The following is a 230,132-nucleotide window of genomic DNA, read 5'->3' as shown; positions in this document are numbered from 1 at the left end:
TGGATGTCGGCGTCGCTGGACATGTCGCCGACGACGGAGAACACGTCGGGGTCGGGGGATTCCTTGAGGTCGAACGACACCACGGTGTAGCCGGCGGCGGAGAGCACACGCGCCGTCCGCTGTCCGATGCCCTGTGCCGCGCCCGTCACAACTGCCAACCGATCATTCACGCGACCAGACTGCACAATGCGAACGTGAGTGGGCAACGGGACTTCGCGCGGCACTTGGTGTCCGAACTTCCTCACGCGGCACGCCTGGACTCGGCCACGCGGGCCGCGTACAGCTCCGACGCGTCGATCTACCGCACCGTACCTGCGGCGATCGTCGAGCCGAGGAACCGCGACGAGGTCATCCGAGCGGTCAGGGTCGCGGTCGAGCACGGCGTGCCCGTCACCTGCCGCGGCGGCGGGACCTCCATTGCCGGGAACTCCGTCGGCGAGGGGTTGGTGATTGACTTCTCCCGCCACATGAACCGGTTACGGACGATCGACCCGGACGCTCGGACCGCCGTGGTGGAGCCCGGTCTGGTGCTGAGCAAGCTGCTCGGAGCGGCCGCGCAGCACGGCCTCACCTTCGGCCCCGACCCGTCGACGCTGTCCCGCTGCACGCTCGGCGGGATGATCGGCAACAACGCGTGCGGGCCGCACTCGGTCGCCTGGGGCACCACCGCCGACAACGTGGTCGACCTCGACGTGCTGCTCGCCGACGGCAGGACGATCACGGCCCGAGCGGGCACCAGCGGTGATCCCGTGCTGGACGAGCGGTTGCGCGCGCTCACCGCGGACAACCTCGCCGACTTCCGGACCGAGCTGGGCCGGTTCTCCCGCCAGGTCTCCGGCTACGGGCTCGCGTCCCTGTTGCCGGAGAACGGCTTCCACGTCGCCCGCGCGCTCGTCGGCTCCGAGGGGACCTGCGGGCTGGTGCTGGGCGCGACCGTGCGGCTCGCCCGGCTCCCGAAGGCGAAAGTCCTTCTGGTGCGCGGGTTTGACGACGTCTACCAGGCCGCCGAGGCGGCACCGGAGTTCGCCGGCACGGGCGTGCTGACCGCCGAGGGAATGGACGCCCAGCTCATCGACGCCCTCCGCGCTCGCCCCGGCTCGTCCGCGGCGGCCGACCTGCTCCCGCCGGGGCAGGCGTGGGTGTACTGCGAGGTTCCCGGCGACACCACCGAAGAGGCCCTCGCGCGGGCGCGCGAGCTCGGCGGCCTGGTCGTGACCGACGCCGCCGAGACCGCCGCGCTGTGGAAGATCCGCCGCGACGGCGCAGGCCTGGCGACGCGGATGGCCGACGGCGGCGAGGCGTGGCCCGGCTGGGAGGACTCCGCGGTGCCGCCGGAGCGCCTGTCCGGTTACCTGCGCGAGCTGCACGGGCTGATGGCCTCGATGGGCCGTCGCGGCATCGCCTACGGCCACTTCGGTGAGGGCTGTCTGCACCTGCGGGTGGACTGGGACCTGACCAGCTCCCGAGGCATCGGCGAGTACCGCGAGTTCATCGAGAGCGCGGCCGATCTCGTTGCGGCACACGGTGGTTCGTTCTCCGGTGAGCACGGCGACGGGCGGGCGCGCTCCGAGCTGCTGCCGAGGATGTACTCGAAGCGGGTGCTCGACGCCTTCGCCGGGTTCAAGGGCGTCTTCGACCCGGCGGGCGCGCTCAACCCCGGGCTGCTGGTCGACCCGAAACCGTTGGACGCCGACATCCGCCCCGGTCCCGGCCACAACCGGCTGGAGCTGACGCCGGTGCACGCGCTCAGCCACGACGGCGGCTCGTTCGCGGGCGCGGTCCGCCGCTGCCTCGGCGTGGGCAGCTGCCGCCAGCCCAGCGGCACGATGTGCCCGTCGTTCCAGGTCACCGGCGACGAGGTGCACTCGACGCGCGGACGTTCCCGAGTGCTCTCGGAGATGCTGCGCGGCGAGTTCATCACCGAGGGCTGGCGCTCGGAAGCCGTCCGCGACGCGCTTGACCTGTGCTTGTCCTGCAAGGCGTGCAAGACCTCGTGTCCGGTGAACGTCGACATGGCCACGTACAAGGCGGAGTTCCTGCACAACCACTACAAGGGCCGGGTCCGCCCGCGTGCGCACTACGCCGTTGGGTGGCTGCCGTTGTGGGCTCGGCTGGCCACTGTCGCGCCGTGGCTGCTCAACGCGGTGGGCGCGCGCATGGGCCCGACGATGTTGCGACTGGCTGGTCTTGAACCCCGGCGTAAGATGATTCGCTTCCCCCACAAGACATTGCGGGCCTGGATGCGTGGTCGCACGCCCGTCCCCGGCAGCGTGGGAACCGTGGTGTTGTGGCCGGACACGTTCACCAACCTGCTCGACCCGTCGGCGGGACGCGCGGCGGTGGAGGTCCTTGAGGCGCTTGGCTACCGCGTCGAGCTACCCGACGGCCCAGTCTGCTGCGGACTGACGTGGCACTCTACCGGCCAGCTCGGCACCGCGCGGCGTGTGCTGCGGAAGTCCTTGCGCAGCTTGGGGTCCCAGTTGCGGGCGGGTCACATCGTGGTCGGGCTTGAACCGTCCTGCACTCAGGTCCTGCGCGAGGACGTGACCGAGCTTCTGCCCGGCGATCCGGCCGCGAAGGCGCTCCGCTCGCAGGTCCGTACTTTCGGCGAGCTGGTCGCGGCGCATGAAGGGCCGTGGCCGTTCGAGCGGTTGGACGCGGCCGCGGTCGTGCAGGTGCACTGCCACCAGGAGTCGGGTGCGGGCTACGGGCCGGAGCTGTCGCTGTTGCGGCGGCTCGGCGTCGACGTGGACCGGGTGAGCGCCGGATGTTGCGGCCTGGCGGGCAACTTCGGCTTCGAGCCGGGCCACTGGGAGGTCGCGCAGCAGTGCGCTGAGCGCGAGCTCTACCCGAAGACCCGCGCCGCAGCCGCCGGCACGGCGATCATCGCGGACGGGTTCTCGTGCCGGACCCAGGTGGCGCAGGGGACCTCGCGGCGAGCGGAGCACCTCGCACTGGTGCTCCGCCGCGCGCTCAAGGACCGGCTCAGCCCTGGGGCATCTTCGAGGAGTGGTGGTTGATGATCACCCACTGGCCGTGGCGCTTCTCGTAGACGAAGGTGTAGCGCGCGTCGGTGTGGGTTCCGTCGCCGAAGGTGAAGCGGTAGGTGCCCGCGTCGACGGCGGAGTGGTCGCTCTGGACGTTGACGTAGGAGTGCAGGATCGCTCCGGTCGGCTTCTTCGCCATGAACTCGGTGAAGTAGTCCTTGATGCCGTCACGGGTGGTGCGCACCTCGTTGGACAGCGTGGGCAGCAGTACCGCGTCGTGGGCGTAGTGGTGCACGACCTTGTTCACGTCACCGGAGACCAGGTCGTGGTTCCAGCTGTCGAACTGCGCACGGATCTCCCGAGCGGTGGGCAGTAACCGCGCCTCGGCGGTGGCGGAACCGGCTTCGGAGGTGGCGGAAGGGCTTGAGAACGCACTCGCGCCGGAACCGGCGACAACGGCGGTAGTGGCCAAAGCAAGCGCACCAGCGGCGAGACGGAAGCGTCCGAATTGTCCAATACGCACAGTAAGTGCCTTTCACTCTAAAGGAGCAGCTAGCGCTTACTGTCCGCCTCTTCCCGGCAGGCGAAGAAGCCCTCGCCAAAACCTTGATGACACGGCTCTATAACCCTCAGTAATGATCATGGAATCGTGACCTAGAAGCCCCACAAAGGGTTCCAAACGGACGAGTCAGACGTGACTCAAGTTACTTAGGGTGCCTAATATATTTTTGTTAGGATCCCTAAGTGACTGGACTGGCAGACCTGGCCCGCGCACTGCGCCCGCTGGTGTTCCGGCTCTACTACGTCGTGCGCAGGCACACCCCGCAGCACCAGCTGACGCTGACGCAGGGGTCGGTGCTCACGATGCTGTCCCACCGCCCGCACCGGATGAGCACGCTCGCCGAGCGCGAAGGCGTGCGGATGCCGTCGATGACCGAGCTGGTCGCCCGGCTGGAGCGGATGGGGCTGGTGGAGCGCGAGCGCGACCCCGATGACGGCCGCGCCGTGCTGGTGCACATCACCCCGAACGGCCAGCGGCTGATGGACGAGCTGGTCAGCGCACGCGAGGCGTTCCTGGCCTCCCGGCTGGCCGCGCTCAGCGATGCGGACCGCGCCGCGATCTCGGCCGCGCTGCCCGCGCTGCACCGGCTGCTGGTCGAACCGCGAGCGACACAACCGAAGGAGTAGCGATGAGCGGGACAGCGAGCCTGTCCGAAACCCTGCGCGAGCAGCCGAAGGCGGTGTGGGTCACGGCCTTCGCGGCGGTGATCGCCTTCATGGGGATCGGCCTCGTCGACCCGATCCTGCTGTCCATCGCCAAGGAGCTGGACGCGACACCGTCCCAGGTGACGCTGCTGTTCTCCTCCTACCTCGGCGTCCAGGTGCTGGCGATGCTGCTCACCGGCGCTGCCGCCGCGCGCTTCGGCGCCAAGCGGACCCTCGTCGGCGGACTGTCCCTCATCGTGCTCGCCACCCTCGCCTGCGCCCTGGCGAGCACGATCACCGAGCTCGTGGCGTTGCGCGCGGTCTGGGGGCTCGGCAACGCGTTCTTCATCGCCACCGCGCTGTCGGTGATCGTCGGCGCGGCGTCCGGTGGCCAGCAGGGCGCCATCCTGCTCTACGAGGCGGCGCTCGGCCTGGGCCTGTCCACCGGCCCGTTGCTCGGCGCGGCGCTCGGCGGGCTGTCCTGGCGCGGGCCGTTCGCGGGAACGGCGGTGCTGATGGGCATCGCGCTGGTCCTCTCCGCGACCCAGCTCCCCTCGGACGCCTCGGCGCCACGCGCCAAGGTCCGGCTGTTCGACCCGCTGCGCGCGCTGAAGCACCGTGGACTGCTGATCACCTCGATCGGTTCGGCGCTCTACACCGCGGGGTTCTTCACCGTGCTGGCGTGGTCGCCGTTCGTCCTGGAGTTCAGCGCGCTCGGCATCGGTCTCGTCTTCTTCGCCTGGGGCCTCAGCGTCGCCGTGTCCGGTGTCTTCCTCGCGCCGAAGCTCGCCGAGCTGCTCGGCGAGCGGCGGGCCACCGTGGTCGCGGTCCTGGCCTACGCGGTGCTGCTGGCCGCGATGCTCGTCGACGACAAGACCCTGCTGGTGATCGCCGTCGTGCTCAGCGGCGTCGCGTCCGGCCTGCTCAACACGCTGTTCACCGGCACCGCGATGAGCATCAGCCCGGCGCCGCGCCCGGTGGCCAGTGCCGGGTACAACTTCCTCCGCTGGCTGGGCGGAGCCGCCGCGGCGACCCTGGTCGGACACATCGCGGAGTGGTCCGGTTGGGTGCACGCGCCCTTCCTGGTCGGGGCGGTGCTGTGCGTGCTCGCGGCGGTGGCGCTCGGGCTCGGCACCCGCGGCCTGGACGACCCGCACCACGTCCCAGCTGCGGCGATCCTGGTCGGTGAGGAGTTGTAACAATCCGACCACTTACGGCCAGTTGGCGAAAAGTTCACTCACAAGCCTTTTGCCGAACGCTCATCCGGCTTAACGTCACCGCGTTCCCCAGCTGACGAGATGGAGGTCCGCGTGTCGGTAGAACGCGATGGCCGGCGAATGCTCCCGCTGCTCACCCACCAGGGCAGCCGGGCAGCGGTGACCTGCGAGTACCGCTGCAACAACCAGTGCGCACACGAGGCGTCCAACGTCTCCGAGAACGAGTACTTCGCCGATGTCGCGCGCAAGGCCCTCACCCGCCGCGGCGCGATGAAGGCCGGTGCGGCGCTCGCGCTGACCACGGCCGGCACCGCCGCGCTGGCGGGCACCGCGGCCGCGACCCCCGGCGTGCCGCTGGACATCGACGTGCACGCGGACGCGGACCTGGAGATCGAGCTGGGCCGCCGCGTCGCGGGCCTGGACTTCACGCCGGTCCAGCCGAACGAGCTGGACGCCGTCGTCGTTCCCGAGGGCTACGAGCAGCAGGTGGTCATTCGCTGGGGCGACCCGGTGATCCCCGGCGCGCCCAAGTGGGACATCGACAAGCAGACCCCCGAGGCCCAGGCCAAGCAGTGGGGCTTCAACAACGACTACTGCGCCCTGGTGCCGATCCCCGGCGAGACCGACCGCTGGTTCATGGTCAGCAGCCACGAGTACACCAGCGAGCAGTACATGTTCCGGGGCTGGGACCCCAACAACCCCACCGAGCTGCAGACCAGAACCGCCTGGGAGGCGCACGGGCACTCCGTGGTGCTGGTGGAGCGCGACCGCCGCACCAACCGGCTGGAGACCAAGCTCGACCCGAAGTACAACCGCCGGATCACCATGACCACGGCGTTCGAGGTGCGCGGCCCGGCCGCGGGCTCGAAGTACCTCAAGACGCCGAGCGACCCGACCGGGCGCAAGGTCTTCGGCACCATGAACAACTGCTCCGGCGGCCTCACCCCGTGGGGGACCATCCTCTCCGGTGAGGAGAACATCCACGGCTACTTCGGCAACGCCGACAAGGTCACCGACCCGAAGACGCAGGAGCAGCTCAAGCGCTACGGCGTGACCAGCAAGGTCACCACCCGCAAGTGGGAGCGCTTCGACCCGCGGTTCGACCTCGCCAAGGAGGTCAACGAGCCCAACCGGTTCGGCTGGATCGTGGAGATCGACCCGTTCGAGCCGGACCAGCCGCCGATCAAGCGCACCGCGCTCGGCCGCTTCAAGCACGAGGGCGCCAACGTCATCGTCAACCGCGACGGCCGGGTCGTCGCGTACATGGGCGACGACGAGCGCTTCGAGTACATGTACAAGTTCGTCTCGGACGGGAAGTTCAAGAAGGGCAACAGCAAGCGGGCCCGCGCGCACAACAAGACGCTGCTGGACACCGGGACGCTCTACGCCGCGAAGTTCACCGGCAACAGCCCGGCCTCGGAGATCGACGGCTCCGGCACGCTGCCGAAGGACGGCAAGTTCGACGGACGCGGCGAGTGGATCCCGTTGGCGCACAACGACAAGTCCTTCGTTCCGGGGATGACCGCCGAAGAGGTCTACGTCTTCGCGCGGCTCGCCGCCGACAAGGTCGGCGCCACCAAGATGGACCGCCCCGAGGACGTCGAGCCCAGCCTGAAGACCGGCCGCATCTACGCCGCGCTGACCAACAACAGCGAGCGCGGCCCGGCTGGCAAGGAAGGCGCCACCGAGGTCAACCCGAGGCACAGCAACAAGAACGGCCAGGTGCTGGAGATCGAGGAGGACCGCAAGGACAACACCTCCACGCGCTTCTCCTGGAACCTGCTGCTGGTCTGCGGTGATCCCAAGGCCGCCGACACCTACTACGGCGGCTTCGACAAGTCCAAGGTCAGCCCCATCTCCTGCCCGGACAACGTCGCCTTCGACCCGTACGGCAACCTCTGGGTGTCCACGGACGGCAACGCCGCGAAGAAGAACGACGGCCTGTTCGCGCTGCCGCTGGAAGGCCGGGAGCGCGGCCACGTCAAGCAGTTCCTCACCGTTCCACGCGGTGCCGAGTGCTGCGGCCCGATCATCAAGGAGCGGTTCGTGATGGTCTCGGTCCAGCACCCTGGCGAGCTCGACGGCGCCAACGTCGAGAAGCCCGCGTCGCACTGGCCGGACGGCGGCACCAGCCAGCCGCGCCCGTCGGTGGTCGCGGTGTTCAAGAAGGACGGTGGCCGCATCGGCCGCTGACCAGGAGAACCAGCAGGGGCACCCTCCACTGTGGAGGGTGCCCCTTCTTCTGTCCACATGGGGCGAAAAGGCGATGTTCTCCGGCATCGTCGGCGCCGACCGCGCGCGAAACGAGGAGGCCGCCGCGACGGCGAGCGTCGATCCGATGGAGGCGGCGCGGCTGTTGGAGGAGCTGGTCGACAGCCACCGCCTCCGACAGCCCGCACGTCTTCCATGACCTGGCCCGCGCCCGTGCGGCGCAGCCGGTCCAGAGCGCCCGTCCCGCAAGTCGCCCCGGTACCCCGAGGCGGCACCACTCCCGCACCCCCGTGTACTCGTGGACTGGCCGGCGTGGTCGGACTTTTCGCGTTTTGTCACCTTAATGCGCAAAGGAGCGCTCCCATTTCGCGTTAAGGGTCCACAACGCGAAAAGAGCGGCACGCGGGTGAGGGCGTCCGGGGGTGGTGAGGTGGTGTCACCACTGGAAGGACACGGTCTAGGTCTGCCGCCGTCTCAGCACGAGCACGACCACCGCCGAGAGCACCATCGCGCCGCCGACCACCCACATGCCCGCGCGCTGGCTGCCGGTCAGATCGGTCAGCGCTCCGGTGATGTACGGCGCGGCGAACCCGGAGAGGTTGCCCAGCGAGTTGATCAGGCCGATCGCGCCGGCCGCCGCGACGCCGGAGAGGAACGTCGTCGGCAGCGCCCAGAAGGTGGGCATCGCCGAGCACACCCCGACCGCGCAGATCGTCACCGCGACCATCGCGGTGACCGGGTCGCCGAGGTAGAGCGCGACCGGGATCGCCAGTCCGCCGACCAGCGCGGGCAGTGCGACGTGCCACGTCCGCTCGCCGGTACGGTCGCCGTGCTTGGCCCAGAGCACCATCACCACGGCGGCGACCGCGTACGGCACGCTGTTGATCAGGCCGCGCTCGACGACGCCGTAGGTCGTGCCGAACTGCTGCTCGAAGCCCGCGATGATGGTCGGCAGGAAGAAGCTCAGCGCGTACAGGCCGTAGACGATGCCGCCGTAGACCACCGCGAGCGCCAGGATGCGGGGACTGGTCAGGGCTTTGCGCAGGGTCCAGTGGCTGTGCTTCGCCTGGGTCTCCCGCTCCTCGGCCGCGAGCGTCCCGGACAGCCAGTCCCGCTCCTCCTCGGTCAGCCAGCGCGCCTGCGCGGGCCGGTCGGTGAGGTAGAACCAGGTCACCACCGCCAGCAGCAACGCGGGCAGGCCCTCGGCGAGGAACATGAACCGCCAGCCGGTGAGGCCGAAGATCCCGTCGCCGTAGCTGATCAGCAGGCTGGAGACGGTGGCGCCGATCGCGCTGGAGACCGGCACGGCCGCCATGAACAGCGCGACCACCCTGGCCCGCTCGGAGGCGGGGAACCAGTAGGTGAGGTAGAGGATGATGCCGGGGAAGAAGCCCGCCTCGGCCACGCCGAGCAGGAACCGCAGCACCAGCAGCGTGGTCTCGTTCGGGACGAAGGCCATGGCGGTGGCGATCACGCCCCAGCTGGCCATGATCCTGGCGATCCACCTGCGCGCGCCGAAGCGGTGCAGCGCGAGGTTGCTCGGCACCTCCAGCAGCAGGTACCCGATGAAGAAAACACCGGAGGCCAGCCCGAACGCGGTCGCGGTGAGACCGAGCTCCTTGGTCATCCCGTTCGGACCGGCGAACCCGATGTTCACCCGGTCCAGGTAGTTGATGAAGTAGAGCAGCCCGAGAAAGGGCACCAGCCGCAGCGCGACCTTGCGCGTCACCCGGGACCGGAGAACATCGGTGTCCATCGCGACATCCCAGGTCAGCGGCCGCGATCAGTCAAGGTCTTCCCGGCGCGCGAGAAGCGAATAGGGTCGTCGGCATGGACTCTCGACCTGTCGCGTTGGTGACCGGAGCCACCAGGGGGATCGGCCGGTGCGTCGCCGAGCTGCTCGCGCCCAGCCACCACCTGCTGCTCGGCGGCCGTGACCTGGAGGCGCTGCACCAGTTCGCCCGCTCGCTGCCGGACGCGCGCCCGTGGCCGGTCGAGCTGACCGACTCCGCGGCACTGGCGGCGGCCACATCGGGCATCCCCCGCCTGGACGTGCTGGTGCACAGCGCGGGCGTGTCCACGCTGGGCACCGTCGCGGACACCAAGGTGGACACCTGGCGCAGGACCTTCGAGGTCAACGTGGTCGCGGTCGCGGAGCTGACCCGGCTCCTGCTGCCCGCGCTGCGCGCCGCCCACGGCCACGTGATCCTGATCAACTCCGGTGCCGGGCTGCGGGTCAACCCGGGCTGGACCGCCTACGCGGCGAGCAAGTTCGCCCTCCGCGCCTTCGCCGACGGCCTGCGCGCCGAGGAGGAGACCCTGCGCGTGACCTCGGTCCACCCGGGCCGCACGGCAACGGACATGCAGCGCGGTGTGCGCGAGGCGGAGGGCGGCGCCTACGAGCCGGACAAGTACCTCCAGCCGCAGTCGGTCGCGGGTGCGGTGTTCATGGCGATCACCGCACCCCGCGACGCCCACCTCACGGAGCTGGTGGTCCGCCCCGACACCCGCTGACGCCGTGCCGGGTGCCGACCGCGCCTAGGTCGCGTTTCACAGGTCTCGTTCGATGAGAGGCGGGATCGAGGTCGTTCCTGGCAAGACGGCGGGAAGACCGCCTACCGGTGTTGTACGGGGGCTTCCCGGCGGCGCCGCCAGGGGCGGGCTCGGCCCGGCTGTCGCGAACACGGACTTGTGGAACACGGTCTAGCTCGCGATGCGTTCGGCGATGCGCCGGACCTCGGCCTGGGCCTTGGCGCGGTCGACCCGGGTCGGCTCGTGGTCGCCGATCACGTGCTGGCCCGCCACCCACACGTCGGTGACCTGGCTCGCCGCCGACGACCACACGAGGTTGGACAGCAGCTGCACGTCGGGCGCGTCGGTGCCGCGCGGGAACGCCGGGCTGTCCACGTCGACGTGCACGACGTCCGCCCAGCGACCGGCCTCCAGGGCTCCGACGTCCTCGCGGCCGATCGCCTTGGCACCGCCACGGGTGGCCAGCAGCAACGACCTCGGCGCGGTCAGCGCGGCGGCGTCGCCGGTGCCGAGGCGGGCCAGCAGCGCGGCGAGGCGGACCTCGTCCCACACGTCGAGGTCGTCGCTGCTCGCAGGGCCGTCGGTGCCGAGGCCGACGCGAACGCCCGTGCCCAGCAGGTCCAGCAGCCGCGCGGTGCCGGAAGCCAGCTTCGCGTTGGAGTTCGGGCAGTGCGCGACCGCGACGTCGTGGCGCTTGAAGATCTCGATGTCGGTGTCGGACAGGTGCACCGCGTGCGCCGCGAGCACCCGGCCGCCGAGCGCGCCGATCTTCTCCAGCAGCCGCGGCACCGAGCCGTGCTCCTCGCGCTGCTTGACGTCCTCCTGCAACGCCTCCGCGACGTGGATGTGCATCAGCGCGCCCCGGTCGCGGGCGAGCTGGGAGATCTCCGCGATCGCCTCCGGCGGCAGGGTGTAGGCGGAGTGCGGGCCGTAGCCGAGCTCGATCCGCTCACCGGGGCCGAAGCGCAGGCCGTCGGCGTCGATCCACCGCGTGGTCTGCTCCGCCAGCTGCTGCCAGGTGCCGAGCCGCTCCAGGCCGGGCGCGGAGAGGATGCCCGGCGTGAGCACCATCCGCCCGCCGGTGTCCAGGACGGCCTGCGCCATCTGCTCGCCGTGGAAGAACATCTCCACGCTCGTGGTCACGCCCGCGCGCAGCATCTCCACCGAGCCGAGCAGCATGCCGTCGTAGGAGTCGCGGTCGATCATCTTGGCCTCGGCGGGCCAGATCGCCTCGGTCAGCCAGCGCATCAGCGGCAGGTCACCGCCGAGCCCGCGCAGCGGGAGCATCGGCGTGTGTGCGTGCGTGTTGACCAGGCCGGGCAACAGGATGCCGGTCAGCTCGCGCAGCTGCGCACCCTCCGGCAGCGGCGGCGCGTCCCCGGCAGGTCCACAGTGGACGATCCGGCCGTCGGCGTCGATGTCGACGACGGCGTCCCGCAGCACCGAGCAGTCGGGGTCGCAGGGCAGGACGACGGGGGCCTTCAGGCGAAGCGATACCGGCATGTACGGATCCTGCCAGGCGGGGGCGGCCTCCTACTCCCGTGCCCCTGTGACCTTCTCCGCCTTCGGTTCCTCGGTCGGCGTGCCCACGGTGAGCGTCTCGATCGCCTCCCGCACGTCGGCCTCGGTCGTCGGCTCCGAGCGCGGGTTGTCCAGCACGCAGCGCACGCCCGCGATCTGGTCGTGCCAGGCCCGCTGGTCCTTGCGGAACACCGGTGCGAGCAGGAGCAACGTGAACCCGGCGAGCCCGGTCAGCACCACAGTCAGCAGGAGCTCGTTGCGGGTCAGCCCGTAGGTCTCGGCGACGTCGAAGTGGTCCAGGAAACGGATGACCGTCGTGCCGAACACGGCGATGACCCCGATCAGCAGCACCATCATGCCGAACGGACCGAAGACCTCGCGGACGATCAACGGCCCGACCTTGGCGGGGGAGCCGTCGACCATGCGCACCTTGAACTTCAGCAGCTTGCCCGCCGGGGTGTAGCCGTCGCTGATCAACGGCGCGACCACCCTGATCAGCGCGAACAGCAGCAGCATCATCCACAGCGATGTGGCGTCGGAGTCGGTGAACGCACTCGCGAAGATCAGCGCGAAGCCGAAGAGGAACATGTCCAGCCCGTAGGCGACGACCTGCCTCGGCAGCCCGACCGCGTCGAGCTGGGCACGGACCTCCTTGGCTGGCAACACCTTCGGCACGATCAGCGCGGCCGGGGCGATCAGCCCGCCGATCGCCGCACCCGCCGTGTTCGCCATCAGGTCGTCGACGTCGAAGAGCCGGTACGGGCAGGGGTAGATGCCGAAGTTGCCGGTCACCTGGGTGATCTCGATGGCGAGCGACAGTGCGAACCCGGCGAGCACCACCCACCGCAGCTTCAGCCCGTAGGCCTTGCGCAGCAACACGCCCAGCGGCACGAACAGCGCGATGTTGAAGACGAAGGACAGCATCGACTTGCTGGTGATCGCCGCGCCGAAGCCGGAGAGCTTGCGCTTGGTCAGCTCGGTCTGGATGTCGGCGATGAACTGGAACGGAATCCACTGCGTGGTCTGCTGCCCCTTGCACACGCTGGCGAGCGGCGGGAAGGGCATGAACACCAGGGCCAGCACGACAAGGCCGTAGAGCAGCGCCGCGTAGAGCACGAAGGAGCGACGCGGCTCGACCCGGCCGAACCGGAAGTAGTGGAAGGCCACCACCGGGATCAGCAGGGCGAGGCCGGCGATGAGGAAGTACAGCAGGCCGGTCTGGATGTTCTGCAGGTACAGAGGAGACACGGGTGCATATTCTGCGGGGCCGTCCGGACGACCTTCATCATCCGGATGGCTGGTACAACCCCGCTTTTCGGCCAGGAATCACCCTGTCAGGGTCATCCGGAGACCTCAGGAGCCGCCGAGCCGCTGGCGCAGCAACGCGGCCAGCCTGCTGCCGTGCTGCGGCTCCGTGGCCTCCACCGAACCGGCCGGGAACCGCTCCGGCGTGCCGGCGCGGGCCCGCTGCGCGGTGTCCGGGTCGACCCGGAACGCGGGCCGGTTGCCGCGCGCCCGCTGCCGGGTGCGCAGCCACGCGAGCCGGTGCTGGGCCTCGGCGTGGTGATCGGTGATGGTCATGCCCGCGCTGTCGAAGGAGTGCAGCACCGCGCGGTTGAGCTCGACCACCGCACGGTCCCGCCACAGCGTGCGCTCACTGGAGGTGTCCAGCCCGAGCCGCTCGGCCACCGCGCGGGCCATGCCGTAGCCGCCCTCGTCGGCCAGGCTGCGGGTGCCGATCTCCGCTCCGACGAACCAGCTGTTGAACGGAGCGGCCGGGTAGTCGACACCGCCGATGTGCAGCCGCATGTTGCCGATCACCGGAACGGCGTGCCAGCGCAGGCCGAGCTCGCCGAACCACGGCAGCTCCGGATGCGTCAGCGGCACCTCGTGCACCACGCCGTCGGGCACCGAGAAGCACCTCGGCCCCTCGTCGTAGGTCTCCACCACCAGCGGCAGGTGGTCGAAGCGCCCGCGCCGCTCCGGCGGGTGCCAACCCATCCGCATGACGGCCTCGGTGAACTCGGCGTAGCGCGGGTCGCCGACGACGCGCCCGGCCTCGTCGCGGTACCCGGCGTAGCGGACCAGCTGCTCGTTCCAGATGCACGGCCCAGGACGGTCCGGGGTGTCCGGCGCGAAGACGGTGATTAACGGGTGCACCTTGCCGCTGGCGCTGGCCAGCCGCAGGTGCTCGAAGCACTCGGTGGCGACGGCGGCGGTCCTGCGCACTCCGCGCAGGTCCCTGACCTTGAGCCTGCGCCACGGCAGCCCGCTGGTGCACCAGCCGCTGTCGCGCAGCGCCACCCGCGCGCCGTAGGCCAGCTCGGCGGGTGTGTGCCGGTATGTCCCGGTCTTGGTGATCTCCGTGCGCACCTGTGTCAGCCGCTTGCCCAGTGGCCCCGCGTCGGAGTGCGAGTCGTGGAACATGCGGAGAAACTCTTCGGCGGCGTCGAGGTCTGTGATCCGCCCGGACGGGTTCCCCGAACCCGTCGTCAGGGTGATCAGCTCGTCACGGAGTGCGGTCACGGGCGGGAACCGTACTCGGAAACACCGGTGACTCGTCACTGCCGGATGGGGCAAACCCGCAGGTCAAGGCTTCCCACTCGATCGTGGCCCAGAACAACGCAGCGTGCCCATTCGGCATGATCAACTACAGACTTGACTACCCTTCAGGGTGATATGTGATGGCAATTCACGCCTCGGCCGGGGCCGCGACCTTCTCGAACATGAGGTCCCGCGCGACGCGCCCCTCGACCCGCGCGCGCTGCTCGAACTTGGTCACCGGCCGGAAGTCCGGGCGCGGCGCCCAGCCGTCGTGCAGGTTGCGCAGCGCCGGCTCCGCCGAGCAGACCTCCAGCATCTGGTCGGCGTAGTGCTGCCAGTCGGTGGCCATGTGGAACACCCCGCCCGGCGCGATCCGCGAGGCCGCGAGCGCGACGAACTCCGGCTGCACGATCCGGCGCTTGTGGTGCTTCTTCTTCGGCCACGGGTCGGGGAAGAACAACCGGATGCCGTGCAGCGACCCGGGCGCGATGTGGTCGTGCAGCAGCTCGACGGCGTTGCCGCGCAGCAGCCGCAGGTTCTTCAGGTCGTACTCCTCCACCCGCAGGAGCAGCTGCGCCAGGCCCGGCTTGTAGACCTCGACGGCGATGTAGTTGAGCTCCGGCGCGTCCCGCGCGAGCAGCGAGGTGGCCTCACCCATGCCGGAGCCGATCTCCAGCAGCACCGGCGCGGTGCGACCGAACCAGGAGTCGACGTCCAGCGGCCCCTCTGGCAGGTCGGCGACCTGCTTGCCGAGCTCGTCCCAGTACTGGTTCCACGCCCGGTCCTGCCCGGCCGTCTGCCGCTCGCCCCGCTGGACGTAACTCACGATCGTCCGCCAGTGCGACGGTCGCTGCTCGCTGGATGTCACGCCCACGATGCTGTCATTCGCCACGCGGAACTCAGACGCCGGGTTTGACCTGCGCCTCCCAGAACCGGTGCACCTCGCTGACGGGGACGCCCGCGCCCTCCTTCGACTCGACGACGCCGCACAGCTTGCCGCCGGAGTCCTGGTAGAAGGTCATCGACGCCCTGACGGCCGCCACGGTGTAGTCCCGCCAGCTCCCGCTCAGCCCGGCTCCGCTCCACTGGCCCTGGTCCCCTGGCTGGGCGGCGATGGCGAAGCTGCTGGCGAACGCCGAGCACGAGCCCGCGGTCTCGGTGGCGATGAAGCTCGCGAACATCGGCTGGTCCTGCCCGGCGACCTGGTACTCGCACTGCACGTGGGTGCGGGGCTTGAGCACCAGGTCGACCGTGGGGGACGTGGACTTCTTGCAGCTCTGCGCGCGGTCAACGGCCTTGCCCGCGAACGCGCGCAGCTCCGCGTCCGAGCCGAACGGCGCGTTCTTGTCCCCGGCGGGCACGTTCGACGGGGGTGTCGTGGGACCGGGAGCGGCGGAGCTGGACGGTCCCACGACGTCCGTCTGCCGGTTGCCCTGCGAGCCGTTGACGATCATCAGGGTCGCGACCACGGCCAGCGCGCCGAGGCCGAGCACGCCCATGCCGATCCCGATCAGCTTGCCCCGGTTGCGGCGCGGCACGGTGGACTGGCCGGGCGGCGGCATGGTCATGGTCATCGCCGGGGCCGGGCTCGGCGGGGTGGGCACCGGCGTCGGCGGCAGCGGCCTGCCGTGGTGCCCGGGGAAGCCTGGATGTCCCGGCTGGTGCGGGTGCCGCTCGCGCGGATCGGTCGCGTCCTGCATCGGCGGGATGGACAGCGCGCCGACGGCGACGGTGCTCTCCGGCGACTCCACCGCGACCGGCAGCACGCCGAGCCGCTCGGAGATCACCTGGGCCACCAACGGCATCCGGGTCCCGCCACCGACGAGGTAGATCCCGGCCAGCCGCGAACGCTCCAGGCCGGACGCCGCGATGGTGCTGCTGAGCAGCGACACCGTGCGCTCGATGCCCGGCCGGACCAGCGCCTCCAGCTCGGCGCGGGTGACGTGGGCGTCCGGCAGCGGGTCGGGCAGCGGGATGTCGGTCTGCGGGTAGCGGGACAGCGCTTCCTTGCCCGCGCGGAGGTCGTCGGCGAGGGTGCGCGCCGCCCGCCGCGCCGCCGCGGTTCCTGGACGCCGAATCTCCGTCCACAGTGGATGGTCGCGGTCCACGGTCGCCCGCACGTGCTCGGTGAGCGCCTGGTCGAAGTCGGCCCCGCCGACGTCGGAGAGCCCGGCCTCGGCCAGCACCTGCCAGCCGTCCTGCCCGATCCGCTGCACGACCGTGGTGTCCGTGGTGCCGCCGCCGAGGTCGTAGACCACCAGGGCCTGCCCCGGCTCGACGACCGCGCCGTTCTGCGAGAAGTGCGCCGCGGCGGCCACCGGCTCGGCCAGCAGCTGCACCGGTCCCGACCAGCCAGCCGCCCTGGCCGCGGCGCGCAGCGTGTTGCAGCGGATGAGCCGCCAGTCGGCGGGATGGGTCAGCACCACGCGGTCGGGCTCACCGCCGAGCTGCCTGCGCGCCTCGTCGGCCACCCGGCGCAGCACGGCGGCGATCAGCTCGACGACGGGGATCACCCGGTCACCGAGAAGCACCTCGACGTCGTCGATGCGGCGCTTCGGGTTCGGCTCGTAGCGGCTGGGGTCCAGCCGGGCCTGCCGTTCGGCGTCCCTGCCGACCACCAGGTTGCCGTCGGGGGCGAGCCAGACCGCGGACGGCAGCACGGGCCAGCCGTCAACGGAGAGCAGCCTCGGCGGGAGGCCGGGCGCCGTCCGCACCGCCGCGACAGTGTTCGACGTGCCGAAATCGACCGAGAGCTCGCGCACCCGCAAGACCGTACCCAACGGGACGGGCGCGTCAGCTCACCAGCTCTCGAACTCCGAGATCCGCGCGCGCAGGTCGAACGGCCCGGCGAGCGCGACCGGCTCGACGCTGTCGTTGGCGGAGCGCTGCGCAGGGAGCACGTCCACCCAGCCGCGGTGCCGGTCGGTGAGCCGAACGGTGATCGGCTGGTACACGCCGTTGTCGGAGGGTTCGTACTCCCAGTAGCCGTCCTCGCCCTCGTTCACCCAGGGCACGTAGGCCCAGCCGGGACGGCCGGAGAGCAGCTCGTGCACCCCGTCCTCCAAGGTGAAACCGGCTTCGCGGTGCAGCAGGTCGCCGCGGTGCACCGCGCGCAGCCACCACGGGGCGGGCGCCTGCGGGATGACCGCGATCACCTCGCGGTAGAGGGTGAGCACCTGGCGCTCGGGTGCCCGGTGGATCCAGGTTCTGCGGCTGTCGGCCGGGCTGCGGGAGAGCTCGGCGGCGCCACTGCGGGACAGCGACATCGACCATTCCAGGCTCATCACCGAGGTGACCCGCATGCCGGAGAGGCCGGACGGCGGCTGCCTGCCGATCACCATGCGCCGCTGCTCCGGCAGACGGCCGTTGTTCTGGTGCGAGGTGCGGACTGCGTCGTGCGCGTTCAGAAGCGGTTCGGTCATGGGTGCACCGGTTCTTCTGCGTGACCTCGACGCGGCGCCGTTGCCGGCCGTCGTGGTGTCGCTCGTCGGGGTTCCCGGTGCGGGTTCACGCATCGGGTCGGCGCAATCGGCGACCGCGTGACAACCCGTCGCTGACGATCGCGCTCTTTCGTCGAAAGTACCGTGAAACGATCGCTTTCGCCTTCGCTCATCCGGCGTATCTCGACGTCCGAACGCTGCTTCGCCGTAGCGCCGAGAACATCGTCTGTGCAGCTCAGCTCCATAAGAATCCGGTTGCGAACGGATGTCACGTGCTTGTGCCCGCGTTCACGAGCTCTTGACGCGATCTACACGTTCAGAGCAACCCGCGTGTGGTCTCGACAACACTTCGAGCGTGGTCTTTTGTGGGGTGATGGGAGCCCGCACGGTGGAACTACCGGAGATCAACGGTGGCGTCGTGGTCGGAGTCGACGGGGTGAAGTCCGCCCGTGCGCTGCGCACGGCCATCGAGGAAGCCAACAGACGGGGCTGCGTGCTGCACGTGGTCCGCGAGTGGTCGCTGCGAACGGCGCCGCGCCCACCCGGCTGCCCACCGGGGGCGGTGCCGTGTCTCAAGGACTACGAGACGTGGTTGAGCGAGGTCACCGAGAAGCTCTCCAGGGAGCAGCTCGGCGAGAACCAGAACCTGGAGTTCACCGTGCACGTGGTGCACTCGCGGTCGCCAGAGGCGTTGCTCGCGGCGTCGGAGCGTGCCGAGCTGCTGGTGGTCAGCCACAGCGGCGGCCGTTCGCCCGGCCCGATCGTCGAGCAGTGCGTCCGCGGCGCGACCTGTCCGGTGCTGGTGGTGCGGCCCGATCCCTGAGTGCCCGCGCACGGACACCGGCCGAGGGCCGGGCCGGCCCCCGAAGGCAGCCCGGACCTCGGCATCGGTGTGCCCGCCGAACGGCCCACCGGGTGCTGAGGCTCCACGATCGCGGCTGATCCCGCTCGCCGCGTCCGTCCAGGGTCTGGCATTTGCCTCAGCTCGAAGGCGTACGGCGTCCGGGCCTTAGGCTCCCGGCATGGGATACACGAGGCCGCCAGAGGGCTGGTGGAAGGAGTTCGTCGGCGCGCTCCCCGCGCGGACCGGCAAGCTCGCCGTGGTGCGCAAGGACGGCTCGCCGCACGTCGTGCCGGTGTGGGTGGACGTCGACGGTGACGACCTGGTCTTCATGACCGGCAAGGACACCGTGAAGGGCAAGGCGATCGGCCGGGACGGCCGCGTGGCGGTCTGCTTCGACAACGAGCTGCCGCCCTTCGACTTCGTCACGGTGTTCGGCAGGGCGAGCGTCGAGGACGACCCCGAGACGCTGCTGCGCTGGGGAACCCGCATCGGCAGGCGGTACATGGGCGAGGAGCTGGCCGAGGAGTACGGCAGGCGAAACGCCGTTCCCGGCGAGTGGCTGGTCCGGGTGCGGGTGGAGAAGGTCATCGGCGCCCGCGAGGTCGCGAACTAGCCATCTCCGCCCAGTAGCGACACAACCCCGCTCACCACCTCCTCCCTCCCTCCCTCCCTCCCTCCCTCCCTCCCTCCCTCCCTCCCTCCCTAGGGCCCACCACACCCCCACCCTCCGGGCCCACCACACCCCCACCCTCCGTTTTCGCGTTTTGTCACCTTGATGCGAAATGAGAGCGCTCTCTCTCGCAAAAAGGTGACAAAACGCGGAACTTCCAACCACGCCAGCCCGTGGTCGCACGGGCGGCGCAGCACAGGTCGGCCCGCCACTCCGGGCATCGGCGACTCCCGGGTCAAGCCCTGACCACGGTGCCGTCGCGGCGCCCTGAGCTGACATCCCCCCAAGGACGCCTCCGGCCTGGCGTTTCTCCAGCCCGGAGGTCACCCTGAAATCGGGGGACCCCCGGGCGGGCGAAAGCCACCCTCGCCCACGTGGCGCACGCCGCGTCCGGGCGCTGACCAGCGGTAGTGACTGGTCGTTCACCACCTCCGTGCCCCGACCACGGACGATCACCGACGAACAGCTGCTCGACACCGCCGGACGCATCCTCTGCGCGCTGGGCAACGGCACCGCGATCCAGCGGTCCGTCCGACCGACCGGGAAGCTGACCACGTTGCTGTAGAAGGACCTCGGCGCGGTGATCGACGCTTGGCGGGGCTAGGTCGTGTCCTGCAAGTGGTAACACCACCTCATCACCCTCACCCGCGTGCCCCTGATTTCGCGTTATGGAGCCTCAACGCGAAATGGGAGCGCTCTTTTGCGCATTAAGGTGACAAAACGCGAAAAGCCCGACCACGCCAACCAGCCCACGCGTGCACGGGGGTGCGGGAGTGGTGCCGCCTCGGGGCATCGGGACGACTTGCAGGACAGGCGCTAGGCGTCGCCGGGGCGGACCAGGCCGGTCTCGTAGGCGAGCACCACGGCCTGCACGCGGTCACGCAGGTCCAGCTTCGACAGGATCCGGCCGACGTGGGTCTTCACCGTTGCCTCGGACAGGAACAGCGTCTTCGCGATCTCCGCGTTCGACATGCCCTTGGCCACCAGCACGAGCACCTCGCGCTCGCGCTCGGTCAGCACCTCCAGCACGGCGGCGTCGCGCAGCTGGCCGGACTCCGGTGACCCCAGGAAGCGTTCGAGCAGGCGGCGGGTGACGCTGGGGGAGACCACGGCGTCGCCGCTGGCCACCGCGCGCAGGGCCGAGACCAGGTCCGCGGGCGGGGTGTCCTTGAGCAGGAAGCCGCTCGCGCCGTTGCGCAGCGCGGCGAGCACGTACTCGTCGAGGTCGAAGGTGGTCATCACCAGCACCTTGGAACTGCCGTCCCCGGTGATCCGCTTGGTCGCCTCGACCCCGTCGAGCACGGGCATCCGGACGTCCATCAGCACCACGTCGGGCTGGAGCTTGGCCGCCAGCCGCACGGCGGCGTCACCGTCTCCGGCTTCGCCGATGACCTCCAGATCCTCCTGCGCGTCAAGCACCATGCGGAACCCCATGCGCATGAGCTCCTGGTCGTCCACCAGCATCACGCGAATCACGAACGGCAGCTTAGAGCGCTCCGCGGCCGTGTGGCAGGCCAGGGAGTATGAGTTTGCGGACGACTCCGGGCATCTCCCTCAATCAGCGCACGGCGTTCGGACCGGTCGGCCGAACACCGAGCGGCAGCAGCGCGTTGACCTGCCAACCGCCGCCCGCGCGCGGGCCCGCGTCGAGCGTGCCGCCGTAGACCGCGGCCCGCTCACGCATCCCGATCAGCCCGTTTCCGCCGGTGACCAGGTCGCCGGGAGTGCCGAAGCCGTCGTCGAGCACCTGCACGGTCACCTGGTCCTCGCGCCGGTCCACCCGCACCGTGGCCATGGCCCCTGGCCCGGCGTGCTTGAGGATGTTGGTCAGCGCCTCCTGCACGATCCGGTAGATGCCGAGGCCGACCCCGGTGGGCAGCTTGTCCAGGTCGCCGGTGAGCTCCAGCTCGATGGGCAGGCCGACCGAGCGCACCTTGTCCACCAGCTCGGCGAGCTGCCCCGCGTTGGGCTGCGGCACCATCTCCGGGTTCTCGTCCTCGGCCCGCAGCACCCCCAGCAGCCTGCGCAGCTCGTTCAGCGCCTGCCGCCCGGTGCTGGCGATGGTCTTCAGCGAGCGCTCCGCGACCGCGGGCTGGTCCTTGATCACGAAGCTGGCGCCGTCGGCCTGCACGATGATCACGCTCACCGCGTGCGCGACCACGTCGTGCAGCTCGCGCGCGATGCGGGTGCGTTCCTGGGCGACGGCGATCGTGGTCTGCTGGTCGCGCTCCAGCTCCAGCATGCGCAGCCGCTGCTCCACCTCGGCGTGGTAGGCCCGTCTCGCCGCGACGAACTCCGCGAGCAGCCAGCAGAACGCGGGCAGCGCGACCGACCAGAAGATGTTGATCAGCAACCATTCCGCGGCGTTGTCATCGGAGATGTGCTGGTTGTAGGCGCGGGTGATCAGCAGCGCGCTCTGCGCGAAGGAGAACATCAGGTACGCGGCGGCGACCATCCGGTTGCCGAGCAGCACCAGGGTGTAGAGCGCGATGAACATCCCGGCCTCCGCGATGCGCGGCAGGCCGATGTCGTCGGGGTGCGTGAAGATCCTCAGGATGGCGCCGAAGGCGATGATCGAGGCGGCGAAGACCGGCTGGCGGCGGCGGATGATCAGCGGGCAGAGCAGCAGCGCGCCGACGGAGTAGTAGTTCTCCGGCGAGACGTTGAACATGTCCCAGAACAGGACGTCGAGCATGACGAGAAATGCGACCATGATCGTGTCGCCCACCAGGGGGTGGGTACGCAACCACAGACTGAGCCGCCGCACGCTGTGAGGCTAGGCAGTCACCCTTCCGCCTGCGTCCGTCCGAGGTCTGACATTTGCCCCGACCTCGGTCCCATCGGGGACCTTCTGGTCGTTCACCCCGAGTTCCGCCGGATCCCACCGGGTTCGCCGGGTCATCGCCGCGCGCGGGCTCATGGCACGATGCAACTCGCTCGGAGCAGGGGGTGAACTGGTGACAGGGAGCGAGCCGCACTGGCCGGGACCGCTGTCGGCGGCGGTGGCCAACCTCTGCCAGCGGTTGCAGCCGCAGGTGGGCCCGCGCACGGCCGCGGGGTTCCGCGAGGTGCTGCGCAGGCTGAGCGCGCCCCTGCAGGTCGCGGTGGCCGGGCGCATCAAGTCGGGCAAGTCCACGCTGGTCAACGCCCTGATCGGGCGCCGTGTCGCGCCGACGGACGTCGGCGAGTGCACCCGGCTGGTCACCCGCTTCCAGTACGGCACGGTCGACCGCGTCGAGGTGGTCTTCACCGACGGCCGCAAGCAGGTGCTGCCCTTCGACAACGGCGGGACCATCCCGTCGGAGCTGGGCGTGGACATCAGCACGGTCTCGCACCTGGAGGCCTACCTGACCAACGCGGTGCTGCGCGACCTCACGGTGATCGACACCCCCGGACTCGGCTCGCTGGACGCCGCGTCGGTCGCCCGCACCGAACAGCTGCTGGGCGCGGCCGCCGAGGCCGAGGGCGGGGACGAGGAGGCCGCCGACGACTCCGACGACGACCTCGACCCGGTCTCGCGCAACGCGGTCGCCGGGGCCGAGGCGGTGCTCTACGTCGTCACCCAGGCCGTGCGCGCCGACGACCAGCAGGCGCTCGCCGCCTTCACCGCGGCCACCGCCAGCCGTGAGGCGGGCCCGGTCAACGCCATCGCCGTGCTGAACAAGGCGGACACGATCGTCGCCGACTCCGTCGACGGCTCCGGCGGTGACGTCTGGAAGGCCGCGACGCTGCTCGCGGACAAGCAGGCGCAGAGCCTCAAGCCCAGGGTCGCCGACGTGCTCCCGGTGATCGGCCTGCTCGCCGAGACCGCCGAGACCGGCAGGTTCACCTCGGCCGACGCCGACGCGCTGCGCCAGCTCGCCGCGCTGGACGAGGCCAGCAGGATGACCATGCTGATGTCGGCCGACCTGTTCACCGCGTGGGACTGCGCTGTCTCCCCGGCCGTGCGCACCAGGCTGCTGGAACACCTCGACCTGCACGGCATCTCCGTCGCGCTCCATGCCATCGACGCCGAACCCGCGATCACCGCGGGCGCGCTGCGCCGCACGCTGCTGGACTCCTCCGGGCTCGCGGGCGTGCGCGGTCGGCTCGACGCGGTGTTCCGCGCCCGCGCCGACGGGATCAAGGCCGCCGCCGCGCTGGCGTCGGTGACCGCGCTCGCGCAGGCCAGCGGCGATCCCGGTGAGCGGCAGCGGGTGCACGACGCGATCGAGGTGCTGCTCGCCAAGCCGGAAGCGCACCAGCTGAGGCTGCTCGAAGCGCTCACGCTGGTCGCCTCCGGTGCCGTGGACATGCCCACCGACCTCACCGACGAGGTGATCAGGGTGGGCAGCGGCGGCGGGGTGGACGCCCAGCTCGGGCTGCGCGGCAGGCCGAGGCAGGAGCTGGAGGCGTACGCGCTGGAGCGGGCGGGCTGGTGGCGCTCGTTCGCCTCCTTCGGCGCGACGCCCGCGCAGAGCCGGGTGGCGCACGTGGTGCACCGGGCGTACTTCCTGTTGTGGCAGCAGGTCCGCGAGGGGGGCTGAGGATGCTCGGTCATGAAGGAACCGATTCCGGCGTCGAGCCGTCAGAGACCGTCATGGGGTCTCTGGTGAACCCGGACGACGTCGTTCTCGACACCGCTGAGGACGACACGCGCCGCAAGCTGGTCCAGCTCTGCCTGTACGCCCTCGACCGGGCGCGCAGCGCCGGAGTGGCCGATCGGATCGAGGAGGGGCTGGCGGGAGTCGGCGTGGTCGCGGTGCGCCCCGACGGCCAGCGCTTCGACCCGGCGCACCACGAGGCCGGGGGCACCCTGCCGACCGACGACCCGAACCTCGACGGCGTCGTCGCCGAGACCGAGGTCGTCGGCTTCACCGACAACGGCCGGTGGCTGCGGCCGCCGATCGTCACCGTCTACACCAGGCGAAGCGGAGCCAGCGAAGCGTGAGCACCACCGGTGTGCCCCTGCCCAAGCTCGTCGGGCAGACCCTGGAACGAATTGTCGACCTGCTCCGCGAGTCCGACCCCACCGCGGCCGACTGGGTGCGCGGCACCCGTGAGGCGGCGCGGGCGGTGCCCTCGGTCGTCGTCGTCGGCGAGACCAACCGCGGCAAGAGCTCCCTGGTCAACGCGCTGCTGGCGATGCGGAGCGTGTCCCCGGTGGACGCCGACGTCGCGACCGCGACCTACCTGGTGATCAAGCACGGGCCGGACTGGGCCGCCCGCGCCTGCTACTCCGGCCAGGTCCCGCCGGTGCCGTTCCCGATCGACGAGCTGCACCACTGGGTCTCGGCGACCGCCGAGCTGCCCGAGGGCCAGCTGCCCCCGCGCTACGTGGAGATCGAGGCGCCGATCCCGGTGCTGAACAACATGTCCCTTGTGGACACTCCCGGTGTCGGCGGCCTGGACTCGATGCACGGCGAGCTCGCGGCGGAAGCCGCGGCCAACGCGACCGCGCTGCTGTTCGTCGTCGACTCCTCCGCGCCGCTGACCGCGGGCGAGCTCCGTTTCCTGCACCAGGTCGGTGAACGCGTCGAGACGGTGCTGTTCGCGCTGACCAAGACCGACCAGCACCGCGGTTGGCGCCAGGTCCTCGAAGCCAACCGGGCGCTTCTGCTCGAACACGCACCGCGTTTCGCCGACGTCGACTTCTACCCCGTGTCCTCGCGGCTGTTCGAGTTCGCGGGCAACGCGCCCAGCGAACAGGCCGCGACGATGCTGCGCGAGCAGTCCGGCATCGCGAAGCTGCAGAGCGCTCTGCAGCGCGTGGTCGTCGGCAGCGCCGCCATGCTCGCCGAGGCCAACGCCCTGCGCACCTCGGTCACCGCGCTCGCGGAGTCGCAGGCCAAGCTCCAGTCCGAGCAGCGCGCGCTGAGCACCGGTGAGGCCGAGGCGGACGCGCTGCGGGCCCGCAGGGACGAGCTGATGACCGAGCGCCGGTCGTCCACCAGGGGCTGGCAGCTGAAGCTGCGCGGCGACATCCAGCGCACCAGGGTCGAGTGCGGCCACGAGGTCAGCAGGCAGATGCGCGACGTGCAGTCGTGGTTCCGCAGGCAGACCGACGTCGCCGACCGCGAGGCGCTGGCCAACCTGCCAGCGCAGGTCGACGCGGCCCTGCAGATGGTCTCCGGCCGGATCAGCGGCATGCTCAGCCAGCGGCTGGACCGGGTGGCGGGCTCCGTGCTCAGCGAGCTGTTCTCCCCTGAGGAGCTCGCCGTGATCCGCGCCCAGTTCGCCAGGGCCGGCCAGCCGCCGGTCGTGCTGCGCCCGCCGGAGCGCCGTCCCCCGACCTCCGAGGACAAGCTGCTGGTGTTCATGGGCGTCTCCGGCGGCCTCGGCCTCGGCAGGGCCGTCGCGGCGCTGCCGCTCGCGGGCGTCGGTGTCGCGCTCAGCAGCGCCGTCGTGCTGCCCGCGACCATCGTGCTCGGCCTCGGCGCCGGCTGGTGGATGGCGCGCACCCGCAAGCACGCCGCGGACAAGCAGTACTTCAAGCAGTGGATCACCGAGGCCATCGCGGACGGACGGTCCACAATGGACCAACTCGTCTCGGAGCAGCTCATCGAGGCGGAGCAACAGCTCTCCCTCGCCCTCGACGACGCGCTGCTCAAGCGGATCACCTCGATCGAGGAGGAGCTGCGCGAGGTGGACAAGGCGCTGCGGATGGACGCGGCGGAACGCGGACGCGAGCTCCAGACGGTCAACCGCCGCCTCGCCGACACCGCGAGCGCGCTCCAGCGCTGCGAGCAGCTGCTCGGCCTGATCCGCCAGCACCACCGCCGGATGCCGTAGCCGGGGCGCCCTCCCGTCAGGGTGAGCGCGCGGTCCCGAACTTCTCGCGGGAACCGAAGGGGCCTACCTTGAGTCTGAGTTGGGAGTCAACAGACGAGCTCGGATGGGGGGATTCCCGGTGTACATCGAGGAGACCGGTGGGACCGACGGCGACATCAAGGTCAGCGTCGACGGCGACGAGTACACCGCCGAAGCCACCAGCGACATGAACCACGACGGCATCGACGACACCGCGATGGTGGAGACCGACGACGGCTACCTCAGCTTCACCGACACCGACGGCGACGGCCAGGCGGACGTGATGCGGACCCTGAGCTCCAAGGGCGACGTCGTCGGCAGTGCGAAGTTCGACGCGGCCACCGGCGAGTGGGTCTCCGACCAGAAGGGCGGCGGACGCTCGCCCGAGGAGCGGCAGGGCCTCTACGGCGCGGGCTCGGGCATGGTCGTGCACGCCGCCGACGGCGACCACCGGGTCGAGGGCCAGCTCGTCGACACCAACAACGACGGCAAGGGCGACACGATCACGGTCACCGACGACCAGGGCAACACCGTGATCTACGCCGACACCGACGGCGACGGCGACGCGGAGCTGTCCACCACGATCACCAAGGACGGCCAGGTGATCGTCCGGGAGAACACCAAGGGCAGCGACTGGGTCGTCGTCGACCAGGACAAGCTCGGCGCCGTCGGTGACGAGGGCGCGCAGGCGGCGAGCAGCTCCGAGGAAGGGGCGTTCGGCTGGGGCCTGAACGAGGAGGCCGAGCCGGTCGAGCGGCCCACCGAGAACAAGACGATCCGGGTGGACCCCAAGAGCGGGCAGTGGGTCGGGGACACCGGCCTCCCGCCGAACGCGCCATCGCCGCAGGAACCGCGCTGGAAGTAGTGTCGTCACTCACGGCCCCGCCGCCCCTCTTCGGGACGGCGGGGCTTTTTGTTGATGAGCGCAACAAGAACCGAGTTTCGGCGCGTATCGCGCACGTGACGAACATCGCCCCCAATGTGACGGAACACATTTGGTCGTCACCCGTTTACCAGCCGCCCAATCGGGGCTGAATCGATTCCCTGATCGGTTATGTGAGGGAAGCGACAACAGGCATGGTGCTTGGCGTTCCCGGGTACCGCTAGCCTCAACGGCATCCCTTTTCCTGACACGCCCCGCCACGGGGCGTGGCGCAGCTTTTTCTCAATTCGCCCGGCTACCCCGGCTCAGGCGTCGAAGTGACGGGCACCCGCTGCCCAGCTAGGAGACGAGCGCGATGACCGCACTGGCTGTTCCCGGTCTCGACCAGGCCCCGACCAACCACCCGCGCCTGCTGTCCTGGGTGCGGGAAGTCGCCGAGCTGACCACGCCCGAGCGGGTCGTGTGGTGCGACGGGTCGGACGAGGAATGGCAGCGGATGACCGAGCACCTGGTCAGCGCGGGCACCTTCGTTCCGCTGAAGAAGAAGCAGAACTCGTTCTGGTGCGCATCGGACCCGTCCGACGTCGCGCGCGTCGAGGAGCGCACCTTCATCTGCTCGGTCGACCCGGCCGACTCGGGGCCGACGAACAACTGGATGCCGCCCGCCGAGATGAAGTCGATCATGACTGATCTCTACCGGGGCTGCATGCGCGGCCGCACCATGTACGTGATCCCGTTCTGCATGGGCCCGCTCGACGCCGAGAAGCCGATGCTGGGTGTGGAGATCACCGACTCCGAGTACGTCGTGGTGTCGATGAAGATCATGACCCGGATGGGCGCCAAGGCCCTCGCGCGCTTCGGCGAGGACGCCGACTTCGTGCCCTGCCTGCACTCCCTCGGCGCGCCGCTGGAGCCGGGCCAGCAGGACGTCCCGTGGCCGTGCAACGACACCAAGTACATCACCCACTTCCCCGAGGAGCGGATGATCTGGAGCTACGGCTCCGGGTACGGCGGCAACGCGCTGCTCGGCAAGAAGTGCTACTCGCTGCGCATCGCCTCGGCGATCGGCCGTGACGAGGGCTGGCTGGCCGAGCACATGCTGGTGCTCAAGCTGACCTCGCCGGAGGGCAAGGTCCACTACATCGCCGCCGCGTTCCCCTCTGCCTGCGGCAAGACCAACCTGGCGATGCTGGAGCCGACCATCCCCGGCTGGAAGGTCGAGACCCTCGGCGACGACATCGCGTGGATGCGCTTCGGCGAGGACGGCCGGCTGTACGCGGTGAACCCGGAGAACGGCTTCTTCGGCGTCGCGCCCGGCACCGACTGGAAGACCAACCCCAACGCGATGCGCACCATCGAGCGGGGCAACAGCCTGTTCACCAACGTCGCGCTGACCGACGACGGCGACATCTGGTGGGAGGGCATGGGCGAGCCGCCCGCGCACCTGACCACCTGGAAGAAGAAGGACTGGGCGCCGGGCGACGAGGAGCTGACCTCGCACCCGAACTCCCGCTACTGCACGCCGATCGACCAGTGCCCGATCACCGCGCCGGAGTGGCAGGACCCGAAGGGCGTCCCGATCTCGGCGATCCTGTTCGGCGGGCGCCGCAAGACCACGGTCCCGCTGGTCAGCGAGGCCCGCGACTGGCAGCACGGCGTGTTCCTCGGCGCCACCCTGTCCAGCGAGACGACCGCGGCCGCGACCGGCCAGGTCGGCGTGGTGCGCCGCGACCCGATGGCCATGCTGCCGTTCATCGGCTACCACGCCGGTGACTACTTCCAGCACTGGATCGACATGGGCAAGCGCGCCGACGCCACGAAGATGCCCCGCGTGTTCTACGTGAACTGGTTCCGCCGCGACGCCGACGGTGGCTTCCTGTGGCCCGGGTTCGGCGAGAACTCGCGCGTGCTGAAGTGGGTCATCGAGCGCATCGAGGGCAAGGCCGCCGCGAACGAGACCGCGATCGGCCACGTGCCCACCGCCGAGGCGCTCGACCTGTCCGGCCTCGACGTGGACCCGGCCACCGTGGACAAGGCCCTCGCCGTGGACGCGGACGAGTGGCGCGCCGAGGTGCCGCTGATCGAGGAGTGGTTCGACAAGATCGGCGACAAGGTGCCGAGCCTGCTGCGCGACGAGCTCGCCGCACTGAAGCAGCGATTGGGCTAGACCATTCGAGAAGAAGGCCCCGAATCCCTTTCACAGGGGTTCGGGGCCTTTTCCTGTTGCTTTTCCGTCAGCGCTTCACGTTGGCGCGGAGGAATTCGATGTCGACCGCCTGACCATCACCCGGCGTCTCCAGCACGACCGGTGCTCCCGCGGTGTCGCAGACCGCGACGAGCAGTTCCGGTTCGATCGTTCCGGTTCCGATGTTGGCGTGCCGGTCCCGCGCGGAGTTGAAAGCGTCCCGCGAGTTGTTCAGGTGCACCAGGTCGATTCGCCCGGTAATGCCCTTCACCCGCTCCACGATGCCGAGCAGCTCCTCGCCCGCGGCGAAGGCGTGGCAGGTGTCGAGGCAGAAGCCCGCCCCGAACTCACCGACCGCGTCCCACAGCCGCGCCAGCATGTCGAAACGGCGGGCCATGGCGTTGTCGCCGCCCGCGGTGTTCTCGATCAGGATCGGCACGGCGAAGCCGCCTGCCTCGGCCTGGCGCTCGAAGAGCTTGCGCCAGTTGGCCAGCCCGGCCCCCGGATCCTCCCCCTTGGTCACGTGACCCCCGTGCACCACGAGCCCGGACGCGCCGATCGCGGCGGCGGCCTTGGCCTGCTGCGCCACGGACTTGCGCGACGGGATGCGGATCCGGTTGTTCAGCGACGCGACGTTGATGACGTACGGCGAGTGGACGAAGACCTCGACGTCGGCGTCCCGAAGCTGCTCGCCCTGCGGGTGCGGGACCGGAGCGGCCCAGCTCTGCGGGTCGGACAGGAAGAACTGGACGACCTCGGCACCGAGCTGCTGTGCCACGGACAACGGATCTTCGGCGCCGACATGGGCCCCAATGCGCATGGGAACGAGGGTAGTAGGCCGAACGGGTAGTTCGGGCCGTGCCCGGGTAACAACCGGAACGCCGGGAAGATCTCTGGGGTGACGGCGTCACCTTTGCCGTCCTCCGTCGTTGCACTTGGTGACGTTACCGATGGGTACGCACCGGAGGGGTGGCCATGCGCGTGCAGCAGGCTCTGCGGGTCTCCGTGGTGACCGTCGTCCTCGGCGGCGCCGCGCTCACCGGCATGGCCGGCTCCGCGGCGGCGGCCGAACCGATCGTGGTCGGCGACTGCCACGCCACGGTCATGGGCACCCCCGGTCAGCCCGTCTCGCTGAGCGCCGGCGCGGTCGCAGCCCCGGTGGTGAACCTGGTGCGCGCCGTGCCCCTGCTCGGGCCGCCGCTGGCCGGCGAGGCCGACAAGGCGATCCGCGGGCTGCCGCCTATCCCGATCGGGGCGGTGCCCGACGGCAAGGGCGGCTTCATCACCGGCGGGCAGATCGCGAGCAGCGTCATCGACAAGATCGACGACATCCCGCTGCTCGGTCCCGTGCTCGGCCAGGTGCTCAACGGGGTCCGGCAGACGCTGACGGCCACCTGCGGCGTGACCACGCAGGTGGCCAACGCGGTGAGCAAGCCGGTCCAGGACGGCACCGGCGCGATCGCCGACGCCTCGCAGCGGGTCACCGGTGGCGGCGGGACGACACCGGCTCCCAACCAGCCACCCGCCCCCAAGCCGGTCCCCGGGCAGAAGCCCGGCCAGCAGCCCGGCACCGGACAGCAGGCGCCGCCTCCGCAGCTCCAGCCCGGCGTCACCCCCGGCCCCGGCACGGGCGGGCTGCCGGACTTCCAGCTGCCGAGGTTCCCCTGGGAGAACAACGGCTACTACGACTTCGGCCGGGTGCCGCTCTACGACTACTCGAACCTGCCGGTCGCCATGCCCGGCGGGCTCGGCGCGCTCGCGCCCGGCCTGCGCTACGGCCAGAACGTGCCCGGCTACAACCCCGCCTACGGTCCGATCGGCGGCGCCGCGGACGAGGACGGCGTGCGCTCGGCGGGCCAGGCCTCCGCGCTGCCCTCCGGCCAGTCCGGCCGCGTCGCGGGCCCGGTGCTGCTCGCGGCGCTCGCGCTGGCCTGCGTGACCGCCGCACTGGTGCGGACGTGGGCGCTGCGCCGCCTGCCCGCCTGACGAGGGCGATTACAACTCCGTCGGGGCCGCTTGTTAGGCTCTTCGGGTTGCTGACGCGACGACCCTCCTGCCACGGAACCGCCGTGGCCACTAAGCCCACAGGAGGTGAGTGGTCTTCATGCGTCACTACGAGATGATGGTCATTCTCGACCCGAACCTCGACGAGCGCACCGTCGCTCCGACCCTCGACACCTTCCTCAACGTGATCCGCAACTCCGGCGGCAACGTGGAGAAGGTCGACGTCTGGGGCCGTCGTCGTCTCTCCTTCGAGATCAAGAAGCAGGCCGAGGGCATCTACGCCGTCCTCGACATCAACTGCGAGACCGCTGCGGTCAAGGAGCTCGACCGCCAGCTGTCGCTCCAGGACTCGGTGCTGCGGACCAAGGTCCTGCGCCGCGAGTCCGCCAAGTCCTAACCCAGGGACGGAGATCTCGACACCATGGCTGGTGACACGACGATCACGGTGGTCGGAAACCTGACCGCCGACCCAGAACTGCGTTTCACCCAGTCCGGCGCCGCCGTTGCGGGCTTCACCGTCGCATCGACGCCCCGGATGTTCGACCGCCAGTCCGGCGAGTGGAAAGACGGGGAAACGCTGTTCCTGCGGTGCAGCATCTGGCGACAGGCCGCCGAGAACGTGGCCGAGTCGCTCACCCGTGGCACGCGGGTGATCGTGCAGGGACGCCTCAAGCAGCGGTCTTACGACACGCGCGAGGGCGAGAAGCGCACGGTCTACGAGCTTGAGGTCGACGAGATCGGCCCCTCGCTGCGCAGTGCCACGGCGAAGGTCAACAGGGCGAGCCGCGGCCAGGGTGGCGGCGGTGGCGGCCAGGGAGGCGGCGGCTTCGGCGGCGGCGCTCCGGCCGACGACCCCTGGGGCTCCGCGCCCTCTGCTCCCGCCAGTGGCGGGTACAGCGACGAGCCCCCGTTCTGACCTCGGGCCGAGCACCGCTTTCCCAGACTCAAACCTGAACCACATCTTGTGAGGACGACACATGGCCAAGCCGCCTGTGCGCAAGCCGAAGAAGAAGGTCTGCGCCTTCTGCAAGGACAAGAAGAAGGGCAACATCGCCCTGATCGACTACAAGGACACGACCCTGCTGCGGAAGTTCATCTCCGACCGCGGCAAGATCCGTGCCCGTCGCGTCACCGGTAACTGCAGCCAGCACCAGCGCGACGTCGCCACCGCGGTGAAGAACGCCCGCGAGATGGCGCTGCTGCCGTACACCTCGACCGCCCGCTGATCCGGCCAAGGAGAGTTAGATGAAGCTCATCCTCACCGCAGACGTGAGTGGCCTCGGCGGTCCGGGCGACATTGTCGAGGTCAAGGACGGCTACGGCCGCAACTACCTGCTGCCGCGCGGGCTGGCCATCCTGGCCACCAAGGGCGCGGAGCGCCAGGTCAAGACCATCCAGCGTGCCCAGGAGGGTCGCCGCATCCGCGACCTGGACCACGCCAAGGAGGTCAAGGCCAAGCTCGAGGGCCTCGGCTCCGTGGAGTACAAGAGCCGCGCCGCCGCCGGTTCCTCGAAGCTGTTCGGCTCGGTCACCTCGGCCGACGTGGTCGCCGCGGTCAAGGCCGCCGGTGGCCCGCTGCTGGACAAGCGCGCCGTCGAGCTTTCCGGTCACATCAAGACCACCGGCAAGCACGCGGTGTCCGTCCGGCTGCACCCCAGCGTCACCGCCTCGGTCAACCTGCTGGTGACCGCGAGCGAGTAACACCCGCGAGTGCCGCCCGTCGCGCGACGTTTCCTGTCCGGCGGGCGGCGCTTTCGCTCTCTTCTTCGCGGCGCACGGTTGTGACGCCCACTGCGCGACACGCCGATCCGCCCGCTGTACACAGCACGCCGCACAACGACGGCGTCACGTTTTCCACATCCACTCCACAGGGTCTGACCTGGGCTTTCAGCGACCCGGAGTAGAGTTGTCCCCAGGTTGTCCCCAGGTATCAACCGAACCTGCGGCTGGGTGTCGCCAGGCTGTCCCCACCTTGTCCACAGGTCTGTCCACAGGAGGAGGAGGCATCCGGTGGCACTCGCCGACGACCGCGGAGGGCCGCCGTCCGGCAGCCCCTTCGAACGCCAACCTCCGCAGGACCTCGCCGCCGAACAGTCCGTGCTCGGCGGCATGTTGCTGTCCAAGGACGCCGTCGCCGACGTGGTCGAGGTGGTGCGCCCCGACGACTTCTACCGGCCGGCGCACCAGTCGATCTACGACTGCATCCTGGACCTGTACGGCAGGGGCGAGCCCGCCGACGCGATCACCGTCTCCGCCGAGCTGGAGAAGCGCGGTGAGCTGATGCGGGTGGGCGGCGCGCCGTACCTGCACACCCTGATCGCCACGGTGCCGACGGCGGCCAACGCCAGCTACTACGCGGAGATCGTCTCCGAGAAGGCCGTGCTGCGCCGCCTGATCGAGGCGGGCACCCGCATCGTGCACCTGGGCTACCACGGCGCTGAGGGCGGTGAGCTCGACGAGGTCGTCGACCGCGCGCAGCAGGCGATCTACGAGGTCACCGACCGCAACACCACCGAGGACTACGTCGCGCTGGAGGAGCTGCTCCAGCCGACCATGGACGAGATCGACGCGATCGCCTCGCGCGGCGGTGTCGCGCTGGGCATCCCGACCGGCTTCGTCGACCTGGACGCGGTCACCAACGGCCTGCACGCGGGCCAGATGGTCATCGTCGCGGCGCGACCGGGTGTCGGCAAGGCGCTCGCGCTGGACACCCCGCTGCCCACGCCGACCGGCTGGACCACGATGGGCGAGGTCGCGGTCGGCGACGAGCTGCTGGGCTCGGACGGCAGGCCGACCAGGGTCGTCGCGGCGACCGAGGTGATGACGGACCGCCCGTGCTTCGAGGTGGAGTTCGTCGACGGCACCGTGATCGTGGCCGACGCCGAGCACCAGTGGCTGACCGGTGACGAGGTGCGGACGACCGAGCAGATCGCCGCCTCGATGCGCCGGGGCGTGGTCAGCTCGGTGGTCAACGCGGCCCCGTTGGAGCTGCCGGACTCCGCCGCCGTTCTCGCCCCGTATTCGCTGGGTGTCGCGCTCGCCGGTGGCAGCACGGACCCCGAGATCACCATGTACGCCGAGGCCGAGGGCGCCGAACCCGATGTCTCGGTGGGCTACCTGCGCGGCTCCGTGGCGCAGCGCCGCGCGGTGCTGGCCGGTCTGCTCGACGTCGCGGGAACCGTGGACGACAACGGTGCGGTCCGCCTGCCGATGGGCGAGGACGCCCGCGAGCTCGTGCTGAGCCTGGGCTACGACACCGCTCCCGGTGGTGACGTGGTCTTCACCACCGACGACGACGTGTTCCGCGTTGAGCGGAAGCGCTTGGCGCACAAGGAGAACAGGTCGGCCGCGCGCGGTGTGCGGGCGATCGTGGACGTGCGCCCGGTCGCGAGCGTGCCGGTGCGCTGCGTCGAGGTCAGCGCCGCCGACCACCTGTACCTGGCGAGCCGCGCCATGATCCCGACGCACAACTCCACCCTCGGGCTGGACTTCGCGCGCTCGTGCTCCATCAAGCACGGCATGACCAGCGTCATCTTCTCGCTGGAGATGAGCCGTACCGAGATCGTCATGCGCATGCTCTCCGCCGAGGCGCGCATCCGCCTCGGTGACATGCGCGGTGGCCGGATGACCGACGACGACTGGACGCGGCTCGCGCGCAGGATGAGCGAGATCAGTGAGGCGCCGCTGTTCATCGACGACTCGCCCAACATGACGATGATGGAGATCCGGGCGAAGGCGCGGCGGCTCAAGCAGCGCAACGACCTCAAGCTCGTGGTGCTGGACTACATGCAGCTGATGTCCTCGGGCAAGCGGGTCGAGTCGCGGCAGCAGGAGGTCAGTGAGTTCTCCCGGCAGCTCAAGCTGCTGGCCAAGGAGCTCGAAGTGCCGGTGATCGCGATCAGTCAGCTCAACCGCGGTCCGGAACAGCGCACTGACAAGCGGCCGATGCTCTCCGACCTCCGTGAGTCCGGATCGCTGGAGCAGGACGCCGACATGGTCATCCTGATCAACCGGCCGGACGCCTGGGAGCGCGACGACCCGCGCGCCGGTGAGGCCGACCTGATCCTGGCCAAGCACCGTGCCGGGCCAACGAGCACGATCACGGTGGCGCACCAGCTGCACTACAGCCGCTTCACCGACCTCGCGCAGAGCTGAGCTTGCCGGGGGATCGAGTGGCGGATCGAGCCCCGGGAGTACGCAGGGCACGAGGCGCGCCGTGGCAGGCGGTTCGCGTTCACGCGACTCGTCCCGGCTCTGTTGGCGAGTCGTCGGGCCCGTGATGCACACCGTCTACCGAACGTTCGGGGATGTGCGTCCCACTTCCGAAGTGCTCGACCTGATCCTGGGTTGAGGACCGGAATACCTTGGTGCGCACGGAGGTTGGTGCGTCCATGGGCATCGCCGAGCACTCGATCACGGCAACGGACGGAACACCGCTCAGCTACCGCGAGATCGGCGACGGCCCCGTCGTGGTGATCGCACATGGCGTCCTGGCCACGGCCGAGCACTGGGACCCGGTCGCGAAAGCGTTGGCGGACCAGGGTTTTCGGGTCGTGGTTGCCAACCGCAGGGGCCGTGCGCCCAGTGGACCGCTCGGCGCGGACTACGACCTGGCGACCGAGGTGAGCGACCTGCACCTGGTTCTTGACGCGGCCGGGCCGGGGGCGACGCTGTTCGGGCACAGCTATGGCGCGCTGCTCGCGTTGCACGCGGCGGTGGAGCGCGACGGGCTGCGGTCGTTGGTGCTCTACGAACCGCCGCCCGGTGAGGGCAAGTTCGCTGGTCCCGCGCTGCCGAAGGTCCGTGACGCCGTCGAGCGCGGCGACCTCGACGAGGCGATCACGGTCATCGTCACCGAGATCTCGCCGTACGAGGGCCCCGGTGGGGTCGCCGGGTACCGGACGACGGAGATGTGGCGGAGCCAGCTCGCGCTCGTGCCACCCGCCGTCGAGGAGACGGCGGTGATCGACGCGCACGTCCCGGCCTACCCGCTCTACCGCTCGCTCTCCTTGCCCACCAAGGTGTTCGTCGGCGAACGCTCGCGCGGGCGCAGACCGTTCGGACCGGCGACCGCGGCGGTGGCGGCCGCGATTCCGAACGCCCAGCTCGTCGAGCTCGCCGGGCAGGGTCACCTCGCCCACGTCGAGGCACCGGTCCTGCTGGCCAAGCACATCGCCGACGCCACTGGCTGATTCGCGACCTCACAGCGAGCTGTCGCAAACCGGCCAGACGGGGCGGGGAATGACTGGTGGGGTGGTTTCATGTCCACCGCCACCATCTCCCGGAACTGGCTCGCCGTCGTCTCGGTCATGATGGGAATCTTTTCCATTGTCACCACCGAGATTCTTCCGATCGGCCTGCTGACGTCGATCGGAGCGGACTTCGAGATCTCCGAGGGCACCGCGGGCCTGATGATGACAATGCCCGGAATCGTCGCCGCGGTCGCGGCTCCCGTTGTCACAGTCGCGACCGGGCGTGTCGACAGACGGTCGATGCTGTGCGCGTTGATGCTTTTGCTGGCCGCCGCGGACTTCCTGGCCGCCGTCGCGCCTTCTTATTGGCTGATGCTGGTGTCCCGGTTTCTGGTGGGACTGGTCATCGGCGGTTTCTGGTCGATCGGGGCCGGACTCGCCGCGCGGCTGGTCCGGGAGGAGTCGGTCGGCAGGGCGACGTCGGTGATCTTCTCCGCTGTCCCGCTCGGCTCGGTTCTGGGCGTTCCCGCAGGCACGTTGGTCGGACAGCTCGCGGGCTGGCGGAGCGCGTTCGTCGTGATGGGGCTGCTGACCGTCGGGGTGTTCGTCGCGCTGATCGTGTGGATGCCGCCGCTGCCCACGGTTCAGGTGACCCGTCTCGGCGTGCTGCGCGCACTGTTGCACCGCAGGAACATCCGAGTCGGCCTCGTCCTGACCTCGCTGATCGTGATCGCTCATTTCGCGACCTACACCTACGTCACGCCTTTCCTGCGGGAAGTCACGGAGGCGAGTCCGGCCACGATCACGAGTTTCCTGCTCGCATACGGAATCGCCGGTGTTGTCGGCAACTTCCTCTCTGGCATGGGTGTTTCGCGGAAAGTGTTCGCAGCGAGTGGCGGCATGATCGCATTGGCGACCTCGCTTCTCCCTTGTGCGGGCGGGGGAGAGGTCGGCGCTTTCGCGTTGCTCGTTGTGTGGGGGCTCGCTTACGGAGCGGTTCCGGCCTGTTCGCAGACCTGGTTCTCCACAGCCGCTCCGGACGCGCCGGAGGCGGCAACGGTGCTGTTCACCTCGTCGTTCCAGGCGATGCTCGCCGTGGGAGCGCTGCTCGGGGGCGTCGTGGTCGACGCGGCCTCCACCACGACGGTCATGGCGCTGGGCGCGGCGACCGCGACGCTGATGGTGGCCACGCTGCTAGCCGCAGGACGGCGCGCATGAGTCCACTGTGGACTCGCCCTTCTCCCTGGTGCGCAACGTTTCTGGAAGAAGCTTGCGTGGTCCGGGCCCCTGCTCGCCGAGCACGTCGCGGGGGTTGGAGAGGTGGCAGGACTTGAGCGAGAGGCAGCCGCAGCCAATGCACTCGCTGAGGTTGTCGCGCAGCTGCATCAGCTGTTCGATGCGCGTGTCCAGCTCCGAACGCCACTCCGAGGACAGGTGCGCCCAGTCCGCCGGGGTGGGCGTGCGCTCGTCGGGCAGCGACGCGAGCGCCTCGCGGATGACCTCCAACGGCATCCCGACCCGCTGGGACACCCGGATGAAGGCGACTCGGCGCAGGGTGTCGCGGGAGTAGCGCCGCTGGTTGCCCGAGGTGCGCCTGCTGGTGATCAACCCCTTGCGCTCGTAGAAGTGCAGTGCGGACACGGCGACCCCACTGCGCTCGGCGAGCTGGCCGACGGTGAGCTCGTGCATTCGGACCGGCAGTTGGTTCACGGCGCACACTGTAGCTTGACCTCAACTCTTGTTCAGGTTGTTTCGTGAGGTCATGACGTTCACCGAGCACGAGCTCAGCTACCTGGCCGACCAGGTCCTCGGCAGGCTGGCCACCGTCGACGCGAGCGGGGCGGTGCAGAACAACCCGGTCGGATTCCACTACAACACCGGGACCGCCACGATCGACATCGCCGGCTACTCCATGGGATCGAGCCGCAAGTTCCGCAACGTGCTCGCGACCGGCAGGGCCGCGCTCGTCGTCGACGACATCGCGTCGACCCGGCCGTGGCGGGTGCGCGGGGTGGAGATCCGCGGCCGCGCCGAGGCCGTCACCGACGTGCCGCACCCTCCGCCGGGCATGAGCTCCGAGCTGATCAGGATCCACCCGGAGAAGATCATCAGCTGGGGTGTCGAGCCCGGCGTCGACGGCATCAGGAGCAGGAAGGTCGGCTGAGACTAGTAGCATGCGGTTGGCGTGCCCAGCCAGTCGAACAGGGAGCGTTCGTGCGGGACATCGCGGTCTTCAGCGGCAGTGCGCACCAGGAGTTGGCGGCGGAGATCTGCGCCCACCTCGAAGTCCCGCTGCTCCCGGTGCGGGTCCAGCGCTTCGCCAACGACTGCCTGGAAGTCCAGCTCCAGGCCAACTGCCGCGAACGCGACGTGTTCCTGATCCAGCCGCTGGTCCGTCCCGTGCAGGAGAACCTGGTCGAGCTGCTGCTGATGCTCGACGCGGCCCGCGGCGCGTCGGCCGGGCGGATCACCGCGGTCATGCCGCACTACTCCTACGCCCGCTCGGACAAGAAGGACGCGCCCCGGATCTCCATCGGCGGCCGCCTGGTCGCCGACCTGATGGTCACGGCGGGGGCCGACCGGGTGCTGGCGATGACCCTGCACTCCCCTCAGGTTCACGGGTTCTTCAGCGTTCCGGTCGACCACCTGCACGCGTTGCGCGAGCTCGCCGCGCACTTCCGCCAGTACGACCTGTCCAACACCACCGTGGTGTCACCGGACCTGGGCAACGCCAAGGAGGCGGCGCACTTCGCCCGCCTGCTCGGCGTCTCGGTCGCCGCGGGCGCCAAGCAGCGCTTCGCCGATGACAAGGTCCAGATCAGCTCGGTGATCGGCGAGGTCGCCGGGCGCGACATCATCGTGCTCGACGACGAGATCGCCAAGGGCAGCACCGTGCTCGAACTGCTCGACCGGCTGCGCGAGCTCGGTGCCCGGTCCATCAGGGTGGCCTGCACCCACGGGCTGTTCTCCAGCGGAGCCCTCAAGCGGATCGGCGACCAGCCCGACGTGCTGGAGATCGTCTGCACCAACACGGTGCCGATCGCGGCCGAGGAGCGCGGGCCGAAGCTCAAGATCCTCTCGATCGCCCCTGCCCTGGCCGAGGCCATGCGCCGCATCCACAACGGCGAGTCCGTGAGCGCGCTCTTCGACGCTCCCTGATCACAGCCTGCGGAGGGTGAACCGCTCCGCATTGCCTTGCCCGGTCAGCAGAACGCCCATGCGACCGTCCAGGACGTAGCTGCCGTACGGGCTGCGGGCGATGGTCGACGGCTGCGAGTCCGCCCACGGCTCAACCCGTCGCACCGCACGGGCTTCAGTCCAGTCGCGGTTGCCGCGCAGCACGCTCACGGCGACTTTTCCGTTGCCGCCGAAGGCATTCGTGACGACGGCGAGCGTGCCGTCCGGCCGCAGGTCGAGCCCGTCTCCGCCGACGAGCGGACGGTCGAGGCGAACCTCGGTGATGCGGCTGGGGTCGTCGAGCGGGATGCGCAGCAGCGTGCCGGTGTCATAGCGCGTGGCAAGCAGGAAACCGTTGGGGTGCCAGACAATCCCGTTCATCCCGATGGCACCGCTGCTCAACCGGGAGTCCCGGACGAGCACCGACGGCCGCCCGTGCGTGTCGATCCGGTAGAGCGCGTCCGATGCGGGGTCGGTGACGTAGGCATTGCCGGCGCGGTCGATGGCCAGATCGTTCGCGGAGTGCTTCCCCGGCCCGATCGCGAGATCGACGATGTGCAGCGGCTTGCCGCTGGCGAGGTCGAAAATCCCTACGCCAGAAGACTTGTAGGTCGTCTCGGGCGTGGAGCGGTGGCCGGTGCCCATGTCGCCGTACGCAACGAGCACCCGTCCGCGCGCGGCGTCCACGTGCACCCCGAAGGTCTGCACCATCGTCGGATGCCCGGCGAAGGCGCGAACCCGACCGTCCGGCCGGACCACCGAGATCGTGCCCTCGCTCAGCGAGGTCACCAGGAACGACCGCCGCAGCGGGTCCCAGGCGATGCCTTCGGGGAACAGGTTCGACGCCTTGGCGGAGATGACGCCGGGTAAGCGGTGCGGGCTCGCGCTCACGCCCGGGGCGCTCGCGATGGCGGCGGACGCGGCCATCGCGAGCGCGAGCAGGGACCGCCGAGCAATGGTCAGTTGACGCATCACAATCCGCCCTCGTAGTTGAGTAAGGATCCTTAAGGTAATCAGAGTACTGATACTCGTCAATACTCTTTGTCGCGAGCGGCCTCGTACGATCAGGACATGGGCATGCCGGTTGGGGAGCGTCTCGGCGCGGACATCAAGCGCGTCGAGCACGAGCTGATGGGCGTGAAGCAGGTCGCGGTGCGCCCGGCGGGCCTGACCGTCGCCCAGTACTCCGCGCTGCTCGTGCTCGCCGAACAGCCGGGCATCTCGGCGGCCGAGCTGGCCAGGCGCTGCCGGGTCACGCCGCAGACGATGACCACGATCCTGCGGAACCTGGAAGCGGCGGAGCTGATCGCGCGGGAGCCGCACGAGCTGCACCGCAACGTGCTGGAGACCCGGCTGACCGAGGCGGGCCGCACGGCGTTCGCGCTCGCGGACGAGCGCGCGTCCGCGGTGGAGCGACAGCTCTCGGAGGAGTTCAGCGACGAGGAGCGCCAGACTCTGCGCGCGCTGCTCGCCCGGTGTTCAGAGGTGCTGGCGCGTCAGCCGAGGGACTGAGTCCACTCCGCGAGGACCTGGGCGATCTGCGGCAGGTCCCGGTTCCCGGTCGCGGCGTCGACGACGAGGCGCTCTCCCTCGTCGACCGAGGGCGCGCGCAGATCGTGCTGGTTGAGCACGTAGAACAGCCTCGTCGAGACCCAGGCGAGCCGCTTGTTGCCGTCGACGAGTGCGTGGTTGCGGGCGAGGGAGTGCAGCAGCGACGCGGCCTTCTCGTGCAGCGACGGGTAGGCGTCCGCGCCGAAGACGACGGCTTTCGGCCTGGCCAGTGCGGCTTCGAGCAACCCCCAGTCCCGCACGTCGGGAGCGTGGCCGAGCGCGGCCTGCGCCGCGGCGAGCAGGTCGTCGAGGTCCAGGTAGTCGATCGGCGCCGCGGGGGCGTCCTCGATCACTGCGCCAACCGCTTGAGCAGCTCGGCGTCCTCGCTGACGATCCGGGCGAGCGCCGCGTCCCTGGTCGCGTTGCGGCGGTTGACGTACTCGCGGATCGCTCTGCGCGCGATGTCCTGCATCGATCTGCGTTCGCGCTCGGCGGCCAGGCGCAGGGCTTCGGTCTCTTCGTCGGTCAGCCGCAGAGTCATCGCCATGCCCGAATGATACCGGGTGATACCAAGCTGTATCAGTCCCTGACCGGGATCTCCCACCTCCACTCCGACACCGGCTCCCTGCCTGGTAGATCACCTCGTCCGGTGGCCCACAGCAGCACCCGCCACGGGTCGCCGCCCTCGGTCACGTGCGGCATCAGCCGGGCCAGCATCCGGCTGCAGACCTCGGCGGGTGGGCGCAGCCGGACGTCGAACGCGGCGCAGATGTCGTGGCTGTGCAGCAGCGCCTCGCCGACGCCGATCGCGAGGTACCCGGCGGCGTCGGTCATCCCGGCGGGGTGGAAGGCGCGCGCGGAAGCCGGTGCCGCGTCAGCGACCACCGCGAACAGTTCGCCCGTCGCCCTGATCACCTCGATGACCTGCGCGTTCGTCGCGCCCTCTTCGAGCTTGCCCCAGACCCTCAACTGCTCGGTCGCACGGGCGGCGAGCGAGGTCGCGTAGTAGAGCAGGTCGTCGGCCAGGTGCTCGGCGGTGTGCAGGCAGGTCCAGTCCAGCCCTGCCGCCGGGCGGGTCCAGTCCTGGTCGGCGACGGAGGTCAGCGCCGTCACGCAGGCCGCGACAGCTGCGCGCAGATCATCCGGAGACATGAATCCCTGTCTACCCGAGCACCCTGACAAACACCGGTGGCGGATTGAGCGTTTGTGATTGATCTGGAAAGACTGTGTGCGTCTGTGTTCATCAGCGTGGAGGTTCACATGCGCGCTTGGGCTCGCCCCGCTCTCCTGACAACGTTGTCAGTCGCCCTGGTGGCGGCGGGACAGACACCGGCGGCGACCGCAGCGCCCGAGCTCGACGTGTACTCCTACCTGGAGAATCCCGGGATCACCGGCGAGGGCCAGGAACCGCACCACGCCGAGCTGCGGCCCTACGCCGACCGGGCGGCTGCGGTGCGCGGCGACGAGCGGACACCGCTGACCCGCAGCCTCGACGGGGAGTGGAAGATCCAGATGGCGGATCTTCCCGAGAAGGTGCCCGCCGGGTTCCACGCGAGCGACTACGACGTCCGGGCCTGGCGCACCGTGCGGGTGCCGCACACCTGGCAGACCGACGGGCTGGACCACCCGATCTTCCGCAACATCGCCGAGGAGATCGTGCCGGACACCCCGCCGAAGGTGCCGCGCGACGTGAACCCGACCGCCGCGTACGCCAAGGACTTCGACCTGCCCGCGGACTGGTCCGGCAAGCGCACGTTCCTGCGCTTCGAGGGCACGACATCCAGCTACTTCGTCTGGGTCAACGGCCGCCGCGTCGGATACGACCAGGGCGGATACACCCCGGCGGAGTTCGACGTCACCGACGCGCTCAAGCCGGGCCGCAACCGCCTCGCCGTGCAGGTCCACCGCTGGGCGGCCGGGGCGTACCTGGAGGACGTCGACCAGTGGCGCTACTCCGGGATCTTCCGGTCGGTGTGGCTCTACGCGACACCGGGCAGCTTCGTCCGCGATGTCACGGTGCACACCGACCTCGACGCCGACCACCGCGACGCCCGGCTGGACGCGAAGGTCGAACTCGCCCGCAAACCCGGTGGAACGAGCGGCGCGCACCGGGTGAACGCGAGCCTGCACGACGCCGCCGGACGCGAGGTCGCGAAGACCACCGGAACCGTTGATCTGGCCGCTGACCAGGCAGAACTCGCGCTGAGCATGCCTGTCACCAACCCGGCGAAGTGGACCGACGAGACTCCGAACCTGTACACGCTGGTACTCGAACTGCTCGCTCCGGACGGCCGGGTCAGCCACACCACCAGCGAGGCAGTCGGCTTCCGCGAGATCACCATCGCCGACAGGCAGCTGCTGGTGAACGGCAAGCGCGTGCTGTTCAAAGGCGTCAACCGCGCGGAGACCGACCCCGACCACGGCCGTCACCAGCCGCGCGACAAGCAGCTCCGCGACGTGAAGCTGATGAAGGACCTGCACGTCAACGCGGTGCGCACCTCGCACTACCCGTCCGACCCGCACTTCTACGACCTCGCCGACCGGCACGGGTTGTGGATCGACGACGAGGTCGACATCGAGACGCACTCGCGGGAGTCCTGCCCGAGCAAGTGCCTCGCCGACAAGCCCGAGTGGCAGGACGCGTTCCTGGAGCGCTTCGTCGCGATGGTGGAACGGGACAAGAACCACCCGAGCGTCTTCATGTGGGACACCGGCAACGAGGCCGGGCTCGGCGCCGCGCACTACAGGATGGCGGAGTGGGCCAAGCGCAACGCGCCTGGCCGGCCGCTGTACCACCAGCCCAACTCACCCGACGGGGACGCGCCGTACGCCGACGTGTGGGGGCCGCGCTACCCGACCCCGGCCAAGCTCGCCGACCAGGGGCGCAGGACCACCAAGCCGGTGATCATGGGGGAGTACGCGCACGCCCAGGGCAACAGCCTCGGCAACTTCCGCGAGTTCTGGGAGGCGATCCGGGCGAACCCGGTGCTGCAGGGCGGCTTCATCTGGGACTGGGCGGAACAGAACCTGATGCTGCCGCTGCGCGTCACCCCGGACTCCTCGCCGAACAAGATCTCCGCGCACCTCAGCGGCATGCCCGCCCTCGTCGACGGACACCGCGGCAAGGCGCTGAGCCTGTCCGGTCTGGACGACTTCGTCGAGGTCTACCGTGACCGCAGGCTCGACATCACCGAGGCGCTGACCCTGGACGCGTGGGTCAAACCCGCCGCGTGGCGCGGTGACCTGACCATGATCGCCAAGGGCGACCACCAGTACGCGCTGAAGCTCAAGAACGAGAAAACGTTGGAGTTCCACGTTCACGGCGGCGGCTCCTGGCACACCGTCTACGCGCCCGTACCAGCGGATTTCTACGGCAACTGGCACCGGGTGAGCGGCACGTTCGACGGCTCGGTGCTGCGGCTGTACCTCAACGGCGAACAGGTCGGCGAGACCGCGTGGAGCGGCCGGATCGACAACACCGCGTTCCCGGTGAACATCGGCCGCAACCCCGAGCTGCACCAGGACTTCAACGGCCGGATGGCGCACGGCGTGCTCGACGACGTCCGGATCTACGACCGCGCGCTGACCCCCGAGCAGCTGGCGGCCGATCCGACGGGACAGGCCGTGCTCGCGCTGGACTTCGACCGGCTGGAGGACCGGGGCCGCTACTCCTCCTACGGCGCGCACCAGTCCGGAGCGGACGGGCTGGTCAACACCAACCGCACGCTCCAGCCGGAGACCGCGCAGCTCGCGTGGGTGCACCAGCCGCTGCGCTTCGCCTTCGGCGACAGCCAGTTGTCGATCACCAACGAGCAGCTGTTCGCCGCCGTGCGGGGCAAGGAGCTGCGCTGGCGGATCACCGAAGGCGCTCGCGTGCTGCGCGAAGGTCGCCAACCGCTGGGCGTCGAGCCCGGCGAGACCCTCCGCGTCGGCATCCCCTCGATCGCCAACCCGGGCGACGTCGAGCGCAGGCTGACCGCCGAGGTGGTCGAACCCGGTGGCCGGGTCTTCGCGCACGACCAGTTCGCCGCGGGTGGCACCGTGGTGCCCGGCGCGGCGCCGCCTCCCGCGACCGGGCAGGCGGAGGTGGAGCGGCACCAGGACCGCGTGGTGCTCAGCGGTGATCGTTTCCGCTACACCATCGACACCCGCTCCGGGACGCTGACCTCGATGAACGCGGGCGGCACCGAGCTGGTGAAGCAAGGACCGCGGCTGGACGCGTGGCGCGCGCCGATCGACAACGAGCTGGTCTGGCACTACGCCGAGGCGAAGGACTGGCGCGCGGTCGGGCTCGACCGGCTGGCGACCAAGGTGGAGTCGGTGCAGGTCGAAGGTTCCTCGGTCACGGTCCGGAGCACCGTCGCGGCGCCAGGCGTCACCGACGCCTCCTTCGCCCAGACCGTGCGCTACGAGGTGGACAACGCGGGAACCATCCGCCTCGCCACCGACGTGCGACCGCAGGGGCGGATGCGGACGCTGCCGTACTTGCCCAGGATCGGCACGGCCATCGGAGTGCCCGACCACTTCCAGCGTTTCTCCTGGTACGGACGCCAGAAGGAGAGCTACAACGACCGCAGGGACGGCACTCCGATCGGTGTGTGGACGAGCACGGTGGAGGCCGAGCAGGTCGGCTACGACAAGCCGCAGGACAACGGCAACCACACCGACACCCGCTGGGCGCTGCTGACCGACGGGCGCACCGGCGGGCTGTTGGTGGCGGGCACCAACGACGTGAGCGTGAGCAGCTACGACGACACCGACCGCGCGGAGTACCCGTTCCAGCGGCAGCGCAACGCGGGCTGGACCACGCTGCACGCGGGCCACGCCGCGAGCGGGGTCGGCGACACCCCCAACGCGTTGCTGCCGCAGTACAAGGTCCTCGCCGACCGCGACTACGGCTACCAGCTGACGCTGCGACCGCTGGCCCAGGACGAGGTGCGGACCGGTCTGCCCCGACAAATCCGCTGATCGCACCACAGATACCCCCCATTCGGGTGGTGTCTGGAGCGCTTGCCCTAGCCGATTTAGAGCAGAGGGGCCCGGCAACGGCCTCTGATCGGCGGAAGGTGCAAGGCCATGACCGTTGAGGCGGACACGGCGGCACCCACCTCCCTCGCAGTGTGGGACGAGCTCGTCTCGGAGCTGCCGGTGGGACTGGTGCTGCAGGACGAACGGGGCGAGGTGCTTGCCGCGAACCGACTCGCGGGGTGCCTGCTCGGGTTGAGCCGGTCGGAGCTGCTCTCCGGCAAGCGACCGGACGGCTGGCGGACCTTCGACGACTCGGGGGCTCCGCTGCCCAAGCCCAGTGAGCTGAGCGCGCAGGTGCTGCGCACCGGGGCGCAGCTGTCGCTGGCCGTGCTGGTCGAGCACGCCGGCCTGCCGCACACCCGGCTCTGGGTGGAGTTCACCCCGGTCCGGCACCGCGGCCGTGGCTGCGTGCTGATCCAGCTCAACCCGGTGCACGACGACATGCCGCACAGCAGGGGACTGCTGGACTCGCTGACCGGGCTGCCGGGGCGGGCGCTGCTGCTCGACCGGCTCCAGCAGGCTCTGACCAGGGCTCGGACGCTCGGCACGCTGACAACGCTGGTGCTGGTGGACGTGCACCACCTCGCCAAGGTCAATGCCGAGTACGGCTTCGACAACGGCGACGAGCTGCTCGCGGTGCTCGGCGGCCGGCTCCGGGCGGGGCTGCGCGCGGACCACACGGTCGCCCGCTACGGCGGCGACGAGTTCGCGGTGGTCGCCGAGCACCCCAACGGTGACGGAACCGCCATCGCCGACCGCGTCCGCGAGCTCGCGGACCGCCCGGTGCGGATGGGCAAGGGGCGCGCGCTGCGCCCGGAACTCCGCGTTTCCTGGGTCACCAGTGACGGCAAGGCGTCACTTCTCTCGGTGCTCGACTGCGTCGAAAAGCGCCTCCACCACTGACCCTTTTCTCCACTCCTGGGTTACGCCCTGGGAAAACACTCCGAATAAAGAACACGACGAAGCCGGGAAGCTTTTCAGCTTCCCGGCTTCGCCTGGAATCGGAAGTGCTCAGGAGTTCCTCAATGCACCCACATGTTCAAGGAACCCCTGTCGTGGATCAGCCCTTCAGTCCACCCAGGCCACCGACCAGGCCGGTCACGGCCGAGGTGTCGATGGTGTTCAGCGCCGGAGCGTCGAACGCGCGGGACTGCGCGGCACCCGGGGTGGGCAGCTGCGCGGCGGGCAGCTTGGGCAGCTGGCCCAGCTTGCCGGTCGGGGCGACCTTGCCGAGCCCACCGAGCAGGCCACCCATGTTGGGCAGCTGCGGGGTGGCGGAGCGAGCGGCGCCCGCCTTGGTGGGCAGCTTGGGCAGCGAGGACAGGCTCGGCAGCTCGGCCGGCTTCAGCAGCCCGCCACCCAGCGCCTTGTCGGTCACCGGCAGCTCGAACGTGGACGCCTGGTCACCGGCGGAAACCGCGGTGTTGCGCTCACCCTCGGCCATGGCCTCGCCAACGACCTCGACGGGCAGGTCGAAGATCGCGGCCTCGCCCGCGACGGGCAGCAGGGCGTTGACGCCGGACAGGCTGCCGCCGTCCTCACCGCTGGTCTCGGCGGCGCCGCCGGCCACGGTGGTGACCGCGTTGCTGCCGGTGCCGTCGGTCACGGCCAGGCCGGACACCGCGTCGCCCACGACCTCACCGGCGACGGCGACCGGGACCTGCCCGATCACGCCGGAGACGGAGCCGTTGTCACCAGCGGTGACGTAGTCGCCACCGGCGACCGCAGCGGCGTCGCCCACGGACAGCGCGTCCGAGGTGCCACCGACCGAGCCCGCGACGCCGTCACCCTGCACGACCGGCGCGATGGGCGCGGTCAGGATGTCGCCGCCGAGGAAGCTGCTCACACCGTTGGTGGCGGTGGAGCCGCCGGCCGCGGTGGAGGTCACGTTGTCCGCGGCACCCGCGGTGTTGGCGATGAAGCCCACACCGTCGCCGAACAGCTGGCCGGCGCCCGCGACCGGGACGGAGGCAACGGTGCCGTTGGCGGTGCCGTGCACGCCGCTGGTCTCGTTGTCGCCACCGGCCAGCGAGGAGGTGGTGTTGGTGGCGGTGCCGTCGTAGTTGCCACCGGCACCGATGCCGTCGCCGAAGGCCTGGACGGGCAGCGCGACCGGCACGTCGACGATGTCGCCCGCGATGCCGCCGTTGTCGCCAACGGTGGTGTTGTCACCGGCGGTGGTCACCTCGGTGACGTTGTCCGCGGTGCCCTCGACGTTGTTGGTCAGGCCGAGGCCGGTGCCGAACAGCTGCACCGGGCCGGAAACGCGCGGCACAACACCGTTGCCGGTGATGACGCCGTCGGTGCCGTCGGTGGTGACGTCGCCACCGGCGGTGGAGGAGGTGTTGTTCGTGGCGTCGGCCTCGCCGACCACGATCCAGCCGAGCGAGTCGCCGAACGCCTGGACCGGCAGCGCGACCGGGGTGTGAACGGCGTTGCCCGAGACGCCACCGTCAACACCGTTGGCCTTGACGTTGTCGCCAGCGATGACCACGTCGGTGTTGTCCGCGACGGACTCGGCGTGCGCACCGAGGCCACCGGAGTTGCCGAACAGGCCGACCGGGCCGGCGATCGGCGCGGAGACGGCGTTGCCGCTGCCCAGCGCGTCGTCGTCGTCCGCGGACACCTCGCCACCCGAGTGGGTGGTGGTGTTGTCGCTGGACACCGCGTCGGAGTTGGCCACCAGGCCACCGGCGGTGCCGTCCACGTCGATGGGCAGGGCGACCGAGCCCTGCGCGGCGTCACCGGAGAGCAGCGAGTCGTTGCCGCGGGTGCCGACGAAGCCGCTGGCACCGTGGGTGCCCTCGTCCACGGCCTGCGCGTCCGTGTTGGCGACGAGGCCACCGGAGAGCGCCGCCACCGAAGCGGGCAGCGCGACCGGGGCGCTGGGCACGAGGCCCGAGGCCAGCGAGTCGTCGCCCAGGGTGTAGCTGTTGCCACCGGCACCGGTGAAGGTGCTCTGCTCGTGGTAGGCGTCAGCGTTGGTGATGAAGCCACCGGCGGCGGCGATGACCTGCGCGGACGGCGCCAGCGGCGCGTCGATGACGTTACCGGCGCCCAGGCTCTCGGAGCCCGTGGTGTGCGTGGTGCCCGCCGCCTCGGAGTAGGTCTCCGTCGCGCTGTCGGCGTCGGTGTTGCCGATCCAGTTGAGCGAGTTGCCCGACACGAGCGCGTCCGCGCCCAGGCCCGGCTGGATCACGTTGCCGCCGCCGAGCGAGTCGAGGCCGTTGGTGTCGCGGTCGCCGTTGGCCACGGCGGTCGCGGAGGTGGTGCCGTTGGTGTCGGAGGTGCCGACCAGCGCCGCGAGGGCGTTGTTGTTCAGCTCCACCGGCAGCGCGACCGGGGCGTGCCCGATGTTGCCGGACAGCGTGCCGTCCTCACCCGTGGTGCAGACGTCGCCGCTGGCGTCGGCCGAGATGTCCGACTGGTTGTTGGCCTCGGCCACACCGGCGAGACCGCTGATGGCGTTGCCCGAGCCCTGGATCGGCAGCGCGATGGCCGGCTTGACGACGTTGCCGGAGAGGGAGCCCTCTTCGCCGCTGGTGACGGCCGAGCCGCCGGACTGCACGTCGGTGCTGGAGGTGTTCCAGGTGGTGGCGCTGCCGACCGCGGCGACCGCGTTACCGGTCAGCTGGATCGGGGCGAGGGCGTCCACGTCGACGACGTTGCCGGCGAGCCCCTGGTGGGTGCCGTCGGCAACCATCACCTCGGGGTTGCTGGAGCTGTAGCTCGACTCGTTCTCGACCTCGACGTTGCCGCCCGCGGCGACCGCGTTGCCGGAGATGTCGACCGGGACGATGAGGTCAGCGTCGACCTTGTTGTCGCGGAACGGGTCCTGAACGCTGCCCGCGTCCTTCGAGGCCTTCTTGTTCGGGCCGTAGGCCTTCTTGTCGGCCTTCTTGGCCGTGGCCTTCTCGCCCTCGCCGCCGGGAAGGCCGCCGACCAGCGACGACACGTCGACGGTCACGTCCCGCTTGAAGCTGGGCAGGTCCATCTGGCCAACGATCGGCAGACCCGCCGCGTTGTTGTCGATGTTGACCGGGATCGAGATCTTGCCGCCGAGCGGGGTGGTGGGGGCGTCAGGGTTGACCTGAGCCTCGCCTGCCTGCGCGATACCGGCGCCGATGATGAACATCCCACCGGTGAGGAGCGCTGCCTTCATGCCGCGCTTCGCCCAGGAATGCATGTGGATCTCCTTCTGGTTGTCCCCGGGAATCGGGGGTTTTAGGCGGGTGGCTGGACGCTGTCGCGTCGGGGCAAACAGCCACCCATGTCTTGGGGGTGATGGGCGGATGCCCACCGGGCTGTTGGCGCGGCCACTAGCGAAGGAGGAGATGTGCGCACGAGGGCGTCAGAAAGACTCACCCGGCGGCGCAGGCATCAACCTGCCGCTGGCCGCGCGGGGAGATTCAGTCAGGAGTGGTGCCGGGCTGCTTGGCAGTCGCGGCGGCCATGCGGTGGAGGGCAGCGGCGCTCAGCGCCTGCCCACGCACGACGAGGTTGTGGCCCGCGGACAGGAAGCCGCCCACGTTGAAGCCACCGGTGCCGGTCCCGTCGTGCAGGCACGAGCAGGAACCGGGAACCTGGACCGGAGCGGAGGGCAGCGGGAACCGAGGGGTCTCCGGGCCGTCCTTCTTCGGTGCGGTGCGCTCGGCGTCGGCCGCCGTCGCGGGACCGTGGGGAACCACGGCCGCGGGCAGGACCGCCGAGGTGTGCTCGACGTCGTTCTTCGCCGGTCCGCCGATCTTGGGCGGGTTCGCCGGGTCGGCCTCGGCCGGACCCGCGTCCTGGACGGTGGCGGTGGCCGCGCGGGCCGAGCCGGTCAGCGTCTCCAGGACGGCGGAGGGAACGTCGATGAGGTTCTCCTGCTTGGGCTTGAGCAAGCCCGCCAGTCCCTCGACGGCGCCGTGCAGCGCGGTGTCGTCCTGCTCAGCGAGGCTGCGAGCCTTGCTGGGCGCGGTGACGACCTGCTCGACCACGGCGGCGACGGTGGACCGGGTGGTGTCGGTGACGGTTCCCATGGTGTCCGCGACCGGCTTGGCGGTGGCGTCGACGGTGTCGACGACGCCCTCCAGCGGAGCCGGCAGCAGCGGAGCGTCGGCAGCGGCGGCGGTGCCAGAGGCGACCAGCCAGCCGGTGGCCGCGGTGCCGGCAACCAGGAGCGCACGGGTCAGCAGCCGACGCACGCGGCCACCCCCCGTCTTCGCGCTCTGGTTGCTGGTCACGTGCTTCCTCCGCCGGTTGTGCAGTGTCTGGGAGCCGTTACACGTTGTGTGCCGGATTGCGCACTCAACGTCGACGGGCTGAACTCTGGCAGGCGGGCAACGCCGGACGCGAGTTCCCAGGCGCTTTATCCCACCATCGAGTTAATAGGCGATTGTGGTCCAGGTCACGCGGTTTTCCAAAGATCGGACGCAACCCGATTTGGAATTCGCAGGTGATCAACAGAATGCGCGGCAGGGCATTTCGGCACGCCGAACAAGGTTGTCTAGGTTAATTACTCCAGACAGATTTCCTAGGTCCGCTTCAGCACCCGCGTCGCACCGGCAGCGACCGTGGACGCCAGCACCCAGCCCAGGGCCACCAGACCACCGGAAACCCACTGCGACGGGCCGGTGAAGGCCCACATGTTGTCCTGGCCGAGGTTGATGATCGGCAGCAGCAGGTCGGCCGAGACCAGCCACGGGTTCCACTCCGGGTTCTGCCCGTCGTCCAGCCGCTGCATCCGGTGGTCGGCGAACCACAGGCCGCCGACCAGCCAGAACACCGCGATCCAGATCATGGCCAGCCACGGCCGGTACCCGTAGCCCACCGTGCACTCCTGGAGCAGCCCCCAGAACTTGCCCGCAAGGCCCAGCTCCCAGTGCCGCCTGCGCTGCTTCTCCAGCAGCACGCGCACGGCGCGCTCCTCGTGGCCGGAGCGGCGGTAGAAGGTGGCGAACAGGTCGTAGGGACCCGGCGCGAAGTCCGGGATGACCCGCCGGAGCCACCTCAGCCTGGTGCGCACGCCGACCTCGGGCTGCGCCGTGATCGCCTCGAACCGGAAGTCCTCCAGGTTGACACCGCCGGACGCCGCCCACAGGAACTCCCCGTCGGTCACCGAGACCGCCGTCGCCCTGGTCAGGATCACCCGCCCCGACGGCGGTTCGGCGAAGCGCACCACGAGCTGCTGCGCGGACAGCCCGTAGGCGTTGAGCGCGATCCGGCTCTCCGCGCTGCCCAGCACCGAGCCGGTGAAGCTGGCCATCTTGTGCACCTCGACCAGGCGCACCCGGACGCCGCCGCTGGCCAGGAAGCCGTGGGTGCACAACAGGTCCTTGCCGACCATGGCCACCCGCGCGTCCAGCGACGGCTTGAGCGAGCCGTCGGGGCGCAGGCGCGGCTTGGTCAGGTGCGCGCCCGTGCAGTCCAGGGTCGAGCCGATGCTGGCGTTCTGCAGCCGGATCGACCCGGTGGCGCGGATGTGCCGGAGGAACAGGGTTCCGCCGATGTCGAGGCGGTCGGCGAACAGGGAGTCGATGCCGGGGCCGTGCAGGTGGACCCCGGAGAGGCTGGCGCTGCCGCGCACCTTGGCGTCCACCAGCCGGACCTGTCCGTAGGCGCACATCGGGCCGTTGCGCTCACCGGCGGCCGCGTGGGCGTCGCCACCGACCCCGCGCGCCTCGAGGTCCCCGCCGACCTCGATGCCGTCGGCGATGAAGGCGAGCGGGACCCGCTGCACCGGTTTGATGCCCTGGTCGTCGAGCCCGTCCACCGACTCCGCGCGACCGAGGCAGGAGCCGGAGAGCCGGAGGTAGCCGCCGATCGTGGCGTTGGGGACGCGGACGGAGCCGGAGGCCGCGAAGCCGCTGTCCATCTCCACGTTGCCGTCGACCTGGATGCGGTCGGCCACCAACGAGGCGGTCGTGTCGGCCATGCCCCTCGGCATGACCAGCACCTGGTGGTCCAGCGCCTGCGGGGTCCGCAGGCGGGCGCCGGAGAACACGGCGTCGCCACCGATCCGCGCCCCCGCGAGCACCACCCGGCCCTCGGCGGTGAACCGGCCGCCGTCGCCGTCGCAGAACAGGTTGCCGGTGACCACGACCCCGGAGGCTTCGAGCGCGTCGCCCTCCGGGTTGGACAGGTACGCGCCGCCGAGGTGGACGCTGCCGCCGACGTTCGTCCCGCGCAGCCGCACCTCTCCGGTCGCGCGCATCGCGGTCGCCTGCAACGAGCCGGAGATGTGCAGCCGCGCACCGAGCAGCGCGTGCCCCTGGGGACTGCGCAGCACCGCGCCCGCCAGCCGCAGGGTTCCCTGCACCGAGCCGTCGGTGAGATCGAGGCAGCCGTGACAGATGAACCCGGCCTCCAGCACGAGGTCGCTCTCCACCCGCAGGTTCTTGCCCTTGACCCCGGGCACGCGCGATCCGGGCAGTCGGAGCCCGGCGAGCTGTGCCATCCGGACGTCGACCTGGTTGGTGAAGACGCAGCCGGCGAGCTCGATCAGGTAGGCGACCTTCACCGACTCCAGGTTGAGCTCGCCGGTGATCCGGGCACCGGCGAGCCGCAGTGCGGGGATCCCGGTCACCTTCACCCGGTACAGGTCGGTCAGCAGCGCGACGAGCACACCCGCGCGGACCTGGCGGTCGGTCTTGCCCGGTAACGGAAGGACGAGCCGCTCTCCCGCCCCGAACGCGCGGCACACCTCACGTTCGGCCTCGGTGAGATCCGACGGTTTGACGTACTCGCTCACACGATCCCTCCGCCCCCGGCTGGTGAGCATTGATCACACCGGTTCGCGGCCATGGTGTGAAGGCCTCGAACCAAGCCGTGATGAGCGGACGCGCCGGCGTGATTGGCACTACCGTCAGCACCGTGAGCGCTCCCAGACAAATTGAACCGACTCCGATCCGTCGGGACGCCGACGAACCGATCCCCTACGGGATCCGGGTGAGCGCAGCGCTGTCGTGGCGGCTGCTGGTCATCGCGGGCGCGCTCGTCGTGCTCGGCTACCTCGCCGCGTACTTCGCCACCGTGGTCATCCCGATCGCCATCGCCTTACTGCTCTCGGCGCTGATGGGACCGGCCGTGACCGCGCTCGTCCGGTGGAGGGTGCCGCGCTGGGCGGCGACGACCGTGGTGCTCGTCGGCGGACTCGCGCTGGTGATCGGGGTGCTCACCTCGGTGGTGACCGCCTTCATCGAAGGTCTGCCGGACCTGCAGAACCAGGTGACGGAGAGCCTGGAGACCATCCGCAAGTGGCTGATCAACGGCCCGCTGCACCTCACGAGCGACGACATCAACGGCTACATCAACCAGGCGATCGACGCGGTGAAGGCGAACACCTCGGTGATCACCTCGGGTGCGCTGTCCACCGCGGCGACGGTCGGCGAGATCCTCACCGGCTTCCTGCTGGTGCTGTTCACCCTGATCTTCTTCCTGCACGACGGCGCGGGAATCTGGCGGGGGCTGCTCAGGGCCGTGCCGAGCCGCATCCGGCACCGGGTCGACCTTGCGGGCTCCAAGGGCTTCGACTCGCTGGCCAGCTACGTCAAGGCCACCGTGCTCGTCGCGGTCGTCGACGCGGTCGGCATCGGCATCGGCCTGCTGGTCGTGGGGGTTCCGCTCGCGGTGCCGCTGGCCGCGCTGGTCTTCCTCGGCGCGTTCATCCCGATCGTCGGCGGTCTGCTCGCGGGCACGGTCGCGGTGCTGGTCGCGCTGGTGGCCAAGGACCTGGTGTCCGCGTTGATCGTGCTGATCATCGTCGTCGCGGTGATGCAGCTGGAGAGCCACGTGCTGCAGCCGCTGCTGCTGGGCAAGGCGGTGCAGCTGCACCCGCTCGCCGTGGTGGTGGCGATCGTCGGCGGCTTGGCACTGGCGGGACTGGTCGGCGCCCTGTTGTCGGTCCCGGTGCTCGCGGTGATCAGCGCGGCGATCCGCTCGCTGTACGCCACCGAGAGGGAGGCGCTCGAACCCGTCCCCGACGGCGGCGAAGCGAAGAAGGACTAGGCGAAGGTCACCAGGTTGCGGCCGGCGTTCTTCGCCGACAGCAGGGCCGAGTCGGCCGCGACCATCAGATCGCTGAGCTCGTAGCCGAAGCGCGCCGAGGTCGCGACGCCGATGCTGAGGGTCAGCCCGGTCAGCAGGTGCGGGTGGCCGTCGGCGGCAGTGGTCGGCACCGCGAGCCCGCAGACCGCGAGCCTGATCCGCTCGGCCTGCCGTTCCGCGGCGACCGGGTCGGTGTTGGGCAGCAGGATCACGAACTCCTCACCACCGAAGCGACCGACCAGGTCCCGGCGCGGTGCGACGCGCTGCAGCAGCTCGGCGACCGCGGCGAGGGCGGAGTCGCCCGCGAGGTGACCGAGCTCGTCGTTGACCCGCTTGAAGTGGTCGAGGTCCAGCAGCAGCACCGCGGCCGTGTCCTGCCTGGCCCGCATGCGGACGAGCACTTCGCGCGCCAGCCTGTTCCAGTGCACGGCGTTGGTCAGACCGGTCTTCGCGTCGCGCTGCGCGGAGCGCCGCCACTGCGCGAGCTGCGTCGCCCTGCCGAGCAGGACGAGCGGCGGCGCCAGCAGGATGACCGCGAGCGGGTCGGCGAGCAGCACCATCGCGGTCAGCGTGCCCATGCACACCGCGACGACGCCGACACCCATGTCGAGCGGCTCGCCGAAGACCTCGTGCGGCCGTGCGCGCGGTTTGCGGAGCCAGAACCCGCAGCCGACCAGCAGCGCCCGTGCGCCCAGCAACGACCCTCCGACCATCACGGAGCCGAGGATGTTGTTCTCGTAGTGGTTCGGACAGGTGCCCGCGACGAGACAGGCCACGAAGGTGGCGACCGTCGTGGCCGCCGTGGTGAACAGCCAGCGGTGCGGCTCCGGGCGCTGTTCGAGCACCCCCTGCAACACCGGCCCGATCATCAGCAGCACGACCAGGTTCGACGGCAGCGTCAGCACTCCGGCCAGCAGGTAGGAGACGTGCACCGCCCACAGGTTCTGCGGCGTCTCCGCGCGGAACGGGTCACAGGCCGAGGTGACGACGATGACCAGCGCGGAAACCCCTGCCAGCGCACCGAAGTCACGGATCTCTTCCTCGGTCGGCGGTGGCCCCCCGAAGGCACTGGTCAGGAAGACACCGACGGCCACCGCGTAGACCAGGCACCAGTAGAACAACGCCGGCCTGCGCAGGCTCAGCAACGGCAGATCGCGCACGCGGCCCTCCCCCAAGGCACATGCAGCAGAACGCGTCCAGCGTGGCACAGACGGTGGCGGTGCGAGGAGGACTTCACCCGGAGATGAGGCTCGGCCCACACAACGGGCAGGATGACCCGTGGTGACACTGGAAGGGGGGACGCCTTGCAGCTACCGGTAGCGGGTGCGGACACGCTGGCCCCGATGTGGCGTGGTGCGGTGTTGCTGCGTGTCGGGACCTTCGTTTTCGCCACCGTGGGCTTGCTCCTTCACCAAAGCGAGTACCAGCGGCCCTGGCTGGGCTGGCTGGTGCTCGGGGTGATGGCGGGCTGGACCGTCCTCACCGCTTGCGCCTACAGCAGGGAGTCCGGACGTCAGGCCCGGATCGTCCTCGTCGACGTCCTGCTTACTTCAGTTCTCATCGGCTTGTCGGCGCTCGTTCTGGATAGGGCATATCTGGAGACCACGAGCCCGCTGGTCACCACGGTGTGGGCGGCGAGCTGCATCGTGGCGGCGGCCGTGCACGGCGGCCAGACGGGCGGCGTGCTCGCGGGCGGGCTGGTGGCGCTGGTGAGCTTCCTGGTCAGGGGCTACTTCAACACCGACATCGCCAGGGACACGGTGATGCTGGTGGCGGTCGGCTTCGTGATCGGCTGGGCATCGGTGACGGCGAAGCGCTCCGCGGCGCAGCTGCACCGAGCGCTGCGGGCGCAGGCGGCGACAGCGGAACGCGAGCGGCTCGCCCGGTCCATCCACGACGGCGTGCTCCAGGTGCTCGCGCGAGTCCGCAGGCGCGGGGCCGAGCTCGGTGGTGAGGCGGCGGAGCTCGCGAGGCTGGCGGGGGAGCAGGAGGTCGCGCTGCGGTCGCTGGTCTCGGCGGCGCCCCCGGAGTCCACGGAGGACGGCGAGGTCGACCTCGGCCCGCAGCTCCAGGTGCTCGCCACACCTCGCGTCCAGGTCTCGGTGCCCGCCACCGCGGTGCGGCTGCCCGCGAGCACCGCGGTGGAGCTGGTCGCCATCGCACGCGAGGCGCTGTCCAACGCGGACAAGCACGCCGGACCGGAGGCGAGGGCGTGGGTGCTGTTGGAGGATCTCGGCGACGACGTGGTGCTCAGCGTCCGTGACGACGGCCCCGGCATCCCGGAGGGGCGGCTGGCCGAGGCCGAGGCCGAGGGACGAATGGGCGTCGCCCAGTCGATCCGGGGGCGGGTGACCGACCTGGGTGGCAGCCTTGCCCTGCTGACCGCGCCAGGGGACGGCGTCGAGTGGGAGGTGCGGGTGCGGCGGGAGCGGCAGACAGCGCGACGAGGGGGAGAGTAGATGAACGAGGCAACGGCTGCGGTGTCGGTGATGGTCGTCGACGACCATCCGATCTGGCGCAACGGCGTGGCCCGTGACCTGGCCGAACGCGGGTTCGAGGTGCTGGCGACGGCCAGCGACGGGGAGTCGGCGGTGCGGATCGCCCGCACGGTCCGGCCCGCCGTGGTGCTGATGGACCTGAACATGGGCAGCAGCACCGGTGTGGACGCGACCGGCCGGATCACCGCCGAGCTGCCGGAGACCAGGGTGCTGGTGCTCTCGGCCAGCGGCGAGCACAGCGACGTGCTGGAGGCGGTGAAGGCGGGGGCCTCCGGCTACCTGCTCAAGTCCGCCTCGGTGGAGGAGCTGGTCGACGCGGTGCGGCGGACGGCGTCCGGGGACGCGGTGTTCACCGCGGGGCTGGCCGGGCTGGTGCTCGGCGAGTACCGGCGGATGGCGGCCACCGGACCGGAGTCCGACCCGGGCACCCCTCGGCTCAGCGACCGGGAGACCGAGGTGCTGCGGCTGGTCGCCAAGGGGCTGACCGCGCGGCAGATCGCCGACCGGCTGGTGATCTCGCACCGCACCGTGGAGAACCACGTGCAGTCCACGCTGCGCAAGCTCCAGCTGCACAACCGCGTCGAGCTCGCCAGGTACGCGATCGAGCACGGACTGGACGGGGATCCTGATGAGTGACCGGGATCTGCGGGTTTCCGACGCCGAGCGCGAGCACGTTCTCGACCTGCTGCAACGCGCGGTCGGACAGGGACGGTTGTCCCTGTCGGAGTTCAGCGAGCGCTCCACCCGGGCGTCGGCGTCGGTGGTCCGCGCGGAGCTGAACGCGGTGCTGATGGACATCCCGGGCATGGTGCTGGACACGGCCGCCGCCAAGGGCTCCCTCGAACTGCGGCACACCGGGTCGACGGTGCAGCGCTCCGGGCGGTGGGTCGTGCCGAGGACGTTGGTGCTGCGGGGAAACCTCGGGACGAGCAAGCTGGACTTCACCGAGGCGGTGATCACGGAGCCGGTGGTGACCGTGCGGCTGGACAGCACGGCGGGTTCGACCACGCTGGTGCTGCCCGCGGGCGCGACGGTCAACCTCGACGAGCTCGTGCCGGTGATGTCCACGGTGACCGACAAGATCGGCCCCGGCGAGCACCGCGGCACCCCGCACTTCGTGCTGACCGGGACCGTCCGGATGGGGTCGGTGACCGTGCTGCCGCCGCCGAAGCGGCGCCGCGGCCTGCGTTCCTGGTTCCGGGGCTAGGCCCCAGGCCGAGCGCCGCTCGCACCACCTGCCTGGCCCGGCCCCCGGTGTGCGCGTGGTCGAGGTTTTCGCGTTGTGTCGCCTTAACGTGCGTGAGAGCGCTCCCAAAGCGCGTTAAAGCTCCACAACGCGGCATGAGGGGCACGCCGGTGAGGGCGCCAGGGGGTGGTGCGGTGGTGTTACCACGTGCAGGACACGACCTAGGCCCCCAGGCCGAGCGCCGCTCGCGCCACCTGCCTGGCCCGAGCCGGATCACCGGCGGCGAGCGCGGCCCTGGCGGCCTGCCTGCAGGAGTCCGTGGTCACGCCGCCCAGCGTGGAGCCGACCCTGGCCAGCGCCGCGGCGTTCATCGACAGGCTCGACACGCCGAGCCCGACCAGGACACAGCCCAGCGCGGGATCGGCGGCGGCCTCGCCGCAGACGCCGACCGGCTTGCCCAGCTCCGCGCCCGCCTCGCCGACCAGGGCGATGAGCCGCAGCAGCGCGGGCTGCCACGGGTCGTTCAGGCCGGCGAGCGCGCCGAGCATCCGGTCGGCGGCGAAGACGTACTGGGCGAGGTCGTTGGTGCCGAGGCTGACGAAGTCCACCTCGGCCAGGATCTCCTTGGCGGACAGCGCGGCGGCCGGGATCTCGATCATCACACCCGCCCTCGGCAGCCCGGCGGCGCGGACGCGCTCGGCGAACCAGGCGGCCTCCTCGGCCGTCGCCACCATCGGCGCCATCACCGAGACCTCGGCCCCGGAGTCCTCCGCGGCACCCGCGATGGCTTCGAGCTGGCGGTCCAGCACGCCCGGCTGCTCGCGGCCGATGCGCAGGCCGCGGACGCCGAGGGCCGGGTTCGGCTCGTCCTCGGGGGTGAGGAACGGCAGCGGCTTGTCCGCGCCCGCGTCCAGGGTTCGCACGACGACTGGTTTCCCGTGAAACGGCGTCAGGACCTTGGCGTACGCGGCGCGCTGTGCCTCGACGGACGGCTCGGTGGTCGCCGCGAGGTAGCAGAACTCGGTGCGGAACAGGCCGACGCCCTCGGCCCCGGCGGCGACGGAGGTGGTGGAGTCCTCCGAGGAGCCCACGTTGGCGATGATCTTGACGCGCTGCCCGTCGGCGGTGCGGCCGGTGCCGTCCCACTCCGGCTCGGCCTCGACCGCGGCGGCGAGCACAGCGACCGGCCCGTCCGGGGCCAGGACGACCCCGGTCGCGCCGTCGACGACCAGCCCGGCGACGCCCTCCAGGGCGAGCACGCCCCGGACCGCGACCACGGCGGGGATGCCGAGGGAGCGCGCGAGGATCGCGGTGTGGCTGGTCGGGCCACCCTCCTCGGTCACGAGCGCGAGCACCATGGCCGGGTCCAGCCCCGCGGTGTCCGCGGGCGCGAGGTCCCGCGCGACCAGCACGCTCGGGCCCGCCAGCTCGGGAACGCCGGGCGGGTCGATGTCCAGCAGTTCGGCGATGATCCGGTCGCGCACGTCGCGGACGTCCTGGGCGCGCTCGGCGAGGTAGCCGCCCGCGGCCTCCAGTGACGCGGCGAAGACGTTGGCCGCCTCGAACACCGCGCGCGGGGCGGGCAGCGAGCGGTCGCGCACCAGCTTGGCGGCCTGTGCGGCGAGTGCCGGGTCCGCGGCCATGGCGGCGGTGGTCTCCAGCACCGCGCGGGCGTCGCCCTCGACGGTCGCGGCCTTGGCGTTGAGCCGGTCGGCGACCGCGGCGGCGGCCGGTGCGATGCGGCCCGCCTCGGCCTCGGGGTCGGCGGGCGCGGGCGTGGCCAGGGGCTCACCGAGCGGTTCGGCGACCCGAACCACCGGACCCGAGGCCCGACCAGGGCTGACACCGACACCTGTGAGCTGCATCCCTGCCATGGTCTAGACCATACCCAACCTCGGACCAGCGTCAACGCCGATCGTGGACCGCCGAATCACATTTTCTGCATCGCGACGGGGCGCAACCGGGGCCACCCGAAAGAGTTACAGGCAGCGACCACCCCGCAGCCCAGCGTCATCGGCAGCCTAGGCTCCGGCGACATGAGAACCGAACCCCGCCGCATCCGCCTGATCGCCGGCATCGTCCTGCTGGCCATGGTGCTCTCGCCCCTGGCGTTCCTGCTCACCTGAGCTAGAACGGGACTCCGCAGCGGAGGACCACGTTCGCGTAAGGGCTGGCCTCACCGGTCCGCACCACCAGCTTGGCGTCGGCCAGCAGCGCCTTGAGCTCCTCGTGGGAGACCCGGCTCGCCAGGGGCAGCCGGTCGGCCAGCACGGCGGCGCAGTCCGGGTTGCTCGCATCGACCTCGGCGGCGACCACGGCGGACTCCACCACGATCTCCGCGAGCAACCCGTCGAGGACCTGCGCGAAGGTCGGCACGCCGAAGGAGAACGCCAGGTCGACCACCTGCGGTCCGGCCGGGATCGGCAGGCCGCAGTCGGCGACCACGACCCGGTCGGTGTGCCCGAGCCGGGCCAACGCGGCGCTGAGCTCCGCGTGCAGGATTCCTCCGCGCCTCACCCGATCACCTCGCCCGGGCCGGGGTAGGACGGCTGCGCGCCGTGCCTGGTCACGGAGGTCGCCGCGACGCGGACCGCGAACCGCGCGGCCTCGGTCAGACCTTCGCCGTCGGCCAGCCTGCCGGCGAGCGCGCCGGTGAAGGCGTCGCCCGCTCCGGTGGTGTCGACAGCGGTGACCTGGGGCGAGGGCACGGTGCTCACGCCGTCGCGGTCGGCGACCACAACGCCCTTGGCGCCGATGGTCACCACGACCGAGCGCGGGCCGATGTCCAGCAGCCGGACGGCCAGCCGCTCGAAGTCCTCCGGCTCACCTTCGTCACCGAGCAGCCACGCCGCCTCGTGCTCGTTGACCACCAACGGGTCCAGGACGGCGAGCACCTCGGCGGGCAGCTCGGCGACCGGGGAGAGGTTGAGCACCGGGCGGACGCCCAGCTCCACGGCGACCGCCACCGCACGGGCCACCGCGGACAGTGGGATCTCCAGCGACAGGACCAGGGTCTTCGCCTCGGCGAGCACCGGCCGGGCCGCGTCGACGTCGGCCTCGGTGACCGCCGAGTTCGCCCCGGGGGAGACGATGATCGAGTTCTCGCCGTCCGGGGTGACCATGATGTAGGCGTTCCCGGTCGGCCGGGCGGGCCTGGCCACGTGCGTGACGTCGACTCCCGCGTCGCGCAACGAGCCGAGCAGCAGCTCACCGTGCTCGTCGTCGCCAACGGCGCCGAGGAAGGCGACCGCCGCGCCGAGCCTGCCCGCCGCCACCGCCTGGTTGGCGCCCTTGCCGCCGGGGGAGACGACCACGTCGGCGCCCAGGACCGTCTCACCCGGTCCAGGACGCCGGTTCAGCGCGACCACCAGGTCGGCGTTCGCCGACCCGATGACCACGACCCGCGCTGGAGAGCTCACTTCTTGAACTCGGCCAGGTTCTCCTTGGTGACGACCTTGACCGGGACGTCGACCTTGGCGGTGACCTGCTCGCCCTTGGCGGCCTTCACGGCCTGCTCCACGGCGAGGCGGCCCAGCTCACGGGGCTGCTGCGCGATGCTGGCCGCCATGGTGCCCGCCTCGATCGCGGCGAGGCCGTCCTCGGTGGCGTCGAAGCCGACGACCTTGACGTCCTTGCCCGCCAGCGCCTTGATCGCACCGAGCGCCATCTCGTCGTTCTGCGCGAACAGGCCCTTCAGGCCCGCCTGGGTGGGCAGCAGGCTGGTGGTGACCTCAAGACCCTTGCTGCGGTCGAAGTCGGCGGCCTGCTGCGCCGCGACCTTGATCCCCGGGCTAGCCTTGATGCCGTCGGTGAAGCCCTGGCCGCGGTCGCGCGCGGCGGAGGTGCCCGGGGTGCCCTGGAGCACCACGACGTCACCGGAGCCGCCGATCGCCTTGGCCAGCGCCTCGGCGGCGAGCTTGCCGCCCGCGGTGTTGTCGGAGGCGATCTGCGAGGCGATCTTGGCGTTGTTCACCGCGCGGTCCACGGCGACCACCGGGATCTTGGCGTTCTCCGCGGCCTTGGCGGCCGGGGTGGCCTGGTCGGACTCGACCGCGTTGATGATGATCGCCTTCACGCCCTGGGTCGTGAAGGTCTGCACCTGGTTGACCTGGGTGGCCGGGTCGTTCTGCGCGTCCTGCACGACCAGCTTCACGCCGAGCGCCTTGGCGGCGTCCTGGGCGCCGTCGCGCAGCTGCACGAAGAACGGGTTGTTCAGCGTGGAGACCGACAGCGCGACGGTGATCTCGCCACCGGAGTTGCCGGAGCCACCGGCTCCCCCTCCGCACGCGGCGGTCAGCGCGATGGTCGCCACGGCAACGGCCGCGAACGCGGACCGGCGGGTGAGCTTCATCTGGGTAGTCCCTTTCACCTGATCAACTGGCAGTGCCGCAACCACGGGGTCAGTTGCGGAAATCGGCGACGTTGTCCTTGGTCACGACCTTCACCGGGACCTCGATCAACTGCCGAACCTTCTCCTTGCGCACGGTCTTGACGGCCTGCTCGACGGCGAGGCGGCCCAGCTCGCGCGGCTGCTGGGCGATGGTCGCCGCCAGGGTTCCGCTCTGCACGGCGGCGAGGGCGTCCGGCGTTCCGTCGAAGCCGACGATCATCACTTCCTTGCCGGCGCGGGAGCCGAGCGCCTTGGCGGCGCCGAGCGCCATCTCGTCGTTCTCGGCGAAGACGCCCTTGAGCTTGGGCTGGGACTGCATCAGCGAGGCCATCACGTCCATGCCCTTGGCCCTGTCGAACTCCGCGCCCTTCTTGGTGACCACGCGGACGCTGCTGCGCAGGGCCATGCCCTGGGTGAAGCCCTCGTCGCGGTCCCGGCTGGCCGAGGTGCCCGAGATGCCCTGCAGCGTCACCACGTCGCCGGGGCCGACGGCCTTGGCCAGCGCCTCCGCGGCGAGCTGACCGCCCTGGACGTTGTCGGAGGTGACCTCGGAGACCACGGTGCCGTTGATCGAGCGGTCGACCGCGACCACCGGGATCTTGGCGTCGGCCGCGGCCTTGGCCATCGGGGCGGACTGGTCGGTCTCCACCGCGTTGATCAGGATGACCTGGACCCGCTTGGTGACGAAGGACTGCACGTCGTTGATCTGCTTGGTGGCGTCGTTCTGGGCGTCCTGGATGGTCAGGTTGACGCCCATCTCCTTGGCCGCCTGCTCCGCGCCGTCCTTGAGCTGGACGAAGAACGGGTTGTTCAGTGTCGACACCGAGAACGCGACGGAGATGGCGGGACCGCCGTTGTTCGCTGTCGAGCCCGAGTCGCACGCCGTGGTGAGCGTGAGCGCGGTGGCGGCGAGAACAGCGGCCACGACGCTCCGATGGCGACCGAAGTGCTTCATCCCGACTTACCTTTCGTCCCTGGGACCGAGATCAGTTGTTTAGGCGGCGAAGCGTGTCGAACAGAACGGCGAGGGCGATGACGACACCGATGACGACCTGTTGCCAGAACGGCGTCACCTGGAGCTGGTTGAGCCCGTTGCGCAGCACCGCGAGCACCAGGGCGCCGACGAAGGTCCCCGTCGCCCTGCCGACACCGCCGGACAACGAGGCCCCGCCGATGACCACGGCGGCGATCGCGTCGAGCTCGTAGCCGACAGCGGCCTGCGGACCCGCGGAGGCGAGGCGGCCCGCGAGCAGCAGCCCGGCCACCGCGGCGAACACCCCGGCAAGGCCGTAGACCACCAGCGTCGAGCGGCGCACGTTGATGCCGGACAGGCGTGCCGCGTCCTCGTTGCCGCCGATCGCGTACATGGTGCGCCCCGCGTAGGTGCGCGTCAGGATGATTCCGGTCAGCCCAAACACGAGCAGCATCACCAGCAGCGGGACCGGCAGGTAGTCGCCGATGGTGCTGCCGAGCGCGGTGATCTCGTCCGGGGTGGACTTCGGGGTGCCGTCGGAGACGACCAGGGTCAGCCCGCGCGCCACGCTGAGCATCGCCAGGGTCGCGATGAACGCGGGCAGCCTGCCGTAGCTGACCAGGGCGCCGTTGACCAGTCCGGCCACCAGCCCGGTCGCCAGGCCCGCGACCAGCGCCAGCCAGCCGGGCAGCCCGGCCTCGGTGAAGGACCAGGCCGCGACCATGCCGGAGAGCGCTGCGACGCTGCCGACCGAGAGGTCGATCCCACCGGAGACGATCACGAACGTCTGGCCGAAGGCGAGCACCGCGACCACAGCGGCCTGCACGCCGACGTTCAGCAGGTTCTGCGGGGTGAGGAAGTTCGGCGCCATCACCGACAGCGCCACCACGAGCACGATCAGGCCGCCGAGCGCGCCGTTGTCGGACAGCAGCCGTCCCAGGTTCGGGCCCTTGCCCCGGGCCACCATGGTCGTCATCTCGCCTGCTCCTGCGTTGTGTGGGGTGCGGCTTCCTCGGGCAGCGCCGGGCGCGGGGTGGAGCTCTCCGCCTCCCGCCACTTGTCGGAGAAGCCCTCGGCGTGCGACCAGCGCGTGGGCTTGGCCGCGACGGAGGACGGGGTCGCCGAGACCGCGAGCGCCATCACCGCGTCCTGGGTGGCCTCCTCCGCTGGCAGCTCGCCCGCGACCCGGCCCGCCGACATGACCAGGACGCGGTCGCTCATCCCGATCACCTCGGGCAGGTCGCTGGAGATCAGCACCACCGCGTGCCCCGCCGCGGTCAGCTGGTTGACCAGCTCGTAGATCTCGACCTTCGCGCCGACGTCCACGCCGCGGGTGGGCTCGTCGAGCACCAGCACCTTCACGTCGGCCATCAGCCACTTGCCGATCACGATCTTCTGCTGGTTGCCGCCGGAGAGCTCGCGCACCGGCTGGTCCAGCCCCGCGGTCTTCACCCGGAGCTTGCCCGCCATCTCGGCGGCGCGCGTGCGCTGCGCGCCGCGGTCGACGAAGCCGCACCTGGTCGCGGCCCGCATCGTGACCAGGCCGAGGTTCTCGCCGACGCTGGAGGTGAGCACGAGGCCCTGCCCCTTGCGGTCCTCCGGCACCAGGCCGAGCCCGGCCCGCATCACCGCGCGCACGTCACCGGCGGGCGGCCTGCTGCCCGCGACAACGACCTCGCCGGAGTCGTACCGGTCGACGCCGAAGACCGCCCTGGCCACCTCGGTCCTCCCCGAGCCGACCAGTCCGGCGATCCCCAGCACCTCACCGGCCCTGACCTGGAAGGACACGTCGGAGAACGCACCGGCGCGGGTGAGCCCGGAGACGCTGAGCAGCACCTCGCCCGGTCGCTGCGCGCGCCTCGGGTACTGCTCGGAGATGGTGCGGCCGACCATCGTCCGGACCATCTCGTCCACGCTGGTGCCCGCGGGCAGCACGCCGACGCTGCGGCCGTCGCGCAGCACGGTGATCCGGTCGGCGACGCGCCGGATCTCCTCCAGGTGGTGGGTGATGAAGACCAGGCCGACGCCCTGCTCGCGCAGCTCGGCCATGATCTCCAGCAGCCGGTCGGTCTCGGTCTCGGTGAGCACCGCGGTGGGCTCGTCGAGCACCAGCACCTTGGCGTCGGTGTCCAGCGCCCGCGCGATCTCCACCATCTGCTGCTGGGCGATGCCGAGCTCGCGCACCGGGGTGGCCGGGTCCACGCGCAGGCCGACGCGGTCGAGCATCTCGGCGGCACGGCGGCGGACGAGGGCGCGGTCGACGAAGCCGAAGCGGCGGGGCGTCCTGCCGAGGAACAGGTTCTCCGCGACCGAGAGGTCGGGCACCAGGGTCAGCTCCTGGTAGATCACGGCGATGCCGAGCTTCGCCGCCTGCTGCGGTGAGCCGAGCCGGACCTCCTCGCCGCCGACGACGATCCGTCCCGCATCCGGGCTGTGCGCGCCCGCGAGCACCTTGACCAGCGTGGACTTGCCGGCGCCGTTCTCGCCGAGCAGCACGTGCACCTCGCCGGAGCGCAGGTCGAAGTCCACGTCGGCGAGGGCCAGCGCACCGGTGAAGCGCTTGGTGATGCCTTCGACGCGAAGGAGTTCGGTGCTCAACGCCTGGGGGCTCATCACTGCCTCTCTCCACAGGACGCCCGGACAACGAGGCGGGCATCGAGGTGCACCTCGCCGGGCTGATCGCCGTTGATCAGTGCGAGCAGGCTGCGCACGGCGGCACCGCCCATCTCCTCGGTGGGCTGGGCCACCACGGTGATCGCGGGCTCGAACAGCGGGAACCACGGCTGGTCGTCGTAGATGGCGAGGCCGACCTCGTCCGGGATGCGCCTGCGCTGCCTGCGCAGCTCCTCCAGCGCGCCGAGCCCCATCAGGTTGTCCATCGCGACCAGCACGGTCGGCGGGTCCGGCTGGCCGAGCAGCGACGACGCCGCGTTCGCCCCGCTGCGCCTGCGGAAGTCCCCGTGCGTGACCATGTCGGGGGAGAGCGGGTGACCGAGAGCGCGGAGCGCGTCGTTGAACGCGTGCAGCCGCTCGCGGCCGGTGCTGGTGTCCTCGGGACCGGAGATCACGCCGATCCGGCGGTGTCCGAGCCCGACCAGGTGCGCCGCCAGCTCGCGCAGCGCGGCGGCACCGTCCGCGTAGACGACTGGGGCACCACCTACGTCTATCCGGCGGTCGAGCAGCACCAGCGGCACGTTGCGGCCGGTGACCTCGGCGACCCAGCTGTCGTCGTCGGTGGCCGGGCAGACCAGCAGGCCGTCCACCCTGCGGTCGAGCAGGGTGCGCACGTAGCGCTCCTGCTGCTCGACGTTCTCGTCGGCGTTGCCGAAGATCACAACGTAGCCGTGCTTGCGCGCCTCGTCCTCGACGGCGCGGGCGATCTCGGCGAAGAACGGGTTGAGCAGGTCGCTGATGACCAGGCCCAGGGTCTGGGTCGAGTGCACCCGCAGCGAGCGGGCCAGCACGTTCGGCCGGTACTCCAGCGCGTCGACCGCGGCGAGCACCCTGGCGCGGGTCTCAGGGGTCGGGGCGGAGTGGCCGTTGAGCACCCTGGAGACGGTGGCGGTGGAGACGCCCGCGCGACGCGCGACGTCCTTCATCGTGGCCACCGTTGGCGCTCCTCCCACTGTGATCACGGGCCGTGCCTTGGTGAGTTCTCACCGTGACACAGCCCGCGCGTGTATTCGATTACACGACCCGGTTAATCGAATACACAAGAAGGATTCTCCGCTGAATCGAAACAGGTGACGAATGTGTCCGATCAGCCTCCTTCGTTCGGCTCACCGGATGACACCCAGGTGACTGAACGAGATGACGCGGACCGGCTCTGTAGCCGTCCGCGTCATCCATTCAGCGTGCTCACCCGACCAGCTGCACCGTCCGCTGCATGACGAGCCTGCCGGTCGCCGGCGGCACCCGCCGCAGCCACGAGTCCACGTGCGTCTTGGTGGCGATCCGCATCAGCCACGGCAGCGGCCGGTCGATCCCGGGCTGCGCGGACTCGGTGCAGGCCACGAACGCGCGCGCCATGGTCTCCTGCACCAGCCGCTCGGCGTGGTTGATGTCGCCTGCCAGCCGCAGGCAGTACTGGAACAGCTCGGGCCGCAACGGCTCCAGGCGGTGCAGGAAGTCCCGCTTGGCGCTGCGCACGGTCTGGATCAGCTCCGGCTCCAGCACCACCGAGGCCGCGGCGATCGCGCGCTCGGCCAGCCGGGGCAGCCGGGTGGTCACGGTGGTGTCCAGCCCCTTGGCCGCCGCGGGCACCAGCTCGTCGAGCTCGTCGCGTTCCTGGAGGCCGATCCGCTGCTGGAGCCGCCGCAGCGACGCCGGTGCCCACCAGGTGAACTCGCCCTGGAGCTTGACCAGTGCCGGGACCAGCAACATCCGCACGATCGTCGCGTCCAGCGCGAGCGCGAGGATCATGCCGATGCCGATGAAGCGCATCAGTGCCATGTCGGAGAACGAGAACGCGCCGGTCACCACGATCAGCAGCACCGCGGCCGCGCTGATCACCTTGCCGGTCTTGCCGAGCCCGATGCTCACGGCCTCCTCGGTGGTCGCGCCGCGCTCGCGGGCCTCGACCATCCGGGACATCAGGAAGACCTCGTAGTCGGTGGACAGGCCGAACACCACGGCCGCCATCAGCACAACGACCCCGGCCTCCAGCGGTCCGGGCTCCACGCCGAGCAGGTCGGCGCCGTGGCCGTCCTGGAACACCCAGACCAGGGCCCCGAAGGTCGCCGTAAGGCTGACCGCGCTCATCACGACCGCCTTGATCGGCATCATCACCGACCCGAAGGCCAGGAACATCAGCACCATGGTCGCGCCGACGACCAGCGCGACCATCCAGGGCAGCTGGGCCGCGGTCGCGGCGAGGCTGTCCACCACCTCGGCGGTGCGGCCGCCGACCATGACCTCGGTGCCCGCCGGTTCGGAGAGGTTGCGCAGGTCGGCGACGGCGGTCTTGGCCTCGGAGCTGAGCGAGCCGCCGGGCAGCTTGGCGCTGATCGTCGCGACATCGCCCGCCGCCTGGCCGGGCACGACGTCGTGGACGCCGGGCACATTGCCGACCTCGGCCATGAACTTCCGGACCGTCTCCTGGCTCGGTGCCTTGCCCTCGTAGCCCCGCAGGACGATCTGCGCGCCGTCCGCGCCCAGCTGCGGGAACTCCTTCATCAGCTGCTCAGCGGACTGCCTGGCGGTGTTCTCCCGCGGCAGCACCTTCTCGGTGACCGCGCCGAAGTTCACGCCGAGGAACGGAGCGCCGAGCACGAGCAGCAGCGCGAGGATCGGCATCGCCACGAACACCGGGCGCTTCATCACCCAGTCGGCGAGCCTGCGCCAGCCCGGCCACTCGCGGTGCTGGACGGTGCCCTTTCCGCGCCGCCACGGCATCGACAGCGCGTCGACCCTGCGCCCGAGCAGCGCGAACACCGCGGGCAACAGGGTCAGGGACAGCACGGCGGCGATGCCGACCGCGGCCATGCCGCCGTAGCCGACGGACTTGAGGAACGCCTGCGGGAACAGCAGCAGCCCGCCGAGCGCGATCACCAGCAGGGTGGAGGAGAAGGCGACGGTGCGACCGGCCGTTGCGACCGTGCGCTGCACGGCGTCGGCGGTGGAACGCCCGCCCGCCAGCTCCTCGCGGAAGCGGCCCACCATGAACAGCCCGTAGTCGATGGCCAGGCCGAGCCCGAGCAGCGAGGCCACGTTCACCGCGAAGGTGTTCACGTCGCCGAAGGTGGTGAGCAGCCGCAGCACGCCGAGCGAGCCGAGGATGGTCAGACCGCCGATCGCGACCGGCAGCGACGCCGCGACCAGGCCGCCGAAGAACAGCACCAGCAGCACGAGGGTGACCGGCAGCGAGATCAGCTCGGCTCGCACCAGGTCGTTGTGCGAGGTCTCGTTGATCTCCTTGCCGAGCGCGTAGTAGCCGGTCACCGTGGTGTCGGCGCCCTCGACGGAGATCATGCCGCGCACCTCGTCGAACGCGGCGAGCTTCTCGTCGTCGTTGGCGCCCGCGAGCGTGAACACCGCGACGGCCCTGCGCTTGTCGGGCGTGGCGAACTGCGGGTTCGGCGCCTGCCAGTAGGAGACGACCTTGCTGACCTTGTCCGAGGGCAGGGTGCTGAGCCTGCTGGTGATCCGCTGCCCCAGCTTGGGATCGTCCACGGTTCCCCCCGACGGAACCGTGTAGATCGCGACGAAGTCGCCGCCGGGCTTGCCGAGCGAGCTCTCGACCGCCTTGGTCGCCTGCACCGCCTCGCTCGTCGGATCGTCGTAGCCGCCCTGGGAGAGCCGGTCGAAGACCCCGCTGCCCCATGCCCCGCCCAGCAGGGCGACCAGCAGCACGGTCGCGACGACCAGCCAGCGTTGGCGATGAACTATCGAACCCCAGGCAGCGAACACGAGCCCCTCCGGATGGCGGCAGTCCGGCAACACGACCGTCGGCCGACCCGTCCATGAGCAGCGAATCAATCACTCTCAGTAGGAGATGTCCTGGGCACTTAGGCCAAACGGTGGAACCAGGGAGAGGCTACTCAGGCGTATCGGTTAACGATAGCGTCACAGAAAGAAGTTTGATATTGAAAAGGGCCTTTCACCCAGGGTGGCAGACACGCCTGGGTGAAAGGCCACTTGATCTTGATTCTCAGCCTACCGGCTGCGGCGAACGCTCCCGCTCCGACGTCCCCTCGGGCAGGTCCTCGGACTCCTGGAGGCCGACCCGCTGCTGGAACCGCTTGAGCGGCCCCGGCGCCCACCATGCCGCGTTGCCGAGCAGCTTCATCACGGCGGGGACGAGCAGCATCCGCACGATCGTCGCGTCCAGCGCCAGCGCGAGGATCATGCCGACCCCGACGAAGCGCATCATCGCCACGTTGGAGAAGGCGAAAGCCCCGGTCACGACGATGAGCAGGATCGCAGCGGCGCTGATCACCCGGCCGGTCTTGGCGATGCCGGTGCTCACGGCCTCCTCGGTGCTGGCGCCCTTGGCCCGCGCCTCGACCATCCGGGACATCAGGAAGACCTCGTAGTCGGTGGACAGGCCGAACACCACGGCCGCCATCAGCACCACGATCCCGGCTTCCAGCGGACCCGGCGTCACGCCGATCCAGTCCGCGAGGTGGCCGTCCTGGAAGACCCACACAAGCACACCGAAAGTCGCCGACAAGCTCAGCGCACTCATCACCACGGCCTTGATCGGCAGCAACAACGAGCCGAACGCGAGGAACATCAGCAGCAGCGTCGCGCCGACCACCACGACGGCCATCAGCGGCAACTGCTCGATGATCGCGTCGAGGGAGTCGGTGACCTGTGCGGTCATCCCGCCGACAAGCAGGTCGGTGCCCGCGGGCGGCTGCACCGCGCGGATCGCCTTGACCGCCTCCTTGGCCGCATCGCTCATGGAGTCACCGGGCAGCTTGGCGGTCAGCGTGACGACGTCCTTGGCCGCGCCGGTGGGCTGGACGGCGCTCACGCCGGGCACGTTGTCGACCGCGGCGATGAACTGGCCGAGGGCCTGCTGGTCCGGCGCCTTGCCGTCGCGGCCCTTGAGCACCAGCTGCGCGCCGTCGTTGGCCAGCCCGGGGAACTGCGAGTTCAGCGTCTCGGTTGCCTGGCGCGTGGCGTCGGAGGCGGGCAGCACCTTCTCGGTGACCGCGCCGAAGCTCGCGCCGAGGAACGGAGCGCCGAGCAACAGGAGCCCGGCGACGATCGGCACGGCGACGGTCACCGGGCGCTTCATCACGCCACCGGCGAGCCTGCGCCAGCCGCGCCCCTCGTCCTCGGCGGACTTGGCCTTCTTGCGCCACGGCAGGCCGAGCGAGTCCACGCGCTTGCCGAGCATGCCCAGCAGCGCGGGCAACAGGGTCAGCGAGACCAGCGCGGCGATACCGACGGCCGACATGCCGCCGTACGCGACGGACTTGAGGAAGCCCTGCGGGAACAGCATCAGTCCGGCGAGCGCGATGATCAGCAGCGTCGCCGAGAACGCGACGGTCCGGCCTGCGGTGCCGACCGTGCGGCGCACCGCGTCGGGGGTGCTGCGGCCCGCCGCGATCTCCTCGCGGAAGCGGCCCACCATGAACAGCCCGTAGTCGATGGCCAGGCCGAGCCCGAGCAGCGAGGCCACGTTCACCGCGAAGGTGCTCACCTCGGTGAACGAGGCGATGATCCGCAGCACGCCGAGCGAGCCGAGGATCGCCAGTCCGCCGACCGCCACCGGCAGCGACGCCGCGACCAGGCCACCGAAGATCACCACGAGCAGGACCAGGGTGAGCGGGACGGAGACGATCTCGGCCTTGATCAGGTCGGACTGGGTGGTCTCGTTGATCGCGGCGGCCATCGGCACGAACCCGGCGATCTGCGTGCGCACACCGTCGACCTGGAGCTGGTCCCGGAGCTCGGGGTACTGGCTGATCCGCTCGTTCTCGTCGCCGCTGCGCATCGTGATCACCGCGAGCCCGCGCTGCTTGTCGGCGTCGGCGAACTGCGGCGCGCGAGTGTCCCAGTAGGACAGCGCGGAGTCGACCTTGTCCTTGGGCAACGCGCGCAGCTTGGCGGTGATCTTCTCGCCGAGCGCGGGGTCGTCGATGGTGCCGCCGTCCGGCGCGGTGTAGATGACGACGAGGTCGCCGCCCTGTCTGCCCAGCGCCTCCTTGGCGGTCGCGGTCGCCCTGGCCGCTTCACTGCTGGGGTCCTCGTAGCCGCCCTGCGAGAGCGCGCCGAAGACACCTGCTCCCCAGGCTCCGCCAACGACGGTGAACAGCACGATCGCGACCGCCACCAACCAGCGACGACGATGGACGACGGATCCCCACGACACGAACACGGTCGGGCCTCCTGGCTAACTGGTGGTCCGGAGGGCGCTGCGGCTAACGTGCGAGAGCCGGAGCAGTCAGTAAACGGTGTTCACTTACCTGGACATGACCGTAGCGACGGTGAACACCGTTTACAACCCGATGGGGTGAGGTATGACCGAGAGCACTCGGCGGGAGCGGTTACGGGCCGACACCGAACGGGACATCCTGGCCTGCGCCCGTCGCCTGCTCGTGGAAGACGGCAGCCACGCGGTCACCCTGCGCGCCATCGCCCGGGAGCTCGGCATCACCGCTCCCGCGCTCTACCGCTACTACGACTCCCGCGCGCACCTGCTCCGCCACGTCTGCGACGACATCTCCGCCGACCTCGCCGCGACGCTCAAGCCACAGATCGCCGCGGTCCCGGTGGAGCGGGCCGCGGACCGGGTCTTCGCGGTCTGCCGGGGCTTCCGCCGCTGGGCGCTCGCGCACCCCCGGGAGTTCACGCTGGTCTTCGCGACCAGCCCAGAGGAGACCAACACCCCGACCAACCGCCCCGCCCAGGACCACTTCGGCCGGGTGTTCCTTGAGGTGGCTGGCCAGCTCCTGAGCGAGCACCGGATCTTCCCGTCGGAGTCGCTCGAAGTGCCGGAGCGGCTGCGCGCGGACCTGGCCGCCTACCGCGCCGACCTCGCGGCGGACCTGGCCGCGGCGGACATCGCCGTGCCGGAGGAGAAGCTCCAGCTCGGCACGATCTACCTGATGCTGCAGTGGTGGGCGCGGCTCTACGGGCACGTGGCCCTGGAGGTCTTCGGCCGCTTCCCGTTCGCGGTCCACGACGCCGAGCCGCTCTTCGAGTCCATGCTCACCGAGCTGGCCTCGGCGGTCGGCTTCGAGTGACCGCCACGCGATCTAGCTGAACGGGATCACGTCGGGCTCGCAGGTCGCACCGGGCTTGGGCAGCGCGCCGGTCACGAGGTAGTCGGACGTCGCGGTGATCGCGCACGTCGACTGCTGCGTCGTGATGTGGCCCCAGCCTTCGGTGATCAGCAGTCGGCTGTTCAGGGTCCTGCTGAGGTCGAGCGCGCCGGAGAGCGGGGTCGCGGGGTCGAAGCGGTTGTTGAGGATCAGCACGGGCTTCTCCGTCTTCGCCTTCCACGGACCGGTGTAGCGCTCCTTCGGCCTCCCGGCCCAGGACGCGCACTGGCTCGTCTCGTACGCGCGCAGCGTCGCGAAGTGCGCAGCGATCCGCTCCCGCCGTTCCGCCGCCGCCCACCACGCCAGCGCGAACTTGGAGGTGTCGTCGTCGTTGCAGGTGAAGGCGCTGTAGGCCGGTGTCAGCTCGTTGTACGGGTTGTCCGGCTCGTACTCGTCCATGAAGGCCACGACCTGAGCGAGGTCGGAGGCGGCTTGACCGGTGGGCTCCGCGAGCGCGCGGTGCGTCAGGTCGAGCATGTAGTCGATCCCGGACCACGCTTTCGTCTGGTAGAGCCGACCGCCGATGTAGACGACGAGCTTCGAGTAGGTCAGCGACACCTCCTTCCCGTCCGGCGTGGTCAGGGCGAGCGGCTTGTCACGGAGCTTGGTGAGCAGCTCGTCGTGGGCGTGCGGGCCGTACTTGGCGAACTGGCAGCTCTTGCCCTGCGCGCACAACCGCAGGAACTCCCGCATCACATCGCGGGTCGAGGTGTCCGAGCCGATCCGTTCCGAGGGCACCGAGCCGACCGGTCCCGTGGTGGTGTTCGCCGGGTTGAGCACGCTGTCCAGCACGAACGAGCCGACGCGCTGCGGGAACAGGTTCGCGTAGACGGTGCCGAGCGCGACGCCGTAGGACTGGCCGAGGAAGTTCAGCCGCTGCTCCCCGAGCGCCTCGCGCACCAGGTCGAGATCCCTTGCCACAGCGGCGGTGGAGAGGTGGTCGAGCAGCTTTCCGCTGTGCTTGCGGCACCCCGTGGCGAACTCGGCGTCCTTGGCGGCGCGCTTCATCACCTCGGACGGGCTGACCGGAACCGTGGGAACACCGGCGCCGAACGCGGCGGCGGCCTCCGGGGTGGCGAAGCACGTCACGGCGGGCGTTGCCTTACCGACTCCGCGCTGGTCGAGCCCGATCACGTCGTAGCGATCCCACACCCGGTCGTCCCACGGCGCTGGCAACTGCTTCGCCTTGATCAGTTCGAGGTACTCGGTCGTGGAGAAACCCGGGCCGCCGCGGTTGACCACCAACGACCCCAACCGCTCCGAGGGTGTGCGGGCAGGGGCCTTGACCAGCGCGAGCGTGGCGTGGTCGCCCTCGGGGTCGGCGTGCTCCAACGGCACGTCGAGCGAGGCGCACTTGAGCTCCGCGTTGCCCGCGCAGTCCTCCCAGGACAACGCCTTGACCGCTGGCGGCTGCTCGGCGACCGCGTAGCGCTCCGCGTGCGCCGGGGCCGCGCCGAGCACCAACGCCGGAACCACGACACCCACGACGGCCAGTGCTCGGCGCCGTCCCCCCAGGTCAGCGATCATGCGCTCGAATGTACCCAGCCGATGCGCCGCTCGTTGCGGTCAGCGCGACGAGCGGCGCATCGGTTCCAGCAACGTCGACGTGCCTACAGCACGACGTTCACCAGTCGGCCGGGCACCACGATGACCTTGCGGGGCTCACCACCGGCCAGCGCCGCGACGATCTTCTCCTCGGCCAGCGCCGCCGCCTTGACCTGGTCCACGCCCGCGTCGGCCGCGACGACCACCCGCGAGCGGACCTTGCCGTTGACCTGGATCGGGTACTCCACGGTGTCCTCGACCAGGTACCGCTCGTCGGCGACCGGGAACGGCCCGTGCGCCAGCGACTCGGCCGATCCCAGCTTCGCCCACAGCTCCTCGGCGACGTGGGGGCACAGCGGCGCCAGCATCAGCACCATCGCTTCGGCCACCTGGCGCGGCGTGCCGGCCTCGGCGGAGAACCGCTTGGTGACGTGGTTGTTCAGCTCGATCAGCTTGGCCGCGGCGGTGTTGTACCGCATGTTCTCGAAGTCCTCGCGGACCCCGGCGATCGCCTTGTTCAGTGCGCGCAGCGTCTCCTCGTCCGGCTCCGCGTCGGTGACCCGCAGCGCGCCGGACTCCTCGTCGACCAGGTTGCGCCACAGCCGCTGCAGGAACCGCTGCGCGCCGACGACATCCTTCGTCGCCCACGGGCGGGACAGGTCCAGCGGGCCCATCGACATCTCGTACAGCCGGAACGTGTCGGCGCCGTAGTTCTCGCACATCTCGTCCGGCGTGACGACGTTCTTCAGGCTCTTGCCCATCTTGCCGTACTCGCGGTTGACCTCCTGGTCCTGCCAGAAGTACTTGCCGTCGCGCTCGACGACCTCCTCGGCGGGAACGTAGGTGCCACGCGAGTCCGTGTACGCGTAAGCCTGGATGTAGCCCTGGTTGTACAGCTTGCGGTAGGGCTCCTCGGCGGTGACGTGGCCCAGGTCGAACAGCACCTTCTGCCAGAACCGCGAGTACAGCAGGTGCAGCACCGCGTGCTCGACACCGCCGATGTACAGGTCGACGCCACCCGGGTCGTTCGCGCCGTGCTTGGCCGGGTCCTTGCCGACCCAGTACCGCTCAGCGCCCGGGTCGCACAGCGTCTCCTCGTTGTACGGGTCGATGTAGCGCAGCTGGTACCAGCACGAGCCCGCCCAGTTGGGCATGGTGTTGATGTCGCGGCGGTAGCGCTGCACGCCCTCGCCCAGGTCCAGCTCGACCTCGACCCACTCGGTGGCGCGGCCCAGCGGCGCGAACGGCTCGCTCTCGGCGTCCTCCGGGTCGAAGGTCTTCGGCGAGTAGTCGTCGACCTCGGGCAGCTCGATCGGCAGCATGCTCTCCGGCAGCGCGCGCGGCACACCGTCGGAGCCGTAGACGATCGGGAACGGCTCACCCCAGTAGCGCTGCCGCGAGAACAGCCAGTCGCGCAGCTTGTACTGCACGGTGCCCTCGCCGACCCCGCGCTCCTCCAGCCACGCGATGATCCGCTGCTTCGCCTCGACGACCTCCATGCCGTCCAGGAAGCTCGAGTTGATCGCGGGGCCGTCACCGGTGAAGGCCTTGCCGTCGAAGCCCTCCGACGGCTGCACCGTGCGGATGATGGGCAGCCCGAACGCCTCGGCGAAGTCCCAGTCGCGGACGTCCTGGCCGGGCACCGCCATGATCGCGCCGGTGCCGTAGCCGCTCAGCACGTAGTCGGCGATGAAGACCGGGATCTTGGCCCCGTTGACCGGGTTCTCCGCGTAGGCGCCGACGAAGACGCCGGTCTTGTCCTTGTTCTCCTGGCGCTCCAGCTCGGACTTCATCGACGCGGCGCGGCGGTAGGCGGCAACCGCATCGGCCGGGGTCGCGGCGCCCCCGGTCCACCGACTGTCCACATCGGACGGCCACGCGTCCGGCAGCAGGGAGTCGACCAGCGGGTGCTCAGGGGCCAGCACCATGTAGGTGGCGCCGAACAGGGTGTCGGGGCGCGTGGTGAAGACCTCGATGGCGTGCTCACCGGCGGCGAAGCGGACCCGCGCGCCCTGCGAGCGGCCGATCCAGTTGCGCTGCATGGCCTTGACCTTGTCCGGCCAGTCCAGCCGGTCCAGGTCGTCCACCAGGCGGTCGGAGTACGCGGTGATCCGCATCATCCACTGGCGCAGGTTGCGGCGGAACACCGGGAAGTTGCCGCGCTCGCTGCGGCCGTCCGCGGTGACCTCCTCGTTGGCCAGCACGGTGCCCAGGCCGGGGCACCAGTTGACCGGGGCCTCGGACAGGTAGGCCAGCCGGAACGAGTTCAGCTCGCGCTGCCGGTCGGAGACGCTCAGCTCGGCCCACGCGCGGCCGTCGGAGGTGGCGCGCTCACCCGCGGCGAACTCGGCCTCCAGCTCGGCGATCGGCCGCGCCTTGTTCACCCGCTCGTCGAACCAGGAGTTGTAGATCTGCAGGAAGATCCACTGTGTCCACTTGTAGTAGCCGGGGTCGATGGTGGAGATCCGCCGCCGGTCGTCGTGGCCCAGTCCCAGCCTGCGGATCTGCCGCAGGTAGGTCTCGATGTTGGCCTCGGTGGTCTTGCGCGGGTGCTGCCCGGTCTGCACCGCGTACTGCTCGGCGGGCAGTCCGAAGGCGTCGAAGCCCATCGTGTGCAGCACGTTGCGCCCGGTCATCCGGTTGAACCGGGCGAAGACGTCGGTGCCGATGAAGCCCAGCGGGTGGCCTACGTGCAGCCCGGCCCCGGAGGGGTAGGGGAACATGTCCTGGACGAACAGCTTCTCGCGTCCGGCCGCCGCGTCCGGGTCGGCCAGGGAGCCGGAGGGGTTCGGCGCGTGGAAGGTCCCGTTGTCCTCCCAGTGGTCCTGCCAGCGCCGCTCGATCTGACCGGCCAGCGCCGCGGTGTACCGGTGGGCCGGTACCGCGTCCGGCGTGACGCTCTCGGGAGCCGCCTCGGTGCTCATCGTTGTTCCCTTTCCTTCCCGGATGCGGGTGTCCCCGCGCGAACACTTCTGGCCCTAGCAACAACAAACCCCCCAGCCCGAGAGGGCATGAGGGGTTGCCGCGCGGACCGATCGGACGGTCAGCGCGGCTGGCTAAGGAGCAGAAAACCAGTGCTCACGCATTCAGAGTACCGCGTGTGCACAAACCGGTGGTTCATCGGGTGACCCGGCCGGGGCCTAGGTCGCGGCAGGCACGAACCCGACCGTGGTCAGCTTCGACTCGTCAACGGGCCTCCCGTCGACCCGGATCGCGTCGACGTACACGCCCCGGCCCCACAGCTCCGCGTTGCTCGTTTGCCGCCAGCGCACCAGCGTGGCGGCTGCGGGCGCCGAAGCCGAGGCCCGCACCCACGAGCGCCCCAGAAAACCCGAGACAGAGCCCGGCGACGACCACGCCCCGTCCTCGTCACGCAGCGAGAACGGCAGCGGCTGCCAGGAGACGCCGTCAGCTGAGGTCTCCAGCGTGAGCGGGTCCGCATCAGGCTCCGTGTCCACCCACAAACCGAACTCGACGCGGGAGCCCCCGGTCACAGGCAGGGTGAGCGTGGAGGTCGGCGCGCTCGCCAACCACGCGGTGGGACCGGACATCGGCCGCACGGGCACAGAGCGGGCGACGGCGTCCGCGACGGCCTGGCGCTTCGGGTTCACCGACGGGCCGGACGACGTGGGGTGCACGCGGTTGGTCATCAGGACCACGATCGAGCGCGACACCGGATCGACTACCAGCGAGGTCCCGGTGAAGCCGGTGTGGCCGACGGTGAACGGCGTCGCCATCGCGCCCATGAACGAGTGCTTGTAGATGTCGAGCCCGAGTCCTCGGTCGGCACCGGGGAAACGCGCGTTCCAGTTCGTGGTCATCTCGCGCACGCTCTCCGGTGCGAGCACCCGCGCGGAGCCGTAGCGCCCGCCGTTGAGCAGCATCTGCGCGAAGACCGCCAGGTCGGCCGCCGTGCTGAAAACGCCCGCGTGACCGGCTGTTCCGCCGAGGTACCACGACGTCGAGTCGTGCACGACGCCCCAGATCACGCCGCGCGCCACCGTCACCTGGGTCGGTGCGATGCGCTCGCGGAGGGACTGCGGCGGGGTGTACATGGTGTCGCGCAGGCGGAGTGGTTCGGTGATCCCGGCGGACACCAGCTCCGGCAGCGCGCGACCGGACACCCGCTCCAGGACCTTGCCGACGATGATCAGGCTCAGGTCGGAGTACTCGTAGCGGGTCCCCGGCGCGGCGCGCAGGCCGACGCGGTAGATCGCCGCGAGCCGTTCGGGGACCGTCGGATAGGAGCCGATCGCCAGCCCTGCCGGCAGCCCCGAGGTGTGCGTCAGAACCTGGCGCAGCGTCACGGACTCCTTGCCGTTGGCGGCGAACTCCGGCAGGTACCTCGCGACGGGCGCATCGAGGTCGAGCCGCCCGCGCTCGACGAACTGCATGGCGACGACACTGGTGAACAGCTTGGAGATCGACGCGATGTCGAAGATCGTGTCTCGCCGCATCGGCAACCGGGATGCCGGTGGCAGCTCGCCGTTCTCGTTGTAGCGCAACGCATCGCCGAACGCCGAGTGCTCGAAGACCACGCCGTCCCGCACGCCGAGCACCACGCCGCCCGGATACGGCCCTCCCTCCGCGATCGGAGCGAGCGGCGGCGCTGCGACGGTGCCCTTGCGCAGAACCTGGTTCGCCGAGCCCCATGGAGAACGTGGACGCGGCAGCACCAGCTCACCCAGGACCGGCAGATGGTCGGAGACCGGGCTGACCAGGACCTCCATCGACCGGAACCGAACCTCCCTCGACGCCGTGATGTAGTCGATGCGGCGGTCCGGCGGGTCGACGGGATACGTGAGCCCGCCGGAGCGACCGCGTGCCGCGAGCCACCCGTCGCCCAGCTCTGTCCACAGTGGACCTAGCTCCGGCGCGTCCGGGCCGGCGTTGAAGTCGCCCACCAGGATCCTCGGCGCACCGCGGTCCTGGCCGAGCACCTTCAGCGTGTCCGCGACCTGCATCTGCCGCACGGCGGGATCGCCGCGGTAGTCCAGGTGCGTCGTGTAGACGTGGGTCCGCACGCCGTGAACGTCGATCGCGATCTCCGGGAATCCCGGCATCAGCTCCGGAACCGGATTGCTGCTCTGCGTGGACAGCCGCGTGATCTTGTGGTTCTCCGCCGACAGGATCGGAAACCGGCTCAGCAGGGCGACGCCGAACTTGCGGCGCGGTTTGCCTGCCTCCGCGGGGTCCAGGTCGTAGATCGGCGCGAAGAACACGTGCATTCCCAACGCCGTCGCCAACTCAGTCGCCTGGTCGGCCCAGTCGCTGCGCGCGGACCAGTGCACATCGACCTCTTGCAGGCCGACGACATCGGCCTTGGTCGCGCGGATCGTCTGCGCGACGCGGGTCAGGTCGAGCCGGTTGTCCACGCCGATGCCGGTGTGGATGTTGAACGACAGCACCCGCAGAGGGGCGGCCGGTGAAGCGACTGCGGTCGTTCCCGCGAGCAGAAGTACCGCGACCACAAGGAGAACAAGGCGGCGCATCACACCCTCCACGCCAGCCCGTGACCGAACGGGAAGTGGCCGGGCACGGTCACGGGCAGCTTGCCGCGTGGGCCGACCTCGCCGTAGATCACGCGGACCGCCGACTCCAACGCCGGACGCGCGTACGAGTACGTCGCCAGGTAGGTCACGCCGGGCAGCGACGCGACCTCGTAGGGCTCGCGGACACCGACCACGACCACGCGCTTCCCGGTGTCCTGCAAGGCTTTGACCAGGCGCTGTTGTTCGGCGGAGGCGTTGTTGGTGACGACCACGTTGAGATCGGTCGCGGCCGCGACGGCGGCGTCGATCTGCACCTGTGTCGGCTTGGCCCCCGTCGGCAGCACGGTCGTGGCCGCGCCTCGGCCGACCAAAGCCTGCCCGAGCTTGGCCGGAGCCGGTTCCGCCGTCGTTCCCCAGCCCGTGACCAGGACCTTGGCGGGCTTCTCGCGCAGGGGAAGCACGGAGTTGCGCAGCACTGTCGTGCCGTGGTCGGCGACGTCCTGTGCGGCGCGGAGGCTCGACGGCACGCCGACGACCGGCTTCGGGTCGACGTAGCGGTTCTTGAACAGTCCTCTGTCCCGCTTCAGCTTCAGGATGCGGCGCACGGACTCGTCGATGCGGGCTTCGGTCAGTTCGCCGTCGCGGACCGCCTTCAGCACCGCGTTGTAGGCGAGGTCGATGTTCGGCGGCTTGAGGAGCTGGTCGACCCCCGCCTTGAGCGCGAGCACCGGAACGCGCGCGTCGCCGTACTTCTGCCGCACGCCTGCCATTCCGAGCGAGTCCGTCACCACGACACCGCGATAGCCGAGCCGCTCGCGCAGCAGGCCGGTGATGATCGGCTTGGACAGCGTCGCGGGGTCACCGGAGGGATCGAGCGCGGGCACCACGAGGTGGCCGGTCATGATCGAGTCGATGCCGCTCCCGATGGCCGTGCGGAACGGCGGCGCGTCCAGCTCCTCCCACTGCTCACGGGTGTGGGTGATCACCGGGATGCCGGTGTGGCTGTCCACCGCCGTGTCGCCGTGCCCGGGGAAGTGCTTGGCCGTCGCGGCGACGCCACCGCCCTGGTAGCCGTCCACCTGGGCCGCGGTCAGCCGCGCGGCCAGCTGGGGGTCCTCGGCGAAGGACCGCGCGCCGATGACCGGGTTGAGCGGGTTGACGTTGACGTCGGCGTCCGGCGCGTAGTTCTGGTTGATGCCCATCGCGCGCAGCTCACGGCCCGCGATCCCGGCCGCCGTCCGAGCGAGCCCGGGGTCACGGGCGGCGCCGAGGGTCATGTTGCCGGGGAACTGCGTCGCGGGCTCACCGACGCGGTAGACGACACCGTGCTCCTGGTCGGTGCTGATCAGCAGTGGGAGCCGGGACGCGGACTGGAGTCCGTTGGACAGTCCGGCGGTCTGCGCCGGGTTGGCGGTGTTGCCCGCCCACGCGAAGTAGATGACGCCGCCGAGGTGGTACTTCTCGATCAGCTGCTTGGCGTTGTCGACGCCGAGCTCCTTGCGGTTGGCGGCCACGTGCGCCGGATCGGTCGTGTCCGCGGTCGCGCCGTAGGCGTAGGTGACGAAGAGCTGGCCGACCTTCTCCTCCAAGGTCATCCGCGGCTCCCCGGCCGCCGACGCCGGGGTGGCGACGGCGGCCAAGAGCGCGGCGACGAGGCCGATCAGGTGAAGTCTTTTCGCCATAGAGACTCTCCCGGTGAGTTGTTGACAACCCCGGGAGCGACGCTACGGCTAACGCACCGCGAGCGCGATCACCTGAGTGGCCTCCTCCTGCGTGAAGTTGTCGTCGCCCACCAGCACCAACGACCGCTCGCCCGTCGGCAGCAGGGATCCCCAGGTCATGCCCTCGATGTTGAACACGGCCTTCATAGGCAGCGTGGACAGGTCCACCAGCAGCCGCTTGCTCACCGGCCTGACCTGGGCGTTCACCAACGAGTCGATGTTCTTCACGTCGGTCGCGCCCACCGTGGAGACCTCGTAGACGCGCGCCTTGTAGCCCGGCCCCGGCACGTAGGTCCGCTCCAGCACGAGGTAGCGGGTCGGGTCCACCGGGTGCGCCAGGATCGAGGCGATGCCGGTGTCGCTGTGCCAGGGGCTGCTGGGATCGGCCTCCGCGTACAGCGGCTCCTGCTTGTAGGCGAACTGCGAGAACACCCCGCCCCCGCGCGAGTGCACGGTGATCCGGGACAGCGCGCCCGCTGTCGTGGTCGGCACCGGGCCGTCCTCCAGCAGTGGCCCCTCCATCGCGCTGGTCAGCCTGCCGCCGGCCGGGCCGAAGGTGATCGCTTCGAGCACCAGGTTCTGCCGAGGCCCTCGGTCGGCGGTGACCCGGTAGTTCGCCGGGAGCGGCAGCTCGCCCGCGTACGCCCCGGTGCGGTCGGCGCGCTGGATGGTCGGCTGGATCAGCGGGTTGGCTCGGTTGCCCTCCTGGCTGATCCAGTACTGGCCGGTCCACGGGTCGACGCGGATCTCCTCGGGGTCGATCGCGTTGACCGGGTAGGTCGTGCCGTCCGGCCGCCGGAGCGGATGGGTGCCGGTGAAGGTCACCCCGCGCAACGCCGTGCGGTCCAGGTCGATCCTGGCCCGGTAGATCCGCGCCGGTTGCAGGTACGAGCGGTCGTCGCTGATCAGCACGTACTCGCCGGTGCGCGGGTCGCGGTCGATGCCCGAGAGCCCGCCGACGGAAGTGCCCTGGAAGTCGAGCTTGAACGGGATGACCCGCTCACCGAGGAAGCGGACACCCGGGGTCGCGGCGGCGGACGGCGCGGTGAGCAGCGCGGCGACCACCGCGAACACGGCGGCCAGTGATCGAGTTCTCATGGGCTCGACCCAACTGACCGCCGTGCTCGCCCACAGCTACCCGGCCTAGCGAACCGCCAGGGCAATCACCTGGGTCACCTGGTTCTTGGCGAAGTTGTCGTCGCTGACCAGCACGAGGGTCCGCTCACCCGTCGGCAGCGTCGGCCCCCAGCTCATCCCCTCCACGTTGTCCACGGTGGACAGCTTGAGCGAGGCGAGGTCGACGAGCAGGCGCTTGCGCACCGGCTTGACCTTCTTGTCGCCCTTCAGCGAGTCGATCCGCTTCACGTCGGTCGCGCCGGTGGTGTCGACCTCGTAGATCCGGATGCTGTTGGCGGGCGTCGCGCCGGTGGAGAACGAGCGCTCCATCACCAGGTACTTCGTCGGGTCGTACTGGTTCGCCGCCAGGATCGCGTCCACGCCGTTGACGAAGAAGCCGCCAGCCGGGTTCGGCGCGGCGTGCACCTTGTCGAGCGGGTAGGCGAACTGGGAGAGCACCCGCCCGGCGAACCGGTCCTGCACGGTGATCCTGGTCAGCGCGCCCTCGGTGAGGGTGGCCTCCGGACCGTCCTGGAACAGCGGGCCCTCCATCGAGCTGACCACCAGCGAGCCCGCCGCGGCGAAGGTCAGCCCCTCCAGCACGGCGTTGCGGCGCGGGCCGACGTCCTGCGCGGACATCTTCAGGTTGGGGGCCAGCGGCAGCTCGCGGACGAAGCGCCCGTCCTTCTTCGCCGCGCGCAGCGACGGGTCGATGAGCACCGGGGTCGCACCGGGAATGCGATCGCCCTCGCTGGACCACCAGTAGTCACCGGTCCACGGGTCGATCCGGATGTCCTCGGGGTCGGGCGTCTGGCCGCCGCCCGCGGACAGCGGGGGATAGGTGCTGCCGTCGGCCCGCAGGAACGGCTTGGTACCGGTGATCTCGAAGCCGCGCAGGGCGTCCTTCGTGATGTCGATCTTCGCGGTGTAGAACCTCGCGGGCTGCCGGTCCGAGCGGTCGTCGCTGATCAGGACGTACGTACCGGTCTTCGGGTCGTAGTCGATGCCGGAGAGGCCGCCGACCGTGGTGCCGCGGTAGTCCTGGGCGAACGGGACGATGTGCTCACCGATCAGCCGCACACCCGAGGGGCGGGCGGTGGCCGGAGCCGCCGAGGCGAGCAGAAGCGCTGTGGCGGTGGTGAGGGCCACCGGGAGAAGACGTCGCAGCATGACGCGTAGCACACCCCATTCGGATGACGGCAAGGTTGCTGAGCGGTGGAGGCAGGGTGCCACTTACTCTCGTAGCGTGACGAACGCTGCTGGCATCGACGCACCCGCCCCCTTCATCGTGCAGACCGCGCTGGGCGCGGTGCTCATCGTGGCCGGGCTGGCCGTCGCGGTGGTCGGCACGCTCGGACTGCTCGGCAGGCTGCCGCGCAACCGCTTCGCCGGGGTCCGCACCGAGGCGAGCATGCGGGACGACGACACGTTCAAGGCCGCCAACCGGGTCGCGGGGCTGCCCTTCGCCGCCGCCGGGCTCGTCGCCGCCGCCTCCGGCGGCCTGGCCATCGCGATGCAGGACGCGCTGGCCACCGTGATCATCATGGTGATCGGCGTCGTCGGGCTGCTCGGCATGATGGCCGCCGGGGGCGCGCTCGGCAGCAAGGCCGCGGCCGCGATGCCGGAGAAGCCCGCGGGCGGCTGCGGCGGGTGCTGCGGCGGTGGCTGCGCTAAGGCGCTGCTCGGCGGCTGAGCAGCTGGTGGGACTCGTCGGCGAGCTCACGCATCAGCTCACCCAGTTCCACTCCCGCCAGCCAGCGCTCCGGGACCGCCTCGACGCCGTCCCGCGCGCCGAGCAGGTTCCCGCAGATCGCCCCGGTCGAGTCCGAGTCGCCGGAGTGGTTGACCGACAACAGCACCGCGTCCTCGAAGTCCTTGCCGACCAGGGCGCAGCACACCGAGATCGCCAGCGCCTCCTCGCCGACCCACCCACCACCGAGGGTCTCCAGGTCCTCGGGCGTCGGCCGCCCGCGCGCCGCCAACTGCCGCGCCCGCGTCAGCGCGTTCAGCGTCTCCTCGTGCTTGGGGTGCTTGCGCAGCTCCTCCGTCGCCACGTCGAGCGCGTTCTCCAGATCCGCTCCACGCAGCAACAGGCTTGTCATGGCGGAGAGAACGCCCGCGGACAGATAGCCCGACGGATGCCCGTGGGTCAGCGCGGCCACCGCGGTGCCGAGCCAGAACGAGTCACTGACGTAGGCGCTGAAGAAACCGGCGGGCGCGGCGCGCATGACACCGCCGCAGCCCTTGGAGTCATTGATCGGGTCCTGCGTCGTCCCGACCTTGCCGTAGGCACTGGCCTGCAGCGCGGACAGGCACGTGCCACCAGGCGCACGCTGGCTGTGCAGTTCCCTCACGTGCACCAAGCGTCCCTGCGGGGACGGCTCGACGTCCTTGATGCACCTTCCGGCCTCCTCCCACGGAACGCCCTGCGTGTGCAGCCAGCGCAGATAGGCGCGCAGCACCGAGGGAACCGGGTTGGCCGCGCGATCGGACAACAACAGCCCTTCCAGCGTGAAGAGCGTCATCTGCGTGTCGTCGGTGATCGCACCACCGCTGATCCCGTAGCAGGCGTCGTAGTCACGCGATCCCTGCTCGCCGTAGCGGTCACGGATGGCGCGCAGCGAAAGGAACTCCACTGGCGCTCCGAGCGCGTCACCCACGGCTCCGCCCAGCAGGCAGCCCAGCAGCCGCTGCTTCCTCACAGGGGTCACGTCGTTGCCTCCCAGTACGCGCTCAGTTGCGCTTGACGTCCTCCGGATAAGTGGCCAGCAGCGAGAGCGGCATGCCCTGCCGCCGCAGCACTCTGCCCCACAGGTCGGCGCCCGGCGGGGTGAGCACGTCGTCGGGCAGCGCGTGCACCACGAACCAGTCGTCGCGCTCGATCTCCTCGTCCAGCTGCCCGGAGCTCCAGCCCGAGTACCCGGCGAAGACCCGCAGCCCGCGCACCCTCGGCACCAGGTCCTCCGGCTCGGTGTCCAGGTCCACCAGCGCGACCGGCCCGCTCACCTTGATCAGCCCGTCGAGGGCGGCGACGTCCTCGCCCGCCCGTAACGCCGCGAGGCACAGCGCGGTCTTCTGCTCGACCGGGCCGCCGACGAAGATCGCCTGCGGTTTGCTGGTGTGCTCGCCCCACGCCGGGAGCACGTCGTGCACGGCGATCTCGCTCGGCCGGTTCAGCACGACACCGAGGGTGCCCTCGTCGCGGTGGTCTATGACGTAGACGACCGTCCGGCGGAAATTGGGATCGACCAGGCTGGGTGTGGCGACGAGAAGCGTGCCCGGCTCGACCTCTACCTCGGCTTGCACGCCGAACATGATCCCACTCACCTTCCGCCTGCCCGACAACCGCGCCGGGAAACGCCGCGGGCAACCGTGTTCCCCTGAACGAGCCAGCGACTCGTGTTCGGGCTCATCCGCCCCGTACTCTCGTTCTCGTGACGACCGCCACGGGGGATCCGGCCGCCGCAGACACCTCGACCAGACCACCCCGGCTCGGACTGCGCCGCATGCTGGGCACGCCGGGGTACGTCAGGCTGCTCGTCACCCGCTTCCTCGCCCAGTGGGGCGACGGCGTCTTCCAGGCCGGGATCGGCGGCGCCGTGCTGTTCAACCCGGAGCGCCAGGCCGATCCGCTGGCCATCGCCGCGGGCTTCGCCGTGATCCTGCTGCCGTACTCGCTGGTCGGCCCGTTCGCCGGGGCGCTGCTGGACCGGTGGGACCGGCGGCAGGTGCTGGTGGTCGCCAACCTGGTGCGCGGCGCGCTGATCGTGCTGGTCGCGTTCGCGGTCGGCTCCGGGGTCGCCGGGTTGCCGCTCTACGCGAGCGCGTTGCTGGTGATGGGCGTGAGCCGGTTCGTGGGCGCGGGCCTGTCCGCGGCGCTGCCGCACACGATGGACGAGAAGCACCTGGTCGAGGCGAACGCGATCATGGCGACCGGTGGCGCCACCATGGCGGCGGTCGGCGGTGGCAGCGCGTTCGCGTTGCGCGCGGTCTTCGGCGGCGACAACTACGGCTCGGGGTGGGTGACCGCGTGCGCCCTGGTCGGCTCGGTGTTCGCCGCCCTGGCGGCGGCGGGCTTCGCCAAGGGCTCGCTCGGCCCTGACGAGCGCGACGAGCCCGCCAAGGCGGTGACCGCGATCGCGCACGGCCTGCTCGACAGCGGCCGCGTCGCGGCACGGACCCGCAGCGTGGCGACGGGGTTCAGCGCCCTGGTCGCCCACCGGATCGGTTTCGGCGTCTCGATGCTGCTCGGCCTGTTGCTGATGCGCTTCGCCTTCACCGATGTCGGGTGGCTGAAGGCCGGGATCGCCGGGGTCGGCGAGGCGCTGGCCGCGGGCGCGATCGGCCTGGTCGCGGCCGCGTTCATCACCGCGCCCGCCGTGCACCGCTTCGGCCGCAAGGCCACCGTGTGCGGTGCGCTGGTGATCTCCTCGGTGGCGCAGCTCGGCCTCGGCCTGCCCATGACGCTGCCGAGCATCCTGGCCGCGGTGCTGGTGGTCGCCTGCTGCAGCCAGGTGATCAAGCTCTGCGTCGACTCCGCCGTGCAGCACGACGTTCCCGACGAGGCGCGCGGCCGGGTGTTCGCGCTCTACGACGCGCTGTTCAACCTGACCTTCGTCAGCGCGATCACCGTGGCGGCGATGCTGGTGGCACCGGACGGCAGGTCACCGGAGCTGATGGTGGCCGGAGCGTGCGCCTACCTCGTCGGCCTGGCCGTCTACCTGGTGGTCGACCGCAGGATGACCAGGAGCCGCGCCGCCTAGGTCGTGTCCTGCAAGCGGTAGCACGACCTCACCCACGTGCCCCCCATTTCGCGTTGTGGAGCCTCAACGCGAAATGAGGGCGCTCGTTTGCGCATTAAGGTGACAAAACGCGAAAAGCCCGACCACGCCAACCAGCCCACGCGTGCACGGGGGTGCGGGGGTGGTGCCGCCTCGGGGCATCGGGACGACTTGCAGGACAGGTCCTAGTCGTCCTTCTTCTTGGACCTCAGCAGGATCTTCGTCGACTTCGGCACGGTCGCCCCGGCCGCGGGCTCCTGGGACACCACGACCCAGTTGCGATCGTTGACCAACAGCCGCTTCCTGCCGGTGGCGTCCTCTTCCGCGAGGTTGCGCAGGCCCACGGCCTGCATCGTGTCCTGAGCCGCCTGGTGTTCCATGCCGACCACGTTCGGCACCGTGACCGATCCGGCCGCGACCGGTGTGGTCGGCGCCTTGCTCGGCGTGGTGCTCGACATCGGTGGCTGCGTGCTCTGCGGACCACATCCGCAGAGCACGGCGACGGCCATCCCGGCGACGACGGTCTTCCTGATCATGTGAAGCCCCCTCGGCCACACCTCAGGAAGCCCCGTCACCCAGCCCCTTCGCGCGAGCCCACGCCCTGAGCTCGGCCTCGGCCTCGTCCCGGCTGAGCGGCCCCCGGTCGAGGCGCAGCTCCTTGAGGTGCTTCCAAGCCTGGCCCACCAGCGGGCCGGGGGACAGCCCCAACAGGCGCATGATCTCGTTGCCGTCGAGGTCCGGACGGACCCGGTTGAGGTCCTCCTCGGCCGCCAGCCTGGCGATCCGCGCTTCGAGGTCGTCGTAGGTGCGCTGGAGGGCACCGGCCTTGCGGCGGTTGCGCGTGGTGCAGTCCGCGCGCACGAGCTTGTGCAGCCGGGAGAGCAGGTGCTCAGCGTCGGTCACGTACCGGCGAACCGCCGAGTCGGTCCACTCGCCCCTGCCGTAGCCGTGGAAGCGCAAATGCAGGTACACCAGCTGCGCGACGTCCTCGACGATTTCTTTGGAGTACTTCAGCGCGCGCAGCCGTTTCCGCGCCATTTTCGCGCCGACCACCTCGTGGTGGTGGAAGCTCACCCCGCCGCCGGACTCGAAACGCCTGGTCGCGGGCTTGCCGATGTCGTGGAGCAGCGCGGCGAGGCGCAGCACCAGATCCGGCCCGTCCTCTTCGAGATCAATCGCTTGATCAAGAACAACCAAGGAGTGGTGGTAGACGTCCTTGTGCTGATGGTGTTCATCGATTTCCAGCCGCATCGCGGGAACCTCGGGCAGAACGTGGTCGGCCAGACCCGTGTCGACCAGCAGTTCCACGCCCTTGCGCGCGCGCACGCCACAGAGCAGCTTCGACAGCTCGGCCTGCACGCGCTCCGCTGTGATGCGCCGGATCTCGCCAGCCATCTCCCGCATCGCCTCGACCACCCTCGGCGCGACGGTGAAGTCGAGCTGGGCGACGAACCGGGCGGCGCGCAGCATGCGCAGCGGGTCGTCGGCGAAGGACTCCCTCGGCGGCGCCGGGGTGTCCAGCACCTTCGCGGCCAGCGCGGACATGCCACCGTGCAGGTCGACGAACTCGCGCGAGGGCAGCTCAACGGCCATCGCGTTGACGGTGAAGTCCCGCCGCAGCAGGTCGCCCTCGATGGTGTCGCCGAAGACCACCTCGGGGTTGCGGGTCACCCGATCGTAGGTATCGGCGCGGAACGTGGTGATCTCCAGCGTGCGGCCCTTGCGGACCACGCCGAGCGTGCCGAAGGCGATGCCGGTGTCCCAGACCGCCTCGGCCCAGCCGGTGACGATCCGCTGCACCTGCTCCGGACGGGCATCGGTGGTGAAGTCCAGGTCGTTGCCCAGCCGCCCGAGCACGGCGTCGCGCACGCTGCCCCCGACGAGGAACAGTCGGTGGCCTGCGGCGACGAAGCGCTCGGCGAGCTCGTCGACCACCGGGTCTATCCGAAGCGGTTCCACGGCGGCATCCTGCTTGGCGAGGTCGGAGGGGGCAGCTGGTCCGGACACGAGAAGCGAGCATATGGCAGTGGCCGAGCTCGCCTCGCGGCTCGTCATGACCAGCTCGACCCGCCACTACCATCGCCGGTATGCCATCTTCTTCCGGCCGTTCCGGCGGTACCAAGCCGGGACGGCGGAACCGAAGATCCCGGAGACGGTCCCTGCGCACCGTTGACGAGGTCTCGGCGGGCGGGCTCGTGCTCGACGGGCAACGCGCGAACGCCGCGCTCATCGGCAGACTCGACCGCAGGGGCAGACTGCTGTGGTCGTTGCCGAAGGGCCACATCGAGGTGGGGGAGACGGCCGAGCAGGCCGCCGTGCGCGAGGTCTCCGAGGAGACCGGCATCCGGGGCAGGATCCTGATGCCGATCGGCACGATCGACTACTGGTTCGTCGCCGACGACCGGCGAGTGCACAAGACCGTGCACCACTTCCTGATGGAGGCGGTGGGCGGAGAGCTTTCTGACGAGGACGTGGAGGTCACCGAGGTGGCGTGGGTGCCGCTGGGTGAGCTGGACGCACAGCTCGCGTACGTCGACGAGCGCCGACTGGTGCGCCGGGCGGCCGAGCTGCTGAGCGATGGCCAGGAGTCGGCGTGAAACGCCTGTTCGCAGCCCTGGGAGTGGCTGCCTTCCTACTCACGTCGGCGCCGTTCGCGCACGCGCAGCGGACGACCGACGCCGGCGCGGACGCGCCCAAGCACGGACGGCTCGACCTCGACGCGCTGACGCCGCGCGTGGTCACCGCGAACACCCCGACGATCAAGGTCACCGGCAGGCTGACCAACATCAGCGACCGCAGGGTCAGCCGGATCGAGGGCAGGCTCCAGGTCGGCCAGCTGCTGGCCTCCGACGAGAAGGCCCAGGCGGCGCTGACCGGAACGATCGCCACCGACCAGGCGTCGCGCTGGACCAGGGTCTCCGACGGGCTCGACCCCGGGCAGAGCGCGCGGGTGGAGTTCGAGGTGGCGCTGGAGGCGCTGCGGATCACCGCGCCGGGCGTGTACCCGATGCTGGTCAACCTCAACGGCGTCCCGGAGTACGGCGGCCAGACCCGGATCGCCGAGAGCCGGATGCTGCTGCCCGTGCTCGGCACGCCGGGAGGAGCGGTCGCGCAGCCGCCGTCGCCCGCGACGATCACCATGATCTGGCCGATCCTGGACCGGCCGCACATGCTGCCGGTCACCCGCGCCGACAAGCGCAGGGTGCTGCGGGACGACGAGCTGGCCAAGGCGCTCCCGCCGGGCGGCAGACTGTCCAACCTGGTCGAGGCCGTCGAGGAGGCGGCGCCCAGGTACTCCCCGATCGGCAGCACGCTGTGCTTCGCCATCGACCCCGACCTGATCGACACCGTGCAGGCGATGACGGAGCCGTACGCCGTCCGCAGCGGTGAGCACCAGGTCGAACGCCCGCCGCTGCCCGCGGCGCGGCAGTGGCTGGACCGGCTCAAGGACGTGGTGCAGGGCCGCTGCGTGCTCACGCTGCCCTTCGCCGACGTCGACCTGGTCGCGCTGTCCAGGGCCGGGCTCACGGACCTGGAGAAGCTGGCCAGGGAGAAGGACGCGATCGTCACCCAGGCGCTGAGCGCCGTGCCGCTGCAGCACGTGGCGTGGCCTGCCGACGGTGTACTGGACACCAGGGCGCTCGCCGACCTCGACGAGACCGTCGTGGTGATGGACCAGCGCGGGCTGCAGCAGAACCCCCCCGCCCAGCAGCCGGTCCGGGTCACCGCCGCCAAGGAGGGCGTGCAGACCGGGCCGAGCGTGCTGATCGCCGACCCCGTGGTGAACACCGCGTTCGACCGGGCGGGCCAGAGCGGCTCCCTGCGCATGCAGAACGCGCTGGCCGCGATCGCCTACCGGGCCGGGGTCGTCGGCAAGACCGGTGGCAGTGTGCTGGTCACCCCGCCGAGGCGGTGGACGGAGTCGACCGAGGAGCTCTCCGAGCTGCTGCGCGCGACCGCCCAGCTGATCGACGGCGAGCGCCTGGCGAAGCCGAAGCGGCTGACCGACCTCGCCGCCGTGTTCAACCCCGGCCGCACGGTGCCGCTGAACTACCCGCAGCAGGCCAGCGCGGACGAGATCTCGCCCGAACTCACCGGCAAGGTGCTCGACGCCCGCAACACCGTGCGGGACATGTTGAACTACATGGACGAGGACGCGGCGCGGAAGATCCGGCCCAGCGAGCTGACCGACCCGCTCCAGCTCGGCCTGCTCCGCGCGATGTCCTCGGCGTGGCGCAACGACCCCATCGGCGGGCAGGTGGCGAACACCGAGGTCATGGACCAGGTCGCCGCGCTGACCGGCGGGGTCGACCTGGTCGAGCCGCCGAGCGCGTACGCGCTGGCCTCCTCGTCGAGCCCGCTGCCGCTGACGCTGCTCAACCGGTTGCCGGTCACGGTGAAGGTGCGGCTGAACTTCTCCGACACCCCGGGCCTGCGCACCGAGTCGGTCGAGGAGACCCTGGCCCCGGGCGGGGGCCGCCAGGTCAAGGTCAAGGCCGAGGTCAGCCGGTCCGGGCAGTTCACCGTCGACGCGTGGCTGACGACGCCGACCCAGCCGAAGGGCCTGCCGCTCGGCCACGCGAAGCGGCTGACGCTGCGCTCGACCGCGTACGGGAACATCACCCTGGGCATCACGCTCACGGCCGGTGCCCTGATGGTCGGGATGATGGGCATGCGCGTGTACAAGCGGCTGCGCTATGGCCCGACCGCGAAGAAGCCGGTCGAGGACATGAACGAGCGAGTCTCGCAAGCGGAAGGCACCTGATGACCGCCAGTACGGCAGGCGCGAACGGCGCGGCCCCGATCCCGGCCGTCGCCAAGCCCGAGCCCTCGCTGGCCAAGGCCAGCGGTTCGATGGCGATCGCCACCCTGGTCAGCCGGATCACCGGGTTCGGTTCGCGCGCCCTGCTCCTGTGGATCATCGGCTCCGGCGTCATCACCGACTCCTACAACGCGGCGCTGACCGTCCCGCTGCAGATCTACGAGCTGCTGCTCGGCGGCGTGCTCACCAGCGTCCTGGTCCCGCTGCTGGTGCGGGCGCAGAAGGACGACGCGGACGGCGGCCTGGCGTACACGCAGCGACTGCTGACCATGGGCCCGGTGCTGGCGGCCGGGGCGACCGTCGTTGCCGTCGCCTGCGCCCCGCTGCTCACCAAGATCTACGTCGACGGTTCGACCAACAAGGCGAACCCGGAGCTGGCGACCGCGTTCGCCTACCTGCTGCTGCCGGAGATCGTGTTCTTCGCGATCGGCGCGCTGTTCATGGCCGTGCTCAACGCGCGGGGGGTCTTCGGCCCGACCGCGTGGGCGCCGGTGATGAACAACGTGGTCGTCGTGGTCACCCTCGGTGTCTACGCGCTGCTGCCGGGGGAGCTGACCCTCAACCCGGTGCGGATGACCGACGCGCACCTGCTCGTGCTGGGCGCGGGCACCACACTCGGGATCGCGGTGCAGGCGTTCGTGATGCTCCCGGCGATGCGCCGGGTAGGTGTGCGGTTCCGCTGGCGCTGGGGCTGGGACAAGCGGCTGACCGAGTTCGCCGGGTTGGCGGGCTGGACCTCGCTGTACGCGATCTTCGGCATCGTCGGCATCGTCGTGAACACCCGGGTGGCCACCGCCGCCGCGAACGGCTCGCTGACCCAGTACAGCCTCGCGTGGCAGCTGTTCCAGCTGCCGTACGGCATCCTCGGCGTCTCGCTGCTGACGGCGATCATGCCGAGGATGAGCCGCAACGCCGCGGACGGCAACATCAAGGCGGTCGTCGGCGACCTCGGCCTCGGCACCCGGCTGATGGCGCTGATGCTGGTCCCGGTCAGCGGCGCACTCACCGTCATCGGCAGCGACATCGGCGTCTCGATCTTCAACCTCGGCAAGACCTCCTACGACCAGGCGTACAACCTGGGCACCACGCTCGCGGTGTCCGCGTTCGGCCTGCTGCCGTACGCCGTGAACCTGCTGCAGATGCGGGTGTTCCAGGCGATGAAGGACGCACGCACCCCCGCGCTGATCATGCTGATGATGATGGCGTTCAAGATCCCGGCGATCCTGCTGTGCCCGAAGCTGCTCGCCCCGGAGGACGTCGTACTCGGCCTCGCCACGATCAACTCGTTCACCTTCGTCGTCGGCTGGGTGATCGGCGACATCTGGCTGCGGATCCGGCTCGGCAGGCTGGAGACGGGCAAGACGTTGCGGAGCGTGGCGCTCGCGGTGTTCGCGACGGTGATCGGTGGCTCGATCATGTTCAGCGCCTCGGTGCTCGTCGACTGGATCGTTCCGGTCGGGATCTCCAACTACTGGTACTCCGTGGTGTCGCTTGTCACAGCCGGTCCGCTCGGCCTCCTCGCCACCTTCGCAGTCCTTGCGGCGCTGGACATCGAGGAGCTCCGCCCTGCGCTCAACCGGATCGGCCGAATCGTTCGCCGCAAGTGAGCGGCGCTTTTCCCGTACCCTGAGTAACGAACGAGCGGGCCGCGCACGCTGGGGCGACGGCCGTCCTTGACGGCGCGCGGCAAGAGGGAGAGTGCGGGGTGACTGGCACGCCGTCCGAGCACAAGGCACCGCGTCGGGAGGCGGCCGGGGCGCTGATACCCGGTGCCGCGATCGCTGGCGGCAGGTACCGGTTGCTCACGCGTATCGGCGCCGACAACCGGGTTCCCGCGCAGTTCTGGCGGGGCAGGGACAACTCCCTCGGCCGGGACGTCGCGCTGACCCTGCTCGTCGGCGACCCCCGCAACCCCGAGAGCGCCTCGCGGGCCCGCCGCACCCTGGAACGCTCGATGCACCAGGCGGGCTTCACGCACTCCGGCGTCGCCCGGGTGATCGACGTGCTGTGGCAGGGCAACGGCCTCGACCCGGCCGAGGGCATCTACGGCATCGTGGTCGCGGAGTGGACCCAGGGCACCGACCTGATCGACCTGGTGGCCGAGGGACCGCTGCCGGCGGGCACGGCGTCGAAGCTGCTCGAACCGCTGGCCGCCGCGGTCGAGGCCGCGCACCACGTCGGTCTCGTGCTCGGCACCGACCACCCGCTGCGGCTCCGCGTCACCGCCGAGGGCAAGCTCCGGCTGGCCTTCCCGGGTCCGCACCCGGAAGCCGACGCCCGCCAGGACGTCCGCGGCCTAGGCGCCGCGCTGTACCTGCTGCTCACCGGCAGATGGGCGCTGCACGACGGCACCAACAACCTGCCGTCGGCCCCGACCGGTCCGGACGGCACGGTGGTCTCGCCGCGGACGCTGCGGCCCACGCTGCCGCACGAGATCTCCACGGTCGCCGTGCGCAGCCTCGTGGACACGAGCATCGGCGGTCTGCGCACCGGCGCGGCGATCCTCCGTGTGCTGGAGCAGACCGCGGCCGACGAGGCCGAGGCCGCCGCCATCAAGGCGGAGGAGGAGCGTCTGGCCGCCGAGCAGCTGGACTCCGCCGACGACATCGCCAAGAACAAGCGCGGTCGCAGGCGCAAGCTGGCGCTGAGCTTCACCGCGCTGGCCGTGGCCACGGTCGGCGTGTTCACCTGGCTGACCTTCCAGGTGATCGGCCTGTTCCAGCAGCAGCCCAGCCACTCCGGGCCGACGGTGGCGTTCACCCCGTCCGCGACCCCGACCCCGGGCCAGCAGTCCGGGGCCAACCCGCCTGCGCCCGCGAACAACCCGCCCAAGGCGGGCGAGCCGGTGCCAGTGGCCTCGGTGAGCGTCTACAACGTCTCCGGCGAGCCGGACAACGTCAACAGGATCAAGCGGGTGATCGACGGCGACCCGCGGTCGAGCTGGAAGACCATGACCTACCGGCAGCCGTTCCCCACGCCCAAGCCGGGCGTCGGCGTGATGGTGACCTTCGACGAGGCCGTGAAGCTGGCCAAGGTCGTTGTGGACTCGCCGAGCGACGGCACCACGGTCGAGGTGCGCAGCGCGACCTCGGACGACGCCGCCCTGGAGAACACCAAGGTCATCGGTTCCGGGACGCTCGCATCCGGCGACACCGAGATCCAGCTGAACCCGGACGGCGCCACCAAGTACGTGCTGCTCTGGATCACCGGCCTGGCCGGCAGCGAGGGACGCAACGTCTCCGAGCTCTCCGAGCTGACCTTCCTCCGCGCCCAGTAGCTCACCGGCGGGGTGAACGGCGTTTCACGTGGAACGTTATCCTTCGCCGCGTGACAGCCGCTGCCAGTTCGGACGGTGCTCTCATAGCGGCACACGCCGCGGGCGATCCCCATGCGTTCACCGAGTTGGTGCGCAGGCATCGGGATCGGTTGTGGGCGGTAGCCCTGCGCACCCTCCGCGATCCCGAGGAGGCGGCCGACGCGCTCCAGGAGGCATTCATCTCAGCCTTCCGGGCCGCCGGGTCCTTCCGAGCCGAATCCCAGGTGACCACCTGGCTGCACCGGATCGTGGTGAACGCCTGCCTCGACCGGATCCGCCGCCGCCAGGCAAGACCGACCGTGCCGTTGCCGGAGACCGGACCGGGGGAACCCGCGGTCACCAGGGATGCCATGGCCGACCGCGAGACAGCCCTCGCCGTGCAGTCGGCGTTGTCGGAACTGCCGGCCGAACAGCGCGCGGCGATCGTGCTCGTCGACGTCGAGGGCTACTCCGTCGCCGAGACCGCGAAGATCCTGGGCATCGCGGAGGGCACGGTCAAGAGCAGATGCGCCCGAGGCCGGGGGAAACTGGCCAAAGTACTAGGACACCTGCGGAACCCCGATGCGGGTGTCAACGTCCCACATGATGCTGGGGCCAGGCAGGCACGGCGCCCAAAGGAGGGACGATGACCGGCAACGAGTGGCGTTCACGGACGCCAGAGGGACCGCCGTGGTCCCTTGATCTCTTGGCCGATCTCCACGCGGGCGCGCTCGACACCTCGGTCGAGGCCGAGCTACGACCCCGCGTCGAGGCCGACCCCGATGCCAAGGCCGTGCTCGCGGCGCTCGACGCGACCATGACGGACCTCGGGTCGCTGCCGCCGGTGACCATGCCGCCGGAGGTCGCCGCCCGCATCGAGGCGGCCATCCAGCAGGAAGTCCGCGTCGCGATGGCGAACGTCGGCCTCCAGGTGCCCGCTGGCGACGCCCCGCCCGCGCAGCCGAGCGGCCAGGTGGTCTCGCTGGACGCGGCCCGCCGCAAGCGCAGGCAACGGATCGGCTGGGGCGCCGGCGTGCTGGTCGCCGCCGCGGCCGTCTTCGGCGTCGCCATGGTCGCGCTGCCGAACAACGTGACCGTCGGCACCCCGCAGGCCGGGCAGAGTCCCGGCAACGGCGCGAGTCCCACAACGCCGGGGTCTGGGGACGGGCCCCTGGCGTTGAAGGACTCGGACCTCGGGGCGCTCCCGCCCGGTGTCGGCGGGTCGACGGACTACGGCCCGCTGGCCGACAGGACGAAGCTCACGGCCTGTCTGCAGGCCAACGGCTACCCGCCAACCACAACGCCGCTCGCGGGACGTCAGGTCACGCTGGAGGGCAAGCCGGGCGTGCTGCTGGTCCTGGGGGATCCGGCCCAGGTGGGTCGGCTTCGGCTGCTCGTCGTGGGGCCGAGCTGCTCCGCGAGCAACCCGGACAAGATCGCTGAGAAGACCGTCGGCAGGTGAGTTCGCCGCCGTTCACTGTGACGTGAACGGTGGCGGGAACAGCCACACCTAGGATCGCGTTGAGCCCGAGTACCGGGAGATCAGCCAGACGCGGAGGCCCTAGGTGAGTGCAGACGTCCGAAACCTGATCATCGTGGGTTCCGGCCCGGCCGGATACACCGCGGCCGTCTACGCGGCACGCGCCCAGCTGGACCCGCTGGTGTTCGAAGGCAGCCAGTTCGGCGGTGCGCTGATGACCACCACCGAGGTGGAGAACTACCCCGGCTTCCGCGACGGCATCATGGGTCCTGACCTGATGGAGCAGATGCGCGCCCAAGCCGGGCGCTTCGGCGCCGAGCTGCGGGCGGAGGACGTCGAGGAGATCGACTTGGCCGGCGAGGTCAAGACGGTCGTGGCCAACGGCGTGCGCCACCAGGCCCGCGCGATCATCCTCGCGATGGGCGCGGCCGCCCGCTACCTGCACGTTCCCGGCGAGCAGGCGCTGCTCGGCCGCGGTGTGTCGGCGTGCGCGACCTGTGACGGCTTCTTCTTCCGCGACCAGGACATCGCCGTCGTCGGCGGCGGTGACTCGGCGATGGAGGAGGCCACCTTCCTGACCCGCTTCGCCCGCTCGGTGACGATCATCCACCGGCGGGAGGAGTTCCGCGCCTCGCGGATCATGCTGGAGCGCGCGCGGGCCAACGAGAAGATCAAGTGGCTGACCAACGCCGCGGTCACCGAGGTGATCGGCGAGTCCAGCGTGACCGGCGTGCGGACCACCGACACCGTGACCGGTGAGGAGTCCCTGCTGCCGGTGACCGGCCTGTTCGTGGCGATCGGGCACGACCCGCGCAGCGAGCTGGTCCGCGGCCAGGTGGACACCGACGCCGACGGCTACGTCGACGTGCGGCACCCCAGCACCGCCACCAAGATCGACGGCGTCTTCGCCTGCGGTGACCTCGTCGACCACACCTACCGCCAGGCCATCACGGCCGCGGGCTCCGGCTGCTCGGCCGCGATCGACGCCGAGCGCTGGCTCGCCGAGCACACCCACGCCGAGGAAGCAGTCCCCGCGGCCGCGAACTGACCAGACCGCGCAGCGATTACACAGGAGAGAACATGGCGAACACCGTGACCGTGACCGAGGCGAGCTTCGCCAACGACGTCCTGAACAGCGACAAGCCGGTGCTGGTGGACTTCTGGGCCACCTGGTGCGGGCCGTGCAAGATGGTCGCGCCGGTGCTGGAGGAGATCGCCGCCGAGAAGTCGGACCAGCTCACCATCGCCAAGCTGGACATCGACGCCAACGCGGGTATCGCCCGGGACTACCAGATCATGTCCGTGCCCACGCTGATCCTGTTCAAGGGCGGCCAGCCGGTGCAGACCATCGTCGGTGCCAAGCCGAAGGCCGCGCTGCTCAAGGAGATCGCCGACCACATCTGATCGACCGTCCGATCGACGACGGTCGCCGCGAAACGTGACACCCGTGCAACCCCGGCCCACCGAGATCCGTCTTAGACGGTGGGCCGGGGTTCGCCTGTTGTGGGCACTCGGCCACTCCCTGTAGCCCGAAGTAGGACGCTCCGGGCAGCAGGGCACAATAGGACTTTCACGATCCGCGCCACGATTTTTCGGCGCCCGAATTCCAAGCGAGGGGTGCATGCTGCTGCTCCGCCGCGGTGACGATGGTCCAGCCGTTGCCGAGATCCGAGCCACCCTCGTCGCACTGAAGCTGCTGCCCCCCGCTCACGGCTCCGGTCGCCCCGACGTCTTCGACGGCGCCGTCGAGCACGCGGTCCGCACCTTCCAGCAGCAGCGCGGTCTGATCACCGACGGCATCGTCGGCCCCGCGACCTACCGCAGCCTCTGCGACGCTCGCTGGCGCCTCGGTGACCGTAACCTGGCCTATCTGGTGTCGAACCCCATGTGCGGCGACGACGTCTACACGCTCCAGGAGAAAATGCTGGAGCTCGGCTACAACGCCGGCCGTGCCGACGGTGTCTTCGGCAGCCAGACCGAGCACGCGCTGCGCAACTTCCAGCGCGACTACGGCTTGGTCGTGGACGGCATGTGCGGTCCCGGCACGCTGCGCGCGCTGCGCCAGCTCTCCCCGCGTGCCAGGGGCGGTCGCCAGGTCTTCCTGCGCGAGCAGGAGAACCTGCGCAACTCCGGCCCCCGCCTCAGTGGCAAGCGCATCGTCATCGACCCGGGCCACGGCGGCCAGGACCGCGGTGTGTTCGTCGCGGGTGTCGCCGAGGCCGACCTGGTCTGGGACCTCGCCCGCAGGCTTGAGGGCCGCATGGTCGCCACCGGGATGGAAGCGCTGCTCTCCCGTGGCGAGCAGGTGTGCCCCGCCGAGGCCGACCGCGCCCAGTTCGCCAACAAGGCGGGCGCGGACCTGTTCCTGTCGCTGCACACCGACGCCAACCGCTCGCCGCTGGCCGAGGGGCTCTCGACCTACCACTTCGGCACGGGGCAGGGGACCACGTCGTCCACGGTGGGGGAGGCGCTCGCCGGCTTCATCCAGCGCGAGGTCGCCACGCGCACCGGCCTGCTCGACGGGCGCACGCACCCCAAGACGTGGGAGACGCTGCGGCTGACCCGCTGCCCGGCGGTGCGCGTCGAGGTGGGCTACCTGACCAACGAGGCCGACCGCCGTCGCCTGCTCGACCCGGCGTTCCGCGACATCGTGGCCGAGGGCATCCTCGTCGCGGTGAAGCGGCTGTACCTGCTCGGTGAGAACGACCAGCCCACCGGCACGTTCACCTTCAAGGATCTGCTGCAGTACGAGCTGGCCAAGGCCGACTCGGCCTGACGACCACGAAGAAGCCCCCGGCCTTGAGGCCGGGGGCTTCTTCGTGCGGTCTCAGCGCAGGCTGGACTCGGAGATCGTGGCGGTGCTGGTGATGCTGACCTCGCCGAGCAGCCGCTCAAGGGCGGCCTCGACGTCTTCCTTCCAGGTCAGGCCGGTGCGCAGCTCCAGGCGCAGCCGCGGCCAGCGCGGGTGCTGCCGAACCGTCTTGAACCCGACACTGACCAGGAAGTCCGCCGGGACGACGCAGCTGTCCTTGTCCTTCTCCTGGGCGCGGCCGAATGCCTCGATCGCCTTCACACCACGCCGGGTCAGGTCCTTGGCGACCGCCTGGATCAGCATCCGGCCGAGGCCGGTCCCCTCGAACTCGGGGAGCACCTTCAGCGAGGTGAGCATCACCGCGTCGGGGCTGACCGGGGCGGTGGGGAAGGCGGCGGCGCGCGGAACGGCGTTCGGCGGCGCGTAGAGCACGAAACCGGCGGGCACGTTGTCGCTGTAGACGATCCGGCCGCAGGAGCCCCACTCCAGCAGGACGCTGGAAACCCAGGCTTCCTTCTCCAGCTCGGTCTGGCCGAACTCCTCGGCCTGTTCCTTGATATGCGGGGCCAGCTCCCAGAACACACAGCCACGGCAGTGCCGAGGCAGATGGTCCAGGTTGTCCAGCGTGACGCTGTCGACGCGTCGCGACACCTGACCTCCCCGCAGAAGGACGTCACTCGCCAGAAGACGAGAACGGTTACCAGCATAGGCGCGCCAAGCCCACTGCCGAAAGTGACATAACCAGCATGGTGGGACCATCCGCACTGGCGTCTTTTTAGACTAGACCGACGTTGTCGGTGTGCATGGCCCCAGGGAGCGCCGCATGAACCTACCGGGACAGGGACCTGATCAGCAAAGCAACCCTCCGGTTGTGGCAGCTGCGGCAGGTCGCAGCCTCGACCCGCACGTTCGGCGCTACGCGGCGCGCACCGCCGGCATGACCGCGTCGGAGATCCGCGCACTGTTCGCCGTCGCCAGCAGGCCCGAGGTCGTCTCGCTCGCGGGCGGCATGCCCTACCTGGCCGCGCTGCCGATGGACTCGCTGGCCTCCGACGTCGCCGAGCTCATCACCACCGAGGGCCAGCAGGCCCTCCAGTACGGCTCCGCCCAGGGAATCCCGCAGCTGCGCGAGCAGATCTGCGAGGTCATGGCGCTGGAGGGCATCTCGGCGCACCCCGACGACGTCGTGGTCACCGTCGGCTCGCAGAGCGCGCTGGACATGGTCACCAGGATCTTCTGCGACCCGGGCGACGTGGTGCTCGCCGAGGCGCCGTCCTATGTGGGCGCGCTCGGCACGTTCACCGCCTACCAGGCCGAGGTCGTGCACGTCGAGGTCGACGACGATGGGCTGGTCCCGTCCGCGCTCAGCGCCGCTCTCGACGCCGTGCACGCGAGCGGCCGTCGGGTGAAGTTCCTCTACACCATCCCCAACTTCCACAACCCCGGCGGCGTGACCCTCTCCGTGGAGCGCCGCCCGGAGATCCTGCGGATCTGCGCCGAGCACGACGTGCTGGTCATCGAGGACAACCCGTACGGCCTGCTCGGCTTCGACGGGCAGACCTATCCGGCGCTGCGGGCGAGCGAGCCCGACAACGTGGTGTACCTGGGCTCGTTCTCCAAGACCTTCGCGCCGGGCCTGCGGGTGGGCTGGGCGCTGGCCCCGCACGCGGTGCGGGAGAAGCTGGTGCTCGCCGCCGAGTCCGCCACGCTGTGCCCGCCGACGATCACCCAGGCGGTGGTCGCGAAGTACCTGGCCAAGCACGACTGGAAGGGCCAGATCAAGGTCTACCAGCAGGCCTACCGCGAGCGGCGGGACGCGATGTTGACCGCGCTCGAACAGCACCTGCCCGCGGGGTGCACCTGGACCAGGCCGGACGGCGGCTTCTACGTGTGGCTGACCGTGCCGGAGGGCATCGACACCAAGGCGATGCTGCCGAGGGCGGTGACCCAGCGGGTCGCCTACGTGCCGGGTACCGCGTTCTACGGCGACGGTTTCGGCACCAGGCAGATGCGGCTGTCCTTCTGCTACCCGACGCCGGAGCGCATCCGGGAGGGTGTGCGCAGGTTGGCCACCGTGCTGGAGGGTGAGCTCGAACTGCTGCGCACCTTCGGCACTGTGACAACGCGGCAGGTGAGCGGCCCGCAGTCGCCCTCGCCGGACACGGCCTGAGCGAGGTTGTCCACAGTTGTCCACCGCCTGGGGCGGGTTGTCCACAGCTTCGGGTCGACCTGTCCACAGGCGGTGGACGTGTTTTCCACCGCGACAAGATCGAGGAGTACGAGTGTCGGATCGCTGGATCGCCGTGTTGTCCGGCGGGCTCTCGCACGAGCGCGAGGTCTCGCTGCGTTCGGGACGCAGGCTCTCAGCGGCGCTACGCGGCACCGGACTGGTCGTGGAGGAGTGGGACGCCGACGGCACGCTGCTGAGCCGTCTGCGGAGCTCTCGGCCCGACGCTGTGGTGGTCGCGCTGCACGGTGGTGAGGGTGAGAACGGCGCGGTGCAGTCCGTGCTGGAGCTGACCGGCGTTCCGTTCGTCGGCACGGACTCGAAGGCGTGCCGCAGGGCGTGGGACAAGCCGACCGCCAAAGCGGAGCTCGCCCGTGCCGGGCTGGCGACGCCGGACTGGGTGGTGCTGCCGCACAGCACCTTCCGGGTGCTCGGGGCACAGGCGGTGCTCGACTCATTGGTGGACCGGCTCGGGCTGCCGTTGATCCTCAAGCCGGACCAGGGTGGCTCCGCGCTGGGCGCGCGCGTGGTGCGGGAAGCCGCCGAGCTGCCCGCCGCGATGGTCGGGTGCCTGGCCTACGGGGACACCGTGATGGCCGAGCGCTATGTCGAAGGCGTCGAGGTCGCGGTGAGCGTCGTCGACGGCCCGGACGGCCCCGTCGCCCTGCCCGCGGTGGAGATCGTTCCGGAGAGCGGCCTGTACGACTACGCCGCGCGCTACACCGCCGGGCTGACGCACTACCACGCCCCGGCGCGGCTTTCCGAGGCCGAGGCGAAGGCGGTGGGGGAGCTGGCCGTCGCGGCGCACCGGCTGCTCGGCCTCCGCGACGTCTCGCGGACGGACGCGATCGTCACCGCCGACGGCACGGTTCACTTCCTCGAAGTGAACGTCTCGCCGGGACTGACCGAGACCTCACTGCTCCCCATGGCGGTGGAGGCGGCAGGGCTCTCGCTCGGCGAGGTCTTCGCCGGACTCGTCGAGAAGGCCGTCTCGCGCGGCTGAGAAACACCGAAGGGGCCTCCGGACGCTTCGCGCGTCCGGAGGCCCCTTTTTCGGTTTCGTCACCGTGACAAAACAGCCCGGTGTGACGCCTAGGACCCGTTCTGCGTCCGATTTGCCCCATTCGGCTGCATCATCGCGACGATGCGCTCCAGGTCGTCCACTGAGCCGAACTCGACCACGATCCGGCCCTTGCGCTTGCCGAGTTCGACCTTCACCCGAGTGTCGAAACTGTCCGACAGCCGCTCGGCGAGGTCCTGGAGACCCGGTGCGTGCATCGGCTTGCGGGGAGCGGGCTTGGGCTTGGCGGGCTGCTCGCTCTTGGCGAGGGTGACCGCCTCCTCGGTGGCCCGCACCGACATCCCCTCGGCGACGATCCTGGCCGCCAGCTCCTCCTGACCGCCGGAGTCCTCCAAGCCGAGCAGCGCACGCGCGTGTCCGGCGGAGAGCACCCCCGCGGCGACCCGCCGCTGCACGGGGAGGGGGAGCTTCAGCAGCCGGATCATGTTGGTGATGACCGGCCGGCTGCGGCCGATCCGCGAGGCGAGCTCCTCGTGGGTGACCTCGAACTCCTCCAGCAGCTGCTGGTAGGCGGCCGCCTCTTCGAGCGGGTTCAGCTGGACGCGGTGGATGTTCTCCAGCAGCGCGTCCCGGAGCATCGCGTCATCGGCTGTCTGCCGAACAATGGCCGGGATCTTGTCCAGCCCGGCCTGCTTCGAGGCCCGCAGCCGCCGCTCACCCATGACGAGCTCATAGGAGTTGCGGGACAGCTCGCGCACCACAATCGGCTGCATCAGGCCGAACTCGCGGATCGAGTGCTCCAGCTCGGCGAGCGCCTCGTCGTCGAAGACCTGGCGCGGCTGCTTCGCGTTGGTCTTGATCGACGAGATCGGCACCTCGCGGTAGACCGCGCCCGCGACCTGGCCGCCGTGCTCCTCGGCCTTGGCGCCGTCACGACTGGCCACGGCGACCGCACCGGTCGGCGCCGTGGCCGTGGCGGCTCCGGCCGGGGGACCGCTGGGAATCAGGGCGGCGAGCCCTCGTCCGAGGCCGCCTTTCCGTTCGCTCATGTCTGCTCCATCTGCGTGCCCCGGATGGCCAGCTCGCGCCCGGCGTCGAGGTAGCTCATCGCTCCACGTGAACCCGGATCGTAAGCGAGCACGGTCTGTCCGAAGCCCGGCGCCTCCGAGACCTTCACACTTCGGGGGATAACCGTTTTGAGGACGTGATCTCCGAAGTGCGCCCGGACCTCCGAGGTGACCTGGTCGGCCAGCTTGGTGCGCCCGTCGTACATCGTCAGCAGGATCGTGGAGACGTCCAGCGAGGGGTTCAGGTGTGCTTGGACGAGCTCGATGTTGCGCAGCAGCTGGCCGAGCCCCTCCAGCGCGTAGTACTCGCACTGGATCGGGATGAGCACCTCGCGCGCGGCCACGAGCGCGTTGACCGTGAGCAGGCCGAGCGAGGGCGGGCAGTCGATGAAGACGTAGTCCGGCCGGAGCTCGTCCAGCGCCTCGGGGGAGAGTGCCTCCTTGAGCCGCCCCTCGCGGTTGGGCATGGAAACGAGCTCGATCTCCGCGCCCGCCAGGTCGATCGTGGCCGGGACGCAGAACAGGTTGTCGGACTGGCTGCTGACTGCCGCCGCGTCGGACACGGAGATCTCACCGATCAACACCTCGTAGATGGACGGGGTGCCGGATCGGTGTTCGACGCCCAGTGCGGTGCTCGCGTTGCCCTGGGGGTCCAGGTCGATCACGAGCACCTTGAGGCCGTGGATGGCCAAGGCGGCGGCCAGGTTGACCGTGCTGGTCGTCTTGCCGACGCCGCCCTTCTGGTTGGCGACGGTCATGATGCGTCGCTGGCTGGGCTGGGGGAGCTGCTGGGCGTCGGGGTGGAGCACCTTGGTGGCCCGCGCGGCCTCCTCGGCGATCGGGGTCCACCCGGAGAACTGGTCGGAGGTCGTCACCGCGTGTTGCCCCTCTCCGGCATTCGGCGCGCTGTGCGCCCCGTACGAACCCACTGTTTCACGTGGAACATCCACCGCTCCGTCCTGCGACCGGGAGGCCCGCCTCCGTCGGCGACCCGTCGACTCCGGTGACACGCTCACCGTTCCTTCCTCCTGCGACGCCGCGCGTCGCGACCGCGTTCAACCTCGACCCGCTGCACGAGCACGACGGTCGTGGGCACCTCCAGCACCTCGCCGCCGCGGGCGACCACCTCGGCGACGCCACCACCCGCCGCCTTCACCGCCACGGCGTCCCGCTCGACCTCCTCGGCGGCACTGGCCCCCTTCAGCGCGACCAGCTGACCGCCGGTCCTCAGCAACGGCAGGCACCAGCCCGCGAGCTTGGCCAGGGGAGCGACCGCGCGGGCAGTCACCGCATCGGCGCCACCGAGATTCTGGCGCACCACCTTCTCCTCGGCCCGGCCGCGCACCACGGTGACCGAGGACAGGCCGAGCTCGTCCGCCACGTCCTCCAGCCAGCCGACGCGGCGCGCCATCGGCTCCAGCAGGGTCAGCCGGAGATCCGGGCGCGCGATGGCGAGCGGGATTCCCGGCAGGCCCGCACCCGAGCCAACATCGACCACGCGAGCGTTCTGCGGGAACAGGTCGCCGATCACTGCCGAGTTCATCAGGTGGCGGTCCCACAGCCGCTCGACCTCGCGGGGACCGATGAGGCCGAGCTCGACACCGCGCTGAGCCAGGAGCCCGTGGAACCGGACCGCCAGGTCCAGTCGAGACCCGAACACCTGATCCGCTCCGGGCGGGGGGCCGGTGGGTGTGGGCGCGGACGGACGCTGTTCGGTTTCGTTCATCTCTCTCCTGCTAGCGGTTGCGTTCCACGTGAAACATGGCCACTGCGCCACGGCAGCGCCGACGTGTTTCACGTGAAACGAGTATCGAGGGTCCGCCCGGGGCCACGTCCTCCGGCTCACCGTCCACGACCGGTGAGCCGCTTCATCGCGCCTCCGCGGTACTGGCGACCGGCGCCAGCGGCCACTCGGTCAAGCATCACGGGTTCGGAGCGAGAAGGGAAGCGGAGCGCGAGCGTGGGTGAACCTCGTTACGCGCCGCGCAGCGAGGGTGGCTTTCGCCCGATGCGGGATCCCCCGATTTCAAGGTTCCTCCGGTGTGGGTGAGGCGGTCAAGCCGAGGGGCCGTCCGTGCGGCGATTCCTTCACCAGTTCCTTCGTCCGGGGTTCCCGGAACACAGAAGGGCCCCGTGGTCGGTGACCACGGGGCCCTTCTTGGCGTTCTCCGTCAGGAGGTGCGGAACACCACCACGCGACGGTTGGGCTCCTCGCCCTCGCTCTCGCTGTGCACTCCGGAGACGCTGGCGACCGCGTCGTGCACGACCTTGCGCTCGAACGGCGTCATCGGCCGCATCCGGATCGACTTCTCGGTCTCCAGGACCTTCTCCGCCGTGGAGCGGCCGAGTTCGCTGAGCTCCTCGCGGCGCTTGGCGCGCCAGCCCGCCACGTCGAGCATGAGGCGGCTGCGGACCCCGGTCGACTGCTGCACCGCGAGGCGCGTCAGCTCCTGCAGCGCCTCCAGGCCCTCGCCGCGGCGACCGACCAGCTTCTCCAGGTCGTCACCGCCGTCGATGCTCACCACGGCACGGCCGGCCTCGACGTCGAGGTCGATGTCGCCGTCGTAGTCGAGCAGGTCGAGCAACCGCTCCAGGTAATCCCCGGCGACGTCGCCCTCGCGCACGAGCAGCGACTCGCCGCTCTCGGCCTCAGCGGCAGAACCGGTGGCGTCGGTCCGCACGTCCGCGTCCGCGGCCTGCAAGGTCTCCGACACGGTTTCTCCTCTCAACTGGCAGCCGCCTCAGCGGCGCTTGCGGCTCTGCTTCTTGCCGCGCGAACGGTCCTCGATGATCCCAGGGACGGTGCCCGGCTCGGCCTGGGCGGAGTCCTTCTTCGCGGGAGCAGAGCCGTTCGCTGCGGGCTTGGGCTTGTCGGCTGGCTTCTCGGTCCCGTCGACGCCACCGTCGACGACCTTCGCGGTGGTGTCCGCCGCGGGGCGCTTGCGCACCGGCTTCTGGCCCGGCTTCGGGGCGAGGTTCTGCCGCTTGGAGATCGCGGCCTGCTTCTTCTCCTCTTCCTCGCGGTCGATGCGGTGGTACACCACGTACTGCTGCATCAGCGTCCAGAGGTTGTTGCTCAGCCAGTAGAGCAGCATGCCCATGGGGAGGAAGAGACCGGCGACGAGCACGCCGAGCGGGAAGACGTAGAGAGCCAGCTTGTTCATGATCGCGGTCTGCTGGTTGGCGGCGGCGGGGTTCTGCCGCGCCACCGAGTGCCGCGAGGTGAGGTGCGTCAGGGCGCTCGCGACGATCATGATCGGGATCGTCACGAAGATCTGGGTGTTGCGGTCCGTGCCGTACTGGGCGAGCGTCTCCGCGGTCGCGGTCAGCGAGGAGGAGAAGTTCGCCCCGAACAGCTTGGCGGCGAGGTAGGACTTGACCTCGTCAGCACCGAAGAAGAAGTTCTCCGTCGCACCGGCCTTGAAGCCCTGGAGCACGTTGGTCAGACCGAAGAACACCGGGATCTGCACCAGCATCGGCAGGCAGCCGCCGAGCGGGTTGAAGCCGTGCTCGGCCTGGAGCTTCTGCATCTCCGTGGCCAGCCGCTGACGGTCGTTGCCGTACTTCTCGCGGAGCTTCTGCATCTGCGGAGCGAACTCCTGCATCTGCTTCATCGACCGCACGTACTTCACGAACGGCTTGAAGAGGATCGCCCGCAGGGTGAAGACCAGGAACATGATGGACAGGGCCCAGGCAAAGCCACTGGACGGCCCGAACAAAGCCCCGAAGACCTTGTGCCAGACCCACATGATGCCTGACACGGGGTAGTTGATGAAATCCAGCACGAAGTTACTCCTCGGCGGGGGTGTGGTGAACCCGCTCCTGGTCCGTGGACTCACTGCCACGTGACCCACGGCGCGGTGGAACGGGGTCCATGCCTCCAGGGTGCCAGGGGCCGCAGCGGAGCAACCGGCGAGCCGCGAGCCAGGAGCCCCTCAGCGCGCCGTGCACCGTGATCGCCTCGACGGCGTACGTGCTGCAGCTTGGGTAGAAGCGACAGGACGGGGGAAGCAGGGGAGAGATCCATCTGCGGTACCCGCGGATGGGCAGCAGCAGCACGCGACCGCCGAGACCTGGTCGGCCCGAGTCGGCCTCGGGTGGCTCGTGCTCGGTCATGACGACGGTCCGCGTGGTGTGCGGCCGAGCTTGCGCAAAGCCGCGTCGAGATCGGCGGCGAGCTCGGCGCTCGTGGCGTCGGCCGCGGGCGCGAGCGCGCGGACGACCAGCTGGGAACCCGCGGGCAGCTCCGCCAGCCGAGGCCCCAGCAGGTGCCGGAGCCTGCGGCTGACCCGGTGCCGCACGACGGAGTTGCCAACGGCCTTGCTCACGACAAAGCCCACTCGCGACGGGAGGGCCCCGTCTGGAGTGGGCTGAATCGCGTCAACCGATCCGGCCATGCTCACCTCCTGCTCGGGTGCGGGCACCAGGGCATGCACCACGAGCCGGGAGCGTCCGCTGCGACGTCCCCGGCGCATCACCAGTCCGAAGTCCTGGCGACGAGTCAGCCGGGAGACCGCAGGGAGCACGGCGGTACCGGCGGTCAGGCCGACAGCTCAGCGCGTCCCTTGCGGCGGCGAGCAGCCAGGATGGCGCGGCCGGCGCGGGTGCGCATACGCAGCCGGAACCCGTGGGTCTTGGCGCGACGACGGTTGTTGGGCTGGTAGGTGCGCTTGCTCACGGACGGATCTCCCGGTTGCTCTTTACAGGCAGGTCTATGGTCGTCCCACGCCTACCGAGGTAAGGAAGTTGTTGCTCCGCGAGGTGCTCCACCACGTGGTCCACGAGCGCAGCGCAACGCCCCCGCTGCGAGCGGGAGACCGTTCGAGGGTACGCACCGGCCATCCGCACATCAAATCCGGGGGCACCCGCCACCACCGAGCGACGGAGTGCACACGGTCGGTTGACTTCCCCGCCGCCGATCGCGGGCCCGCCCTTGTGACTCGCGGCCCACGTTGCTAGCGTGCCTGTCCGCGCTTCGGGACCAGGCTCCGCGAACCCTGTCGGACACCCACGGCAGACCCTCGGGCCGCATCGCCAACCGGGGTCCGTTCGGGCCAGCGGAGTACGCCGCCGTACCTTCATGCACAGTTGTGGATAATCCTGTGGACGCCCTTATCCTCGCCGACCCCGTGGTCGCGACTCGGGTTCGGGCAGGCGGGTGGATCCCGCCGGCCCGACGGGTCGCGTGCGAATGAGGGGAGGGGAGCCCGGCAGTGTCCGACAACCACGATCTGGGTCTCATCTGGGACCGGGTCGTCCAGGAGCTTTCCGCTGGCACTCTGACCAGGCAGCAGCGTGCGTGGATGCAGATCACCAGGCCGATCGGCCTGCTTGACGGCACCGCGCTGCTCGCAGCGCCGAGCGACTTCGCCAAGGACGCCATCGAGCGCAGCCTGCGCGGCCCGATCACCGCGGCCCTGTCCCGGCACCTCGGCGGAACCGTCTCGCTCGCGGTCAAGGTCGACACCGCGCAGCCGAGCGCGCCCGTGGTGAGCCCGCCGCCCGGGATCAACGCGGGCCCCGGCCTCCAGGTGCCGCCGGAGTCCGCCTCCGAGATCACCCGCCCGCTGCCCGTCATCACCGACGACGGCGAGGAGGAGGTCGACGAGGAGCGCGAGGCGCTGGCGACGGTCAACGAGATCTGGCCGACCTTCAACGGCCAGGCGCCCGAGGGCGGTCTGGCGGGCCAGCCGTTCACCGCGCCCCGGCACGGCCCGCCGAAGTCGCAGACCAAGCTCAACGAGAAGTACACCTTCGACACCTTCGTCATCGGCGCCTCCAACCGCTTCGCCCACGCGGCCGCGGTCGCGGTGGCCGAGGCGCCGGCGCGGGCGTACAACCCGCTGTTCGTCTGGGGCGAGTCCGGGCTGGGCAAGACCCACCTGCTGCACGCGGTCGGGCACTACGCCCAGCGCCTGTTCCCCGGGATGCGGGTGCGCTACGTCTCGACCGAGGAGTTCACCAACGACTTCATCAACTCCCTGCGCGACGACCGCAAGGTCGCCTTCCAGCGGCGCTACCGCGACGTCGACATCCTGCTCGTCGACGACATCCAGTTCCTGGAGGGCAAGGAAGGCACGCAGGAGGAGTTCTTCCACACCTTCAACACGCTGCACAACGCGAACAAGCAGATCGTGGTCTCCTCCGACCGGCCGCCCAAGCGGCTGGAGACGCTGGAGGACCGGCTGCGCACCCGCTTCGAGTGGGGTCTGATCACCGATGTCCAGCCGCCCGAGCTGGAGACCCGGATCGCGATCCTGCGCAAGAAGGCGGCCCAGGACCGGCTGAACGTGCCCGCCGAGGTGCTGGAGTTCATCGCGGCGCGGGTCGAGCGCAACATCCGCGAGCTCGAGGGCGCGCTGATCAGGGTGACGGCCTTCGCCTCGCTCAACCGGCAGCAGGTCGACACCCAGCTGGCCGAGATCGTGCTGCGCGACCTGATCCCGGACTCGCACGCACCGGAGATCACCGCGCCGACGATCATGGCGGTCACCGCGGAGTTCTTCACGCTGACCATCGACGACCTCTGTGGGCCCGGCAAGACCAAGGCACTGGCCGGGGCCAGGCAGATCGCCATGTACCTGTGCCGCGAGCTCACCGACCTGTCACTGCCGAAGATCGGGCAGACCTTCGGCGGCCGCGACCACACCACGGTCATGCACGCGGACAAGAAGATCCGCAAGGAGATGGCGGAGCGCCGTCGCACCTACGACCAGGTCCAGGAGCTGACCTCCCGGATCAAGCTGCGCGCCAGGGGCTGACCCCCGCGCGCGTCACCACCCCCGCACCGACCTCACGTCTCGACTGACGGTCCCACGCGTGCCGGGGTCGCCCCAGCTCGTCTCCGCACCCGCCGTCCGACCTTTATTCAGGCTGGGGAGCGCGCCACCGGGCATGGTCGAGACCGGCCTTCCGGCGTTCCGGCGGGGTGTGATCCCCTGTCTCCTGGCGACTGAAGCCGGGCCGACGCACGCCCTCGTCCCGTAACCCACACCCGGAGAAACCACCCGCCGACGCGCCTCGGCGACAGCCGTCCCTCAGTCAGGGGGCGGCTTTTTTATTGACCCTGTGGGCCGCCGAACGGTCCAACCACCCCAGAAAAGTTGCCGATTTTGTCCCCCATCCAGGGAGATCCGGGCCACGCTGGGCCTGTGCGGAACCTGGGTACAACCCCACCCACATCTGGGGAGCGATCTGTGGACAGCTGGGGACAGATGTGGATTGCGGTCGCCGCAAGAAGATCCATCCACACCCGGCCCGAGTTATCCACTGGTCCATGGCATGGACGATCCACATCAGAGAACCCGCTCGGAGCTGCGGAAACGGTGGCTGTCCACACAATCCACAGCCCCTATTACTGCTGTTGGTTTTCTTCTCGAAGAGAAAAACAAAGAAGAAACAGGGGGCTGGGGATCTGGGGATGACCGGCTCCCCGAGGGGCTCGGGGACGTCCGGGCCGAGATGACGCGCGCGCCGCTGACGCTCTACCGTGGTGCCACCGCACACCAGCCGCCGGTCGCTCGCCGGTCCCAGCCGCCCTCGGCCTCACGTTCGGCTCTTCGAGGTTTATTGGCGGTGTGGATCACCAGAGTCGGCGCGGTGCCCGGAAAACGCGTGGTTGCCCCGTCGCCGCCTCGGTGACGCGTGCCGAACCCCGAAAGGACGCCCATGAAGATCCGCGTCGAGCGCGACGGTCTTGCCGACGCCGTCGCCTGGGTCGCTCGCAGCCTCCCGTCCCGGCCTCCGGTGCCGGTCCTCGGCGGAGTGCTGCTGGACGCGGGCTCGGCTGAGGACGCCGGCGAAACCCTGACCATCTCCGGCTTCGACTACGAGGTCTCCGCCCAGGTCGGAGTCCCGGCGATGGTCGCGACCGGGGGCAAGACCCTGGTCTCCGGGCGGTTGCTGGCCGACATCACCAAGTCGCTGCCCAACCAGCCCGTCGAGATCGCCGTCGACGGCAGCCGCGTCACCATCACCTGCGGCAGCTCGAAGTTCAGCCTGCCGACGATGCCGGTCGAGGACTACCCGTCGCTGCCCAACATGCCGCAGCTGGCCGGGCTGCTCCAGGCCGAGGTCTTCGCCGGGGCGGTCAGCCAGGTCGCCGTGGCCGCGGGCAAGGACGACACCCTGCCGATGCTGACCGGTGTCCGGCTGGAGATCGCCGACTCCAAGCTCACCCTCGTCGCCACCGACCGCTTCCGGCTCGCCATGCGCGAGTTCGAGTGGGAGCCGTCGGGCTCGGTGGAGACCGCCGTGCTGGTCCCGGCGCGCACCATGGCCGACGCCGCCAAGACCCTCGGTGGCTCCGGCAACAAGATCGAGCTCTCGCTCGGCTCGACCGACGGACTGCTCGGTCTCGCCGGTTCCGGCCGCCGCACCACCACCCGGTTGCTGGACGCGGAGTTCCCCAAGTACCGCCAGCTGCTGCCCAGCGAGCACAACGCGGCCGCGGTCATCGAGGTGGCCAAGCTGGTCGAGGCGATCAAGCGCGTGTCCCTGGTCGCCGAGCGCGGCACCCAGGTGCGGCTGGAGTTCAGCGAGTCCGGTCTGCGGCTGACCGCGGGCGGCGACGACGAGGGCAGCGCGGAGGAGGAGCTCGCCGTCGAGCTCACCGGTGAGCCGCTGACCATCGCGTTCAACCCGGGCTACCTGCTCGACGGTCTCGGCGCGCTGCACACCGACCGCGCCCAGCTGGAGTTCACCAGCTCCAAGCGGCCGGCCCTGATCAAGCCGGTCGGCGAGGACGGCGACGTGCTTCCCGGCTACGTCTACCTGCTGATGCCGGTTCGGCTCCCGGACTAGACCCGCACACCCCAACGCTTTCAGCCCTGTTCAGGAAGGACAGCACCGGTGCAGCTCGGACTCGTCGGTCTCGGCAAGATGGGCTTCAACATGCGCGAGCGGCTGCGTCGCGCGGGACACGAGGTCGTCGGCTACGACCGCAACCCCGAGGTCAGCGACGCCAGCTCGCTGGAGGACCTGGTCGCCAAGCTGGACGGCCCTCGGGTCGTGTGGATCATGGTGCCGGCCGGAGCTCCGACCAGGCAGACCGTCGAGGAGCTCGGCGGTCTGCTGGCCGAGGGCGACCTGGTGATCGAGGGCGGCAACTCCCGCTTCACCGATGACCAGGAACACGCGAAGCTCTTGGAAGCCAAGGGAATCGGCTACGTCGACTGCGGTGTCTCCGGTGGCGTGTGGGGCCTGGAGAACGGCTACGGCCTGATGGTCGGCGGTGAGAAGTCCTTTGTGGACCGTGCGATGCCGATCTTCGACGCGCTGCGTCCCGAGGGGCCGCGCGAGGAGGGCTTCGCACACGCGGGCGGCGTCGGCGCCGGCCACTTCTCGAAGATGGTGCACAACGGCATCGAGTACGGCCTGATGCAGGCCTACGCCGAGGGCTTCGAGCTGCTCGACGCGTCCGAGGTCGTCACGGACGTGCCTTCGGTGATCAAGGCGTGGCAGCGCGGGACCGTCGTCCGGTCCTGGCTGCTCGACCTGCTGGTGCGGGCGCTGGACTCCGACCCGGAGCTGGACGACCTTCGCGGCTACGTCGAGGACTCCGGCGAGGGCCGGTGGACCATCGAGGAGGCCATCAACCACGCGGTGCCAGCGCCGGTGATCTCCGCGGCGCTGTTCGCGCGGTTCGCCTCCCGCCAGGACGACTCGCCCGCGATGCGCGCCGTCGCCGCACTGCGCAACCAGTTCGGCGGGCACGCCGTGCACAAGGCCGGAAGCTGACGACCGGCCCGCGTGTACGTCAGACACCTTCAGGTCTCCGACTTCCGTTCCTGGTCGCACGCTGACGTGCCCCTTGAACCGGGCCCCAGCGTGCTGATCGGGGCGAACGGCCAGGGCAAGACGAACCTGGTCGAGGCGATCGGCTACGTGGCCACCCTGTCCTCGCACCGGGTGGCCACCGACGCCCCCCTCGTTCGGATCGGCGCGCCGCGAGCGGTGATCCGAACCGCCGTGGTGCACGACGGTCGTGAGCTCCTGGTCGAACTGGAGATCACGCCCGGCAAGGCCAACCGGGCGCGGATCAACCGCGCTCCGGCCGGCAAGCCCCGCGACGTGCTCGGCATCCTGCGGACGGTGCTGTTCGCGCCGGAGGACCTGGCGCTGGTCCGCGGCGATCCCGGGGAGCGCAGGCGCTTCGTCGACGACCTGCTCGTGGCGCGCACCCCCCGCCTCGCCGGGCTGCGCTCCGACTACGAGCGGGTGCTCAAGCAGCGCGGTGCGCTGCTGAAGAGCGCGGGGGCCGCACGGCGCGCCGGCCGTGGCGGCGACATCAGCACGCTGGAGGTCTGGGACGGCCACCTGGCCAGGCACGGAGCCCAGCTGCTCGCGTACCGGCTGAACCTGGTCGCGGACCTCGGTCCGCTGGTCGCGGCCGCGTACGCGGGGGTGGCACCGGAGTCACGGCCCGCCCACATCCGCTACCGCAGCACCCTGGGTGACGCCCTGCCCGAGGGTTTCGGTGTGCCGGGCGGGGCGCGGGCCGATGCCGAGCAGCTCGAGGCGTTGCTGCTGGAGGCGATGACCAAGGTCCGCTCGCAGGAGCTGGACCGGGGCGTGTGCCTGGTCGGGCCGCACCGCGACGACGTCGAGCTGATCCTGGGTGAAGCGCCCGCGAAGGGGTATGCCAGTCACGGTGAGTCGTGGTCGTTCGCGCTGGCGCTGCGGCTGGCCGCCTACGAGGTCCTGCGCGGTGACGGCGTCGAACCAGTCCTGGTGCTCGACGACGTCTTCGCCGAACTGGACCGGCGGCGCAGGCAGCGGCTGGCGACCGTGGCCGCGGCCGCCGAGCAGGTCTTGGTGACCGCAGCGGTCGCCGAGGACGTGCCCGCCGAGCTCGACGCGGCTCGCTACGACGTCGGAGAGGGAGAGATCCACCGTGTCCGGTGAGCAGCGCGCTCCGCGACGTCGCACATCTGGGGATAACCCTGTGGACAGTGTGGACAACTCCGTCACGCGTCGAGGTGACGCTGCACCGGAACCAGGGATTAACTCGGGTGGTTCCACCCCTTCGAGTGGTGACATGGCCGGTACCGAGCACGCACTGCGAGGTTCGGACCTGGCAAGGGCCGCCCTGGAGGCCGCCAAGGCCCAGGCGAAGGCACGCGGTGTCCCCAAGGGCCGCGCCGCCGGGGCCGGCGCCAAGTCCGGAGGTGCCGCGCGCCGTCGGCGCCGGTGGTCGGGGCCGGGCAGCGACGACCGGGACCCGCAGCCGCTCGGCAGGCTGGCCTCCCGGATCGTCGCCGACCGGGGCTGGCAGGACCGGCTGGCCGGGGGACAGGTGTTCAGCAGGTGGGCCGGGCTGGTCGGCGAGGAGGTCGCCGAGCACGCCAAACCGGTCGCGCTGCGCGAGGGCGAGCTCACCGTCCAGGCCAGTTCGACCGCTTGGGCGACACAGTTGCGGTTGCTGCAACGCCAGTTGCTCACGAAGATCGCCGCAGGCGTCGGAAAAGACGTCGTACGCAGGTTGAAGGTCCAGGGACCGGCCGCACCGAGTTGGCGCTACGGCCCGAGGCATGTACCCGGCCGAGGCCCGCGAGACACGTACGGTTGAAATCAGCCGCCAAGGAGAGCGCCGCAGGCGCGTCGAACCATGGTCCCGGCACTCAGAACGTGGTGAACTTCGCGCAAATCGCCCTGTGACGTTCTCAGGGGTGTCCTAGTGCCCCTCCTGTCGCTGTCGACCGGTAGGATCGAGAAGGTTGGGCCCAGCTCTCCCTGCGAGGTCGGTCCGCCCATCATCGTGTGCACCTTGTCTGCGAGGAGACACCAGGCCCGTGGCTGACAACAAGAACGAGTACGACGCGTCATCGATCACAGTCCTCGAAGGTCTGGAAGCTGTTCGCAAGCGCCCAGGTATGTACATCGGCTCGACCGGGGAGCGGGGCCTGCACCACCTCATCTGGGAGGTGGTCGACAACTCCGTCGACGAGGCGATGGCGGGCTACGCCACCAGGGTCGAGGTGACACTGCTCGCCGACGGCGGTGTCCGCGTCGTCGACGACGGCCGAGGCATCCCCACCGGCATCATGCCCGGCGAGGGCCGTCCCGCCGTCGAGGTCGTCATGACCAAGCTGCACGCCGGTGGCAAGTTCGACGGGGAGAGCTACGCCGTCTCCGGTGGTCTGCACGGCGTCGGCATCTCCGTGGTGAACGCGCTGGCCACGGCCGTGGACGTGGAGATCCACCAGAACGGCTCGGTGCACCGGCAGCGGTACGAGCGGTCCAAGCCGGTGCACGACCTGCGCAAGGGCGAGGACACCGACCGGACCGGGACCTCGATCACCTACTGGGCCGACCCGGAGATCTTCGAGACGACCGTCTACAACATCGAGACGATCGCGCGCCGGGTGCAGGAGATGGCCTTCCTCAACAAGGGGCTGACCATCATCCTGCGCGACGAGCGGGTGGCCGAGGGCGAGGAGGACGCGGAGACCGGCAAGGTCCGCGAGCGCACCTTCCACTACCCGGGCGGTCTCGAGGACTTCGTCCGGCACATCAACGCCACCCGCGACGAGATCCACAAGAGCGTCATCGCCTTCGAGGCGAAGGGCGACGCGCTCGAGGTGGAGATCGCGATGCAGTGGAACACCGGCTACTCCGAGTCGGTCTACACCTTCGCCAACACGATCAACACCCATGAGGGCGGCACCCACGAGGAGGGCTTCCGCGCCGCGCTGACCCGCGTCATCAACGAGTACGCGCGCGACAAGAAGCTGCTCAAGGAGAAGGACGCGAACCTCACCGGTGACGACGTCCGCGAGGGCCTCGCCGCGATCATCTCGGTGAAGCTCAAGGAGCCCCAGTTCGAGGGCCAGACCAAGACCAAGCTCGGCAACACCGAGGCCAAGTCCTTCGTGCAGAAGGCGTGCAACGAGCACCTCGCCGACTGGCTGGACCGCAACCCCGCCGACGCGAAGACGATCATCAGCAAGGCCGTGTCCTCGTCGCAGGCCCGGATGGCCGCGCGCAAGGCCCGCGAGCTGGTGCGGCGCAAGGGCGCGCTGGACATCGGCGGCCTGCCGGGCAAGCTCAAGGACTGCCGCTCCACCAACCCGGAGGAGTGCGAGATCTACGTCGTCGAGGGTGACTCGGCTGGCGGCTCGGCCAAGGAGGGCCGGGACTCGATGTACCAGGCGATCCTGCCGATCCGCGGCAAGATCATCAACGTTGAGAAGGCGCGCATCGACCGCGTGCTGAAGAACAACGAGGTGCAGAGCATGATCACCGCGCTCGGCACCGGCATCCACGACGAGTTCGACCTCACCAAGCTGCGCTACCACAAGATCGTGCTGATGGCCGACGCCGACGTCGACGGCCAGCACATCCGCACGCTGCTGCTGACGCTGCTGTTCCGGTTCATGCGCCCGCTGATCGAGCACGGGCACGTCTACCTGGCGCAGCCGCCGCTCTACAAGATCAAGTGGCAGCGCGCGGAGCCGGAGTTCGCCTACTCCGACCGCGAGCGCGACGGGCTGATCGAGCAGGGCCTCGCCGCGGGCAAGAAGCTCGGCAAGGACGACAACATCCAGCGCTACAAGGGTCTCGGCGAGATGAACGCCGACGAGCTGTGGGAGACCACCATGGACCCGGCCCAGCGCGTGCTGCTCCAGGTGACCATGGACGACGCCGCGACGGCCGACGAGCTGTTCAGCGTGCTGATGGGGGAGGACGTCGAGGCCCGGCGGTCCTTCATCACCCGCAACGCCAAGGACGTCCGCTTCCTCGACGTCTGACCGGCTCGACCGACCTCCCCGGCCCGATCGCTGAAGCACGAGAAGGACTGCAATGACGGATACGACGCTTCCGCCGGAGCACGACCGCACCGAGCCGGTCGACATCCAGCAGGAGATGCAGAACTCCTACATCAACTACGCGATGAGCGTCATCGTCGGTCGAGCGCTGCCGGACGTGCGGGACGGCCTCAAGCCGGTGCACCGCCGCGTGCTCTACTCGATGTTCGACTCGGGCTTCCGCCCGGACCGCGGCTACAACAAGTGCTCCCGCGTCGTCGGCGACGTCATGGGCAACTACCACCCGCACGGTGACGCCTCGATCTACGACACCCTGGTGCGGCTGGCCCAGCCGTGGGCGCTGCGCTACCCGCTGGTCGACGGTCAGGGCAACTTCGGTTCCTCGGGCAACGACCCCGCGGCCGCCATGCGGTACACCGAGTCCCGGCTCGCGCCGCTGGCCATGCACATGCTCGCCGACATCGACGAGGACACCGTCGACTTCCGGCCGAACTACGACGGCCGCACCCAGGAACCCGACGTCCTGCCCTCCCGCATCCCGAACCTGCTGATCAACGGTTCCGCGGGCATCGCGGTCGGCATGGCGACCAACATCCCGCCGCACAACCTGCGCGAGGTCGCCGACGGCGTGGTCTGGGCGCTGGAGAACTGGGAAGCCGGTGAAGACGAGACCCTGGCCGCGATGCTGCAGCGGATCAAGGGGCCGGACTTCCCGACCGCCGCGCAGATCCTGGGCACCTCCGGCATCGAGGAGGCCTACCGCACCGGCCGCGGCTCGGTACGGATGCGCTCCGTCGTCGACATCGACGAGGACGCCAAGGGCCGCACGATCCTGGTCGTCACCGAGCTGCCGTACCAGGTCAACCCGGACAACCTGGTCGAGAACATCGCCAACCTGGTGCGCGACGGCAAGCTCACCGGCATCGCCAACATCGCTGACGAGTCCAACAGCCGGCGCGGCATGCGGATCGTCATCACCATCAAGCGCGACGCGGTCGCAAAGGTGGTGCTGAACAACCTCTACAAGCACACCCAGCTGCAGTACTCCTTCGGCGTCAACATGCTGGCCCTTGTCGACGGCGTGCCGCGCACGTTGCGGCTGGACCAGATGATCCGGCACTACGTGAAGCACCAGGTCGAGGTCATCGTCCGCCGGACCAAGTACCGCCTGCGCAAGGCCGAGGAGCGCGCGCACATCTGGCGCGGCCTCGTCAAGGCGCTGGACATGCTGGACGAGGTCATCGCGCTGATCCGCCGCTCGGACACCCCGGACACCGCGCGCACCGGCCTGATCGAGCTGCTCGGCGTCGACGAGATCCAGGCCAACGCGATCCTGGAGATGCAGCTGCGCCGCCTCGCGGCCCTGGAGCGGCAGAAGATCGTCGACCAGTTGGCCGAGATCGAGGTCGAGATCGCCGACCTCAAGGACATCCTGGAGAAGCCGGAGCGCCAGCGCGGCATCGTCCGCGACGAGCTCATGGCCATCGTGGACAAGCACGGCGACGACCGCCGCACCAAGATCATCCCCTTCGACGGCGACATGTCGATGGAGGACCTGATCGCGGTCGAGGACGTGGTCACGACGATCACCAGGACCGGCTACGCCAAGCGCACCAAGACCGACCTGTACCGCGCCCAGAAGCGCGGCGGCAAGGGCGTGCAGGGCGCGCAGCTCAAGCAGGACGACATCGTGGCGCACTTCTTCGTGTGCTCCACCCACGACTGGATCCTGTTCTTCACCAACCAGGGTCGGGTCTACCGCGCCAAGGCCTACGAGCTGCCCGAGGCCAACCGCACGGCCCGCGGCCAGCACGTCGCCAACCTGCTGGCCTTCCAGCCGGATGAGCACATCGCCCAGGTCATCCACATCAAGGACTACGAAGCCGCGCCGTACCTCGTGCTCGCCACGAAGGGCGGCCTGGTCAAGAAGTCCAAGCTGGCCGACTTCGACTCCAACCGCAGCGGCGGCCTGATCGGCATCAACCTGCGCGAGGGCGACGAGCTCGTCGGCGCGGTGCTGTGCTCCGCCGACGACCACCTGCTGCTGGTCTCCGCGGACGGCCAGTCCATCCGGTTCCACGCCAGCGACGAGGCGCTGCGGCCGATGGGCCGCGCCACCTCCGGCGTGCTCGGCATGCGCTTCAACGACGGCGACGAGCTGCTGGCGATGGGCGTGGTGGCCGACGACAAGTTCGTGCTCGTCGCCACCGACGGCGGGTACGCCAAGCGCACGCCGCTCACGGACTACCCGGTCCAGGGCCGCGGTGGCAAGGGCGTGCTGACCATCCAGCACGACCGGCGTCGTGGCAGGCTGGTGGGTGCGCTCATCGTCGACGTGGACGACGAGCTCTACGCGATCACCTCCAGTGGCGGGGTCATCAGGACGAGCGCGGCCGAGGTCCGCAAGGCGGGCAGGCAGACCAAGGGGGTGCGCCTGATGAACCTGGGCGACAAGACCACTCTGGTCGCGGTCGCGCGCAATGCTGATGACAATGAACCGGAGCCCGGCACCGAGGCCGCTGACGGCCCGGGCGTCGAGGCCGTGGTCGACGCCGACGTGACCGTCGCCGACGAGACGGTCACCGAGGTGAGCGATCACACCGAGGAAGGCAACAACTAGGCGGCCGTACGCGTCTAGCTGGATGGACCGCACCATCGGCAAAGGACCGTGATGACTTCACCCCAGAACCCCGACCGCAAGGACGACCAGGCGGACAAGGGCGACAAGACGTCGCTGATCACCAAGCCTGGCGCGGACGGGGACGCCGAACCCGCCGAGCGGAGCGAACCGCGGCCCGAGGCGGGCCACGGCGAGCAGCAGGCTCCGCAGGAGACCGCACGGGCTGAGGACGCCGGGTCCGATGAGGCCACCCAGAAGGTGGCCAAGCCGAACCCCGACAAGGGCGGTCCGCAGATCGACGCCAAGACCGAGCACATCGCGCTCGGTTCGGCACCTCCGCCGTGGCAGCGGGTCACCGTGTCCGGACAGGGCACGGTCCCGCCGCCGCAGCCGCCCGGCCTCGGGCAGCCGCCGGAGCAGCCGAAGGAGTTCCAGCAGCCGGAGTTCCAGGACGAGCCCACCCAGTCAGCCGAGCAGCCGGTGTTCGCCGCGCTGGGTGACGAGTCCGTCAGCGGCCGCACCACGGTGACCTTTCCCACAGCGGGCGGTCGTCCGTCAGCGGCCGCGGCGGCTGCCTCCGCCGCGACAGCGGCAGCGCCCAGCGCACGTCGCACCGGCAGAGGACCACGCAGGGCCAGCCTCCAGGTCAAGCGCGTCGACCCGTGGTCGGTGCTGAAGCTGGCGCTGGTGCTGTCAGTGGCGCTGTTCTTCGTCTGGATGGTCGCCGTGGGTGTGCTCTACGGCGTCCTGCACGGCATGAACGTCTGGGACAAGCTCAACGGCACCTACAAGGACCTGGTGCAAAGCGCGGACGGCGCCAACGCGGAGCCGTTGATCAGCGTCGGCCGGGTGTTCGGCGTCTCGGCCATCGTGGGCGCGATCAACATCATCCTGTTCACCGCGATGGCCACCGTCAGCGCGTTCGTCTACAACGTCTCCGCCGAGCTCGCCGGCGGCGTCGAGGTCACGCTGTCCGAGCGTGACTAGGGGTTTTGTCGAAAGCTGGCCCCGGTTTGGGCCGGGGCCAGCGCATCAGGTAGTGTCTGTCTCATCGCAAGGGCCTATAGCTCAGCTCGGTTAGAGCGCTTCACTGATAATGAAGAGGTCGGAGGTTCAAGTCCTCCTAGGCCCACTGCAAGACCGTCTTGGGGGCACCCGGGATCATTGCGCCGCTAAGAGGAGGCGACCGGACGTGAAGAAGTTGCTCGCACTTGCTGCTGTGGCAGGCGCTGTGCTGTTCTTCGTGAAGCGCAACCGCTCGGCGAAGGCCGAGGCGGACCTGTGGCGCGAGGCCACCGCGCCGACCGAGAACTGATCTCGCTACGAGCGCGCGACGCTCGTTGAGGACCTGTAGCCCCGGTGGCCTTCTGGCCACCGGGGCACATGTCCGCCAGGGGACATAGCTCAATTGGCAGAGCACCGCCTTTGCAAGGCGGGGGTTAGGGGTTCGATTCCCCTTGTCTCCACGCTTGGCGTGTTCGGTGCTTGCGCACCTTCCCCGCTTTCCTCATCACGTTGGGGGGCCGAGCCCCCCATGCCCCCCACGGTGCGGGCTTCGTCCTTCTCAGCGTTGCCCGGTTGGGCTTCACCAGCATGTTTGGGGCGGCTTCGGCTTTGCCTCGCCTTCGTTCGCCTTGGGGCCGGCTTTGGCTTCGCCTCGCCTTGGTTCGCCTGTCTTCGTTCGCGTTGCCTCGGCTTTGGCTTTGTCTCGCCTTGGGTCGTCTGTCTTCGTTCGTGTTGCCTCGGGTTCGGCTTTGCCTTGCCTTGTTCGCCCTGGCTTGGTTGGGGGTGAGGGCTTGGGGGTGGGGTGGTTGACTGGCGGGGTTATGAGACGACACGTGTTGGTGGCGGTGCCGGTGGTTCTGCTGGCTGTGGGGTGCTCTGGGGAGAGCGGGCCGGGGGAGGGCGGGGCCACCAGTTCTGCTGCCGCCGTCGCGTCCAGCAGTGTTGCGCCCGCGCAGGCGCCGGCGTCGCCCGAGCCCACGGCCAACGGGCCTTGTCCGTATCTGTCTGATGCCGATGTGGCTCAGTTCAACGGGCAGCATGTGGGGAAGGTCCGGGTGTCGGCTGACAAGCCGCATCCCGCGTGCTTCTTCTACCGGCCCAACGGCGAGGAGCAGTTGCGGGTGCAGGTCTACGTGGGCACTCCCGAGGTGGCCAAGGCCCTGGTCGACGCCATCGCGCCCGTGGCGACCTCTTCGCCGGTGACGATCGACGGCGGGTGGAAGGGCGGTGCCCAGCTCACCGAGAAGGGGTCGGTGTTCGCCGTGGCCAACGGCGGGAAGGCCGTCGCCGCCGTGTCCAACCAGAAGCGGACGATCGCGCCCAAGCGGGCGGTGGAGAAGGCCACCAGCGCCATGGGCTGACCGGGTTGACGCTCTGTGGGTACCGCCCCGACCGGAATGGGGGGCGATACCCACAGACGCGTGGTCCGGAGCTAGTTGCGGTGGTTGTTGTCCGATGAGCCGGCCGTGCTGTGGGCAGGCTCCGACTTGTGCTTGCCGTTCGTCGCGTGCTGCGGCGGCTGCGGCTGGTCCTCGACCTCGTGGAGCGAGACCTCTTCCGGGCGCTTGGACAGCACCGCCGCCACGGCCGCACCGATGCCGCCGAGCAGGAGCACGACGACCGGCCAGCGGCGCCGCTTCTTCGGCTGCTCCTTGGCGAACTTGGCCGCCAGGTCCTTGTAAGCCGCCTTGGTGTTGTTGTGGAGCTCCCTGCGGGCCTGCTTGAACTCCTTACGAGCCGCCTTGCTCCGCTTGGCGAGCTGTTTGCGGGCCTTGCGGCCCCGCTTGCCGATCTGTTCGGCGCTCTCCGCGACGCTCGCCTGGATCTTCTCGGGACTCAGCCCACGCTTGGCCAACTTCTTCTCCGCCTTCGCCAGCGCCTTCCGCGACGCCTTGATGCCCTGTTCAGCGGCCTTCTCGGTGCGCATGCGCGCCGCCTTCAGCCCGGTCCCCATGACCCTCCCGACCTTCTCGCCGGCCTGGGACATGGTCTTCACCTCATCCATGGCATTCCTCCAAGACACGCCTGTGGAGAGCGATACCCAATCCTGCCCCTTCCCACGCGAACCCGCCGTGGATGGCACGATGGCGTGGTGGCTGACAGCAACGAATCCCTCGTGGGGAAGACCGTGAACGTCACCCTGCACACCTCGCAGGGCGAGATCCGGCTGAACCTCTTCCCGAACCACGCGCCGAAGACGGTCGCGAACTTCGTCGGGCTCGCGCAGGGCACGAAGGAGTACAAGGCAAACAACGCCAAGGGCGAGAAGACCGGCCCGTTCTACGACGGTTCGATCTTCCACCGCATCATCGACGGCTTCATGCTCCAGGCCGGCGACCCCACCGGCACCGGCCGTGGCGGACCCGGCTACCAGTTCGCCGACGAGTTCCACCCGGAGCTCCTGTTCACCAAGCCGTACCTGCTGGCGATGGCGAACGCCGGGCCGAACACCAACGGCTCGCAGTTCTTCATCACCGTCGGCCCGACCACGTGGCTGAACTTCAAGCACACCATCTTCGGCGAGGTGGCGGACGCCGACTCCAGGGCCGTCGTCGACGCGATCGCCAAGGTCCCGACCGACCACGGTGACCGGCCGCTGACCGACGTGACGCTCGACCGCGTCGTCGTCGAGATCGCCCAGGACTGAGCGGAGCCAGATGACGGTCCCACCGTCCGACCCGATGGGCTCGGTCGGGGGCCAGCACGCGCTGCCCGGCTGCGTGCGGCACCCCGACCGGCCCACCGGCCTGCGTTGCACCCGGTGCGAGCGGCCCGCCTGTCCCGAGTGCCTGCGCGAGGCCGCCGTCGGTTACCAGTGCCTCGACTGTGTCAACGACGGCAACCGCGGTGTTCGCCGCCCGGTGACCGTCGCGGGTGCCGAGCTGGTCAGCAGGCCGATCGTGGCGCCCGTGCTGATCGCGCTCAACGTCGTGGTCTTCCTGATCACCGCCGTGCAGTCGCAGAGCGTCATGGCGAACTACGCCGGGTCCGACCTGTTCTCCGAGTGGTTCATGCGGCCGATCCTGGTCGCCGCCGGGGACTGGTGGCGGCTGGTGACCAACGGCTTCCTGCACGACGGGCTCGCCCACATCGCGGTGAACATGCTCGCGCTGTGGTTCCTCGGCAGGGACCTGGAGCTGCTGCTCGGGCGGGCGAGGTTCGTCGCCGTCTACCTGTTGTCGCTGCTCGGCGGCTCGGTGGCGATCATGCTCTTCGACGACCCGATGACCGCCGCCGTCGGCGCGTCCGGCGCGATCTACGGGCTGCTCGGCGGACTGCTGGTCGCCGTGCTGAAGCTCAAGCTCAACATCGGGCCGGTGCTCGGGGTGATCGCGCTGAACGTGGTGATCACCTTCAGCGTCCCGAACATCTCCTTCCTCGCGCACGCCGGTGGCTTCGTGATCGGCGCCGCGCTGATGGCGGCGATGCTCTACGCGCCGCCGAAGCAGCGTGGCGTCTGGCAGCTCGGCGCGCTCGTCGGTGCCGCGGTCGTCCTGGCCGGGCTCACGGCCTACCGCTACAACGAGCTGCACGCGCTCCTGATCGGCTAGCCCGCGCGGAGCACCCGCAGCTCGTCGGCGACCTCGACCGGATCGGCGCCGAGATCCAGCCTGGTGAACACCAGCAGGGTCTCGGCGCCGTCGTGTTGTTCGACGTCGATCTCCAGCACCCAGGTGGTGCGACCGAAGCGCCGCGAGCTGTGGACCCTCGGCGTCAGCTCGGGCCAGCTCCAGCTGCGCGCACCGGTCAGCCCGCGCACGACGATGCCCTCGGCGTCCGCGGCCAGCCTCGGCCGGGCCACGGTGCCGTACAGGCCCGCGATTCCCAGCAGCGCGGCGGTGACCCCGGCGAAGACCTGCGACGGCGTGTCCCTGGCGAGGAAAACCCAGGTCAGACCGGCGATGGCGAGTACCCACGCCAGGCCGACCAGGACGGCGGGTGGTGCCCAGCGCCGGGCCTCCTCGGAGCTCCCACCGTTCATCCGAGCGTCTCCCAGGGTTCGTCTTGCGGTCTTGGTAACCACATCATCTAGTGCCTCGGTGCCGACCGAGACCGGCTATCCAGTGGACACCACGGCGAGTTATCCACAGCAGTTGTCCCCAGTGGGGATGAACTTACAGCTGTGTCGTTCCGGGTGACCCCGGGAACGCGAACGGCCCGGAGGCTCCTGGAGCGTCCGGGCCGTTCGGCAGCCACTGTCGCGGCCTGTGCTGAGCCTGGTGGTCAGCGCCAGCGCATCGTCATGAGCAGGCCGGTGATCATCAGCGCGAACCCGATGGCGAAGTTCCACGGGCCGAGGTCCTGCATCACCGGAATGGACTGCCCCGCGAGGTAGTTCACCACCAGCCAGGCAAGGCCGAGCAGCATCATGCCCAGCATCACCACGATGTACACGGGATGCGACGGGCCTGCACCCCGCACCTTCACCGGCGTGCGCCGGTCCGGCGGTGCGGTGTAGACGTCCTTCTTGCGAACCTTGGACTTAGGCATGCTCGTCCTCGCGTGCTCCTCGACCGGCCGGTTACCGGGCGTTTCCGGGCTCCCGAAAACAGACCCCGGTCTTGTGAACACGTTAACGTAACCGCCTGGGTTCGCGAACTACCTCTGTGGTCACCGCAGCCGAAGGAACGGAGGGGGCTGGTGCGCAGGCTCGACGGCTGGCGTTTCGCCGTGCCCGCCGTGTGCCTGGTCGCCGGGCTGCTGTTCGCGGTCAGCCGCAACGCCGCCGACGGCTACGACCTGCGTGGTGGCCGCACGACCGAGCTGTCCGGAGTGGTCAGGGAGGCCGAGTCCCAGGTCGGCCAGGCGCAGGCGCGGCTCGGCGGGCTGCGTGCCGAGCTCGAACGCCTCGGCGCCGCCCAAGAAGGCTCCGACCAGCGGGTTTCCGATGCCCGTAAGGCCGCCGACCGGCTCGGCGCCCGAGTGGGCCTGTCCCCGCTGCGCGGACCGGGGCTCTCGGTGAGCCTGACCGACGCGCCGCGAGGTCCCGACGGACGCTACCCGCAGGACGCCGACCCCGACTCCCTCGTCGTGCACCAAGTGGACGTGCAGAGCGTGCTCAACGCGCTGTGGGCCGGGGGAGCGGAGGCGGTCTCGGTCGCCGACCAGCGACTTGTCAGCACTTCGGCGGTCCGGTGCATCGGCAACACACTCCTCCTGCACGGACGCACGTACTCTCCGCCTTATGTCATACGGGCGATCGGAGACACGGACCGCATGAGCGCGGCACTGGACGCCGAACCGGGAGTGCGGGTGTTCCGGCAGTACGCGCAGGTCTACGGGCTCGGTTACCGCGTAACGGCGGATGAGGCGATCAAGGTTCCCGGGTACTCCGGGTCGTTGCGGCTGGACAAGGCGCAGGAGGTGCCGCGGTGAGTTCGAACCAGCCCCCCGGGCCGGGGCAGCGGCCGGTGCCGCGCTACCAACGCGACCAGAACCCACCCGAGCCACCGCGCCGCCCGGACACCCCGCCCTCCGGGCAGCCCGTCTCACCGCCGGTACGTCCGCAGGGGCCGCCCCAGGGAGCTCCGCGACCGCCAGTGGGTCAGCCGTCTCCGTCGCCACGCCCTCCGCGGCCTGAGCCACCGCGCACCACCCGTGCGCCGCTGCCCGAGGAGCTCACGCAGCCGATCCCGCGCGTGCGGGCCACGCCGCCTCCACCGCCGCCGCCCCCGCCACGGCCGCAGCTCGACGACGTGCCGACGCAGCACATCCCGCGCGTGGTCGACGAGGAGACCGCCGAGGTCGAGCAGCCGTCGGAGGAGGAGGTCGCCACCGCCACGAGCAAGCCACCGGAGGACCCGCCGAAGGAGACCGGTCGCGTCGTCGTCCGCTCGATCGGCGAGCTGTTGATCACCGCAGGCCTCGTCGTGCTGCTGTTCGTCTTCTACGAGGTCTACGTCACCGACTGGCTGTCGGCTGGCAAGCAGTCCGACGCCACGGTCGCGCTGGACGACCGGTGGAAGGCGCAGGAGGACCCGCAGCGCAAGACGCAGTTCGAGGTCGGCGACGGCGAGGGCTTCGCCAAGATCCGGATTCCCAAGTTCGGCCCGGACTACGTCTACACCGTGCTCGAAGGCACCACCGACAAGATCCTCGAGGTCGGTCCCGGCCACTACAAGGGCAGCGCGTTCCCCGGCCAGCAGGGCAACTTCGCCGTTGCTGGGCACCGGGTCGGCAAGGGCGCGCCGTTCAACGACATCGACCTGCTCGACCCGTGCGATGCGATCGTGGTCGAGACCTCCGACAGCTGGTACGTCTACCGGATGCTGCCGCTGGCGGGCCAGATCAAGGAATGGGACAAGACCAAGGCGGCCAACGAGAAGTGCCAGCGGGTCGGCACCCTGCGCACCAACGGGGCCGACGGCGGACCGTACGGCAAGACAGTCGGACAGGAGATCGTGCTGCCCAGCCAGAACGGCGTCATCGCGCCCGTGCCGAACCGGCCGGACGTCCAGGTGCCCGCGGGCCAGCAGGCGTCGCTGATCACGCTCACCACCTGCCACCCGCGCTTCTCCGCGCGGCAGCGGCTGATCGTGCACGGCGTGCTCACCCACCAGTACCCGAAGGACCCCAAGAAGCCCGGCGAGACGCCGCCGGAGTTGCAGGAGAGCTGAGATGTACGGCTGGATCTGGCGCCACCTGCCCGGACCGCTCCCGGTCCGGATCATCGAGGCGTTGCTGCTGGTCTCCGCGGTGATCGCGCTGCTGCTGTTCGTGGTGTTCCCGTGGATCGAACCGAGACTCCCGTTCAACCAAGTCACCACTGGATAGGTGGTTCACGTGCGCGTTCTTGTCGTCGACAACTACGACAGCTTCGTCTACAACCTCGTGCAGTACCTGGCCCAGCTCGGCGCCGACTGCGTGGTCCAGCGCAATGACGCCGTCGAGCTCGACCGGATCACCGACTTCGACGGGGTCCTGGTCAGCCCCGGCCCCGGCACCCCGGAGCGAGCGGGCGCCAGCATGGACGTGATCCGGCGCTGCGCCGCCGAGTCCGTGCCCATGCTCGGGGTCTGCCTCGGTCACCAGGCCATGGGCGCGGTGTGGGGCGCGACCGTCGAGCGGGCGCCGGAGCTGCTGCACGGCAAGACCAGCCAGGTGCTGCACGACAACGTGGGCGTGCTCGCGGACCTGCCGAGCCCGTTCACCGCGACCCGGTACCACTCGCTGACGGTGCGCGAGGACACCATCCCGGCCGACCTGGAGGTCACCGGGCGCACGGAGTCCGGGATCGTGATGTCCATGCGCCACCGTGAGCTGCCGCTGCACGGTGTGCAGTTCCACCCGGAGTCGGTGCTGACCGAGGGCGGTCACCGGATGCTGGCGAACTGGATGGCGATCAGCGGCCACCCGGTCGCCGAGGTCCGGGTGGCCGAGCTGGAGTCCGGCATGCGCGCGCTCGCCGCCGCCGCCATGCCCGGCTAGCGATGTTTCACGTGAACCCAGACCGAACCGGGTTCACGGGGTGCTGCGGATCGCCGCCCACGCCGCGCGCAGCGGGTGCGTGTCGTAGATGATCCGCAGCTGCGCGATCCTGCCCTCGTCGTCCAGTTCGATCGCGTCCACGCAGTCGAAGCTGGTCTTGGTGCCGTCGCTCATCGTCCAGCCGTACCGGAACTGCACGGCGACTCGGCGCGGGTCGTGCACGGAGACGAACATGTCCTCCTGCACGATCTCCGAGCGCTGCGTGTCCGCGACCAGCTTCGGGTAGAACCGCTCCGCCGGCAGGGTGCCGTACAACGGCGAGACCACGGTGCCGTCCGGGGAGAACAGGTCGATCACCCCGGCGACGTCCGCGGCGGCGAGCAGCTCCAGGTAGCGGTCCACGGTCGCGCGGGCACGCCGCACGGCAGAGTCGGTCATGACCAGCAGACTACGAGCAGACCGGCACAAAGAAGAGGGTCCGACCCACGATGTGGATCGGACCCTTCCGAAGATCTCGGCGGTCAGCGTGAGCTGGGTGGGTTGAGGCTGCCCACCTGCACGTCGATCGTGGCGTTCTTGCTCACCGACTGACCGGCCGCAGGTGACTGGTCCTGGACCTTGCCCACCGTCGTCAGGTCGTCCGCGGTGACCTGCGTCTGCTTGAACGTGCCGTTCCAGCCGTACTCCGAGCGCAGCAGGCTCTCCGCCTGGCTCGGCGACTTGTACTCCAGGTTCGGCATCTTGAACTGGTCGCCCTTGGACACCGTGAGCGTGATCTTCGTGCCCTGCGCGATCCTGCCGCTGCGCGGGCTCTGGTCGATCACCTTGCCCTTGGGCTCGGACGAGCTCTCGGACTTCTCCTCGACGACGAACTTGAGGTCCTCGAGGTTCTTGCGCGCCGTGGCGACGTCCTGGCCGCGCAGGTCCGGCACCTGGGCCTTGTCCTGGGCTTTGCCGAGGGTGATCTTCACCGACGTGCCCTTCGCCACCTGGGTGCCCGACTCCGGTGACTGCTTGACCACCTTGTCGACCTGGGAGCTGTCGTCGGTGACCTGGGTGTCGGTGCTGGAGCTCAGGGTCAGGCCGAGGCCGGTGAGCAGCTTCGACGCCTCGTCGCTGGACTTGCCGGTCAGCGACGGCACCGACACCTGCTCCGGGCCGCTGCCCACGCGCAGCCGCACGGTGGAGCCCTTGGCGACCATCGTGCCGCCGGGCGGGATGGTGTCGATGACCCGGTTGCGGCTGGCGTCGTCGGAGGCGACCAGCTCGACGACGGGGTTGAGACCGCGCGCCCGCAGCTGGTCCGTCGCCGGGCCCTGGGCCATCGACTTCAGATCGGTGGGGATCTGGATCTCCTCGGCGTTCTTGTCGCCGAACATCAGACTGGAGATCCACACCGTCAGCGCGAGCACTGCCACGAACAAGCCGGTGATCAGCGCGATCCTGGTCGCCCGGCGCCGCCGCGCGTCGCGGTCGTCGTCATCGGGGTCGTCGGACAGCGAGTTCGGCCGGTGCCGACCGGAGCTGAGCACCTCGGTGGCCGCCGAGCTCTTGCTCATCATGGCGGTGCGCTCGTCCTCGCTCATCACCATCGGCGCCATGGGCCGCTGGCCGGAGAGCACCCGCACCAGGTCGCCGCGCATCTCGCCGGAGGACTGGTAGCGGTTGGCCGGGTTCTTGCTCATCGCCTTGAGCACGATGGCGTCGAGGACCTGCGGCACCTGAGGGTTGAGCGACGACGGAGGCTTGGGCTCCTCGCGCACGTGCTGGTAGGCGACCGCGACCGGGGAGTCGCCCGTGAACGGCGGTTCGCCGGTGAGCAGCTCGAACAGGACGCAGCCCGCGGCGTAGACGTCGCTGCGCGCGTCGACGGCCTCACCACGCGCCTGCTCCGGGGAGAGGTACTGCGCGGTTCCTATCACCGCCGCGGTCTGCGTGACCGCGGCTTGGCCGTCGGCGACGGCGCGCGCGATGCCGAAGTCCATCACCTTCACCGCGCCGCCCCGCGTGATCATCACGTTCGCGGGCTTGACGTCGCGGTGCACGATGCCGTGCCGGTGGCTGAAGTCCAGTGCCGCGCAGACGTCGGCCATGACCTCCATGGCTCTGCGGCCGTGCAGGGGGCCTTCCGTCTTCACGATGTCGCGGAGTGTCTTGCCGTCGACGAACTCCATGACGATGTACGGCAGCGGCCCGTGCTCGGCCTGTGTCTCACCCGTGTCGTAGACGGCGACGATCGCCGGGTGGTTCAAGGACGCGGCGTTCTGGGCCTCACGCCGAAACCGAATCTGGAACTGCGGGTCACGGGCGAGGTCGGCGCGCAGCACCTTGATTGCCACGTCGCGGCCAAGACGGACGTCCTTGCCCTTGTGGACCTCCGACATGCCGCCGTAGCCGAGCGTCTCACCCAGCTCGTAGCGGTTGGAGAGCAGTCGCGGAGTGCTCATCGGTGCGTCGTCCCACTCCTCGTCAAGAAACTTCTCATCATGCTTACTGTCTGTCCTCGCCCCGACACGCGTTAGCCACCTGGTTCAGATTCACAACGCAGTGTGATTCGGTCACCGACCCGCACCTGTCCGGAGGGCACCATCTCAGTGACGGTGCACCGGTTCAAATCGGTTGGCTGGCTACCGGACTCGTTTCGGATGTCAGAGTCAATGCCCAACCGGGTCAGCTTGGCAACTGCCTCACTTGCCGGTCGGTTGAGGTACTCGGCGGCGTCAAGCCGTACCAGAGTGCCCGGTTGCGCTCCGTCCTCGTGAGCGGGGTAGCCGGAGGGGGCCTGGTGGTGCTGTCCCGATGCGCTGTTCGGTGCGCCGGTCAGCGACATGCGGGGATAGATCGGCTCGCGCAGCAGCCACACGCACAAACCGATCAGCGCGACAACGAGCAGGATGATCGCCACCCAGAGCCCGAGCCGACGGGGTTTCCCGCCAGGCGGCAAGGGCATGCCTGGCGGCGGGTAGCTGCCGGGGCCGTGGCCGAGCGAGACCATCGCCGGACCGCTCATGGGGGCCGCGTGCTGCGGCGGCTGTGGTGGCAGCGGTTGCAGTTGCTGCTGGGGGAGCACCGGAGCGGCCATCAGCGGGACACCGGTCACCGGGGTCACCGTGGCGCTGGACATGCCGATCCCCGACGGCGGGGGTAGCGGCCGGCCCGAGCGAACCGCGGCGACCGCGCCCGCGAACTCCCCGCCGCTGCGGTAGCGCTGCCACGGGTCCTTCACCAGCGTCGCCTCGACCAGCATGCGCGCGTGGTGCGGCACGTCCGGCGGCAGCGGGGGCGGCACGTCGCGGATGTGCATCATCGCGACCGTCACCGCGTTGTCCGACAGGAACGGCCGGTGCCCGGCGAGGCACTCGTAGCCGACCACGGCCAGTGAGTACACGTCGCTGGCCGGCTCCGCCTCGCCGCCGAGCGCCTGCTCCGGGGCGATGTAGTGGGCGGTGCCCATGACCATGCCGGAGCGGGTCACGGGTGCCGCGTCGGCGGCCTTGGCGATGCCGAAGTCGGTCAGCTTCACCTTGCCAGCCGGGGTGACCATGATGTTGCCCGGCTTCACGTCGCGGTGCACGAACCCGCGCTCGTGCGCGGCCTGCAACGCCTCACCGGCCTGTTCGAGCACGTCCAGCGTGCGGTCGGCGGCCAGCCTGCCCTCCTTGGCCAGGATGGTGGCCAGCGGTTCGCCCTCGACCAGCTCCATCACCAGGTAGGCGGTGTCCTCGGGACCGTCGGGCACGGCGGCCGTCTCGCCGTAGTCGTGCACCGAGGCGATGCCCGGGTGGTTCAGCGACGCGGTCATCCGCGCCTCGCTGCGGAAGCGGTGGAGGAACTCCGCGTCGCCGCAGAGCTCCGCCTTCAGCACCTTCACGGCGACTCTGCGGTCCAGCCGGGTGTCCGCTGCCTCCCAGACCTCGCCCATCCCGCCCACGGCGATGCGCCTGCCGAGCCGGTAGCGGTCGGCGAGCAACTGGCCGGAGGTGAGCACGGCTCAGCCACCTTCCAGCCCGGCGCGGATCACCGCGCGGCCGATCGGGGCCGCAACGGAACCGCCGGTGGCCTCCAGACCCCGGTCGCCGCCGTCCTCGACCATCACCACGACCGCGATCTTCGGCTTGTCCGCGGGAGCGAAGGCCACGTACCAGGCGTGCGGCTTGGTCTGCTTGGGGTTCGCCCCGTGCTCGGCCGTACCGGTCTTGGAGGCGATGACCACGTTGGACATCTTGCCGCTGCCCTGGGTGCGCTCCTCCGACTTGATCATCATCTGCTTGAGCGTCTCGGCGGAGCTGCTCGACATCGCTCGGCCGGCCTGCTTGGGGTCGACCTCGTCGAGCACGCTCACGTCGTGGGTGACGATCCGCTTCTTCAGCTGCGGCTCCATCCGCATGCCACCGTTGGCGACGGTGGCCGCCACCACGAGGTCCTGCAGCGGGGTCAGCTTCACGTCGCGCTGGCCGATGCCGGTCTGGTACAGCGCCGACTTGTCCGGGATGTCCCCGAGCGTGGACGGCACGACGCTCATCGGGATCTTGAGGTCCTGCTCGCCGATGCCGAACTTCTCGGCCTGGCGGCGCAGCTTGTCCTCACCGATCTGCCCGGCGAGCTCGGCGAACGCGGTGTTGCACGAGCGCGCGAGCGCCTCCTCCAGTGAGGCGGTCTGCCCGCTGCCGCACCGGTTGCCGTCGAAGTTCTCCAACCGGGTGCTGGTGCCCGGCAGCGTGATGTTCGGCGCTGCGGTGAGCTGGGTGTCCTTGGTCATCCCGTTCTCGAGCGCCGCGGCGGCCACCACCAGCTTGAACGTCGACCCCGGCGGGTAGTTCTCCGAGATCGCCCGGTTCAGCATGGGCTTGTCCTTGTCCTGCGACAGCTCCTTCCACGCCTGCTGCCGCGCCGCCACGTCGTGGCTGGCCACTCGGTTCGGGTCGTAGGACGGGGTGCTGACCATGCCGAGGATCTCGCCGGTGTCGGGCCGCATCGCCACCACGGAGCCGGTGAAGCCCTTGTCCGTCATGGCCTTGTAGGCGGCCTGCTGGATCCTGGGGTTGATCGTCGTCTCGACGTTGGCGCCCTTGGGGTCCCTGCCGGTGATCAGGTCGGAGAGCCTGCGCACGAACAGGGTGCTGTCCGAGCCGTTGAGCACGTCGTCCTCGGCCCGCTCCAGCTGGGTCGAGGAGTAGCTGACCGAGTAGAAGCCGGTGACCGGCGCGTACATCGGCCCTTCTGGGTACTTGCGCAGGAACCGCAGCTTGGTGTTGGTCTCCTCGGAGGTGGCGATCACCCCGCCCCCGGCTGTGATGATCTTGCCGCGTTCCCTGGAGTACGCCTCCAGCAGCACCCGGGTGTTGCGCGGGTCCTTGCGGTAGTCGTCGCCCTTGATCACCTGCACGTAGGTGGCGTTGGCGAGCAGCAGGACGATCATGCCCATCATCGCGAGGGCGACGCGGCGCAGGGGAGTGTTCACGTCGGACGCTCCACGAGCACGGTGCTGGCCTCCGCGATCGGCGCTTGGGGCTGCTTCGGGCCCTTCGGCGTCTGCGGGGCGGGGCGGCGGGCGGCGTCGGAGATCCGCAGCAGCAACGCGACCAGCGCGTAGTTGGCGATCAGCGAGGAGCCGCCGTGGGAGAGGAACGGCGCGGTCAGACCGGTGAGCGGGATCAGCTTGGTGACACCGCCGACGACGATGAACACCTGCCAGCACACCGCGAAGGCCAGGCCGCCCGCGAGCAGCTTGCCGAAGGTGTCCCGGACAGCGAGCGCGCTGCGCAGGCCGCGCATGACCAGCAGCAGGTAGACCATCAGCAGCGCGGCGAGGCCGATGAAACCGAGCTCCTCACCGATCGCGGCGATGATGAAGTCGCTCTGCGAGAACGTCACGAGCTCGGGCCGTCCCGCGCCGATCCCGGTTCCGGCCACCCCGCCGGTGCCGAGGCTGAACAGGGACTGGCTGATCTGGAAGCCCTTGTTGCTGTAGTCGGCGAACGGGTCGAGCCAGGTGGTCACGCGCGTCTGCACGTGCGAGAACAGCTGGTAGGCGACCAGGCAGCCGCCGACGAAGAAGGACAGGCCGATGACCAGCCACGCCACCCGCTCGGTGGCGATGTAGAGCATCACCAGCACGATGCCGAAGAACAGCAGCGAGGTGCCGAGGTCCTTCTCCAGCACCAGGACGCCGACCGAGAGCGCCCACGCGAGCAGCAGCGGCGCGAGGTCGCGGGCGCGCGGCAGCTCCATGCCCGCGAACGTGCGGCCCGCGGCCATGAACAGGTCGCGCTTGGACACCAGGAAGGCCGCGAAGAAGATCAGCAGCAGGATCTTGGCGAACTCACCCGGCTGGATCGACAGGCCGGGCAGCCGAAGCCAGATCTTCGCGCCGTTGACCTCGGAGAGGCTCGACGGCAGCAGACCGGGCAACGCGAGCGCGACGAGGCCGACGAGGCCCGCCGTGTAGCCGTACTTCGCCAGCATCCGGTGATCGCGGACCAGCCACATCACCGCGGCGAACAGCACGAGGCCCGCGGCGGTCCACACCACCTGCTTCGGTGCGGACTCGCTGGGGATGAACCGCGAGCCGAGCTCCTTGGCCCGCGCGATCACCGCGGGGTCCAGCCGGTTGATCATCACCAGGCCCAGCCCGTTGATCAGCGCGACGCACGGCAGGATCAGCGGGTCGGCGTACGGCGCCCACTTGCGCACCGCGAGGTGCGCGAGGCCGAACAGGCCCATGAACGCCGCGCCGTAGTACAGGATCTCGCTGGTGAGCTCCTGCTCCTGGTTGGCGTCCGAGAGCGCGAGCGCGATCGTGACCAGCGCGGCCGCGAAGCCGAGCATGGCCAGTTCGGTGCCGCGCCTCGTCTGGACCTGAGGCGCCTGCGGCGTGCTCACCGGCCCCAAGCTGGGGTTCGTTCCGGCTGCCGGACGCCCCATCAGCCCACCGTCCGGCAGTCCACACCCGGCGTCGGCCGCAACGTCGGCGAGAGCTGGGTGGCGTTCGGGTCCTGCGGGTTGTTCGGGTCCTGCGGTGGCGTCGTGGTCGTCGGGGGGACCTGCGACCCGCCGGGGTTCTGGCCCTGGCCCGGCGTCTGGACCTGGCCGGCCGGGCACGCGGGCAGCAGCCAGTCCAGCCGCAACCGGCGGACCGCCATCCTCGCGCCGTCGATGCCCTCGACCTTGTCGTTGGTGATGCCGTTGCGCACGAGGTCCTTGCCGAGGCTCTTGAGGTCCTTCAGCGTGACCTCCTCACACGGCTGGGCGGCGTCCGGCGCGCAGGAGCCCTCGACCTCGCGGTGCAGCTTGAACCCGAGGATCTCGCCGCGCAGTCCCTGGAAGATCGCGACCTTCTCCTGCTCGTTGACCCCGACGTAGTACTGCTGGAGCACCCACCAGCGCAGCACGAAGCCACCGCCGGTGAGCAGTGCCAGCACCAGGACCGTGATCAGGAAGCCGCGCAGCTTGCTCTTGCGCTTCGGCGGCGGGGGAGTCTCCATCTCCACCCGCTGCGGCGCGTTGTTGCGCTGTGGGTTGATCGCGCTCGCCCGCGCCGCCGGGGTGTCCGGCGGGGGTGGGTCCTCGCTGCCGTCACCGGCAGCGCCACCGACGATCGGAGCGTCCTCGCCGTAGTCGACGTCGACGACGTCCGCCACGATGCAGGTCACGTTGTCCGGCCCGCCGCTGCGCAGCGCCAGCTCGATGAGCCGGTCGGCGCACGCCTGCGGGTCGGGGATGCGCATCGCGTCGTCCAGGGTCTCCTGGCTCACCGGACCGGAAAGGCCGTCGGAGCACAGCAGGAAGCGGTCGCCCGCCCTGGCCTCCCGGATCGCGAAGCTCGGCTCCACCTCGTGCCCGGTCAGGGCCCGCAGCAGCAGTGAGCGCTGCGGATGGGTGGTCGCCTCCTCCTCGGTGATCCGGCCCTCGTCGATCAGCGACTGGACGAAGGTGTCGTCGTGGGTGATCTGGGAGAAGGTGCCGTCGCGCAGCAGGTACGCCCGCGAGTCACCGACGTGCACCAGACCGAGCTTGTTGCCCGCGAACAGGACGGCGGTGAGCGTGGTGCCCATGCCCTCCAGCTCGGGGTCGGTCTGCACCAGTTCCGAGATGGCCGCGTTGCCCGCGATCACCGCGTCCCTGAGCTGGCCGATCAGGTCGTCGCCTGGCTCGTCGTCGTCGAGCGGGGCCATGGCGGCGATGACGACCTTGCTCGCGACCTCACCAGCGGCATGGCCGCCCATGCCGTCGGCGAGTGCGAGCACACGGGGGCCCGCGTACACGGAGTCCTGGTTGTTGGAACGCACCAGGCCCCGGTCGCTGCGGGCCGCATAACGAAGGACGAGGGTCATGAACGCAGCTCGATCACCGTCTTACCGATGCGGATCGGTACGCCGAGCGGGACCCGGATGGGTGCCGTGACCTTCGCCCGGTCTAGATATGTTCCGTTGGTGGAGCCTAGGTCCTCGACGTACCAGTCCGTCCCCCGGAGGGACAGTCTCGCGTGCCGGGTGGACGCGTAGTCGTCATCGAGCACGACCGTGGAGTCGTCAGCGCGGCCGATCAAGATCGGCCGCCCGTCGAGGGAGATCCTGGTCCCCGCAAGCGCCCCATGCGTGACGACGAGCTGACGTGGTTGTTTGCCACGGGCCTGCTGCTTCCCGGAGGAGCGGCGGAACCCTGGCATGGAGACCCGGATGCCGGATGCGGCGTACAGGTCGGAGCGGACGACACGCAGCGCAGCCAACACGAACAACCAGAGCAGGGCAAGGAACCCTGCTCTGGTCAGCTGCATCACCAGATCTGGCACCTGTTGTGTTCGCTCCTGCCTCGTGCGACCGCGTCGTCGTGGAGTTGGGATCAGCCCTGGGCGCGGAACACCAGGGAGGAATGACCGATGCGGATCACGTCACCATCGGCCAGCTGCCAAGCCTGGGCGGGGTTGGAGTTCACCGTGGATCCGTTGGTCGACCCGAGGTCCGCCAGCATGGCGTTCTGACCGTCCCAGGTGATCTCCAAATGACGGCGCGACACGCCGGTGTCCGGAAGGCGGAAATCCGCGTCCTGGCCGCGACCGATCACGTTGGAGCCCTGCTTCAGCGTGTAGTTCCGGTTCGAGCCGTCGTCGAGCTGGAGCGTCGCGGTCAGCTGGCGCGGAGCGCCACCACCGACGGCGGGCGGGGCGTAGCCCTGCTGCTGCCCGTAACCCTGGTCGTAGCCGCCCTGCTGGCCGTAACCCTGGTCGTAGCCGCCCTGCTGGGGCTGCTGGCCGTAGCCCTGGTCATAGCCCTGCTGGGGCTGCTGCCCATAGCCCTGGTCGTAGCCCTGCTGGCCGTAGCCGCCCTGCTGGGGCTGCTGCCCGTAGCCCTGGTCGTAACCCTGCTGGGGCTGCTGCCCATAGCCCTGGTCGTATCCACCCTGCTGCGGCGGCTGCTGGCCGTAGCCCTGGTCGTAGCCGCCCTGCTGGGGGTGCTGTTCGTAGCCGGGCTGGGCGGGCTGGCCGTAGCCCTGCTGCTGGTCGTAGCCGTACTGACCGCCGTAGTTCGGGTCGTAGCCGCCCTGCTGGGGCTGCTGCTGACCGTAGTTGGGGTCCTGTCCGTACTGGCCCTGCTGCTGGCCGTAGCCCTGGTCGTAGCCGTACTGACCCTGCTGCGGCGGGTGCTGCTGGGCGTACCGGTCGCCCTCGGGGTACTGGCCGGGTGGCTGGCTCATGGGTCGGTCTCCTGCGGTACGAGGTGGTGCCGGCCGTCGGGTCGGCGCTGCGTCTGGGTCGACTGACGAGCTGGTACGGAACTGTCCGGTGTGCAGCGTCTCAGAACGCTCCATGGAGACTACGACGTCACCGTATGTATCCCACCCGTGCTCGGCCAGATGCTCGTTGATGCAGTCCGCGAGCAGTTGGCTCACTCGCTGTTCATCCGAGGCGAGGCGGTCGAAGTCGGCTGGGCCCAGTCTGACGACGTAGTGGTTGGGAGCGAGCAGACGCCCTCCGGCGAGCTCCTTGATGTTGTCGTCGGCCTCTCGCTCTAGGGCCTGCGCCACCTCCTGCGGTACGACTTTGCCTCCGAACACGCGCGCGAACGTATTGCCGATCACACCTTCCAAGCGGCGCTCGAAGCGCTGCAGGCCCACGACAACCCTCCACGTGAAGTGTTCCTCGAAACGTCAGTCCTAGGACGCGTGACCATGGTCGCCCGTTCCTCGGTCCGACGCTTCTCCCCACCGATCGTATCCGGGTCCCCGCGGCGGCACAGGGGGCGTTTTGCAACCCACCGGGGGGTGCGTGCTAGGCTTCCGCCGCACCACAAAGCACGACAACAAAACAGAAGTTCTGGGCAAGTGGCGGAATGGCAGACGCGCACGGTTCAGGTCCGTGTGTCCGAAAGGACGTGGGGGTTCAACTCCCCCCTTGCCCACCAGAGCGAAACCCCCGGTCGACGCCGGGGGTTTTCTCTTTTTCCGGAACTCGGCCACAGAACTCGACGTCCGAGTCGTCCCTGGTGGGGCGTTCGGGACCGGTTGTCATCGGCGTTGGGGTGTTTGCAGAAGAGGGCGGCTGCGCGCTCTGCGTCGGCTCCGCCGCCAACGCCGGGACGGACCGGGCTCCGGCTGTTCGTGCCCGGCCCCGGTCCGCTCTCGGCGAACCCGGACGGGCCGTCCGAATGATTCGAGGTCAGCAGGAGCCTCGGGCGCTCAGCCGGTTGTGACGTAGGAGAAACGTCTCGTCGAGACCGGGTCGGGCCACCCCGGCTCCACAGCGCTTCCCGGGAGCGACACCCCCGACATTTCCAATCTGGATCAAGGGTGAGACAGATCACTACCCTGGGGAGGTTAGGTCTCTGCTCTTGCACCGGGGGAGCCATGCACGGTTGGGGATCACGTCTTTCGGCACTGCTCGCGGCCGTCGCTCTGCTGGTCCTCGTCGCTCCGCCGCGGCACCAGGCGCAGGCGGCACCCGGCGAGGTCGTGTCGATCCGCTCGCACAACTTCCCGAACGCCTACTTCCGGCACGCCAACGGGGTCGGCCGCCTCGTCGACGTCCTCACCGGCAGCGACGAGCTGACCAAGGAGGACTCGACCTGGGAGATCGTGCCCGGACTCGCGGGCAGCTGCCTCTCGCTGGAGTCCCGCAACTTCAAGTTCCACTACCTCCGGCACCGCAACGGCGAGGTGGTGCTGGAGCGGTACTCCTCGGACAACGCCTTCCGCCAGGACGCCACCTTCTGCCGCGTCGCGGGTCTGGCCGATCCCGGCGGGTTCTCGTTGCGCGCCCTCCAGTTCCCCAACGCCTATCTGAGGCACGCCTTCGGGGTGCTGCGGCTCGCCGACAACGACGGCGGTGAGCTCTTCCGGCAGGACGCGACCTTCCACACCAGGACCCCGTGGCTGACCGGCCGGTTCTACAACCCGATCCTGACAACGGCCGCCGACCCGAGCATGGCGATCCACAACGGCCAGTACCACCTGGTGCAGGGCGACTTCTACAACGCCGACGACATCGTCATCCGCCGGTCGTCCACTGTGGAGGGAATCCGGTCGGCCGAGTCGGTGGTGGTGTGGCGCCACCCCGCCTGCCCCGCCCCGGCCTGCAAGGAGATCTGGGCGCCGGAGCTGCAACGGATCGGCGACCGCTGGTGGATCTTCTTCACCGGCCAGAACGGCTCCGGGGGGCACACCCACCGGATGTACGCGCTCCGTTCGACCGGGACCGACCCCATGGGCCCCTACGACTACCTCGGTGAGCAACGGCTGCCCGGCGACACGTGGGGCATCGACGGCACCTACCTGACCCACCAGGGACAGAACTACTACCTGTGGTCCGGCTGGGAGAGCCAGAGCGAGAACCGGGTCCAGCACCTCTACATCGTTCGGATGTCGGACCCGATGACGCCGAGCGGCGACCGCGTCCGCATCTCCTCGCCGACGCAACCGTGGGAGACCGTGCCCAACAACCTCGGCATCCTCGTCAACGAGGGACCCCAGCCGATCACCGCGCCCAACGGCAGGCTGTCGGTGGTGTACTCCGCCAACGGCAGCTTCACCAACGACTACTGCCTCGGCAGGCTCACCCTCAACGGCGACCCGATGAACCCCGCCTCGTGGACCAAGTCCGGCGGCTGCGTCTTCTCCGGGCGCGACACCGCGACCTCGCCCGGCCACAACGGCTTCCTCACCATCAACGGCAGGCCGTGGATCGTCTACCACGCGAACATGGACCCGGGCACCGGCTGGGGTGGGCGCAGCATCCGCGTGCAGCCGATGTCCTTCGACTCCGGCGGGCTGCCGGTGCTGGGCGTCCCGATCCCCGTTCACCAGGGAATTCCTCTGCCCTGACCGGTCGTCGGAACGGCGACCGGTCAGCCTCGGCCGATGAGCGGTTGAGCGGTGGCCGGTCGTCCCCGCGACCCCGGTCGGTCGGCGGCGGTCCGGTGGGACCGCCGCCCACCTGCACGCCCTTTCCGGGCCTTGCGCCGAGTGGACCAATGCCCGACGGAATGCGGTGTCGGCGGTCTGACCTGCTTTTCGTCGGCGGGCGGCAGTCGGCTCCCGGTGCTCACACGAACGGCCGCACAGCCGGGCTGAAGTCGGAATGCCGTTCATCGACCGGTCACCGCTCGCGTCGGGCCGCCGGTCGCAGCAACCCCGGTTTCATGGATACGTCCCACCCGCGGTCCTGGTACTCCAGTTACTGCAAACAAATGCCGCCGCGGATTCCGAGCAGTACCAGAATGCGGAATCGAGCGGTGAAAGCCGAGGGGAGGCGAAGCGCGTGAGCCGCACTACTGGGCAGACGGCGGTCGATGGAGGTTTCCACGTCCTGCCCACCCGGGCGGTCCCCCCGGTCGAATTACCAGCTCCATCGGAGCACCTCGCGGCGCGGGCCGCGGAGCTGCTCGGCTGGAGCGGCATCATGCTGCCGCCGATGACGCTGCTGGGCCGCAAGGTCATCGTGGTCGCCGAGCTGCTGACCGCGGAGCACGCCGAGCGCGTGTGCCTCGGCGCGCCGCCGGTGACCGACCGCACCACGGTCTCCACCTGGGTGTGGCCGGAGATGGCCGGACGGGTGCCGCCCGCCGCCGTCCGCATCGTCGGCGTGATCGCGGTTTCCCGGCACTGGCGCAGCGCGCTCACCTCGGCCGTGCCGTTCGCCAGGTTCACCAACGCCGCCGTGGTGGTTCCGTCCACTGTGGCCGGTGCGGACGACTTCCTGCTCAACTGCCTCATGCGGGCCCGGCAGTACGGCGTCGCCGTCGCCACCGCCGATGAGCGCGACGGGGTCGAGCTGGCCATGCCCGCCCGTGCCGAGCAGCCCGCGGTGGACCTGCAGGAGTCCATGATCCGCTGGATGCACGAAATGGTGTACGAGCAGCTGCTCGCCACTGTTCCCGCCTGAATTCTTTCCCCGGTCCCCTCAGATTTCTCCCAGAACCCGGTCCAGGTAGGCGTTGCGGAATCGGCCCGTCGGGTCGAGCTTCGCGCGAACGCGGCGGAAGTCCTCGAACCTCGGATACCGACCGGTCAGTATTTCAGCGTCGAGCTGGTGCATTTTGCCCCAGTGCGGGCGTCCACCGACCGCGCTGACAACGGACTCGAAGACCTCGAACCAATGCCGGTACGGCATACCCACGAACTGGTGCACCGCGATGTAGGCGCTGTCCCGTCCGTACGCGGTGGACAACCACACGTCATCGGCGGCGGCGACCCGGACCTCGACCGGGAACATCACCGGGTGCTCCAGACCCGGGAGCGCGGACCGAAGCTCGCGCAGCACGTCGCAGACCGCCTCGCGGGGCACTGCGTACTCCGACTCCACGAATCGCACCTGGCGGTCGGTGGCGAAGACCCGATGCGAGCGGTCGCTGTAGGACCTGGCGGACAACAGCTCCGAGGACATCCTGTTCAACGGGCGCACCAGGCTCGGCACGGCTCGGCCCAGCCGGCAGAGCGTGCCGAAGGCCAGGTTCTCCATCACCCGGTACTCCCAGTACTTCCGCGCCGGGCTCAGCGGCGTGCACTCGCTGCCCTCCGGAAGCCGGTTGTTCCGCTTGACGAGCGCCTTGCCGCCGTAGGGAAACCAGTAGAACTCGAAGTGGTCGTTGCCCTCGGCGAGCTCGTCGAAGCGCTCCAGCACCTCTTCCAGCGGCGACGGGTACTCGTGCGCCTCAAGCGCGTACGCGGGCTCGCAGCGCAGGGTCACCGTGCTGAGCACGCCCAACGCGCCGAGACCGACTCGCGCCGCGGCGAACTCGTCGGGGTTCTCCTCCGCGGAGCAGCGCAACGTCGAACCGTCGGCCAGGACCAGCTCCAGCGCCTCGACCTGGGTCGCCAGCCCACCGAAGCGGGCGCCGGTGCCGTGGGTCCCGGTGGAGATCGCGCCCGCGACCGTCTGCCGGTCGATGTCGCCGAGGTTCGTCATGGCCAGCCCGATCCGGTCGAGCTCGGAGTTGAGCTGGTGCAGCGGCGTTCCCGCGCGCACCGTCACCAGACCGGTGCCGGTGTCCGCAGCGACCACGCCGTTGCACTTGGCGAGGTCGATCGCCAGCCCGTCGGTCGCGGCGATCGAGGTGAAGGAGTGCCCGCTGCCGACCGCGCGCACGGTCAGCCCCTCCCGCTCGGCGTCCCTGATCGCCTCGGCGATCTCCTCGACGTCTCGTGGCCGGACCGTTCTCCTGGGCCGCGCCGAGGCGGTGCCCGCCCAGTTCGTCCACGTGGCAGTGGCGGAGCGTGCGTGCATCACTACCCTCCGTCGCGCAAGTCTCGGGTGCAGCCGAAATTACGTGAGATGAATTCACATTACAAGGTTTTGGCCTTACCGTGAATAACGTGCCTCCTACTGGACTGCGTGCGCGCTACGACTCGCTGACCGTCGAGCTCGATCCGCCGTTCGCGCTGGTCGACCTCGAAGCGTTCCGCTCCAACGCTCAGGAGCTGCTCCGACGGGCCAACGACAGGCCCATCCGGGTCGCGAGCAAGTCGGTTCGCTGCCGGGAGCTGCTCACCCAGGTGCTGGCGATGCCAGGCTTCTCCGGCGTGATGGCGTACTCGCTCGCCGAGGCCCTGTGGCTGTTCGAAGAGGGGGTCACCGACGACCTGCTCGTGGGCTACCCGACCGCCGACCGCGGCGCGCTGCGCGCGCTCGCCAAGGACGACGCCGCACTGGCCGCGATCACGATCATGGTCGACGACGTCGCACAGCTGGACCTCGTCACGGACGCGCTCGGCGTCGGCCACCCGAAGGTGCGGGTGTGCATCGAGCTCGACGCGTCGTGGCGGCCGCTGGCCCGGATCGGCCAGGACTGGCCGCACGTCGGGGTCCGCCGCTCGCCGGTGCACACCCCGCTGGACGCGGCGGCGCTGGCGCGGGAGGTGTTGCGGCGCCCGGGTTTCTCGCTGGTCGGCGTGATGGCCTACGAGGCGCAGATCGCCGGGCTCGGCGACGCGCCGGAAGGCAAGCCGCTGCGTGCCGCGGCGGTCCGGATGATGCAACGGCGCTCCTTCGTCGAGCTCGCGGAACGCCGCGCGGCCGCGGTGGCCGCCGTCCGGGCGCTCACTCCGCTGGAGTTCGTCAACGGCGGTGGCACCGGCAGCCTGGAGCGGACCTCCACCGAGGACGCGGTGACCGAGCTGGCCGCGGGCTCCGGGCTGCTCGCACCGACGCTTTTCGACTCCTACCAGGCGTTCCGGCTGCGCCCGGCCGCGCTGTTCGCGCTGCCGGTGGTGCGCAGACCCGCCAGTGGTGTGGCCACCGTGTTCGGCGGCGGGTACCTGGCGTCCGGTCCGGTCGGCAGCGACCGGTTGCCGACCCCGTACCTGCCGGAGGGCCTGCGGCTCACCGGCACGGAGGCCGCGGGCGAGGTGCAGACCCCGTTGCTGGGGGCGGTCGCCGACGAGCTCGTCGTCGGCGACCGGGTGTGGTTCCGGCACGCCAAGGCGGGTGAGCTCGCCGAGCGGTTCGCCCAGTTCCATCTGCTTGACTCCGGCGGGCTCACCACGGTCCCGACCTACCGTGGTGAGCAACGCTGCTTCGGCTGAGGTGGCGGTTCAGCCGATGCGCTTGGAGAGGTACTCCCTGATCAGTTCCTTGGCCTCGGCGATGAGCACGGCGTCGCCGTCGGGGTCCCTGCGGAAGGCCAGCTTCAACACGCTGTCGGCCGCCTCTATCGCCACGGCCATCGGCGTGGCCACCTGGCTCTCGGGGAAGCCGAATCGCTCGGTGATCAGCGCGGACAACCGCTCGCCGATGACCGTGTTGTTGTCCCGCTGCTCGTCCATCAGGTGCGGGTCGACGACGTCGCCGAAGTGCACCCGGCGGAAGGCGGGCAGGTCCCGGTGCATCGACACGTAGATGTCGAAGACCGAGTCGACCACCTGCCACCAGTCGTCGAACTGCCGCTCGGCGAAGCGCTGTCCGACCTCGTTCATGAAGCGGTCCAGGTTGCGCAGGGTGAGCGCCTGCACGACCGCGCGCTTGTCCGGGAAGAACTGGTAGAGCGAGCCGACCGCGACACCCGCGCGTTCCGCGATCAGGGTCGTGGTGACCCCGTCATAGCCAACCTCGGCGATCAGGTCCGCGCAGGCGTCCAGCATTCGTTCCACCCTGCGCGCACTGCGCTGCTGCACTGGACGGCGACGCAGCGGTGTGACGTCGGCGGGCACGGCTACTCCTTACTTTGGGGGCGCGCGCGTCCAAGGGCGGCGAACATGAACACGATTCGCGTAGCTCGGACGTGCCTACTGTATGGATGGATGTCGGCTCCTGGGGACGTGAACCCCGCCGCCGTGGGTGGTGCTGTGGCCGGTCCAGTCGTCCCACTAGTTTCCCGGCGACTTCCTTCGGGCCCGTGGTACTTCCGCCGATCAGGTGGAAGGCCCGGTCCGGGCGGTATGGACGGTCCGTTCGGTTGGGGGAACCTTTGCTGTCACAACGGGTAGGACGCACGAGGTAACCACAGAAGCCAACCCCTGTGATCACCACCACCGTTACCTGGACGTCATCTTTCCGAAGCATGTCAAGGGGGCGGTTGGTTACCGTCCGTCCATCTTTCGGTTCACGGCCAAGGTCGGGAAACGGGGTTTCCGGGCACCCCGCTGCCTCGGCTTTTACGATCAAGATCGCAACGACTTTCGGATATGGGCTGCTGTACCCGCTGTTACGTCGTGGCGCCGGGTTGCGTTGCCTCGCCGTGATCCCGTCATCGGCCCGGAGCAACGCCGCGGGGCGCGTTTGCATACCGATTACGCCGCGTTGCACCCCGTGCCGAACAAGGACTGGGCATGTCGACGGATTCCGCTCAGTGAGGCAGCAAGGATCACTCGAATGGGTGACAAATTTGTGGGTCTTGCTCCCGAACGGGTGACGCCAACTCGGGCAGTTGCGACTGCTCTGCTCCGTCTGGGCCGGGCGCCTCCGGGTGGGCGAACGGGCATCGCGAGCCCGGAGTCGGGCAGGTGGCCGTTGCGGGGCCCGCAAGGCGGCTGTTCGGCGCGACCTAACGACCATCTGGCTCTGCTCACCGCCTCCAAGATCGAATGTAAAATTCAACTGGTCAACTGACCAATAAGCATGACAGAAAAAAACCCGGCGCTCGCGGGAGGTGAGCGCCGGGTTTCCCTTACCGCGGGGGGACGGGAGTTGGAATTCCGCGAGCCGGTGCCGGTCGGGGGGAGGGGAGTGCAATACGGCACCGGCCCGCGGAGGTCTGTGTAGTTGTGCGGTACCTCGTTTTCTCCTGTGGTGCTTCGTGGCCCGGTGGTCCAGGTCCGGGTCGGTCGGGGGTTCGCCCGGACCCGGACCACCAGCCACGGGGCGGTCTCCTGGCTCCTGCGCTCGGGGGGCGCGGCTCGACAGGACCGCCGTGTTGTCCTCGCCTAGGACACCTTCGCGACGGGCTGAGCCGTCCGCAGGTGCCTGGCAGGACGTGGCGCGAGGCCGCCGGCGACGAGGTGCTCGTAAGCCGCGCGCCACACCGAACACGGTGCCTTCTGTTGGCGCCAACGGGTCGAGCACTCGGGGCAGTTGCCCCGCTCGTCGGGCTCGTGGGCGGCGAGCATGGCCCGCCAGCCCTCGGTGAGCCTGGGCAGTTCGGAGCGGGCTACGGACAACAGGGACGGGGCGTCCGCGCGGTCGGCCAGCTCGGTGAGCATGTCGAGCCGCTCCCAAACCGCGTTGCGCAACACCTGACCCAGAATCTCGTCCACAGCTCCACCGTCACCTTTCCGCCTGCTCGGCGGCCTCGCGCAGAGCTGACCTGAGCTGGGAAACCTCGCCCTGGCACAGCACCGCAGTCTCGCCGGGGGGTCCGACGAGGAGAACTCTGTCCCGCTCAACGACCACGGTGAGGCTGCGGTGCCGGTTGGCCACGTCGCGGCAGCCGATCAGCCACTCGCGACGGGAGCCACCCTGGCCGACCGCGGTGGACGAGGCGGGCGTGACGGGGGTCTTGCCGCCGGTGGCGGCTCCCGTCTGCTCGGCCAGCTCCACGATCCCGGTGTCCCTCCGTGTTCGTTCACTTACAGGAACTAAGGTTGCGGGGAGTCGAACCGAAACGGGGACTTTCAGCGCCGATCGGCGTCAGTTCCACGGTGAGCGGCATCTCAACTTCGGTCGGACCGATCAGGAGATAGGTCGGGGCGGCCAGCGCGGGCGATCGGCACTTCACCGGCGCGCGGAGATGCCCTTACCCTTCGAATGACGCCCGTCGGACCGTAAAAGGGGGCGCTTAATGAACACCATCGGTTCCCAAGGCTCTCCTGTTACTCCCGAGGTGTGGGAGCAGCAGGAGATGCGGGACGCGCTGGCGGCGCGGGACATCTCCTCGGTGTACCGGCTGCTGCGCAGGCATGGGGTTTCCCAGCGTCAGATCGCAGCGCTGACGGGTCAGTCACAGTCCGAGGTCTCGGAGATCCTCAAGGGTCGCCAGGTCATGGCCTATGACGTGCTGGCCAGGATCGCCGACGGCCTCGACGTACCGAGGGGCTACATGGGCCTCGCGTACGACGGGGGCACGGCCATGAGGGTGGTCGGTCCTCCCGACGACCCCCAGGCCGAGGAGGAAGAGTCGGTGAAGCGACGCATGTTCCTAGCCCACGCCGCCGCGATCACCATGGGCGCGTCGGTGTTCGGCGACAACAAGGGGCACTGGGTCACCAACCCGACGCAGACCCCCGCCCGTGAACGCATCGGCAAGACCGACGTCCAGCAGGTCGAGGCCGCGACCAAGGCGCTGCGCGCGCTGGACTACCAGTACGGCGGCGGAACCTGCCGCGACGCGGTGGTCGCCCAGCTCTCCTGGGCCGAGCAGCTGCTGCGCGCCGACGCGGCGGACCCGGTCCGGCGCAGGCTCCAGCTGGCGCTCGCCGACCTGCACAGCCTGGCGGGCTGGACCTCCTTCGACACCGGCATGCTCGACCCGGCCCGCAACCACTTCGGCAAGGCGCTGCAGTTCGCCAAGCACAGTGAGCACAACGAGCTGGTCGCGAACATCCTCTACCGGATGGGCCGGGTCTACCTGCACTACGAGGCGCCCAACGACGCGCTCAAGCTCTTCCAGCTCGGCCAGCTCGCCGCGCAGGACTCCGGTTCCGCACTGACCGTCGCCGTGCTCTGCGCCAACGAGGCGTGGGCCTACGCGATGATGGGCAAGCGCGACCAGGCCATGAAGATGGTGGGCAGGACCAAGGACGAGTTCGCCCGCGCCGACTTCGCCACCGCGCCGGACTGGGTCAAGTTCTTCACCGTCAACGACCTGCACGGCATGATCGGCTCGGTGCACCACTCGCTGGCGGGCATCGAGGAGTTCCGCGCCAAGCACGCGCCGCTCGCCGTCGCCGAGCTGATCAAGTGCACCCAGGGCTACGAGTCCGACATGAAGCGCACCCACGTGTTCGGCCTCAGCATGCTGGCCGCCGACCACATCCGCGCGGGCGACGTCGACCAGGGCCTGCGCGTCGGCCGGGTCGCCTTCGACATGGGTGAGGGCGTGAACTCGGTCCGGGTCGCCGACCGGATGAACCACATGCAGGAAGAGTCGGCGAAGTACCAGCACATCGGCGATGCGAAGGAACTCGCCGGTGACGTCCAGCAGTTCCGGCTGCGCACCGGCTCCCCGCACTTCCGGGGCAAGCTCGCGCCCGGGAATCCCAGTACGTGACGGTCGACGTGCAGGCGGGGACGAGCGGGCGCTACACCCGCGCGAAGCTCGCCACGGTGTTGCGGGCCATCTGCGACGCGGTGGGGCTGGACCCGAGGGGCGCGCGACTGCTGCGTTTCGTCAACAACGCGGTCTTCCAGCTCGCCGCCCAGCCTGTCGTGGTTCGCATCGTCCTCTCCCCGTCCCTTCGGCATAGAGCTGACAACGTTGTCAAGGCCGCAACGTGGCTCGCCGAGCACGATGTGCCCGCCGTGCGGCTGTTGCCCGGCGTCGCGCAGCCGGTCGAGGTGGACGGCCACCTCGCCACGCTCTGGCAGTCCGTTCCCGAGAACGGCCCGGCGCCGACCGGCTTCGACCTGGCGCGGCTGCTGCGCCGGATGCACGAGCTGCCGCACGCGCCGTTCTCCTTCGACCGGTGGGAGCCGCTGCGGGACGTGCGGCGCAGGCTCGCCGACGCGGAGGAGCTCGACACCGGCGACCGGGACTTCCTGGAGCTGCGCGTCGACGAGGTCGAGGAGGAGCTCGCCTCGCTGCGCTTCCCGATGCGCCAGGGCGTGATCCACGGGGACGCGCACCTCGGCAACCTGATCTCCGGCAGCACCGGGATGCTGCTGTGCGACCTGGACTCGGTCTGCGTCGGCCCGCGCGAGTGGGACCTGACGCCCTTGGCCGTCGGCATGCTGCGGTTCGGCCACGGCACCGAGCGGTACCGGGCGCTCATGCGCGGCTACGGCTTCGACGTGACCCGCTGGCCCGGCTTCCGGGTGCTGCGGCAGGTGCGTGAGCTCAAGCTCACCACCGGCGTGCTGCCGATCCTGCGTAGTAACCCGGATGTACGCAGCGAGTTGGCCCGTAGGCTGAAAACGTTTCGTTCGGGTGACATGTCAGCCAAATGGACGCCCTACCAGTGAGCTGCTCGGCGGCTATGCTCACCACCTTGTGGACGATGCCAAGCATGACAATCGTTCCCCAGAATGAGTTTGTCCGTAACGCAATCCTTCTGTAGGACGACATACGGACGTCAAGGGAATGTCAAGACCCGCGCTTTGATTACCGTCTGTGACGGGCGGTTTCTCTCGGCGAGTCACGGTGTGTGCACAGCGGAGGGGTGGAGATGGTGTTGGGCATCGGTGGGCTCACAGGCAAGAAGTGGCACAGTCGCCGCGCGCTGCAGGCCGCGGAGATGCTGGACGAGGTCGTTGACAGCCAGCTGCCGCTGGTGACCGAGCTGTCCGAGGAGAGCAGGCGCCGATCTGCCGAGTACCTGTCCGAGCTGGTCATGCTCGCGCAGGACTACCGGCACTTCGCGGCGGGCTGGATCGACCAGGCTGAGCTGGAGCGGCGCGGCAACGCCACCGTCGCGCGCCTTGAGCAGCTCAGCAAGCACCGTTCCCCTGCCCGGTTGACCGAGCAGGACTGAGACCCAGGGACCGTTCGGCGACGTGGGGGCGCTGACGAACGGCAACCGACCGACTTCGACCGGGTGGGGACCTCCGTGTTCACCCCACCCACCTCCTAGCCTGGCGCTGCTCGGCCCAGCGCCGCGCCGAACCCGACCGCCAGGGCCATGACCAGCAGTTCCGCTGTGATCCACAGCGCGAGGACCAGCCGCGAGCGCGTCGAGGCGCCCGGCGAGAGCCCCGGCAGCAGCCGGAAGCGCACGTGGGCGCCGAGCGCCCCGAGGCCCGTCAGCAAGGCTGCCTTGATCATCACCAGCCAGCCGTAGCCGGTGCCCGTCAGCGCGTGGACCAGCGATCCGTCGCCCCGCGCGGTGAGCTGGACGGCCGCGCTCACCACACCGCTGACCGCGACCGCCGTCAGACAGCACGCGGCCAGTCGTGAGAACTTCGGCAGCACGCTCGCCAGCAGCGCTCTGCGCGGCGCCACCAGCACGAACACCGCCAGCAGGCCACCGGCCCACGCGGCCGCGGCGAGCACGTGCACGGCCGTGGCCAGCATCGCCAGCGTGTGGTGCGCGGAGCTGGCGGAGTGACCGGTCAGCGGCAGTGCGACCACGCCGAGCAGCGCGACCACCGCGGGCAGTTCGACCGGCACGGATCGGCTACGCAAGGTGACGAAACTGAGTGCGGAGAAGCCGAGGCCGCAGGCGATGGTCACGAGGAGTGCTCGACCACTGCTGACCTGGGCGGAGTACGCCATCAGCTCGTCGACGTGCAGCGCTAGGCCGTTCGGGGAGAGCTCAGCCGCCTGCCACCAGACCAGCGCCAGTGTGGCGAGCACCCAGACCGCGCCGAGCACCACGCCGGCCCGGTAGGCGGTCGCCACCGTCGCGGCGGCCCTGCGCTCACCGCGCAGCAGCCAGCCGACGACGCCGACGCCCACCGCCGCGACTCCGACGGCGTCCACCAGCAGCCGCAGCACCGGCAGGCTGGTGCGCACGAGGCCGCCGCCGGGCAGGCCGGGCAGCGGCGGCGGAGCGGTGACGGCGGCTCCTGCGAGCACGCTCGCGACCGCCGCCACCAGCAACCCCGGCAGCAGCGCTGCGGGTCTGACCTGTGCGGACTCCTTCTCGGACAAGCCGATCAGTTTCGGGAGTCCGGGCTCCGGCCGAGCCGGAGCGCGACGACGACACCGCCAGCGAGCAGTACGGCGGCGCCGACGAACCACGGCCACACCGGCACGCCGTCGTCCTGCGGGGCTTCACGCCCGCTGGCCTGGGTGGCCGTGGTGGACGCCGACGACGGTTCGGCACTGGACGAGACGGGCTTGCCCGGCCCCTCCTTGGTCAGCCGGAACGACAGCTTGTCGCCGACCGGGTGGCCGTCGGCGGAGAGGATCCGGAAGGCGATGGTGTACTCGCCCGCCGGTCCGAGCGGTCCCGAGGGCACGGTCACCGTCGTGTTCTCCACGGTCGGTGTGCCGGTCTGCCAGCGGGTGCCGCCGGGGCCGGTCAGGGTCACCGTGTTCACGCTCTCGGCGGCCTGGACCTGCTGGTCGAAGATCAGCTTCAGCTCGGTCGGACTGGTCTCGACCTGCGCGTCCTTCTTGGGGCTGCTGTCGACGAGGATGTTGTGGGCCAGAGCGGGGCCTGCGCCCGCGACCAGCGCCAGCCCGCTCACCAGCAGCACGCCCAGGGTGCGGGCGAGCCTCATGCCGAGGTCCCTCCGCCCGCACGGCGGCCGCGCATGATCGCGCCGATGCCGAACCCGACCCCGAGCGCGCCGACCACCAGGCCCGCTCCGCCGAGCAGCCGGGCGGTGTTGTCCGCGGTCTCGGTGGACGCGGCGTGTTCGGTGGCGGGGGCCGAGCCGCCGTGCGAGTGCGAGCCGCCCGCGGCCGCGGCGGACTTGGTCAGCTTGAGCACCGGGGCGGGGCGGTCCGGCTCGGCGCCGTCCGTCGGCGGCGCGTCCCACTTCACGACCTTGCCGTCGTCGTAGGTCTGGGTGGTCGGCAGCACGAGCTTGTCGGTGTTCTCCGGCAGCTTGCCCAGGGAGACCTCGAACTCGCCGAACTCGTTGTTGCCGATCTTGGTGCCGGGCTCGGCGGTCCAGGTGATCGTGCGCACCGCCTCGGTGATCTTGGTGCCGTGCGAGTCGATCGGCGTTGGCAGCGGCGCCTTGGTGACCTCGGCCTTCCACCCCGGGACGGGCCTGGTGCGCACCGAGGTCAACGGGTGCTCGGCGGGCAGGGTCACCTCCAGCTTGACCGTGCCCGCGGTGGCGGACTCGTTGGGCACCCGGAAGGCGATCTTGGTGTAGCTGCCCTGCTCGGCCGTTCCCGGCTGGGCGGTGACATGGGCGAGGGCAGGTCCCGCGGTGAGCAGCGTGGCCGCGCCGGCGATCGCGAGCGCGCCGAGTACGCGTCGATGTGTCGACATATCTACTGAAGCTCCTGAAGCCGATGGGTGAGGTGAAGTGGATTTCAGGAGGTCAGCGGGGGACCGCGCCGGGCTCGCGCCCGCCGCAGCAGCACGTCGAGCGGGTTGGCCATGCCGGTGCGAGCGGGGGTGACCGCGCGCTGCGGTGCGAAGACCGGAGGCTGCGGGGACCGTCGGGGCAGCACGGCGCCGAGCGCGGCGGCCAGTCCGAAGATCGCGGACTCGGCGTGGCCGAGCACCAGCGCGGTGCCGAGCGTGGCGACCACGTGCGCGGCGGTCATCGCCAGGGAGTCGGTGGGCGTGGCCTCGTGCCGGTGCACCGTGAGCGCGCTGAGCAGGAGGTGCGTCACGACCTGTGCGGTGCCGAGGGTGCCGAGGATGGCGACCGGGCCGCGCCGCTTGTTCGCGAGGGAGACGGCCGCCGCCGCGACCAGCACGGTCAGCAGGACGGTCAGTGCCGTGTCCGGGACGGCTCCGCCCGCGAGGGCGTGGCCCGCGGTGGACAGCGCGGCCGAGGTGGTGGCGAGCAGCCAGCCGCGGAGCGCTCGCAGCGCGCCGCGGACCGGGTCGAGCTGTACCGCCACGAGTGATGAGAGTAAGTGCTCTACCCATCGCGTGGGTGACCAGCGGACTCACCTCACGTAGTTGCGTATCGCGCGATGATCCACTGACAACTGCTGATGATCACCGAGAAGTCGCGTCCGCCGCTCGCGCCATTCGGTGCGACCATCGGCTCCCACGGACACCACAAGATCATTCCAAGTCGGACGAGATCTTCGTTTTCGCAGCTCAGGGCATGTTCGGCGGCAGATGCAAAAGTCGTGTTTGCCCGCGTTGATTTCGGGTAATCCCTTCGCCGTTGTTTCTCACACGTATGGCCGACACCCGGTCGGGCGTACGGGATGGGCTAGTTGCGGATTGCGCAACTAGGTGCGACGGATGGAGCAGGAATGGTGTCGGTTAGGCCACGGCGGCGGTGAGCCCCGTTGACCTCGCTACGCCAAATGGGTCACGGTTGGGGCTGCTGAAGGCGGTCGGGGCCGGTCGTGAGACGGGTTCGCCTGGGGCAGCGGTACCGGCCGCGTGGCGCTTCTGTTCGCGTTTGTGAAGGAGGATGCGCCTAGCGGGCGCGATGCATCGTGGCGACCGAGAACACGGAACACCAGCGACCGGAAAACCACCGTCCACTGGAACCGGAGGGGACAACGACACTGCCCGGCGAGCCACTGGCCGCCGAGCGGCCCGCGCGACTGGACCCCGTCGTCTTCGGAGTCGCGGGCGTCGTCGCCCTCGCGTTCATCGCGTGGGGAGTCTTCGGCACCGAGAGCCTGAGCGCCGTCTCCGGCGCGGTCCTGTCCTGGCTCATCGCCAACACGGGCTGGGCCTTCGTGCTCGCCGCGTCGGGCTTCGTGGTCTTCGCGCTGTGGTTGGCGATGAGCCGCTACGGCAAGATCCCGCTCGGCCAGGACGGTGAGGAACCGGAGTTCCGCACCGCGTCCTGGGTGGCGATGATGTTCAGCGCCGGCATGGGCATCGGACTGATGTTCTACGGCGTCAGCGAACCGCTCAAGCACTTCACCGATCCGCCGCCCGGCACCGTCGCGCCGCTGACGGACGAGGCGCTGGAAACGGCGATGGCCACCACGCTCTTCCACTGGACGCTGCACCCGTGGGCCATCTACGCCGTCGTCGGGCTCGCCATCGCCTACGGCAGCTTCCGCCGCGGCAGGCGTCAGCTGATCAGCTCCGTGTTCGAGCCGCTGATCGGCAAGAAGCAGGCCAACGGCCCGATCGGCAAGGCCATCGACGTGATGGCGATCTTCGCGACGCTCTTCGGCTCGGCCGCCTCGCTCGGCCTCGGCGCCCTCCAGATCGGGCGGGGGCTGCAGGAGGTCGGCTGGATGGAGTCGGCGGGCACGAGCGTGCTCGTTCTGATCATCGTCGTGCTGACCATCGCCTTCATCGCGTCCGCGGTCTCCGGTGTCGCCAAGGGCATCCAGTGGCTCTCCAACATCAACATGGTGCTGGCGGGGCTGCTCGCGCTGTTCCTGTTCGTCATCGGCCCGACGGTGCTGATCCTCAACCTGCTGCCCACCACGATCGGCCACTACTTCGCCGACGCCGCCGAGATGGCCGCGCGCACCGCGGCCAGCGGCGGCGACGCGATGGCCAGCTGGCTCGGCAACTGGACGATCTTCTACTGGGCGTGGTGGATCTCGTGGACGCCGTTCGTCGGCATGTTCGTCGCCCGGATCAGCCGCGGCCGCACCATCCGCCAGTTCGTCAGCGGCGTGATCCTGGTGCCCAGCCTGGTCAGTCTGGTCTGGTTCGCGATCCTCGGCGGCACCGCGCTGAACTTCCAGCGCAACGGCGTCGACCTGGCGGCGGCCGACGGCCAGGAGGCCAAGCTCTTCGGTGTCCTGCAGCAGTTCCCCGGCTGGGCCGGCATCGCCAGCGTGGTGGTGATGATCCTGGTCGCGATCTTCTTCGTCTCCGGGGCGGACGCGGCGTCGATCGTGATGGGCACGCTGTCGCAGCGCGGGTCCATCGAGCCGAACAAGTCCGTCGTCGTGTTCTGGGGCGCGCTGACCGGCGCGGTCGCCGCGGTGATGCTGATGGTCGGCGGCGCGACGGCGTTGGACGGCCTGCAGAAGCTCACGATCATCGCGGCGGTGCCGTTCGCCGCGGTGATGGTCGCGATGTGCGTCTCGCTCGCCAAGGACCTGCGCAGCGACCCGTTGGTGCGCAGGGAGAACAAGGGCCTTGAGGTGGTCGAGGCCGCCGTCATCCAGGGCACCGAGCAGTACGGCGAGGAGTTCGCGCTGGAGATCTGCGAGGGCAACGGCACCAGTGGCAACGGCAATGGCAACGGGACCGGCAAGGTGAAGCTGACGGTCACCGAGCCCGAGGCGCAGCGGTGAGTTTCTGGGAGTTCCTGTCCTCCCGCTGGGAGCAGGTGCTGCTGGACTCCTCCCTGCACGCGAGCGCGGTGCTCCAGTGCACGGTGATCGCCGCGGTGATCGGGGTCCTGGTGGGCGTCGGGGTGTACCGCAGCCCCGGCGGCTCCGCCATCGCCACGGCGCTGACCAGCGCGATCCTGACGATTCCGTCCTTCGCGCTGCTCGGGCTGCTGATCCCGGTGCTCGGGCTCGGCGTCGCGCCGACGGTGACCGCGCTTGTGCTCTACGCGCTGCTGCCGATCGTGCGCAACACCATCGTCGGACTGTCCAGTGTGGACAAATCGGTGACGGATGCCGCGCGCGGTATCGGGATGAGCAGGACCGGCGTGCTCACGCGGGTGGAGCTGCGGCTGGCGTGGCCGTCGATCCTGGCGGGCATGCGGGTCAGCACCCAGATGCTGATGGGCATCGCGGCCATCGCCGCGTACGCCAAGGGCCCAGGCCTCGGCAACCTGATCTTCTCCGGCCTGCAACGGGTCGGCGGCGCGAACGCGGTGAACATGGCGGTCGCCGGAACCCTCGGTGTGATCGTGCTGGCCCTGGTGGTCGACGGGCTGTGGGTGGTCGTCGGCCGGCTGACAACCCCGAGGGGGATTCGGTGAACGGCAAGACCGGTGTGGAGATCCACCTCGACAACGTCAGCAAGCGGTACTCCGGTCAGAGGAGCGCCGCGGTCGACGAGGTCACCATGACCATCCCGGCAGGGGAGACCGTGGTCTTCGTCGGGCCGTCCGGCTGCGGCAAGACCACCACGATGAAGATGATCAACCGGCTGATCGAGCCGAGCGCCGGGCGGATCACCATCGGCGGCGAGGACGCGCTCCGGCTGGACCCGGACCAGCTGCGGCGGCGGATCGGCTACGCGATCCAGCAGGCGGGCCTGTTCCCGCACATGACCGTCGGGCAGAACGTGGGCCTGGTTCCCGGCCTGGTCGGCTGGGACAAGAACAAGATCGCCGACCGGGTGGAGGAGATGCTGGACCTGGTGGGGCTGGAGCCCGGCGAGTTCCGGGACCGCTACCCGCGCCAGCTCTCCGGCGGCCAGCAGCAGCGGGTCGGCGTGGCCCGTGCGCTCGCAGCGGACCCGCCGGTGCTGCTGATGGACGAGCCCTTCGGCGCGGTGGACCCGATCACCAGGGGCAACCTCCAGGACCAGCTGCTGCGGCTGCAGTCGGAGCTGGGCAAGACGATCGTGTTCGTCACCCACGACTTCGACGAGGCGGTCAAGCTCGGCGACCGGATCGCGGTGCTGGGGGATCGGTCGAAGATCCTCCAGTACGACACCCCGGACGCGATCCTGGCCAACCCGGCCGACGACACGGTGGCCGGTTTCGTCGGCGCGGGCGCCTCGCTCAAGCAGCTCACCCTGTTGCGGGTGCGCGACGTGGAGCACGGCGAGGTGCCGACCGCGACCGTCGACGACTCGCCGGAGCAGCTGCGCGACCGCATCGGCAGGGGCAGGGGGCTGGTGCTCGACGCCCGCCACCGTCCGCTGCGGTGGGTGTCCGCGCGGGACCTCGCGCCCGGCAGGTCGCTGCGCACGGCGGGGCGGCCGATCGAGGACAGCGTCTCGCTGGCGTCGACCCTGCAGGACGCGCTGGAGGCGATCCTCACCGACGACGACGGCGTCGCCGTGGTCGTGGGGACTCGCGGCGAGTACGTCGGCGTCGTGGACATCGACACGGTCATGTCGACGATCCGGCAGCTGCGCGAGGAGGCGACGTCGTGACCGCCGTGACCACCGCGTCCGGGGGGCTCCGGGCCGAGCGGATCAGGCTCTACGCCCAGCCGCTGATCGTGGTCGGCATCGTCGCGGTCGTGCTGGCATGGGCGTTCGGTGGCGACCTCGACGATATCGAGCAGCGCAGCATCAACGCCTCCACCATCCTCACGCTCACCTGGCAGCACCTGGAGATCACCGCGGTGGTCACCGCGATCGTGCTGCTGCTGGCCGTGCCGCTCGGCGTGGTGCTGACGCGGCGGTGGGCGAAGCCGCTCGCGCCGGTGGTGCTCGGCATCGCCAACATCGGGCAGGCGGCTCCCGCGGTCGGTCTGCTGGTGTTGTTCTTCCTGGCAACGGGCTGGACCGGCTTCTGGGTGGTGGTGCTGCCGACCACGCTGTACGCGCTGCTCCCCGTGCTGCGCAACACCATGGTCGGCCTGCAGCAGGTCGACCCCGCGCTGGTCGAGGCGGGCAGGGGGATCGGCATGTCCGGTTTCTCCGTGCTGCGGCGCATCGAGCTCCCGCTGGCCGTGCCGTTCGTGCTCGCCGGGCTGCGCACCGCGCTGGTGCTCGCGGTCGGCGTCGCGACGCTGGCGATGTTCGTCAACGGCGGCGGGCTCGGCGTGATGATCGATACCGGTTACAAGCTGCGCCGCACGTCCGTGCTGGTGGTCGGTGCGGTGCTCTCGGTGGCGCTGGCCCTGCTGGTCGACTGGCTGGGCGCGCTGGCGGAACAACTGCTCGGACCGAAGGGGCTGCGATGAGACGGAACACGCTCGTAGCCGTGCTGGCGTGCACGGCCCTGCTCTCCGGGTGCGGCCTGTCGGCGGGCTCGTCGGTGCCGCTGGACGTCAAGCCCGGCAGCATCCGGCCGGTCGCGGAGCTGCGCGGCGTTGAGGTCACGGTCGGCTCGAAGGACTTCACCGAGCAGATCGTGCTGGGCTACATCGCCGAGTTCGCGTTGACCGCGGCGGGCGCGAAGGTGCGAGACCTGACCAACATCTCCGGCTCCAACTCGCAGCGGGACGCCTTGACCAGCGGGCAGATCGACCTGGTCTGGGAGTACACCGGCACCTCGTGGATCAGCTACCTCGGCAACACCGACCCGATCCCGGACGCGGTCGAGCAGTTCGAGGCGGTGCGCAAGGCCGACCTGGCGACCAACAAGGTGGTCTGGACGAACATGGCGCCGCTGGACAACACCTACTCGTTCGGGATGAACAAGAAGACCGCGCAGCGGCTGGGCGTCAAGAAGATCTCCGACATCGGTCGCGTGATCAGGGAGAACCCCGCCGAGGCCACGTTCTGCGTCGAGACCGAGTTCGCCAACCGCAACGACGGCCTGCCAGGCGTTGAGAAGACCTACGGCTTCACGGTGCCGAAGGAGAACATCCGCACCCTGGCCACCGGGGCGATCTACCAGGCGGTGGCCGACGGCAAGACCTGCAACTTCGGCGAGGTGTTCACCACGGACGGGCGGCTGCTCGCGCTCGACCTGGCCACAACCGAGGACGACAAGCAGTTCTTCCCGCGCTACAACGCCGCGTTGAACATCCGGCAGGAGACTCACGAGCAGCACCCGCAGATCGCCGAGGTGCTCAAGCCGGTGGCGGACAAGCTGACCAACGACGCGATGCTCAAGCTCAACGCCCAGGTCGACGTCGACGGCAAGGACCCCGCCGACGTCGCGCGCGGCTGGCTGGTCGAGCAGGGCTTCGTCACCCTGACCGGGCCCGTGGTGACGCGCGGCTAGGAGGCCCCGAAGCGGCTCCGCCTCCAGGCAGCGCGCCGCCCCCGTGCGCGCGTGGTCGGGGTTCGCGTTTTGTAGTCTTAATGCGAGAAAGAGCGCTCTCATTTCGCATTAAGACTACAAAACGCGAAACGGAGGGCACGTGGGTGAGGGCGTTGGGGGTGGGGGGTGTTAGGAGACGGGGTGGGGGGTCAGGAGACCCCGAAGCGGCGGAGCAGCTCCGCCTCCATCCGGTCCAGCTCCACCGCCACGCTGTGGTGGGCCGCTTTGCGACGTGCCGTCGGCATCCGCTCCGCGGCCCGCACGGCGGCGGCGAGCTGGACCAGCCGCTGCTCGCTGTCCGCGGCGAACGCGTCGGCTTCGGGGGTCGTCCGGCCGCTCGTGCGCAGGTCACCGATGGCGTTGCCGACGCCGACCAGCCTGGCGTGCAGCGCGCCGCCCTTGCCGGAGAACTGGGCGAGGCTGTCCACCGGGACGCCGAGCTTGCGGGCCCGCATCTGGTCGTAGCGGTCGCGGGCCACCGACGCGGCCTTCAGCGCGATCGGCGCGAGCACCGGGATCAGCACCTTGCCGACGCCGATCAGGTTCTTCGTGTTGCTGGCCGTGAGCTTGGGAACTCGCCGCTTGCGCGCCATCCTGCTGCCACCTCCGCGGGCCTTCTGTAACGATGCTCGACCCCGCAAGCGGGTCTTCGGTCAACACTATGGCGCAGCGCGGAGCACGGCAGCACGGCGCGCTGGTCAACGTTTCACGATCGATCGCGGAGTACCTGCCACTGATCTTTGGCAGGGCACTTACGCTGCTCCGTGTGAGTTCTCAGGTGATGCTGGACGCAGGGGTGGTGAACCGCTGCCGGCGTCGCGTGCACCTGGAACACGACCCGAACATGGCGGACGTGCCGAAGGCGCCGCCGGACCCCGCCGCGTCGCAGCGGATGGCCGACGCCCAGTCGCATCGCAGGGCGGTCGCGGACCGGCTCGCCCGCAGCCTCGGCGCGGAGTGGACCGAGGTCCCGTCGACCGAGTCCGCGGCCGACCGGGAGCGGGTCACGCTCGCCCTGCTCACCGCCGGGGTGCCGTACGTGTGGGGCGGGCTGCTGCCCGCCGACCCGCTCGGTGGCCGCCGCGGCGGGGTCGAGCTGCTGGTGCGCAGCCCCTACGGCGGCTACGTGCCGCTGATCGTGGTGCGGCACAAGGTCTCCGACCCCGGCTCCGGGGCGCGGACCTCGCCGCTGAGCGTGCCGTACCCCGGTGGGGCGCGCTCCGACCCGCTGCGCAAGGTCCGCCCGCAGCCGCGTGACCAGCTGCGGTTGGCGCACGCGACCAGGTTGCTCCAGGCCAGCGGGTTCGCCGCGGCCGGCCGGGCGACCGGTGGCGTGATCGGCATGGACGCCGACGTGGTGCTCTGGCACGACCTCGAAGCGCCGACCTGGCCCAACGGCCGCACCGCGCTGTCGGAGTACGACGCGCGCTTCGCCGACCGGCTCGCCGTGGCGCGGGCCGCGCGGTCGGAGTCCGACCCGCTGGCAAGACCGTCGCGGATCGTGGAGTGCCGGACCTGCCCGTGGTGGCCGACCTGCGAGACGGAGCTGCGCGGCTCCCGCGACGTCAGCCTGGTGGTGCGCGGCGAGGACGCGACGGCGCTGCGCGGCACCGGGGTGTCCACAGTGGACAAGCTGGCGGAGCTCGACCCGAACGCGGAGGAGCCACCGGTCCCGCTCGTGGGCATGCCCTTCCAGGACGCGGTGCTGCTGGCCCGCGCCTGGCTGCGGGGGATGAACCTGGTGCGCCGCGTCGAGCGGATCGACGTGCCGCGCGCCGACGTCGAGCTCGACGTGGACATGGAGAGCTTCGGCGACGCCGGGGCCTACCTGTGGGGCTGCTGGCTCTCCGGCACGGACATCGACGAGGAGGCCGGCTACCGCGCGTTCGCCACCTGGGAGCCGCTGCCGACCGAGGACGAGGGCCGCTCGTTCGCGGAGTTCTGGACCTGGATGACCGGCGTCCGGCTGCGGGCCCGCGCGCGCGGGCTGAGCTTCCGCGCGTACTGCTACAACGAGCTTGCGGAGAACCGCTGGATGCTCTCCAGCGCGGAGCGCTTCGCCGGGCAGCCCGGCGTGCCGACCACGCGCGAGGTCAAGGCGTTCATCAACTCCGGGCAGTGGGTCGATCTGTTCGGCATCGTGCGGGACCAGTTCCTGTGCGCCCACGGCAAAGGCCTGAAGACGATCGCGCCCGCCGCGGGTTTCCACTGGCGGGACCCCGAGGCGGGCGGCGAGAACTCGATGCGCTGGTACCGCGACGCGGTCGGCATGGACGGCGAGGAGCCCCAGGACGACCAGCGGCGGCGGTTGCTGGAGTACAACGAGGACGACGTGATGGCCACCTGGACGCTGCGCAGGTGGATGAGCTCGGAAGGCGCCCACGAACTCCCGTTCGTGGGCGACCTCTAGGGCTCGTCGTGGTCAGCGCGGCGCCATGCGGAGTGCGCCGTCCATCCTGATGACCTCGCCGTTGAGGTAGTCGTGCTCAACGATCATGGTCGCCAGCTGGGCGTACTCCTCCGGGTTCGCCAGGCGCTTCGGGAACGGCACGCCCGCGGCGAGGCCCTCGCGGAACTTCTCGTCGACACCGGCCAGCATCGGGGTGTTGACCAGGCCCGGCGCGATGGTCATCACCCGGATGCCCTTGTTCGCCAGGTCGCGCGCGGCGGGCACGGTCATGCCGACAACGCCGCCCTTGGACGCGGAGTAGGCGATCTGGCCGATCTGGCCCTCGAAGGCCGCGACCGAGGCGGTGTTGATGATGACGCCGCGGTGCCCGCCTGCCAGCTCCTCGGTGGTGGCGATCGCGGCGGCGGCCAGGCGCATCACGTTGAACGTGCCGACCAGGTTGATCTCCACGACCTTGCGGAACAGGTCGTAGTCGTGGGCCTCGCCCGACTTGTTCAGGATGCGGCCCGCCCAGCCGACACCAGCGCAGTTCACCACGGTGCGCAGCGGGACACCGGAGCCCGCGGCCTGCTCGACGGCCGCCTGGATCTGCTCGGCGCTGGTCACGTCCGCCTCGACGTAGGTCACGCCGTCGACCGCGTCCGCGTTCTTGATCGAGTTTTCGAGGTCAAGCGCGAACACCCGCGCGCCCTTGGCGGCGAGGGCACGGCTGGTGGCCGCGCCGAGACCGGAAGCACCACCGGTGACGATCGCAGCGGTGTCGGTGATCTGCATGCCTGTCCTCTCAGCGTCGAGAAGGCGGCCGGAACTGCCGCCCGCGCTGTGAGGCTACGGGGTCCAAGCGAGCGCTTGGGAGGTGAGATGGCTTACCGTCTGCGCGCTTCCGCGGTGTGCAGCAGGGCTACCAGCGGTACGGCGGCCAGCAGCGCGAGCGCACCGAGCATGGCGACGATTCCGAGCAGCTCCATGCGGTCAAGCCTGGCTGTCCTCACCCTCCGTGCACATCGGCCATGTGGCCAGTCGTGATCAGCGTTCGGGGGACCGATCTGGCTACAGCAAGTGACTTCTGGTCGCGTCAACGCCTGCCCGGTGGGCAGATCCGGTCGATCTCCTGGAGATCCTCGGCCGTCGGGGTCCACCGAGAGGCCTCGGCGTTGCTCTTGATCTGCTCCGCGCTGGTGGCACCGGCCATCACGGAGGCGACCGTCGGTTGGTGCGCCAGCCAGCCGATGGCGAGCTCCAGCATGGTGATGCCGCGCTCCCGCGCGAACGCCCGCAGCGCGTCGATGCGGTCCCACGGCGCGTCGGCGAGCAACCGGTCCCTGCCGACCAGCCTGCTGCCGGCCGGCGGCTCGGTCTCGCGCTGGTACTTGCCGGTCAGCAGCCCGTTGGCCAGCGGGAAGTACGGCAGCAGGCCGAGGCCGAAGCGTCCGCACGCGGGGATCACGTCGCGCTCGGCCTCGCGCTCCAGCAGCGAGTAGTGGTTCTGCGCGGACACCGGTGCGGTCAGGTTCGCCGTTCTCGCGGTCCACGCGGCGTCCGCGATCTGCCAGCCCGCCAGGTTGCAGTGGCCGACGTAGCGGACCTTGCCGGAGCGGACCAGGTCGTCGGCCGCCGACAGCGTCTCCTCAAGCGGCGTGGACGGGTCCGGCCGGTGCAGCTGGTAGACGTCGATCCAGTCGGTGTTGAGCCTGCGCAGCGAGGACTCCACCGCTCTGGTGATGTAGCGCCGGGAGCCGCGAGCGCCGAAGTCCGGGCCGTTGGTGCCCTGCATGTCCATGCCGAACTTGGTGGCGATCACCGCGTGCTCGCGGACACCGGTGAGCGCCTGGCCCAGCAGGTCCTCACTGCGCCCGCGCGGGGCCCCGTAGACGTCGGCGACGTCGAAGAACGTCACGCCGGACTCCAGCGCGGCGTTGACCACCTCGCGGGTGCCCGCGAGGGACTCCGTTGTCGTGCCGGGACGGCCCAGGTTGTTGCACCCGAGGCCGACCGCGCTCACGACGAGGCCCGAATTACCTAGACGACGCTGCTCCACAAGCCGGAAACCCTATGCCCTGGTGACCGCCCAGTCACTCCCCGTTGCCGAGCGGTGATGGTTGCCACGTGCGATTTGGCCGGTTGGCAATGCCCAGGTCCGCGATGCCAGGATTCGACGGTCCTCTCTTCCGGCCGCCATCGGGGGTGGTGTCGTGTTCGCCCGTCGAATCGCCGTGGTCGGCTCCGGCTATGTCGGACTGACCACGGGCGCCTGTCTCGCCTCGCTCGGCCACCGGGTGATCTGCGCGGACGTCGACGCCGACAAGGTCGCGAAGCTGTCGGCGGGCCAGGTCTCCATCCTGGAGCCGGGGCTGAGCGAGCTGGTCGCCGAGGGCCTGGCCGCGGGGCGGCTGGAGTTCGTGCTGGGCGCGAGCAAGGCCGTGCTGGACGCCGAGGTCGTCTTCATGTGCGTGCCGACCCCGATGGGCGTCGGCGGCGCGGCCGACCTGATGGCCGTCGAGTCGGTGATCTCCGAGGTCCGCGACCTGCTGCCGAGGGGCTGCGTGGTGGTGAACAAGTCGACCGTGCCGGTCGGCACCGCCGAGCGCGTGCACAAGCTGCTGGACCGGCCGGACATCGCCGTGGTGAGCAACCCGGAGTTCCTGCGCGAGGGCAGCGCGGTGCACGACTTCCTCAACCCGGACCGGATCGTGGTCGGCTCCAGCGCCCAGGACGCCGCCGAGCGCGTCGCCGCCCTCTACGCCCGCCTCGGGGCGCCGACGGTGCTGACCGACGCGCCCAGCGCCGAGCTGGTCAAGTACGCGGCGAACTGCTTCCTCGCGATGAAGCTGTCCTACGTCAACGCGGTCGCCGAGCTCTCGGAGCGGCTGGGCGCGAACGTGGCCGACGTGACCGAGGGCATCGGCTACGACCGGCGGATCGGCCAGGCGTTCCTCCAGCCGGGGCCGGGCTGGGGCGGCTCGTGCCTGCCGAAGGACACCCACGCGCTGATCCAGGCCGCCGACGCCGTCGACTTCGACTTCATGCTGCTGCGCGCCACCATCGACACGAACACCCGCCAGCGGCAGCGCATCGTCACCAAGATCCGCGAAGCCTGCGGCGGCTCGCTGGACGGAGTGCGGCTGGGGCTGCTCGGGCTGACCTTCAAGGCCGGGACCGACGACCTCCGCGACTCGCCCGCGCTGGCCGTGGCCGCGCTGCTCCGGGAGGAGGGCGCCGAGCTGACCGCCTACGACCCCGGAGTCGCGGGCGCGGTCCCCGGCGTGACCGACACCGTTCGCGTCGTGGGCGACGCGTACGAGGTGGCCAAGGGCGCGGCGGGCCTGGTGCTGCTGACCGAGTGGCCGGAGTTCCGCACGCTGGACTGGTCGCGGGTGGCCGCGCTGCTGGAGGGCAGGGTCGTCATCGACACCCGCAACCACCTGGACCCGGACGTGCTCCGGCGCGCGGGCCTCGGCTGGCGCGGCGTGGGCAGGCAGCCGGTGGACTAGTTTTGTAACACTGTTCTGAAACGGTGTTATGCTTCCTCTGTCTTCTGGAGGAGGTCGTGTCATGGCGCCGTTCATCGCGCTTCTCACCGGTTGGGGTCTTGCCAGGGTCGCCGGGCTGCTCGGCGTCGACGCGCTGGACGGGTGGCAGCCCGCGCTTCGCGTCGGGTTGGCGCTGATGTTCCTGCTCACCGGCTTCGCGCACTGGTCGAAGCTGCGGGCGGACATGATCGCGATGGTTCCGCCCCGGCTGCCCAACCCCGCGCTGCTGGTCACCGTCACCGGCGTGCTGGAGATCGCGGGCGCGGTCGGGCTGCTCGTCCCGGTCACCGCTCGGGCGGCGGCGATCTGCCTCGCGCTGTTGCTGCTGGCGATGTTCCCCGCGAACGTCCACGCGGCGGTGAAGCGGCTCGACTTCGGCGGGCGGCCGGCGACGCCGCTCGTTCCCCGGACCATCGAGCAGGTCGTCTTCCTGGCCGCGTGCGTGGGAGCTGCCCTCTGAATCGATACGGTATTTAGCAGTGTTAACGAGTTCGCCTAGGTTGAGAGCGTGTTCACGACCAGGCCCGAGCTCGTCGGGACGTACGGGATGGTGGCCTCCACGCACTGGCTGGCCTCGGCGGCCGGGATGGCGGTGCTGGAGGACGGCGGCAACGCCTTCGACGCGGCCGTGGCGGCGGGCTTCGTGCTCCAGGTCGTGGAGCCGCACCTCAACGGCCCCGGCGGCGAGGTGCCCGCGCTCTTCGCCACCGCGGGCTCCGACGAGGTCCGGGTCCTGTGCGGCCAGGGTGTCGCTCCGGCCGGCGCGAGCATCGGCCACTACCGCGACCAGGGGCTCGACCTCATCCCGGGGACCGGCCTGCTCGCGGCCACGGTCCCCGGGGCGTGGGACGGCTGGCTGACCCTGCTCCGCGACCACGGCACCCGGTCGCTGCGCCAGGTCCTCGGCCACGCGATCGGCTACGCCCGCGACGGCTTCCCGCTCATCGACCGCATCCCGATGACGATCAGCACCGTCGCCGGGCTGTTCACCGAGCACTGGCCCAGCTCCGCGGCGATGTGGCTGCGCGACGGCAAGGCTCCGGCGCCGGGCAGCCGGTTCACCAACCCGGTGCTGGCCGACACGTGGGAGCGGCTGCTGACCGTCGCCGAGGCGGTCGCCGGCCGCGAGGCGCAGATCGACGCCGCGCGGCGCGCCTGGTCGCAGGGTTTCGTCGCCGAGGAGATCGAGGCGTTCTGCCGCACCCCGGTCCGCGACGACTCCGGACGCGACCACGCGGGAGTGCTGACCGCGCAGGACATCGCGACCTGGCAGGCGTCCTACGAGGCGCCGCTGACCGTGGACCTCGCCGACGGGTGGTCGCTGCACAAGATCGGCCGGTGGAGCCAGGGGCCCGCGCTGGCGCAGCAGCTCCGGCTACTCGAAGGACGCTCATTGTCCTATGTGGATGGTGTGGCTACCGCGGACACCGTGCACCAGGCGGTCGAGGCGACCAAGCTCGCCTTCGCTGATCGTGAGGCGTGGTACGGCGACGATCCCGATGTGCCGATCGACGCGCTGGTGTCGCGGTCCTACGCGGCTTCTCGCGCTCCGCTCATCGGTTCCCGGGCATCACTTGAGCTTCGGCCGGGATCGCCGGAGGGGCGCGTCGCCGCACTTGCGTCCTATGTGGACTCCGGACGGGCCGCGGCGGTTTCCGGCAACGGTGCCGCAGGTGTCGGTGAGCCGACGGTGTCCCGCACCGGCACCACGCGCGGCGACACCGTGCACGTCGACGTGGTGGACCGCTGGGGCAACATCGTGTCCGCGACCCCGTCCGGCGGGTGGCTCCAGTCCTCGCCGACGATTCCCGCTCTCGGCTTCTGCCTCGGCACGCGCGCGCAGATGTTCTGGCTGGACGAGGGGCTGCCGAACTCCCTCGCGCCGGGCAAGCGGCCCCGCATCACGCTCAGTCCGTCCATGGCCAGCAGGAACGGCAGTCCCGTCCTGGCGTTCGGCACGCCCGGCGGCGACCAGCAGGACCAGTGGCAGCTGTGCTTCTGGCTGGCGCACACCGTCGGCGGGCTCAACCTCCAGGCCGCGATCGACTCGCCCGCCTGGCACTCCAACGCGGTGCCCAGCTCGTTCTACCCCCGCAACTGGACGCCGGGAGAGCTCGTCGTCGAGTCGCGGCTGGGCGCTTCGACCATCGCATCGCTGGAGCAGCGCGGTCATCGCGTCGTGGACGGTGGGCCGTGGTCGCTCGGCCGGATGTCCGCCGTGGCGCGTGATCCGGAGACCGGATTCCTTTACGGCGCGGCCAATCCGCGCGGCGCGCAGGGGTACGCCGCGGGCAGGTGAGTTCGGTTGTGGCCGAAGTTCCACTGTGGACTGGAACCCTCTCGTTGGGGTGCGCGTCGCCATGTGTGAGACGTGTTGCAGATACAGAGGAGTTTTGGTGAAGCACACCCGTCGAAGCGCCCGTGCCGTGATCGCCGCGATCGGTCTCGCGGTCCTCGCGCCTCTGCTCACGGCGGTCCCCGCGTCTGCCGCCCAGTCGGCTCCCTCGTGCGTGACCTGGAAGAACAACCAGTGGAAGATGCGCATCGAGGTGACCAACAAGTGCAAGACCACGAAGAAGGTGAAGATCATCGTGGCCTTCGGTCCGGACAGCTCCTGCTGGACCTACAAGCCCGGGCAGCGGCACGACCTCTACGGGCCCAGCGGCCGGGTCGACCGCCTGGAGCTCTGCTGATCCGCTTGCCGTGCGGCTCGTTCAGCGCACCCCCAGTGCACTGAACGAGCCGGGCACGGGGAAGGTCAGCCGACGCGGGCGTTGACGTGCAACGCGATCGCGTCGTGTGCTGCGACGTCGGCGCGGAACCAGCCTCCACTGTCCACTGTGTACACAGGGCCGGTGCACCTGCCGCCTGCGAAGTCGCCGTGGATCACGTCGCAGTACTTGCCGGCTGGCAGCGGCGTGCGGAACGAGCGGCCGGTGGTCGCCGAGCCCTCGTCGTTGAGGACCAGGTAGCCCTTGTCGCCCCTGCCGAAGGTGATCAGGTCGTTGCCGTTGTCCCACCAGCTGTTCACGTTCGTGCCGCGCACGGTGTTGTGGAAGCCGACCATGTTGCTGATCACCTGCCACCGGTGCTCACAACGCCAGCCGTCGGTGAAGCAGGTCGCGTTCTTCGTGCGGCCGTTGGACTCCGACGGTGGTCCCTGGTCGTTGTTGGAGAACTCGAAGGAGCTCATCAGCTGCGGGGAGCCGTACGGCCACGCCAACATGAACGCGTTGGCCAGCGCGTAGCGGCCGCCGTCCTTGTAGGTCAGCACCGGGTGGCCGCGCTGCGTGTCGTGGTTGTCGGTGAACACCACGGCCTTGTCGCTCGGCAGCGGCGCGCCGAAGGTCCGCAGGTAGGAAAGCTTCTCCTGGTTGAAGATCCGCGCGAGGTCGTAGCCGTAGCGGAACTCCTTCACGTCGCCGTTGCGCAGGTACTCGTCCGGCTGGATCGGCTCGCCCGCCGCGTAGGTGGCCTCCTGGTAGATGTACGCCGGGCGGCTCAGCTTCGACGTGATCGCGGCGATGTCGCCGGTCGGCATGTGCTTGGCCGCGTCGATGCGGAAGCCGTCGACCCCCAGGGACAGCAGGTCGTTGAGGTAGCCCGCGATGCGGTTGCGAACCTGCTCGCTCTCCGTCTTGAGGTCCGCGAGGTTCACCAGCTCGCAGTTCTGCACCTCGAAGCGGTCCATGTAGTTCTTGATGTCGTCGTTGCCGTTGCGGCCGCAGTGGTGGAAGTCGTTGTCGCCGTAGATCCCCGGGTAGGAGTAGTGGTCGTAGCGGCTGCCCGCCCACCCGGTGCCCGGCACGTCCTGGCCGGCCATGTGGTTGATCACCGCGTCGACGAAGACCTTCACGCCCGCGGACTTGCAGCCGGAGACCATCGCGGCGAACGCGGCGCGGTCACCGCGGCGGCTGTCGATCTTGTAGCTGACCGGCTGGTAGTCCTGCCACCACGGGCTGCCCAGGTCGGGGCGGACGACGTGCTCCTGCGGCGGTGAGACGTGCACCGCGCCGACACCGCGCGGGCCGAGAAATTCTTTGCATTCCTTGGCCACGGACGGCCAGTTCCACTGGAACAGTCTGACGATCACGTCTTTGTCGCCCTGCGGGGCGGCCGTCGCGGGGACAGGGGTGAGCAGGGTGGCCGCAAGCAGGGAAGAAGCGGCCAGGACAAGCTTTCGCATCGGAGCCTCGCAGCACTGGGAGGGACGATGCGGTCGATGATGCAGGGCAAGACCATTCCTGCACAGTGCCTGCAAATATTTTCAGCGATTAGCGACCCATGCGGTAGCCCATCCCGCGCACGGTGTCGATCCGTTCGGCCCCGACCTTCTTCCGCAGCGCCCGCACGTAGACGTCCACCACGTTCGAGCCGGGATCGAAGTCGTAGCCCCACACGTGCGACAGGATCTGCTCCCGCGACAGCACCTGGCCCTGGTGCCGCAGGAACAGCTCCAGCAACGCGAACTCGCGCGCGGTCAGGTCGACCACCTGGCCGGGCAGCTGGGCGCGACGGGTCCGCAGGTCCAGCGACAGGTCCTCGTACCGCAGCACCGTCACCTCCGGCGCCCGCTCCGGGCCGCGCAGCCGCAGCCGGACCCGCGCCAGCAGCTCCTCGAAGCGGAACGGTTTGGTCATGTAGTCGTCCGCGCCGCCCTCCAGCCCGGCGACCGTGTCGTGCACCGAGTCCCGCGCGGTCAGGATGATCACCGGCGCGGTCACCTTCGCCTCGCGCAGCGACCGCAACACGGAGAACCCGTCCCGGTCGGGCAGCCCGAGGTCCAGCACCACCAGGTCGAAACCACCGGTCACCGCGTAGTCGAGCGCGGACTCGCCGTCGCCGACCACCGTCGTGGTGAAGCCGTTGGCGCGCAGGCCCTTCTCCACGAACGACGCGATGCGCTGCTCGTCCTCGACGATCAGGATCCGGCTCACTGCTGCTCCTCGGTCGCGGGCGTTGCGGGGAGGTCGATGCCGAAGGTCGCGCCACTGCCCGGTTCGGAGAGCACCTTCGCCGCCCCGTTGTGCGCCTCGGCGATGGCCAGCACGATCGCCAGCCCCAACCCGGCGCCACCGCGGTCGCGCCGCCCGGTCGAGGCCCTGCCGAAGCGCTGGAAGATCTTCCCGTGCTCGTCCTGCCGGATGCCCGGCCCGGAGTCGGTGACCCAGAACGACATCCGCCCGTCCAGCAGCGCGGAGCCGACGCGGATCTCCGCACCCGGCTCGGTGTGCTGCACGGCGTTCTGCGCCAGCTGCACGACGGCCTGGGTGACCCGCTGCTCGTCCAGCCGCACCGTGCCCTCGCCCATGGCCTCCAGCACCCAGCGGCGGTCGCCGAGCGCACGGACCTTGGCGTCGATGTCGCTGGTCAGCTCGTGCAGCGACACCTCGTGCGGGTTGACGAAGTCCGGCCGCTCCGCCTTGGCCAGCACCAACAGGTCCCCGACGATGCGGTTCATCCGGTCCAGCTCGTCGGTGCACAGCCGCACGACCTCGGCGCGCTCGGCCGGATCGTCGCCCATCAGCTCCAGGTGGCCCTGGACGATGGTGATCGGCGTGCGCAGCTCGTGGCCCGCGTCGTCGAGGAAGCGGCGCTGCGTGCCGAACGCCTGCTCCAGGCGGTCCAGCATCGCGTTGAACTGCTCGGCGAGCGCGGCGATGTCGTCCTTGCCGTGCACCGGGATGCGTCGGGACAGGTCGTGCTCGGTGATCTCCGCCGCGGCCTGCCGGACGGTCCGCACGGGTGCGAGGATGCGGCCCGCGACCACCCAGGCGACTCCGGCCGCCAGCACCACGCCGAAGCCGCTGACCAGCAACAGCAGGCGCACCGTCGACATCGCGGCGGCACGCATCCCGCCGGTGGAGTACGCGGTGATGAAGTAGGACGGAGCGATCTGCTCGCCCGCGAGCTGGGTCTTCGCCCATCGGATCGTGCCGCCGGCGGTCTCGGTGTCGCCGTAGCTGCCGGGCGCGTCGATGATCTTGCGGAACAGTGCCTCGTCGGAGCGCATGTCGTAGGCGGGGTTGCCCTCGACACGGATCGTGAGCCGGTCGGGCTGCACCACCACTCCGGCGTGCACCTCGTTGTTCTCCGGGTACTGGGTGGACAGGTGGGCGGCGAGCAACCGGGTCGGATCGGTGATCACCTCACCGGTGCGCGGGTCGCGACCCGCGGCGACGAAGTCGGCGAACTCGCGGACCTCCTGCTCCAGCCCGCGGTTGACCCGGTTGTCCACGTCGGTCAGCGACAGCCGCCAGACCACCAGCACGACCACGGCCAGCACCAGGACCATCAGGCCCAGCAGCCAGCCCATGATCCGGACCCGGGCCGGGACGCGCAGGCGCGCGGGTCCGGGGTCACTCATCGGCGGCAGTCGTCGTCGTACAGGTCGTCATCGGGGTCGTCGTCCGGGTCGTTGACGTCGTCGAGATCGTCACGGTCATCAAGATCGTCGAGGTCGTCGCGCAGGTCATCGAGGTCATCATCGTCGTCGCAGAGCACCGGCGCGATCGGCGCGCCGGGCGGTGGCGGCAGCTGGACGTGGTTGGCGAGGCTCGGCGCCGGGCTCATCCGCGCTTCTCCGGTTACCTGGGGAGGTGCCGCGGTCGGACCGGCGAAGGCGTACACCCCCGTGGTGACGCCGATCACTCCGGCGGCGACCAGGGACACGATGCCGAGACGGCTTACTGGAGTCATGACAACCACCCTGGGCTCCGACTTCGAAGCCTCCGTGAGCGCGGGATGAGGATTCCCTCATCTCGCGCGGGTGAGTTTCGTCGCTGCCCGTGCGCCTCCGCGGTCGGCTACCGTCCCGACCTGTGAGCAGCGTCGCCACGGAAACCGGCCTTGACCTCGAAGTCCTGCGCTCAGTTGAGCAGCGGGTGTTGTGGCTTGCCACCTCGATCGTGCACCACGCCAACCACGTGCGCGGGGACGCGTCCGGCCTCAAGGTCGGCGGTCACCAGGCGTCGTCGGCCTCGATGGTCTCGATGATGACCGCGCTCTGGTTCGGCGCGCTGACCAGCGAGGACCGGGTCAGCGTCAAACCGCACGCCTCGCCGGTGCTGCACGCGATCAACTACCTGCTCGGCGACCTCGACGCCTCCTACCTGCCGCGCCTGCGCGAGCTCGGCGGGCTCCAGTCCTACCCGTCGCGCACCAAGGACCCCGACACCGTCGACTTCTCCACCGGCTCCGTCGGCATCGGCGCGACCGCCACGATCTGGGCGGCGCTGGCCCGCAGGTACTGCGACGCGCACTTCGGCGGCGGCCGCTCCACCAGCCCGCGCGGCCGGATGATCGCCCTGGTCGGTGACGCGGAGCTGGACGAGGGCGCGGTCTGGGAGGCCGTGCACGACCCGCAGGTCGCCCAGCTCGGCGAGCTGCTCTGGGTGGTCGACCTCAACCGCCAGTCGCTGGACCGCGTCATCCCCGGCATCGCCTACGACCGAATGTCCGGAATGTTCACAGCGGCCGGCTGGGAGGTGCTGACCTGCAAGTACGGTCCGCTGCTTACCTCGCTGTTCGCCGCGGACGGCGGTGAGCTGCTGCGCGCCCGGATCGACGGCATGCCCAACGCCGAGTACCAGCGGATGCTGCGCGCCAGCGGCGACGAGCTGCGGACCCGCCTCGCGGGGGAGCGGCCCGACCCCGCGTTCACCCGGCTGCTGTCGGGCGTGGACGACGCGGGGCTCGCGGCGGCGCTGCGCGACCTCGGCGGCCACGACCTCGGCGGCCTGATGAACACCTTCGCCGCCGCCGACCCGACCCGGCCGACGGTGGTCTTCGCCTACACCGTGAAGGGCCGCGGCCTGCCCGTGGAGGGCCATCCGGCCAACCACTCCGCGCTGCTCAAGCCGGACCAGTACGCCTCGCTCGCCCGTGACCTCGGCACGTCCGTCGACGACCCGTGGCGGCAGTTCGACGTCGGCAGCGCCGAGAGCGCGCTGCTGGCCGCCGCCGCGTCCCGGCTGAAGCGGCCGGAGATCCGCGCGGTCACCCCGCTCGCGGTGCCCACCGAGGTCTCCCCGGCGCACAAGGGCACCTCGTCCAGTCAGGCCGCGTTCGGCCGCGTGCTGATGGACCTCCGCCGCAAGGCCCCCGAGGTGGCCGGGCGGGTCGTGACGATCTCGCCCGACGTGGCGTCCTCGACCAACCTCGCCGCGTGGCTGAACAAGGTCGGCGTGTTCACGGTGGACGGTGAGCAGCCGCCGAAGAACTGGTTCTCCGACGACCCGGAGACCCGCATCCACTGGGACGAGGCCGCCGTCGGCCAGCACGTGGAGCTGGGCATCGCCGAGGTGAACCTGGTCGGCGCGCTCGGCGAGTTCGGTGCGACGTGGAGCCGCTGGGGCGAGTCACTGATCCCCATCGGCACGATCTACGACCCGTTCGTCAACCGCGCGCTGGAGCCGTGGACCTTCGGCATCTACGCGGGCGGCCAGTCGATCCTGCTCGGCACCCCCTCCGGTGTGACCCTGTCCCCCGAGGGCGGCGCGCACCAGAGCATCACCACGCCGTCGGTCGGCCTGGAGCACCCCGGCGTGATCGCCTACGAGCCCGCGTTCGCCGCCGACCTGGAGTGGACGCTGCTGCACGCGATGAGCTTCGTCGGCAGGCCGGGCGGCTGCTCGGCGTACTTCCGGCTCTCCACTCGCCCGGTCGACCAGTCGCTGGCCGCCGTGCCCGCGTCGCAGGAGGAGCGCGAGCAGCGCCGCAGGCAGGCGGTCGCGGGCGGATACCGCCTGGTGTCGCCGCCGAAGGCGGACGTGGTGATCGCGGCGGTGGGCGCGATGGTGCCGGAGGCGCTCGCGGCGGCCCGCGACCTCGACAACGAGGGCGTCTCGGCGGCGGTCGTCGTGGTGACGAGCGCCGACCTGCTGTTCCGCGCCACGCGGGCGAGGTCGGGGCTGCCGACCGGCGGTCCGGCGTCGCTGGTCGACGAGTCGATCCTGGACGCGCTGTTCGGCGACGATGCGCCGCTGGTGACGGTGATCGACGGGCACCCGCACACGCTCGCGTTCCTCGGCACGGTGCGCGGGGTCCCGACGACCACGCTCGGCGTCACCGACTTCGGTCAGTCCTCCTCACTCGGGGACGCCCACCGGCTGCACGGCATCGACGCCGACGCGATCCGCGCGGCGGCCCACGATCTCGTCGACTGAAGGGCCGTCCGCGAGTTGTGGACAACTCCGGATACCTGTGGATAACTTCCGCTGCCTGTGGGCGCGACGTGAGAAAATGAGTGTTAGGGGGTCCCCGGTTCGAGGGGGACCCCGGCGTTCGCGTGGGGGCGGCGGCGGTGACCGGCGCGGCCGATTCGGCTCTGACCTGCTGTTATGTCGGAGAGTGAGAATGGTTCGCCGAGACGCGTCGGCGGTACCCGGCTCGGGGTGCCGCTCGTCGCCGCTGAGTGGCCGTTCGGCGACAGCCTGTTGATAAGTTCTCCATTCATCCCCATCCGGCTTGCTGATCTTGGGGTCAGCCGGTCGGGGCAGAGGAGCCCAGCACACACCCCCGGTGCCCGGTCACGTCCGGGCTCGCGGTGCCCAGTGCGATGAGCGCGCCCGCGACAGCGGCGATGATCAGGCGGGTGTTCACATCCGCGAACGCCAGGGGCGGCCCGTTCGGTCCGCCCACCGTATTCACACCTTGTCGACGCTCCGGGCGCGCAGCGGCGCTAGGCTCGCGCGGTGCGGGAACCCACGTCGAGAACCATCGGGGCCTTCGCCATCTGGACCAGCTCGGACCTGCCCGGATTCGGCGACCAACTCTTCGCCCGGCTCACCGAACGCGAGCTGCTGCACCGGCTGCCCGGCTGGCGGTCCAGCTGGTACGCGCCGCTGGGCTGGACCCGGCCCAGCCCCGAGGACGGCGGCTACGTCGCGGCCCCGCTCGGCGACCACAGCTCCGAGCGCATCGAGCAGATCGCCGCGGCCGCCGACGCCTCCGTGCTCGCGCCGACCTTCCCGCTCGGCGCGCCGCCCTCGGACTGGCCCTACCCGGACGGGGCCGCGCACTCCTACTTCACCGAGGGCCTGGACCCGGAGGCCGAGCGGTCCCACCCGCTGGTCAGCAGCTGCGTGCGGATCGCGGACCGGCCGCCGGTCGAGCTGCTGAACGCGCTCGCCAGGCAGCCGTACCTCGCCGTGCGCGACGGGCGCTCCCGTGACCGGCTCGTCGCCGCCGGGCTCTCCGGCGACATCCCCGTTGTGCCGAATCCCGCGCTGCTGCTGGGAGATCTCGTCGACGCGGACGCGCTGCGGACCCGCACCCAGCACCTGCGCCAGCTCGGCGTGCTGCCCGCCGAAGGCAGCATCGTCCTCACCCAGAGCGCGGACCTGCCGCTCGACGCCGTGCGCGACTTCCTCGCGGCCGACCACGTCGTCGCGCTGCCGGACGGGGTCGTGCTGGAGGACCGGCTCGCCGTGCTCAAGGCCGCCAGCGTGGTCATCGCCACCGACGAGCACGTTGCCGCAGCCTCCGCCGCGATCGGCACGCCGTGGGTGTTGTTCGACCCGACAGGCGAAGAGCGCTGGCCTGCGCTGGAGTTCGGTTCCCCCAAGCAGATCGTCGACCGCCCCGAGCGGCTCACCGACGCGATCAGCGCCGCGCTGCGCTTCACCGCGCCCTCCGTGCACGCCAAGCGCGCGGTCGCCACGCACTTCGACCACGTCGCCGCCGCCGTCGAGCAGGCGTTCACCGCGCGCGGCGGGGACCTCGTCCGCCGCATCGCCGACCTCGCCGAGGAGAACAACGCGCTGCGGCACGCGCAGTGGCGGCTGCGGGACCGGATGCTGGTGGAGCGGCAGAAGCTCGCCGACACGCTGGCCGACGCGTGGCGTGAGGTCGCTGAGGCCAAGGCCGACGCCGCGCGGACCCGCGAGGAGCTCGCCGTCGTGCAGAGCCAGCTCCGCGAGCTGCGCAACGAGATCGACCGGCTGTCGCTGGACAGCCGGGAGCTGGACGCGCTGCGGAACACCAAGCTGCTGCGCTGGTCGCAGCCGATGCGCGATGCGTACGGGAAGATCAAGGGCTCATGATCCCCAGGCTCACCTTCGTCCTCGTCTCCTACGGCGGGCGCGACCTGGTCGTCACGTGCCTCAAGAAGCTCGCCGAGCACACGCCCGCGCCCTACGACGTCGTTGTCGTCGACAGCGCTTCCCCCGACGGCACGGGGGAGTGGCTCGAAAAGAACCTGTCCGGGGCCAAGGTCCTCCGCATGTCGGAGAACCTGGGCTTCGGCGCGGGCTGCAACCTCGGCGTGCGGCACGCGCGCACCGAGCTGGTCTGCTTCCTCAACGCCGACGTCGAGGTGCGCGAGGACTGGCTGGACCCGCTTCTGTCCTTCATGGATGAACGCCCCGAGGTGGGCGCGGTCGCTCCGGTCATGCTCAACACGGACGGCTCGGTCCAGGAGTCCGGCAGCCTCATCGGCGGCGACGGCTGGTGCCGCGCGTGGGAGGACGGTTCATTCCCGCGCGAGGTCGACTACGCGTCGGCGGCCTGCCTCATCATGCGCCGCAAGGCTTTCCACCAGGCGGGCGGCTTCTCACCGGAGTACGAGATCGCGTACTTCGAGGACGTCGACCTCGCCATGGCGCTGCGCGAACGCGGCTGGCAGACCTGGGTCGTCCCGGAGTCCACCGTGGAGCACGCACGCCACGGCAGCAGCTCGTCGGAGCGAGCCAACGAGCTGATGCGGCTCAACCACGGGGTTTTCCGGCGGCGTTGGCCCGGCGAGCTGGCCAAGCGGCCCGCCGTGACCTCGTTGGACGAGTGGCCCCATCGCGCCTTCTGGCTGCGTGACCGCAACGCCCCCTACCGCGTTCTGCTCATCGACGACCGCGTCCCCCAGGCGGACCGCGGCCGTGGCGACCCGCGCACGGCCGCCGTGGTCGACGCGTGGATCGAGGCGCACCCCAACGCGCGCGTCACGTTCTTCGCGGTCTCCGCGGAACGCGTCGAGGAGTACGCGCCGCGCTGGCAGGCCAAGGGGGTCGAGATCGTCCACGGTGTCACCGACCTCGAAGCCTGGTCGCGCTCCCGCGCCGGGCTCTACGACGTGATCGTGGCCTTTCGCCCGCACAACTACGCCAACTACGGCGTCCCGATCGCGCGCAGCCAACCGCAGGCGATCCGCGTCTACGACTCCGAGGCCCTGTTCCACCGGCGTCCCGAGCAGCACTTCGAGCACGCGGTCGACTCCGCCGAGCGCAGGCACCACGCGATCGAGGCCGCTCGCCTGCGCGAGGAGGAGCAGAGCGCGTTCCGCTGGGCCGACGTCGCGGTGTGCGTGAGCGAGGAGGAGGCGGAGTGGGCGCGGCGCGTCGCTCCGGAGACGCCCGCGCACGTCGCCTGCTACCCGATCGTCACGCCCGACGAGGTCCCGGGCGTCGAAGGCCGGTCGGGCGTGGTGTTCTTCGGCGGCTTCGACAACACCCCGCGCACGCCCAACGAGTTCGCGGTGCTCGAACTCGCCAACGAGGTGCTGCCCGACCTGCGTGCGCGGCACCCCGGGCTGACGCTGCGCGTGGTCGGCGCTGACCCCTCGCCGAACGTCTTGGCGTTGCACGGTGGCCTGAACGAGGTCGTGGGCAGGGTGCCCGATCCGAGGCCGTGGCTCAGCTCGGCGCGGCTGCACGTGGTGCCGATGCGGTTCGGCGCCGGAGTGAAGATCAAGTTTGTCGACTCGATGTCGGCGGGTCTGCCATTCGTCACCACGCCGGTCGGTGCGGAGGGATTGCACCTCGGGGCCTACGCGCGCCACCTGGTCGGCGAGTCACCGGCGGAGATGGTGGAGCTGTGCGACCGCATGCTCCGCGACGACGAGCTGTGGTCCGACGTGCAGCAGGAGATGCTGAGAATCTGCCGCGAGCACTTCTCCGAGGACGGGTTCCGCCGCAGCATGGCGAAGGTCCTGCTGGACTGCGGGATCTGCGCGGTCGCCTGAGACGAGGAGGTCCCGCCCGCGCGTGGCGGACGGGACCTCGCGGCCAGGTGTGTCAGCCGACCGGGCCGACGACCGGGGAGATCGTCGGGGTCTCGGCGACACCCGCGGTGTACGGCAGGCGGATCACGTCGGCGTTGGCCGACGGCAGCTTGAACGACACCTCGTCGGTGGGCGTGACTCGGGCGCCCTGCGGCTTCGGGACGTCGATGATGAGCGTCGCGGTGTCGGTGCCCTTGACGTCGATGACCGCCTCGCGGTCGGCGTCCTTCACCTTGGGCGTGACCTGGATCGGCTTGCCGTCCTTGTAGAAGGTCAGCTCACCGGGAAGGCCCTTGAGCTGGCAGTGCACGCCGTCCTTGGCCTTGAACTCCACGACCAGCTGCTCGTCGAGCGGGTCCTGGCCCTGCTGGCCGTCACCGGCGGTGGCGATCAGCTCGGCGGCGGTGCACGGCGCGGGGGTCTCGGCGGAGGCGACACCGGAGGTGGCAACGGCGAGGCCACCGAAAGCGACAGCGGCTGCGGTGATTCCACGAACAACGGTGTTGCGATTCATTGTGAATCTCTCCTCGTGCTGGCGGCGAATGTCTCGTTTTCTGTTCTACCCGGCGTAAGCACCGCTTACGCCGTCAAAAGCCGATTTGATGAATTCTTGAACAGGGGTCAACCATGTGCTCGCTCGGAGCGTCTCAGGTTTCTCGTTCGGGTATTTCAGGTATGACTGAAACTGGTGAGAAATGGGAGAGATCAGGTTTCTGCCCAGGTCGACGCATGGGCAGAACGCCGTCGGAAATGGTAGGTGTGCGTCCGCGTGCTCCGCGACGGCGGAGTCGTCGAGGAAAGTCCTCGCACGTCAGCATCGTCGACCCGGACGGCAGGGTGATCCCCGCAGTCGACGACAACGCCGTCGCGGTCGCAGTGCTGGACAAGGTCTACGGCGACCAGATCACCCTCGGCGCCGTGCTCAGCGCGCTGCTGGTCTCCGACGACACACCGCAGTCCGGCTGTGCGGGCTGGTCTGCCCCGCGACCGGGCTCAACGTTCACCGGGACGCGGCGGCCAATGACGGCACCTTCGGCGGCACGCACCCGGCGAACGGCATTCCGGACTGACGCTGCGCGCGGTCGGAGCGGACCCGTCGCCGGACGTGCTCGCGTTGCACGGTGGCCTGAACGAGGTCGTCGGGCGAGTGCCTGATGCGCGCCCGTGGCTCAGCGTCACGCGGCTGCACGTGGTCCCGATGCGGTTCGGCGCCCGAGTGAAGAGCAAGTCCGTCGATTCGATGTCAGCGGATCCGCCATTCGTGACTACTCCGGTCGGGGCGGAGGGATTGCACCTCGGAACCATCGCGCGTTTCTTGGTCGGCGAGTCGCCGGCGGAGATGGTAAGCCTGTGCGACCGCTTGCTCCGCGATGACGCGCTATGGGTGGATGTGCAGCAGGAGATGCTGCGGATCTGCCGGGAACACTTCTCCGCGGAAGGATTCCGTCGCAGCATGGAGAAGGTGCTCGTCGACTGCGGAGTCGCATAGAAGGGGTGCTCCGCCACGATGGCCACGATCCGCCGCCGTGCCGCTTTCGGGCTCGCAGCCGCATTACTTGCTCCCACAACCGGTTTGGCCCACGCCGACCCCGAGGACTCACCCGAGGACGCGACGCCGCCGACAGCCAGGAGGGCGCGCGCCCGGATCGCGTCGGTCTACCGGCGGGAGACCCGCCGGGCCGGAGGCACGTGGTCGTCGATGGTCAGCATCGTCGGCCCTGACAGGCGGGTGGTCAGCGCGATCGAGGACGACCCGGACACCGTCGTCAACGCCCAGAGCGTCAACAAGATCGCCGTCGCCGCGGCCGTGCTGGACAAGGTCGACCGGGGACAGCTGAAGCTGGACCAGAAGGTCACGCTGACACCGGAGGTCATCGTCGCCAACGGTGACGGGATCTTCCGGCTGCACAAGGTCTACGGCGACCAGATCACCATCGCCGCCGTGCTCAGCGCGCTGCTGCTGGTCTCCGACGACACCGCCGCGCGACTGTGCGGGCTGGTCTGCCCGGCGCTGGAGATCAACCAGATCCTGCGCGCCAAGGGCTTCACCCACACCCAGGTCGCCCCGGTCGCCAACCCGGCCCGGTTCTTCCTCGGCAAGACCACCCCGCGCGAGACGCACACGCTGCTCGACAAGCTCGTCGCGGGCAAGCTCGTCTCCTCGGGCTCCACCACGTTCCTGCTCGACGTGCTGCGGTCCAAGGACGGCTACATCGACGGCATCCGCAGGGACATGTCCACCGCCGAGCGCGAGCGGATCGCCACCAAGGGCGGGTGGCTCGAATCCGACCGGCACGAGGCGGGCGTGATCTTCGACGGCAGCTCCAAGCCGGTGCTCACCTACGCGCTGTTCGCGCGCGGGCAGTTCACCGGCGGCACGGCCGTCGACGCCAACTTCGGCGGCACCCACCCCGCGCTGGAGGCCCGTGCCCGCCTGGGCCGCGCCATGCTCGACGCGGTGTCCAAGCTGCGCAGCGGCTCCGACCGCTCCTACCGGACGCGTGACTACCACCCGGTCGACGGCGACTGAGCCACTCCGGACTCAGTCCAGCGGGGGTTCGGGGCGGGGCGGCAGGTCCAGCCGCCTCGCCGACTCCGCCCGGTGCCGCAGCGCCGCCGCGAGGAACAGGTTCTCCGCGCCCGCCGTCACCGCGCGCGTGCTCTCCGGCAACCGGGTCAGCTCGTACAGCGGCCGCACCCGGCGGTCGGCCATCGCCAGCTCCAGCAGCCGCTCGCGGACCTCGCCGGTCAACCGGCCCGAGTCGCGCAACAGCAGCACGGTGGCGAACTGCGCGAGCCGGGTCAGCTCGTACTCCGCGACGGCGTCCAACCGCGCGCGCTGCTCGTCGGTGAGCGGGTCTCCCAGCCCCAGAGCGGCCATCGCCAGCTTCGACAGCGGGGGCAGCCCCTCGTCCAGGTCGTCCTCGCGGTGGCCGGTGATCGCGTCACCGTGCTGGCGGTAGGAGTACAGCGGCCGGTCCACGAACGCGATCCGCCCTGCGGCGAGCGCGGCCACCGCCATCCAGTGGTCGTGGAAGACCGAGACGGTGCCCGGCGGGAACGGCAGCACCCGCTGCCGGACCAGGTCGGCCCGCGCCAGGCACGCGCCACCGGTCACCGTGTTGAGCTGCGCGAGCGCGAGCAGGTCGTCGCACTGGTTGCGCCTGCGGTTCCAGAACGAGTCGGCCAGGTGCTGACCGTCGTGGTCGACCAGGCGCATGTCCGAGTAGGCCAGCTGCACCTGCGGATCGGCCAGCTCGGCGAGCAGCGCCGCGATCTTGTCGGAGTCCCACACGTCGTCCTGGTCGCTCAGCGCCACCGCGTCCGCGTCGGCGGGCACCAGCTTCAACGCCCGCTCGAAGTTGCGGTAGAAGCCGACGTTGTCGTCGTGCTCGACGAAGACGAACCGCTCGTCACCCGCGACCAGCTCGCGGACCAGCTCCCGGGACGACTCCGGTGAGGCGTCGTCGCACAGCACGCACACCCAGTTCTCGTGCGTCTGCGCGCGGATCGAGTCGAGCTGCTGCTCCAGGTACTCGCGACTGGGGGAGTAGGTCGCCATGCAGATCGCGACCTTGGGCCCGGTGCCCGGCCACGCCACGGTCAACGGCGTCGCCCCCGCGCCCGGCAGCACCGTCAGCTCCGGCAGGCGACGCTCCAGCACCGTGCCGTCGACCAGCTCCACGCGCAGCGCGAGATCGACGCGCTGCTCACGGGAGACGGCCCTGACCGGGACGCGCACCCGCATCCCGCTGCCGTCCGGCACGCGCAAACCCAAGGGCGACAAGGCGGCCACCACGTCGGGGCGCTGGTAGCCGAGGCTCACGGGGTGGTCGCGCCCCTGCGACACCATCCACGCCGCGCGCAGCGGCAGATCCGCGTGGAACACCCAGCCGGTGAACTCCACGACCTGGCCGAGACCCACGTGCACCGGCTTGTCGGGAAGCTCCACGTGGAACCGCAGCGCGGCCTCACGTGCCTCGCCGGAGCGGTGCCGTGCCACGGCGCCGACCACCGCGGCGAGTCCGGGAGCGTGCTTGGCGACCTTGCGCAGCACCGCGTCCGGCTCCTCACCGGCGCGCCCGAGCACGAGGTCCCGCGCTCCGCGCAGAGCCCGAGCGGTCGGCCAGAACCGTTGGTGCCCGAGCTTGACGAGCTTCGACGCTTCGAGGCGGTCGAGCCGCGCGCGTGTCCGGTTCAGCCGCGTGGCGACACCGTCGAGTGCCGACCGCAACGCGGCCTCCTGCTGGCGGGCGTGCTGCGCCTCGGCCCGCGCACGGGTCTCCTGCTGCGCGGAGGCGGCGAGCTCGCGCATCGCCATCCCCATCCGGCGGTCGAGCTTGGCCACCTCGGCCTTCGCGACCTCCAGGCTGTGCCGCAGCTGCTCGACCTCGTCGTTGCGCGCCGCGAGCTCGGCCTCGACGGCGCTCGCCCGCTCCTGCTCGCGCTGGGCCTCGACGCGGGTGTTGTGCAGCAGCTCCTCGAACTGGCCGCGCTCCGCCTCGATCGCGGCCAGGTGCTCCCCGATCTGCGACTCAAGCCCGGCGGCCCGCTCGCGCAGCGCGGTCAGCCCACCGACGGCGTCCCACAGCGGCGGCAGCACCGGCGCGTCCGCCTCGGCCCGGATCGCCGCGGCGGTCACTTCCGCGGACTTGCCGGTCACCAGCTCCTGGAAGACCGACTCCGCCAGAACCAGTTCGTCCCACCGGCTCTCCGCGGCCTCGCGCAGCCCGATCGGCTCGCACAGCCGCAGCAGCAGCCCGTGCAGCGTGATGTCGTCCTGCCACGGGTGCGCGGCCCTGCCGGTGACCACCTCGCGGCAGAACTCCAGCAGCGCGCGCAGCTCCGCGAGCTCGGCGTCGACCCCGGAACCCGCCGACCACTCGCGGTCGATCCGCACGGTCGAACCGTCCGGCTGGACCACCACGTTGCCGGGGTGGATGTCCAGGTGGTCCGGCGGCAGCACGGAGACGTCCGCGCGACCGGGAAGGAACGGGTGCCGGACGTCGTCATCGGCCAGCGGTCGCGCGCCCGCGTGACAGACCTCGCGCCACAGCCGCAGCAGCCGCACCAGCTCCCGCTGGTCGCCGGAGTGCAGCGCGTCCAGCAGGTGCGCGTCGAGCGGGCGGCCCGGCACCAACGGCTCGTCGGCGACGACCTGGTGCCGCAGCCAGCCGTTCGCCGATCCACGCGCTCCGCCGACGGTCTCCAGGCGGAAGCCCGGCGACAGCACGCGGGAGCGCCGGTAGGCGCCGCGCCGCGAGTTGTTGACCATCCAGCCGATCTGGTCCTGGGTGTGCGCGCGAATCGCGTCCGGCGTGCGCGCTGCGACGACCAGGAAGCACGGGGCGGTGCTCAGGCCGAGGCCCTCACCGACAAGAACCCGTTGCAGCGCACGGCCGGAGACCACTGCGTCGTTGCCGCCGAACGCGCCTTGGAGCGGGTCCCTGACGAGCTTGTCGACGAGCTCGGCCGCGTCCGGGCGGTTGAAGATCCGGCCGTCCAGAACGACCTTGGGAAGCTTGTAGTCGGGGTAGGGGACCAGCCAGCGCTGCGCGCTCAGGCCGTGCTCGGCGAGCATCCCGGCAAGCCGTCGCGCGCCCCACGTGCGGGGGCTGCGCCTGCCGCCCGGGTAGTCCGCCAGTCCCACCCACGGGGTGCTGTGGTGGTCCTCGTGCCGTCCGGCGAGATAGCCCAGCCCCAGCTGGTTCTCGATCGCCAGCACCAGGACGCCGTCCTCGGCGAGCGCGCCGACCGCGCTGCGCAAGGTGTTCGCGGGACCGTCCTCGTCGCCGGCGGTGTGTTCGAGCAGGCCGCACAGCAGCACCAGGTCGAACGGGTCCCGCTCGGCGAGGCCCTGCTCGACCCGGCCGGTGACGATCTCCACGGTGGGCAGGTCCCGGCACCGCACGCGGGCGGCCTCGGCGCGGCTGGGAACACCCTCGACCCCGAGCACGTCCGCGCCCGCCTCGGCGAGCCCCCGGGCCAGAACCCCGCTGCCGCACCCGAGATCCGCCGCGCGCAGACCCCGGCGCAACCGCAGCGGCGCCAGCAACCCCTGGCGCTGCGGGGAGAAGTGATAGCTCAGCTCCCACCCGGCGGCGCGCGCCGCCAGCTCGTCCGAACCGGCGGTGACGTCCCTGGCGGCGCGCAACGCCGACAGCACCGAGTCCTCGGCGCCGTCGGCGTAGCGGACCTCGTCGTTGCGCTCCGCCATTACGCCGGCGGGTACTGCTTGAGCTGGCGCTCGATCAGCGCCTTGAACGCGGTCTCCGCCGCCGCGGCGTCGTCGGCGAACGCCTCGACCCGGATGATCGAGTTACCGACCCGGTAGTGCGCCCGGTAGGCCGCGCCGGGCTTGTCGTCGGTTTTGAGGAACCGCGCCTTGACCGACTCGGGGGTGCCCGCGCCGGTGTAGCTCTGGAAACCGGCGTTCGCGTACATCTTGTCGATGTCTTCCAGGACCTTCGGCGCGGACTCCGAGGTGGCCTTGAACTCCCAGAGGCCGAGCTTCACGCCCTTGTCCTCGGTGCCGTAGCCGAGCACCTCGGTCGCGCCCGCCGCCTTGAGCGTCTTGGCTTCGTCCGCGGTCGGCATGTTCGCCGTCACGGCGTCGTCGATGGCGTGCGCCATGTTCGCCCGGAGCGTGCCGTCGAGGTCGACGAACTGCCCGCCCTTCGGCTTCGGCTTGGGCGGGGTGGTCGTCGTGGTGGGCGCGGGCGGCTGCTGCGTCGTGCTCGCCGCGGCGGGCGGGGTGTTGCCGCCGCTGCCACTGGTGAAGTACCAGATCGCGAAGCCACCGCCGACGAGCAGCAGCACGACGGCCACGATCGCGACGATCTTGCCGGTCTTGGAGCCGCTGTTGCTCTCGAAGACCTCGGGGCCCTGGCGCGGCCACGCCGACGCGGAGCCGAAGTCCGGCGGCAGGTCGTTGCTCGCCCACGGCGGGGCGGAGCCGTGCGGCTGCTGGTGCTGCTGCGGCGGGTACTGCTGCTGTTGCGGGTGGGCCGGCCACGGGCTGCCCATCTGCTGCTGCTGTCCGGGGAAGGGCTGGCCCTGGTAGACCTGCTGCCCGCCCGCGCCGGGCACCACCTGGGTGCGGTCGGCGTCGCCCGCGCTCTGCTGGGTCGAGACGACCTGGGTGCGGTCGGCGATGTCCCCGACCGGCTTCACGACCTGTGTGGCGTCACTGCTCGGCGCGACCACCTGCGTGGCGTCGGCCGCGGGCTCCTCCTTGGCGGGCTGCTCCTCCGCCTTGGGGGCCTCCTCGGACTTCGGGGGCTCCTCGGGCTGCTCCGCCTTCGGCTCGTCCTTGACCGGCTGCATCACCTGGGTGGTCTCGGACTCGGACGGCTGCTCCGAGCTCTCCCAGCGGAACGGCGGCGGGAACGGCCCGTCGCCGCTGCCGGGCTCGGGCTGCTTCGGCGTCGGGCCCGCGGCGGAGGCCTGGGCGAGCAGGTGGTCCCGGCGCTGGCGGTACTGGTCGGCCGAGATGTTGCCCGCCGCCAGCTCGGCGTCGAGGCTGCGCAGCTCTTCCTGCCAGGTCACAGACACCCCCTTCGTGTCGTCGTCCCTAGGTCGGGCTAATTCTGCCGAAGGGGAAAGGCTCCCCGAATCCGGCTCCGTCAGTGGCCTCGCACCGCGGGCAAGCGGTACAGGAGGCCACCCGATCCGACGACGACGGAGGCGTCTCCGATCCCCGGAACCGCCACCGCCCGCCAGCCGAGCCGGGCTTGTCTGGTCTGGATCGTGCCTGGCAGGTCCGGGCGCGGCATGCCCACGGCGCCACCACCCTGCACGATCCCCGCGCCGTCCACCACAAGAACACAGTCGACCTGTCTGCCGTCGACCATGGCCCAGCCGGAGATCTTGGCATCCCCGGCGATCGGTCCGGAGTCGACCGCCCCGGTGGTCAGCTCACGCAGTGGGCCGACCTTAGCGCCGAGCGTGGTTCCGCAACCCGGGCTGAAGCCTCTGGTGAACGGGTAGCTGCCCATGCCCTTGAGCCTGCCGACGACATCCGGGGTCGACTGGAGCTCCGCGATGGTCTTGTCGGCGCCAACGTGCATGGCGATCTCAAGCACCTTCTGGTCGAAGTACAGGTTGCGCACCGCGGTCGCCAGATGGGTGCCCAGCACGTAGGTCGCGACGCACACCGCCATCGAGAGGGCCAGCACCGGCAGACCCGGCCCGCGCACCGCGACGAGCACCAGCAGCGCGGCGGTGGTCAGCATCGGCGCCAACGCGAACCGCCCGGCGAGCGCGACGTCCACTCCGGACCCGACCCGGGTCAGCGCGATCATCACGCCGATCAGCACGCCCCACAGGCCGAGCCCGATCCAGCCGGAGTCGCGAACGACCTCGGGGGAGCGCTCCCGCTCACCCAGCCGCTGGCGCAGCGAGAGCGCGATCAGTGAGAACAGCGCGACCGCGATCACCGCACCGGCCAGGACCGCGAAGTCGGAGTACTTGTAGGACCACTGCTGCCCCAGGGTTCCCGCGACCACCGACAGGTAGTTCTCCGGGCCGAGCGGGTACGGCGACTGCAACGAGTCGGTCTCGAAGGTCAGCGCCCACGCGCCGCCCGCGACCACCAGCACCACCAACGGCGCGACGAGCTGCCACAGCGCGTCCCGGCGCAGCCAGGCGATCAACGCGATCACCGGCCACAGCGCGAACCCGGCTCCGAAGCACAGGCACGCGACGGCGACGCAGATCATCGCGGGGACGGTCCTGCCGCGCTGCGCGTGGAACAACGCCAGCACTCCGGGCACGGCCATCAGCAGCCACGTGGCCCCGGTGACGCCGACGCCGTAGAGCTCCAGCTCGCGGGAACCGAAGAGCAGGAAGGAGAACGCCGCGGTCAGCGCGAAGCGGCTCGTCGTGCTGAGCTCCTTCGGCAGCATGCGGTGCAGCACGACCAGCACCACCAGTGACAGCACGACGGTCAGCAGGCCGAGCGTCCGGTTGTCACCACCGAGGAACCGCGCCTCGGCCCAGAACAACAACCGGGGGATGAACGTCGGGTGACCGTTGTGCTGGAGCAGCAGCCCCGCCGGGTCGAGCCTGCCGTCCGGATGCGTCGCGCCCGCGACGAACCACCAGTAGTCGGCGAACTGCAACCGCGGCGAGCGCAGCACCTCGAAGATCATCACGACCACCGGCAGCGCGGCCACCGCCGACAGCGCCACCGCGACGCGCTTGCCACTCACCCCTGGATCCCCCGGTTCTCGTTCGTCCCTCGTGGCGTGAAACCCACGGCCAGCGCGACATCGGCGACCGTATGGCACAGCCGCAGCAGCAATGCCACCGAGGCCGCGGACGGCCCTCCGACCAGCGGAGCCAGGGCCGCGACCAACACCGCCTCCCGCGCGCCGAGGCCCGCGGGAGCGAGGACCACGACCAGTCCGGCGACCCAGGAGACCGCGAACGCGCCGACGCAGGTCAACGCCACGCCGAGCATGTCGTCCGTCGGGGTAAGCGGCGTTACCAGCACGAACGCGGCCAGTCCGTACGCGGTCCACGCGGGCGCCATCCACGCCAGGGCCGATCCCACCCCCGCCCAGGTCATCGGAGCCCGCTCCGGCGCGCCCAACTTGGCGGGCATCGCCGCGACGAGCTTCGCGAGGACCTTCGGGTGCAGCAGTGCGAGCGCCGGGACCAGCGGCAGCAACGCGAGCAGCGAGAAGTGCTCGCTCAGCCCCTCGTACCACGGCAACAACGCGGCGCCGACGACGACGCCGCTGACGAGGTGCACGGCCAGGAACCGCGCTCCGACGCCGAGCGTGACCGCCGCGGGCACGTCGTGCCTTGCGGCGAAACGGATCTGCGCGAGATACGGCCACACCAGCCCCGGCAGGTACTTGCCCACCTGAGCCGGGAAGAACACGCGACACGTGTCCGCGCCGCCGAGCCGGTGACCGAAGGACACCAGCCCCGCCAACCACATGCGCGACGTCGCCAGCAGCCCCAGCGCCGCGAGCGCGGTCGCGACCGCCGCCCGCGTCCACCCGATCCGCTCGAACCCCGCGAGCACCTCGGGTATCCGGTCCCGGAAACCCACCGCGGCAGCGACCACCGCGGCCACCACGAAAAGGATCTGCGGCAGGGCTTTGCGCATCAGCGGGGCTTCCCGTCGATCCCGGCGGCGATCCGATGCAGACCGTCCTTTCCGGACACGACGACGACTCCGCCGTCCAGGTCCGGCCCGGCGACCGCGCGCCACCCGCTGCGGGACTCGGGAACCCCCAGCACGGTCACCAGATCCGGCCGGGGCACCCCGACGATCCCACCGCCCTTGATCACCCCGTTCCGGTCGGTGACGAGCACGCAGTCGGGGCGCTCGCCCCCGATGAGCGCCCAGCCGTCGATGACCGCGTCACCGCGCACCGCGGTCTCGACGAAGCCCGCGTCCCCGTCGTCCCCGGGAAGGCCGGGCAGCTCCGGCACCGTGGAGAGGTCGATCCGCCCGCCCAGCTCCGGCCCGTCGCAGCCGAGGCCGAAGTCGTCGTTGAACGGGTACGCGCCGATGCCCTTGACCGCGGGGAGCGCGTCCGGCTTCGCTCGGAACTCCGTGACAACGGCGTCGGCCCCGGTGCGCATCGCGATCGCCAGCAGCGGCTGCGAACCGAACTGGCTCCGCACGTTGGCCGCCTGGGCGCTGCCGACCGTGTAGGTCGTCAGGCCCAACGCCAACCCGAGCCCGACCACCTTCAGCGTCGACAGCACCGGCCAGCTGATCACCACGAGCGCGAGCACCGAGCACAGCGCCAGCGCCGGGATCGACGCGTACCGCCCGGTGTCCGTCGGCGTCAGCCCGGCTCCTGCCCGCGCGACACTGATCATGGTCGCCGCGCCGACCGCGTAGACGGCAACGCCCACCCACGGCGTCTGCGGGTGGTTCTCGACGGTGGCCAACCGCCGCCGCAGGGCCAGCCAGCCGAACCCGGCCAGCAGCAGCGCGGTGACCATGCCCGTACCGGCGGCGACGTCGGCGTTGGTCGACCAGAGCTGCCCCAAGGTCGCGGCAACGGTCGACAAGTAGCTGTCGATGCCCAGCAGGTTGCCCTTGTCGATGCTGTCCTTGGGTCCGTAGGTCAACGCCCACACCGTGACGACCACCGCGCACACCACGAGCGGAGCGACCGTCCACCGAACGTGCTGCCGCCGCAACCAGTTGATCACCGCCAACGCGGGCCACAACGCGAAAGCCGTTCCGTAACAAGCACATCCGGCAAGACCGACGACGATCGAGCTGATGTGCTTGCCGCGCACCGCGAGGACGATCGCGCCGACCGCCGCGAGGTTCGCCGACAACCAGCCGGTGCCGCTGAACCCGAACGCGAAGTTGTGCAGACCGCTGGTGCTGAACAACAGGAAGGAGAACGCCGCGGTGAGCGCGGCGCGGCGGACCTCGCCGAGCTCGCGGGGGAGCAGCCGGTTGAGCAGGAAGACGGTCACACCGGCCACGACCACGTCGAACAGCCCCAGCGCCTGGTTGTAGCCGCCGAGCAGCTTCGCCTCCAACCAGAACAGCAGTCCTGGCAGGAACATCGGGTGCTCGTTCTGGTAGGTCAGCACCCCGCGCGGGTAGAGGCTGCCGTCCTCCTCGGTGATCCGCCCGAAAACCGACCAGTAGTCCAGGAAATGCAGCCGCGGCGCCCGGAGCACCTCGAACACCATCGCGGCGACCGGGATGGCCGCGAGTACGAGCAGCAGCGTGCTAGCGGCCCGGACCCGGCTCGGTGCGGTCGACGACATATCGCTCTACTTCCTCGCTCTGCAGGGTTCGCGCCAGCACCAGCTCGGCGATCAGCCCGAGACCGACCAGCTGCACGGCCAGGATCTCCAGCAACACGCCGAGGGTGAGCAGCGGGCGTGTCCCGATCGACGCGTCGGTGAACACCCAGACGCCGGTCAGGTACAGCAGGATCATGGTCCCCAGCAGACCGGACAGCGCGCCCAACCCACCGAAGAGGTGTCCGGGGCGGCGACCGTACCTGGTGAGCGCGACCACCGTGAGCAGGTCGAGAGCGCCGCGCAGGTACCGCTCGAAGCCGTACTTCGAGCGCCCGTGCTCCCGCGCCCGGTGGTTCACCGGTTCCTCACCGACGGAGAACCCCATCGCGTGCGCGAGCGCGGGCACGTACCGGTGCAGCTCGCCGTGGATCGGGATCGTGGTGAACACCTCGCGGCGCCCGGCCTTCAACCCGCAGTTGTGGTCCCGCAGCCGCAGCCCGGTCACCCACCCGGTCATGGCGTTGAAGAACTTCGACGGCAACCGCTTCGACAACGGGTCCTTGCGGTCCTTCTTGTGCCCACTGACCAGGTCGGCCCCCTCGTCCAGGCGCGCGACCAGCCGCGGCACCTCGGCGGGGTCGTCCTGGAGGTCGGCGTCCATGGTGACCAGCACCTCGCCCCGCGCCTCCCGGATGGCGACGGCGAGCGCGGCGGCCTTGCCCATGTTGCACCGCAGCCGGGTCGCCCGGACCCGGCCGTCGGTGGCGGCCAGCTCCGACATGACCTGCCAGCTCTTGTCGGTGCTGCCGTCGTCGACGAAGACGACCTCCCAGTCGAACCGGGGGTCGAGGCTCTCGTGCAGCTGGTGGACGAGTTCGGCGATGGTGTCCTGTTCATCCTTGGCGGGGACGAGGACGGACAGGTTCGGCACGCGGAGGATTGTGCACGTTGTCGGCCGTCCGGGCACGCGTACGCTGGACACGTGACTGCGTTCCATGCGGTTTTCCCTGACAGGACCATCCAGCCGCCGTTCCCCGAAGGACTGCGCACCGCCGTTTTCGGCATGGGGTGCTTCTGGGGAGCGGAGCGCCTGTTCTGGCAGACCCCCGGCGTCTGGTCGACCGCGGTCGGCTACGCCGGCGGCCAGACCGACGCGCCAACCTACGAACAGGTCTGCGCGGGCATCACGGGCCATGCCGAAGTGGTGCTCGTGGTGTTCGACCCGTCGCAGATCTCCTACGAGAACCTGCTCCGCACGTTCTGGGAGGGCCACGACCCCACCCAGGGCATGCGCCAGGGCAACGACTTCGGCACCCAGTACCGCTCAGCCGTCTACTACGCCGACGACGCCCAACGCGCCGCGGCCGAGGCCAGCCGGGACGAGTACCAGAAGTCTCTCACCGCTGCTGGCTACGGCAGCATCACCACGGAGATCGCGCCGCTGCGCGAGTTCCACTACGCCGAGACCTACCACCAGCAGTACCTCTCCGACGCCAAGAACCCGAACGGCTACTGCGGCCTCGGTGGCACCGGGGTGTCCTGCCCGGTCGGCCTGGCGACCTAGAGGCCAGAACCTGCCCCTGACGCCCTCACCCGCGTGCCCCCATTTCGCGTTTTGTAGCCTTAATGCGAAATGGGAGCGCTCTTTTGCGCCTTAAGGTGACAAAACGCGAAAACCGCGGCCGCGTCAGCCAGCCGACGCGTGCGCGGGGGCGGCTCGGCAGATTGACCGCGTGGCTGGTGATGCCGTGTGGAGCCGAGCCGGTTCGCCGTGGCCGCGCGGATAATCGAGTTGCGGTGAGCTCGTCTCCTGTCGAGCATCCGTCTGGTGACCGATTTTCCCGCGGCGGATGTGGCTGAGCTGTTCGAGCGCTTCGGTGTACGGCCAACCCAGACGCATTCGTGCTACCAGTGGTCGCCCGTTTTCCCGGCGGAGCGGAATGGCGCGGCAGTTGTGCTCAAGCGGACCTCCAAGGGCATCGACGAGTGGTGTCGTCGCCTCGCCGAGGCGGGTATTCCGGTCGTGACTCCAGTGGAGCTCGACACCGCGAACCCCGCTGCTGTCAACGGGGAGAACTGGACGGTCTACCCGTGGGTCGACGGCCGCCGCTACAACGCGAGCCTGGAGGACATCGCCGCCGCCGGTGAGCTGCTGGGACGCATTCACGCCGTGCGCAGCACAGAGCTGCGTCCGTTCTCCTGGCCGACGTACGAGCCCGGAGAACCGGCGAAAGACCTGCCCGAGCTCCGTGAGAAGTTCACCGAGCACGCGCCGGAGCACGTTGACAGCGTCATGGCCCGGCTTGAGCCGCTCGGCGAGAACTTCGAGCGGACCACACTGCCCGCGATCAGGGACGCGGAACTACCCGTCGTTGACGCGACAATGGACTACAAGGCCAACAACCTCGTTTTCGCTGACACCGGTCCGGTGCTCATCGACCCCGACAACGGAGAGTGCCCGCCACGGATTCTGGACCTCTCACTCGCCGCGCTGATGTTCACCATGGAGGACGTCCCGGGCAGGCCGTTCACCACGGAGGAGTGGATGGTCTTCCGCGATTCCTACCGCGCTCATGTGGAGCTGACGGAAACCGAGGTCGCCGCGTGGCCCGACGCCGTCGACTACATGTTGTGGGAGCATGGGACGTGGGCGATGGCCGACAGCACGGAGTGGCACGTTCCGCTTCAGCGCTCGTTCCTGGTTGGTCTCGCGCAGGTTCAGCGAGACGCATTCCCGATGTGAGACAAGGCGTTGCGGAGCCGCCGCCCGGCTCGATCGGGTTCGCCCGCGTAGAACCGTGAGAGCGGATAGACGCCGACTCCCTCCGCGCGCAGCTGGGGGAGTAGTTCCCTGATGTCCGGTGGCGTGCCCGAGAACAGTGCGCTCAGGTGGATTCCCGCTGTGGAAGGAACCGGGCGCAGCCACTCGCCCTGTTCGGCGAGCAGGTCAATGATGCGTCGATGCCTGGACTGGAACTCGTTGCGCATCCGGCCCGGTGCGGGGTTCGACGCGGCATCGTTGTGGCGCGAGGCCCGAGCGTTCATCCGGAGATCAGCATGGTCACCGCCAATCCGGTGATCACGGCGCTGGAGGCCAGTGCCGTGACCAGCCGCCCGCGCGGGCCGGTGAGCAGCCGCCCGAGCACGGTGCCACCGCCCGCGAGAACCAGTTGCCAGCTCGCGGAGGCCGCGAACGCCGCGAGGACGAACACGGTGTCTCCCAACAGTCCCATGGCCGCCTCACCCTGGCGGCCGAGCACCAGCGCTCCGAAGTAGACGATCGTCATCGGGTTGAGCAGTGTCAGCCCGAGGAAACCGGCGAACGCCCGTGCGGGGGTCGTCGGTTGCTTGTCCACTTCGGCGGTCGGTGAGCGGTAGCTGCGAAGCGCCACAACGGCTGTGCGGACCGCGAGTCCAATCAGGACAGTCGTGGCCAGCCAGCGGAGCGGGACCGCGACGGGGTGGATGGCTCCGGCGAGCGCTGCTCCGCCGAGCACGGCGACCACGGCGTAGAGGCCGTCGGCGGTCGCGACGCCCAGCGCGGCGCAGGCGCCGACCCGGAACGAGGTTCGTGCGGTCAGGCTCATGATCAGGGCCGCGACGGCTCCCACGGGCACGGCGATGCCGTAGCCGGCGAGCAGCCCCGCGACCAGGGCCTCGGTCACGATCGTCGAGGACGGCCGCGACCGGTCCCCGGGGACGCCTGCTGTCGCCGCACACCTTCCGCCGAGGCGGAGGTCTGCGAACGAGGCGTACGGGTATCAGTCACACCGCGAAGTCTGCGACATGCCCGTCGCGGGGACCAACCGAATTACCGGCGGCAACGCCGAGTGCCCCGGCGGAGGGAGCCGGGGCACTCGGAACCGTTCTCAGCCGAAATTGACGTCGGCGCAGGAGTAGAAAGCGTTCGCCGTGTCAGCGACATCCCACACGGCATAGATCAAATGCTTTCCGCTCTTACCGGAAGGCAACTGCGCCGTGTGCGAGTACGTGGTCGGCGGCTGCTTCCCGCCGTAGTCGACGGTCGCGAACGGGGTCAGCTCCAGCTGGTCCCTCGTCAGCGGCTGTGACGGGTTGTAGCCGTTCTTGGTGACGTAGTAGTGGAACTTGGACGTGCGGTGCGGAGCGGTGAAAGTCCAGGTGAACTGGTAGTTCGAGCCGCTGGACAGGGTAGGAGCCGGCCAGCTGCCGCCACGCGGGTCGTCGAGTTCCTTGAAGGCCGCGTTGCCCGCGCTGCACAGGCTCCCGTTGGCGGGACCGCCGCCGGGGAAGCCCTTCGGACCTTCGACGCTCTGCGGCTCCCACTGGATGGCGCCGCAGTTCTGAACTGTGCCGAGCTTGCAGTTGTAACTGCGGCTCGCCGGGCTCTGGGTGTAACCGTGGGCGTTCGCCGTACCCGCGGTGACAACGCTGAGCGAGACTGGAATAAGGCCGAACAGGGCGACCCCGACTGCTCGCTTGAAGTTCTTGCTGAGCATTTCTGCCCCTCTCCGGCGGCGGAGCAATTCGATGGTTACATTCGCCCAAACCCGTCGACAGCGCCGGGCGGAGGAACCTCGGCCGCGGTTCTCGGCTCGCTTTGGTCTAGACCTCGGGGCTGGCTGGCCCAGTCCGACCGGACGGTCGCGACCACTCCGGTCGGCCCAGCGCACCAGGCGCGGAGCCGCCGGAAGGGAGCGCGATGTCCCTTCCCGTTGAGGTCGGCGGCGTTCTGCGCGGGCCCGGACGCGCGCACATCCGACCCGTGAGCGGCTAGATCTCGCTCAGGAAGTAGCTCAGCGCCGCGTTGACCTGCTCCGGGTGGGTCAACGGCGAGGCGTGCGACCCGCCCTCGATCGGGACCACGCCGACGCAGTACCGCAGCGCCTCGCTCAGCTCCTCGGCGTCCTCCGCGCCGAACAGCGGATCGGCCGTTCCGTACAGAACCACTGCGGGACAACGGATCTGGCGCAGCCGCTCGCTGATGTCGTCGCGCTCAAGCAGGCAGGTCGCCGGTTCCGCGACCAGCTCGGGGTCGCGCTCCCGCCACTTCGCGACCCACCGCGCGCTCTGCTCCGGCTCGTTGATCGTCAGCGCGGCGAAGACGGTGGTCAGCTCGTCGATCGGCCCCTCCGCGATCCACCTGCCGAACAGCTGGCCGTAGAAGGTCTGTGCCCGCGGCGACTCGTCGCCGGTGAGGGTGCTGACCAGCGCCAGCGCGACGATCCGGTCCGGCGCGAGCAACGCCGCGCGCATCGCCGTGAACCCTCCCTGCGCCACTCCGACCAGCGCGGCTTGGTCGACGCCGAGGTGGTCGAGCAGGCCGAGGCAGTCGCGCGCGGCGTCCCAGTAGCTGAAGGGCTTCCCGTCGGACTCGGTCAGCCCGTGTCCGCGCGCGTCCCAGATGATCACGCGGTACTCGCCCGCGAGCTCCTGCTGCGCGGCGAACATCTCGTGGTCCATGAGGATGCCGTGCGAGAACACCAGCGCCAGGCCCTCGCCACCGCTGTCCTCGTAGTGCACGCGCTGCCCGTTGATCTCCGCGAAAGGCATGCCGAAGCCTGGCACAGTGGCTCGCGTGCGATTCATCGACCGGGTGGCCTGGCTGAACGTCCGCGAGGGGAAGGTACTCGGCGCGCGGTCCCGGGGCAACGACGTGTTCTACCTCCCGGGCGGCAAGAGGGAGCCCGGTGAGTCCGATGTGGACACTCTGCGGCGCGAGGTCCGGGAGGAGCTCGGCGTCGACGTGCTGACCGGGAGCGCGGAGTGCTTCGGGGTCTTCGAGGCGCAGGCGCACGGCTTCCCGCCGGGCGTGCTCGTGCGGACCGCCTGCTACACGGCGGAGTTCGTCGGCGAGCCCACCGCGTGCGGGGAGATCGAGGAGCTCGGCTGGATCGGTCACGAGCAGCGTGGCCTGGTTTCCGTCGCCGACGGGCTGATCCTGGACCGGATGCTGGCAGCAGGGCTACTGTGGTCTAGACCTTGACAGGCGCGGGCATGGTCTAGTCCACTCATGTGAACTCCGCCGCCGCAGAGGGGTCGCAGCCGCTGCTGCGCGCCCGCGTCGGTGGGAGGAAAAGTGACTCGAAGGGTCCTGTTCGCTCGGGTGGCGGCACTGGTCACCCTGGTGCTGGGCGCAGCTTTCCTCGCCGTGGTCCCCGCCTACGGGGGTTCGGTCACGGCGACCTTCACCAAGCAGAGCAGCTGGGACGGCGGCTACACCGCTCAGGTCACCGTGCGCAACGACTCCGGGAGCGCGGTGAACGGCTGGCAGGTCGAGCTCGACCTGCCTCCGGGCAGCGTCGGAGCCTACTGGGATGCCTTGCAGACCAACCAGAACGGCCGCTACACCTTCACCAACCGCGAGTACAACGGCGCTGTGCCCATCGGCGGCAGTGTCACCTTCGGCTTCAACGGCACCGGAACCGGCGTGCCCGCGGCCTGTCGGATCAACGGCTCGCCCTGTGACGGTGGCGGGACGACCCCGCCCACCACGACGACCACGCCACCGCCCACGACGACCACCTCCGTGGTCCAGCCGCCCGCGGGCAACAAGCTGCTGGTCGGCTACCTGCACGCCAGCTTCGCCAACGGGTCCGGCTACGTTCGGATGAAGGACGTGCCCAACGAGTGGGGCATCATCCAGCTTGCTTTCGCCGAGCCCACCTCGGTCACCTCCGGCGAGCTGCGCTTCTCGCTGTGCCCGGTCGCGGAGTGCCCGAACGTGGAGAGCGAGGCCGAGTTCATCGCGGGCATCAAGGAGAAGCAGGCACAGGGCAAGAAGGTGCTGATCTCCATCGGCGGCCAGAACGGCCAGGTCCAGCTGACCACGACGGCCGCGCGGGACGCCTTCGTGCGCTCCGTCAGCGCGATCATCGACAAGTACGGCCTGAACGGGTTGGACATCGACTTCGAGGGCCACTCGCTGTACCTGGACTCCGGCGACACCGACTTCAAGAACCCGAAGACCCCGGTGATCGTCAACCTGATCTCGGCGCTGAAGACGCTGAAGGCCAAGTACGGCAGCGGTTTCACGCTCACCATGGCCCCGGAGACGTTCTTCGTCCAGCTCGGCTACCAGCACTACGGCGGCCAGGGCGGCGCGGACAACCGGGCGGGCTCGTACCTGCCGGTGATCCACGCGCTGCGCGACGACCTGACGCTGCTGCACGTCCAGCAGTACAACTCCGGCCCGATCATGGCCCCGGACAACCAGTACAAGCAGATGCCCAGCGTCGACTTCCACGTGGCCATGGGCGACATGGTGCTCGGTGGCTTCCCGGTGCGCGGGGACGCGAACAACGTCTTCCCGGGGCTGCGCCAGGACCAGGTCGCACTCGGCCTGCCCGCCAGCGTGAACGCGGGCAATGGGCACACGTCGGTGGCCGCGGTGCACAAGGTGCTCGACTGCCTGATGAAGGGGCAGAACTGCGAGTCCTACAAGCCGCGCGGCACCTACCCCAACCTGCGCGGGCTGATGAGCTGGTCGATCAACTGGGACCGGTTCAACGGCGGCGAGTTCTCCAAGCAGCACTACGCGTACCTGAACCGGTAGCCCGGAAAGGGAAAGCCCCCGCTGACACCAGCGGGGGCTTTCCCTTCTGCCGTACCGTGTTCCGGCTCAGACCGCCCACACCAGACCCGCGGCGCCCGCGCTGAGCAGACCCGCCGCCGCCGCGAGCGAACCGTGCTTGAGCGAGTCCGATCCCCGGCGCTCGGTGAGCACCTTCGCGACCAAGGCGCCGACGAGCAGGGCGACAACTGCTATCGGCGGGCCGAACATCGAGGCCGCGAACAGCGCGCCGTCCTGCGGCGGAAGTGCGCAGCCCCAGCCGATTCCGGTGCACTGCCCACCGGGGTTCACCTCGGGCAGGCTCATCGCCCACGCGAGGAAGGCACATGCGGCGGCGGTGTACCAGCCGAACAGCACCGAAACGGCGCCGAAGGCCGATCCACGGCGCGTGCGACCCGTCATCGCGGAACACAACCCTTCAGTCCTGGTGTCCCCGGTCTTGATGACTGGAGAGGTTGTGTCGAGGATGGCGGCAACCTCGGCCGAGATCACGCGTATTAGAGCCGGAGGGAGCTGAGTAGAAGCACTCAGTGCGAGCGCGGGAGGACATCAGGTGTGGCAGGAGCTCGACCCGGACAGCCATCGTCGGGTGTGGAACCGCTTCGACGGGCGCTTCGACTTCCTGCCGAGCGCGCATCCGGAGGACTGGCCCTCGATCGTGGAGCCGACCCCGTCCCTGACCTGGGATCTCGCCCCTGGGCAACGGCGTCCGCTGAGCCGCTACGACCACGCCGCCAGGGACTTCGGCCGATCCCGGGAAGGCGTCGACGAGCTCGCGGACGTGTTGTTCGCGGCGTTGAAGCGCTGCACCGGTGAACAGGACTGGGTGTACGTCCTCGACTGGCAGCACGCGTCGTACCGCTTCTGGCCACACCGGACGGACTCGGTGGACCCGTGGCCGGTTCCGATCGTCCCGGACGGCGACTACTGCGCCTTCCTCGCAGCGGACCTGAGCTACGGGATCTTCGGACACCCTTGGGAACGCACGGTCTGCCTGTTCGGCGGGGAGCTCACCACCGCGGTCGCCGACCACGGGCAGCCGGTGCTGCGCCGCGACGGCAGAGCTCCCCGCTGAACCGGTCCTACAGCTTGGCCAGGTCCACCGCGTTGCCCATGGCCTCGTAGCCGGTGTTGTTCGGGTGCAACCAGTCGGTGGTCGAGTGGGTGGCGCGCATCTTCTTCGGATCGGCCGGATCCCGCATCACAGCGTCGAAATCCACCACGGCGTCGAACGCGCCACTGGTCCTGATCCAGGTGTTCACCTGCGTCCGTACGCTTTCGAGCTGGTCACTCCACGGCTTGGAACCCTTGAACGGCAACAGGGTGCCGCCGAGGACCCGGATGCCCTTCGCCCGCGCGGCATCGATGATCTTCCGGTAGCCGTCGGTCAGCTGGACCGCCGTCGGCGGCCCGCCCGCGCGCCGGATGTCGTTGATGCCCTCCAACACGATCAGGGTGCGCACACCGGTCCGCTGGAGCACGTCCCACTTCACCCTGGTGACCGCGGCCTGCCCGTTCGCGCCGTCGCGCAGCACCATGTTGCCGCCGATGCCGGCGTTCAGCACACCGCGCTGCTGGTTGGCGGGCAACGAAAGCAGCCGCCGCGCGAGAACGTCCGGATAGCGGTGGTTGCCGTAGGTGGACCCGGCGCCGTCGGTGATCGAGTCGCCCAACGTCGCGACGCTGCGCGTCGCGGTCGGGGACTGGACGTCCACGGCGGTCATGAAGTACCAGGAGCCGGTCTTCTTGGTGAACGCCGCCCCCGAGGTGTCCGCGGCGTGGTCGGCCGCGTCCGTCGCGATGAACGAGTCCTGCTTGGCGGAACGGTGGTAGGTGACCTGCTTCGGTGACGCCGTCACGTGGATGCTCACCAGCACGTTCGCGCCGGAGGAGACCGCCATGGCGAGCGGGTCGCTCAGCACCTCACCGCCCGCGGGGATGCTGACCGAGCGCCTACCCCCGAAGCTGAGGCTCTTCGGCGCCTGGTTCGCGGCGGGACCCCCACCCAGCGATGCCGTCACGTGTCCGATCGCGGCGGCCTTCTCGCCGTAGCGGTTGGACAGCCGCAACCGCACCTGCGACCCGCCGACGCTGATGTGCGCCGCGGAACGGACCGTGTAGGCGGGCACCGTGATGTCGGTGGTGGTGCTCGCCATCATCGCGGTCGTCCACGAGCCGAGCCACGTCGGAGCCGCTGACGCCGTCCCGGGGAGCACCAGGCCGAGTGCGACCACGAGCGCCGTTGTGAGCAGCGACCACCGTGATCCTCGCGAGTGCTGACGCATGCGGGTACCTCCTCGCCGAGCGCGACAGCGAGCAAGCCGAGACTGTTCCGCAGTCCCCGCGAGGTGGTCAACAACGTCGGTTGCTCTACAGGACTAAGCCGGATAACGTCCGCTACTCACGAGTAAGTTAATGGAACGGTTCGGAGGCGCAGATGTCGGAGACCGGGTTCATCACCACCGAGCGCAGGGGACACGTCCTGCTGATCGGCTTCAACCGCCCGGAGAAGCGCAACGCCTTCACCTCGACGATGCTCGGCGAGTTGGCCACGGCCTACACCGAGCTGGAACGCGATCCGGAGCTGTGGGCCAGTGTGGTCTTCGCGCACGGCGACCACTTCACGGCTGGGCTGGACCTGGCGGAGGTCGCCCCGAAGATCGCCGACGCCGGTTTCCCGCTGCCTGAGGGCTCGATCGACCCGTGGGGCACGCAGGGGGCCCACCGCACGAAGCCGATCGTCGCGGCGGTCCAGGGCTGGGTGATGACCCTGGGCATCGAGCTGCTGCTGGCGTCGGACATCCGCATCGCGGCGGACGACTCCCGCTTCGCGCAGATCGAGGTCAAGCGCGGCATCTACCCGTTCGGCGGGGCGACGATCAGGTTCCCCCAGGTGGCGGGCTGGGGGAACGCGATGCGCTGGCTGTTGACCGGCGACGAGTTCGACGCGGCGGAAGCGCTCCGCATCGGCCTGGTCCAGGAGGTCGTCGCACCGGGACACCAGCTGGACCGGGCGGTCGAACTGGCGGAGCGCATCTGCGAACAGGCCCCGCTGGGAGTGCGGGCCACCCTCGCCTCGGCCCGCACGGCGGTCACGGAAGGCGAAGCGGCGGCGGTGGCGAACCTGGTCCCGGACCTGATGAAGCTCTTCGGAACGGAAGACGCGAAAGAAGGCGTGAAGTCCTTCGTGGAGCGCCGCAAGGCGAACTTCACGGGCCGCTGACCCGACTCAACCCACCCGCGGAGCCGAACTCCCTCAACAAGAGCAGCCCCCGCCCTCCCAGGGGGGCGACCCCACGTCCAGTGTCCCACCAACGCCCGGCCCACCACGGACTCCGAGGCGAAGCTGTGGACAACCCACGCCGATGTGGACAACTCGGGCCGGAGGCCAGCTCCCACGCCCGTTCTGTCGCCCCGCCATGAGACCGTGGATCGGGGGCTGCTCACACCACCGACAAGATCAACCTGACCGGTCGGGTCCGGCGTTCTCCAGGGTCACGCGCAGCAACACCCGCCGCTCCGACCGCATCGCCTCGCGGTACTCGTCCCAGTCCGGGTGCTCGCCGCTCACCGACCGGTAGTACTCGATGAGCCCGTCCATGGCCTCGGGCAGCTCGACGATCTCCACGGGCCCGCTGACCTGGATCCACCGCCCGAAGAACCCGTCGGGCAGGACGCACAACCACGCCCTGGGGTCCCGCCGGAGGTTCCGCACCTTGAAGGCGGTCTCCCTGGTGCTCACGACGACCCGCCCGGCGTCGTCCACGCTCGCGGTGACGGGCGACATCTGCGGACTCCCATCGCCGCGCAGGGTCGCCAGCACGGCGTGGTGCTGCTCCCGGACGATCCCCCGAGCCACTTCAAGATCCACGACAACCACCCCAACCCGATCAGCGGAACTGAGCTGGTTCCAGCAAAACAGAGCCGCGCTGGGATGGCACAAGCCCGCACCGTGGGGGCATGGGGGGGCGACCCCCCGAAAAATATGAAGGCCAGGCGCAAGGTGGCAAAACCACCGAACAGCCTGGCCTACGAGCGGATGACGGGATTCGAACCCGCGACCCTCACCTTGGCAAGGTGATGCGCTACCAGCTGCGCTACATCCGCATTCCCGGTCCGGCGTGCGTCCCGGTTGATGTGGACAACTCTAACCGACGCCGGAACCGAGATTCCACCGGGGGGTCTATCCGAGTTGGTGCGCCTTCATGTTGCGGGTCAGCAGGTACGTCGTCACCCGTCCTGAGCTGCTGAGACTCCGGTAGACGCCCCACTTGGGGGTCAGCCAGTTCTGGCCGCGCCACATGTCGAGGCCGGTGATGCGGCGGTTCAGCAGCGTCTGGCCCGCGGTGTCGCGCAGCGTCCACGCGACGTGGGCGCCGGAGTTGCTCGCCTTCACCTCGATATCCACGGAGGTCCAGCGGTTGCGGATCGACTCGTAGGAGGTGCCGTCGTGGGTGGTGTACGCGCCGCTGTCGTTGCTCGTGCGCATCTCGATCACTCCGCCGCCGCGGGCGTTGAGGGTGAGGGTCACCAGTGGCGGCGCGATGTCGCGGACCTTGATCTGGAAGATGTGGGTGAAGGCCGTCGTCGGGCGCAGGGTGTTCGGGACGAACATGTCGTAGGAGATCCGCCAGGTCTGGTCCTGGAGGATCTTGATCTCGCCGCCGGACCGCATGCCGCGTGCCTCGGTGCGCTGGCGGTCTCCGTGCTTCACGTCGACGTCGGCGAAGTCCGGCGGGCAGTGCATGTCGAAGCGGTAGGCGCCGTCGCGCGCGTGGATGTGCTGGGTGTGCGCGTGTTGTTCGAGGCCGGCGAAGGCGGCGGCGGGGGCGTCCCGGTTGGGGTCCGGGCTCCAGCGCAGCTGCCACGCCGGGGCCGCTGTCGCGGGGCCGGGGAGAGCGAGCAGGCCGGCGGTCGCCGTCGCGCCGAGCAGCAGGCTCCGGCGGCTCGTCGAAAGGTGCTCCATCGCTGGTGTCCTCCACGATCGCAGGGGAAGGCGGCGGAGGCGGTGGCAGTACTGGACTGTAAGCGCTTTCCCGCCGAAGGTCGCATCTAGATATGCGCATGAATCTGTCGTAAGGTCGCGCTCGCGATCGCAGTGTCCGGGGCCGGACGACTTGCGCACCGCGGATGTAGCTGGTCAGTGACCGGATGCGGGTATTTGCCTCACCCACAGGTGCCAAAGCGGGCCCTCTCGCGGCACAATCCGTGGGTGATGCTTACCGCTCGCAGCCGTTTCCACGGAGGTTCGGTGCTCGCCAGTTTCACCCGCGGGGCCTACGCATGTCGCGGTACCGTTACAGACACAGAGCGCTCGGTGAGTCGTGGCACCAGCGTGACCGGTGCCGACGGCTGAGGAGGCGCTGATGACGCGGTTGGTCCGAGGAGCGGACGGTCGGATGTGGACCGTGCGCACCCATATCGAGTGGTCGAACCCCGCCGGGGTCGACGAGTTCGAACATGACGTCAACGCCGGGCGCACGTCCGGGATCGTGATGGCCGTGCTGGTGCTCGGCCTGGTCGCTGTGCTGGTCGCGTGGACCCCCTCCGACGTGGTGGTGCCGTTCTGGCTGCTGCTGGCGCTGGCCATGCTCGTGTTGTTCTTCCCGGCCCGGTGGGCGCTGCGCAGGCAGTGGACCGTGGTCGCGGAGACGCCTGGTGACCTTGAGGAACACGGTCCCGAGCGGTGGGTCGGCGCGGTGCGCGGCATGATGGCCGCCCACCAGGAGACCACCAAGATCGCCAGGGACATCGAGGTCTACTCGACGCCCGCCGTCGACGGACCGCTGCAACCCATCGACTGAGAAGGACCTGGTCGCGCGGGCGCCCCGACTGGGTCAGACTGGCCGGGTGCCTGAACTTCCCGAGGTCGAGGCACTCGCGCACCACCTGCGCGAGCACGCCACCGGACGCACCGTGGTCAGGGTCGACGTCGCGTCCCTGACCGTCCTCAAGACCGTCAGCCCGTCCTGGACGGCGTTGCACGGGCGCACCGTCACGGGCGCCGCGCGGCACGGCAAGTTCCTCGACCTGGACTGCGACGGGCTGCACCTGGTCACCCACCTCTCCCGCGCGGGCTGGTTGCGCTGGGCCGACAGCCTCGCCGCGCCGCCGCCCCGGCCCGGCAAGGGGCCGCTCGCGCTGCGCGTGCACCTCGGGCCGCCCGGAGAAGGGCCGGGGTTCGACCTCACCGAGGCCGGGACGCAGAAGCGCCTCGCGGTCTACATCGTCGAGGACCCCGCCACCGGGGTTCCCGGCATCGCCAGGCTGGGGCCGGACGCGCTGGCGATCACCAGGGACGAGTTCGCCGAGCTGCTCAAGGGCCGCTCGGAGCGCTTGAAGACCCTGCTCGTCGAGCAGTCCACGCTCGCGGGCGTCGGCAATGCCTACTCCGACGAGATCCTGCACACCGCGCGCCTCTCGCCGTACGCGACCAGCGGGAAGCTCAAGGACGACGCGGTCGACGAGCTCTACGCGGCCATGCGCCAGGTGCTGACGGACGCCGTCGAGCGGTCCGTCGGGCAGGCCGCCGCGCGGCTCAAGGGGGAGAAGCGTTCCGGGCTGCGGGTGCACGGGCGAGCGGGCATGCCGTGCCCCGTGTGCTCCGACACCGTTCGCGAGGTCTCCTTCGCCACCAAGTCCTTCCAGTACTGCCCGACCTGTCAGACCGGCGGGAAGCCGTTGTCCGACCGGCGGATGGACCGGCTGCTGAAGTAGCTCAGCCCTCGACGACGACCACTTCGAGGGTGCGGGGCCCGTGCACGCCCTCGACGCGGTCCAGCTCGATGTCACTGGTCGCGGACGGGCCGCTGATGAACGTCAGCGGACGGACCGGGTCGAGCCGCGCCAGCGCCTCGGGCACCGTGCCGACCACCTGCTCCGCCCGGACCACGCACAGGTGGTAGTCCGGCAGCAGCGTCAGCGCGCGCCTGCCCTGTCCGACGCCCGCGTCGAGCACGATCGTGCCGGTCTCCGCGATGCCCACCGCGCAGGCGGTCAGCACGCCGTCGCAGGAGTCCATCGCCTCGATCGACAACGGCGGCGCGTCCCGCTGCCACTCCACGTCCGGGCTCAGCCAGTCCTCCGGCAGGTCCGTCGGAGCGATCATGGTCCGGGCGCCGCGCGCTTCGAGCAGGCCGTCGATCCACACGGTCAACCGGTCCCCGCGCACCCGGTGCACGATCGCCCGGTAGTCGGCGACGCGCTCCGCGAAGACGTCGACCAGGTCGCCGAGGTCCCTGGACACGTCGTAGTCGCGGGGGACCGGCGCGGGTCGCGGGTTGTCCCGCAGCGCCGTCCGGATGCGACGCAGCACTTCGGTTCTGGCAGCGGAACTAGCCACGGGTTCGCCTCCACCACTCGCGGAAGGTCTCCTTGGGCGGAGCGGGAAGATCTCGGGAGTCCGTCCACTTCGAGCCCGGCCACGGGAGTCTGCCGATGCGCCCGCCCTTCGCGACGAAGCGGCCGAGTGAGCTCGCGCGCTGTGCGGCCGCGAAGCGCTTGGGGTCGCGCATCAGCCACGCCAGCGCCGACATCGCGACCGCCTCCGGGCTGCGCTTTCCCTTGGCCGAGACCACTTTGCCGCGCAGGTGCACCAGGATCTTCGGGATGTCGATGCGGACCGGGCACGCGTCGAAACAGGCTCCGCACAACGACGACGCGAACGGCAGCGACGCGGTCTGCTTGTCGTGCAGGTCGCCCATGAGCTGCGGGGTGAGGATCGCCCCGATCGGACCGGGGTAGACCGAGCCGTAGGCCTGCCCGCCCGTGCGCTCGTAGACCGGGCAGACGTTGAGGCAGGCCGAGCACCTGATGCAGCGCAGCGCCGCGCGGCCGACCTCGTCCGCCAGCGTCGCCGTGCGGCCGTTGTCCAGCAGGATCAGGTGGAACTCCTGCGGGCCGTCGCCGGGCGTCACACCGGTCCACACCGAGGTGTACGGGTTCATCCGCTCCGCCGTCGATGACCGCGGCAGCAGCTGGAGGAAGACCTCCAGGTCGCGCCAGGTCGGGACGAGCTTCTCGATGCCCATCACGGTGATCAGCGTCTTCGGCAGGGTCAGGCACATGCGTCCGTTGCCCTCGGACTCCACCACGACGACCGAGCCCGTGTCGGCGACGGCGAAGTTCGCGCCGGACACCGCGACCTTGGCGGTGAGGAACTTGCGGCGCAGGTGCGCGCGTGCGGCCTCGGCGAGCTCGCGGGGCTCGTCGGAGAGCGTGTCCGGGGCGCCGGGCATCTCGCGGCGGAAGATCTCCTTGATCTCCGAACGGTTCCGGTGGATCGCCGGGACCAGGATGTGCGACGGGCGGTCCTTGCCGAGCTGGACGATCAGCTCGGCGAGGTCGGTCTCGACCGCCGTGACCCCACCGGCCTCCAGCGCCTCGTTGAGGCCGATCTCCGCGGTGGCCATGGACTTGATCTTCACGACCTCGTCCGCGCCGGCCGCGCGGGTCAGCCGCAGCACGATCTCGTTGGCCTCGGCCGCGTCGCGGGCCCAGTGCACGACGCCGCCGCGCGCGGTGACCGACTCCTCAAGCCGTTCCAGGTAGGTGTCCAAATTGGACAGAACATCGTTCTTGACCGCCTCGCCGGCGCGGCGGAGGTGTTCCCAGTCCGGCAGTTCCTCCACCGCGAGCCTGCGCTTGCCGCGGATCGTCGTCGTGGCCTTGCGGAGGTTGCGGCGCAGCTGGGTGTCGGTCAGCGCCTGCTTGGCCGCCGCCGGGAAGGCCGGCGTGCCGAGCCACGTCACGGGGTTGCGCGCCACGGGTCCTCCTCCGTACTGGCCAGGATCTCGGCCAGGTGCACCGGACGGACACCGGTGCGCAGCCGGGAGAGCCCGCCGCCGATGTGCATCAGGCACGAGCTGTCGCCCGCTGTCAGCACCTCTGCCCGCGTGGTGAGCACGCAGCTCATCTTGTCGCCGAGCATCGCCGTGGACGTCTCGGCGTTCTTCATCGCGAACGTGCCGCCGAAACCGCAGCAGGAATCCGCATCGGGCAGCTCGACCAGATCGAGCCCGCGCACGCTTCGCAGCAGGCTCAACGGTTTCTCACCGACCCCGAGCATGCGCAGCGAATGGCACGTTGGGTGGTAGGTCACGCGGTGCGGGAAGTACGCGCCCACATCGGTCACCTCAAGCACGTCGACGAGGAACTCGGAGAGTTCGTAGGTCCGCGCGACGGCGGGGGAGTCCGACACCCCCGTCAGGTCCGGATGGACCTCGCGAACCATTCCCGTGCATGAACCGGAGGGTACGACGACGGCGTCGTAGTCGGCGAAGACCCGCGCGTAACTGTCCGCAAGTGGCCGCGCCTGGTCCCGGTAGCCGGTGTTGAAGTGCATCTGGCCGCAACACGTCTGGGCTTCGGGGAAGTCCACGACGCAGCCCAGCCGTTCAAGCAGCCGCACGGTCGCCTTGGCCGTTTCCGGGAAAAGCGTGTCGGCGAGGCAGGTCGCGAAGAGCGCGACTCGAACGGTTGCTCCATCGAGAGTTCGCACGCCGAACACCCTCCCCCGGCGATACCGTAATGTTCAACCGCAAGCGTTGAGTACACCCTGTGCACACCGGGTTCATCCATTCGGCGCGGTTTCGGTGCATCAGGACAGTTGCCTTACGGGCCGGTCACAGCGGAGCATGGGCGAGTGAGTGAGCTGCTCACCGACAGAGCAATCATGGGGAGTATCGCGGGCATAGCCGTGCTCGCGCTCTTCGTCATGCTCTGCCGCGCCAGGCGGGTCAGCACATCCGTCGAGGACGCCACGCTGACCGCGTTGCACCGGGTCACCCAGGCCGCGCCCGCGTTGCGCGAGGGGCTGTCGGTGCGTTCCGCCGACCAGGCGACGCCGCACCTGCGCGAGCTGCTCGCCTGCGTCGCGGTCGCCCTCGTCGACCCCGACGGCGAGCCGCTGTCCTGGGCGGGCGAGGCGAACTACCACTTCGAGGACCTGCGCGACATCGTCGCCGTCGCGGTCAACGACCGGAAGCCCGCGCTCGCCAACCACGGCACCATGGACTGCGAGATCAACAAGTGCCCGATGCGGCACGCGGTCGCCTACCCGCTGGAGGTGGACGGCTCCATCGTCGGCGCGATGGTCGTCGTCGCGGGGATCGGCGGGAAGCGCCTGCTGAGGGCCGCCGAGGAGGGCGCGCGCTACGTCGTCACCCAGCTGGAGCTGTCCGAGCTGCAGGAGTCGCGGGAACGGCTGGCCATCGCCGAGGTCCGCGCGCTGCGGGCGCAGATCTCGCCGCACTTCATCTACAACGCGCTGACCACGATCTCCTCGCTGGTGCGCACCGACCCCTCGCAGGCCAGCGACCTGTTGCAGGAGTTCGCGGAGTTCACCCGCTACTCCTTCCGCAACGCCGGGCCCTACGTGACGCTGGCCGACGAGCTGCGCAACATCGACCGCTACCTGACGCTGGAGCGCGCCCGCTACGGCAACGACCGCCTCAACGTGAAGCTCCAGATCGCGCCCGAGGTGCTGCCGGTCGTCGTGCCGTTCCTGACGCTGCAACCGCTGGTGGAGAACGCGGTGCGGCACGGTCTGGCCAGCAAGCCCGGCGGCGGCACGGTCACCGTCGCCGCGATCGACGACGGCGCCGAGGCCGTGATCAGCGTCGAGGACGACGGTGTCGGCATGGACCCGCAGCGGCTGCGCGAGGCCACCGACAACGCACACATGACCGGCGCGCACGTGGGGCTCGGCAACGTCGACGACCGGCTGCGGCGGGCGTTCGGCAACGACTACGGACTGGTCGTGGAGACCAACCTCAACGCGGGCACGAAGGTCGTGCTGCGCGTGCCGAAGTTCGCCGTCGGCGTGCACGCGCCGCCACCGGCTCCGGTCGGGTGATCAAGGCGCGGACCTCCGCGGTCTCGTAGGGTCGGACGCATGAGCGTGACCGAGAAGCTGGCCGCCCGTCTGCCCCTGCTCGGCAGCCAGGGCGAGCGCGCGCCCGTCGTCGCCGTCGTCCGCCTGCACGGGGTGATCACTCCCAACCCGTCGCCGGTCGGCAGGGGCGCGCTCAACCTGCAGAGCCTGGAGTCCGCGCTGACCAAGGCGTTCGAGCACGACCGGCTGGTCGCGGTCGCGCTGCTGATCAACTCGCCCGGCGGGTCGCCGACCCAGTCGGCGCTGATCGGCTCCCGCATCCGCGAGCTGGCCGCCGCCAAGAAGGTGCCGGTGCTGGCGTTCTGCGAGGACGCGGCGGCCTCCGGTGGCTACTGGCTGGCCTGCGCCGCCGACGAGATCTACGCGCACGGCACCTCGATGGTCGGCTCCATCGGCGTGATCAACTCCGGCTTCGGCCTCGACCGCGTGCTCGAACGGTTCGGGGTGCAGCGGCGGCTGCACACCGCGGGCACCAACAAGGCCAGGCTCGACCCGTTCAGCCCGGAGAAGCCCGAGGACGTCGAGTGGATGCGCGGCATTCTCGACCAGCTGCACACGCAGTTCGTGGACTGGGTGAAGCAGCGGCGCGGGGACAAGCTGCGCGCGGCCGACGAGGACCTGTTCACCGGCGAGGTGTGGCTGGGAACGAAGGCCGCGGAGCTCGGCCTCGTCGACGGCGTCGGCACGCTGCGCGAGGTGGTGACCAGGCGCTGGAAGGGCGCGGAGATCGCGGTGACCGAGCCGAAGAAGCCGTTGCTGGCCAAGCTGGGTCTCGGCGCGGCCACCTCGCTGCTCGGCACCCCCGCCGACAAGGTCCTCGCCGCCGTCGAGGCGGTCGAGCACCGGGCCCTGTGGTCACGCCTGGGTCTCTGAACACCGCCAATTCGTACCCATATCGGTGAAAGAGAGCGCTCTCCTTTTCCCGGCGACCCCGGCACGGTGAAAGGTGTTGGGCGTGTTAGGTGACCGTGTGGTGAGCCCTGATGGGCGATCTGTCACCCTGTTGACCCGACACTGGTCGTGGACAGCGGGCCTGGGCGATCGGCAGGATATGGCGTCACTGTGAGTACGAACGGCAAGCCAGCGGGACTCATCGTCTTGGCCATCGACGATGAGCCCAACAACCTGGACGAAATCGGGTACCTGCTGGACTCCAATCCGCGGGTGCGGCGGGTGCTGTTGGCCGGCGACGCCACCGAGGCGCTGAGCATCCTGCGCGGCGCCGACCCCGAGGTGCACCACCGGTTGCGCAACGGGATCGCCCCCGTGGACGCGGTCTTCGCCGACATCCAGATGCCCGGCCTGTCCGGTATGGAGCTGGCCCGGCTGATGGTGGGCGTCCAGCCCGCCCCCGCGCTGGTGTTCATCACCGGTTTCGAGGAGTACGCGCTGGGCGCCTACGAGCTCGGCGCGCTGGACTACATCGTCAAACCGCCGCGCGAGGACCGGATCGAGCGGGTGCTCGGCCTGGTCGAGCGCACCCAGCTGACCACCCAGCTGGAGACCGCCGCCGCGGCCGCCGTGGCCGAGCCCGCCGAGGACGAGGTCATCCCGGTCGAGCTCGCGGGCACCACCAAGCTGATCCCGCGCTCCGCCGTGCGCTGGGTGGAGGCGCAGGGCGACTACGCGCGCCTGCACACCTCCGACGGCAGCCACCTGGTGCGCATCCCGCTCGCCCAGCTCGAGGAGAAGTGGGCCGACGCCGGGTTCGTCCGCATCCACCGCTCCTACCTGGTCGCGCTGCCGCTGATCACCGAGCTGAAGATGGTCTCGTCCGGGTACACCGTGCGGCTGGGCAACGAGGCGAACGCCGTCGAGCTGCCGGTCAGTCGCAGGCACACCAGAGAGCTCAAGGACCGGCTGGTCCGCGCACCCAAGAACAACTGGGGCCAGCGGTGAGCTTCCTGAACGGCCAGGACCCCCGTGACGGGGAAGTGCCTGGCGGTCAGGGACACACACGCAACGGCTCCGCCCACGGCGGCGGTGATGAGTCGACCTACCCCCTGCGCGGCAAGCGCAGGGTGAAGGTCGTCCTCGCGGAGCGGCGCGGCGCGCGGCGCATCCTGCGGCCGATGGCCCAGTTGGAGGGCCAGGACACCGGCATCGCCGAGAACGTGGTCAGGGAGCTGGTCCGCAGGCAGCTCAAGGTCGCGGTCGGGCTGGCGCTGGTGGTCGCGGCGCTCTACGCGGGGCTGCCCGTGCTGTTCGTGCTCGTGCCGGAGGCCGCGGACCTGATGGTCTTCGGCGTCCGGCTGCCGTGGCTGCTCGTCGGCGGCCTGGCGTACCCGTTCATGGTCAGCGTCGGCGCGCTCTACAACCGCGTTGTCGAGCGCAACGAGGCCAAGTTCGCCGACCAGTACACCGGCATGGTCGAGGACTGAGGGGCCGGGCGGGGACGCGATGGTGGAGAACGACTGGGCGCTCGGCGGTGTCATCCTCGCCGTGCTGCTCACCATCGGCGTCGGGATCTACGGCGGCCGACGCTCCCGCACCACCCCCGACTTCCTGGTCGCGTCGCGGGCGATCCGGCCGCACGCCAACGCCGCGGCCATCGCGGGCGAGTACCTCTCCGCCGCCTCGTTCCTCGGCGTCGCCGGGCTCGTGTTCACCAAGGGCGCGACCGGCCTCTGGTACCCCTTCGGCTACGCGGGCGGCTACCTGGCGCTGCTGCTGTTCGTCGCGGCCCCGCTGCGCCGGTCCGGCGCCTACACCGTGCCGGACTTCGCCGAGGCCCGCCTCGGCTCCGTCGCGCTGCGCAGGCTGTGCACCGCGGTGGTCGTGCTGCTCGGCTGGTGGTACCTGGTGCCTCAGTTCCAGAGCGCCGGGCTGACCCTGTCCACCTTCACCGGGGTGCCCGCCTGGATGGGCGCGCTCGCGGTCGCGGTCACCGTCACGATCAACGTGGTCGGCGGCGGCATGCGCTCGATCACCCTGGTCCAGGCGTTCCAGTACTACCTGAAGCTGTTCGCGATCGCGTTCCCCGCGTTCCTGCTGTTCTTCGTCTTCCTCCAGGACAGCCGCACCGAGTACCGCTCGCTGTCCGAACCGCTGCCGCCCGCCTTCGTCAAGGAGACCAGGGTCGAGGTGAAGACCCCGGTCCGGCTCCAGGTCACCCAGACCGTGGTGCTGCGGGCGAAGGGCGTGATCGACAACGCGCCCGTCGACGGCGCCGTGCACTGGGCGGCGGGCACCACCAGGTCGGTCGGTGAGAAGACCGAGCTGCTCTTCCCCGCGGGGGCCCCGGTGCCCACGGTCACCACGGCCGCGGCGGACAACGCCAGCTGGCTCCGGCCGATGTCCGGCGGCTGGCCGTCGGTGCTGGAGATCTGGTCGCTGATGTTCGCGACCTTCTTCGGCACGATGGGCCTGCCGCACGTGCTCGTCCGCTTCTACACCAACCCGGACGGCTCGTCGGCCCGCACGACGACGCTGTACGTGCTGGTGCTGGTCGGCGGCTTCTACCTGTTCACGCTGATCTTCGCGGGGCTGTCCCGGCTGTACGTGCCGGAGCTGCTCGTGACCGGCCAGGACAACGCCGCGGTGCTGCTGCTGCCCACGGCCATGCTGGACAACTGGTTCGGGCAGCTGCTCGCCGCGCTGACCGCGGCAGGGGCCTTCGCCGCGTTCCTGTCCACCTCCTCCGGCCTGCTGGTCAGCGTCGCCGGAGTGCTGTCGACCGACGTTCTCCCCGGCAGGGTCAAGGACTTCCGGCTGGCGACCCTGTTCTCCTCGGCGGTGCCGATCTTCTGCGCGCTGCTGTTCCCCAACCTCGGCGCCGCCCAGGCCGTCGGGCTCGCGCTCTGCCTCGCCGCGTCCACCTTCTGCCCGCTGCTGATCCTGGGCATCTGGTACCGGGGGCTGACCCCGTTCGGCGCGGCCATGGGCATCCTCACCGGCGGCGGCCTGGTGATGGCCGCGACCGCGTACACCCTGCTCACCACGTCCACCAGCGGGTGGGTCAACTCGCTCGTCGCGCAGCCCGGGATGATCACCGTGCCGGTGTCGTTCCTGGCGATGTGGTTCTTCAGCAAGCTGACGCCGAAGAGCGTTCCCAAGGACGTCTCGCAGGTGATGCTGCGGATGCACGCGCCCGACCGGCTCGGCTTCACCAAGGACCGCGACGTGCAGCGCTTCGGCGAACAGGCGTCCACCGGACGGACCCCCGAGATGGCTCCGGTCGCCCGCCCCGGCTGGGCCGCGCGCCGACGCGGCAAATAGAGCGCGTTCGCCCTGTTCACGGCCCTATTGACGGCCGCGCGGCCGGGATCTGCGCGTGGATCGATTCACCAATCCCAACGATTGGGCAAGTCCCGTTCTTATGTGAAACAAATCTCGGTTACCGTCCCCGCAGCATCCCCGCGACCTGGGAGGTTCCGTGAGTTCCACCGAGCGGTCTGCGAGTGGTGGTGGCCAAGACCAGGAGGTCTGGACCGCCATGCAGGCCAGCCCCGAGTTCGGCGACCTGCGTCGCCGGCTGCGCAGGTTCGTCTTCCCGATGACCGCGCTGTTCCTCGGCTGGTACCTGCTCTACGTGATCCTGGCGGACTACGCCCACGGCTTCATGAGCATCAAGCTCGTCGGGAACATCAACGTCGGCCTGGTGCTCGGCCTGCTCCAGTTCGTCTCGACGTTCCTCATCACCACGCTGTACGTGCGGCACGCCAACCGGAACCTCGACCCCACGGCCGAGGAGCTCCGCAGGCGGATCGAAGGGGAGGACAGGTGAACCTCGCGCAGACCGTCGCCGGGTCCCCGCTGCTGAACATCAGCATCTTCGCGGGATTCGTCGTGATCACCCTGGTCGTGGTGTTCCGGGCAAGCAAGAACACCAAGTCCGCCGCCGACTACTACGCGGCGGGCCGGGCCTTCACCGGTCCGCAGAACGGCATCGCCATCGCGGGCGACTACCTCTCCGCGGCGTCGTTCCTCGGCATCGCGGGCGCCATCGCGCTCAACGGCTACGACGGCTTCATGTACTCCATCGGCTTCCTGGTGGCGTGGCTGGTGGCGTTGCTGCTGGTCGCGGAGCTGCTGCGGAACACGGGCAAGTACACGATGGCCGACGTGCTCAGCTTCCGGATGCGGCAGCGCCCGGTCCGCACCGCCGCGGCGATCTCCACCCTCGCGGTGTCCTTCTTCTACCTGCTCGCGCAGATGGCGGGCGCGGGCGGCCTGATCGCGCTGCTGCTCGGTGTCACCGACAGCTGGGCGCAGGCGGGCGTGATCGCGGTCGTGGGCGTCCTGATGATCGTCTACGTGCTGATCGGCGGCATGAAGGGCACCACGTGGGTGCAGATCATCAAGGCGGTGCTGCTGATCACCGGCGCCGCCGTGATGACGCTGTGGGTGCTCGCGCAGTACGGGGTGAACCTGTCCTCGCTGCTCGGTGCGGCCGTGGAGAACAGCCCCAAGGTCGGTGAGAAGCTGCTCAACCCCGGACTGCAGTACGGCAAGACCGGGCTGACCCAGCTGGACTTCCTCTCCCTCGGCCTCGCGCTGGTGCTCGGCACCGCGGGCCTGCCGCACATCCTGATGCGCTTCTACACCGTGCCCACGGCCAAGGAGGCCCGCCGCTCGGTGGTCTGGGCGATCTGGCTGATCGGCATCTTCTACCTGTTCACCCTCGTCCTCGGCTACGGCGCGGCGGCCATCGTCGGCCCCGACGCGATCAAGAAGGCGCCGGGTGGCGCGAACTCGGCCGCTCCGCTGCTGGCCTACGAGCTCGGCGGGACGCTGCTGCTCGGCCTGATCGCCGCGGTCGCCTTCGCCACGATCCTCGCGGTCGTGGCGGGCCTGACGATCACGGCGGCGGCGTCCTTCGCGCACGACATCTACGCCAACGTGATCAAGAAGGGTGTTGTCGAGGACAAGGACGCCGAGGTCAGGGTCGCCCGCAGGACGGCGGTGGTCATCGGTGTCCTGTCCATCCTCGGCGGCATCCTCGCCAACGGGCAGAACATCGCCTTCCTGGTCGCGCTGGCCTTCGCCGTCGCGGCCTCGGCGAACCTGCCGACGATCCTGTACTCGCTGTTCTGGAAGCGCTTCAACACCGCCGGCGCGCTGTGGAGCATCTACGGCGGCCTGACGGTCACCGTGGTGCTGATCGTGTTCTCGCCGGTGGTCTCCGGCAAGCCGGTCGACCCGGCGACCGGCAAGAGCGCGTCCATGCTGCAGGGCGTTGACTTCCACTGGTTCCCGCTGGACAACCCGGGCCTGGTGTCGATCCCGCTGTCCTTCCTGCTCGGCTACCTCGGCACGGTGCTGAGCAAGGAGAAGGCGGACGCGGCCAAGTACGCGGAGATGGAGGTGCGCGCGCTCACCGGCGCGGGCGCCGAGAAGGCCATCGACCACTAGCCCCACCCCGGCCGGCCCCGTCAGGACGACGTCCCGGCGGGGCCGGTCCGCGCGTGCAACCCCGCGGCCCGCCACCGCGTATTACCCGAGGACGGACGGCGGAGGAGGAGCGGGTTGACGCGGCGCGACGACGAGTTCGCCGAGTTCTTCTCGGCGAGGTTCGACTTCGCCAGACGCATCGCGTTCGCGCTGTGCGGCAACTGGAACGAGGCCGAGGAGCTTGCCCAGAACGCCTTCGTCAAGGTCTACGCCCACTGGCGCCGGGTTCGGTCCGAAACAGCCGACGCCTACCTGCGAACCGTGCTGACCAGGACTTTCCTCGACACCAAGCGGAGAGGCAAGGCACGGGAAGAGCCAACCGAGTCACCGCCGGACCGCCCGGTGGTTCAGGACACCGGCGCGATCGAGGACCGGCCCGCGCTGCTCGCCGCGTTGCAGAAGGTGCCGCCACGCCAACGTGCGGTCATCGTGCTCCGATTCATCCAGGATCTGTCCGTTGAGCAGGTTGCGGACGTGCTCGGCTGTACGACGGGCACCGTCAAGAGCCAGACATCACGGGGACTGCACGCCCTCCGCGAGGCGTACGGTCCCGGCGACGGAGAAACACCTGCGTTGCGTCCGGCGACGCAGGCGGGCTGTTGAGGAGGTGATCGACATGTGGGATGACGAGAAGGACCTGCGTGCGGCGCTGCACCGCGTTGTCGACGTCTCGGCTCCGCCGCCGGCCACGCGGGTGGAGGAGGTGATCCGCAGAGGCCGCAGACGCGTGCTGATCACCAGGATCGGCACCGTCGCCAGCGCGATCGTCGCGGTTGTCGGTATCGGGGTCGGTGCCGCCGCCCTCGGCAACATCGGCCTCGGCGCCGACGGCGAACGCCTGCCGCCCGCGGGACCGGCCATCTCGACCTCGCCACTGCCGTCCGTGCCCCGCGAGGGCTGGGTGGTGCACCAGCCGATCTACACGACCACCACCAAGGAAGTTCCCGGCATCGGCTCCGTCCCCGACAAGTCCACGACCTGCACGCCGATCACCCTGCCCGTCGCGAGCGGGCGCGAGGTGCTGCCGGAGGAGAAGTACCTGCCGGTCTTCCTGGACACGCTCCGCAAGAGCTTCCCAGGGGAGTCGGTGCAGACGCTGTCCAAGACCTGGGTCAACGTCAACCGGGGTCTCGCCGACGTCGCCGTCTACAGCAAGGACAAGAAGACCCAGCGCACCTTCTCGCTCTCCGCGGGCCGCTACGGCGGCACGCTGGAGCAGGCCGCCGAGTACTACGCGACCGCCAACGGCCGTTCCTGCCCGCCGAAGATGCACTGGCTGCACCTGCCCAACGGGGCGATCGTGCAGGCCACCGACGAGGGCATCCAGTCGTTCACGCCCTCCGGGCGCTGGTACCGGATCACCGGCTACGAGATGGAGCTCGACTTCCGGACCCGTTCCTCCCCGGACGGGCTGCGGAAGAGCACCACTCCGCTGCCGGAGAACGTGGTCATCGACATCGTGACCCAGCTGGCCGCGCTGGGATAGCCCGGTTCACCGCGGCCCAACGCGGTGGCATGGCAGCATCTTCCGCGTGAACCCCATGCAGGTGCCCACTGTGGACGCGGCCGATGTCGCCGCCGACGTGAAGCTGCTCGACGTCCGCGAGCACGACGAGTGGAACGCCGGGCACGCCCCCGGCGCGCTGCACATCCCGCTCGGTGAGCTCGCCGAACGTCTCGCCGAGCTGCCGGCCGACGGTGAGCTGCACGTGATCTGCCGCGCCGGCGGCCGTTCCGCGCGCGCGGTGGCCTTCCTCAACCAGAACGGCTGGGACGCGATCAACGTCGCCGGGGGCATGCAGAGCTGGCACGCCGCGGGCAAGCCCATCGAGGCCAGCGACGCCGGCGCCGAGCCCGAGGTGATCTGAGCACCATGCGGCCGGGGCCTCCGATGCCGATGGCGCGTCCCATGGCGGTGGACTGGGTGGCCAGTCCACCCGTCCCCGTGCGGCCGTACCGGCAGCGCGGACAGCAGCCCCGCTACACCGGCCCGCCGTCCTACCCCGCGCCGCCCAGGTGGGGGCTGCCGGCACTGCCCTGGCGCTGGCAGGTCTCCGTGCCGGGCACGGCGCCGAAGGCCGGCCTCGCCGAGCGGATGCGCATCCTCTCCGGAACCGCGATCACGCTGCTGTGGGTCGCGGCCTTCGCCTGCGGCCTCGCTGCCGTCGCGGAGTTGTGGCGCTACGTCATGTTGCTGATCAGCCGCTCCGCCGTGCTCTCCTACGGCTGGCTGAAGGCCTCCGACGCCTTGGTGATCACCGCGGGCGTGCTCGCGCCGATCACCTCGGCCGTCGCCGCCGTCGTCGCGGTGCTGTGGCTGCTGCGCGCCCGGCAGGCCGCGGCCGAGGCGACCGGCCTCGCTCCGGCCCGCCCGGACTGGCAGGTGCTGGTCGGCCTGCTGCCCGGACCGAACCTGAGCGTGCCCGGCTCCACCCTGACCGAGCTGGAGCACGCCGCGCTCGGCGAGCCCGCCCACCGCAGGCCACGCCCGTCGAAGCTGCTGACGGCCTGGTGGATCACCTGGGTGGCCGGTCTGCTGCTGGCCGCGATCACGCTGCTGTGGGGCCTGCGCTCCGGGGTGCAGGCGCAGGCGGACGGCGTGGCGCTGCGCATCCTCACCGATGCGGTCGCGGTCGCCGTCGCGGTGCTCAGCATCAAGGTGATCGTGAGCATCACCGCCCTGCTCTCCCCGCTGGAGGACGCGTCACTGCACCGCATGCTCGTGGTGCGCGTCGACGGCGCTCCGACCCCGCAACGCCGCACCCGCACTCCGGACCACCGCCGCTGACGGAGTCCTTCGGGACTCAGGCGGTGGTGACCGGGAGGGCGCTGAGTCCGCGGATCACGAACTCGCCGCGCCGGAGCGCTTCGCCCGCCAGCTCCAGCTCCGGGAGCCTCGTCGTCAGCGCCTCCAGCGCGGCGACCACCTCGATCCGGGCCAGCGGGGCGCCGAGGCAGTAGTGGATGCCCATGCCGAAGCCCAGGTGCGGGTTGGGGGAGCGGCTCACATCCAGGCGGTCCGGCTCGGTGAAGACCAGCGGGTCCCGTGCGGCCGCGCCCAGCAGCGCCGCGACGCGGTCACCCGGCTGGAACACGTGACCGGCGATCTCCACCTCTTCGGTCGCGGTCCGCTCGAACAGCTGCAGGGGCGAGTCGAAGCGGATCAGCTCCTCCGCCGCGGTGTCCAGCAGTCCTGGGTCGGCGACCAGGCGGTCCCACTGGTCGCGGTGGCTCATCAGGGCGAGCACCCCGTTGCCGACCACGTTGACCGTGGCCTCGTGGCCCGCCATCAGCAGCAGCACCGCCGTGGCGACCAGCTCGTCCTCGGTGAGCCGCTCCCCGTCGGAGTCCGTCACCGCGACCAGGTCGCTGACCAGGTCGTCGCCCGCGCGACGGCGCCGCAGGGCGATCAGGTCGCGGAGGTAGGCGACGAACTCCGCCGCCGCGCGCTCGGCGAGGTCGCGCTGGTCGAGCGGCAGGCCGTACTCGTACATCTTCACGATCGCGTTCGACCACGGCTGGAGCAGGCCGCGGTCGGAGTCGGGCACCCCGAGCAGCTCCGCGATCACCTGGACCGGCAGCGGCGCGGCCACGTGCGCGAGCAGGTCGGCCGCCCCGTCCGAGTGGATGGCCCCCGCCAGGTCGCCGACCAGGTCGTCAGCCAGTCGGCGGACCCACGGCCGGAGCCGCTCCACGTGGCCGCGGCCGAAGGCCGCCGAGATCAGCTTGCGCAGCCTGCCGTGCGTCGGCGGCTCGTTCTCCAGCAGCGAGTTGCGGTGCAGCAGGTTGAACGCGCTGAACCGGTCGGCGGGCAGCGCGTCCGCCCAGATCCGGCCGAGCGAGCGGTGCCGCAGCAGCGCGGAGCAGGCCGCGTGCGAGACCGCGACGGTCATGCCGAGTCCGCCGTGCCAGTGCAGCTCACCGCGGGTGCGCAAGGCCGCGAACGTCGGGTACGGGTTGAGGATGAACCGCTCGTCCCTCGGATCGAACGGCAGTTCGTCCGCCCCTGCCGACCAGTCGCGTGAATAAGCCTGGCTCATGATTACTCACGGTAAGTCGCGAAGGTTGCGATAGTCCAACGGTGCGGTACCTATGGGTGAGTGCCGTGGTCTTTCCCGGCGCGTTCCGTGCGGCCGACCGTCTCGCGGCCGGGCGGAGCACCGCCGAGGGCCTGGCACCATCGGAGACGTGCCCCCCGAGATCGTCGCCCACCGAGGAGCGTCGGCCCACCGCGCCGAGCACACCCTCGCCGCCTACGAGCTGGCCATCCAGCAGGGCGCTGACGCGTTGGAGTGCGATGTCCGCCTGACCAGGGACGGACACCTGGTGTGCGTGCACGACCGGCTGCTGGACCGCACCTCCGACGGGACCGGCCCGGTCAGCACCCGCACGCTCGCCGAGCTGGCCGAGCTGGACTTCGGCAGCTGGTACGGCGCCGGCCCCGAGGTCGGCGTGCTGACCCTGGACGCGCTGCTCGCACTCGTCGCCGACCACGAGCGGAGGATCCGGCTGTTCGTCGAGACCAAGCACCCGATCCGCTACGGCGGGCTGGTGGAACGCGAGCTGGTGCGGCTGCTCGCCCGCTACGGCAGGGCCGCCCCGCTCAGCCTTGACGAGGCGTCGGTGATCACCATGTCGTTCTCCTCGGCGGCGATGCGCCGGGTGAAGCGGCTGGCGCCCGCGGTGCCGACGGTGCTGCTGACCGCCGGTCCGCCGAGGAAGCTGCCGCCGTGGGCGGACATCCTCGGCCCAGGGGTGCGTCGCCTGCGCGCCGACCCCGGCTTCGTCGAGCGGGCGGCCAAGCGGGGGCGCCCCACCTACTGCTGGACCGTCAACGAGCCCGAGGACGTGCGGCTGTGCGCTGAGCTCGGCGTGCGGTACCTCGCGACGGACTCCCCAGCGGCCACCCGGTCGCTGTTGTCCGGGCCCGGGTCTACTACGGTCGCGAACCTGAACTGAGTCGAGGTCTAGGAGGACCGGTGGCCAAGCGCGCAGCGGCCAAGCGCAAGGGTCGCGGAAGCGACGCCGTGGAGGGCGCGGTCAACGCCCGTCAGCCGTGCCCCTGTGGCTCCGGCAAGCGCTACAAGTCGTGTCACGGCTCGTCCTACGGGCCGGCCGACGTGATCATCACCCGGCCGTTCGACGGCCTTGCCGCGGAGGGCGAGCTGATCGCCCTGCGGGAGTTCGTGCCGTCGGCGACCGCGCCGCTGCCGCTGAAGGAACAGGGCGAGCGCGCGGTCACGCTGGCGACGGTGCTGCCGATGGCCGCGGCCGCGCTGGTCCGCAGCGACGGCGAGGCGTTCGTCGGCATGCAGGTGCAGACCCGCTCCGGCGACATCAGCTCCGACCTGGGCCGCTCGATCCGCTGGGCGCTGACCGCGAAGCCGGGCGACGTGCTCACGGTCGCGGCTGACGCGGGCGAGGCGGTCCGGCTGCAGGACGTGCTGGCCGCCGACGCGCAGCTGGACGTCACCGTGCACGGCGACTTCTCGTGGTGGATCCCGGGCGACGACGAGCCCACCGGCGAGGTCGCGATGTCCCTCCAGCGGGCCAACGAGGCGATCATGCCGACCGAGCGGGTCACCGCCGACGGCGTGACCGCCGCCTACTGGGTGGACGCCGGCGACAAGGCGCACATCCGCTGGGTGCGCCCGGAGCCGGAGGAGAAGCTGCTCGCGGCCATGGCCCGCCTCTCGGCGCGCGGTGAGCTCGACCTCGGCGAGAACACCCGCTACGCCGGGTGCTTCCGCGCGCACGGCCTGCTCGTTCCGGTGTGGGACCTCGACAGGGAGATGCACGCCAAGGAGTGGGCGCAGCCCGTACTCGACCTCGGCAAGCGGCTGGACGCCGCGCTGTCCACTGTGGACAGCGAGCCGCTGACCGAGGCCGAGCGCCGCTCGCGTGACGGCCTGCGCGGCAGGCAGGTCACCCTGCGCTGATCGCCGCTGGCACCGTGCCGGACGTACTCGACGAGTACGTCCGGCATCTTTTTGGCATCCGAAGGCAACCTTTGCCGGACTCGCCGCGTGTTCCCCCTGTCGGCAGACCTCACGGACACCGGAAGGGAGGCGGAGCTGGGCCATGAACCTCGACGACGAGCTGCGCAGGCTGTTCGACGACGAGCGGGTGGAGCTCCGGGTCCGGCCCGGCGCTGAGCAGGCCGTCGTGCGGGGCGCCCGCAGGCGCCGCAACCGCAGGCGGGTGACAGCCGTCGGCGCCGCCGCCGTCGCCGTGGTGGCGGCACTGGCCGGTGGAACCGCGCTCAACGGCCTCGGCAAGGGCAGCTCGGCGCCGCCCGCGACCGGGGCGGTGGACGGTGCCCCGACCCCGGACGTCGCCGACTGGAGCGCCCTGCCGCCGGACGACGTGCTCGGCCCGCGCGGCCAGGGCAGGCTGCGCCTGGGCATGTCCGAGGCGGAGGCCGTCGCCACCGGGCTGATCAAGATCAACTCCAAGGCGGAGTCCAACCGGGGCTGCCGCGGCTACAACTACGTCAACGAGGTCATCCGGCACGGCTACTACTCCGTGCTGTTCTCGGAGAAGTACGGCCTGGTCCGGCTGGAGGCCAGGGACGGAGCGAAGACCCCGGAGGGGATCGGGGTGGGCTCGCCGGTCGGCGAGGTGAGCCGGCGCTACACCGACACCAGGTCGAGGCACGGCGCGGTCGGCGAGCGGATCACCGACGTCCCTGGCAACCCCGACGCCAACTACTGGCTGATCGTCCGCAACGACGTGCTGACCGAGGTCCGGCTGGAGCTGAAGGAACAGGACTGCTACCCCTGACTTCCTCCGGACTCGGGGCAACCGTTCCGGCCGCCGAAGCGTGTAACCGCTGACAGCGGGGTGGAGTTCAGGGGACGGAACGATGGAAGAGGACTTCGGCGAGTTCGTGCGGGTGTCGCTCCCCGGTTTTCTGCGGTACGGGCATGCGCTGACGGGGAACCCGCACGACGCCGCCGACCTCGTGCAGACAGTGCTGGAGAAGGTGGGTTCGCGGTGGCTCTCCCTGCTGCGCAAGGGAGTCGAGCCGCTGGCGTACGTGCGCAGGTCCATGGCCAACGCCCACGTGAGCCGCTGGCGGCGCACCCGCAGGGAGAACCTCGTCGCCGAGATGCCCGACGTCTCCACCTACGAGCAGCACGACCGGCTTGAGGACGAGCCGCTGTGGCAGGCGCTGCGGGCGCTGCCGCCGAAGCAGCGCGCGGTGATCGTGCTGCGGTACTACGAGGGGCTCTCCGAGGCCGAGATCGCCGAGTCCCTCGGGGTGACGAAGGGAACGGTGAAGAGCCAGACCAGCAAGGCGATGGCATCGCTGCGCCTGCGGCTGGGAACACTGGTCGAAGACGGGGGCGGCCGGTGAACCTCGACGACGAGCTGCGCCGGATGTTCCGCGACGAACGCCTCGACCTGAGGCCGTCCGCCGGCGCCGGACGGACCATCGTCACCGGGGCGCGGAAGCTGCGCAGACGACGCCGCGGTCTGGCCGTGGGCACCGGGGTCCTCGCCGCGGTGGCCGCGATGCTGGCCGGGATGTCCGTCTCGGGCTTCGGCGCGACCAGCCAGCAGCCGCCCGCCGCGACAACGCACGCCAGGCAGCAGCTGCCGACGGTGCTGGGGCCCAACAACTTCGGCCAGCTGCGCCTGGGCATGACCCGTGAGCAGGCGCACGAGACCGGGATGCTGGACGGCCGTGTACTGACCCCGTCCGCTGACGAGCCCTGCTCGACGCACGAGCTGGTGGACGCCAAGGGGGCGCGGTACGGCGAAGTGACGGTCTCGAACCGGCTCGGGCTCGTGCGGATCCGGCCGGAGAACACGCCGCGCACTCCCGAAGGCATCCGGGCGGGCTCGACGACGACGCAGGCGATGGCCGCCTACCCCGTTCTGGTTCCCCCGAACGGGGAAGGGACGGCCGGCGTCCCCGTGCCGGGGAACAGCCGCGCGAACTACACGGTCACCTTCGCCCACTCGAAGGTGCTCCGCGTCGAGCTCGGGTTCAAGGACGACGACTGCGGCTGAACGACAACGCCCGGTCGGTCCACTGTGGACTGACCGGGCGTTGTGCGCGCGGTGCTAGACGGCGCCGCCCGCCGCAGGGGGAGCGGTCGGGTCGTCGCCCTCGTCTCCGACGTTCTCCCGCACGAGGAAGTCCTCGATGTGGAAGAGGTTGTCCCCGGCGCGGTCGACGATCGTGAGCAGCGTCGTCATCGAGGAGACCTCCTCGACCTGCTCCTTGAGGAACCACTGCATGAACTGCTCGCCGAGGTAGTCGCCCTCGTCGCGGGCGGCCCTGGCCAGCGCGGTGATCTCCTCGGTGACCCGGCGTTCCTGGCTCAGCGCCAGCTCCACCGGCTCCCGCACGGTGCTGAAGTCGTTGCGGACCTCGTCGATGCCGGGGATCGCCACCCGCAGGCCGTTGTCCAGCAGGAACTGCACGATCATCATGGCGTGGTTGCGCTCTTCGAGCGCCTGCCGGTAGAAGTGCGCGGCCATCCTGGGCAGGTCCTGCGCGTCCAGCCAGACCGCGACGGCGATGTACTGCTGTGAGGCTGTGAACTCGTTGCGCACCTGCGCCCGCAGCAACTCGTGGAACTTGGTGGTGGTGGTGGTGTTCGGGGACATGCGAAGGACGCTACTCCGGGAACGGCGCACGCACCGCCGCTGAGCTGGCGCGATGGGAAGAACCGGGGGTTCCTTTCACATTACCGTCGGTAACCCTTCCTTGTGCTTACTCCCCGTATAGGGAAGGGTTCCAGTTAACTCGATGAGGCGACCTTGACTCTCCGAGGTTTACCTAGATCCATTTCTGTGGCACCTTCTCTCGTGTCGGAACGAAGTTGCATGGAGAACTGATCCGACACCCCCCAATCTTCTTTCGAAGGGCGAAATCCTTGTTCGGGAACCAGACGCGACGAGTGGGCGAAGGCGGCCGTGTCCGCCGGCTGCTCACCCGCTCCGCGCTGGTCCTCGGCGGGATCGCGGCCGGTTGGCTGCTCACCGCGGGCACCGCGAGTGCCCAGGCAGAGCCCGTCAACGCCGCCTTCGACCCGGTGCGCCAGATCGTCAGCGCCGTCGAAGAGACCGCCACCCCGGTCGTGGAGCACGTGACCACCCCGGTGGTCGAGGTCGGCAAGGCCGTCGAGGGCACCGTGCACGGGGTCGTGCACCAGGTGCTCGGCGCGCTCACCGGCCGCGAGATCGAGCCGCCCCGGCAGCCCGCGCCCCTGGTCACCGGCCTCGCCGGACTGGTGGGCATCGGCGCTCCCACGTCGGCCGCTCCTGAGGGTTCCGCCCGCTCCTTCGCCGTACCGGGAGAGAACTCCCTGGTCGGCGGCCCGTCCACCGAGGAGAACGCCCCGGTGGGCACCCCCGTGACCCCGGCGTCGCCCAAGCGCGCGCCGGTCGGCGTCCAGCAGCCCGCTGCGATGCCCAACGCGGCTGATGCCGCGCACTCCGGACCGCGTCCTGGCGACCCGGTCCGCTTCCCTGGTTCGCCCGCACCGAGGCTCGCGATCATCGCCGCCTCGAACTCCAGCGCCTCCTCCGAGGACACCTGGGCGGACCAGCTGCCGAGCCACGCGGTGGGCTTCGACGCCCCCGGCGTGCGTGTGGTGAGCGAGCTGTCCATCAGCGCCGATGCGCTGGCGCGGATGGCCGGCGGCACCCACCGGCAGCCCGGCACCACTCCTGACTGAATCCCCACACGGCGAGCCGTCTGACGCTGTCTGCCAACAGCGTTGAAGACCGCTCGCCGTGTTGCGTTGACCCACTTCCAGGTCCCAGGCGACCGCGATCGCACTGCCATGCGGCGGCGCCTGTTTTCTTCCCGCGAGGGACTACGAAAGGAACAATAATGAACACCTGGGCGAAGCGTGGAATTCGCGCCGCGATTGTCACCGGCGGAATGTTCATGCTAGGTGCCGGGATCGCTCAGGCCCACGAGGCCGACAGCAACCCCGATCGCCCCATCAACACGGTCGACGGCACGATCACCGTCAAGGTGAACGTCGACGGCAACGCCATCGGCGCGCCGCTCGGGCTGACCCAGGTCGACCTGCCCTCGGTCAAGCGGGACATCTCGGTCAACCCCACCGCGATCGTCGAGGGTCTGGTCGGCCAGGAGGGCGCCAAGGTCCTGCGCGGCAACAAGGTCCAGCCCCAGGTCGTCGTCCCGGTCAACGTGACCGGCAACGCGATCGCCGTGCTCGGCGGCAAGGCCGAGGTCGAGAACACCTCCAGCACCACGGTGTCCAACGGCGGTGGCGTGACCGCTGACGGCTCCGAGACCCCGGTCGGTGGCAACGTCGTGGCCCCGCAGGTCGCGCTCCCGGTCGACATCTCCGGCAACGCGATCGCCGCAGTCGCCGGCCGCGCCGAGTCGCACAGCACCTCCGAGGTGGAGGCCACCACCGGTGGCGACATCACCACCTCCGGCGAGGAGGGCCCGCTGGCGGGCAACGTGGTCTCGCCGCAGGCGGCCCTGCCCGTGCAGGTGACCGGCAACGCGATCGCCGCGGTGCTCTCCGGCGCGGAGACCAACTCCGAGTCGAAGATCGGCGCGACCTCCGGTGGCGACATCACCACCACCGGTGAGGACGGCGCCGCCGCCGGCAACATCGTCGGCCCCGCCGTCGCGCTGCCCGTCGAGCTGAACGGCAACGCGCTGGGCGCCATCGCCAGCCTGCCCGACTCGAACTCCGCGACCCAGGTGTGCGCCGAGGCCGGTGGCGACCGCACCAGCACCGGTGAGGACGCCATCGTCGCCGGCAACGTCGTCGCGCCGTACCTGGCCGGGCCGGTCGTCGCCTCCGGCAACGGTGGTGGCGTTCTGGTCAACGCCGACGCCGACAACGCCTCCGAGACCTGGGCCGACGCCACTGGCGCCGTGCGCACCAACGGCGAGGAGGGTGTCCTCAACGGCAACCTGGTCTCCCCGGCGGGCGCCCTGCCCGTCGAGCTCGCAGGCAACGCGGTCGGCGCAGTGTCCAATGTGGACGCCGCTGACGCGCAGGTGATCGACTCCAAGGCCGGCGGTGACCGGATCACCAACGGCGACAACGGTCTCATCTCCGGCACCAACGCCGCTCCGAACGTCACCGGCCCGGTCGGCGGTTTCGGTAACGTCGCCGGTGTGTTGATCAACGGTGACGCCCAGGAAGACAACACCGTCGACGCGGGCGCTGGTGGCTACACCGGCAGCCGCGGCTTCGGCGCCCTCGTCGGCGGCAACGTGCTCCAGCCCTCGGTGGCCTCGCTGCCCCAGGTCTTCGGTGGTGCCGGTGGCGTGCTCTCCAACGTCGAGACGCACGTGACCAACGACCGCACCAGCCACAGCGGTGGCGGCACCAACGCCGACGACGACGCCGGCGTGGCCTCCGGCAACGCGGTCGCCCCGACCGTCGCCGGTCCGTTCGACGTCTTCGCTGTCTCCGGTGGCGTGCTCTCGCACACCGACTCCACGGTGGAGAACGCCAGCGACGTGGCCGCCGGTGGCGAGGTCAAGGCGTTCGGCAAGGACGGCGTGCTCGCGGGCAACGTCGTGCACCCGGCCATCGCCCGCCCGACCCAGGTCTTCGGCATCGCGGGCGGCATCGGCACGCACGCCGACGCCGTTGCCTCCAACGAGGTCGCCTCGGTCTCCGGTGGCGACACCATCACCGGTGGCGACGAGGGCGCGCTGACCGGCAACACCGTCGTGCCGTCGCTGTCCGGCGCGACCCAGCTGTTCGGCCTCGCGGGCGGCGTCGCCAGCAACGCCGACACCGTCGCCAGCAACCTGACCGACACCAAGGCCGGTGGCGACCACACCACCACCGGTGCCGACGGCGCCGTCGCGGGCAACATCGTCGACCCGTCGCTGGCCCCGCCGGTCCAGGTCTTCGGCAACGCCGCGGGTGTCGCGTCCAAGCTCGACGCCGAGGCCGCCAACGCCATCACCTCGCTCTCCGGTGGCACCAACTCCACTGACGGCAGCAACGGCGCCGTCGCCGGCAACGTGGCGTGGGTGCCGCTGGCCGGTGCGGTCCAGGCGTTCGGCAACGCCCCGGGCGTCGCCAGCAACAACTCCGCCGCCGCCACCAACGACGTGATCTCCGAGACCGGCGCGCTGACCAGCACCGACGGCACCGGCGGCGCGCTCGCCGGCAACGTGGTGAACCCGGCGCTCGGCCCGGTGGTCCAGGGCTTCGGCAACGCCGTCGCCGTCGCCGCGGTCAACGACGCGCTCGGCTCGAACGTCACCTCGGTCAACGCCGGTGGCGACAGCGAGACCGCCGGTGACAACGGCGCGGTCGCGGGCAACGTCGTGCACCTGCCGCTCGGCCCGGTCGGCCAGGTCTTCGGCAACGCGGTCGGTGCCCCCGCGGGCAACGCCACCGGTGTCGCGGACAGCACGCTGGACTCGGTCGTCGGCGGTTCCACCACCACCAGCGGCCACGGCCTGTCCGGTGTCGACGCGGTCGTCCCGGTCGGCGCGGGTGTGCAGATCTTCGACATCCCCGTCCGCGTGCTGGGCCAGGCGCTGACCAGCGCCGACCACACCACCTCGGTCGTCGTTGGCGAGGAGGCCGCGCAGGCGCTGCTGCCGGTCACCGACCCGGGTCTGCTGGCCGCCACCGAGCTGCCCTCGCTGCCCTTCGGTGCCCAGCCGCGTGCCGCCACCGGCGCGCTGCCGCTGCCCGCCGAGCTGGTCCAGCTGCCGAAGCTGCCCACGCTGCCGAAGCTGCCGGTCGGCGGCCAGGCCCCCGCGCTTGGCATGATCGACATGCTGTCCATGTTCAAGGGCTGAGCTTGAAGATCTGATCGGGACGCCCGCCCCATCGTGGGTGCAACCAGGGGCGGGCGTTCCCCGCGGTGTTTCTCCCTCACGGTCACTTGCAAGCAGGCGGGCCCGGGACGTCATCGACGTCCCGGGCCCGCTTTCCGTTGTGCCGCAAGGGAACTACGTCAGGGGCTCGCGCAGCATGGGGCAGGACATGCAGCGCGGACCACCACGGCCGGACCCCAGCTCGGAGCCGGAGATCCGCAGCACCTCGATGCCCGCGTGCTCCAGGCGCTCGTTGGTCTCCACGTTGCGCTCGTAGGCGACCACCACGCCCGGCGCCACCGCCAGGGTGTTGTTGCCGTCGTCCCACTGCTCCCGCTCCGCGGTGATCGAGTCGAGGCCGGTGTCGATCACCCGCAGCCGCGCTATGCCCATGGCCTCCGCCGCCGCCTCCAGGAACGGCTCCGGCCCGGTGACCTGGACGCCGTCCGAGCCGTCCGGGCGGATCGAGTACGCCGACAACGTGTCGCGCACCGCCGGGTACATCACCACCGCGTCCCGGTCGACCATCGTGCACACCGTGTCCAGGTGCATGGTCGCCCGCTCCTGCGCGATCGGCACCGCCAGCACCGTGTGCACCAGGCCGTCGGCGAACACCGACCGCGCGAAGGACTCCGCGCCCGCCGGGGTGGTGCGCTCGCCGACGCCCACCGCGAGCACGCCGGGCGAGAGCAGCAGCACGTCACCGCCCTCCAACGGCGCCGAGTGCGCGCCGTAAGCGCGGCCGCTGTGGCTGAACCTCGGGTGGTAGGCGTAGATCAGGTCCGTCAGCGCCGTCTCCCGCCGCCGCGCGGGCAGGGCCAGCGAGGTGATCGCCACCCGGTCACCGACCCACACCGACGAGTCCCTGGTGAACAACAGGTTCGGCAGCGGGTCCACGGCGAAGTCGTTCGGGTGGTGCATCCGGCGCACCAACGAGGCGCCCTCGGCCGAGGGCAGCTCCTCGAAGGTCATGCCCGACATCAGCACCGAGGCCAGCGTCCGCGCGTCCACACCGGACAGGTGCGAGCGCAGCGCGTCGGCGAGGTCGAGCCCGAGGCGCCGCTCGTCCACGGCGGAGTGCACACCCGCGGCGCGGGCTCTGCCATCGGCGAGCGCCTCCCCGAGCAGGTCGGCGAGCAGCAGCACCTCGACGCCGCGGGAGGCGAGGGTTTCGGCGAAGGCGTCGTGCTCGGTCTGGGCGCGGTCCACCCACGGGATGCCGTCGAAGAGCAGCTGGTCGTTGTTGCGTGGAGTGAGGCGCTTGAGCTCGTCACCCGGCCGGTGCAGCAGGACGGTCCGCAGCGGACCGACCTCGCTGTCGACGCCGAGCACCGGTCC

206 protein-coding genes and 4 tRNA genes (2 of these 210 running past the window's edge) are annotated in these 230,132 nt (G+C 70.2%); 111 read left to right on the top strand and 99 right to left on the bottom strand.

Translation table 11 applies throughout. The annotated features are described in order from the left end of the window. A protein-coding gene (locus ACFFQA_RS22360) for an SDR family NAD(P)-dependent oxidoreductase (protein ID WP_377855403.1) crosses the window boundary here: on the bottom strand, positions 1-170 show its 5' end (the start). The gene continues 577 nt to the left of window position 1, outside the view; only the first 170 of its 747 coding nucleotides appear in the window; it begins with the start codon at positions 168-170; its stop codon lies beyond the left edge, outside the window. A gap of 57 nt (positions 171-227) precedes the next feature. On the opposite strand from ACFFQA_RS22360, the gene ACFFQA_RS22355 reads away from it, so the two are divergent. Then, entirely contained in the window at positions 228-3,020 is a 2,793-nt protein-coding gene (locus ACFFQA_RS22355) for an FAD-binding and (Fe-S)-binding domain-containing protein (RefSeq protein WP_377855956.1), read from the top strand. On the opposite strand, the gene ACFFQA_RS22350 is transcribed toward ACFFQA_RS22355, so the two are convergent. Then, entirely contained in the window at positions 2,986-3,459 is a 474-nt protein-coding gene (locus tag ACFFQA_RS22350) for an SgcJ/EcaC family oxidoreductase (protein WP_377855400.1), read from the bottom strand. The two genes, ACFFQA_RS22355 and ACFFQA_RS22350, sit on opposite strands and share 35 nt — an antisense overlap. Positions 3,460-3,731: 272 nt before the next feature. Between ACFFQA_RS22350 and ACFFQA_RS22345 the strand changes: the two genes are divergently transcribed. The 4 genes from ACFFQA_RS22345 (at position 3,732) to ACFFQA_RS22330 (ending at position 7,820) form a co-directional block, all read left to right on the top strand. Continuing rightward, a complete protein-coding gene (locus ACFFQA_RS22345) occupies positions 3,732-4,175 on the top strand; it encodes a MarR family winged helix-turn-helix transcriptional regulator (RefSeq protein WP_377855397.1) in 444 nt (147 codons plus the stop codon). Between the two features lie 2 nt (positions 4,176-4,177). Next, entirely contained in the window at positions 4,178-5,392 is a 1,215-nt protein-coding gene (locus tag ACFFQA_RS22340) for an MFS transporter (protein ID WP_377855395.1), read from the top strand. 138 nt (positions 5,393-5,530) lie between these two features. Then, positions 5,531-7,603 carry a PhoX family protein gene (locus tag ACFFQA_RS22335; protein WP_377855953.1) on the top strand — a complete coding sequence of 691 codons (2,073 nt, stop codon included), beginning with the start codon at positions 5,531-5,533 and terminating at the stop codon, positions 7,601-7,603. A 37-nt stretch (positions 7,604-7,640) separates the two neighbouring features. After that, the gene (locus ACFFQA_RS22330; RefSeq protein ID WP_377855392.1) at positions 7,641-7,820 is read left to right on the top strand and encodes a hypothetical protein; all 180 of its coding nucleotides are present in this window, start codon (positions 7,641-7,643) and stop codon (positions 7,818-7,820) included. 258 nt (positions 7,821-8,078) lie between these two features. On the opposite strand, the gene ACFFQA_RS22325 is transcribed toward ACFFQA_RS22330, so the two are convergent. Continuing rightward, positions 8,079-9,377, bottom strand: coding sequence for an MFS transporter (locus ACFFQA_RS22325; RefSeq protein WP_377855389.1), 1,299 nt, complete (start codon positions 9,375-9,377; stop codon positions 8,079-8,081). Positions 9,378-9,451: 74 nt separating this feature from the next. Between ACFFQA_RS22325 and ACFFQA_RS22320 the strand changes: the two genes are divergently transcribed. Next, positions 9,452-10,135: an SDR family oxidoreductase gene (locus ACFFQA_RS22320; RefSeq protein WP_377855386.1), complete on the top strand. Its 684-nt coding sequence runs from the start codon at positions 9,452-9,454 to the stop codon at positions 10,133-10,135. A gap of 189 nt (positions 10,136-10,324) precedes the next feature. On the opposite strand, the gene ACFFQA_RS22315 is transcribed toward ACFFQA_RS22320, so the two are convergent. From ACFFQA_RS22315 to ACFFQA_RS22290, 6 genes are all read right to left on the bottom strand, one after another. After that, complete coding sequence (locus tag ACFFQA_RS22315) at positions 10,325-11,656, bottom strand: amidohydrolase family protein (protein WP_377855383.1); 1,332 nt, start codon at positions 11,654-11,656, stop codon at positions 10,325-10,327. A gap of 30 nt (positions 11,657-11,686) precedes the next feature. Then, a complete protein-coding gene (locus ACFFQA_RS22310; RefSeq protein WP_377855381.1) occupies positions 11,687-12,922 on the bottom strand; it encodes a VanZ family protein in 1,236 nt (411 codons plus the stop codon). 105 nt (positions 12,923-13,027) lie between these two features. Beyond that, positions 13,028-14,200 carry a nitric oxide synthase oxygenase gene (locus tag ACFFQA_RS22305; RefSeq protein ID WP_377855378.1) on the bottom strand — a complete coding sequence of 391 codons (1,173 nt, stop codon included), beginning with the start codon at positions 14,198-14,200 and terminating at the stop codon, positions 13,028-13,030. Between the two features lie 166 nt (positions 14,201-14,366). Continuing rightward, the gene (gene trmB / locus ACFFQA_RS22300; RefSeq protein WP_377855375.1) at positions 14,367-15,086 is read right to left on the bottom strand and encodes a tRNA (guanosine(46)-N7)-methyltransferase TrmB; all 720 of its coding nucleotides are present in this window, start codon (positions 15,084-15,086) and stop codon (positions 14,367-14,369) included. Positions 15,087-15,117: 31 nt separating this feature from the next. Beyond that, positions 15,118-16,980 (bottom strand): Hsp70 family protein, encoded by a 1,863-nt coding sequence (locus ACFFQA_RS22295; protein WP_377855372.1) that lies wholly within the window; start codon positions 16,978-16,980, stop codon positions 15,118-15,120. A gap of 36 nt (positions 16,981-17,016) precedes the next feature. Next, positions 17,017-17,640 (bottom strand): hypothetical protein, encoded by a 624-nt coding sequence (locus tag ACFFQA_RS22290; RefSeq protein WP_377855369.1) that lies wholly within the window; start codon positions 17,638-17,640, stop codon positions 17,017-17,019. 391 nt (positions 17,641-18,031) lie between these two features. Between ACFFQA_RS22290 and ACFFQA_RS22285 the strand changes: the two genes are divergently transcribed. The 3 genes from ACFFQA_RS22285 (at position 18,032) to ACFFQA_RS22275 (ending at position 19,737) form a co-directional block, all read left to right on the top strand. Further along, positions 18,032-18,481, top strand: a complete 450-nt coding sequence (locus ACFFQA_RS22285) for a universal stress protein (protein WP_377855366.1) — start codon at positions 18,032-18,034, stop codon at positions 18,479-18,481. 199 nt (positions 18,482-18,680) lie between these two features. After that, positions 18,681-19,115: a PPOX class F420-dependent oxidoreductase gene (locus ACFFQA_RS22280; protein WP_377855363.1), complete on the top strand. Its 435-nt coding sequence runs from the start codon at positions 18,681-18,683 to the stop codon at positions 19,113-19,115. A 490-nt stretch (positions 19,116-19,605) separates the two neighbouring features. Further along, positions 19,606-19,737, top strand: a complete 132-nt coding sequence (locus ACFFQA_RS22275; RefSeq protein WP_377855360.1) for a hypothetical protein — start codon at positions 19,606-19,608, stop codon at positions 19,735-19,737. A 251-nt stretch (positions 19,738-19,988) separates the two neighbouring features. Here ACFFQA_RS22275 and ACFFQA_RS22270 read toward each other — a convergent pair whose 3' ends face one another. Together ACFFQA_RS22270 and ACFFQA_RS22265 are read right to left on the bottom strand one after the other, a co-directional pair. Further along, positions 19,989-20,648, bottom strand: coding sequence for a response regulator (locus ACFFQA_RS22270; protein ID WP_377855359.1), 660 nt, complete (start codon positions 20,646-20,648; stop codon positions 19,989-19,991). 82 nt (positions 20,649-20,730) lie between these two features. Beyond that, the gene (locus ACFFQA_RS22265) at positions 20,731-21,939 is read right to left on the bottom strand and encodes a sensor histidine kinase (RefSeq protein WP_377855356.1); all 1,209 of its coding nucleotides are present in this window, start codon (positions 21,937-21,939) and stop codon (positions 20,731-20,733) included. Positions 21,940-22,129: 190 nt separating this feature from the next. On the opposite strand from ACFFQA_RS22265, the gene ACFFQA_RS22260 reads away from it, so the two are divergent. From ACFFQA_RS22260 to ACFFQA_RS22240, 5 genes are all read left to right on the top strand, one after another. Further along, a complete protein-coding gene (locus tag ACFFQA_RS22260) occupies positions 22,130-23,698 on the top strand; it encodes a dynamin family protein (protein WP_377855354.1) in 1,569 nt (522 codons plus the stop codon). Between the two features lie 2 nt (positions 23,699-23,700). Then, a complete protein-coding gene (locus tag ACFFQA_RS22255) occupies positions 23,701-24,102 on the top strand; it encodes a nucleotide exchange factor GrpE (RefSeq protein WP_377855351.1) in 402 nt (133 codons plus the stop codon). Then, on the top strand, positions 24,099-25,943 hold the full coding sequence (locus ACFFQA_RS22250; protein ID WP_377855348.1) for a dynamin family protein: 1,845 nt from the start codon (positions 24,099-24,101) through the stop codon (positions 25,941-25,943). The genes ACFFQA_RS22255 and ACFFQA_RS22250 overlap by 4 nt, the downstream gene beginning before the upstream one ends. 118 nt (positions 25,944-26,061) lie before the next feature. Further along, complete coding sequence (locus ACFFQA_RS22245) at positions 26,062-26,826, top strand: hypothetical protein (RefSeq protein WP_377855344.1); 765 nt, start codon at positions 26,062-26,064, stop codon at positions 26,824-26,826. A 373-nt stretch (positions 26,827-27,199) separates the two neighbouring features. After that, positions 27,200-29,011 carry a phosphoenolpyruvate carboxykinase (GTP) gene (locus ACFFQA_RS22240; protein WP_377855341.1) on the top strand — a complete coding sequence of 604 codons (1,812 nt, stop codon included), beginning with the start codon at positions 27,200-27,202 and terminating at the stop codon, positions 29,009-29,011. 67 nt (positions 29,012-29,078) lie between these two features. Here ACFFQA_RS22240 and ACFFQA_RS22235 read toward each other — a convergent pair whose 3' ends face one another. Beyond that, the gene (locus tag ACFFQA_RS22235) at positions 29,079-29,849 is read right to left on the bottom strand and encodes a deoxyribonuclease IV (protein WP_377855338.1); all 771 of its coding nucleotides are present in this window, start codon (positions 29,847-29,849) and stop codon (positions 29,079-29,081) included. 155 nt (positions 29,850-30,004) lie between these two features. On the opposite strand from ACFFQA_RS22235, the gene ACFFQA_RS22230 reads away from it, so the two are divergent. The 8 genes from ACFFQA_RS22230 (at position 30,005) to ACFFQA_RS22195 (ending at position 37,443) form a co-directional block, all read left to right on the top strand. Beyond that, a complete protein-coding gene (locus ACFFQA_RS22230) occupies positions 30,005-31,015 on the top strand; it encodes a hypothetical protein (RefSeq protein WP_377855336.1) in 1,011 nt (336 codons plus the stop codon). A gap of 118 nt (positions 31,016-31,133) precedes the next feature. Further along, positions 31,134-31,430: a 30S ribosomal protein S6 gene (gene rpsF / locus ACFFQA_RS22225; RefSeq protein ID WP_377855333.1), complete on the top strand. Its 297-nt coding sequence runs from the start codon at positions 31,134-31,136 to the stop codon at positions 31,428-31,430. 24 nt (positions 31,431-31,454) lie between these two features. Continuing rightward, positions 31,455-31,949 (top strand): single-stranded DNA-binding protein, encoded by a 495-nt coding sequence (locus ACFFQA_RS22220; protein ID WP_377855330.1) that lies wholly within the window; start codon positions 31,455-31,457, stop codon positions 31,947-31,949. Between the two features lie 61 nt (positions 31,950-32,010). Then, complete coding sequence (gene rpsR / locus ACFFQA_RS22215) at positions 32,011-32,259, top strand: 30S ribosomal protein S18 (protein WP_377855327.1); 249 nt, start codon at positions 32,011-32,013, stop codon at positions 32,257-32,259. A 19-nt stretch (positions 32,260-32,278) separates the two neighbouring features. After that, on the top strand, positions 32,279-32,734 hold the full coding sequence (gene rplI, locus ACFFQA_RS22210) for a 50S ribosomal protein L9 (RefSeq protein WP_377855324.1): 456 nt from the start codon (positions 32,279-32,281) through the stop codon (positions 32,732-32,734). A gap of 249 nt (positions 32,735-32,983) precedes the next feature. Beyond that, positions 32,984-35,188: a replicative DNA helicase gene (gene dnaB, locus ACFFQA_RS22205; RefSeq protein WP_377855321.1), complete on the top strand. Its 2,205-nt coding sequence runs from the start codon at positions 32,984-32,986 to the stop codon at positions 35,186-35,188. Between the two features lie 212 nt (positions 35,189-35,400). After that, positions 35,401-36,225, top strand: a complete 825-nt coding sequence (locus tag ACFFQA_RS22200; protein WP_377855318.1) for an alpha/beta fold hydrolase — start codon at positions 35,401-35,403, stop codon at positions 36,223-36,225. Between the two features lie 69 nt (positions 36,226-36,294). Next, a complete protein-coding gene (locus ACFFQA_RS22195) occupies positions 36,295-37,443 on the top strand; it encodes an MFS transporter (RefSeq protein ID WP_377855315.1) in 1,149 nt (382 codons plus the stop codon). On the opposite strand, the gene soxR is transcribed toward ACFFQA_RS22195, so the two are convergent. After that, on the bottom strand, positions 37,420-37,914 hold the full coding sequence (gene soxR, locus ACFFQA_RS22190) for a redox-sensitive transcriptional activator SoxR (protein WP_377855950.1): 495 nt from the start codon (positions 37,912-37,914) through the stop codon (positions 37,420-37,422). The genes ACFFQA_RS22195 and soxR overlap by 24 nt on opposite strands. A 73-nt stretch (positions 37,915-37,987) precedes the next feature. On the opposite strand from soxR, the gene ACFFQA_RS22185 reads away from it, so the two are divergent. Together ACFFQA_RS22185 and ACFFQA_RS22180 are read left to right on the top strand one after the other, a co-directional pair. Next, positions 37,988-38,389 carry a PPOX class F420-dependent oxidoreductase gene (locus tag ACFFQA_RS22185; RefSeq protein WP_377855312.1) on the top strand — a complete coding sequence of 134 codons (402 nt, stop codon included), beginning with the start codon at positions 37,988-37,990 and terminating at the stop codon, positions 38,387-38,389. Between the two features lie 50 nt (positions 38,390-38,439). After that, positions 38,440-39,384 (top strand): ribose-phosphate diphosphokinase, encoded by a 945-nt coding sequence (locus ACFFQA_RS22180; protein WP_377855309.1) that lies wholly within the window; start codon positions 38,440-38,442, stop codon positions 39,382-39,384. On the opposite strand, the gene ACFFQA_RS22175 is transcribed toward ACFFQA_RS22180, so the two are convergent. Beyond that, positions 39,385-40,374 (bottom strand): SMP-30/gluconolactonase/LRE family protein, encoded by a 990-nt coding sequence (locus ACFFQA_RS22175; protein WP_377855307.1) that lies wholly within the window; start codon positions 40,372-40,374, stop codon positions 39,385-39,387. It abuts the gene before it with no gap. Positions 40,375-40,473: 99 nt separating this feature from the next. On the opposite strand from ACFFQA_RS22175, the gene ACFFQA_RS22170 reads away from it, so the two are divergent. After that, positions 40,474-40,914 (top strand): MarR family winged helix-turn-helix transcriptional regulator, encoded by a 441-nt coding sequence (locus ACFFQA_RS22170; protein WP_377855304.1) that lies wholly within the window; start codon positions 40,474-40,476, stop codon positions 40,912-40,914. Here ACFFQA_RS22170 and ACFFQA_RS22165 read toward each other — a convergent pair. The 3 genes from ACFFQA_RS22165 to ACFFQA_RS22155 are packed head-to-tail and all read right to left on the bottom strand — an operon-like array spanning position 40,899 to position 42,105. Continuing rightward, on the bottom strand, positions 40,899-41,306 hold the full coding sequence (locus ACFFQA_RS22165; protein WP_377855300.1) for a type II toxin-antitoxin system death-on-curing family toxin: 408 nt from the start codon (positions 41,304-41,306) through the stop codon (positions 40,899-40,901). The two genes, ACFFQA_RS22170 and ACFFQA_RS22165, sit on opposite strands and share 16 nt — an antisense overlap. Next, complete coding sequence (locus tag ACFFQA_RS22160; RefSeq protein WP_377855297.1) at positions 41,303-41,500, bottom strand: ribbon-helix-helix protein, CopG family; 198 nt, start codon at positions 41,498-41,500, stop codon at positions 41,303-41,305. Before ACFFQA_RS22160 ends, ACFFQA_RS22165 begins: the two co-directional genes overlap by 4 nt. 32 nt (positions 41,501-41,532) lie before the next feature. After that, positions 41,533-42,105: a hypothetical protein gene (locus ACFFQA_RS22155; RefSeq protein ID WP_377855294.1), complete on the bottom strand. Its 573-nt coding sequence runs from the start codon at positions 42,103-42,105 to the stop codon at positions 41,533-41,535. Between the two features lie 108 nt (positions 42,106-42,213). Here ACFFQA_RS22155 and ACFFQA_RS22150 point away from each other — a divergent pair, with 108 nt between their 5' ends. Both ACFFQA_RS22150 and ACFFQA_RS22145 read left to right on the top strand, forming a co-directional pair. Beyond that, complete coding sequence (locus tag ACFFQA_RS22150) at positions 42,214-45,921, top strand: glycoside hydrolase family 2 TIM barrel-domain containing protein (protein WP_377855291.1); 3,708 nt, start codon at positions 42,214-42,216, stop codon at positions 45,919-45,921. Between the two features lie 108 nt (positions 45,922-46,029). Continuing rightward, positions 46,030-46,884 carry a diguanylate cyclase domain-containing protein gene (locus ACFFQA_RS22145; protein ID WP_377855289.1) on the top strand — a complete coding sequence of 285 codons (855 nt, stop codon included), beginning with the start codon at positions 46,030-46,032 and terminating at the stop codon, positions 46,882-46,884. Positions 46,885-47,041: 157 nt separating this feature from the next. Here ACFFQA_RS22145 and ACFFQA_RS22140 read toward each other — a convergent pair whose 3' ends face one another. The 3 genes from ACFFQA_RS22140 to ACFFQA_RS22130 all read right to left on the bottom strand — a co-directional run bounded on the left by ACFFQA_RS22140 (position 47,042) and on the right by ACFFQA_RS22130 (position 53,713). Beyond that, complete coding sequence (locus ACFFQA_RS22140) at positions 47,042-50,167, bottom strand: beta strand repeat-containing protein (protein ID WP_377855286.1); 3,126 nt, start codon at positions 50,165-50,167, stop codon at positions 47,042-47,044. Between the two features lie 223 nt (positions 50,168-50,390). Continuing rightward, entirely contained in the window at positions 50,391-51,206 is an 816-nt protein-coding gene (locus ACFFQA_RS22135; protein WP_377855283.1) for a hypothetical protein, read from the bottom strand. Positions 51,207-51,496: 290 nt separating this feature from the next. Next, entirely contained in the window at positions 51,497-53,713 is a 2,217-nt protein-coding gene (locus tag ACFFQA_RS22130) for a translocation/assembly module TamB domain-containing protein (protein WP_377855281.1), read from the bottom strand. A gap of 197 nt (positions 53,714-53,910) precedes the next feature. On the opposite strand from ACFFQA_RS22130, the gene ACFFQA_RS22125 reads away from it, so the two are divergent. Then, complete coding sequence (locus ACFFQA_RS22125) at positions 53,911-54,969, top strand: AI-2E family transporter (RefSeq protein WP_377855278.1); 1,059 nt, start codon at positions 53,911-53,913, stop codon at positions 54,967-54,969. Here the strand turns inward: ACFFQA_RS22125 and ACFFQA_RS22120 are convergent. Next, positions 54,966-56,168, bottom strand: a complete 1,203-nt coding sequence (locus ACFFQA_RS22120) for a GGDEF domain-containing protein (protein ID WP_377855275.1) — start codon at positions 56,166-56,168, stop codon at positions 54,966-54,968. The two genes, ACFFQA_RS22125 and ACFFQA_RS22120, sit on opposite strands and share 4 nt — an antisense overlap. A gap of 183 nt (positions 56,169-56,351) precedes the next feature. Here ACFFQA_RS22120 and macS point away from each other — a divergent pair, with 183 nt between their 5' ends. Genes macS through ACFFQA_RS22105 form a run of 3 tightly spaced genes read left to right on the top strand, consistent with a single transcriptional unit; the run spans position 56,352 to position 58,713 of the window. Continuing rightward, positions 56,352-57,467, top strand: a complete 1,116-nt coding sequence (macS, locus tag ACFFQA_RS22115) for a MacS family sensor histidine kinase (protein WP_377855948.1) — start codon at positions 56,352-56,354, stop codon at positions 57,465-57,467. Beyond that, positions 57,468-58,142 (top strand): response regulator, encoded by a 675-nt coding sequence (locus ACFFQA_RS22110; RefSeq protein ID WP_377855272.1) that lies wholly within the window; start codon positions 57,468-57,470, stop codon positions 58,140-58,142. It begins immediately after the preceding gene. Beyond that, a complete protein-coding gene (locus ACFFQA_RS22105; protein WP_377855269.1) occupies positions 58,135-58,713 on the top strand; it encodes a DUF1707 SHOCT-like domain-containing protein in 579 nt (192 codons plus the stop codon). Before ACFFQA_RS22110 ends, ACFFQA_RS22105 begins: the two co-directional genes overlap by 8 nt. Positions 58,714-58,913: 200 nt before the next feature. Here the strand turns inward: ACFFQA_RS22105 and ptsP are convergent, their stop codons facing one another. The 10 genes from ptsP to ACFFQA_RS22055 all read right to left on the bottom strand — a co-directional run bounded on the left by ptsP (position 58,914) and on the right by ACFFQA_RS22055 (position 72,885). After that, positions 58,914-60,566, bottom strand: coding sequence for a phosphoenolpyruvate--protein phosphotransferase (gene ptsP, locus ACFFQA_RS22100; RefSeq protein ID WP_377855266.1), 1,653 nt, complete (start codon positions 60,564-60,566; stop codon positions 58,914-58,916). A gap of 253 nt (positions 60,567-60,819) precedes the next feature. Beyond that, the gene (rbsD, locus tag ACFFQA_RS22095) at positions 60,820-61,209 is read right to left on the bottom strand and encodes a D-ribose pyranase (protein WP_377855263.1); all 390 of its coding nucleotides are present in this window, start codon (positions 61,207-61,209) and stop codon (positions 60,820-60,822) included. Further along, on the bottom strand, positions 61,206-62,111 hold the full coding sequence (locus tag ACFFQA_RS22090; RefSeq protein WP_377855260.1) for a ribokinase: 906 nt from the start codon (positions 62,109-62,111) through the stop codon (positions 61,206-61,208). The genes rbsD and ACFFQA_RS22090 overlap by 4 nt, the downstream gene beginning before the upstream one ends. After that, the gene (locus ACFFQA_RS22085; RefSeq protein ID WP_377855257.1) at positions 62,108-63,043 is read right to left on the bottom strand and encodes a substrate-binding domain-containing protein; all 936 of its coding nucleotides are present in this window, start codon (positions 63,041-63,043) and stop codon (positions 62,108-62,110) included. The genes ACFFQA_RS22090 and ACFFQA_RS22085 overlap by 4 nt, the downstream gene beginning before the upstream one ends. Before the next feature lie 49 nt (positions 63,044-63,092). Further along, positions 63,093-64,037: a substrate-binding domain-containing protein gene (locus ACFFQA_RS22080; protein WP_377855254.1), complete on the bottom strand. Its 945-nt coding sequence runs from the start codon at positions 64,035-64,037 to the stop codon at positions 63,093-63,095. A 31-nt stretch (positions 64,038-64,068) separates the two neighbouring features. Beyond that, positions 64,069-65,031: an ABC transporter permease gene (locus ACFFQA_RS22075; RefSeq protein WP_377855251.1), complete on the bottom strand. Its 963-nt coding sequence runs from the start codon at positions 65,029-65,031 to the stop codon at positions 64,069-64,071. Next, positions 65,028-66,668: a sugar ABC transporter ATP-binding protein gene (locus ACFFQA_RS22070; protein ID WP_377855248.1), complete on the bottom strand. Its 1,641-nt coding sequence runs from the start codon at positions 66,666-66,668 to the stop codon at positions 65,028-65,030. The genes ACFFQA_RS22075 and ACFFQA_RS22070 overlap by 4 nt, the downstream gene beginning before the upstream one ends. After that, positions 66,668-67,654 (bottom strand): LacI family DNA-binding transcriptional regulator, encoded by a 987-nt coding sequence (locus tag ACFFQA_RS22065; protein ID WP_377855945.1) that lies wholly within the window; start codon positions 67,652-67,654, stop codon positions 66,668-66,670. The genes ACFFQA_RS22070 and ACFFQA_RS22065 overlap by 1 nt, the downstream gene beginning before the upstream one ends. A 259-nt stretch (positions 67,655-67,913) precedes the next feature. After that, positions 67,914-70,463, bottom strand: coding sequence for an MMPL family transporter (locus tag ACFFQA_RS22060; protein WP_377855245.1), 2,550 nt, complete (start codon positions 70,461-70,463; stop codon positions 67,914-67,916). A 241-nt stretch (positions 70,464-70,704) separates the two neighbouring features. Further along, positions 70,705-72,885, bottom strand: a complete 2,181-nt coding sequence (locus ACFFQA_RS22055) for an MMPL family transporter (protein WP_377855242.1) — start codon at positions 72,883-72,885, stop codon at positions 70,705-70,707. Between the two features lie 142 nt (positions 72,886-73,027). On the opposite strand from ACFFQA_RS22055, the gene ACFFQA_RS22050 reads away from it, so the two are divergent. Next, on the top strand, positions 73,028-73,753 hold the full coding sequence (locus tag ACFFQA_RS22050) for a TetR/AcrR family transcriptional regulator (RefSeq protein ID WP_377855239.1): 726 nt from the start codon (positions 73,028-73,030) through the stop codon (positions 73,751-73,753). A 12-nt stretch (positions 73,754-73,765) separates the two neighbouring features. On the opposite strand, the gene ACFFQA_RS22045 is transcribed toward ACFFQA_RS22050, so the two are convergent. The 6 genes from ACFFQA_RS22045 to ACFFQA_RS22020 all read right to left on the bottom strand — a co-directional run bounded on the left by ACFFQA_RS22045 (position 73,766) and on the right by ACFFQA_RS22020 (position 84,875). Then, positions 73,766-75,358, bottom strand: coding sequence for an alpha/beta fold hydrolase (locus ACFFQA_RS22045; protein WP_377855236.1), 1,593 nt, complete (start codon positions 75,356-75,358; stop codon positions 73,766-73,768). Positions 75,359-75,441: 83 nt separating this feature from the next. Next, positions 75,442-78,300: a leucine--tRNA ligase gene (leuS, locus tag ACFFQA_RS22040; RefSeq protein ID WP_377855233.1), complete on the bottom strand. Its 2,859-nt coding sequence runs from the start codon at positions 78,298-78,300 to the stop codon at positions 75,442-75,444. 216 nt (positions 78,301-78,516) lie between these two features. Further along, entirely contained in the window at positions 78,517-80,868 is a 2,352-nt protein-coding gene (locus ACFFQA_RS22035) for a serine hydrolase (RefSeq protein ID WP_377855230.1), read from the bottom strand. After that, the gene (locus ACFFQA_RS22030; protein ID WP_377855227.1) at positions 80,868-82,550 is read right to left on the bottom strand and encodes a glycoside hydrolase family 3 protein; all 1,683 of its coding nucleotides are present in this window, start codon (positions 82,548-82,550) and stop codon (positions 80,868-80,870) included. Before ACFFQA_RS22030 ends, ACFFQA_RS22035 begins: the two co-directional genes overlap by 1 nt. Before the next feature lie 48 nt (positions 82,551-82,598). Next, positions 82,599-83,687 (bottom strand): esterase-like activity of phytase family protein, encoded by a 1,089-nt coding sequence (locus ACFFQA_RS22025; RefSeq protein WP_377855224.1) that lies wholly within the window; start codon positions 83,685-83,687, stop codon positions 82,599-82,601. Positions 83,688-83,732: 45 nt separating this feature from the next. Beyond that, positions 83,733-84,875 (bottom strand): esterase-like activity of phytase family protein, encoded by a 1,143-nt coding sequence (locus ACFFQA_RS22020; RefSeq protein WP_377855221.1) that lies wholly within the window; start codon positions 84,873-84,875, stop codon positions 83,733-83,735. 76 nt (positions 84,876-84,951) lie between these two features. Here ACFFQA_RS22020 and ACFFQA_RS22015 point away from each other — a divergent pair, with 76 nt between their 5' ends. Then, positions 84,952-85,398, top strand: a complete 447-nt coding sequence (locus tag ACFFQA_RS22015) for an SdpI family protein (protein WP_377855219.1) — start codon at positions 84,952-84,954, stop codon at positions 85,396-85,398. On the opposite strand, the gene ACFFQA_RS22010 is transcribed toward ACFFQA_RS22015, so the two are convergent. Together ACFFQA_RS22010 and ACFFQA_RS22005 are read right to left on the bottom strand one after the other, a co-directional pair. After that, positions 85,376-86,416 carry an ADP-ribosylglycohydrolase family protein gene (locus ACFFQA_RS22010; RefSeq protein WP_377855217.1) on the bottom strand — a complete coding sequence of 347 codons (1,041 nt, stop codon included), beginning with the start codon at positions 86,414-86,416 and terminating at the stop codon, positions 85,376-85,378. The genes ACFFQA_RS22015 and ACFFQA_RS22010 overlap by 23 nt on opposite strands. A 22-nt stretch (positions 86,417-86,438) precedes the next feature. Then, positions 86,439-87,020: a YqgE/AlgH family protein gene (locus tag ACFFQA_RS22005; protein ID WP_377855214.1), complete on the bottom strand. Its 582-nt coding sequence runs from the start codon at positions 87,018-87,020 to the stop codon at positions 86,439-86,441. A gap of 119 nt (positions 87,021-87,139) precedes the next feature. Between ACFFQA_RS22005 and ACFFQA_RS22000 the strand changes: the two genes are divergently transcribed. Continuing rightward, positions 87,140-88,468 carry an MFS transporter gene (locus tag ACFFQA_RS22000; RefSeq protein ID WP_377855211.1) on the top strand — a complete coding sequence of 443 codons (1,329 nt, stop codon included), beginning with the start codon at positions 87,140-87,142 and terminating at the stop codon, positions 88,466-88,468. A 203-nt stretch (positions 88,469-88,671) separates the two neighbouring features. On the opposite strand, the gene ACFFQA_RS21995 is transcribed toward ACFFQA_RS22000, so the two are convergent. Both ACFFQA_RS21995 and ACFFQA_RS21990 read right to left on the bottom strand, forming a co-directional pair. After that, positions 88,672-89,022 (bottom strand): PASTA domain-containing protein, encoded by a 351-nt coding sequence (locus tag ACFFQA_RS21995; RefSeq protein WP_377855208.1) that lies wholly within the window; start codon positions 89,020-89,022, stop codon positions 88,672-88,674. 22 nt (positions 89,023-89,044) lie between these two features. Further along, on the bottom strand, positions 89,045-90,445 hold the full coding sequence (locus tag ACFFQA_RS21990; protein ID WP_377855942.1) for a CCA tRNA nucleotidyltransferase: 1,401 nt from the start codon (positions 90,443-90,445) through the stop codon (positions 89,045-89,047). A gap of 128 nt (positions 90,446-90,573) precedes the next feature. On the opposite strand from ACFFQA_RS21990, the gene ACFFQA_RS21985 reads away from it, so the two are divergent. The 9 genes from ACFFQA_RS21985 (at position 90,574) to ACFFQA_RS21945 (ending at position 100,859) form a co-directional block, all read left to right on the top strand. Then, positions 90,574-91,083 (top strand): NUDIX hydrolase, encoded by a 510-nt coding sequence (locus tag ACFFQA_RS21985; protein WP_377855205.1) that lies wholly within the window; start codon positions 90,574-90,576, stop codon positions 91,081-91,083. Next, on the top strand, positions 91,080-93,251 hold the full coding sequence (locus tag ACFFQA_RS21980; protein ID WP_377855202.1) for a DUF6049 family protein: 2,172 nt from the start codon (positions 91,080-91,082) through the stop codon (positions 93,249-93,251). Before ACFFQA_RS21985 ends, ACFFQA_RS21980 begins: the two co-directional genes overlap by 4 nt. After that, positions 93,251-94,915: a murein biosynthesis integral membrane protein MurJ gene (gene murJ / locus ACFFQA_RS21975; RefSeq protein ID WP_377855199.1), complete on the top strand. Its 1,665-nt coding sequence runs from the start codon at positions 93,251-93,253 to the stop codon at positions 94,913-94,915. The genes ACFFQA_RS21980 and murJ overlap by 1 nt, the downstream gene beginning before the upstream one ends. Before the next feature lie 98 nt (positions 94,916-95,013). Next, entirely contained in the window at positions 95,014-96,585 is a 1,572-nt protein-coding gene (locus ACFFQA_RS21970; protein ID WP_377855196.1) for a protein kinase family protein, read from the top strand. Positions 96,586-96,635: 50 nt separating this feature from the next. Next, entirely contained in the window at positions 96,636-97,253 is a 618-nt protein-coding gene (gene sigM, locus ACFFQA_RS21965; RefSeq protein WP_377855193.1) for an RNA polymerase sigma factor SigM, read from the top strand. Then, entirely contained in the window at positions 97,250-98,065 is an 816-nt protein-coding gene (locus tag ACFFQA_RS21960; protein ID WP_377855190.1) for an RsmA family anti-sigma factor, read from the top strand. The genes sigM and ACFFQA_RS21960 overlap by 4 nt, the downstream gene beginning before the upstream one ends. 103 nt (positions 98,066-98,168) lie before the next feature. Next, complete coding sequence (trxB, locus tag ACFFQA_RS21955; protein ID WP_377855187.1) at positions 98,169-99,131, top strand: thioredoxin-disulfide reductase; 963 nt, start codon at positions 98,169-98,171, stop codon at positions 99,129-99,131. Positions 99,132-99,163: 32 nt separating this feature from the next. Further along, positions 99,164-99,487: a thioredoxin gene (trxA, locus tag ACFFQA_RS21950; protein ID WP_377855184.1), complete on the top strand. Its 324-nt coding sequence runs from the start codon at positions 99,164-99,166 to the stop codon at positions 99,485-99,487. Positions 99,488-99,704: 217 nt separating this feature from the next. Beyond that, entirely contained in the window at positions 99,705-100,859 is a 1,155-nt protein-coding gene (locus ACFFQA_RS21945; RefSeq protein WP_377855181.1) for an N-acetylmuramoyl-L-alanine amidase, read from the top strand. A gap of 51 nt (positions 100,860-100,910) precedes the next feature. On the opposite strand, the gene ACFFQA_RS21940 is transcribed toward ACFFQA_RS21945, so the two are convergent. Further along, the gene (locus ACFFQA_RS21940) at positions 100,911-101,546 is read right to left on the bottom strand and encodes a GNAT family N-acetyltransferase (RefSeq protein WP_377855179.1); all 636 of its coding nucleotides are present in this window, start codon (positions 101,544-101,546) and stop codon (positions 100,911-100,913) included. Positions 101,547-101,718: 172 nt separating this feature from the next. Between ACFFQA_RS21940 and ACFFQA_RS21935 the strand changes: the two genes are divergently transcribed. Both ACFFQA_RS21935 and ACFFQA_RS21930 read left to right on the top strand, forming a co-directional pair. Further along, positions 101,719-103,065, top strand: coding sequence for an aminotransferase-like domain-containing protein (locus ACFFQA_RS21935; RefSeq protein ID WP_377855176.1), 1,347 nt, complete (start codon positions 101,719-101,721; stop codon positions 103,063-103,065). Between the two features lie 112 nt (positions 103,066-103,177). Beyond that, positions 103,178-104,125: a D-alanine--D-alanine ligase family protein gene (locus ACFFQA_RS21930; protein ID WP_377855173.1), complete on the top strand. Its 948-nt coding sequence runs from the start codon at positions 103,178-103,180 to the stop codon at positions 104,123-104,125. 89 nt (positions 104,126-104,214) lie between these two features. Here ACFFQA_RS21930 and ACFFQA_RS21925 read toward each other — a convergent pair whose 3' ends face one another. The 8 genes from ACFFQA_RS21925 to rpmH form a co-directional block, all read right to left on the bottom strand. After that, on the bottom strand, positions 104,215-105,192 hold the full coding sequence (locus ACFFQA_RS21925; RefSeq protein WP_377855170.1) for a ParB/RepB/Spo0J family partition protein: 978 nt from the start codon (positions 105,190-105,192) through the stop codon (positions 104,215-104,217). Then, positions 105,189-106,085 carry a ParA family protein gene (locus tag ACFFQA_RS21920; protein WP_377855167.1) on the bottom strand — a complete coding sequence of 299 codons (897 nt, stop codon included), beginning with the start codon at positions 106,083-106,085 and terminating at the stop codon, positions 105,189-105,191. Before ACFFQA_RS21920 ends, ACFFQA_RS21925 begins: the two co-directional genes overlap by 4 nt. Positions 106,086-106,222: 137 nt before the next feature. Beyond that, a complete protein-coding gene (gene rsmG, locus ACFFQA_RS21915) occupies positions 106,223-106,936 on the bottom strand; it encodes a 16S rRNA (guanine(527)-N(7))-methyltransferase RsmG (protein ID WP_377855164.1) in 714 nt (237 codons plus the stop codon). 445 nt (positions 106,937-107,381) lie between these two features. Further along, complete coding sequence (locus ACFFQA_RS21910; protein WP_377855161.1) at positions 107,382-107,924, bottom strand: Jag family protein; 543 nt, start codon at positions 107,922-107,924, stop codon at positions 107,382-107,384. 27 nt (positions 107,925-107,951) lie between these two features. After that, complete coding sequence (gene yidC / locus ACFFQA_RS21905; protein WP_377855158.1) at positions 107,952-108,995, bottom strand: membrane protein insertase YidC; 1,044 nt, start codon at positions 108,993-108,995, stop codon at positions 107,952-107,954. Positions 108,996-108,999: 4 nt separating this feature from the next. After that, the gene (gene yidD / locus ACFFQA_RS21900) at positions 109,000-109,326 is read right to left on the bottom strand and encodes a membrane protein insertion efficiency factor YidD (protein WP_377855155.1); all 327 of its coding nucleotides are present in this window, start codon (positions 109,324-109,326) and stop codon (positions 109,000-109,002) included. Next, positions 109,323-109,736, bottom strand: coding sequence for a ribonuclease P protein component (rnpA, locus tag ACFFQA_RS21895; RefSeq protein WP_377855152.1), 414 nt, complete (start codon positions 109,734-109,736; stop codon positions 109,323-109,325). Before rnpA ends, yidD begins: the two co-directional genes overlap by 4 nt. A gap of 14 nt (positions 109,737-109,750) precedes the next feature. Then, positions 109,751-109,888: a 50S ribosomal protein L34 gene (rpmH, locus tag ACFFQA_RS21890; protein WP_030427886.1), complete on the bottom strand. Its 138-nt coding sequence runs from the start codon at positions 109,886-109,888 to the stop codon at positions 109,751-109,753. Between the two features lie 535 nt (positions 109,889-110,423). Between rpmH and dnaA the strand changes: the two genes are divergently transcribed. The 12 genes from dnaA to ACFFQA_RS21830 all read left to right on the top strand — a co-directional run bounded on the left by dnaA (position 110,424) and on the right by ACFFQA_RS21830 (position 123,965). After that, positions 110,424-111,971: a chromosomal replication initiator protein DnaA gene (gene dnaA, locus ACFFQA_RS21885; protein ID WP_377855149.1), complete on the top strand. Its 1,548-nt coding sequence runs from the start codon at positions 110,424-110,426 to the stop codon at positions 111,969-111,971. Between the two features lie 907 nt (positions 111,972-112,878). Beyond that, positions 112,879-114,012, top strand: a complete 1,134-nt coding sequence (gene dnaN, locus ACFFQA_RS21880; RefSeq protein ID WP_377855146.1) for a DNA polymerase III subunit beta — start codon at positions 112,879-112,881, stop codon at positions 114,010-114,012. A 48-nt stretch (positions 114,013-114,060) separates the two neighbouring features. After that, complete coding sequence (gene gnd, locus ACFFQA_RS21875; RefSeq protein ID WP_377855143.1) at positions 114,061-114,948, top strand: phosphogluconate dehydrogenase (NAD(+)-dependent, decarboxylating); 888 nt, start codon at positions 114,061-114,063, stop codon at positions 114,946-114,948. A 12-nt stretch (positions 114,949-114,960) separates the two neighbouring features. After that, a complete protein-coding gene (gene recF / locus ACFFQA_RS21870) occupies positions 114,961-116,115 on the top strand; it encodes a DNA replication/repair protein RecF (RefSeq protein WP_377855140.1) in 1,155 nt (384 codons plus the stop codon). Positions 116,116-116,248: 133 nt separating this feature from the next. Then, positions 116,249-116,779, top strand: coding sequence for a DciA family protein (locus tag ACFFQA_RS21865; RefSeq protein ID WP_377855138.1), 531 nt, complete (start codon positions 116,249-116,251; stop codon positions 116,777-116,779). Between the two features lie 223 nt (positions 116,780-117,002). After that, complete coding sequence (gene gyrB / locus ACFFQA_RS21860; protein ID WP_377855135.1) at positions 117,003-118,961, top strand: DNA topoisomerase (ATP-hydrolyzing) subunit B; 1,959 nt, start codon at positions 117,003-117,005, stop codon at positions 118,959-118,961. A gap of 52 nt (positions 118,962-119,013) precedes the next feature. Beyond that, entirely contained in the window at positions 119,014-121,599 is a 2,586-nt protein-coding gene (gene gyrA / locus ACFFQA_RS21855) for a DNA gyrase subunit A (protein WP_377855132.1), read from the top strand. A 294-nt stretch (positions 121,600-121,893) separates the two neighbouring features. Further along, a complete protein-coding gene (locus ACFFQA_RS21850) occupies positions 121,894-122,586 on the top strand; it encodes a DUF3566 domain-containing protein (protein ID WP_377855940.1) in 693 nt (230 codons plus the stop codon). Between the two features lie 70 nt (positions 122,587-122,656). Continuing rightward, positions 122,657-122,731 (top strand) — tRNA-Ile (locus ACFFQA_RS21845). A gap of 60 nt (positions 122,732-122,791) precedes the next feature. Continuing rightward, positions 122,792-122,914, top strand: coding sequence for a DLW-39 family protein (locus ACFFQA_RS21840; protein WP_210407818.1), 123 nt, complete (start codon positions 122,792-122,794; stop codon positions 122,912-122,914). A gap of 78 nt (positions 122,915-122,992) precedes the next feature. After that, positions 122,993-123,065: transfer RNA gene (locus tag ACFFQA_RS21835), tRNA-Ala, on the top strand. Between the two features lie 360 nt (positions 123,066-123,425). Continuing rightward, positions 123,426-123,965: a DUF2020 domain-containing protein gene (locus ACFFQA_RS21830; RefSeq protein ID WP_377855128.1), complete on the top strand. Its 540-nt coding sequence runs from the start codon at positions 123,426-123,428 to the stop codon at positions 123,963-123,965. A gap of 71 nt (positions 123,966-124,036) precedes the next feature. Here ACFFQA_RS21830 and ACFFQA_RS21825 read toward each other — a convergent pair whose 3' ends face one another. Next, positions 124,037-124,609 (bottom strand): hypothetical protein, encoded by a 573-nt coding sequence (locus ACFFQA_RS21825; RefSeq protein WP_377855125.1) that lies wholly within the window; start codon positions 124,607-124,609, stop codon positions 124,037-124,039. Between the two features lie 87 nt (positions 124,610-124,696). On the opposite strand from ACFFQA_RS21825, the gene ACFFQA_RS21820 reads away from it, so the two are divergent. Beyond that, on the top strand, positions 124,697-125,251 hold the full coding sequence (locus ACFFQA_RS21820) for a peptidylprolyl isomerase (RefSeq protein ID WP_377855122.1): 555 nt from the start codon (positions 124,697-124,699) through the stop codon (positions 125,249-125,251). 10 nt (positions 125,252-125,261) lie between these two features. Further along, positions 125,262-126,155: a rhomboid family intramembrane serine protease gene (locus ACFFQA_RS21815; protein ID WP_377855120.1), complete on the top strand. Its 894-nt coding sequence runs from the start codon at positions 125,262-125,264 to the stop codon at positions 126,153-126,155. Here ACFFQA_RS21815 and ACFFQA_RS21810 read toward each other — a convergent pair. Together ACFFQA_RS21810 and crgA are read right to left on the bottom strand one after the other, a co-directional pair. After that, positions 126,152-126,586 (bottom strand): PH domain-containing protein, encoded by a 435-nt coding sequence (locus ACFFQA_RS21810; RefSeq protein WP_377855117.1) that lies wholly within the window; start codon positions 126,584-126,586, stop codon positions 126,152-126,154. The genes ACFFQA_RS21815 and ACFFQA_RS21810 overlap by 4 nt on opposite strands. 242 nt (positions 126,587-126,828) lie before the next feature. Then, the gene (gene crgA / locus ACFFQA_RS21805; RefSeq protein ID WP_377855114.1) at positions 126,829-127,095 is read right to left on the bottom strand and encodes a cell division protein CrgA; all 267 of its coding nucleotides are present in this window, start codon (positions 127,093-127,095) and stop codon (positions 126,829-126,831) included. Between the two features lie 150 nt (positions 127,096-127,245). On the opposite strand from crgA, the gene ACFFQA_RS21800 reads away from it, so the two are divergent. The 4 genes from ACFFQA_RS21800 to ACFFQA_RS21785 all read left to right on the top strand — a co-directional run bounded on the left by ACFFQA_RS21800 (position 127,246) and on the right by ACFFQA_RS21785 (position 130,032). Continuing rightward, a complete protein-coding gene (locus ACFFQA_RS21800; RefSeq protein WP_377855112.1) occupies positions 127,246-127,980 on the top strand; it encodes a DUF881 domain-containing protein in 735 nt (244 codons plus the stop codon). 320 nt (positions 127,981-128,300) lie between these two features. Next, positions 128,301-129,221 (top strand): class E sortase, encoded by a 921-nt coding sequence (locus tag ACFFQA_RS21795; protein WP_377855109.1) that lies wholly within the window; start codon positions 128,301-128,303, stop codon positions 129,219-129,221. A 1-nt stretch (position 129,222) separates the two neighbouring features. Further along, positions 129,223-129,378, top strand: a complete 156-nt coding sequence (locus ACFFQA_RS21790; protein WP_377855106.1) for a hypothetical protein — start codon at positions 129,223-129,225, stop codon at positions 129,376-129,378. Positions 129,379-129,387: 9 nt separating this feature from the next. Then, positions 129,388-130,032 carry an aminodeoxychorismate/anthranilate synthase component II gene (locus ACFFQA_RS21785; protein ID WP_377855103.1) on the top strand — a complete coding sequence of 215 codons (645 nt, stop codon included), beginning with the start codon at positions 129,388-129,390 and terminating at the stop codon, positions 130,030-130,032. A gap of 33 nt (positions 130,033-130,065) precedes the next feature. Here the strand turns inward: ACFFQA_RS21785 and ACFFQA_RS21780 are convergent, their stop codons facing one another. From ACFFQA_RS21780 to ACFFQA_RS21745, 8 genes are all read right to left on the bottom strand, one after another. Next, a complete protein-coding gene (locus tag ACFFQA_RS21780; RefSeq protein WP_377855100.1) occupies positions 130,066-130,470 on the bottom strand; it encodes a nuclear transport factor 2 family protein in 405 nt (134 codons plus the stop codon). A gap of 83 nt (positions 130,471-130,553) precedes the next feature. Then, positions 130,554-132,479, bottom strand: coding sequence for a Stk1 family PASTA domain-containing Ser/Thr kinase (pknB, locus tag ACFFQA_RS21775; RefSeq protein ID WP_377855097.1), 1,926 nt, complete (start codon positions 132,477-132,479; stop codon positions 130,554-130,556). A gap of 71 nt (positions 132,480-132,550) precedes the next feature. Next, the gene (locus ACFFQA_RS21770; protein ID WP_377855094.1) at positions 132,551-134,020 is read right to left on the bottom strand and encodes a serine/threonine-protein kinase; all 1,470 of its coding nucleotides are present in this window, start codon (positions 134,018-134,020) and stop codon (positions 132,551-132,553) included. Between the two features lie 3 nt (positions 134,021-134,023). Then, a complete protein-coding gene (locus tag ACFFQA_RS21765) occupies positions 134,024-135,493 on the bottom strand; it encodes a peptidoglycan D,D-transpeptidase FtsI family protein (RefSeq protein WP_377855092.1) in 1,470 nt (489 codons plus the stop codon). Beyond that, entirely contained in the window at positions 135,490-136,956 is a 1,467-nt protein-coding gene (locus ACFFQA_RS21760) for an FtsW/RodA/SpoVE family cell cycle protein (protein WP_377855090.1), read from the bottom strand. The genes ACFFQA_RS21765 and ACFFQA_RS21760 overlap by 4 nt, the downstream gene beginning before the upstream one ends. After that, positions 136,956-138,365 (bottom strand): PP2C family protein-serine/threonine phosphatase, encoded by a 1,410-nt coding sequence (locus tag ACFFQA_RS21755; RefSeq protein WP_377855088.1) that lies wholly within the window; start codon positions 138,363-138,365, stop codon positions 136,956-136,958. Before ACFFQA_RS21755 ends, ACFFQA_RS21760 begins: the two co-directional genes overlap by 1 nt. Beyond that, positions 138,362-138,823, bottom strand: coding sequence for an FHA domain-containing protein FhaB/FipA (locus tag ACFFQA_RS21750; protein ID WP_377855085.1), 462 nt, complete (start codon positions 138,821-138,823; stop codon positions 138,362-138,364). Before ACFFQA_RS21750 ends, ACFFQA_RS21755 begins: the two co-directional genes overlap by 4 nt. Positions 138,824-138,873: 50 nt before the next feature. Next, complete coding sequence (locus ACFFQA_RS21745; RefSeq protein ID WP_377855082.1) at positions 138,874-140,145, bottom strand: FHA domain-containing protein; 1,272 nt, start codon at positions 140,143-140,145, stop codon at positions 138,874-138,876. 201 nt (positions 140,146-140,346) lie between these two features. On the opposite strand from ACFFQA_RS21745, the gene ACFFQA_RS21740 reads away from it, so the two are divergent. From ACFFQA_RS21740 to ACFFQA_RS21730, 3 genes are all read left to right on the top strand, one after another. Continuing rightward, positions 140,347-140,432, top strand: a tRNA-Leu gene (locus ACFFQA_RS21740). Between the two features lie 442 nt (positions 140,433-140,874). After that, positions 140,875-142,347 carry a family 43 glycosylhydrolase gene (locus tag ACFFQA_RS21735; RefSeq protein ID WP_377855080.1) on the top strand — a complete coding sequence of 491 codons (1,473 nt, stop codon included), beginning with the start codon at positions 140,875-140,877 and terminating at the stop codon, positions 142,345-142,347. 436 nt (positions 142,348-142,783) lie between these two features. Further along, positions 142,784-143,407: a hypothetical protein gene (locus ACFFQA_RS21730; protein WP_377855078.1), complete on the top strand. Its 624-nt coding sequence runs from the start codon at positions 142,784-142,786 to the stop codon at positions 143,405-143,407. An 18-nt stretch (positions 143,408-143,425) separates the two neighbouring features. Here the strand turns inward: ACFFQA_RS21730 and ACFFQA_RS21725 are convergent, their stop codons facing one another. Beyond that, positions 143,426-144,748 (bottom strand): D-arabinono-1,4-lactone oxidase, encoded by a 1,323-nt coding sequence (locus ACFFQA_RS21725; protein WP_377855075.1) that lies wholly within the window; start codon positions 144,746-144,748, stop codon positions 143,426-143,428. A gap of 89 nt (positions 144,749-144,837) precedes the next feature. On the opposite strand from ACFFQA_RS21725, the gene ACFFQA_RS21720 reads away from it, so the two are divergent. Then, complete coding sequence (locus ACFFQA_RS21720) at positions 144,838-146,046, top strand: amino acid deaminase/aldolase (protein ID WP_377855072.1); 1,209 nt, start codon at positions 144,838-144,840, stop codon at positions 146,044-146,046. A 9-nt stretch (positions 146,047-146,055) separates the two neighbouring features. Here ACFFQA_RS21720 and ACFFQA_RS21715 read toward each other — a convergent pair whose 3' ends face one another. The 3 genes from ACFFQA_RS21715 to ACFFQA_RS21705 form a co-directional block, all read right to left on the bottom strand. Further along, positions 146,056-146,670, bottom strand: coding sequence for a TetR/AcrR family transcriptional regulator (locus ACFFQA_RS21715; RefSeq protein WP_377855069.1), 615 nt, complete (start codon positions 146,668-146,670; stop codon positions 146,056-146,058). Between the two features lie 1,212 nt (positions 146,671-147,882). After that, a complete protein-coding gene (locus ACFFQA_RS21710) occupies positions 147,883-148,212 on the bottom strand; it encodes a hypothetical protein (RefSeq protein WP_030427917.1) in 330 nt (109 codons plus the stop codon). Between the two features lie 10 nt (positions 148,213-148,222). Then, complete coding sequence (locus ACFFQA_RS21705) at positions 148,223-148,495, bottom strand: hypothetical protein (RefSeq protein WP_377855065.1); 273 nt, start codon at positions 148,493-148,495, stop codon at positions 148,223-148,225. Between the two features lie 241 nt (positions 148,496-148,736). On the opposite strand from ACFFQA_RS21705, the gene ACFFQA_RS21700 reads away from it, so the two are divergent. The 3 genes from ACFFQA_RS21700 to ACFFQA_RS21690 all read left to right on the top strand — a co-directional run bounded on the left by ACFFQA_RS21700 (position 148,737) and on the right by ACFFQA_RS21690 (position 151,584). Next, positions 148,737-150,164: an NsdA family TPR-like regulatory protein gene (locus tag ACFFQA_RS21700; protein ID WP_377855062.1), complete on the top strand. Its 1,428-nt coding sequence runs from the start codon at positions 148,737-148,739 to the stop codon at positions 150,162-150,164. After that, the gene (locus ACFFQA_RS21695) at positions 150,161-151,075 is read left to right on the top strand and encodes a phosphotransferase enzyme family protein (RefSeq protein WP_377855059.1); all 915 of its coding nucleotides are present in this window, start codon (positions 150,161-150,163) and stop codon (positions 151,073-151,075) included. The genes ACFFQA_RS21700 and ACFFQA_RS21695 overlap by 4 nt, the downstream gene beginning before the upstream one ends. 203 nt (positions 151,076-151,278) lie before the next feature. After that, a complete protein-coding gene (locus tag ACFFQA_RS21690) occupies positions 151,279-151,584 on the top strand; it encodes a hypothetical protein (RefSeq protein ID WP_377855938.1) in 306 nt (101 codons plus the stop codon). Between the two features lie 95 nt (positions 151,585-151,679). Here ACFFQA_RS21690 and ACFFQA_RS21685 read toward each other — a convergent pair whose 3' ends face one another. Genes ACFFQA_RS21685 through ACFFQA_RS21670 form a run of 4 tightly spaced genes read right to left on the bottom strand, consistent with a single transcriptional unit; the run spans position 151,680 to position 154,586 of the window. After that, a complete protein-coding gene (locus ACFFQA_RS21685; RefSeq protein ID WP_377855057.1) occupies positions 151,680-152,702 on the bottom strand; it encodes a CopD family protein in 1,023 nt (340 codons plus the stop codon). A 5-nt stretch (positions 152,703-152,707) separates the two neighbouring features. After that, on the bottom strand, positions 152,708-153,277 hold the full coding sequence (locus tag ACFFQA_RS21680) for a copper resistance CopC family protein (protein WP_377855054.1): 570 nt from the start codon (positions 153,275-153,277) through the stop codon (positions 152,708-152,710). Then, positions 153,274-154,002, bottom strand: a complete 729-nt coding sequence (locus ACFFQA_RS21675) for a YcnI family copper-binding membrane protein (RefSeq protein ID WP_377855052.1) — start codon at positions 154,000-154,002, stop codon at positions 153,274-153,276. The genes ACFFQA_RS21680 and ACFFQA_RS21675 overlap by 4 nt, the downstream gene beginning before the upstream one ends. A 44-nt stretch (positions 154,003-154,046) precedes the next feature. After that, positions 154,047-154,586, bottom strand: coding sequence for a hypothetical protein (locus tag ACFFQA_RS21670; RefSeq protein ID WP_377855049.1), 540 nt, complete (start codon positions 154,584-154,586; stop codon positions 154,047-154,049). A 627-nt stretch (positions 154,587-155,213) separates the two neighbouring features. Here ACFFQA_RS21670 and ACFFQA_RS21665 point away from each other — a divergent pair. From ACFFQA_RS21665 to ACFFQA_RS21645, 5 genes are read left to right on the top strand one after another with little or no spacing between them, the layout of a single operon-like run. Then, complete coding sequence (locus ACFFQA_RS21665; RefSeq protein ID WP_377855935.1) at positions 155,214-156,923, top strand: BCCT family transporter; 1,710 nt, start codon at positions 155,214-155,216, stop codon at positions 156,921-156,923. Then, positions 156,920-157,564, top strand: coding sequence for an ABC transporter permease (locus ACFFQA_RS21660; protein ID WP_377855046.1), 645 nt, complete (start codon positions 156,920-156,922; stop codon positions 157,562-157,564). The genes ACFFQA_RS21665 and ACFFQA_RS21660 overlap by 4 nt, the downstream gene beginning before the upstream one ends. Then, on the top strand, positions 157,561-158,691 hold the full coding sequence (locus ACFFQA_RS21655; RefSeq protein ID WP_377855043.1) for an ATP-binding cassette domain-containing protein: 1,131 nt from the start codon (positions 157,561-157,563) through the stop codon (positions 158,689-158,691). The genes ACFFQA_RS21660 and ACFFQA_RS21655 overlap by 4 nt, the downstream gene beginning before the upstream one ends. Next, positions 158,688-159,449 carry an ABC transporter permease gene (locus ACFFQA_RS21650; protein WP_377855040.1) on the top strand — a complete coding sequence of 254 codons (762 nt, stop codon included), beginning with the start codon at positions 158,688-158,690 and terminating at the stop codon, positions 159,447-159,449. The genes ACFFQA_RS21655 and ACFFQA_RS21650 overlap by 4 nt, the downstream gene beginning before the upstream one ends. Further along, positions 159,446-160,438, top strand: coding sequence for a glycine betaine ABC transporter substrate-binding protein (locus tag ACFFQA_RS21645; protein ID WP_377855037.1), 993 nt, complete (start codon positions 159,446-159,448; stop codon positions 160,436-160,438). The genes ACFFQA_RS21650 and ACFFQA_RS21645 overlap by 4 nt, the downstream gene beginning before the upstream one ends. A gap of 188 nt (positions 160,439-160,626) precedes the next feature. Here ACFFQA_RS21645 and ACFFQA_RS21640 read toward each other — a convergent pair whose 3' ends face one another. Then, complete coding sequence (locus ACFFQA_RS21640) at positions 160,627-161,118, bottom strand: DUF6474 family protein (protein ID WP_377855034.1); 492 nt, start codon at positions 161,116-161,118, stop codon at positions 160,627-160,629. 125 nt (positions 161,119-161,243) lie between these two features. Between ACFFQA_RS21640 and ACFFQA_RS21635 the strand changes: the two genes are divergently transcribed. After that, positions 161,244-162,887 carry a TM0106 family RecB-like putative nuclease gene (locus ACFFQA_RS21635; RefSeq protein WP_377855031.1) on the top strand — a complete coding sequence of 548 codons (1,644 nt, stop codon included), beginning with the start codon at positions 161,244-161,246 and terminating at the stop codon, positions 162,885-162,887. Between the two features lie 12 nt (positions 162,888-162,899). Here ACFFQA_RS21635 and ACFFQA_RS21630 read toward each other — a convergent pair whose 3' ends face one another. Together ACFFQA_RS21630 and ACFFQA_RS21625 are read right to left on the bottom strand one after the other, a co-directional pair. Beyond that, positions 162,900-163,661, bottom strand: coding sequence for an SDR family NAD(P)-dependent oxidoreductase (locus ACFFQA_RS21630; protein ID WP_377855028.1), 762 nt, complete (start codon positions 163,659-163,661; stop codon positions 162,900-162,902). A gap of 301 nt (positions 163,662-163,962) precedes the next feature. After that, positions 163,963-164,889, bottom strand: a complete 927-nt coding sequence (locus tag ACFFQA_RS21625; RefSeq protein WP_377855025.1) for an aldo/keto reductase — start codon at positions 164,887-164,889, stop codon at positions 163,963-163,965. A gap of 190 nt (positions 164,890-165,079) precedes the next feature. On the opposite strand from ACFFQA_RS21625, the gene ACFFQA_RS21620 reads away from it, so the two are divergent. The 4 genes from ACFFQA_RS21620 (at position 165,080) to ACFFQA_RS21605 (ending at position 169,110) form a co-directional block, all read left to right on the top strand. Then, entirely contained in the window at positions 165,080-166,378 is a 1,299-nt protein-coding gene (locus tag ACFFQA_RS21620; protein WP_377855019.1) for a UDP-glucose dehydrogenase family protein, read from the top strand. 61 nt (positions 166,379-166,439) lie between these two features. Next, positions 166,440-166,877, top strand: a complete 438-nt coding sequence (locus tag ACFFQA_RS21615) for a DoxX family protein (protein WP_377855016.1) — start codon at positions 166,440-166,442, stop codon at positions 166,875-166,877. A 48-nt stretch (positions 166,878-166,925) separates the two neighbouring features. Continuing rightward, positions 166,926-168,716 (top strand): gamma-glutamyltransferase family protein, encoded by a 1,791-nt coding sequence (locus ACFFQA_RS21610; protein WP_377855013.1) that lies wholly within the window; start codon positions 166,926-166,928, stop codon positions 168,714-168,716. 97 nt (positions 168,717-168,813) lie between these two features. Continuing rightward, positions 168,814-169,110 (top strand): alpha-amylase inhibitor, encoded by a 297-nt coding sequence (locus ACFFQA_RS21605; RefSeq protein ID WP_377855011.1) that lies wholly within the window; start codon positions 168,814-168,816, stop codon positions 169,108-169,110. A gap of 65 nt (positions 169,111-169,175) precedes the next feature. Here the strand turns inward: ACFFQA_RS21605 and ACFFQA_RS21600 are convergent, their stop codons facing one another. The 4 genes from ACFFQA_RS21600 to ACFFQA_RS21585 all read right to left on the bottom strand — a co-directional run bounded on the left by ACFFQA_RS21600 (position 169,176) and on the right by ACFFQA_RS21585 (position 173,116). Then, positions 169,176-170,603, bottom strand: a complete 1,428-nt coding sequence (locus tag ACFFQA_RS21600) for an alpha-amylase (protein ID WP_377855008.1) — start codon at positions 170,601-170,603, stop codon at positions 169,176-169,178. 88 nt (positions 170,604-170,691) lie between these two features. Further along, positions 170,692-171,354: a response regulator transcription factor gene (locus tag ACFFQA_RS21595; protein WP_377855005.1), complete on the bottom strand. Its 663-nt coding sequence runs from the start codon at positions 171,352-171,354 to the stop codon at positions 170,692-170,694. Continuing rightward, the gene (locus ACFFQA_RS21590) at positions 171,351-172,784 is read right to left on the bottom strand and encodes a sensor histidine kinase (RefSeq protein ID WP_377855002.1); all 1,434 of its coding nucleotides are present in this window, start codon (positions 172,782-172,784) and stop codon (positions 171,351-171,353) included. The genes ACFFQA_RS21595 and ACFFQA_RS21590 overlap by 4 nt, the downstream gene beginning before the upstream one ends. Further along, positions 172,781-173,116, bottom strand: coding sequence for a hypothetical protein (locus ACFFQA_RS21585; RefSeq protein WP_377854999.1), 336 nt, complete (start codon positions 173,114-173,116; stop codon positions 172,781-172,783). The genes ACFFQA_RS21590 and ACFFQA_RS21585 overlap by 4 nt, the downstream gene beginning before the upstream one ends. A 122-nt stretch (positions 173,117-173,238) precedes the next feature. On the opposite strand from ACFFQA_RS21585, the gene ACFFQA_RS21580 reads away from it, so the two are divergent. Next, positions 173,239-175,584: a thiamine pyrophosphate-binding protein gene (locus ACFFQA_RS21580; RefSeq protein ID WP_377854996.1), complete on the top strand. Its 2,346-nt coding sequence runs from the start codon at positions 173,239-173,241 to the stop codon at positions 175,582-175,584. Positions 175,585-175,900: 316 nt separating this feature from the next. Here ACFFQA_RS21580 and ACFFQA_RS21575 read toward each other — a convergent pair whose 3' ends face one another. Further along, positions 175,901-176,059 (bottom strand): hypothetical protein, encoded by a 159-nt coding sequence (locus ACFFQA_RS21575; protein WP_377854994.1) that lies wholly within the window; start codon positions 176,057-176,059, stop codon positions 175,901-175,903. A gap of 53 nt (positions 176,060-176,112) precedes the next feature. On the opposite strand from ACFFQA_RS21575, the gene ACFFQA_RS21570 reads away from it, so the two are divergent. Next, on the top strand, positions 176,113-177,462 hold the full coding sequence (locus ACFFQA_RS21570; RefSeq protein ID WP_377854991.1) for a glycosyltransferase family protein: 1,350 nt from the start codon (positions 176,113-176,115) through the stop codon (positions 177,460-177,462). Continuing rightward, positions 177,459-179,372, top strand: coding sequence for a glycosyltransferase (locus ACFFQA_RS21565; protein WP_377854988.1), 1,914 nt, complete (start codon positions 177,459-177,461; stop codon positions 179,370-179,372). The genes ACFFQA_RS21570 and ACFFQA_RS21565 overlap by 4 nt, the downstream gene beginning before the upstream one ends. Positions 179,373-179,424: 52 nt before the next feature. Here ACFFQA_RS21565 and ACFFQA_RS21560 read toward each other — a convergent pair whose 3' ends face one another. Next, positions 179,425-179,925, bottom strand: a complete 501-nt coding sequence (locus tag ACFFQA_RS21560; protein WP_377854986.1) for a hypothetical protein — start codon at positions 179,923-179,925, stop codon at positions 179,425-179,427. Positions 179,926-180,477: 552 nt separating this feature from the next. Between ACFFQA_RS21560 and ACFFQA_RS21555 the strand changes: the two genes are divergently transcribed. Continuing rightward, complete coding sequence (locus ACFFQA_RS21555; RefSeq protein WP_377855932.1) at positions 180,478-180,900, top strand: glycosyltransferase; 423 nt, start codon at positions 180,478-180,480, stop codon at positions 180,898-180,900. An 84-nt stretch (positions 180,901-180,984) separates the two neighbouring features. Then, complete coding sequence (locus ACFFQA_RS21550) at positions 180,985-181,941, top strand: serine hydrolase (RefSeq protein ID WP_377854985.1); 957 nt, start codon at positions 180,985-180,987, stop codon at positions 181,939-181,941. Positions 181,942-181,953: 12 nt separating this feature from the next. Here the strand turns inward: ACFFQA_RS21550 and ACFFQA_RS21545 are convergent, their stop codons facing one another. From ACFFQA_RS21545 to ACFFQA_RS21520, 6 genes are all read right to left on the bottom strand, one after another. After that, a complete protein-coding gene (locus ACFFQA_RS21545; protein WP_377854982.1) occupies positions 181,954-185,628 on the bottom strand; it encodes a glycosyltransferase in 3,675 nt (1,224 codons plus the stop codon). Then, positions 185,628-186,959: a hypothetical protein gene (locus tag ACFFQA_RS21540; RefSeq protein WP_377854979.1), complete on the bottom strand. Its 1,332-nt coding sequence runs from the start codon at positions 186,957-186,959 to the stop codon at positions 185,628-185,630. The genes ACFFQA_RS21545 and ACFFQA_RS21540 overlap by 1 nt, the downstream gene beginning before the upstream one ends. Before the next feature lie 77 nt (positions 186,960-187,036). Then, a complete protein-coding gene (locus ACFFQA_RS21535) occupies positions 187,037-188,623 on the bottom strand; it encodes a hypothetical protein (protein ID WP_377854977.1) in 1,587 nt (528 codons plus the stop codon). Continuing rightward, positions 188,620-189,531, bottom strand: coding sequence for a hypothetical protein (locus tag ACFFQA_RS21530; protein WP_377854975.1), 912 nt, complete (start codon positions 189,529-189,531; stop codon positions 188,620-188,622). The genes ACFFQA_RS21535 and ACFFQA_RS21530 overlap by 4 nt, the downstream gene beginning before the upstream one ends. Further along, positions 189,531-191,171: a hypothetical protein gene (locus tag ACFFQA_RS21525; protein WP_377854972.1), complete on the bottom strand. Its 1,641-nt coding sequence runs from the start codon at positions 191,169-191,171 to the stop codon at positions 189,531-189,533. The genes ACFFQA_RS21530 and ACFFQA_RS21525 overlap by 1 nt, the downstream gene beginning before the upstream one ends. Further along, a complete protein-coding gene (locus tag ACFFQA_RS21520; protein WP_377854970.1) occupies positions 191,134-192,081 on the bottom strand; it encodes a glycosyltransferase family 2 protein in 948 nt (315 codons plus the stop codon). Before ACFFQA_RS21520 ends, ACFFQA_RS21525 begins: the two co-directional genes overlap by 38 nt. Before the next feature lie 51 nt (positions 192,082-192,132). On the opposite strand from ACFFQA_RS21520, the gene msrA reads away from it, so the two are divergent. Next, a complete protein-coding gene (gene msrA, locus ACFFQA_RS21515) occupies positions 192,133-192,714 on the top strand; it encodes a peptide-methionine (S)-S-oxide reductase MsrA (protein WP_377854967.1) in 582 nt (193 codons plus the stop codon). A 264-nt stretch (positions 192,715-192,978) separates the two neighbouring features. After that, positions 192,979-193,893, top strand: a complete 915-nt coding sequence (locus ACFFQA_RS21510; protein WP_377854964.1) for a phosphotransferase enzyme family protein — start codon at positions 192,979-192,981, stop codon at positions 193,891-193,893. Here ACFFQA_RS21510 and ACFFQA_RS21505 read toward each other — a convergent pair. The 4 genes from ACFFQA_RS21505 to ACFFQA_RS21490 all read right to left on the bottom strand — a co-directional run bounded on the left by ACFFQA_RS21505 (position 193,869) and on the right by ACFFQA_RS21490 (position 196,682). Next, complete coding sequence (locus ACFFQA_RS21505) at positions 193,869-194,195, bottom strand: hypothetical protein (protein WP_377854961.1); 327 nt, start codon at positions 194,193-194,195, stop codon at positions 193,869-193,871. The two genes, ACFFQA_RS21510 and ACFFQA_RS21505, sit on opposite strands and share 25 nt — an antisense overlap. Next, entirely contained in the window at positions 194,192-194,815 is a 624-nt protein-coding gene (locus ACFFQA_RS21500; protein WP_377854958.1) for a LysE/ArgO family amino acid transporter, read from the bottom strand. The genes ACFFQA_RS21505 and ACFFQA_RS21500 overlap by 4 nt, the downstream gene beginning before the upstream one ends. A gap of 204 nt (positions 194,816-195,019) precedes the next feature. Then, positions 195,020-195,628 (bottom strand): lytic polysaccharide monooxygenase auxiliary activity family 9 protein, encoded by a 609-nt coding sequence (locus tag ACFFQA_RS21495; protein WP_377854955.1) that lies wholly within the window; start codon positions 195,626-195,628, stop codon positions 195,020-195,022. Positions 195,629-195,902: 274 nt separating this feature from the next. Next, positions 195,903-196,682: an alpha/beta fold hydrolase gene (locus ACFFQA_RS21490; RefSeq protein WP_377854952.1), complete on the bottom strand. Its 780-nt coding sequence runs from the start codon at positions 196,680-196,682 to the stop codon at positions 195,903-195,905. Here ACFFQA_RS21490 and ACFFQA_RS21485 point away from each other — a divergent pair. Next, positions 196,681-197,115, top strand: a complete 435-nt coding sequence (locus tag ACFFQA_RS21485; RefSeq protein WP_446681687.1) for an NUDIX hydrolase — start codon at positions 196,681-196,683, stop codon at positions 197,113-197,115. The two genes, ACFFQA_RS21490 and ACFFQA_RS21485, sit on opposite strands and share 2 nt — an antisense overlap. A gap of 93 nt (positions 197,116-197,208) precedes the next feature. Then, positions 197,209-198,684, top strand: coding sequence for a chitinase (locus ACFFQA_RS21480; protein WP_377854947.1), 1,476 nt, complete (start codon positions 197,209-197,211; stop codon positions 198,682-198,684). Between the two features lie 66 nt (positions 198,685-198,750). On the opposite strand, the gene ACFFQA_RS21475 is transcribed toward ACFFQA_RS21480, so the two are convergent. Further along, positions 198,751-199,104: a hypothetical protein gene (locus ACFFQA_RS21475; RefSeq protein ID WP_377854944.1), complete on the bottom strand. Its 354-nt coding sequence runs from the start codon at positions 199,102-199,104 to the stop codon at positions 198,751-198,753. A 151-nt stretch (positions 199,105-199,255) separates the two neighbouring features. Between ACFFQA_RS21475 and ACFFQA_RS21470 the strand changes: the two genes are divergently transcribed. Further along, on the top strand, positions 199,256-199,777 hold the full coding sequence (locus ACFFQA_RS21470) for a DUF2716 domain-containing protein (protein ID WP_377854942.1): 522 nt from the start codon (positions 199,256-199,258) through the stop codon (positions 199,775-199,777). A 7-nt stretch (positions 199,778-199,784) separates the two neighbouring features. On the opposite strand, the gene ACFFQA_RS21465 is transcribed toward ACFFQA_RS21470, so the two are convergent. Further along, the gene (locus ACFFQA_RS21465) at positions 199,785-200,987 is read right to left on the bottom strand and encodes an SGNH/GDSL hydrolase family protein (RefSeq protein WP_377854940.1); all 1,203 of its coding nucleotides are present in this window, start codon (positions 200,985-200,987) and stop codon (positions 199,785-199,787) included. 152 nt (positions 200,988-201,139) lie between these two features. Between ACFFQA_RS21465 and ACFFQA_RS21460 the strand changes: the two genes are divergently transcribed. Then, positions 201,140-201,925: a crotonase/enoyl-CoA hydratase family protein gene (locus ACFFQA_RS21460; RefSeq protein WP_377854938.1), complete on the top strand. Its 786-nt coding sequence runs from the start codon at positions 201,140-201,142 to the stop codon at positions 201,923-201,925. A gap of 237 nt (positions 201,926-202,162) precedes the next feature. Here ACFFQA_RS21460 and ACFFQA_RS21455 read toward each other — a convergent pair whose 3' ends face one another. The 3 genes from ACFFQA_RS21455 to ACFFQA_RS21445 all read right to left on the bottom strand — a co-directional run bounded on the left by ACFFQA_RS21455 (position 202,163) and on the right by ACFFQA_RS21445 (position 203,668). Next, on the bottom strand, positions 202,163-202,573 hold the full coding sequence (locus tag ACFFQA_RS21455; RefSeq protein ID WP_377854936.1) for a PPOX class F420-dependent oxidoreductase: 411 nt from the start codon (positions 202,571-202,573) through the stop codon (positions 202,163-202,165). A 163-nt stretch (positions 202,574-202,736) separates the two neighbouring features. Beyond that, positions 202,737-202,809 (bottom strand) — tRNA-Gly (locus ACFFQA_RS21450). Positions 202,810-202,885: 76 nt separating this feature from the next. Beyond that, positions 202,886-203,668 (bottom strand): hypothetical protein, encoded by a 783-nt coding sequence (locus tag ACFFQA_RS21445; RefSeq protein ID WP_377854933.1) that lies wholly within the window; start codon positions 203,666-203,668, stop codon positions 202,886-202,888. 400 nt (positions 203,669-204,068) lie between these two features. Between ACFFQA_RS21445 and ACFFQA_RS21440 the strand changes: the two genes are divergently transcribed. Together ACFFQA_RS21440 and ACFFQA_RS21435 are read left to right on the top strand one after the other, a co-directional pair. Beyond that, positions 204,069-204,506 carry a DUF983 domain-containing protein gene (locus ACFFQA_RS21440; RefSeq protein ID WP_377854931.1) on the top strand — a complete coding sequence of 146 codons (438 nt, stop codon included), beginning with the start codon at positions 204,069-204,071 and terminating at the stop codon, positions 204,504-204,506. 46 nt (positions 204,507-204,552) lie between these two features. Further along, positions 204,553-205,419: an Fpg/Nei family DNA glycosylase gene (locus tag ACFFQA_RS21435; protein WP_377854928.1), complete on the top strand. Its 867-nt coding sequence runs from the start codon at positions 204,553-204,555 to the stop codon at positions 205,417-205,419. Between the two features lies 1 nt (position 205,420). Here ACFFQA_RS21435 and ACFFQA_RS21430 read toward each other — a convergent pair whose 3' ends face one another. The 3 genes from ACFFQA_RS21430 to ACFFQA_RS21420 are packed head-to-tail and all read right to left on the bottom strand — an operon-like array spanning position 205,421 to position 208,201. Beyond that, positions 205,421-206,044 carry a LutC/YkgG family protein gene (locus ACFFQA_RS21430; RefSeq protein WP_377854926.1) on the bottom strand — a complete coding sequence of 208 codons (624 nt, stop codon included), beginning with the start codon at positions 206,042-206,044 and terminating at the stop codon, positions 205,421-205,423. Beyond that, on the bottom strand, positions 206,037-207,467 hold the full coding sequence (locus ACFFQA_RS21425) for a LutB/LldF family L-lactate oxidation iron-sulfur protein (protein WP_377854924.1): 1,431 nt from the start codon (positions 207,465-207,467) through the stop codon (positions 206,037-206,039). Before ACFFQA_RS21425 ends, ACFFQA_RS21430 begins: the two co-directional genes overlap by 8 nt. After that, entirely contained in the window at positions 207,449-208,201 is a 753-nt protein-coding gene (locus ACFFQA_RS21420) for a (Fe-S)-binding protein (RefSeq protein ID WP_377854921.1), read from the bottom strand. The genes ACFFQA_RS21425 and ACFFQA_RS21420 overlap by 19 nt, the downstream gene beginning before the upstream one ends. Before the next feature lie 144 nt (positions 208,202-208,345). Here ACFFQA_RS21420 and ACFFQA_RS21415 point away from each other — a divergent pair, with 144 nt between their 5' ends. The 11 genes from ACFFQA_RS21415 (at position 208,346) to ACFFQA_RS21365 (ending at position 218,777) form a co-directional block, all read left to right on the top strand. Next, entirely contained in the window at positions 208,346-209,557 is a 1,212-nt protein-coding gene (locus ACFFQA_RS21415) for a sensor histidine kinase (RefSeq protein WP_377854918.1), read from the top strand. A gap of 39 nt (positions 209,558-209,596) precedes the next feature. Continuing rightward, complete coding sequence (locus ACFFQA_RS21410) at positions 209,597-210,469, top strand: S49 family peptidase (protein WP_377854915.1); 873 nt, start codon at positions 209,597-209,599, stop codon at positions 210,467-210,469. A 189-nt stretch (positions 210,470-210,658) separates the two neighbouring features. Further along, complete coding sequence (locus ACFFQA_RS21405) at positions 210,659-211,495, top strand: LytR/AlgR family response regulator transcription factor (RefSeq protein WP_377854913.1); 837 nt, start codon at positions 210,659-210,661, stop codon at positions 211,493-211,495. Then, positions 211,492-211,977: a DUF485 domain-containing protein gene (locus tag ACFFQA_RS21400; protein WP_377854910.1), complete on the top strand. Its 486-nt coding sequence runs from the start codon at positions 211,492-211,494 to the stop codon at positions 211,975-211,977. The genes ACFFQA_RS21405 and ACFFQA_RS21400 overlap by 4 nt, the downstream gene beginning before the upstream one ends. A gap of 19 nt (positions 211,978-211,996) precedes the next feature. Beyond that, positions 211,997-213,814, top strand: coding sequence for a sodium/solute symporter (locus tag ACFFQA_RS21395; protein WP_377854907.1), 1,818 nt, complete (start codon positions 211,997-211,999; stop codon positions 213,812-213,814). 157 nt (positions 213,815-213,971) lie between these two features. Further along, on the top strand, positions 213,972-214,322 hold the full coding sequence (locus tag ACFFQA_RS21390) for a DUF485 domain-containing protein (protein ID WP_377854904.1): 351 nt from the start codon (positions 213,972-213,974) through the stop codon (positions 214,320-214,322). After that, positions 214,319-215,950: a monocarboxylic acid transporter gene (locus tag ACFFQA_RS21385; protein WP_377854902.1), complete on the top strand. Its 1,632-nt coding sequence runs from the start codon at positions 214,319-214,321 to the stop codon at positions 215,948-215,950. Before ACFFQA_RS21390 ends, ACFFQA_RS21385 begins: the two co-directional genes overlap by 4 nt. Before the next feature lie 114 nt (positions 215,951-216,064). Continuing rightward, the gene (locus ACFFQA_RS21380) at positions 216,065-216,592 is read left to right on the top strand and encodes a SigE family RNA polymerase sigma factor (protein ID WP_377854899.1); all 528 of its coding nucleotides are present in this window, start codon (positions 216,065-216,067) and stop codon (positions 216,590-216,592) included. 13 nt (positions 216,593-216,605) lie between these two features. Then, positions 216,606-217,475 carry a hypothetical protein gene (locus tag ACFFQA_RS21375; protein ID WP_377854897.1) on the top strand — a complete coding sequence of 290 codons (870 nt, stop codon included), beginning with the start codon at positions 216,606-216,608 and terminating at the stop codon, positions 217,473-217,475. Positions 217,476-217,530: 55 nt separating this feature from the next. Continuing rightward, positions 217,531-217,857, top strand: a complete 327-nt coding sequence (locus ACFFQA_RS21370) for a rhodanese-like domain-containing protein (RefSeq protein ID WP_377855929.1) — start codon at positions 217,531-217,533, stop codon at positions 217,855-217,857. A 5-nt stretch (positions 217,858-217,862) separates the two neighbouring features. Further along, the gene (locus ACFFQA_RS21365; protein ID WP_377854894.1) at positions 217,863-218,777 is read left to right on the top strand and encodes a DUF4328 domain-containing protein; all 915 of its coding nucleotides are present in this window, start codon (positions 217,863-217,865) and stop codon (positions 218,775-218,777) included. A gap of 16 nt (positions 218,778-218,793) precedes the next feature. On the opposite strand, the gene ACFFQA_RS21360 is transcribed toward ACFFQA_RS21365, so the two are convergent. Continuing rightward, positions 218,794-220,029, bottom strand: coding sequence for a cytochrome P450 (locus tag ACFFQA_RS21360; RefSeq protein WP_377854891.1), 1,236 nt, complete (start codon positions 220,027-220,029; stop codon positions 218,794-218,796). A 148-nt stretch (positions 220,030-220,177) separates the two neighbouring features. On the opposite strand from ACFFQA_RS21360, the gene ACFFQA_RS21355 reads away from it, so the two are divergent. From ACFFQA_RS21355 to ACFFQA_RS21335, 5 genes are all read left to right on the top strand, one after another. Next, the gene (locus tag ACFFQA_RS21355) at positions 220,178-220,948 is read left to right on the top strand and encodes a glycerophosphodiester phosphodiesterase (RefSeq protein ID WP_377854889.1); all 771 of its coding nucleotides are present in this window, start codon (positions 220,178-220,180) and stop codon (positions 220,946-220,948) included. A 20-nt stretch (positions 220,949-220,968) separates the two neighbouring features. After that, positions 220,969-221,928: a DUF5926 family protein gene (locus tag ACFFQA_RS21350; RefSeq protein WP_377854886.1), complete on the top strand. Its 960-nt coding sequence runs from the start codon at positions 220,969-220,971 to the stop codon at positions 221,926-221,928. A gap of 142 nt (positions 221,929-222,070) precedes the next feature. Next, positions 222,071-222,772, top strand: coding sequence for a hypothetical protein (locus ACFFQA_RS21345; RefSeq protein WP_377854883.1), 702 nt, complete (start codon positions 222,071-222,073; stop codon positions 222,770-222,772). Between the two features lie 82 nt (positions 222,773-222,854). Next, on the top strand, positions 222,855-223,349 hold the full coding sequence (locus ACFFQA_RS21340; protein ID WP_377854880.1) for a SigE family RNA polymerase sigma factor: 495 nt from the start codon (positions 222,855-222,857) through the stop codon (positions 223,347-223,349). Continuing rightward, entirely contained in the window at positions 223,346-224,008 is a 663-nt protein-coding gene (locus tag ACFFQA_RS21335) for a hypothetical protein (RefSeq protein WP_377854877.1), read from the top strand. The genes ACFFQA_RS21340 and ACFFQA_RS21335 overlap by 4 nt, the downstream gene beginning before the upstream one ends. A 54-nt stretch (positions 224,009-224,062) precedes the next feature. On the opposite strand, the gene ACFFQA_RS21330 is transcribed toward ACFFQA_RS21335, so the two are convergent. Next, on the bottom strand, positions 224,063-224,611 hold the full coding sequence (locus tag ACFFQA_RS21330; protein ID WP_377854874.1) for a ferritin: 549 nt from the start codon (positions 224,609-224,611) through the stop codon (positions 224,063-224,065). A 269-nt stretch (positions 224,612-224,880) separates the two neighbouring features. Between ACFFQA_RS21330 and ACFFQA_RS21325 the strand changes: the two genes are divergently transcribed. Together ACFFQA_RS21325 and ACFFQA_RS21320 are read left to right on the top strand one after the other, a co-directional pair. Then, positions 224,881-225,684 (top strand): hypothetical protein, encoded by an 804-nt coding sequence (locus ACFFQA_RS21325; protein ID WP_377854871.1) that lies wholly within the window; start codon positions 224,881-224,883, stop codon positions 225,682-225,684. Positions 225,685-225,842: 158 nt separating this feature from the next. Beyond that, on the top strand, positions 225,843-228,776 hold the full coding sequence (locus ACFFQA_RS21320) for a beta strand repeat-containing protein (protein ID WP_377854868.1): 2,934 nt from the start codon (positions 225,843-225,845) through the stop codon (positions 228,774-228,776). 153 nt (positions 228,777-228,929) lie between these two features. Here the strand turns inward: ACFFQA_RS21320 and arcA are convergent, their stop codons facing one another. Beyond that, a protein-coding gene (gene arcA, locus ACFFQA_RS21315; protein ID WP_377854866.1) for an arginine deiminase crosses the window boundary here: on the bottom strand, positions 228,930-230,132 show its 3' portion. It continues 45 nt past the right edge of the window; only the last 1,203 of its 1,248 coding nucleotides appear in the window; its start codon lies off the right edge, out of view — the gene reads right to left on this strand; the stop codon is at positions 228,930-228,932.

It is taken from the genome of Allokutzneria oryzae, assembly GCF_042429765.1.
GTDB classification, from domain to species: Bacteria; Actinomycetota; Actinomycetes; order Mycobacteriales; family Pseudonocardiaceae; genus Allokutzneria; species Allokutzneria oryzae.
The sequence above is the reverse complement of the archived record's forward strand: the minus strand, read 5'-3'. Positions and strand labels throughout refer to the sequence as shown.

Bases quoted from the DNA above. Each gene is read 5' to 3' on its own strand.
- ACFFQA_RS22340 (WP_377855395.1), top strand. From the start codon at position 4,178: ATGAGCGGGACAGCGAGCCTGTCCGAAACCCTGCGCGAGCAGCCGAAG.
- ACFFQA_RS22335 (WP_377855953.1), top strand. From the start codon at position 5,531: ATGCTCCCGCTGCTCACCCACCAGGGCAGCCGGGCAGCGGTGACCTGC.
- ACFFQA_RS22325 (WP_377855389.1), bottom strand. From the start codon at position 9,377: ATGGACACCGATGTTCTCCGGTCCCGGGTGACGCGCAAGGTCGCGCTG.
- ACFFQA_RS22320 (WP_377855386.1), top strand. From the start codon at position 9,452: ATGGACTCTCGACCTGTCGCGTTGGTGACCGGAGCCACCAGGGGGATC.
- ACFFQA_RS22315 (WP_377855383.1), bottom strand. From the start codon at position 11,656: ATGCCGGTATCGCTTCGCCTGAAGGCCCCCGTCGTCCTGCCCTGCGAC.
- ACFFQA_RS22290 (WP_377855369.1), bottom strand. From the start codon at position 17,640: ATGACCGAACCGCTTCTGAACGCGCACGACGCAGTCCGCACCTCGCAC.
- ACFFQA_RS22285 (WP_377855366.1), top strand. From the start codon at position 18,032: ATGGGAGCCCGCACGGTGGAACTACCGGAGATCAACGGTGGCGTCGTG.
- ACFFQA_RS22280 (WP_377855363.1), top strand. From the start codon at position 18,681: ATGGGATACACGAGGCCGCCAGAGGGCTGGTGGAAGGAGTTCGTCGGC.
- ACFFQA_RS22255 (WP_377855351.1), top strand. From the start codon at position 23,701: ATGCTCGGTCATGAAGGAACCGATTCCGGCGTCGAGCCGTCAGAGACC.
- ACFFQA_RS22240 (WP_377855341.1), top strand. From the start codon at position 27,200: ATGACCGCACTGGCTGTTCCCGGTCTCGACCAGGCCCCGACCAACCAC.
- ACFFQA_RS22235 (WP_377855338.1), bottom strand. From the start codon at position 29,849: ATGCGCATTGGGGCCCATGTCGGCGCCGAAGATCCGTTGTCCGTGGCA.
- ACFFQA_RS22230 (WP_377855336.1), top strand. From the start codon at position 30,005: ATGCGCGTGCAGCAGGCTCTGCGGGTCTCCGTGGTGACCGTCGTCCTC.
- rpsF (WP_377855333.1), top strand. From the start codon at position 31,134: ATGCGTCACTACGAGATGATGGTCATTCTCGACCCGAACCTCGACGAG.
- ACFFQA_RS22220 (WP_377855330.1), top strand. From the start codon at position 31,455: ATGGCTGGTGACACGACGATCACGGTGGTCGGAAACCTGACCGCCGAC.
- rpsR (WP_377855327.1), top strand. From the start codon at position 32,011: ATGGCCAAGCCGCCTGTGCGCAAGCCGAAGAAGAAGGTCTGCGCCTTC.
- rplI (WP_377855324.1), top strand. From the start codon at position 32,279: ATGAAGCTCATCCTCACCGCAGACGTGAGTGGCCTCGGCGGTCCGGGC.
- ACFFQA_RS22195 (WP_377855315.1), top strand. From the start codon at position 36,295: ATGTCCACCGCCACCATCTCCCGGAACTGGCTCGCCGTCGTCTCGGTC.
- soxR (WP_377855950.1), bottom strand. From the start codon at position 37,914: ATGCACGAGCTCACCGTCGGCCAGCTCGCCGAGCGCAGTGGGGTCGCC.
- ACFFQA_RS22185 (WP_377855312.1), top strand. From the start codon at position 37,988: ATGACGTTCACCGAGCACGAGCTCAGCTACCTGGCCGACCAGGTCCTC.
- ACFFQA_RS22175 (WP_377855307.1), bottom strand. From the start codon at position 40,374: ATGCGTCAACTGACCATTGCTCGGCGGTCCCTGCTCGCGCTCGCGATG.
- ACFFQA_RS22170 (WP_377855304.1), top strand. From the start codon at position 40,474: ATGGGCATGCCGGTTGGGGAGCGTCTCGGCGCGGACATCAAGCGCGTC.
- ACFFQA_RS22160 (WP_377855297.1), bottom strand. From the start codon at position 41,500: ATGGCGATGACTCTGCGGCTGACCGACGAAGAGACCGAAGCCCTGCGC.
- ACFFQA_RS22155 (WP_377855294.1), bottom strand. From the start codon at position 42,105: ATGTCTCCGGATGATCTGCGCGCAGCTGTCGCGGCCTGCGTGACGGCG.
- ACFFQA_RS22150 (WP_377855291.1), top strand. From the start codon at position 42,214: ATGCGCGCTTGGGCTCGCCCCGCTCTCCTGACAACGTTGTCAGTCGCC.
- ACFFQA_RS22145 (WP_377855289.1), top strand. From the start codon at position 46,030: ATGACCGTTGAGGCGGACACGGCGGCACCCACCTCCCTCGCAGTGTGG.
- ACFFQA_RS22140 (WP_377855286.1), bottom strand. From the start codon at position 50,167: ATGCATTCCTGGGCGAAGCGCGGCATGAAGGCAGCGCTCCTCACCGGT.
- macS (WP_377855948.1), top strand. From the start codon at position 56,352: ATGTGGCGTGGTGCGGTGTTGCTGCGTGTCGGGACCTTCGTTTTCGCC.
- ACFFQA_RS22110 (WP_377855272.1), top strand. From the start codon at position 57,468: ATGAACGAGGCAACGGCTGCGGTGTCGGTGATGGTCGTCGACGACCAT.
- ACFFQA_RS22105 (WP_377855269.1), top strand. From the start codon at position 58,135: ATGAGTGACCGGGATCTGCGGGTTTCCGACGCCGAGCGCGAGCACGTT.
- ptsP (WP_377855266.1), bottom strand. From the start codon at position 60,566: ATGGCAGGGATGCAGCTCACAGGTGTCGGTGTCAGCCCTGGTCGGGCC.
- ACFFQA_RS22085 (WP_377855257.1), bottom strand. From the start codon at position 63,043: ATGAAGCTCACCCGCCGGTCCGCGTTCGCGGCCGTTGCCGTGGCGACC.
- ACFFQA_RS22080 (WP_377855254.1), bottom strand. From the start codon at position 64,037: ATGAAGCACTTCGGTCGCCATCGGAGCGTCGTGGCCGCTGTTCTCGCC.
- ACFFQA_RS22075 (WP_377855251.1), bottom strand. From the start codon at position 65,031: ATGACGACCATGGTGGCCCGGGGCAAGGGCCCGAACCTGGGACGGCTG.
- ACFFQA_RS22070 (WP_377855248.1), bottom strand. From the start codon at position 66,668: ATGAGCCCCCAGGCGTTGAGCACCGAACTCCTTCGCGTCGAAGGCATC.
- ACFFQA_RS22065 (WP_377855945.1), bottom strand. From the start codon at position 67,654: ATGAAGGACGTCGCGCGTCGCGCGGGCGTCTCCACCGCCACCGTCTCC.
- ACFFQA_RS22050 (WP_377855239.1), top strand. From the start codon at position 73,028: ATGACCGAGAGCACTCGGCGGGAGCGGTTACGGGCCGACACCGAACGG.
- ACFFQA_RS22045 (WP_377855236.1), bottom strand. From the start codon at position 75,358: ATGATCGCTGACCTGGGGGGACGGCGCCGAGCACTGGCCGTCGTGGGT.
- leuS (WP_377855233.1), bottom strand. From the start codon at position 78,300: ATGAGCACCGAGGCGGCTCCCGAGAGCGTCACGCCGGACGCGGTACCG.
- ACFFQA_RS22035 (WP_377855230.1), bottom strand. From the start codon at position 80,868: ATGCGCCGCCTTGTTCTCCTTGTGGTCGCGGTACTTCTGCTCGCGGGA.
- ACFFQA_RS22030 (WP_377855227.1), bottom strand. From the start codon at position 82,550: ATGGCGAAAAGACTTCACCTGATCGGCCTCGTCGCCGCGCTCTTGGCC.
- ACFFQA_RS22025 (WP_377855224.1), bottom strand. From the start codon at position 83,687: ATGAGAACTCGATCACTGGCCGCCGTGTTCGCGGTGGTCGCCGCGCTG.
- ACFFQA_RS22020 (WP_377855221.1), bottom strand. From the start codon at position 84,875: ATGCTGCGACGTCTTCTCCCGGTGGCCCTCACCACCGCCACAGCGCTT.
- ACFFQA_RS22005 (WP_377855214.1), bottom strand. From the start codon at position 87,020: ATGTTCGGCGTGCAAGCCGAGGTAGAGGTCGAGCCGGGCACGCTTCTC.
- ACFFQA_RS21995 (WP_377855208.1), bottom strand. From the start codon at position 89,022: ATGATCAGGAAGACCGTCGTCGCCGGGATGGCCGTCGCCGTGCTCTGC.
- ACFFQA_RS21985 (WP_377855205.1), top strand. From the start codon at position 90,574: ATGCCATCTTCTTCCGGCCGTTCCGGCGGTACCAAGCCGGGACGGCGG.
- murJ (WP_377855199.1), top strand. From the start codon at position 93,251: ATGACCGCCAGTACGGCAGGCGCGAACGGCGCGGCCCCGATCCCGGCC.
- ACFFQA_RS21960 (WP_377855190.1), top strand. From the start codon at position 97,250: ATGACCGGCAACGAGTGGCGTTCACGGACGCCAGAGGGACCGCCGTGG.
- trxA (WP_377855184.1), top strand. From the start codon at position 99,164: ATGGCGAACACCGTGACCGTGACCGAGGCGAGCTTCGCCAACGACGTC.
- ACFFQA_RS21945 (WP_377855181.1), top strand. From the start codon at position 99,705: ATGCTGCTGCTCCGCCGCGGTGACGATGGTCCAGCCGTTGCCGAGATC.
- ACFFQA_RS21935 (WP_377855176.1), top strand. From the start codon at position 101,719: ATGAACCTACCGGGACAGGGACCTGATCAGCAAAGCAACCCTCCGGTT.
- ACFFQA_RS21925 (WP_377855170.1), bottom strand. From the start codon at position 105,192: ATGAGCGAACGGAAAGGCGGCCTCGGACGAGGGCTCGCCGCCCTGATT.
- rsmG (WP_377855164.1), bottom strand. From the start codon at position 106,936: ATGAACGAAACCGAACAGCGTCCGTCCGCGCCCACACCCACCGGCCCC.
- yidD (WP_377855155.1), bottom strand. From the start codon at position 109,326: ATGACCGAGCACGAGCCACCCGAGGCCGACTCGGGCCGACCAGGTCTC.
- dnaN (WP_377855146.1), top strand. From the start codon at position 112,879: ATGAAGATCCGCGTCGAGCGCGACGGTCTTGCCGACGCCGTCGCCTGG.
- ACFFQA_RS21865 (WP_377855138.1), top strand. From the start codon at position 116,249: ATGGCCGGTACCGAGCACGCACTGCGAGGTTCGGACCTGGCAAGGGCC.
- gyrA (WP_377855132.1), top strand. From the start codon at position 119,014: ATGACGGATACGACGCTTCCGCCGGAGCACGACCGCACCGAGCCGGTC.
- ACFFQA_RS21830 (WP_377855128.1), top strand. From the start codon at position 123,426: ATGAGACGACACGTGTTGGTGGCGGTGCCGGTGGTTCTGCTGGCTGTG.
- ACFFQA_RS21825 (WP_377855125.1), bottom strand. From the start codon at position 124,609: ATGGATGAGGTGAAGACCATGTCCCAGGCCGGCGAGAAGGTCGGGAGG.
- ACFFQA_RS21815 (WP_377855120.1), top strand. From the start codon at position 125,262: ATGACGGTCCCACCGTCCGACCCGATGGGCTCGGTCGGGGGCCAGCAC.
- ACFFQA_RS21810 (WP_377855117.1), bottom strand. From the start codon at position 126,586: ATGAACGGTGGGAGCTCCGAGGAGGCCCGGCGCTGGGCACCACCCGCC.
- crgA (WP_377855114.1), bottom strand. From the start codon at position 127,095: ATGCCTAAGTCCAAGGTTCGCAAGAAGGACGTCTACACCGCACCGCCG.
- ACFFQA_RS21790 (WP_377855106.1), top strand. From the start codon at position 129,223: ATGTACGGCTGGATCTGGCGCCACCTGCCCGGACCGCTCCCGGTCCGG.
- ACFFQA_RS21780 (WP_377855100.1), bottom strand. From the start codon at position 130,470: ATGACCGACTCTGCCGTGCGGCGTGCCCGCGCGACCGTGGACCGCTAC.
- pknB (WP_377855097.1), bottom strand. From the start codon at position 132,479: ATGAGCACTCCGCGACTGCTCTCCAACCGCTACGAGCTGGGTGAGACG.
- ACFFQA_RS21760 (WP_377855090.1), bottom strand. From the start codon at position 136,956: ATGGGGCGTCCGGCAGCCGGAACGAACCCCAGCTTGGGGCCGGTGAGC.
- ACFFQA_RS21755 (WP_377855088.1), bottom strand. From the start codon at position 138,365: ATGACCCTCGTCCTTCGTTATGCGGCCCGCAGCGACCGGGGCCTGGTG.
- ACFFQA_RS21735 (WP_377855080.1), top strand. From the start codon at position 140,875: ATGCACGGTTGGGGATCACGTCTTTCGGCACTGCTCGCGGCCGTCGCT.
- ACFFQA_RS21725 (WP_377855075.1), bottom strand. From the start codon at position 144,748: ATGCACGCACGCTCCGCCACTGCCACGTGGACGAACTGGGCGGGCACC.
- ACFFQA_RS21700 (WP_377855062.1), top strand. From the start codon at position 148,737: ATGAACACCATCGGTTCCCAAGGCTCTCCTGTTACTCCCGAGGTGTGG.
- ACFFQA_RS21690 (WP_377855938.1), top strand. From the start codon at position 151,279: ATGGTGTTGGGCATCGGTGGGCTCACAGGCAAGAAGTGGCACAGTCGC.
- ACFFQA_RS21680 (WP_377855054.1), bottom strand. From the start codon at position 153,277: ATGAGGCTCGCCCGCACCCTGGGCGTGCTGCTGGTGAGCGGGCTGGCG.
- ACFFQA_RS21675 (WP_377855052.1), bottom strand. From the start codon at position 154,002: ATGTCGACACATCGACGCGTACTCGGCGCGCTCGCGATCGCCGGCGCG.
- ACFFQA_RS21645 (WP_377855037.1), top strand. From the start codon at position 159,446: ATGAGACGGAACACGCTCGTAGCCGTGCTGGCGTGCACGGCCCTGCTC.
- ACFFQA_RS21630 (WP_377855028.1), bottom strand. From the start codon at position 163,661: ATGCAGATCACCGACACCGCTGCGATCGTCACCGGTGGTGCTTCCGGT.
- ACFFQA_RS21615 (WP_377855016.1), top strand. From the start codon at position 166,440: ATGGCGCCGTTCATCGCGCTTCTCACCGGTTGGGGTCTTGCCAGGGTC.
- ACFFQA_RS21600 (WP_377855008.1), bottom strand. From the start codon at position 170,603: ATGCGAAAGCTTGTCCTGGCCGCTTCTTCCCTGCTTGCGGCCACCCTG.
- ACFFQA_RS21590 (WP_377855002.1), bottom strand. From the start codon at position 172,784: ATGAGTGACCCCGGACCCGCGCGCCTGCGCGTCCCGGCCCGGGTCCGG.
- ACFFQA_RS21585 (WP_377854999.1), bottom strand. From the start codon at position 173,116: ATGACTCCAGTAAGCCGTCTCGGCATCGTGTCCCTGGTCGCCGCCGGA.
- ACFFQA_RS21565 (WP_377854988.1), top strand. From the start codon at position 177,459: ATGATCCCCAGGCTCACCTTCGTCCTCGTCTCCTACGGCGGGCGCGAC.
- ACFFQA_RS21560 (WP_377854986.1), bottom strand. From the start codon at position 179,925: ATGAATCGCAACACCGTTGTTCGTGGAATCACCGCAGCCGCTGTCGCT.
- ACFFQA_RS21545 (WP_377854982.1), bottom strand. From the start codon at position 185,628: ATGGCGGAGCGCAACGACGAGGTCCGCTACGCCGACGGCGCCGAGGAC.
- ACFFQA_RS21530 (WP_377854975.1), bottom strand. From the start codon at position 189,531: ATGCGCAAAGCCCTGCCGCAGATCCTTTTCGTGGTGGCCGCGGTGGTC.
- ACFFQA_RS21525 (WP_377854972.1), bottom strand. From the start codon at position 191,171: ATGTCGTCGACCGCACCGAGCCGGGTCCGGGCCGCTAGCACGCTGCTG.
- ACFFQA_RS21505 (WP_377854961.1), bottom strand. From the start codon at position 194,195: ATGAACGCTCGGGCCTCGCGCCACAACGATGCCGCGTCGAACCCCGCA.
- ACFFQA_RS21495 (WP_377854955.1), bottom strand. From the start codon at position 195,628: ATGCTCAGCAAGAACTTCAAGCGAGCAGTCGGGGTCGCCCTGTTCGGC.
- ACFFQA_RS21485 (WP_446681687.1), top strand. From the start codon at position 196,681: ATGCCGAAGCCTGGCACAGTGGCTCGCGTGCGATTCATCGACCGGGTG.
- ACFFQA_RS21490 (WP_377854952.1), bottom strand. From the start codon at position 196,682: ATGCCTTTCGCGGAGATCAACGGGCAGCGCGTGCACTACGAGGACAGC.
- ACFFQA_RS21475 (WP_377854944.1), bottom strand. From the start codon at position 199,104: ATGACGGGTCGCACGCGCCGTGGATCGGCCTTCGGCGCCGTTTCGGTG.
- ACFFQA_RS21465 (WP_377854940.1), bottom strand. From the start codon at position 200,987: ATGCGTCAGCACTCGCGAGGATCACGGTGGTCGCTGCTCACAACGGCG.
- ACFFQA_RS21460 (WP_377854938.1), top strand. From the start codon at position 201,140: ATGTCGGAGACCGGGTTCATCACCACCGAGCGCAGGGGACACGTCCTG.
- ACFFQA_RS21445 (WP_377854933.1), bottom strand. From the start codon at position 203,668: ATGGAGCACCTTTCGACGAGCCGCCGGAGCCTGCTGCTCGGCGCGACG.
- ACFFQA_RS21440 (WP_377854931.1), top strand. From the start codon at position 204,069: ATGACGCGGTTGGTCCGAGGAGCGGACGGTCGGATGTGGACCGTGCGC.
- ACFFQA_RS21410 (WP_377854915.1), top strand. From the start codon at position 209,597: ATGAGCGTGACCGAGAAGCTGGCCGCCCGTCTGCCCCTGCTCGGCAGC.
- ACFFQA_RS21395 (WP_377854907.1), top strand. From the start codon at position 211,997: ATGGTGGAGAACGACTGGGCGCTCGGCGGTGTCATCCTCGCCGTGCTG.
- ACFFQA_RS21375 (WP_377854897.1), top strand. From the start codon at position 216,606: ATGTGGGATGACGAGAAGGACCTGCGTGCGGCGCTGCACCGCGTTGTC.
- ACFFQA_RS21370 (WP_377855929.1), top strand. From the start codon at position 217,531: ATGCAGGTGCCCACTGTGGACGCGGCCGATGTCGCCGCCGACGTGAAG.
- ACFFQA_RS21365 (WP_377854894.1), top strand. From the start codon at position 217,863: ATGCGGCCGGGGCCTCCGATGCCGATGGCGCGTCCCATGGCGGTGGAC.
- ACFFQA_RS21360 (WP_377854891.1), bottom strand. From the start codon at position 220,029: ATGAGCCAGGCTTATTCACGCGACTGGTCGGCAGGGGCGGACGAACTG.
- ACFFQA_RS21345 (WP_377854883.1), top strand. From the start codon at position 222,071: ATGAACCTCGACGACGAGCTGCGCAGGCTGTTCGACGACGAGCGGGTG.
- ACFFQA_RS21340 (WP_377854880.1), top strand. From the start codon at position 222,855: ATGGAAGAGGACTTCGGCGAGTTCGTGCGGGTGTCGCTCCCCGGTTTT.
- ACFFQA_RS21330 (WP_377854874.1), bottom strand. From the start codon at position 224,611: ATGTCCCCGAACACCACCACCACCACCAAGTTCCACGAGTTGCTGCGG.
- ACFFQA_RS21320 (WP_377854868.1), top strand. From the start codon at position 225,843: ATGAACACCTGGGCGAAGCGTGGAATTCGCGCCGCGATTGTCACCGGC.